The sequence below is a fragment of the Hyphomicrobium denitrificans ATCC 51888 genome (genome assembly GCF_000143145.1).
GTDB classification, from domain to species: Bacteria; Pseudomonadota; Alphaproteobacteria; order Rhizobiales; family Hyphomicrobiaceae; genus Hyphomicrobium_B; species Hyphomicrobium_B denitrificans.
Genome location: NC_014313.1, coordinates 2,898,938 through 3,124,610, shown reverse-complemented (window position 1 = coordinate 3,124,610; position 225,673 = coordinate 2,898,938). Strand labels below are relative to the sequence as shown.

General features: G+C 60.8%; 233 protein-coding genes, 2 tRNA genes and 1 pseudogene (2 of these 236 cut by a window edge). 143 read left to right on the top strand and 93 right to left on the bottom strand.

Annotation, left to right across the window (positions count from 1 at the left end):
• On the bottom strand, positions 1–593 hold the 5' end (the start) of the coding sequence (locus HDEN_RS15100) for a UDP-glucose dehydrogenase family protein (RefSeq protein ID WP_013217009.1). The gene continues 739 nt to the left of window position 1, outside the view; the window shows 593 of its 1,332 coding nt (coding positions 1–593); it begins with the start codon at positions 591–593; its stop codon lies beyond the left edge, outside the window.
• A 429-nt stretch (positions 594–1,022) separates the two neighbouring features.
• On the opposite strand from HDEN_RS15100, the gene HDEN_RS15095 reads away from it, so the two are divergent.
• From HDEN_RS15095 to HDEN_RS15070, 5 genes are all read left to right on the top strand, one after another.
• Positions 1,023–1,250: a hypothetical protein gene (locus HDEN_RS15095; RefSeq protein WP_041922092.1), complete on the top strand. Its 228-nt coding sequence runs from the start codon at positions 1,023–1,025 to the stop codon at positions 1,248–1,250.
• 409 nt (positions 1,251–1,659) lie between these two features.
• The gene (locus HDEN_RS15085) at positions 1,660–1,923 is read left to right on the top strand and encodes a hypothetical protein (RefSeq protein WP_013217006.1); all 264 of its coding nucleotides are present in this window, start codon (positions 1,660–1,662) and stop codon (positions 1,921–1,923) included.
• Positions 1,924–2,045: 122 nt separating this feature from the next.
• Entirely contained in the window at positions 2,046–3,212 is a 1,167-nt protein-coding gene (locus tag HDEN_RS15080) for a ceramide glucosyltransferase (RefSeq protein WP_013217005.1), read from the top strand.
• A 366-nt stretch (positions 3,213–3,578) separates the two neighbouring features.
• Positions 3,579–4,106: a Dps family protein gene (locus HDEN_RS15075; protein ID WP_013217004.1), complete on the top strand. Its 528-nt coding sequence runs from the start codon at positions 3,579–3,581 to the stop codon at positions 4,104–4,106.
• A gap of 20 nt (positions 4,107–4,126) precedes the next feature.
• Positions 4,127–5,647, top strand: a complete 1,521-nt coding sequence (locus HDEN_RS15070; RefSeq protein WP_013217003.1) for an FAD-dependent oxidoreductase — start codon at positions 4,127–4,129, stop codon at positions 5,645–5,647.
• A 2-nt stretch (positions 5,648–5,649) separates the two neighbouring features.
• On the opposite strand, the gene HDEN_RS15065 is transcribed toward HDEN_RS15070, so the two are convergent.
• From HDEN_RS15065 to wrbA, 4 genes are all read right to left on the bottom strand, one after another.
• Positions 5,650–6,288 carry a flavin reductase family protein gene (locus tag HDEN_RS15065; RefSeq protein WP_013217002.1) on the bottom strand — a complete coding sequence of 213 codons (639 nt, stop codon included), beginning with the start codon at positions 6,286–6,288 and terminating at the stop codon, positions 5,650–5,652.
• Positions 6,289–6,292: 4 nt separating this feature from the next.
• Complete coding sequence (locus HDEN_RS15060) at positions 6,293–6,934, bottom strand: alpha/beta hydrolase (RefSeq protein ID WP_013217001.1); 642 nt, start codon at positions 6,932–6,934, stop codon at positions 6,293–6,295.
• Positions 6,931–7,866 carry a ring-cleaving dioxygenase gene (locus HDEN_RS15055; protein WP_013217000.1) on the bottom strand — a complete coding sequence of 312 codons (936 nt, stop codon included), beginning with the start codon at positions 7,864–7,866 and terminating at the stop codon, positions 6,931–6,933. Before HDEN_RS15055 ends, HDEN_RS15060 begins: the two co-directional genes overlap by 4 nt.
• Positions 7,867–7,992: 126 nt before the next feature.
• Positions 7,993–8,592, bottom strand: a complete 600-nt coding sequence (gene wrbA / locus HDEN_RS15050; RefSeq protein ID WP_013216999.1) for an NAD(P)H:quinone oxidoreductase — start codon at positions 8,590–8,592, stop codon at positions 7,993–7,995.
• Between the two features lie 114 nt (positions 8,593–8,706).
• Here wrbA and HDEN_RS15045 point away from each other — a divergent pair, with 114 nt between their 5' ends.
• Entirely contained in the window at positions 8,707–9,624 is a 918-nt protein-coding gene (locus HDEN_RS15045) for a LysR family transcriptional regulator (protein ID WP_013216998.1), read from the top strand.
• Between the two features lies 1 nt (position 9,625).
• Here the strand turns inward: HDEN_RS15045 and cobF are convergent, their stop codons facing one another.
• Positions 9,626–10,390 carry a precorrin-6A synthase (deacetylating) gene (gene cobF, locus HDEN_RS15040; RefSeq protein WP_013216997.1) on the bottom strand — a complete coding sequence of 255 codons (765 nt, stop codon included), beginning with the start codon at positions 10,388–10,390 and terminating at the stop codon, positions 9,626–9,628.
• Between the two features lie 145 nt (positions 10,391–10,535).
• On the opposite strand from cobF, the gene HDEN_RS15035 reads away from it, so the two are divergent.
• Positions 10,536–11,960: a DUF6513 domain-containing protein gene (locus HDEN_RS15035; protein WP_013216996.1), complete on the top strand. Its 1,425-nt coding sequence runs from the start codon at positions 10,536–10,538 to the stop codon at positions 11,958–11,960.
• A gap of 15 nt (positions 11,961–11,975) precedes the next feature.
• Here the strand turns inward: HDEN_RS15035 and HDEN_RS15030 are convergent, their stop codons facing one another.
• Positions 11,976–12,377, bottom strand: coding sequence for a MarR family winged helix-turn-helix transcriptional regulator (locus HDEN_RS15030; RefSeq protein WP_046848407.1), 402 nt, complete (start codon positions 12,375–12,377; stop codon positions 11,976–11,978).
• Between the two features lie 513 nt (positions 12,378–12,890).
• On the opposite strand from HDEN_RS15030, the gene HDEN_RS15025 reads away from it, so the two are divergent.
• From HDEN_RS15025 to HDEN_RS18405, 7 genes are all read left to right on the top strand, one after another.
• Complete coding sequence (locus HDEN_RS15025; protein ID WP_013216994.1) at positions 12,891–13,208, top strand: hypothetical protein; 318 nt, start codon at positions 12,891–12,893, stop codon at positions 13,206–13,208.
• A 221-nt stretch (positions 13,209–13,429) separates the two neighbouring features.
• Positions 13,430–13,831 carry a hypothetical protein gene (locus HDEN_RS15020; protein WP_013216993.1) on the top strand — a complete coding sequence of 134 codons (402 nt, stop codon included), beginning with the start codon at positions 13,430–13,432 and terminating at the stop codon, positions 13,829–13,831.
• Positions 13,832–13,863: 32 nt separating this feature from the next.
• On the top strand, positions 13,864–14,709 hold the full coding sequence (locus HDEN_RS15015) for a lytic murein transglycosylase (RefSeq protein WP_013216992.1): 846 nt from the start codon (positions 13,864–13,866) through the stop codon (positions 14,707–14,709).
• A gap of 542 nt (positions 14,710–15,251) precedes the next feature.
• Positions 15,252–15,797, top strand: coding sequence for a hypothetical protein (locus HDEN_RS15010; protein WP_013216991.1), 546 nt, complete (start codon positions 15,252–15,254; stop codon positions 15,795–15,797).
• A gap of 225 nt (positions 15,798–16,022) precedes the next feature.
• The gene (locus HDEN_RS15005; protein ID WP_013216990.1) at positions 16,023–16,706 is read left to right on the top strand and encodes a ParA family protein; all 684 of its coding nucleotides are present in this window, start codon (positions 16,023–16,025) and stop codon (positions 16,704–16,706) included.
• 42 nt (positions 16,707–16,748) lie between these two features.
• On the top strand, positions 16,749–16,898 hold the full coding sequence (locus tag HDEN_RS18410; protein WP_013216989.1) for a hypothetical protein: 150 nt from the start codon (positions 16,749–16,751) through the stop codon (positions 16,896–16,898).
• A gap of 128 nt (positions 16,899–17,026) precedes the next feature.
• On the top strand, positions 17,027–17,200 hold the full coding sequence (locus HDEN_RS18405; protein ID WP_169305497.1) for a hypothetical protein: 174 nt from the start codon (positions 17,027–17,029) through the stop codon (positions 17,198–17,200).
• Positions 17,201–17,279: 79 nt separating this feature from the next.
• On the opposite strand, the gene HDEN_RS14995 is transcribed toward HDEN_RS18405, so the two are convergent.
• The gene (locus HDEN_RS14995) at positions 17,280–17,537 is read right to left on the bottom strand and encodes a hypothetical protein (protein WP_013216987.1); all 258 of its coding nucleotides are present in this window, start codon (positions 17,535–17,537) and stop codon (positions 17,280–17,282) included.
• Positions 17,538–18,105: 568 nt separating this feature from the next.
• Between HDEN_RS14995 and HDEN_RS14985 the strand changes: the two genes are divergently transcribed.
• Positions 18,106–18,182 (top strand) — tRNA-Met (locus tag HDEN_RS14985).
• 175 nt (positions 18,183–18,357) lie between these two features.
• On the top strand, positions 18,358–18,714 hold the full coding sequence (locus HDEN_RS18510; RefSeq protein ID WP_041921692.1) for a hypothetical protein: 357 nt from the start codon (positions 18,358–18,360) through the stop codon (positions 18,712–18,714).
• 18 nt (positions 18,715–18,732) lie between these two features.
• On the opposite strand, the pseudogene HDEN_RS18650 reads toward HDEN_RS18510, so the two are convergent.
• The 5 genes and pseudogenes from HDEN_RS18650 to HDEN_RS14955 all read right to left on the bottom strand — a co-directional run.
• Positions 18,733–19,773 (bottom strand): annotated as a pseudogene (locus tag HDEN_RS18650) (recombinase family protein); the annotation flags it as partial.
• A gap of 164 nt (positions 19,774–19,937) precedes the next feature.
• Complete coding sequence (locus HDEN_RS14970; protein WP_013216985.1) at positions 19,938–20,636, bottom strand: outer membrane protein; 699 nt, start codon at positions 20,634–20,636, stop codon at positions 19,938–19,940.
• On the bottom strand, positions 20,633–20,872 hold the full coding sequence (locus HDEN_RS14965) for a hypothetical protein (protein ID WP_013216984.1): 240 nt from the start codon (positions 20,870–20,872) through the stop codon (positions 20,633–20,635). The genes HDEN_RS14970 and HDEN_RS14965 overlap by 4 nt, the downstream gene beginning before the upstream one ends.
• Complete coding sequence (locus HDEN_RS14960) at positions 20,869–21,246, bottom strand: hypothetical protein (RefSeq protein ID WP_013216983.1); 378 nt, start codon at positions 21,244–21,246, stop codon at positions 20,869–20,871. The genes HDEN_RS14965 and HDEN_RS14960 overlap by 4 nt, the downstream gene beginning before the upstream one ends.
• A complete protein-coding gene (locus HDEN_RS14955) occupies positions 21,243–21,536 on the bottom strand; it encodes a hypothetical protein (protein ID WP_013216982.1) in 294 nt (97 codons plus the stop codon). Before HDEN_RS14955 ends, HDEN_RS14960 begins: the two co-directional genes overlap by 4 nt.
• A gap of 127 nt (positions 21,537–21,663) precedes the next feature.
• On the opposite strand from HDEN_RS14955, the gene HDEN_RS17825 reads away from it, so the two are divergent.
• Positions 21,664–22,290 (top strand): 3'-5' exonuclease, encoded by a 627-nt coding sequence (locus tag HDEN_RS17825; protein WP_049775334.1) that lies wholly within the window; start codon positions 21,664–21,666, stop codon positions 22,288–22,290.
• Here the strand turns inward: HDEN_RS17825 and HDEN_RS14945 are convergent.
• Positions 22,283–22,897 carry a helix-turn-helix domain-containing protein gene (locus tag HDEN_RS14945; protein WP_013216980.1) on the bottom strand — a complete coding sequence of 205 codons (615 nt, stop codon included), beginning with the start codon at positions 22,895–22,897 and terminating at the stop codon, positions 22,283–22,285. The genes HDEN_RS17825 and HDEN_RS14945 overlap by 8 nt on opposite strands.
• A 101-nt stretch (positions 22,898–22,998) precedes the next feature.
• On the opposite strand from HDEN_RS14945, the gene HDEN_RS18220 reads away from it, so the two are divergent.
• From HDEN_RS18220 to HDEN_RS14900, 11 genes are all read left to right on the top strand, one after another.
• On the top strand, positions 22,999–23,265 hold the full coding sequence (locus HDEN_RS18220) for a hypothetical protein (RefSeq protein WP_150103277.1): 267 nt from the start codon (positions 22,999–23,001) through the stop codon (positions 23,263–23,265).
• A 90-nt stretch (positions 23,266–23,355) separates the two neighbouring features.
• Positions 23,356–24,150, top strand: a complete 795-nt coding sequence (locus HDEN_RS14940; protein WP_013216978.1) for a hypothetical protein — start codon at positions 23,356–23,358, stop codon at positions 24,148–24,150.
• A gap of 192 nt (positions 24,151–24,342) precedes the next feature.
• Entirely contained in the window at positions 24,343–25,137 is a 795-nt protein-coding gene (locus HDEN_RS14935) for a DnaA N-terminal domain-containing protein (protein WP_013216977.1), read from the top strand.
• Complete coding sequence (locus HDEN_RS14930; RefSeq protein WP_013216976.1) at positions 25,134–25,532, top strand: hypothetical protein; 399 nt, start codon at positions 25,134–25,136, stop codon at positions 25,530–25,532. The genes HDEN_RS14935 and HDEN_RS14930 overlap by 4 nt, the downstream gene beginning before the upstream one ends.
• Complete coding sequence (locus HDEN_RS14925; RefSeq protein ID WP_013216975.1) at positions 25,529–25,816, top strand: hypothetical protein; 288 nt, start codon at positions 25,529–25,531, stop codon at positions 25,814–25,816. The genes HDEN_RS14930 and HDEN_RS14925 overlap by 4 nt, the downstream gene beginning before the upstream one ends.
• Positions 25,813–26,070, top strand: a complete 258-nt coding sequence (locus tag HDEN_RS14920; protein WP_013216974.1) for a hypothetical protein — start codon at positions 25,813–25,815, stop codon at positions 26,068–26,070. Before HDEN_RS14925 ends, HDEN_RS14920 begins: the two co-directional genes overlap by 4 nt.
• On the top strand, positions 26,067–26,231 hold the full coding sequence (locus HDEN_RS18400; protein WP_013216973.1) for a hypothetical protein: 165 nt from the start codon (positions 26,067–26,069) through the stop codon (positions 26,229–26,231). The genes HDEN_RS14920 and HDEN_RS18400 overlap by 4 nt, the downstream gene beginning before the upstream one ends.
• Complete coding sequence (locus tag HDEN_RS14915) at positions 26,228–26,506, top strand: hypothetical protein (RefSeq protein WP_013216972.1); 279 nt, start codon at positions 26,228–26,230, stop codon at positions 26,504–26,506. Before HDEN_RS18400 ends, HDEN_RS14915 begins: the two co-directional genes overlap by 4 nt.
• 3 nt (positions 26,507–26,509) lie before the next feature.
• Entirely contained in the window at positions 26,510–26,731 is a 222-nt protein-coding gene (locus HDEN_RS14910; RefSeq protein WP_013216971.1) for a hypothetical protein, read from the top strand.
• Positions 26,728–26,934 (top strand): hypothetical protein, encoded by a 207-nt coding sequence (locus HDEN_RS14905; protein ID WP_013216970.1) that lies wholly within the window; start codon positions 26,728–26,730, stop codon positions 26,932–26,934. The genes HDEN_RS14910 and HDEN_RS14905 overlap by 4 nt, the downstream gene beginning before the upstream one ends.
• Positions 26,931–28,577, top strand: coding sequence for a DNA cytosine methyltransferase (locus tag HDEN_RS14900; RefSeq protein ID WP_013216969.1), 1,647 nt, complete (start codon positions 26,931–26,933; stop codon positions 28,575–28,577). The genes HDEN_RS14905 and HDEN_RS14900 overlap by 4 nt, the downstream gene beginning before the upstream one ends.
• A 2-nt stretch (positions 28,578–28,579) precedes the next feature.
• On the opposite strand, the gene HDEN_RS14895 is transcribed toward HDEN_RS14900, so the two are convergent.
• Positions 28,580–28,816 (bottom strand): hypothetical protein, encoded by a 237-nt coding sequence (locus HDEN_RS14895; protein WP_041921688.1) that lies wholly within the window; start codon positions 28,814–28,816, stop codon positions 28,580–28,582.
• 122 nt (positions 28,817–28,938) lie between these two features.
• Between HDEN_RS14895 and HDEN_RS14890 the strand changes: the two genes are divergently transcribed.
• From HDEN_RS14890 to HDEN_RS14795, 20 genes are all read left to right on the top strand, one after another.
• Complete coding sequence (locus tag HDEN_RS14890) at positions 28,939–29,553, top strand: MT-A70 family methyltransferase (protein WP_013216967.1); 615 nt, start codon at positions 28,939–28,941, stop codon at positions 29,551–29,553.
• Positions 29,550–29,906, top strand: coding sequence for a hypothetical protein (locus tag HDEN_RS14885; RefSeq protein WP_013216966.1), 357 nt, complete (start codon positions 29,550–29,552; stop codon positions 29,904–29,906). The genes HDEN_RS14890 and HDEN_RS14885 overlap by 4 nt, the downstream gene beginning before the upstream one ends.
• Positions 29,903–30,703 (top strand): DUF2786 domain-containing protein, encoded by an 801-nt coding sequence (locus tag HDEN_RS14880; protein WP_013216965.1) that lies wholly within the window; start codon positions 29,903–29,905, stop codon positions 30,701–30,703. Before HDEN_RS14885 ends, HDEN_RS14880 begins: the two co-directional genes overlap by 4 nt.
• Entirely contained in the window at positions 30,700–32,451 is a 1,752-nt protein-coding gene (locus tag HDEN_RS14875; protein WP_013216964.1) for an SNF2-related protein, read from the top strand. Before HDEN_RS14880 ends, HDEN_RS14875 begins: the two co-directional genes overlap by 4 nt.
• Positions 32,452–32,466: 15 nt before the next feature.
• Positions 32,467–32,922, top strand: coding sequence for a hypothetical protein (locus tag HDEN_RS14870; RefSeq protein WP_013216963.1), 456 nt, complete (start codon positions 32,467–32,469; stop codon positions 32,920–32,922).
• Positions 32,922–33,314, top strand: a complete 393-nt coding sequence (locus HDEN_RS14865; RefSeq protein ID WP_013216962.1) for a GapR family DNA-binding domain-containing protein — start codon at positions 32,922–32,924, stop codon at positions 33,312–33,314. Before HDEN_RS14870 ends, HDEN_RS14865 begins: the two co-directional genes overlap by 1 nt.
• 49 nt (positions 33,315–33,363) lie before the next feature.
• The gene (locus HDEN_RS14860) at positions 33,364–33,630 is read left to right on the top strand and encodes a hypothetical protein (protein WP_013216961.1); all 267 of its coding nucleotides are present in this window, start codon (positions 33,364–33,366) and stop codon (positions 33,628–33,630) included.
• Between the two features lie 53 nt (positions 33,631–33,683).
• Positions 33,684–33,890, top strand: coding sequence for a hypothetical protein (locus tag HDEN_RS14855; protein WP_150103276.1), 207 nt, complete (start codon positions 33,684–33,686; stop codon positions 33,888–33,890).
• Positions 33,887–34,570 (top strand): hypothetical protein, encoded by a 684-nt coding sequence (locus HDEN_RS14850; protein WP_013216959.1) that lies wholly within the window; start codon positions 33,887–33,889, stop codon positions 34,568–34,570. The genes HDEN_RS14855 and HDEN_RS14850 overlap by 4 nt, the downstream gene beginning before the upstream one ends.
• Positions 34,571–34,589: 19 nt before the next feature.
• Complete coding sequence (locus tag HDEN_RS14845) at positions 34,590–34,970, top strand: hypothetical protein (protein WP_013216958.1); 381 nt, start codon at positions 34,590–34,592, stop codon at positions 34,968–34,970.
• Complete coding sequence (locus tag HDEN_RS14840; protein WP_013216957.1) at positions 34,970–35,215, top strand: hypothetical protein; 246 nt, start codon at positions 34,970–34,972, stop codon at positions 35,213–35,215. Before HDEN_RS14845 ends, HDEN_RS14840 begins: the two co-directional genes overlap by 1 nt.
• Positions 35,212–35,724, top strand: a complete 513-nt coding sequence (locus tag HDEN_RS14835) for a hypothetical protein (RefSeq protein WP_013216956.1) — start codon at positions 35,212–35,214, stop codon at positions 35,722–35,724. Before HDEN_RS14840 ends, HDEN_RS14835 begins: the two co-directional genes overlap by 4 nt.
• A 5-nt stretch (positions 35,725–35,729) precedes the next feature.
• The gene (locus HDEN_RS17820) at positions 35,730–36,608 is read left to right on the top strand and encodes a hypothetical protein (protein WP_013216955.1); all 879 of its coding nucleotides are present in this window, start codon (positions 35,730–35,732) and stop codon (positions 36,606–36,608) included.
• Positions 36,609–37,217: 609 nt separating this feature from the next.
• Positions 37,218–37,493, top strand: coding sequence for a hypothetical protein (locus HDEN_RS14825; RefSeq protein ID WP_013216952.1), 276 nt, complete (start codon positions 37,218–37,220; stop codon positions 37,491–37,493).
• A 157-nt stretch (positions 37,494–37,650) separates the two neighbouring features.
• Positions 37,651–38,034 (top strand): hypothetical protein, encoded by a 384-nt coding sequence (locus HDEN_RS14820; RefSeq protein ID WP_013216951.1) that lies wholly within the window; start codon positions 37,651–37,653, stop codon positions 38,032–38,034.
• Positions 38,031–38,486, top strand: coding sequence for a hypothetical protein (locus tag HDEN_RS14815; protein WP_013216950.1), 456 nt, complete (start codon positions 38,031–38,033; stop codon positions 38,484–38,486). The genes HDEN_RS14820 and HDEN_RS14815 overlap by 4 nt, the downstream gene beginning before the upstream one ends.
• Positions 38,483–38,959: a helicase HerA domain-containing protein gene (locus HDEN_RS14810; RefSeq protein WP_013216949.1), complete on the top strand. Its 477-nt coding sequence runs from the start codon at positions 38,483–38,485 to the stop codon at positions 38,957–38,959. The genes HDEN_RS14815 and HDEN_RS14810 overlap by 4 nt, the downstream gene beginning before the upstream one ends.
• 11 nt (positions 38,960–38,970) lie before the next feature.
• A complete protein-coding gene (locus HDEN_RS14805; RefSeq protein WP_013216948.1) occupies positions 38,971–39,585 on the top strand; it encodes an ATP synthase subunit B family protein in 615 nt (204 codons plus the stop codon).
• Between the two features lie 100 nt (positions 39,586–39,685).
• Positions 39,686–40,195: a hypothetical protein gene (locus HDEN_RS14800; RefSeq protein WP_013216947.1), complete on the top strand. Its 510-nt coding sequence runs from the start codon at positions 39,686–39,688 to the stop codon at positions 40,193–40,195.
• Between the two features lie 119 nt (positions 40,196–40,314).
• The gene (locus HDEN_RS14795) at positions 40,315–40,551 is read left to right on the top strand and encodes a hypothetical protein (protein ID WP_013216946.1); all 237 of its coding nucleotides are present in this window, start codon (positions 40,315–40,317) and stop codon (positions 40,549–40,551) included.
• 100 nt (positions 40,552–40,651) lie between these two features.
• On the opposite strand, the gene HDEN_RS14790 is transcribed toward HDEN_RS14795, so the two are convergent.
• Positions 40,652–41,863, bottom strand: a complete 1,212-nt coding sequence (locus HDEN_RS14790; RefSeq protein ID WP_013216945.1) for a hypothetical protein — start codon at positions 41,861–41,863, stop codon at positions 40,652–40,654.
• Between the two features lie 305 nt (positions 41,864–42,168).
• Positions 42,169–42,399, bottom strand: coding sequence for a hypothetical protein (locus HDEN_RS18210; RefSeq protein ID WP_013216944.1), 231 nt, complete (start codon positions 42,397–42,399; stop codon positions 42,169–42,171).
• A 533-nt stretch (positions 42,400–42,932) separates the two neighbouring features.
• Between HDEN_RS18210 and HDEN_RS14775 the strand changes: the two genes are divergently transcribed.
• The 36 genes from HDEN_RS14775 (at position 42,933) to HDEN_RS14600 (ending at position 69,483) form a co-directional block, all read left to right on the top strand.
• The gene (locus tag HDEN_RS14775; protein WP_013216943.1) at positions 42,933–43,262 is read left to right on the top strand and encodes a TM2 domain-containing protein; all 330 of its coding nucleotides are present in this window, start codon (positions 42,933–42,935) and stop codon (positions 43,260–43,262) included.
• The gene (locus HDEN_RS14770; protein ID WP_013216942.1) at positions 43,262–43,708 is read left to right on the top strand and encodes a hypothetical protein; all 447 of its coding nucleotides are present in this window, start codon (positions 43,262–43,264) and stop codon (positions 43,706–43,708) included. Before HDEN_RS14775 ends, HDEN_RS14770 begins: the two co-directional genes overlap by 1 nt.
• 298 nt (positions 43,709–44,006) lie before the next feature.
• Complete coding sequence (locus HDEN_RS14765) at positions 44,007–44,399, top strand: HNH endonuclease (RefSeq protein ID WP_013216941.1); 393 nt, start codon at positions 44,007–44,009, stop codon at positions 44,397–44,399.
• A gap of 3 nt (positions 44,400–44,402) precedes the next feature.
• A complete protein-coding gene (locus HDEN_RS18205; RefSeq protein WP_013216940.1) occupies positions 44,403–44,792 on the top strand; it encodes a hypothetical protein in 390 nt (129 codons plus the stop codon).
• 230 nt (positions 44,793–45,022) lie between these two features.
• Positions 45,023–45,526 carry a P27 family phage terminase small subunit gene (locus tag HDEN_RS14755; RefSeq protein WP_041921680.1) on the top strand — a complete coding sequence of 168 codons (504 nt, stop codon included), beginning with the start codon at positions 45,023–45,025 and terminating at the stop codon, positions 45,524–45,526.
• A 10-nt stretch (positions 45,527–45,536) separates the two neighbouring features.
• The gene (locus HDEN_RS14750) at positions 45,537–47,249 is read left to right on the top strand and encodes a terminase large subunit (protein WP_013216938.1); all 1,713 of its coding nucleotides are present in this window, start codon (positions 45,537–45,539) and stop codon (positions 47,247–47,249) included.
• A gap of 22 nt (positions 47,250–47,271) precedes the next feature.
• Positions 47,272–48,618, top strand: a complete 1,347-nt coding sequence (locus tag HDEN_RS14745; RefSeq protein WP_013216937.1) for a phage portal protein — start codon at positions 47,272–47,274, stop codon at positions 48,616–48,618.
• The gene (locus tag HDEN_RS14740) at positions 48,615–48,887 is read left to right on the top strand and encodes a hypothetical protein (protein WP_013216936.1); all 273 of its coding nucleotides are present in this window, start codon (positions 48,615–48,617) and stop codon (positions 48,885–48,887) included. Before HDEN_RS14745 ends, HDEN_RS14740 begins: the two co-directional genes overlap by 4 nt.
• Entirely contained in the window at positions 48,869–49,147 is a 279-nt protein-coding gene (locus HDEN_RS14735; RefSeq protein ID WP_013216935.1) for a hypothetical protein, read from the top strand. Before HDEN_RS14740 ends, HDEN_RS14735 begins: the two co-directional genes overlap by 19 nt.
• 22 nt (positions 49,148–49,169) lie before the next feature.
• The gene (locus HDEN_RS14730; protein WP_013216934.1) at positions 49,170–50,003 is read left to right on the top strand and encodes a hypothetical protein; all 834 of its coding nucleotides are present in this window, start codon (positions 49,170–49,172) and stop codon (positions 50,001–50,003) included.
• A gap of 35 nt (positions 50,004–50,038) precedes the next feature.
• On the top strand, positions 50,039–50,653 hold the full coding sequence (locus HDEN_RS14725) for an HK97 family phage prohead protease (protein ID WP_013216933.1): 615 nt from the start codon (positions 50,039–50,041) through the stop codon (positions 50,651–50,653).
• 46 nt (positions 50,654–50,699) lie between these two features.
• Positions 50,700–52,202 (top strand): phage major capsid protein, encoded by a 1,503-nt coding sequence (locus tag HDEN_RS17815; protein ID WP_013216932.1) that lies wholly within the window; start codon positions 50,700–50,702, stop codon positions 52,200–52,202.
• Between the two features lie 103 nt (positions 52,203–52,305).
• Positions 52,306–52,758 carry a hypothetical protein gene (locus HDEN_RS14715; RefSeq protein ID WP_013216931.1) on the top strand — a complete coding sequence of 151 codons (453 nt, stop codon included), beginning with the start codon at positions 52,306–52,308 and terminating at the stop codon, positions 52,756–52,758.
• Positions 52,759–52,875: 117 nt separating this feature from the next.
• Positions 52,876–53,352, top strand: coding sequence for a hypothetical protein (locus HDEN_RS14710; RefSeq protein WP_013216930.1), 477 nt, complete (start codon positions 52,876–52,878; stop codon positions 53,350–53,352).
• Between the two features lie 41 nt (positions 53,353–53,393).
• Positions 53,394–53,807: a hypothetical protein gene (locus HDEN_RS14705; protein WP_013216929.1), complete on the top strand. Its 414-nt coding sequence runs from the start codon at positions 53,394–53,396 to the stop codon at positions 53,805–53,807.
• A gap of 31 nt (positions 53,808–53,838) precedes the next feature.
• Positions 53,839–54,216, top strand: coding sequence for a hypothetical protein (locus HDEN_RS14700; protein WP_013216928.1), 378 nt, complete (start codon positions 53,839–53,841; stop codon positions 54,214–54,216).
• Between the two features lie 3 nt (positions 54,217–54,219).
• The gene (locus HDEN_RS14695; RefSeq protein WP_013216927.1) at positions 54,220–54,795 is read left to right on the top strand and encodes a head-tail connector protein; all 576 of its coding nucleotides are present in this window, start codon (positions 54,220–54,222) and stop codon (positions 54,793–54,795) included.
• Positions 54,795–55,130: a head-tail adaptor protein gene (locus HDEN_RS14690; protein ID WP_013216926.1), complete on the top strand. Its 336-nt coding sequence runs from the start codon at positions 54,795–54,797 to the stop codon at positions 55,128–55,130. Before HDEN_RS14695 ends, HDEN_RS14690 begins: the two co-directional genes overlap by 1 nt.
• Positions 55,127–55,642, top strand: a complete 516-nt coding sequence (locus tag HDEN_RS14685; protein WP_013216925.1) for an HK97-gp10 family putative phage morphogenesis protein — start codon at positions 55,127–55,129, stop codon at positions 55,640–55,642. Before HDEN_RS14690 ends, HDEN_RS14685 begins: the two co-directional genes overlap by 4 nt.
• Before the next feature lie 86 nt (positions 55,643–55,728).
• A complete protein-coding gene (locus HDEN_RS17810; protein WP_013216924.1) occupies positions 55,729–56,124 on the top strand; it encodes a DUF3168 domain-containing protein in 396 nt (131 codons plus the stop codon).
• A gap of 12 nt (positions 56,125–56,136) precedes the next feature.
• Complete coding sequence (locus HDEN_RS14675) at positions 56,137–56,607, top strand: hypothetical protein (protein ID WP_013216923.1); 471 nt, start codon at positions 56,137–56,139, stop codon at positions 56,605–56,607.
• An 18-nt stretch (positions 56,608–56,625) separates the two neighbouring features.
• Positions 56,626–57,006, top strand: coding sequence for a hypothetical protein (locus tag HDEN_RS14670; RefSeq protein WP_013216922.1), 381 nt, complete (start codon positions 56,626–56,628; stop codon positions 57,004–57,006).
• Positions 57,003–57,236, top strand: coding sequence for a hypothetical protein (locus HDEN_RS14665; protein ID WP_013216921.1), 234 nt, complete (start codon positions 57,003–57,005; stop codon positions 57,234–57,236). The genes HDEN_RS14670 and HDEN_RS14665 overlap by 4 nt, the downstream gene beginning before the upstream one ends.
• Positions 57,229–59,340, top strand: coding sequence for a phage tail tape measure C-terminal domain-containing protein (locus HDEN_RS14660; protein WP_013216920.1), 2,112 nt, complete (start codon positions 57,229–57,231; stop codon positions 59,338–59,340). Before HDEN_RS14665 ends, HDEN_RS14660 begins: the two co-directional genes overlap by 8 nt.
• A gap of 5 nt (positions 59,341–59,345) precedes the next feature.
• Complete coding sequence (locus HDEN_RS14655) at positions 59,346–59,696, top strand: hypothetical protein (RefSeq protein WP_013216919.1); 351 nt, start codon at positions 59,346–59,348, stop codon at positions 59,694–59,696.
• Positions 59,696–60,175, top strand: coding sequence for a hypothetical protein (locus HDEN_RS14650; RefSeq protein WP_013216918.1), 480 nt, complete (start codon positions 59,696–59,698; stop codon positions 60,173–60,175). Before HDEN_RS14655 ends, HDEN_RS14650 begins: the two co-directional genes overlap by 1 nt.
• 2 nt (positions 60,176–60,177) lie before the next feature.
• The gene (locus tag HDEN_RS14645; RefSeq protein ID WP_041921677.1) at positions 60,178–60,585 is read left to right on the top strand and encodes a hypothetical protein; all 408 of its coding nucleotides are present in this window, start codon (positions 60,178–60,180) and stop codon (positions 60,583–60,585) included.
• Positions 60,582–63,203: a phage tail protein gene (locus tag HDEN_RS14640; RefSeq protein WP_013216916.1), complete on the top strand. Its 2,622-nt coding sequence runs from the start codon at positions 60,582–60,584 to the stop codon at positions 63,201–63,203. Before HDEN_RS14645 ends, HDEN_RS14640 begins: the two co-directional genes overlap by 4 nt.
• A gap of 3 nt (positions 63,204–63,206) precedes the next feature.
• Positions 63,207–64,181 carry a glycine-rich domain-containing protein gene (locus HDEN_RS14635; protein ID WP_013216915.1) on the top strand — a complete coding sequence of 325 codons (975 nt, stop codon included), beginning with the start codon at positions 63,207–63,209 and terminating at the stop codon, positions 64,179–64,181.
• Complete coding sequence (locus HDEN_RS14630; RefSeq protein ID WP_013216914.1) at positions 64,181–64,390, top strand: hypothetical protein; 210 nt, start codon at positions 64,181–64,183, stop codon at positions 64,388–64,390. The genes HDEN_RS14635 and HDEN_RS14630 overlap by 1 nt, the downstream gene beginning before the upstream one ends.
• A 2-nt stretch (positions 64,391–64,392) precedes the next feature.
• Entirely contained in the window at positions 64,393–66,675 is a 2,283-nt protein-coding gene (locus HDEN_RS14625; RefSeq protein WP_013216913.1) for a pectate lyase family protein, read from the top strand.
• A 169-nt stretch (positions 66,676–66,844) separates the two neighbouring features.
• Positions 66,845–67,726, top strand: coding sequence for a glycoside hydrolase family 108 protein (locus HDEN_RS14620; protein WP_013216912.1), 882 nt, complete (start codon positions 66,845–66,847; stop codon positions 67,724–67,726).
• Complete coding sequence (locus HDEN_RS14615; RefSeq protein ID WP_013216911.1) at positions 67,726–68,121, top strand: hypothetical protein; 396 nt, start codon at positions 67,726–67,728, stop codon at positions 68,119–68,121. Before HDEN_RS14620 ends, HDEN_RS14615 begins: the two co-directional genes overlap by 1 nt.
• Positions 68,118–68,417 (top strand): hypothetical protein, encoded by a 300-nt coding sequence (locus tag HDEN_RS14610; protein ID WP_013216910.1) that lies wholly within the window; start codon positions 68,118–68,120, stop codon positions 68,415–68,417. The genes HDEN_RS14615 and HDEN_RS14610 overlap by 4 nt, the downstream gene beginning before the upstream one ends.
• A 6-nt stretch (positions 68,418–68,423) precedes the next feature.
• Complete coding sequence (locus HDEN_RS14605; protein WP_013216909.1) at positions 68,424–69,029, top strand: hypothetical protein; 606 nt, start codon at positions 68,424–68,426, stop codon at positions 69,027–69,029.
• Between the two features lie 55 nt (positions 69,030–69,084).
• Positions 69,085–69,483 carry a hypothetical protein gene (locus HDEN_RS14600; RefSeq protein WP_013216908.1) on the top strand — a complete coding sequence of 133 codons (399 nt, stop codon included), beginning with the start codon at positions 69,085–69,087 and terminating at the stop codon, positions 69,481–69,483.
• Positions 69,484–69,891: 408 nt separating this feature from the next.
• Here the strand turns inward: HDEN_RS14600 and HDEN_RS14595 are convergent, their stop codons facing one another.
• The 24 genes from HDEN_RS14595 to HDEN_RS18585 all read right to left on the bottom strand — a co-directional run bounded on the left by HDEN_RS14595 (position 69,892) and on the right by HDEN_RS18585 (position 100,106).
• A complete protein-coding gene (locus HDEN_RS14595; RefSeq protein WP_013216907.1) occupies positions 69,892–72,552 on the bottom strand; it encodes a nitrate reductase in 2,661 nt (886 codons plus the stop codon).
• 11 nt (positions 72,553–72,563) lie between these two features.
• Positions 72,564–72,893 carry a nitrite reductase small subunit NirD gene (gene nirD, locus HDEN_RS14590; protein WP_013216906.1) on the bottom strand — a complete coding sequence of 110 codons (330 nt, stop codon included), beginning with the start codon at positions 72,891–72,893 and terminating at the stop codon, positions 72,564–72,566.
• Between the two features lie 4 nt (positions 72,894–72,897).
• A complete protein-coding gene (gene nirB, locus HDEN_RS14585; RefSeq protein WP_013216905.1) occupies positions 72,898–75,351 on the bottom strand; it encodes a nitrite reductase large subunit NirB in 2,454 nt (817 codons plus the stop codon).
• Positions 75,352–75,457: 106 nt separating this feature from the next.
• Complete coding sequence (locus tag HDEN_RS14580; protein ID WP_013216903.1) at positions 75,458–76,783, bottom strand: MFS transporter; 1,326 nt, start codon at positions 76,781–76,783, stop codon at positions 75,458–75,460.
• A 279-nt stretch (positions 76,784–77,062) separates the two neighbouring features.
• Positions 77,063–78,289 (bottom strand): CmpA/NrtA family ABC transporter substrate-binding protein, encoded by a 1,227-nt coding sequence (locus tag HDEN_RS14575; protein WP_013216902.1) that lies wholly within the window; start codon positions 78,287–78,289, stop codon positions 77,063–77,065.
• Positions 78,290–78,291: 2 nt separating this feature from the next.
• The gene (locus HDEN_RS14570; protein ID WP_013216901.1) at positions 78,292–78,903 is read right to left on the bottom strand and encodes an ANTAR domain-containing response regulator; all 612 of its coding nucleotides are present in this window, start codon (positions 78,901–78,903) and stop codon (positions 78,292–78,294) included.
• A 156-nt stretch (positions 78,904–79,059) separates the two neighbouring features.
• The gene (locus HDEN_RS14565) at positions 79,060–79,992 is read right to left on the bottom strand and encodes a SphA family protein (protein ID WP_013216900.1); all 933 of its coding nucleotides are present in this window, start codon (positions 79,990–79,992) and stop codon (positions 79,060–79,062) included.
• A gap of 190 nt (positions 79,993–80,182) precedes the next feature.
• Positions 80,183–81,124 (bottom strand): HlyD family secretion protein, encoded by a 942-nt coding sequence (locus tag HDEN_RS14560; protein WP_013216899.1) that lies wholly within the window; start codon positions 81,122–81,124, stop codon positions 80,183–80,185.
• Complete coding sequence (locus tag HDEN_RS14555; RefSeq protein WP_013216898.1) at positions 81,121–81,357, bottom strand: DUF3302 domain-containing protein; 237 nt, start codon at positions 81,355–81,357, stop codon at positions 81,121–81,123. Before HDEN_RS14555 ends, HDEN_RS14560 begins: the two co-directional genes overlap by 4 nt.
• A gap of 29 nt (positions 81,358–81,386) precedes the next feature.
• Entirely contained in the window at positions 81,387–82,496 is a 1,110-nt protein-coding gene (locus HDEN_RS14550) for a DUF1254 domain-containing protein (protein WP_013216897.1), read from the bottom strand.
• Between the two features lie 24 nt (positions 82,497–82,520).
• Positions 82,521–83,963, bottom strand: a complete 1,443-nt coding sequence (locus HDEN_RS14545; RefSeq protein WP_013216896.1) for a DUF1254 domain-containing protein — start codon at positions 83,961–83,963, stop codon at positions 82,521–82,523.
• The gene (locus tag HDEN_RS14540; RefSeq protein ID WP_013216895.1) at positions 83,960–84,973 is read right to left on the bottom strand and encodes an HAD family hydrolase; all 1,014 of its coding nucleotides are present in this window, start codon (positions 84,971–84,973) and stop codon (positions 83,960–83,962) included. Before HDEN_RS14540 ends, HDEN_RS14545 begins: the two co-directional genes overlap by 4 nt.
• Positions 84,974–84,994: 21 nt before the next feature.
• A complete protein-coding gene (locus HDEN_RS14535; protein WP_013216894.1) occupies positions 84,995–86,797 on the bottom strand; it encodes an arylsulfatase in 1,803 nt (600 codons plus the stop codon).
• Between the two features lie 92 nt (positions 86,798–86,889).
• Positions 86,890–87,969 (bottom strand): DUF3300 domain-containing protein, encoded by a 1,080-nt coding sequence (locus HDEN_RS14530; RefSeq protein WP_013216893.1) that lies wholly within the window; start codon positions 87,967–87,969, stop codon positions 86,890–86,892.
• An 18-nt stretch (positions 87,970–87,987) separates the two neighbouring features.
• On the bottom strand, positions 87,988–88,911 hold the full coding sequence (locus HDEN_RS14525) for a formylglycine-generating enzyme family protein (protein WP_049775393.1): 924 nt from the start codon (positions 88,909–88,911) through the stop codon (positions 87,988–87,990).
• A 797-nt stretch (positions 88,912–89,708) separates the two neighbouring features.
• A complete protein-coding gene (locus tag HDEN_RS14520) occupies positions 89,709–90,422 on the bottom strand; it encodes a pyridoxamine 5'-phosphate oxidase family protein (protein WP_013216891.1) in 714 nt (237 codons plus the stop codon).
• Positions 90,423–90,569: 147 nt separating this feature from the next.
• Positions 90,570–92,045, bottom strand: coding sequence for a MocR-like pyridoxine biosynthesis transcription factor PdxR (gene pdxR / locus HDEN_RS14515; protein WP_013216890.1), 1,476 nt, complete (start codon positions 92,043–92,045; stop codon positions 90,570–90,572).
• Between the two features lie 35 nt (positions 92,046–92,080).
• Positions 92,081–92,773: a response regulator gene (locus HDEN_RS14510; RefSeq protein WP_013216889.1), complete on the bottom strand. Its 693-nt coding sequence runs from the start codon at positions 92,771–92,773 to the stop codon at positions 92,081–92,083.
• On the bottom strand, positions 92,770–95,490 hold the full coding sequence (locus HDEN_RS14505) for a sensor histidine kinase (protein WP_013216888.1): 2,721 nt from the start codon (positions 95,488–95,490) through the stop codon (positions 92,770–92,772). The genes HDEN_RS14510 and HDEN_RS14505 overlap by 4 nt, the downstream gene beginning before the upstream one ends.
• Before the next feature lie 3 nt (positions 95,491–95,493).
• Positions 95,494–96,072, bottom strand: a complete 579-nt coding sequence (gene kdpC, locus HDEN_RS14500; RefSeq protein WP_013216887.1) for a potassium-transporting ATPase subunit KdpC — start codon at positions 96,070–96,072, stop codon at positions 95,494–95,496.
• 27 nt (positions 96,073–96,099) lie between these two features.
• Complete coding sequence (gene kdpB, locus HDEN_RS14495; protein ID WP_041921676.1) at positions 96,100–98,154, bottom strand: potassium-transporting ATPase subunit KdpB; 2,055 nt, start codon at positions 98,152–98,154, stop codon at positions 96,100–96,102.
• A gap of 6 nt (positions 98,155–98,160) precedes the next feature.
• Entirely contained in the window at positions 98,161–99,870 is a 1,710-nt protein-coding gene (kdpA, locus tag HDEN_RS14490) for a potassium-transporting ATPase subunit KdpA (RefSeq protein WP_013216885.1), read from the bottom strand.
• Between the two features lie 19 nt (positions 99,871–99,889).
• On the bottom strand, positions 99,890–99,976 hold the full coding sequence (kdpF, locus tag HDEN_RS18035; protein ID WP_070104070.1) for a K(+)-transporting ATPase subunit F: 87 nt from the start codon (positions 99,974–99,976) through the stop codon (positions 99,890–99,892).
• Positions 99,977–99,983: 7 nt separating this feature from the next.
• Positions 99,984–100,106: a hypothetical protein gene (locus HDEN_RS18585; protein ID WP_280642165.1), complete on the bottom strand. Its 123-nt coding sequence runs from the start codon at positions 100,104–100,106 to the stop codon at positions 99,984–99,986.
• Between the two features lie 333 nt (positions 100,107–100,439).
• Between HDEN_RS18585 and HDEN_RS14485 the strand changes: the two genes are divergently transcribed.
• Positions 100,440–101,384: a magnesium transporter CorA family protein gene (locus tag HDEN_RS14485; protein ID WP_013216883.1), complete on the top strand. Its 945-nt coding sequence runs from the start codon at positions 100,440–100,442 to the stop codon at positions 101,382–101,384.
• 68 nt (positions 101,385–101,452) lie between these two features.
• Here the strand turns inward: HDEN_RS14485 and HDEN_RS14480 are convergent, their stop codons facing one another.
• On the bottom strand, positions 101,453–102,412 hold the full coding sequence (locus HDEN_RS14480) for a PAS domain-containing protein (RefSeq protein ID WP_169305495.1): 960 nt from the start codon (positions 102,410–102,412) through the stop codon (positions 101,453–101,455).
• A 344-nt stretch (positions 102,413–102,756) separates the two neighbouring features.
• Positions 102,757–103,980, bottom strand: a complete 1,224-nt coding sequence (locus HDEN_RS14475; protein WP_013216881.1) for an FAD-dependent oxidoreductase — start codon at positions 103,978–103,980, stop codon at positions 102,757–102,759.
• A 250-nt stretch (positions 103,981–104,230) separates the two neighbouring features.
• On the opposite strand from HDEN_RS14475, the gene pabB reads away from it, so the two are divergent.
• On the top strand, positions 104,231–106,132 hold the full coding sequence (gene pabB, locus HDEN_RS14470) for an aminodeoxychorismate synthase component I (protein WP_013216880.1): 1,902 nt from the start codon (positions 104,231–104,233) through the stop codon (positions 106,130–106,132).
• On the opposite strand, the gene HDEN_RS14465 is transcribed toward pabB, so the two are convergent.
• From HDEN_RS14465 to HDEN_RS14455, 3 genes are all read right to left on the bottom strand, one after another.
• The gene (locus tag HDEN_RS14465; RefSeq protein WP_245256658.1) at positions 106,103–106,300 is read right to left on the bottom strand and encodes a hypothetical protein; all 198 of its coding nucleotides are present in this window, start codon (positions 106,298–106,300) and stop codon (positions 106,103–106,105) included. The two genes, pabB and HDEN_RS14465, sit on opposite strands and share 30 nt — an antisense overlap.
• Before the next feature lie 149 nt (positions 106,301–106,449).
• A complete protein-coding gene (locus HDEN_RS14460; RefSeq protein ID WP_245256657.1) occupies positions 106,450–106,626 on the bottom strand; it encodes a hypothetical protein in 177 nt (58 codons plus the stop codon).
• A gap of 171 nt (positions 106,627–106,797) precedes the next feature.
• Positions 106,798–108,606 carry a hypothetical protein gene (locus HDEN_RS14455; RefSeq protein WP_013216877.1) on the bottom strand — a complete coding sequence of 603 codons (1,809 nt, stop codon included), beginning with the start codon at positions 108,604–108,606 and terminating at the stop codon, positions 106,798–106,800.
• A 559-nt stretch (positions 108,607–109,165) separates the two neighbouring features.
• Here HDEN_RS14455 and HDEN_RS14450 point away from each other — a divergent pair.
• Positions 109,166–110,053: an alpha/beta hydrolase gene (locus HDEN_RS14450; protein ID WP_013216876.1), complete on the top strand. Its 888-nt coding sequence runs from the start codon at positions 109,166–109,168 to the stop codon at positions 110,051–110,053.
• On the opposite strand, the gene HDEN_RS14445 is transcribed toward HDEN_RS14450, so the two are convergent.
• Entirely contained in the window at positions 110,022–110,591 is a 570-nt protein-coding gene (locus HDEN_RS14445; RefSeq protein WP_245256655.1) for a DUF2147 domain-containing protein, read from the bottom strand. The genes HDEN_RS14450 and HDEN_RS14445 overlap by 32 nt on opposite strands.
• A gap of 356 nt (positions 110,592–110,947) precedes the next feature.
• Here HDEN_RS14445 and HDEN_RS14440 point away from each other — a divergent pair, with 356 nt between their 5' ends.
• The 3 genes from HDEN_RS14440 to HDEN_RS14430 are packed head-to-tail and all read left to right on the top strand — an operon-like array spanning position 110,948 to position 113,926.
• Positions 110,948–112,078, top strand: a complete 1,131-nt coding sequence (locus HDEN_RS14440; RefSeq protein WP_013216874.1) for an ABC transporter permease — start codon at positions 110,948–110,950, stop codon at positions 112,076–112,078.
• Positions 112,075–112,827: an ABC transporter ATP-binding protein gene (locus HDEN_RS14435; protein ID WP_013216873.1), complete on the top strand. Its 753-nt coding sequence runs from the start codon at positions 112,075–112,077 to the stop codon at positions 112,825–112,827. Before HDEN_RS14440 ends, HDEN_RS14435 begins: the two co-directional genes overlap by 4 nt.
• Complete coding sequence (locus HDEN_RS14430; protein ID WP_013216872.1) at positions 112,820–113,926, top strand: HlyD family secretion protein; 1,107 nt, start codon at positions 112,820–112,822, stop codon at positions 113,924–113,926. Before HDEN_RS14435 ends, HDEN_RS14430 begins: the two co-directional genes overlap by 8 nt.
• Before the next feature lie 101 nt (positions 113,927–114,027).
• Here the strand turns inward: HDEN_RS14430 and HDEN_RS17805 are convergent, their stop codons facing one another.
• The 6 genes from HDEN_RS17805 to bcsS form a co-directional block, all read right to left on the bottom strand.
• The gene (locus HDEN_RS17805; RefSeq protein ID WP_013216871.1) at positions 114,028–115,167 is read right to left on the bottom strand and encodes a tellurite resistance TerB family protein; all 1,140 of its coding nucleotides are present in this window, start codon (positions 115,165–115,167) and stop codon (positions 114,028–114,030) included.
• 92 nt (positions 115,168–115,259) lie between these two features.
• Positions 115,260–118,394, bottom strand: coding sequence for an efflux RND transporter permease subunit (locus HDEN_RS14420; RefSeq protein WP_013216870.1), 3,135 nt, complete (start codon positions 118,392–118,394; stop codon positions 115,260–115,262).
• Entirely contained in the window at positions 118,394–119,608 is a 1,215-nt protein-coding gene (locus HDEN_RS14415) for an efflux RND transporter periplasmic adaptor subunit (protein ID WP_013216869.1), read from the bottom strand. The genes HDEN_RS14420 and HDEN_RS14415 overlap by 1 nt, the downstream gene beginning before the upstream one ends.
• Positions 119,605–120,246 carry a TetR/AcrR family transcriptional regulator gene (locus HDEN_RS14410; protein ID WP_013216868.1) on the bottom strand — a complete coding sequence of 214 codons (642 nt, stop codon included), beginning with the start codon at positions 120,244–120,246 and terminating at the stop codon, positions 119,605–119,607. Before HDEN_RS14410 ends, HDEN_RS14415 begins: the two co-directional genes overlap by 4 nt.
• 419 nt (positions 120,247–120,665) lie before the next feature.
• Complete coding sequence (locus HDEN_RS14405) at positions 120,666–120,971, bottom strand: hypothetical protein (RefSeq protein ID WP_013216867.1); 306 nt, start codon at positions 120,969–120,971, stop codon at positions 120,666–120,668.
• A 26-nt stretch (positions 120,972–120,997) separates the two neighbouring features.
• A complete protein-coding gene (gene bcsS, locus HDEN_RS14400; RefSeq protein WP_245256654.1) occupies positions 120,998–121,861 on the bottom strand; it encodes a cellulose biosynthesis protein BcsS in 864 nt (287 codons plus the stop codon).
• Between the two features lie 394 nt (positions 121,862–122,255).
• On the opposite strand from bcsS, the gene HDEN_RS14395 reads away from it, so the two are divergent.
• Entirely contained in the window at positions 122,256–122,684 is a 429-nt protein-coding gene (locus HDEN_RS14395) for a hypothetical protein (protein ID WP_013216865.1), read from the top strand.
• Between the two features lie 70 nt (positions 122,685–122,754).
• Here the strand turns inward: HDEN_RS14395 and HDEN_RS14390 are convergent, their stop codons facing one another.
• Positions 122,755–123,366 carry an invasion associated locus B family protein gene (locus HDEN_RS14390; RefSeq protein WP_013216864.1) on the bottom strand — a complete coding sequence of 204 codons (612 nt, stop codon included), beginning with the start codon at positions 123,364–123,366 and terminating at the stop codon, positions 122,755–122,757.
• 385 nt (positions 123,367–123,751) lie between these two features.
• Between HDEN_RS14390 and coxB the strand changes: the two genes are divergently transcribed.
• From coxB to HDEN_RS14330, 12 genes are all read left to right on the top strand, one after another.
• Positions 123,752–124,729 carry a cytochrome c oxidase subunit II gene (gene coxB, locus HDEN_RS14385; protein WP_013216863.1) on the top strand — a complete coding sequence of 326 codons (978 nt, stop codon included), beginning with the start codon at positions 123,752–123,754 and terminating at the stop codon, positions 124,727–124,729.
• Positions 124,730–124,822: 93 nt separating this feature from the next.
• Positions 124,823–126,448, top strand: coding sequence for a cytochrome c oxidase subunit I (ctaD, locus tag HDEN_RS14380; RefSeq protein WP_013216862.1), 1,626 nt, complete (start codon positions 124,823–124,825; stop codon positions 126,446–126,448).
• Between the two features lie 100 nt (positions 126,449–126,548).
• A complete protein-coding gene (locus HDEN_RS14375; RefSeq protein WP_013216861.1) occupies positions 126,549–127,472 on the top strand; it encodes a heme o synthase in 924 nt (307 codons plus the stop codon).
• Positions 127,473–127,483: 11 nt separating this feature from the next.
• Entirely contained in the window at positions 127,484–127,645 is a 162-nt protein-coding gene (locus tag HDEN_RS14370) for a hypothetical protein (protein WP_013216860.1), read from the top strand.
• Positions 127,645–128,259, top strand: a complete 615-nt coding sequence (locus HDEN_RS14365) for a cytochrome c oxidase assembly protein (RefSeq protein WP_013216859.1) — start codon at positions 127,645–127,647, stop codon at positions 128,257–128,259. Before HDEN_RS14370 ends, HDEN_RS14365 begins: the two co-directional genes overlap by 1 nt.
• A 135-nt stretch (positions 128,260–128,394) precedes the next feature.
• Positions 128,395–129,330, top strand: a complete 936-nt coding sequence (locus tag HDEN_RS14360; RefSeq protein WP_013216858.1) for a cytochrome c oxidase subunit 3 — start codon at positions 128,395–128,397, stop codon at positions 129,328–129,330.
• Between the two features lie 226 nt (positions 129,331–129,556).
• Positions 129,557–129,862 carry a DUF983 domain-containing protein gene (locus tag HDEN_RS14355; RefSeq protein ID WP_041921674.1) on the top strand — a complete coding sequence of 102 codons (306 nt, stop codon included), beginning with the start codon at positions 129,557–129,559 and terminating at the stop codon, positions 129,860–129,862.
• A gap of 2 nt (positions 129,863–129,864) precedes the next feature.
• Positions 129,865–130,650, top strand: a complete 786-nt coding sequence (locus HDEN_RS14350) for an SURF1 family protein (RefSeq protein WP_013216856.1) — start codon at positions 129,865–129,867, stop codon at positions 130,648–130,650.
• Between the two features lie 103 nt (positions 130,651–130,753).
• Positions 130,754–132,154 (top strand): threonine synthase, encoded by a 1,401-nt coding sequence (gene thrC / locus HDEN_RS14345; protein WP_013216855.1) that lies wholly within the window; start codon positions 130,754–130,756, stop codon positions 132,152–132,154.
• Complete coding sequence (locus HDEN_RS14340) at positions 132,151–133,452, top strand: M16 family metallopeptidase (RefSeq protein WP_013216854.1); 1,302 nt, start codon at positions 132,151–132,153, stop codon at positions 133,450–133,452. Before thrC ends, HDEN_RS14340 begins: the two co-directional genes overlap by 4 nt.
• Before the next feature lie 7 nt (positions 133,453–133,459).
• Positions 133,460–134,071: a GNAT family N-acetyltransferase gene (locus tag HDEN_RS14335; RefSeq protein ID WP_013216853.1), complete on the top strand. Its 612-nt coding sequence runs from the start codon at positions 133,460–133,462 to the stop codon at positions 134,069–134,071.
• Positions 134,071–137,793 carry a sensor domain-containing phosphodiesterase gene (locus HDEN_RS14330; protein ID WP_013216852.1) on the top strand — a complete coding sequence of 1,241 codons (3,723 nt, stop codon included), beginning with the start codon at positions 134,071–134,073 and terminating at the stop codon, positions 137,791–137,793. The genes HDEN_RS14335 and HDEN_RS14330 overlap by 1 nt, the downstream gene beginning before the upstream one ends.
• Positions 137,794–137,829: 36 nt before the next feature.
• Here HDEN_RS14330 and HDEN_RS14325 read toward each other — a convergent pair whose 3' ends face one another.
• Entirely contained in the window at positions 137,830–138,447 is a 618-nt protein-coding gene (locus HDEN_RS14325; protein ID WP_013216851.1) for a YqgE/AlgH family protein, read from the bottom strand.
• Between the two features lie 162 nt (positions 138,448–138,609).
• Here HDEN_RS14325 and HDEN_RS14320 point away from each other — a divergent pair, with 162 nt between their 5' ends.
• A complete protein-coding gene (locus HDEN_RS14320) occupies positions 138,610–139,446 on the top strand; it encodes a protein-disulfide reductase DsbD domain-containing protein (protein ID WP_013216850.1) in 837 nt (278 codons plus the stop codon).
• A gap of 50 nt (positions 139,447–139,496) precedes the next feature.
• Positions 139,497–139,991 carry a peroxiredoxin gene (locus HDEN_RS14315; RefSeq protein WP_013216849.1) on the top strand — a complete coding sequence of 165 codons (495 nt, stop codon included), beginning with the start codon at positions 139,497–139,499 and terminating at the stop codon, positions 139,989–139,991.
• Here the strand turns inward: HDEN_RS14315 and rnhA are convergent.
• The 3 genes from rnhA to ispH are packed head-to-tail and all read right to left on the bottom strand — an operon-like array spanning position 139,988 to position 142,439.
• Positions 139,988–140,467 (bottom strand): ribonuclease HI, encoded by a 480-nt coding sequence (rnhA, locus tag HDEN_RS14310; RefSeq protein ID WP_013216848.1) that lies wholly within the window; start codon positions 140,465–140,467, stop codon positions 139,988–139,990. The two genes, HDEN_RS14315 and rnhA, sit on opposite strands and share 4 nt — an antisense overlap.
• Positions 140,464–141,435: a homoserine kinase gene (locus HDEN_RS14305; protein ID WP_013216847.1), complete on the bottom strand. Its 972-nt coding sequence runs from the start codon at positions 141,433–141,435 to the stop codon at positions 140,464–140,466. Before HDEN_RS14305 ends, rnhA begins: the two co-directional genes overlap by 4 nt.
• Positions 141,436–141,461: 26 nt before the next feature.
• The gene (gene ispH / locus HDEN_RS14300; protein ID WP_013216846.1) at positions 141,462–142,439 is read right to left on the bottom strand and encodes a 4-hydroxy-3-methylbut-2-enyl diphosphate reductase; all 978 of its coding nucleotides are present in this window, start codon (positions 142,437–142,439) and stop codon (positions 141,462–141,464) included.
• Positions 142,440–142,664: 225 nt separating this feature from the next.
• Here ispH and HDEN_RS14295 point away from each other — a divergent pair, with 225 nt between their 5' ends.
• Complete coding sequence (locus tag HDEN_RS14295; RefSeq protein ID WP_245256652.1) at positions 142,665–143,291, top strand: hypothetical protein; 627 nt, start codon at positions 142,665–142,667, stop codon at positions 143,289–143,291.
• 89 nt (positions 143,292–143,380) lie between these two features.
• Here HDEN_RS14295 and HDEN_RS14290 read toward each other — a convergent pair whose 3' ends face one another.
• The 9 genes from HDEN_RS14290 to HDEN_RS14240 form a co-directional block, all read right to left on the bottom strand.
• On the bottom strand, positions 143,381–143,872 hold the full coding sequence (locus tag HDEN_RS14290) for a F0F1 ATP synthase subunit B family protein (protein ID WP_013216844.1): 492 nt from the start codon (positions 143,870–143,872) through the stop codon (positions 143,381–143,383).
• 9 nt (positions 143,873–143,881) lie between these two features.
• Complete coding sequence (locus HDEN_RS14285) at positions 143,882–144,445, bottom strand: F0F1 ATP synthase subunit B family protein (RefSeq protein ID WP_013216843.1); 564 nt, start codon at positions 144,443–144,445, stop codon at positions 143,882–143,884.
• A 35-nt stretch (positions 144,446–144,480) separates the two neighbouring features.
• Entirely contained in the window at positions 144,481–144,705 is a 225-nt protein-coding gene (locus tag HDEN_RS14280; RefSeq protein ID WP_013216842.1) for a F0F1 ATP synthase subunit C, read from the bottom strand.
• A 64-nt stretch (positions 144,706–144,769) separates the two neighbouring features.
• On the bottom strand, positions 144,770–145,486 hold the full coding sequence (locus tag HDEN_RS14275) for a F0F1 ATP synthase subunit A (RefSeq protein WP_210160355.1): 717 nt from the start codon (positions 145,484–145,486) through the stop codon (positions 144,770–144,772).
• A 60-nt stretch (positions 145,487–145,546) separates the two neighbouring features.
• Positions 145,547–145,948, bottom strand: coding sequence for an AtpZ/AtpI family protein (locus HDEN_RS14270; RefSeq protein ID WP_013216840.1), 402 nt, complete (start codon positions 145,946–145,948; stop codon positions 145,547–145,549).
• 566 nt (positions 145,949–146,514) lie between these two features.
• On the bottom strand, positions 146,515–149,976 hold the full coding sequence (gene smc / locus HDEN_RS14255) for a chromosome segregation protein SMC (protein ID WP_013216838.1): 3,462 nt from the start codon (positions 149,974–149,976) through the stop codon (positions 146,515–146,517).
• A 60-nt stretch (positions 149,977–150,036) separates the two neighbouring features.
• Complete coding sequence (locus HDEN_RS14250) at positions 150,037–150,831, bottom strand: DsbA family protein (protein ID WP_013216837.1); 795 nt, start codon at positions 150,829–150,831, stop codon at positions 150,037–150,039.
• Between the two features lie 15 nt (positions 150,832–150,846).
• Complete coding sequence (locus HDEN_RS14245; RefSeq protein WP_013216836.1) at positions 150,847–151,548, bottom strand: DsbA family protein; 702 nt, start codon at positions 151,546–151,548, stop codon at positions 150,847–150,849.
• 129 nt (positions 151,549–151,677) lie between these two features.
• Positions 151,678–152,229, bottom strand: a complete 552-nt coding sequence (locus HDEN_RS14240) for a DUF721 domain-containing protein (RefSeq protein WP_013216835.1) — start codon at positions 152,227–152,229, stop codon at positions 151,678–151,680.
• 98 nt (positions 152,230–152,327) lie between these two features.
• On the opposite strand from HDEN_RS14240, the gene mutY reads away from it, so the two are divergent.
• On the top strand, positions 152,328–153,440 hold the full coding sequence (gene mutY, locus HDEN_RS14235) for an A/G-specific adenine glycosylase (RefSeq protein ID WP_013216834.1): 1,113 nt from the start codon (positions 152,328–152,330) through the stop codon (positions 153,438–153,440).
• Between the two features lie 6 nt (positions 153,441–153,446).
• On the opposite strand, the gene HDEN_RS14230 is transcribed toward mutY, so the two are convergent.
• From HDEN_RS14230 to HDEN_RS14220, 3 genes are all read right to left on the bottom strand, one after another.
• Positions 153,447–154,574 carry a site-specific DNA-methyltransferase gene (locus HDEN_RS14230; protein ID WP_013216833.1) on the bottom strand — a complete coding sequence of 376 codons (1,128 nt, stop codon included), beginning with the start codon at positions 154,572–154,574 and terminating at the stop codon, positions 153,447–153,449.
• 119 nt (positions 154,575–154,693) lie between these two features.
• Entirely contained in the window at positions 154,694–155,389 is a 696-nt protein-coding gene (locus HDEN_RS14225) for a ribonuclease HII (protein WP_013216832.1), read from the bottom strand.
• Between the two features lie 30 nt (positions 155,390–155,419).
• Positions 155,420–156,535: a PA0069 family radical SAM protein gene (locus HDEN_RS14220; protein WP_013216831.1), complete on the bottom strand. Its 1,116-nt coding sequence runs from the start codon at positions 156,533–156,535 to the stop codon at positions 155,420–155,422.
• Positions 156,536–156,678: 143 nt separating this feature from the next.
• Between HDEN_RS14220 and HDEN_RS14215 the strand changes: the two genes are divergently transcribed.
• On the top strand, positions 156,679–157,383 hold the full coding sequence (locus HDEN_RS14215; protein ID WP_013216830.1) for a glycosyltransferase: 705 nt from the start codon (positions 156,679–156,681) through the stop codon (positions 157,381–157,383).
• Here HDEN_RS14215 and moaB read toward each other — a convergent pair.
• From moaB to HDEN_RS14200, 3 genes are all read right to left on the bottom strand, one after another.
• Entirely contained in the window at positions 157,380–157,922 is a 543-nt protein-coding gene (moaB, locus tag HDEN_RS14210) for a molybdenum cofactor biosynthesis protein B (protein WP_013216829.1), read from the bottom strand. The two genes, HDEN_RS14215 and moaB, sit on opposite strands and share 4 nt — an antisense overlap.
• Positions 157,923–158,011: 89 nt before the next feature.
• Positions 158,012–158,551: an AraC family transcriptional regulator gene (locus HDEN_RS14205; RefSeq protein WP_245256651.1), complete on the bottom strand. Its 540-nt coding sequence runs from the start codon at positions 158,549–158,551 to the stop codon at positions 158,012–158,014.
• Between the two features lie 183 nt (positions 158,552–158,734).
• Entirely contained in the window at positions 158,735–159,562 is an 828-nt protein-coding gene (locus tag HDEN_RS14200; protein ID WP_013216827.1) for a uracil-DNA glycosylase, read from the bottom strand.
• 162 nt (positions 159,563–159,724) lie between these two features.
• Here HDEN_RS14200 and HDEN_RS14195 point away from each other — a divergent pair, with 162 nt between their 5' ends.
• From HDEN_RS14195 to HDEN_RS14185, 3 genes are all read left to right on the top strand, one after another.
• Positions 159,725–161,413 (top strand): electron transfer flavoprotein-ubiquinone oxidoreductase, encoded by a 1,689-nt coding sequence (locus HDEN_RS14195; RefSeq protein WP_013216826.1) that lies wholly within the window; start codon positions 159,725–159,727, stop codon positions 161,411–161,413.
• 208 nt (positions 161,414–161,621) lie between these two features.
• Positions 161,622–163,439 (top strand): tetratricopeptide repeat protein, encoded by a 1,818-nt coding sequence (locus HDEN_RS14190; protein ID WP_013216825.1) that lies wholly within the window; start codon positions 161,622–161,624, stop codon positions 163,437–163,439.
• Between the two features lie 83 nt (positions 163,440–163,522).
• Entirely contained in the window at positions 163,523–164,389 is an 867-nt protein-coding gene (locus tag HDEN_RS14185) for a 4-(cytidine 5'-diphospho)-2-C-methyl-D-erythritol kinase (RefSeq protein ID WP_013216824.1), read from the top strand.
• A gap of 15 nt (positions 164,390–164,404) precedes the next feature.
• Here HDEN_RS14185 and HDEN_RS14180 read toward each other — a convergent pair whose 3' ends face one another.
• Complete coding sequence (locus HDEN_RS14180; RefSeq protein ID WP_081446263.1) at positions 164,405–165,421, bottom strand: polyprenyl synthetase family protein; 1,017 nt, start codon at positions 165,419–165,421, stop codon at positions 164,405–164,407.
• Between the two features lie 100 nt (positions 165,422–165,521).
• Between HDEN_RS14180 and HDEN_RS14175 the strand changes: the two genes are divergently transcribed.
• The 7 genes from HDEN_RS14175 to glyS all read left to right on the top strand — a co-directional run bounded on the left by HDEN_RS14175 (position 165,522) and on the right by glyS (position 171,423).
• Positions 165,522–165,755, top strand: coding sequence for a putative signal transducing protein (locus HDEN_RS14175; protein WP_013216822.1), 234 nt, complete (start codon positions 165,522–165,524; stop codon positions 165,753–165,755).
• Positions 165,742–166,542 (top strand): tRNA1(Val) (adenine(37)-N6)-methyltransferase, encoded by an 801-nt coding sequence (locus HDEN_RS14170; protein WP_013216821.1) that lies wholly within the window; start codon positions 165,742–165,744, stop codon positions 166,540–166,542. The genes HDEN_RS14175 and HDEN_RS14170 overlap by 14 nt, the downstream gene beginning before the upstream one ends.
• 80 nt (positions 166,543–166,622) lie before the next feature.
• Positions 166,623–167,456 (top strand): S49 family peptidase, encoded by an 834-nt coding sequence (locus HDEN_RS14165; protein WP_013216820.1) that lies wholly within the window; start codon positions 166,623–166,625, stop codon positions 167,454–167,456.
• A gap of 20 nt (positions 167,457–167,476) precedes the next feature.
• Complete coding sequence (locus HDEN_RS14160; protein WP_013216819.1) at positions 167,477–167,686, top strand: hypothetical protein; 210 nt, start codon at positions 167,477–167,479, stop codon at positions 167,684–167,686.
• Positions 167,687–167,836: 150 nt separating this feature from the next.
• On the top strand, positions 167,837–168,781 hold the full coding sequence (locus HDEN_RS14155; protein ID WP_013216818.1) for a glycine--tRNA ligase subunit alpha: 945 nt from the start codon (positions 167,837–167,839) through the stop codon (positions 168,779–168,781).
• Entirely contained in the window at positions 168,778–169,266 is a 489-nt protein-coding gene (locus HDEN_RS14150; RefSeq protein ID WP_013216817.1) for a hypothetical protein, read from the top strand. The genes HDEN_RS14155 and HDEN_RS14150 overlap by 4 nt, the downstream gene beginning before the upstream one ends.
• A gap of 75 nt (positions 169,267–169,341) precedes the next feature.
• Entirely contained in the window at positions 169,342–171,423 is a 2,082-nt protein-coding gene (gene glyS, locus HDEN_RS14145) for a glycine--tRNA ligase subunit beta (protein ID WP_013216816.1), read from the top strand.
• Positions 171,424–171,433: 10 nt separating this feature from the next.
• Here glyS and chrA read toward each other — a convergent pair whose 3' ends face one another.
• The 5 genes from chrA to HDEN_RS14120 form a co-directional block, all read right to left on the bottom strand.
• Positions 171,434–172,636 (bottom strand): chromate efflux transporter, encoded by a 1,203-nt coding sequence (gene chrA, locus HDEN_RS14140; RefSeq protein ID WP_013216815.1) that lies wholly within the window; start codon positions 172,634–172,636, stop codon positions 171,434–171,436.
• Between the two features lie 100 nt (positions 172,637–172,736).
• Positions 172,737–173,036, bottom strand: coding sequence for a hypothetical protein (locus tag HDEN_RS14135; RefSeq protein ID WP_013216814.1), 300 nt, complete (start codon positions 173,034–173,036; stop codon positions 172,737–172,739).
• Between the two features lie 174 nt (positions 173,037–173,210).
• Complete coding sequence (locus HDEN_RS14130) at positions 173,211–175,115, bottom strand: ABC-F family ATP-binding cassette domain-containing protein (protein WP_013216813.1); 1,905 nt, start codon at positions 175,113–175,115, stop codon at positions 173,211–173,213.
• A gap of 40 nt (positions 175,116–175,155) precedes the next feature.
• Positions 175,156–175,506 (bottom strand): DUF3147 family protein, encoded by a 351-nt coding sequence (locus HDEN_RS14125; protein WP_013216812.1) that lies wholly within the window; start codon positions 175,504–175,506, stop codon positions 175,156–175,158.
• A gap of 6 nt (positions 175,507–175,512) precedes the next feature.
• Positions 175,513–176,943, bottom strand: a complete 1,431-nt coding sequence (locus tag HDEN_RS14120; protein ID WP_013216811.1) for a DUF4339 domain-containing protein — start codon at positions 176,941–176,943, stop codon at positions 175,513–175,515.
• Between the two features lie 240 nt (positions 176,944–177,183).
• Between HDEN_RS14120 and ndk the strand changes: the two genes are divergently transcribed.
• Together ndk and HDEN_RS14110 are read left to right on the top strand one after the other, a co-directional pair.
• Positions 177,184–177,606 carry a nucleoside-diphosphate kinase gene (gene ndk, locus HDEN_RS14115; RefSeq protein WP_013216810.1) on the top strand — a complete coding sequence of 141 codons (423 nt, stop codon included), beginning with the start codon at positions 177,184–177,186 and terminating at the stop codon, positions 177,604–177,606.
• Positions 177,607–177,675: 69 nt separating this feature from the next.
• On the top strand, positions 177,676–178,191 hold the full coding sequence (locus HDEN_RS14110) for a DinB family protein (protein ID WP_013216809.1): 516 nt from the start codon (positions 177,676–177,678) through the stop codon (positions 178,189–178,191).
• A 175-nt stretch (positions 178,192–178,366) separates the two neighbouring features.
• On the opposite strand, the gene HDEN_RS14105 is transcribed toward HDEN_RS14110, so the two are convergent.
• The 5 genes from HDEN_RS14105 to HDEN_RS14085 form a co-directional block, all read right to left on the bottom strand.
• Complete coding sequence (locus HDEN_RS14105) at positions 178,367–178,567, bottom strand: hypothetical protein (protein WP_013216808.1); 201 nt, start codon at positions 178,565–178,567, stop codon at positions 178,367–178,369.
• Between the two features lie 339 nt (positions 178,568–178,906).
• Positions 178,907–180,268 carry a cytochrome P450 gene (locus HDEN_RS14100; RefSeq protein WP_013216807.1) on the bottom strand — a complete coding sequence of 454 codons (1,362 nt, stop codon included), beginning with the start codon at positions 180,266–180,268 and terminating at the stop codon, positions 178,907–178,909.
• Between the two features lie 198 nt (positions 180,269–180,466).
• Positions 180,467–181,123 carry a phosphoribosylglycinamide formyltransferase gene (gene purN, locus HDEN_RS14095; protein WP_013216806.1) on the bottom strand — a complete coding sequence of 219 codons (657 nt, stop codon included), beginning with the start codon at positions 181,121–181,123 and terminating at the stop codon, positions 180,467–180,469.
• Between the two features lie 54 nt (positions 181,124–181,177).
• Complete coding sequence (locus HDEN_RS14090) at positions 181,178–182,257, bottom strand: glycosyltransferase family 4 protein (RefSeq protein WP_013216805.1); 1,080 nt, start codon at positions 182,255–182,257, stop codon at positions 181,178–181,180.
• 226 nt (positions 182,258–182,483) lie between these two features.
• On the bottom strand, positions 182,484–182,744 hold the full coding sequence (locus HDEN_RS14085) for a hypothetical protein (protein ID WP_013216804.1): 261 nt from the start codon (positions 182,742–182,744) through the stop codon (positions 182,484–182,486).
• A 227-nt stretch (positions 182,745–182,971) separates the two neighbouring features.
• Between HDEN_RS14085 and HDEN_RS14080 the strand changes: the two genes are divergently transcribed.
• Positions 182,972–184,789, top strand: a complete 1,818-nt coding sequence (locus HDEN_RS14080; RefSeq protein WP_013216803.1) for a methanol/ethanol family PQQ-dependent dehydrogenase — start codon at positions 182,972–182,974, stop codon at positions 184,787–184,789.
• 37 nt (positions 184,790–184,826) lie between these two features.
• On the opposite strand, the gene purM is transcribed toward HDEN_RS14080, so the two are convergent.
• Entirely contained in the window at positions 184,827–185,957 is a 1,131-nt protein-coding gene (gene purM, locus HDEN_RS14075; RefSeq protein WP_013216802.1) for a phosphoribosylformylglycinamidine cyclo-ligase, read from the bottom strand.
• A gap of 288 nt (positions 185,958–186,245) precedes the next feature.
• Here purM and HDEN_RS14070 point away from each other — a divergent pair, with 288 nt between their 5' ends.
• From HDEN_RS14070 to HDEN_RS14040, 7 genes are all read left to right on the top strand, one after another.
• Entirely contained in the window at positions 186,246–187,292 is a 1,047-nt protein-coding gene (locus HDEN_RS14070) for a DUF2066 domain-containing protein (protein ID WP_150103269.1), read from the top strand.
• A gap of 173 nt (positions 187,293–187,465) precedes the next feature.
• Positions 187,466–188,020, top strand: a complete 555-nt coding sequence (locus HDEN_RS14065) for a CDP-alcohol phosphatidyltransferase family protein (RefSeq protein ID WP_013216800.1) — start codon at positions 187,466–187,468, stop codon at positions 188,018–188,020.
• A 53-nt stretch (positions 188,021–188,073) separates the two neighbouring features.
• A complete protein-coding gene (locus HDEN_RS14060) occupies positions 188,074–189,147 on the top strand; it encodes an AI-2E family transporter (RefSeq protein ID WP_013216799.1) in 1,074 nt (357 codons plus the stop codon).
• A 15-nt stretch (positions 189,148–189,162) separates the two neighbouring features.
• The gene (locus HDEN_RS14055; protein ID WP_013216798.1) at positions 189,163–189,837 is read left to right on the top strand and encodes a P-loop NTPase family protein; all 675 of its coding nucleotides are present in this window, start codon (positions 189,163–189,165) and stop codon (positions 189,835–189,837) included.
• A gap of 90 nt (positions 189,838–189,927) precedes the next feature.
• The gene (locus HDEN_RS14050; protein ID WP_013216797.1) at positions 189,928–192,099 is read left to right on the top strand and encodes an RNA degradosome polyphosphate kinase; all 2,172 of its coding nucleotides are present in this window, start codon (positions 189,928–189,930) and stop codon (positions 192,097–192,099) included.
• Positions 192,100–192,114: 15 nt separating this feature from the next.
• Entirely contained in the window at positions 192,115–193,650 is a 1,536-nt protein-coding gene (locus tag HDEN_RS14045; protein ID WP_013216796.1) for a Ppx/GppA family phosphatase, read from the top strand.
• Between the two features lie 78 nt (positions 193,651–193,728).
• Complete coding sequence (locus HDEN_RS14040; RefSeq protein WP_041922062.1) at positions 193,729–194,679, top strand: DnaJ C-terminal domain-containing protein; 951 nt, start codon at positions 193,729–193,731, stop codon at positions 194,677–194,679.
• A gap of 276 nt (positions 194,680–194,955) precedes the next feature.
• Here the strand turns inward: HDEN_RS14040 and rnd are convergent, their stop codons facing one another.
• Positions 194,956–196,110 (bottom strand): ribonuclease D, encoded by a 1,155-nt coding sequence (gene rnd / locus HDEN_RS14035; RefSeq protein WP_013216794.1) that lies wholly within the window; start codon positions 196,108–196,110, stop codon positions 194,956–194,958.
• 260 nt (positions 196,111–196,370) lie between these two features.
• On the opposite strand from rnd, the gene aspS reads away from it, so the two are divergent.
• The 6 genes from aspS to HDEN_RS14005 all read left to right on the top strand — a co-directional run bounded on the left by aspS (position 196,371) and on the right by HDEN_RS14005 (position 203,556).
• A complete protein-coding gene (gene aspS / locus HDEN_RS14030; RefSeq protein ID WP_041922061.1) occupies positions 196,371–198,167 on the top strand; it encodes an aspartate--tRNA ligase in 1,797 nt (598 codons plus the stop codon).
• A gap of 80 nt (positions 198,168–198,247) precedes the next feature.
• The gene (locus HDEN_RS18200; protein WP_013216792.1) at positions 198,248–198,832 is read left to right on the top strand and encodes a hypothetical protein; all 585 of its coding nucleotides are present in this window, start codon (positions 198,248–198,250) and stop codon (positions 198,830–198,832) included.
• Between the two features lie 91 nt (positions 198,833–198,923).
• Complete coding sequence (panE, locus tag HDEN_RS14020; protein WP_013216791.1) at positions 198,924–199,868, top strand: 2-dehydropantoate 2-reductase; 945 nt, start codon at positions 198,924–198,926, stop codon at positions 199,866–199,868.
• Between the two features lie 104 nt (positions 199,869–199,972).
• Positions 199,973–200,494, top strand: a complete 522-nt coding sequence (locus tag HDEN_RS14015; RefSeq protein WP_013216790.1) for a thioredoxin family protein — start codon at positions 199,973–199,975, stop codon at positions 200,492–200,494.
• Between the two features lie 68 nt (positions 200,495–200,562).
• A tRNA-Leu gene (locus HDEN_RS14010) sits at positions 200,563–200,649 on the top strand.
• Between the two features lie 675 nt (positions 200,650–201,324).
• Positions 201,325–203,556: a TonB-dependent receptor gene (locus HDEN_RS14005; RefSeq protein ID WP_245256803.1), complete on the top strand. Its 2,232-nt coding sequence runs from the start codon at positions 201,325–201,327 to the stop codon at positions 203,554–203,556.
• Between the two features lie 140 nt (positions 203,557–203,696).
• On the opposite strand, the gene HDEN_RS17800 is transcribed toward HDEN_RS14005, so the two are convergent.
• Both HDEN_RS17800 and HDEN_RS13995 read right to left on the bottom strand, forming a co-directional pair.
• Positions 203,697–207,356, bottom strand: a complete 3,660-nt coding sequence (locus HDEN_RS17800) for an autotransporter domain-containing protein (protein WP_049775328.1) — start codon at positions 207,354–207,356, stop codon at positions 203,697–203,699.
• A gap of 158 nt (positions 207,357–207,514) precedes the next feature.
• On the bottom strand, positions 207,515–208,303 hold the full coding sequence (locus HDEN_RS13995) for a response regulator transcription factor (protein ID WP_013216787.1): 789 nt from the start codon (positions 208,301–208,303) through the stop codon (positions 207,515–207,517).
• A 723-nt stretch (positions 208,304–209,026) separates the two neighbouring features.
• Here HDEN_RS13995 and HDEN_RS13985 point away from each other — a divergent pair.
• Positions 209,027–209,557, top strand: coding sequence for a dihydrofolate reductase family protein (locus HDEN_RS13985; protein ID WP_013216785.1), 531 nt, complete (start codon positions 209,027–209,029; stop codon positions 209,555–209,557).
• 116 nt (positions 209,558–209,673) lie between these two features.
• On the opposite strand, the gene HDEN_RS13980 is transcribed toward HDEN_RS13985, so the two are convergent.
• A complete protein-coding gene (locus HDEN_RS13980; RefSeq protein WP_013216784.1) occupies positions 209,674–210,228 on the bottom strand; it encodes an RrF2 family transcriptional regulator in 555 nt (184 codons plus the stop codon).
• Positions 210,229–210,580: 352 nt separating this feature from the next.
• Here HDEN_RS13980 and HDEN_RS13975 point away from each other — a divergent pair, with 352 nt between their 5' ends.
• A complete protein-coding gene (locus tag HDEN_RS13975) occupies positions 210,581–211,327 on the top strand; it encodes an SDR family NAD(P)-dependent oxidoreductase (protein WP_013216783.1) in 747 nt (248 codons plus the stop codon).
• 167 nt (positions 211,328–211,494) lie between these two features.
• Here the strand turns inward: HDEN_RS13975 and HDEN_RS13970 are convergent, their stop codons facing one another.
• The 4 genes from HDEN_RS13970 to HDEN_RS13950 form a co-directional block, all read right to left on the bottom strand.
• A complete protein-coding gene (locus HDEN_RS13970; protein ID WP_013216782.1) occupies positions 211,495–212,847 on the bottom strand; it encodes a ferredoxin reductase family protein in 1,353 nt (450 codons plus the stop codon).
• An 818-nt stretch (positions 212,848–213,665) separates the two neighbouring features.
• A complete protein-coding gene (locus HDEN_RS13960; RefSeq protein ID WP_081446262.1) occupies positions 213,666–214,025 on the bottom strand; it encodes a DUF3240 family protein in 360 nt (119 codons plus the stop codon).
• Positions 213,956–217,120, bottom strand: a complete 3,165-nt coding sequence (locus HDEN_RS13955; RefSeq protein ID WP_013216778.1) for an efflux RND transporter permease subunit — start codon at positions 217,118–217,120, stop codon at positions 213,956–213,958. Before HDEN_RS13955 ends, HDEN_RS13960 begins: the two co-directional genes overlap by 70 nt.
• A gap of 3 nt (positions 217,121–217,123) precedes the next feature.
• Positions 217,124–218,065 (bottom strand): efflux RND transporter periplasmic adaptor subunit, encoded by a 942-nt coding sequence (locus HDEN_RS13950; RefSeq protein ID WP_245256801.1) that lies wholly within the window; start codon positions 218,063–218,065, stop codon positions 217,124–217,126.
• Positions 218,066–218,333: 268 nt separating this feature from the next.
• Here HDEN_RS13950 and HDEN_RS13945 point away from each other — a divergent pair, with 268 nt between their 5' ends.
• From HDEN_RS13945 to urtC, 7 genes are all read left to right on the top strand, one after another.
• Positions 218,334–218,987, top strand: a complete 654-nt coding sequence (locus tag HDEN_RS13945) for a response regulator transcription factor (RefSeq protein ID WP_041922057.1) — start codon at positions 218,334–218,336, stop codon at positions 218,985–218,987.
• A gap of 8 nt (positions 218,988–218,995) precedes the next feature.
• Positions 218,996–220,363 (top strand): ATP-binding protein, encoded by a 1,368-nt coding sequence (locus HDEN_RS13940; RefSeq protein ID WP_013216775.1) that lies wholly within the window; start codon positions 218,996–218,998, stop codon positions 220,361–220,363.
• A 132-nt stretch (positions 220,364–220,495) separates the two neighbouring features.
• The gene (locus HDEN_RS13935; RefSeq protein ID WP_013216774.1) at positions 220,496–221,650 is read left to right on the top strand and encodes a transporter substrate-binding domain-containing protein; all 1,155 of its coding nucleotides are present in this window, start codon (positions 220,496–220,498) and stop codon (positions 221,648–221,650) included.
• 9 nt (positions 221,651–221,659) lie between these two features.
• Entirely contained in the window at positions 221,660–222,259 is a 600-nt protein-coding gene (locus HDEN_RS13930) for an ANTAR domain-containing response regulator (RefSeq protein ID WP_041921671.1), read from the top strand.
• 193 nt (positions 222,260–222,452) lie between these two features.
• Complete coding sequence (locus HDEN_RS13925) at positions 222,453–223,697, top strand: transporter substrate-binding domain-containing protein (protein WP_013216772.1); 1,245 nt, start codon at positions 222,453–222,455, stop codon at positions 223,695–223,697.
• 51 nt (positions 223,698–223,748) lie between these two features.
• Positions 223,749–224,639, top strand: a complete 891-nt coding sequence (gene urtB, locus HDEN_RS13920) for an urea ABC transporter permease subunit UrtB (protein WP_013216771.1) — start codon at positions 223,749–223,751, stop codon at positions 224,637–224,639.
• Between the two features lie 14 nt (positions 224,640–224,653).
• Positions 224,654–225,673, top strand: partial view of an urea ABC transporter permease subunit UrtC gene (gene urtC / locus HDEN_RS13915; protein WP_013216770.1) — the 5' portion only. The gene runs 72 nt beyond the window's last position; the window shows 1,020 of its 1,092 coding nt (coding positions 1–1,020); the start codon lies at positions 224,654–224,656; the stop codon falls past the right edge of the window.

Genomic DNA, 225,673 nt, shown 5'->3' with positions numbered 1-225,673 from the left:
ACGAACATGACGGGAGAGCCGCGCAGCGCAAGCGGCTTATAAAGGCGTTCCATGACGTCGCGTGCGCGCGGGTCGTCGGTTCCGACGAGCACGCGGTCGGGATGCGTGAAGTCCTGGATCGCCGAACCTTCGCGCAGGAATTCCGGATTCGAGCACACCGCGACATCCGCATCCGGACGTTTCGCCTTGAGCCGCCGTTCGATTTCGCGGCTTGTGCCGACCGGAACCGTCGACTTGGTCGTTATGACGGTGAAGCCGTCGAGATATTGCGCCGTCTCCTCGACCGCCGAGAAGACGTAGGAAAGATCCGCATAGCCGTCGCCGCGCCGCATCGGCGTTCCGACCGCGAGAAAAACAACGTCGGCATTTGCGACGGATGTTTTGAGATCGTCCGTGAACACCAAGCGTCCGGCTTTGACGTTGCGCTCCATGAGCGCTTCCAGGCCCGGCTCGTAGATCGGCGATTGCCCGGCTTTGAGTGCGGCCAATCGGCTGGGGTCATTATCGACGCAGTTTACGGTCCACCCGAAATCGGAAAAGCAGGCCGCCGAAACGAGCCCGACGTAACCCGCTCCGATCATGCAAATCTTCATAAAGGCTCCCAAGGGTGCGATAAATCTGTGCTGAAACAATGGCTTGGCGACTGGCGGATGCCTTGCTGCGCTGCCGTTTGCTTCGAGTGCGCGATTTGTTTCAGAACCGCCCCGAAAAGCAATCCACTTCTTCTTCTTTTACTTTACGAGGCCACTCGGCTTTCCTGCATCTGCCGGCGCGCCATTGCGTCGGCCGCGGTGATTTCGGAAGCGACTTGCGCCGCGTCATCAAACGCTAAGCCTCACGCACGCCGTGGGCTCCGCAGATGGAGACCGCCATGACTGACCTGATCAAGAATCCCCTGGCCAAGATACCGAGCGCATTTGCGCAGATGTCCTGTTGTTGTGGCTGCTGATCACCTTCCCGCACTGACCCAACAACTTGATGACCAGAGGATGCTGGCGCAACCGCCGGCAACAGATGAACTTATGTCCAAATCGTATGTCATTGAAGTCGGCGACGACCAGGCCGGCGTGATCATTCGCGAAGATGGCGAGCGCGAATATCAGTTTCATGCGGCTCTTCGCAGCTATCACGCGCTCGAAGGCCGCCGTTTCGCAAACGCGCTTCTCGCGGAGCGTGCAGCCATCGCACACGCAGTCAGCCGTCGCCGGCGGCGTCACGCGTCAGCTGCTTTGGAGGGCGCGTCGCTATGAGTGAACGCTACAGTTATTTCCAGAGGCTGCGTGGCCAGCCGAAGCGCATTAAAACGCGCGTTTCCCGCGAGGTGTACATTCTTTCGCGCCAGCAAAAGACTGAAACCCGGAACAAGCAGGCGGTATGGGACGCACTGCCAGCGATCGCGGCCGTCGGACCGGCGCCGGATTTCTGACACCTCCATTAAGCCACGCTTTGCACTCCTGGACTGGCCGCTCGCTGGCGCGAGCAGAAACTTCAACCGGCGCACAACGCGCCGGTTTTTTCGTTCCAGCTTTTTCGTTTGAGCCGGTCCTGCGATCTGATGCGCAACGGCTCACGATCCGCCGCGGCCTTGGGGCCTTCGCTTGACATCCCGCGCGCGGATCGACGATGCAGCTATCTCAGCGTTCGGAGCGAGGGTCTCTCATGGGCGATCATTTCTGGCCTGCACTTTATCCCGGCATCATCGTCGGGCTCCTGTACGGCCTTTCCTTGCGTGGCTTTGCGAACATCGTGCTCGGCACAATCGGCGGACTTATCGGCTCAGCGATTGCATACTGGGGCCTCGTCAACGCGGATCTCAACGAAGGTCTCCCGTCGGTCGCAGGCATGGTGGCGCTGGCGCTGCTCGGCGCTTATGGAGCAACGTCACTCTACACGCGTCTCACGAAAAGACCGCCGGCCGGCTGAGACGAACCTCTTTCGCCACGCCGCTTGCGAACTCGCACGCCTGTCATGCGCCCGTCGCCGATCCGTCGTCGAAATTTCATCAAATCCTGAAATTCAGCGATAGGTTTTGCGACGGAGGCACGATGGCCGGATTGGCGACGGCGGCATTGATCTTTTGCGCCCTGGCGACGGCAATACATCTCATTACCATCGCTCTCGCACTCGTCCGCGTGCTCGCGCGCAAAAAGCGCCGCGAACCGGAATCGACGCCGGTCAGCATTGTGCGGCCCGTCTGCGGTATCGATCATTACGATGAGCTGACCCTGCGCTCGACATTCGAGCTTCAGAGCGATTCTTACGAAATCATCTTCTGCGCCGCGCGCGAAGGCGATGCAGCCGTGCCGCTGGTTCGCAAGCTGATCGCGCAACATCCGCACATTCCGGCGCGGCTTCTGATTGGCGACGATCGCCCGACGAGCAATCCAAAGCTGAACAACATCGTCAAAGGCTGGGAAGCCGCGCGCCATCCTTGGATCGTCCTTGCCGACAACAACGTTTTGATGCCGCCTGACTACCTCGACGACATGTTCGCAGCCTTCGGCCCCGGGGTTGGATTGGTCTGCTCGCCGCCGGTCGGCAGTCATCCGATCGGTTTTCAAGCCGAACTCGAATGCGCGTTCCTCAATACCTATCAAGCGAGATGGCAATCGGCGGCCGACGCCGTCGGCTTCGGATTCGCGCAAGGGAAATCGATGCTCTGGCGGCGCGATATTCTGGACGCAGTCGGCGGCATCGAAGCGCTGGGCCGCGAAATCGCCGAAGACGCCGCCGCAACGAAGATCGTCCGCGCGCGCGGCTTGAGCGTGCGCCTCGTCGACCGGCCTTTCGAGCAGCCGTTGGGCCCGCGCAAACTCCGACAGGTGTGGGACCGGCAGGTGCGCTGGGCACGCCTGAGGCGCGCGACGTTCCAGTTATTCTATGCGCCGGAGGTCTTCGCGGGAAGCTTCTTTCCGATATTGGCAGGCGTCGCCGCCGCGGCGAATTTCGATGTCGATCCGCTCGTCGCTCTGATGGCTCTCGTTGGCGTCTGGTACGGAGCCGAAGCAGTGTTGGCATCTGTCGCAGGTTGGCATCTCCGCCTGATGTCGCCGCTCGCATGGATGGCGCGAGACCTTTTGTTGCCGGTGCTTTGGCTCGAAGGCTGGTCGGGCGATACGTTCGTCTGGCGCGGAAACGACATGAGCGTCGCGAAGGGTCAAGAGATCTCGCAATCACCCAGCCACGCGTTGGCCGCCACCAGCGACCGTTGACACCGCGTATAGCCCGCGCGCGACGCGAGCGGCTCAACGCGATTGCATCGCGTTTCAATAAAAACCCGAGCATTAACGCATTCGGGCGCGGGCGCGCACAGGACCCAAGGAACCTTCGAGTTCAATCGGCCATCCAAGGCTTGACGGGCGTCAATTGCTCTGACGCCTGGATGTAGCCGGCCGTGGAAGGCTGCGGCATGATGCTGGTTTGAGCGGCAGCGCGAACAAAAAAAATTGATCAGATAATCGTCACGAACGGAGCGAATAATTGTGTTGTGCGTTGTCCATCTCGCCGAACCGTAACGATACGTCTGCTAGACAGACTCTCCCCCTCGTTAGCCAACCCGCATCATAAGGAAGACCGTCATGAAGCCCGAATCCGCCAAAGCCCGGCGCAAGGCGCCTCTCGATACGCCTTCGATCTTCTCCGATAACGCGATCAAGGACATTGCCGGCGCGTTGACCATTCTTCTCGCCGATGTGTTCGCCATCTACGTGAAAACGAAAAACTTTCACTGGCACATGTCCGGTCCGCACTTCCGCGACTATCATCTGATGCTCGACGAGCAGGGCACGCAGATTTTCAACATGACCGACGACATCGCCGAGCGCGCCCGCAAGATCGGCGGCACCACGCTGCGTTCGACCGGACAGATCGCCAAGCTGCAGCGCGTCCTCGACAATGACGCCGACTACGTCACGCCTGAGGACATGTTGTCCGAGTTGCGCGACGACAACTTGCAGCTCGTCCGTTCGATGCAGGAAGTTCACGACCTCTGCGACGAGCACAACGACGTCGCAACCGCGAGCTTGCTCGAGAATTGGATCGACGAGACGGAGCGTCGCGTGTGGTTCCTGTTCGAGGCAACACGGCAGGTGCCGAACGGCGCATAACACGACGACGGAGAACAGGCATGTCATCGAACGAGCAGCAACTTTCCGGCCCGGATTTCGCGCGCGGTGTTCCGGCATCGGATATTGCGGACGGCAAGATGCTGCTCGGTCAATTCAATGGCGAAGCTGTTCTGCTCGCGAAAGCCGGCGCCGAGATTTTCGCTGTTGGCGCCACGTGCACGCATTACAACGGGCCGCTCGCCGAAGGATTGATGGTGGGCGACACGGTTCGCTGCCCCTGGCATCACGCGTGCTTCAGCCTGCGGACGGGAGAAGCGTTGCGCGCGCCCGCGCTCAATCCCGTATCCTGCTTTCGGATCGAGCAAAGCGGGGAAACAGTTTTCGTCCGCGAAAAGATCGAGAAATCACCAAAGCAGCAGGTCAAGCCCGACAGCCATGTTCGCTCGGTTGTGATTGTCGGCGGCGGAGCGGCAGGCAATGCGGCAGCAGAAATGCTTCGCCGGCAAGAGTTCAAAGGCACCGTTACGATCCTGAGCGCCGACGACGCGCTGCCCTACGACAGACCCAATCTTTCCAAGGACTACCTTGCGGGAAATGCGTCAGAGGATTGGATTCCACTCCGCACGCCGGACTTCTATAACGAACAGAAGATCGACGTGCGGCTCAAAACGCGCGTCGTGGCGATCGATACCGTTGAGCGCGAGGTAACGCTCGCGGACGGAAGCCATGTTGCTTTCGACGCGCTGTTGTTGGCGACAGGCGCAGTGCCCGTTCGCCTCGATATCCCCGGCGCAGGTCTGCCGCACGTGCATTATCTCCGAACGCTCGATGATAGCCGCGCGCTGATCGCTAACACCAAGAATTCCAAACGCGCCGTCGTCATCGGCGCGAGCTTCATCGGGCTTGAAACCGCCGCATCGCTCCGCGCGCGCGACATCGAAGTTCACGTCGTCGGCCCCCAGTCACGCCCGCTCGAACGCGTTCTCGGCGCCGAACTTGGCGACATGATCCGTGCGATCCATGAAGAGCGCGGCGTCGTCTTCCATTTCGGAACGACGGCGGTGGCAATCGACGAAGACATGGTGACGTTGAAGTCAGGTGATCGAATTCCCGCCGATCTGGTCGTCGCGGGTATCGGCGTTCAGCCGGATACCGCGCTCGCCAAGGCCGCGGGCCTGACAATCGATAACGGCGTCGTCGTCGATCAGTATCTGCAAACGAGCGTGCCCGGCATTTACGCAGCCGGCGATATCGCGCGCTGGCCTGACCCGCATAGCGGCGCGCCGATCCGCGTTGAGCACTGGGTGGTGGCCGAACGTCAGGGGCAGGCGGCGGCAATCAACATGCTTGGTGGTCGTCAGCCCTTCGATGCCGCGCCATTCTTCTGGAGTCAGCATTTCGACGTCACGGTGTCTTACGTCGGCCATGCGGAAAAATGGGACAAGATCGAGATCGACGGCGACCCGTCGTCCCGCGATTGCAAGGTCACGTATCTGAAAAGCGGCCGCACGCTCGCCGTCGCGACCGTCTCGCGTGATATCGAGAGCCTGCGTGCCGAGGTCGAATTCGAGAGCAGCTGAACTCAGCCGCCGCGTCCCGATCGAACGCTGTAGGACGTTGGCCGTTCGATCTGAAAGATATCGCTGGTCGTCGAGTACCAATCGCGCCCATGCAGCCGCCCGACCAGATCAAGCGCTGGCGTGTCGATGTAGTGCTTCTCCGCATCGAGCACGAATTCGTCCGCCACGTGCGCGTGGACGATCTCGCCCAGAACGATGAGCTGGCTCGGCGCAACCTCGATCGGGGTGTGCAAACGGCATTCGAACGCGACGGGGCTCGCTGCAATTCGCTCGGGCTTCACCTTCACCGATGGCAACGTTGCAAGATCGGCCATCGACAACTCGTCGACATCCGGCGGAGCATCGACGGATGTCAGGTTCATGGCCTCGGCGACAGCGCGGGGCACGAGGTTGACGACGAATTCGCGCGTGTCGAGAATGTTGCACGCGCTGTCTTTCATCGAACCATCGGCATTAGCTTGTATTCCGATTGCGATGATCGGCGGCGTCTTACTCATGGCGTTGAAAAAGCTGAACGGCGCCGCGTTGCGAACGCCGTTCTTGGAGATTGACGAAACCCAGGCGATGGGCCGCGGCACGATCGTGCTCGTCAGGATTTTGTAACGGTCGTCGGCCGCGAGCCGTTCAAAGTTGAACTCCATTCCGTCACCCCTCGGCCGTGCCTATGCTGCGCAAAATTCTTTCGACGTGGTCGATCTCATCCTGCACGATGGTGTGACCCATACCGGGATAGATGATCTCGGTCGCGTCGCCCCCGCGCGCGCGAAGCACGTTGGCCGATTCATGAACCCGGGCCAGCGGAATATGAGAATCGACATCGCTGCACCCGAGGAACACAGGCGTGCCTGCGAGCTGACCGGGATAATCCCAGGTCGTGCCCTCCGGCCCGATCAATGCACCGCTGAGCGCCGCGACTCCGCCGTAGCGCCGCGCATTGCGGACCGCGAACTCCAGAGCCAGGCATGCCCCTTGGGAAAATCCCAGAAGCGCGACGCGCTCTGCCGGCAGGCCCTGCGTCCCGAGATCATCGACGACGTCGGAAAGCAGGCTCAGCGCGTGACCGAGATGCGGCTCATTCCGCGCGAAGGGCGCCATGAACGAGTATGGATACCAGCTTCCCGACGGCGCTTGCGGCGCGACGTAAGCGATGTCCGGCGTCGCGAACGCGTTGGCGAGGCCGAGCATGCTCTCGGCGCTCGCACCGCGTCCGTGCACCAGAACAACGGCCGCACGGGCGGCACCGATGGGTGCGCCCGCGCGGATGACATTGGATTTCAATGTCGTCATGCTGCCTGCTCCAAAGGCTGCAAGCTCGCTTCGATTTCTTGCCGCTGGCTTTCCAGGAAGGCAGGCAATTTCAACGCCTGTCCCAGGGTTGCCACCGTTTCGTCGATCGCGAAGCCCGGTTCATCGGTTGCAATCTCGAAGATCACGCCGCCCGGCTCACGAAAGTAGATCGAACGGAAGTAATTGCGATCGATCTGCTCCGTGACGTGCAGGCGATGGCCCTTCACGAGCTTGCGCCGCATTTCGGCCTGCGCTTCGTCCGTCGCCGCGCGGAACGCGACGTGGTGGACGGAGCCTCGGCCCATGTTGCCCGCGAGAAATCCTTTCGCCTCGCGGATCTCGATGACGCCACCGGCCGTCGTTCCGTCGGCGACGAAACGCGTGACCGGACCTTCGACGCCGCCTTCGCTGAAGCCGAGAACATCGGTCAGGATGGCCGCCGTCGGCTTTGCGTCTTCGAGCAGAAGCCTGATGCCGTGAAACCCGCGAATGGCGTGTTCGGCGGCGATCCCGCCTCCCAGCCATGCCGCTTCGGTTTCGGCACCTGCGACGCCGACAAGCGCCAGGCTCATGCCGTCCGGATCGGTGAAGCTCAGAACGGACTGCCCGAAGCGCTTTTCGATAGCTTCGTGCGGCACGCCCTTCTCAACGAGCCGATGTGCCCAGTAACCGATCGCTGCTTCGGGAACGCGAAACATCGTCTGCTGCGCAAGCCCGACGCCCGCTCTCCCTTTCGGCGCATGCGCCCAAGGAAAGAACGTGAGGATCGTGCCCGGATGTCCTTCCTCATCGCCGAAATAGAGATGATAAGTTCCCGGATCGTCGTAATTGACCGTCTTCTTCACCAGCCGGAGGCCAAGCACCCGCGTGTAAAAATCCAGGTTGCGAGATGCGTCGCCTGCGATGGCGGTGATGTGATGAATGCCAGACATGACGAATCCTTTCTCCCGTACGAAACGGGATTTCATGGTCGAACTTCAAATGCTCCTTAGGCTCTAATCTTCAACACGTGGCGGCGTGTGCGGACCGTCGCCTATTCGGCGACGATCCGGCGTTTGTCAGCCCGCGAGACGCGCCGCGATCTGTGCGACGTGACGGCCCTGGAAGTGCGCCCCGGCCAGTTCGTTTGCCGAAGGCTGTCGCGAGCCGTCGCCGTCCGCGATCGTCGATGCGCCGTACGGCGAACCGCCGGTGACCTCTTTCACGCCCATCTGCCCCTGGAACGAATAGGGCAGCCCGACAACCACCATGCCGTGATGAAGCAGCACGGTATGCGTCGAAAGGATCGTGCTCTCCTGGCCGCCGTGCTGGGTCGCTGTGGACGTAAACACGCTGCCGACCTTTCCGATCAGCTTGCCGCCAGCCCACAGGCCGCCGGTCTGATCGAGAAAGTTCTTCATCTGCGCCGGCATGTTTCCAAAGCGCGTCGGAACACCGATGATGATCGCATCGTAGTTCGGCAGCTCGTCGACGGTCGCGATCGGCGCGGCCTGGTCGAGCTTGAAATGCGATTTGCGTGCGACCTCTTCAGGCACCAGCTCTGGCACCCGTTTGATCACGACCTCGGCGCCGGCTTCTCGTGCGCCCGCCGCAACGCTCCCAGCCATCGTCTCGATGTGGCCGTAGCTGGAATAGTAGAGAACAAGAACCTTGGTCATTGCGAATGCCTTCTCCGTCCATGCAACTCGTTCGATGAAAGGGAATATCGTTCGTTGACGAGAAACGAGCAATCCTGGATATAATTGCCAGTCTGGTTCCAATTTGGATACAAAATGGACAAGCTGGAAGCGATGAACGCCTTTGCAAAAGTTGTCGCGAGCGGCAGCTACGCGGAGGCGGCAAGACGGCTGAATTTGACGCGCTCGGCCGTCAGCAAGGCCGTCATGGAGTTGGAGCAGGCGCTCGGCGCCAGGCTTCTGGACCGCACGACGCGGCGCGTGACGCCGACCGAGGCGGGCCTCGCCTACTACGAGCGCTGTCTCGCCATTCTCGCGCAGGTGGACGAGACGGAAGCCCAGATTTCCCGTCTCCATGACGAGCCGAAGGGCGTCCTGAAGGTCAACGCGCCGATGTCGTTCGGCACGCTCTACCTCGGAGACGCCGTCGCCGACTTCATGATCCGCTACAGCGATTTGAAAGTCGAGTTGACCCTTACCGACCGTTTCATCGATCCGCTGGAAGAAGGCGTCGACGTGACGGTGCGGATTGGTGCGATGGTGGATTCAAGTTTGATTGCGCGGCGCATTTCTCCGGCCCGCATCGTGCTTGTTGCGTCGCCAGACTATCTGAAGGCGCACGGCACGCCGCAAAGCCCATCCGACCTCGCGGAGCATCGCTGCCTGAGTTACGGCCATATGACGTCGATGCAGCGCTGGCATCTGACCGACAAAGGCAAACCGGTTTCCGTGGCGATCGGCGCCTGCCTGTCGTCGAACAACGGTGACGTGCTACGCGAAGCGGCGCTGAAAGGCATCGGCATCGCGCTGCTGCCGACGTTCATCGCCGGAAAGGACATTGCCGCGAAACGCCTGCAGATCGTTTTGCCCGAGAACCAGCCGGACGATCTGACGATCCACGCGCTCTATGCGCCAAACCGCTATCTCGCCGCAAAAACGCGCGTCTTTATTGATTTTCTCGTCGATCGCTTCGGGAACACGCCGTCGTGGGATGTCTGCTTCGCGAAACGCTAGTTCACTGCCGCGGTGTCCGGCGTAGCAGGTATGTATCCATGATCCAGCCTTTACGCGCCCGTTCCTCCGCGCGCATGCGCTCGATCTCGGCGACCTGATCGGCAAGCTTTCCGGAAGCCAGAACTTCGTCCGGTGTGCCGAGGTAGGCGCCCCAATAGATTTCGACGTCCTCGTCGGCCAGCGCGCGAAGGCCCGACCCATTGTCGAGCATCACGACGGCCGTATCGACGCCTTGAGGGAGCCCTTCGAGAAGCTTTCGGCCCGTGGTGATGTGCACCGGTTCGCCAATCGCATTGAGTGCGATCTTGTGCTGAGCTGCGAGCGCCTGCACGCTCGTGATGCCCGGGATCACTTCATAGTCGAAGGCGATCTTTCCCTCGGCGACAATCTGCTGAATGACGCGGATCGTGCTGTCGTAGAGCGACGGGTCACCCCAGACGAGAATGCCTCCGACCTCGCCGTCTTTGAGTTCCGTCGCGATGAGACGGCTGAAAATCGCGGCCTTCTCGTCATGCCATGACCGGACACCTGACTTATAATCAGGAGTTCCGGCATCGCGCACCGGGCTCGCGGCCTCGACGATGCGGTACGCATGGTCGGTGATGAAACGCTCGCAGATCGTCGTCCGGAGCTTGACGAGATCGTCCTTCGCTTCGCCCTTGTCGAGAACGAAAAATACGTCGACCTTATTCAGCGCCTTGACGGCCTGCATCGTTACGTAGTCCGGATTTCCAGCCCCGATCCCGATGAGCAGCAATGTCTTCATGTTCGGGGAAGTCTCCAGCCTCTCGCGCCCGGCGCAGGCGCATTCTTTTTTACTTTGCCGCGTTACGCTGCTGTAGAGATTGCAACGGCGGCCATTCAGTGCCAATGCACCGTTTAACCGATCTTGAAAGGGAATTCCCCGGCCAATGGCCAAGCGCGTCGTTTTGGTAACCGGATCGTTGGCGGAGCCGCGCGTTAAGCGCATCGTCGACGATCTGAACGATAAGGACATCGAGCCGATCGTCGCCAATGTCGGCGTCAAGGTCGCGGCACTGATGACGGCGGACATCGTCGAGCGCCGCCTGAAGCTGCCGGAAGATATCGATCGGGTCATCATGCCGGGACGCTTCCGCGGCGACCTCGAGCGCTTATCGGACTTCTTCGGAACGCGCTTCGAACGTGGGCCTGAAGAGATCGCGGACCTGCCGTTCTATCTCGGGCACGCCCAGCGAGAGATCAATCTCACGGAATACGACGTCACGATTTTCGCCGAGATCGTCGATGCGACGCTGATGACCTGCGATCAGATCGTCGAGCGCGCGCGCAAGCTGCGCGCCGACGGCGCCAACGTCATCGACCTCGGTTGCTTGCCCGACAGTCCGTTTCCGCATCTGGAGGATGCGATCGCAGCCTTGCACGCGGACGGAGCTAAGGTCAGCGTCGATTCTTTCCGCGCCGACGAGCTCTCCCGCGCGACGCGCGCGGGCGCGGATTATCTTCTGAGCCTGTCCGAAAAGACGATCTCGATTGCGGACGAGGGTCCGGCCGTTCCGATTCTTGTGTCAGCGGGCGCCGCCGACATGGAGTCCCTCGACCGCGCGATCGACATCATGATCGCCAAGGGCAAGCCCTTCTACGCCGACCCGATCCTCGATCCCATTCATTACGGATTCACGGCTTCGGTCGCGCGCTATTACGATCTGCGCAAGCGCCGCCCTGATGTTCCGATCCTCATGGGCATTGGCAACGTCACCGAGTTGACCGACGCCGACACGACCGGCATCAACGCCGTGCTCATGGGCATGTGCTCGGAACTGCACGTGACGGCCGTGCTCGCCGTTCAAGTCAGCCCGCATTGCCGTACGGCGATCAAGGAATTCGATCGCGCCCGCCGTGAATTCTTCGCCGCACGCAAGGCCGACGCCCTGCCGCAAGGTTTCGGCATGGGATTGATGGCGCTTCGCGATCGCAAGGGTTTTGCTTCTACGCCCGCCGAAATCGAAGCGCTCGCGGCGGTGCTGCGCGATAAGAATTATCGCATCGAAGTGGCCGAGGACGGAGTGCACATCTACAACCGCAACGGTCACTACGTGTCAGACGATCCGTTCAAACTCTATCCGAACCTTCAGCTTGGCGACGACGTGGGGCACGCCTTCTATCTCGGCGTTGAAACGGCGCGCGCTGAAATCGCCTACCGGCTTGGGAAGCGCTACGCCCAGGATGAGCCGCTGCCCTTCGGCATTGTCGCCGAGGTTCCGGGCGCCGCCGAAGATGCGCATGCGATGAAGTTCAAGGAAGCGGGTTCGACGTTCGCGAAGCCGAAAGTGGAGAAGGACGCCGGCGCGGAGTAGCGGCCTGAAGCGGCGTTAGCGCCGCTGGAACGTCCGCAACAGCTTGCGCAGCGTCGGACGAATGCTTTTCAGTTCTTCGACATGGATGGTCGACAGCTTGTCGATTGTCGCGTTCCCGGACTTCGTCAGCGAGACCTGAATTTTCCGCCCATCGGTCGGATCGGGATTGCGCTCCACCAGGCCGAGATCCGAGAGCCTGTCGACAAGCTCGACGACGGTATGGTGGCGGAGCAGCAGCCGGTCTGCGATCTCCCCGACGCTGAGAGAGTCCCGTCCGGGCGCGCCCTTGACCGAGAGCATCAGCTGATGCTGCTGCGGCGTGACGCCCGCGCCATTCGCGGCCGCCTCGCTGAACGCAAGAAACTTTCGCAGCTCCCAGCGGAATTCCGCGAGCGCCTCATAATTCGCTTTCGTCACAGTCGACTTTCTGCGCCGCGCCGCCGTCTTGGACGCCGGCGACGATTTCGGATTTTTGGTGACCAAAGGTGGCTCCTGTTTTGGCGGGCGGAGCGATGATGACCTCGAGAATCCACCTGGCGCTCCGGCAACTTCCTATTAGCGAATGGCCGCCGCCTTTCAAGCGTTCCGCGGCGCCAATTCGCCGCTGCCCGAAAGCGGGGTATTGAGAAATATATATCGGAAAGCGATATAAAAGTTATTCGCGGAATGTAACATTATTCTCCCCCGCGCCGACCCTTAGTACAGGGAAAAGGCAGCCGCCGTAAACGTGACTTTGGCCTAGGGTAACGGGAGCCGGACAGGGCGTCGTCTTTCCGGGCAGGCTCAACCGACGCCGGTAGCTGACGGTATTTTAGGCCGTCTTTTTCCAGCCGGGAGCACTACTTACCGTCGCTCGCCAGTGTTTCTGCATTCAGCAACCATTCAGGCCGGGCGGCGTTTCTGACAGCAGTTTGACTTGGAGTCATCGCCATGAAAACTCTGATCTCTGCCGTTGCGGCTTCCGTAATCGCCAGCTTTGCGCCGGGCGTCGCGTCGGCCGCTGATTTCGGCGGCTACGACGAGCAGGAAGCGGTCATCGAAGAGCGCGCCCCCGTCGTCGAGCGGGAACGCATTGTGGAGCGCCGCTACTACGAGCCTGCTGACGAATACTATTATGAAGACGACGCACCGGTGGTGACGTATTACAGCCGCCCCTATCGTCGGCCATACCCCTACTACGCCGGTTATCCGTATCGCTTCGGAGCGTATTACGGCCACGGCCACTGGGGCCACCGCGGCCGCTGGTAATCTTCCGGTAAGGAATGCGATCGAGCCCGGCCGCAAGCTTCGCGACTGCCGGGCTCGTTTCGGTCTGGTAACGACCAATCCGCTATCATCCCCGCTTTCCGGGGGCCGATTTTCAAAACTCTCTTAATGCTGACGCGCGATGCAGGCGGCATTTTTGCGATAAATTTACCTCGTGCATCAACTCTGTGACCTGCACCGTCGGGCGTAGAGGAGAGAAGTGCATGTTGAGCGCGAGACACGGCATCGCCGCCCTGGCTGCGGTGCTGGCGAGCGTCGCCCTTTCCGCGACCGCGGAAGCGACCTATCGCGGATGCGGGTTCGATCGCTACGGATATCACCCGCCGGACTTCAGAGGTTGCGCGCCAGTTGTTGAAGTCGTCGTCGTGCGTCCGCCCGTCGTCCGCCGTGCCCCTGCGGTCCGAGTGAAACGCGTGCGAAGAGTGAAGCCGGTTCAACGTGTACGGCCGGTGCCGCGGGTGCGCAGCGTTGTCGCGGTTCTACCGCCTCCGCCCCCTCCGCCGACATTCGATAACTATTACGCGTCCAGGCCCATCCAGCCCGGCTGCTATTTCGACAACGGCTACGATATGCGCGTGCACCGGATCTGCTACAGTGGCTGGTAATCGCCCATTGTGTCAGTAAAAGCAGAGTCCTCATGCGTTTGAATTCAAGCTTCTCGAGAATCGCGTCGTTGCGTGTTGCGCTCGTATTGGCTTCGCTGTGTGCGTCGGCAACAGCTGGCGTCGCCGCCCAGTGCGGTAACGGACCGCAAGGCTTTGATGCCTGGCTGCAAGGCTTCAAATCCCGGGCGGCAGCACAAGGCATAAAGCCCGAGACAGTTTCGCGCGCGCTGTCAGGCGTTACGTATGACCCGACCGTCATTCGCCTCGATCGGTCGCAGCATTCCTTCAAGCTCAGCTTTCAGCAATTCTATGCACGCCGGGTCAACGGCGCCCTCATCAATCGCGGCAAGTCTTTGATGCGCACGCATCGCGCCACGTTGGACCGTATCGAAAAGCGGTTCGGCGTTCCGGGAGCGGTCATCGTCGCGATCTGGGGATTGGAAACGCATTACGGCGCCGACGCCTCGGCACGCTATTCGATCCTGCGGTCGCTCGCGACGCTGGCCTACGATTGCCGCCGTTCCGAATTCTTCACCGGTCAACTCCTGGATGCCATCCGGATCGTCGGTCGCGGTGACCTGTCGCCGAGCCAAATGCGTGGCGGCTGGGCCGGCGAAATCGGCCAGACGCAGTTTCTGCCGACACCGTATGTTCGTTATGCCGTCGACTTCGACGGCAACGGTCATCGCGATCTCGTGCGCAGTGTGCCGGACATCCTGGCCTCGACCGCGAATTTCCTCGCAAGCCACGGCTGGCAGCGCGGAGGCTCATGGCAGCCCGGGTCGGCAAACTATGGCGTCATCGGCCAATGGAATAAGGCTGAAGTCTATCAGCGGACCATCGCCGCAATGGCGACGCAGCTTGCGGGCGGCGGTTGAGCAAAGCGTCCGGAACGCTCGCGAAACTGGAGCGCTCCGCTAAGCCGTTAGTCTCGCTGTTCTTTTGATCGGACCGATAACAACGAAAGATGCGTCCATCCCGCGCACGCAAAATTTTTTGTCTCTCGCGCGCGCCGAGCCATACGTTGCCCATGATTTCCGTTTGATTGTGGCGCGGCGCGAAAGTCGGCGCGGTGTGCAGTGCTAGGAATAGGAGACGGGAGTGGCGTGGGTAAATGGGTCGTCCGATACAGCGCTTCAGCCGCTGGTCAGGCAGTTGCGCGACGCGCTGAAAAGCGCTGAAACTGAACTTCAGCGCCGGTGCTTCATCTCTTCCGAAATTTCTGAAGCCCTTGCCTCAGCCGACGCTTACCTGGGTGAGCGCGGCGCTGCGCAAGGCTCGACCGTGTCTTCTCCCGAGCGCGCACGCCGGTTGATCCGACGCGTTTGAGCACGCGCGAAATCATCACGATACGGATAATTCGGCCACGCTGCCGCCTTGCTTCTTAGGTGAAATCTCCTGGGGAGAAGGGCAGTGTTCCATGCGTATTTTTGCTCTGGAAGTTCTCTTCGCTGTCGGCGTTTTCAGCATGCCGGCGGTCGGTTCTGAACAGGTTCGGCAGGACAACGCGCCCCTGCCGCAATTCATGCCGGAGAAGGCTCGCGCCGGCATCGCCAACACCAAGCTCGCGGCGGACGAGACTCGCAAAGCTGCCGAAGCGCTCAGCGCCAAATTTTCCGACGATCAGGCGTCTTCACCAGCGAGTGTCGCAGCCGATCGCGAGAACTCGGCTCCCGCTCCGTCCATCGCAGACGATCCCCGAGCGGACGCGCAAATATCGGCGCGCGTCGCGGTGCTACGAGCGCGGCCGCCCTCGGCTTCCAGCAAGCCGAAAAGCACGCGTGCAAAGGCGGCGAAATCGAACGCATCGAAATCCCGGGTTGCGAAGTCCGTTGCACGCTCCGCGCGAGGCTTATCCGTCGATGCGCGGCCGCGGGATCTGACGCCAGACCCGGTCCCAGGCGCGAAACTCGGCTGGCAAACGGGCGTCATCGGAATGCTGACAAACCCCGCATTCTGGCACTGAGCGCCCTGTCGAATCGCCCGTGACGCCGTGCAAATTTGAGACAGTCTTAGTCTGAACCGGAGGAGAAGGGTCGGGCAGGCCGTCGTGCGATCTCGGTAAACTATGGCCGGGACTTTTCTCGTTCGGCTCGTACAAGGCCGTCGCGAGCGCCCGCCCGCGTGCTAAGCTCAAGCCATAACGAGGGGTCCGCCTAGTCCTAAGCCGGCGGTAGGGGAGAGGAAGGCAATGCCGGTCGTCGTATCGTTTGTGGGTCAGAAAGGCGGTGTGGGAAAAAGTACCCTCGCCCGGGCGTTCGCCGCCATCGCGGCACGCGGCAAACTGAAAGTGAAGCTTGCCGATCTCGATGTAAATCAGCAGACGTCGGTGCGCTGGGCCAGGACGCGCTCCGCGCGCGGGAACGGATATCCCGTCGAAGCGGAAGCCTACACGACATTTGAAGATGTCCTGGCGAACATCAAGGGCTTCGATCTCATCATCGTCGACACGCCCGGACACGCAAGTCCGGTAACGCTCGAGATCGCGCGGTCGTCGCAGGTCGTCATCCTGCCAACGGGAGCGAGCACGGATGATTTGTATCCGACCGTCCTGCTTCTTTACGAACTGGAACAGATGGGAATTCCGAAAGAGCGTCTCGTGGTTGCGCTCTGCCGCCTCCTCGAGCAGCGTGAGGAGCATGCGGCTCGAAAATATATCGAGACCGCAGGTTACGAAGCGTTGGTCGGATCGATACCGGAGCGATCCGGCTATCGTAGCGCGCACAATCTAGGTCAATCGATTACGGAGACGAGCGACCAGACATTGAATCGCCGCGCGCGCACGCTGATGGAAAGCCTGCTCGAAAAAGTGATGAGCCAGCTGCAGGGATCGAACACGTTTCAAAAACGGGAAGGCAACGGCAGCGTCGCCTGACGTTCGGCGACTTGTATTGCAAGGCTTGATGGAAGGGATGCCATGCCTCAGGAAGATCGCGCCTCGACGTCCGGAAACCAACGCTTCGCGAAGTGGGCAATCTTTTTAATCTTGGCGGCCGGCCTTGCTTGGCTCGGCGCCTACCTTCTCGGCGAACAGATTTACGACGCCGCCGTCCGGGTAACCCACTGACCTTCGAACTCGCGACGGAAATTTCAGACAGTTAACAGGCACGAGGCTTGCACATCTCGATCCGGCCAGGATCGCGACGTATGACGATCCGGCTCGGATTAACGGACGCCAATAGCCGGAAGCACGTCATGTCTGAAGACAATGTCATCTGGGTCGATTTTCGCCTGTCGAAGGATATTCGCTCGAAGCAGGAATTGTCGTTCGCCGAGCGGATGAAGAATTACTCGGAGCGAACCCGTGGTCATCTGCAAGCGTCAAGAACGGCGCTTGAAACGATCCGGCAGTCGCTCGGCGCAAAATGATCGGGCTCGCAGTCCGTCTACTCATCAACAGTCGTACGCTGTTGAATGTGGCCTCAGTAGCCGCTGGGCGAAGAGAGCCTTAGTTCCTCGCCGACTCTAACAGCGCATCCGCGAGAATTTGCGAAGCTCCGACCATCTCGTGCAGCCCCGTGGAGCCGCCCTTCAAAATTCCGAGCGTGATGCTCTCATTGTCTGTTGCGATGGAAGCGTAGCAAACGGCTTTGAGTTCGCCGAGTTCGGCTTTTGCAAGGAGCTCTTTGAGGCCGTTCACGAGGTCGGCCCGTTCCTGCTCGTCTTTCTTTGAGCGCTGGGAATTCAGCAGTACCAAATTGGTCATCTCGCGAACCTCTCGAAGCGATAGCTGCGGGCGCTTGAAGACTCTAACTTTCGAAATGTTGGCATGCCCGTAGGCGGCGTTCGAGGGGGGCAGCGCGAATTGCTGTGGGTTGTCGCTTCAAGTGTTACCGTCCGGACTCGCGCCGCAAGTTCGCAACGTCGGATGACGAAAAAAGTCTCATTAAATGGAACGCGGCGGCTGTGAAAATGTTCAGGCGACGCGAAGCCCGGAATTCCGGCGCCGACGCTGTGAGAGATGGCCTGCATCAGTTTCGCGGCGCGTGAGACAACGCGCTTATCAACCGACGCGGCCAGACCAGATCGCGGCACTTTGCGTTACGATTCCGGTGTTGCATGACGCTTTGGAAGGCGAGCCCGCGCCGCGTACGGCCGAGCAACGGCAGCGCGGCCCACCGGCGATGCACTGCGCCGATCGGTCCATTGCAGAAAAACCGTCACAAGGGGTTCCCACCCGGATTTTTTGTGCTATAGCCCCCGTCTGGGCCGCTCCGAAACGAGCGGCCTTACTTATCCGGATGGCGTCGCTCGATCAGCACGCCGATTGGTGACGCGGGGTGGAGCAGCCCGGTAGCTCGTCAGGCTCATAACCTGAAGGTCGTTGGTTCAAATCCAGCCCCCGCAACCATCGATATCGGACTTTGGTTCGCGCTCGGTTCCATGAGCAGCGCCGCTAGGTTGCCGACAAGCTCAAGTTTCATAGGGTCCCGGCCGGGTGTCGGGATTGCGACGACCTCGTTCACGAGTTCACGGACCAGGGCTACGGCCTTGAGACCCGCAGCATCGCCCTTGGCCAGTGCTTCATGGATTTGGGCAACGGTGTCGGCGTAGAACTTCGCCGCATTGGGGTGCAGGGCAATGACATCGGCCGCCTTGCTCGGCAGGCGCTGCTCGAGGGCGTCCTTCTCTGCCACGAACTCATTCAGCCTCGCGGCCAGCGTCCTTGGGTCGCCGCCAGCCTCAACCATCGCGATCACGCCCGCAATCTTACGCTCGACTGCAGCCAAGTCGCGCTGGACGTCTCGTTTCGTCCGCTCGGTTTCCTTCGCCAGCTTGGTCCGGTGTTCCCGGTATGCGTCGACGGCCGCAGCCACGACTTCCGGCGCCAGCAAGTACTTGCGCAGGACATCGAGGATACGGCTCTCGATTTCGTGCGTTGAGATCGTCCTGCGGTTGTCGCACGTGCCTCGGTTTCGTGACGCCGAGCACCCGAGATAGTCGCGGTGAATGACGATCATGGAGGCGCCGCAACTGCCGCATCGGACAAGGCCGGACAGCAGGTGCTTTGGGCGCCGGTGATGCGTTGGCTTGGCTCCGCCCTTCTCGTCCCGTCGGGCCGCAGCCTCTGCAAAGAGTGCATCCGACACGATACGAAGATCCAGCGCATCGTTTACAATCCATTGGTCCGGAGAATTCGGTCGGGCCTGACGCTTGCCCGTTGCCGGGTCCTTCACGAAGCGCTGCCGGTTGTAGACGATCTTGCCGATGTAGAGCTGGTTATTGATCAGGCCGTTCGCCCGCTTGCGACTGCCGATGATTGTCGAGACGTTCCAAGGACCGCCACGCGGCGACGGCGCGCGCTCACGGTTCAGGTCCGAGACGATATCGATCGGCTTCCGACCCCGAACGTACTCCTCAAAAATTCGCTGCACGATTGCGGCTTCGGCCTCGTTGATTGTTCGCTGCCCGCGCTCGTCGAGCGAAGGGACGAGGTCGTAGCCATACGACTTTCCGCCAGGGATGCGGCCGGCTTTCACGCGCCCGACCTGGCCGCGTCGCGTCTTCAGCGCCAGGTCATCGAGAAACATACTGGCAATCATGCCTTTGAGACCGACGTGCATCTTGCCCACGGTGCCATCGGCAAGCGTGATGATTTTAACGCCGGCGTATTCGAGGCGCTTGTGAATGCCGGCAATGTCCTCGAGGTCGCGGGAAAGCCGGTCGAGCGATTCCGTTAGAACGGCATCGAACCGGCCGGCGCCAGCGGCGCGCATAAGCTCTGCGAGCCCGGGTCGGTTGTGCGTTGTCGATCCGGATATCGCCGCGTCCTGAAATTCTGCGCAGACGGTCCAGCCTTGGCGCTGGGCGTGATCCCGGGCGGCGGCTATCTGGTCCGCGATCGAGCGCGGATCTTGGAGGTCGGAACTATATCGACTGTAGATTGCGACGCGCACGCGACACCCCCCCTGATTTCTGCCGCATGATCGGACTCTGCGCATTGCCGCGCAAGAGCGCGAGCAAGGTCAAGGATGATTTCGGCGGCAGGGCGACCGTATTTGTAGGTCAGCAGCATGGGATCTGCGTCGATCATCGGGAATTCCGAGAGAAAATGGCGGTCAGGCACGCACACACCTGAACCGCCCAGTCGCAGCGGGGACGGCTATCAGAAATGGTAGTTGAGGCCTGCTTTCACGGTGTCGGCGTCGATGCGCGTGCTGTTGCCGTAGACGTGGCCGACCGGCGGATCGCTGATGCTGGTCTGATCGCCCGCCTGCGAACCGAAATCGAAGTGCAGGTATTCGACCTTGATCGACAGATTGTCGGTCAAGCGCTGCTCGATGCCCCCGCCCGCGACCCAGCCGGTGAACGTGCCGGTGCCGTGGAAGACGTAGCCATCGGCTGTCGTCGATTGCGTTGCGTCGCCGTTGTAGAAGGCGAAGCCGCCCTTGCCGTAAACGAGCGTGGACGGCGTTGCGAGGAATCCCGCGCGCGCCGTGACAGCACCGTAGATGCCGCTGTCGAGAACGATCGATTGATGGTTCCCGGATTGCGACGATGGCGTGTCGAGTGCGCTGTCGAGCCCGAGGTATCCGATGTCGCCCTCGACGCCGAGCACGATGTTGCTGAGCTGCACGTTGTAGCCCGCGGTGAGACCGGCAATCACGCCCACCGGGTTCTGGTCGAACGGCCCGATGAATTTCGGATCGTTTCCCCAGTCCCTGGGGTCGTCGGTTGTCGACGCGTTGCCCCAAGCGCCGCCGACATGGGCGCCGATATAGGGGCCGGTCCAGGATGGCTCGCCGGCGAGCACGGGCGTCGCGGCGGCAAGCGCAAACGTCATGGCAAGCAAAGACCTGCTCATTGAAAGTCCTTTCGGGAAAATGTTGGCTGGAAACGCGGGGCTACTGCGCCGCCGGTGCGTAGGGCGGCGTCGTTGACGTCGAAATCCAACGCGCGGAGGAGCGGCAAGGCCCGACTCCTCCGCGCTGACCGGCACGGATTACTCCGCCGCCGTAAGATGATGACCACGATGGCGCCGAGCACGTGCGCGAGCAGCAGCACGGCGGCAAAGATCGTGATGGCTGATGTTTCCATCATGGCTCGCGGGTCTCCGGAACCTGCGGCATGACGTTGAGCAGGTTCTGCAGGCGCCCTTCGAGGTCGCGGTGCAGATTGCGTTGTGGCGCAATGGCCTTCGATCCGCGCAGGCCACGGAGAAAGCGGCCGATATCCAGCAGCAGCTCGCGCGCGACCGAATACTGACGCAGATGGCCGGCTTCATTCTGCCGAAGAACCCAAGCGGCTTTCTCCGCTGCCGCGTCCCATTCCTGAAGCCACAGCTCGGCGGCTGACGTGCTCGGTGGGTGCGGGCAGTCTCGCCGTGCGACGCCGCCGTTGTAATCGTCGTCGCCACGGCGCGGATCACGCATGAAGTCTTCGAAGGCGTCGGCGCTGGTGTCGCGGGAAGTCACTGCTTGCCTCCGTCGACGACGAGCAACGGCGTGCTCGCAGGCCGCGACAGCCGCCGCGTCATATCGAGGTCGGCGACCTCGCCGAGCAGGATGCGGCGCGCGTCGTCGGCCTGGCCGGCACGGCGCAGCGTTTCGGTGGCGTGATGGATGACGAAGCCGCAGAGCCCCGCGAGCGCCGCCGGCGATGCGGTGCCGACGTAGGTCCGCAGGCTATTCAGCGTGAGCGTGAGGATGTTGCTCGTGGGCTTCAGCTCTTGGCCGAAGTCCGGGATGTGATTGTTCTGCTGCATCGTGGCCCCGCCCTATGCGATAGGAGGCGTCATAGGATAAATCCTACGATTCGTCAAGGCGCAGGATATCCCCTACTTGCTGAGCGCGGGAATCACCGTCCATTCTCAGGCTTGGGGGACGTCCTACATGGGGTCGTTGCAGCGCATTCTTTTTGTCGATACCGAAACCACCGGCCTTAGGCGGCCGTCAGCGGCGTCGGAAGATCATGATCGCGTCATCAGCATCGGATTTTTCGACACCGATGCCAGTGCCCTGCAGGCAGGGTTCTGTCGCGGCAAATTCGGGTACTTTATTTTCAATCCACAACAGGCCAGCGCCGCTGGCGCGCGGCGCGTACACGGGTATTCAGACCGGATCCTGGCTCAGCAGGATACGTTCGCATCGTGCGCCGACATGCTTTTCCCGGCCTTCGGTTCGGCTGACTTGATCGTATCCCACAATACCGATTTCGACCGGCCGTTCGTCGAGTCCGAGTTCGCCGGTGCTGGGCGGTCGCTTCGCGGCAAATCCTGGCACTGCACGATGCAAGCTGAACGAGCGCGCGGCGGCGGTTCGGCGAGTCTCGACGCATCAATTGATAGATTGGGTATCCAACGCCAATCGGGGCGCCACGGCGCCCTCGAAGATGCGTGGCTCGCAATGATGCTCTATCTCGCTCAAAACGGTATTCGATTGCCCGACCAGCAATATCGACCGCACTGCGATCCTATGAATTATCGCGAACTCGTACGGAAAAAAGTCGCCGTCAGTTGATCTCTCGGATCACTGAGACGAAGCTTCCACGGATCACCGGCACATAAGGCAGCGTCTCGTCGTCCATTGAAATGATCTCGTTGAACTCGCTGCTGTTGGTGATCAATTTATTCGGCGGGATGAAGACCAGCGTTGCCGTGCCGAGAGACTTGGTGAGTTCCTTGCGGCTGCACAGTTGCACGGCCACGATCGTCAACGGCGGAATTTTCGCTGGGTCGCTGGCGTTCAGGTCAAAGATCATCACGTCGCCCTTCCGGATACGCTCCGGATGCTGGTCGAGCGAGGTCGATTCCTGCTTCAATGACAAATAGTGCTTCGGCATTGTCGACAGGAAGTGGCCCGGCTTCGGGACATACAGCGTCGCATCTTCTCGGAACTCGGTCGGCTGTGCCCGTGCCGCCATTTGATGTGCTGCATCGAGCAGGTCCGGGCTCATATCTAGGATCTCTGCGGCCAAAATTCGCTCCTCATAAGGGATCGATTGCTGCTTCCCGCTGATGAACTGTTGAACATAGGCATCGTTGCGTCCCAGGCGACGGGAAAGCTCCGCCATCGACATGTCTTTCTGCTTCAGCCCATCGGCTAAGTTCTTGCGAATCCGGTCCATAACTGCGGACCATGCCGATAGCGGTCTTAGATTGCGATACTAAGATATCCTATGATTCTATGTATTGACACGCAGGAAGAATCCTATGATGTGTTGTCCCCATGAACCGAACCGCTGACGAACAATTTCTCCACAGGGTGGAAACCTTTCTCACCCGAACCGGCATCGCGGCGTCACGATTTGGCGAGATGGCGGCGAATGATCGAGCGTTCATCGCGGACTTGCGTGGCACCGAGCGGGAGTTCCGCCGCAGCACCCTCGAGAAGGTCGAAAAATTCATGGATGGCTTCGAAGCCGGTGTTGCCCATGCCGGGCGCCGCCCTTCGCAAGCCGCATCAGACATCCGGCGATCAGCCGCCGGTTCGTAGTGTTTGTTGCGTAGCTTTCATCGTCCGTCTGCCAGTTGCCGCCGTCTGCTATCTCCCGGGCGGCGGCGCTGGGAGGCAAAAGGAAACCTGATGTACGACGCGCTGACATCGACGCCCGTGATCCTCGCCGCAGCCGCGGCGTGGTTCCTGGGCGTTGTTGGAACGTGGGCCTCGCCCCGTATCGCACGTCGCATTCGATTACTCAGAGAGGGCCATCTGGCACGGCTCGCAAGGCCTCCAGCACTCATTGATGACGGACCGGTGTCCAAAGCCGCCGTAGGGGTTCAGCCCGTGGCCCGCACATCCTTGCCGCCTCCTCAACAGGAGGCGCCGCCAGTGGCCGTGTCGGTCGCGACGCGCGCACCTCAGTTCGACACCAGCGGCGCGAAGGTGCTGCACCCTGCCGTGGCCGCCGAAAGATTTGCGGCATGGATGCGCGCCAACGGCGGCACGGACTACTTGTGGGTCGGCGAGCTGGACCTGAACTATCTCTACTTCTGCAAGGAAGAGAACCTCTTCCCTGTCGAACTCAAGGGGCTGCGCGAATTCCTCTACCTGCTGCCCGGGGTCTATCACGATCGCCCGCGCATCGGCGGCGCGCAATGGGAACGCTTTCGTCGTCGCATGGGCTATTGGTACGCGGACCGCGGGCTAGATCCGCCACAGCGGCCGGTCGTCGTCCGAATTTTGCCCGCAGAACTGGTTCCGGCCGCACGAGTCCGGGATTGGCCGGGCGAGGGTCGCCCCGAGTCCGGGAGCGTCGCGCCTCGCGGGCGGACGGCTGCGGTCAGTGGCAAAAAGCGGAGTCTTTCCAACGCGGACGGTCGAGTCCACGACCGTCCTGATCAGGGTTTCGGCCCGGCGTCACTGCCGAAAGCCGCGTGAGTGTGAGGGTGCGTATGTTTTGCGTAGCGGCGGCAGCGCCGTGGGGGCCGCTGCCGCCGTCTTCACCGCGCGCGTATCGCCGGTGAGCGTGTTTCTCGGGGGTTGAGTTCCAGCAGCGTTTGAAACTGACGGCGGAAAAGCATGCGCTTTTCCGCACGAGATCACTTGTGTCGAAAACGGGGGTTCCTGCACGTGTCTGTCGAGGCCATCGCCTATGTGAAATCGCTCGATCTTGGCGAGTTCGAAAAGGCGCGCCTGCTGATCTATGTCATCGGCGAAAACACGCTGAACGACGACTACACCTGTCGGATCGGCATTGAGCAGCTGGCGTACGAAACGCGCGTCAACGAGAAAACCGTTCGCCGCCAGCTCGAGAATTTGGCCAGCCGTGAGACCGCCGACGGGACACGGTGCCCGCCAATCATTTTGCGCAAGAAGCGGTATCCGGAAGCTGGCGGCCGTCTTCCGGACGCGTTGCGTCTCGTCGGTTTCAAGCGCTGGTATTTCGCAAATTACGGCGTCTCGAAACGTGCGCACAAGGCGAAATCCAACGGCGCTCCGAGCGCGAAATCTCGCGCACCCCTTCCGGACAAAATGTCCGGTAGCCCTTCCGGACTCCCTGCATGTCCGGTGTCAGCGGACAATAAGGTGTCCGTTACATATAACCGTACTTTAACCGTAGGTAGTGAAGAGGCGCGCGCGGGCGCGCCAAGTGAAGATTTTAAATTTGATTTGGAAGGGAAGGGCGTTCGCGATCGGCTGCTCGCCAAGCTTGGCGCAGAGGTTTTCCGATCCTGGTTCGCCGATGTGATCTTCCGGCAGTTCGACGCCGCGACGGCCGTTGCCGAAACCAATCTCAAATTCAAACGCGACTGGCTGCGCTCGCACTACGAGCGCGTGATCCTCGACGCCTGCCGCGCTGAGTACGGCGCCGACATCGCCCGCGTCGAGTTCGTCTGGCTCAGCAGGAAAGGCATCGCGGCATGAGCAGCCCCGCCGCCACATCGCAGAACCGGGCGTTGCCCACCGAAGCGGACGATCCGCTCAACACCGTCCTCGACCTGGTCGAAAACGCCGTGCGCTCGGCGCTGGACCTCGACCTCGAAGCACCGCTCCGCGTGCGCATGGCGCGGTTGCTGCCTGAGCCCGTCGCCGCGCCTTCCGGCCGGCTCGCGGAACGCGAGTCGGAAGGCGCAACGAAAACTCCGGAAGGCGCGGCGCTCACACCCGACGACGAGCTGAAGCTGCAGATCCTCGTCGGCGATCTGAAGCGCATCGCGAAGCTGAAAATGACCGAGCACGCGCACGACGCGGCCAAACGCGTACGCGGCTGGGCCGAGCAGCAACTCGACGCCGCCAAACAAGGGAGGGCCAAGGCGTGACCGACGTCAGCGACAAGGACTGGAATGCACTGCGCCTCGCAACGGCAGCGGCCTTTCTGAAACCCATCGACGAGTGGCGCGACAACGTGAGCGGTAAGGACCCGAAGCTGGCGATGGCAGCGCTGGCGATGTTCGTCGGCCACATGATGGCTGGTCTCGCTCTCGAGCTGGGCGTCGCCGCTGTGATCGATGCCGAGCAGGTCGGGGGCGTCATCGGTGATACGATGGCCGAGCAGATCGCCTTGATGCGTTGCCCCGAAGACGAAGGGGTGACGCTGCAATGATAACCGCAACCGATGCCATTCAGGATGCGACGGACGATGTGCTCGCCCAGGCGAGACCGGCATGGCTGTCCAAAATTAGAGAGATCGACGCCGATCCACACACGGCGCTCGCTCTCCTTGCCCTGAACTTTGGCGGCATGCTCGCGGACCTCGCTCTGGATCTCGGGATCGCAAACCAGGTCGTTCCGACGGCGATCGGCGATCTTGTGACGCGAGGCTGGGAAAAACAATATCCGGCGGAGGACTGGAAATGATCCAGACTCGCGTCGTGATCCTTTGCGCGCTGGCGGCATTGACCGCGCTTCGCGCCGTCATCGACACCGATCGTGATCTTGCCGTGACGCGGCTTGCCTTCGCGGTGTTCTGCCTCGTCGTCGCCATGCTCACCGATCGCATCGGGAGGGCTTCGCGATGACATTCCGTTCGATCTATTGGGACGGCGACCAAGCCCGTCTCAAGAGTTTTTCGGCGACATCAAAATCCGGGTCGTGCTCGGTCATCAAAATCGAAATCGAGGTGCGTGATCCCTTCCGTCTCGGATCGATGCTGCAGGACCTCGAGGAAATCCGCCGCGCGCAGGTGGCAGCGGCGCGCCCTTCATCGGAAGCGAAACCGAAGCGGGGTGCATCGCGCCGTCGGGAAATCCCGGTCGGTCCAGCGCCGCTGCTCCTGACGTACCGGGAGGACTGACGGATGACCGACCGCAATTCCTGCGCCGCGTGCGCGCATCTCGCAGCCTTCAGTCCGGCAACGTGCGGACGGTTTCATGATCCGCTGACGCATCGTCCGCGTCTCGCGCAGCCGCTGCGCCAGCCGGACGGTCCGTGCGGTCCGAACGGTTCGGCGTTCGAACCTGCGCCGGCGCCGACCGCCGTCGTTCTCGATCTGCCCATTCCGCATCGGGTGAGCGCATGAGCAGCGAACGGTTCGCGCCGCCCCGCACCGAGCCGCCGATCGGCGAACAGATCCGCGCCTTGCGGGCGCGCGGCTGGTCGGACCGTTCGATCGCCCGGCACCTGAACGTGCCGCTCGATGCCATCCGCGCCGCGCTCAACATCCCGACGTACGGCCCGGACGGCAACTACCGCATCCCAGTCGTGGAGATCGTGAAGGCATGAAACCGGGTCTGATCATCGATAACTTCGCGGGCGGCGGCGGGGCGTCGCTCGGTGTTGAAATGGCGTGCTGGAAGGGGCCGGATATCGCGATCAATCACGACGCGATCGCGCTGGGCCTGCACGCCACCAATCATCCGCATACCGAGCACCACGTCGAGGACGTCTGGGCCGTCGATCCGCGCGCGGTGACGAAGGGCCGGCCGGTGTCGCTGGCGTGGTTTTCACCGGACTGCAAGCATTTCTCGAAGGCCAAAGGCGGCAAGCCCGTCGAGAAGAAAATTCGCGGACTGGCTTGGGTCGTGATCCGCTGGGCCGTCGCGGTGAAGCCTCAGCTCATCATCCTTGAGAATGTTGAAGAGTTCCAGGACTGGGGACCTCTGGGTCCGGACAATCTGCCATGTCCGGAAAGAAAAGGCCGGACTTTCCGGCTTTTCGTCGAACGCTTGCGCCAGGCCGGGTACGAGGTCGACTGGCGCGAACTCAAGGCCTGCGACTACGGCGCGCCGACAATCCGCAAGCGCCTGTTTCTGATCGCGCGCCGGGATGGACTGCCGATCGTCTGGCCGGAGCCGACGCACGCGAAGCCGGGTTCGCTCGAGGTCGGGGCCGGACTGAGAAAGCCGTGGCGGACGGCCGCCGAATGCATCGACTGGTCGTTGCCCTGCCCCTCGATCTTCGGACGTGGGCGTCCGCTCGCCGAGAAGACGATGGCGCGTATCGCACGCGGCGTGCAGCGGTATGTCATCGATGCGGAGCGGCCGTTCATCATCAACCTGACGCATGGCGGCCGCGTCGAGGACATCGACGAACCGTTCAAGACGCTGACCGGCGCGCATCGCGGCGAGAAGGCGCTCGTCGCGCCGTTCCTTACGAAATTCCGCGCGAACAGCACCGGACAGTCGCTCGATGATCCGATGTGCTCAGTCACGGCAAACAGCTTCATCAAGCGGCCGGGCGGGGCGCCACCAATCGGCTTGGTGGCGCCGTTCTTCGTGCCGCGCCACGGCGAGCATGCGACGCAGGAGCCGCGCTGCCGCGACGTCGAGCAGCCGATGCCGACGGTCACCGCCACGGCAAACGGCGCCGGGCTCGTCGCCGCGTTCATGGCGCAGCACAACGGCGGCATGGTCGGTCATTCGCTCGAAGAGCCAGTCTCGACGCTCACCGCAAAATGCAGCCATCAGCAGCTCGTCTCGACGTTTCTTACGAAGATGTACGGCAGCTGCAAAGACGGCCAGGACATGCGCCAGCCGTTCGGGACCGTCACGGCGCAGGGCCAGCACCTTGCCGAGGTGCGCGCCTTCCTGATGAAATATTACGGCACTGGCGGGCAGCATCAGGGCTGCGATGAGCCGATGCACACCGCAACGGCAAAGGCCCGTCTCGGCCTCGTGACCGTCGCCGGCGTCGACTACCAGATCGTCGACATCGGCATGCGGATGCTGTCGCCGCGCGAGTTGTTCCGCGCTCAGGGCTTCCCCGACAGCTACGTCATAGATCGGCTGCCGGACGGCACGCCGATTTCGAAGACGGACCAGATCCGGCTTTGCGGCAACTCCGTCTGCCCGCCGCTCGCGCGCGCAATCATTGCTGCGAACTTCGGGAACCAGGTCGTGCGTGAAGGCGGGAGGGTCGCAGCATGATGTTACTCGCCTTCAATCCAACCAGCGTCGGCCAACGCATGCGCAACCGCTCTGCGGATATGCCATGGGTCGCGAGAATTTTCGATCGCAGAGCCGGCCGTGCGCCAAGCGAGGCTATCTTGGGTGGCGGGCAGCGTCTTCACGTGGGCCTCGAAGAAAGTCCGCGCGTCGCCGACCGTTCGCAACTCGGAAGGAAAGCCGTCAAGAGATTTCAGTTTGATCGCTGTTTCGAATTCCATTGGTTAGACGCCTCGCATTTCGGTAGCGCGCTAGCTGAGCGCAAATACATCTTATCGGGTTTACCGCAGTTCGTCGAACGCTCGGCCCTTCCCTTCCTCAGTACGATTGCGGAGGTGGCTCAGTGACCCTCCACGTCGAACCCCTGCTGTTCTCCGAAGCCGAGATGCGCGGGTACTGGCCTTGGCCGCATCTGACGGCCGGAGCCTACGACTTCATCATGGCCGATCCGCCGTGGCGGTTCGAACTCTACTCCGAGAAGGGCGAGGAGAAGTCGGCGCAGGCGCATTATCGCACGATGACGATCGGCGACATCCGCGCGTTGCCGGTCGCCGGTCTCGCGGCGGACGATTGTCTGCTCTGGATGTGGGCGACGGCCCCGATGCTCGACGAGCAGATCGGGGTTCTGAAAGCCTGGGGCTTTGAATTCAAAACGTCCGGCGTCTGGGTCAAGACGACCGTCAACGACAAGATCGCATTCGGGACCGGCTACGTGCTTCGCAACGCGCACGAGCCTTTCCTGATCGGCACGCGCGGCAATCCGGAGACGGCGCGCAACGTGCGTTCCGTCGTCATGGGGCGCGTTCGTGAACATTCGCAAAAGCCGGAAGAAGCCTATCGCGCTGCTGAGCAGATGATGCCCGGCGCGCGTCGCGTCGAATTGTTTTCCCGCACGAACCGAAAGGGCTGGGACGTGTGGGGGGATGAAACAGGAAAGCTCGGCGAGGTGTCGGCATGACGCCTCTGATGCACAGCCTCGTCGTTTGCCTGCGCGCCGGACGTTTTCCGCTCGAGGACGAGAAAACGACGCAATCGGCAATCGAGCAACGACTGCGGTCTCACGGCTTCGGCTGCTGCCGTGAGCAGCGGATCGTCGGCGGCATCATCGATTTCCTAGTCGATGACAGCATCGGCATCGAGGTCAAGATCAAGGGCCAGCCCTCGGCAATCGTCCGGCAGATCAAAGGCTATACGGCCGAGCCTTCGATTTCCGGAATCATCCTCATCACGTCGAAGCCGGTCCCTCTCTGCCCGACAATGATCCGCGAGAAACCGATCGTCGTCGTCGACATGGCGAGGGCCTGGTTATGACGGCCGCAAAGCGAGAAATTATCGACAAGATCAGGGCGCTTCGACGGATGACCGTCGATAAAGGTGCGACTGAAGCAGAAGCCGAAACCGCGCTTCGGATGATCTCGAAGCTGATGGCCAAACATCAGATATCGGAGACCGAAGCGGCTACGCCAGAAGCCGGTGCTTTTGAGCGCAAGGATAAGCCTATGCGCGGTGTTGCGCCGACGTTGTCGCGAACGCATCCGACGCGGTTCGCGGCTTGTGGAATCGCGGCCTATACGGACACCGAAATTGCGTTCGGCTGGCAACGCCTGATCGTGGTCGGCGCCGCGCACAATATAGAAATCGCGGAATATCTCTGGGAAATGCTGGTGTCGTTGATCGACACGGCTTGGAAGGCCAGACGCGCTGCAATGCGCGCTCGCTACGAGACGTTGGCTTCAGAGGCTCGCGAAGGCCGTCGGGCAACCATAGTTGCTCGATCCGTCTACGAGAAGCGCATCTCCAAATCGGCGAAAAGCTTCAAGATTGGAATGGCAATACGCCTGGGCGAACGCCTCGCAGACATGGCCAGCGCGAGGCATCGTGACGTTAGTGCTGCCACAGGTAAGGACGTTGCTCGTTCAACGTCGACCGCGCTCGCAATTGCGTTGCGTCAACTTTGCCCGGACGCGAAGGACCCGCGAAAAGCGAAACCCATTCTGGTGATTGGGGACGAGCTTGCGCGCGGAGGAGAGGCCGGATCGAAAGCTAACATTCATCTCGGTATTGCCGCGTCGACTGCAGGCACACGCATGATTGGGGGAAAGGCATGACCGCCCCCCTGCTCGCGCACAACCGTACCTACGGCGCCATCGAGTGGAACGGCAAAGGCTGGGCCATCACGTCGATCGAGCCGCACGTCGCGATCCGTCTGAAACAGGTCTTCGCGCGCATCAACAAGACGGCGAAACCGCCGTTCGTGCTGACCGGCGGTCCGCAACTCGACGCCGACCTGAAATGGTTCATGGATCGCTATCCGCTGCGGATCTCCGCAGACGATGCCGAACGCATGGGCGGGCGAAAGATGCTGTTCGAAACGCAGCAGACTGAGCTTGGCGCCATCCTCGCTCCGAACTGGATGCCGCCGGCGTCGGTCGGCTTCCGCGGCAACATGCGGCCATACAGCTATCAGGTGCAGGCGGCCGAACTCGTGCGCCGCACCGGCCGCCTGCTGCTGATGGACGAGATGGGCCTGGGCAAGACGGTGTCGGCGATCGCCGCGATTGTCGCGCCGGACTATCTGCCCGCGCTCGTCGTTCCGCAAACGCACCTGCCTGGGCAGTGGGCTGAGAAGATCGGCGAGTTCACCGAGCTTCGCACGCACATCGTCAAGCGGACGACGCCGTATCAGCTGCCGCCCGTCGACGTCGTCATCTGCCCATATTCGAAGCTGGCGGGTTGGATCGACTACGCCGAGACCGCCGGCTTCAAGTCCGTCGTGTTCGACGAAATTCAAGAGCTACGCTCCGGATCGACGACGGCGAAAGGTGCGGCCGCGCAGGCCTTCGCGCGCCTGGCTCAACTCGTGCTCGGTCTCTCGGGCACGCCGATCTACAATTACGGCGAGGAAATCTGGCGCATCTGCGATTTTCTCGAGGAAGGCTGCCTCGGCGATTGGTGGGACTTCATTCGCGAGTGGTGCAAGCCCGGTCCGGGCGGCAAGTGGCTCGTCAAAGATACCGAGGCGCTGGGAACATTCCTCCGCGAGTCGCACCTGGCGCTTCGCCGGACGCGCACCGACGTCGGACACGAGCGCAAGTTCGCCAACACGATCATTCACACGATTTCGTATGACGAGAAGCCGCTCGAGGACCGCGCGGCGCAGATGGCGCAGCTTGCCCGGCAGGTGATCTCCGGTTCGTTCACTGAGCGCGGGCAAGCGGCGCGCGAATTCGACATGATGATGCGGCACGACACCGGCGTCGCGAAGGCGAAGCACGTCGCCGCGTTCGTCCGCTTCCTGCTCGAAGCGAAGCAGCCGGTGCTGCTCTGTGGCTGGCATCGCGACGTCTACGACATTTGGATGGACGAGCTTAGCGAGTTCAATCCGGTGCTCTACACCGGCTCGGAAAGCCCGCGCCAGAAGGCCAAAGCCGTCCAAATGTTCATGGATGGCGCATCGAACCTGCTGATCATGTCGCTACGTTCGGGCGCTGGGCTTGATGGACTGCAACAGCGCTGCCGCACGATCGTCTTCGGCGAACTCGATTGGTCGGGCAAGGTGCACGAGCAGTGCGTTGCGCGCCTCGATCGGCCGGGACAAGAGCATCAGGTCGACGCGATCTACCTCGTTGCCGACGGCGGCAGTGATCCCGCCGTCATGGGCGTCATCGGCCTGAAGAATTCGCAGGCCGCCGGCATCGTCGATCCGCTTTCGGAACCGAAAGAGCAGAACTCTGACGGCACGCGCATCCGTCAGCTTGCGGAGCTTTACCTGCAAGGCAAGAGCCATCTCGCGGCACCGCCAGCGAAACCCGAACCCGTATGCGTACCCGAAGACCAGCAAGCCAGCATGTTTTGAAACAGGGGAACGATCATGACACCAGAACAGCGCACACAGTTCATTGCCAACGTCCCGGACGCGGAGGCGCGGCGCGAAGCGGAGCGGCTTTTCCAAGCTGCAGAAGACGCATGGGACAAACTTCGCGAGGCTTGCGGTAGCGCACATATCGATGTCGATGGTGATGTGATCGAAAATCATGGCGATCCGGCGATCGTTGCCCTCAACGACGCCTACGACAAAGCTCATGCGAAATGGGAGGATTGTGAAGAGTATGGCCCGGTCGTGACTGACGAACTCGACGCGCCGACCCGCTGCGTTCTGACTGGATTTCTTATCCATGAAGATGACGGCGTGCTCGTCGATAGATCGACGGGAGAGCAGATACTCAAGACGGCCCTCGGTCTACCGCTATATGCCGTGACCGGTGAATTCATCTCTCCGTCAGATGAAGCCGATGCGATGGCCGCCAGCGCCGAGGCCGTCGCCTGATGTCCGACGAAACCCTCACCCTCGGCGCGAACGCCAACGCGGATCTCAAAGGCCGCGCCGAGGAACTTGCGGGCGTGCTCGACGACATCGCCGAGCTGCAGGACCGCGCCAAGGAGATCAAATCCGACGCGAAGGCCGAAGGCTACGACATGAAGGTCTTCAACCAGGTCGTCAAAGAGAAGCGCCGCGGTGCTTCATTCCAATGCAGCCAGCTCGAGATGGAGCTGGTGCTCGACACCTATCGCTCGGCGCTCGGCCTGCCCGTCACGCTCGAAGACGCGCAGAAGCGCGCCGCCGAGGACGCGGGCGAACTCCCTGAACCGAAGAAAGAGAAGAAAGCGAAGCGGGGCGGCGACGTCGTCCCGTTCAAGGGCAACAAGGATCTGAACTGATGGATCAGCTTCCAGAATTCGCCTTTTTGTTTGTCGGGGAGGCGAAGTGATGGGACGCCTCTCTGATCTCGCGCGGGACGATCGCGGCGTTGCGCCCGGTGCGACGCTCGTATTGCTCGTCGACGATTACGGCCGCGAGCATTGGCTGATCGACGTCGGTGCCGATGAACTCGAAGGCAAGCTGCAGCTGGCTGATGGGCCGATGACGTACTGGATTCCGCACGCCGTCGCTGACACGTGGACGTGTATCGGAGGAATCGACCCCGGCCGGGGCGATGATGGCGACGTCCTCTTTGAAGGAGAACGGCTGCCATGATGTCGCCGATCCTTCTCACCACGGAAGCCGTAGCGAGTAGGGCTCCTGCCGACGTGTTCGAGGGCTTTCTCGACAGTCGGCCGTGGATGCCGATCACCGTCGAGCCGCCGCACAACGTCGAAATCGAACTCCAGTTTGGATACGCCAAGGCCGATGGATTTGCGCATCGCCGATTTCTGAGCGGGCGACTGACGTTCTGGGTTTGGTTCGGATTGACCTGCCGTTGCGTCGAGCCTCGCGGATGGAGGCCGAAGGCGTGAGCGAGCCATCGACCATCACGCGCCAGCGGCCGGCCGTCGGGGAATTCATCATCGAGTCCCTGCCAGTGAACACGCGCGCGCATCTCTATGCCCGCACGTGGGATGGGCACGGCTACTGGCGCTGGGAAACCGGCCGCCGGCGGAACTACAAGACGTTCTTCCGCTTCAACCGCTTCGGCGTGCCGGTGAAGGTGCCGGAGATCGACTGGCCGGAAGCGTGGACGCCGCTGAAGCCTATCGCGCGCACGCCGTCACCGCAGCCGCTGCGGACCGCCGACGCGCCGCCGCCCGACGTCGCCGCGACACTCGAAGCCTTCAACGATCGCCTGATCATGGCGCTGCAGGTGCACCTCGCGCTGCCGGACGAATTGCGCGCCATGACCCGCATCCGCGTCTACGGGCTCGTGACCTGCGCCGGAGCTGGGGATTACGCGCCCGGCATCGACACCCGGTTTCGCCCATCGCGGGCGCAGCAGGAAGACAGCGAGCGCGTGCTCGTCTGGTTCGCCCGTCTAGCGCCCGAGCAGCAGGACCTCTGCTGGCTCCGCGCCAAAGGTTTTTCGCTCCGCGCCATCTCTGAAATGCCGCCGTACAAAAAGGGGAAGCACTATGCCGCCAAAGTCCGCACTCTCTACAACCGGGCCGTCATCGACTGCTATCGGCTCTCACTCCAGCGGTGAGACCACGCTCAGCAGAGAGATGAAGGCGGCGCTTTCAGCGCTGGGCCTGCATGCGATCGCGGCCATCGCCGAGAGCGACACCTTCATGAAAGTGATTTCGACGAACGATCCGGAGCGCGAACTCCGCAAGCACCGCAGCGCCAACCCGCGCGTCGAGGGCATCGCGCTGACGCTCTACGCCAACAACGAGATCTTCACCGAACGTCTTATCGCCAGCGCGCTCGCTACGCTGGAGCGCACCGGAACGCGCCGCGACGGGCGTTGGGTCGGGTGCACGGCGGAAAAGCTCGAGGCTGCGCTGACGGAAGCGGCGGATATCCTTCACGTGCGGCTGCTGACGCCGGCCGCGCGCCTCGCGATGGCGCAGCACAAACTCGACAACGAAGCCGGGAGACGGTGATGAAAAGGCAAGAGGCCGAATCCACGTTCGTTCGGTTTTTCGAACAGGCGTCGTTCGCGATGGGCTTCGTCATCGAAGCCTGGGCGCTCTTCCACGCGCTTAGCGCAGCAACCTACTCCGAAGGCGCATTCTACTTCGGGATGGCCACTTACGTTGCCGTCTTCGCGGTGGCGTGGCGCCAGATCGCGAACGGGCACACGATATTTCCTCGGCGTGACGCCGCTCCCTCGGAGAACGCGCCATGATCGCAGCCAACGACACGACGGCGCCGCGCTGGAAGCGCATCGCTGTTCCGAAGCTTTCGCCCGCGCGCCGGTTCGCGTTTGAGGAAATCGGCCCGACGGCGCTCTGGGTGGCGGCCAATCTCTCCGGTCCGCAACAGCGCTACTGGGGCGACAATCAAGGCGGCTGGCCGATCCTCATGGGACTGACGCAGTCCTGGGAGGACCGCAAAAGCCCGGTCCTGTCTGCGAACGAGCCCTACCAGGACCGCGCGCTGATCCTGCGCTTCTGGGCTGACGATTGGAACAGTGCCGACCGGCTCTGGCAGGACACCTACGGCAGCCTGCGCGACTGCTTCGACGACGGCAAGGGCGAGTGGATGAGCTTCACGACGGAGGAAGCAGCGCCCGGCCTGGTCGAGACCGCGATCCGCGCGCACGCCAAACGCTGCAACGTCGAAATCTGGACGGACGCGGAACTGCTGCGCCGGATGGACTGGCTGATCGCAATGGCGACGAAGGTGGAGGGGTGAGGGCGATGACGGACGTAATGAAGATTTCTCGCGATGCGCTCGAGCAAGCACGCCTTTACATTGAAGGCGATGAGGAAACCCACGGCCGCCAGTTTGGCGATGGCAACGCAGTGAGATCTGCGCTCGCAAAAATCGACGCCGCTCTCTCCACCCTCCCTGTAAACGATCGGCATCATTCCGCGTGGATCGTTGGCAATGGCAGAGGCACCGAATGGCGTTACTGGACCGACTTCGGACCGGCATGGACACCTGATCGCGAAAAGGCAACGCGATACGCCCGCCGCGAGGATGCTGAAGCCGTCCACGCTGCTGATGAGGATGCGTGGACCGTCGAGCCTTACGTCAGTTCGGCGGGATTTCCGCGCAACTCGGAAAGTGACCGGCAGACATCAGATGATGTCGGGATATTGAGGGAGGCTCTTGAGCCGTTCGCCCATTTTGGGTTCTCGGCGGAAGACGGTACAGACATTCTCGATGCGGCAATTCGAGAACGCGTTACCGATCACTTTGCCGAAAGCGAGTTCTTGCGAGCCCGTGCCGCTCTTAAAGGCGCGCCTCAGCCTGCAAACTGGCCAATTGGCTACCTGTATTTAAATCCCGATACCGGAACGGAATTCTCGGAAAACCATCCCGTTGAAAGCGGCGAATGCGACGACGCGGAGAATATTCTCGAGGCGACGGCCGAAGCGTTGCGCGATGCGCTGCTTGAGGCGTGGCGCGAGCGAGAAGAAGCTGAGACTGACAGTGCGAAGTCCAACGCGAATGTTTTCGGTATCTCCAACGCGCTCCGCGAGATCGAGCATTTGACCAAAAATGCCTTGGCCCGTCTCTCTCAGCCTGCAAGCGAAGCGGGGAAGCTCAGCACTGACGAGGTGACGTCGTGAGCGATCGGCGCAATAAAATCCGAGACATCAGCGCACGAGAGGCAGAACGCATCCTTGGGCATCGCGTTGATCGGCGGCGCAAATACGCTTTCGATCCGAAGCCAGCCTACGGAATGCCCTGCGTCCTCCAGATTGTACGGTGGACTGACTCATGCTCTGGCTGCTTCGAAGGCGGCGAATACGGTGGCCTCGCGCACAATTATGACTGGGACGACAGCGCACAATGCCGTGTCGGCATCGGGTGTGACGAGTGCGGTTATTCCGGGAAAGTGCGCCGCGAAGAATGGGTGCCCTATTTGCCCGAAGCAGGTCGCGCTGCTCTCAGCACTGATGAGGTGCTGTGATGGCCGTTATCGCATCAATTCGTGACAAACGCGGAGCGGTTTCAATCCTTGATTGGGTGCGCGCTTGCGGCGGTGCCGACACAGTGGATATCGCAGCCCGCTTCGCGATGTCCACCGACGCCGCGCGAAAGCACATGAAGCAGCTACAGCGCGACGGATTGGTCAGGTCACGGCCAGATACATACAGCTTTAGCGGGCGGCAAGGTGGGCCAGTATTGATGTGGGAAGCTCTCAGCGCCCCCTCTACAGATGCAAAGGATCAGCCATGAGGCTTGAAACCGGAGTGGTCCAGTGCGGCGATGACTGGCCCGGGATATTCATTCGCGGAGATGACGCCTTCGCGCTCGTGCAAGCATTGCGGCACGTGCAATGTGCGTTGCCAGAAAGCGCTGATTTCTACATGAAGCTCTCTGCGTTTCAGGTCGATGGCTTGGTGAAGTTACTCCTGCGATCCAACACGCACGCCGAAGGGCACGCCGTCGATCAGATTGTGCATTTGTCCGACAGCGCCCCCTCTACAGATGCAAAGGTGCGGGGATGACGTGCGAACGCTGCCAAGGGAACGGCGAGATTGTCACCGATTGGGATCGGTATTTGAACCCTCGGACCGGCGACAAAGGTGATGAAGCCGTAGCCGAGTGTCCCGATTGCGGAGGCAGTGGCACGGTTGAAGCCCCCTCTACAGAAAAGGTGCGGGGATGAGCAAAGCGCCCATAAACTCCGATGCCGCCGCTGCTGCCGCAAGTGCCACGGGATTGCGACCGGATCAGATTGAGCGCGCCGTCGCCGAATACCGCTCGGCCGCCGAAGCATTGCACGTTGAGCCGAATTGGCAGGCAATCATGCACATGAGCGGAAATGGAATAGCGATCGCGCAATACGTGGACCCTGCTGGCGAAACCAAGGTCACGTTACAAATCGACAGCCACAAGCATCGTGGGAATTGGGTGCAGGAACGGGCGTTCGTGCTGGACGGCACCGCATACGAAACATTCGGCGAGGCTCGTGCTGCGGAGCTATTGCGGAACGCGACGTTCAAACCGGCGGTCGTGCGCCCCTCTACTAATGGAGCGGTGAAGTGAGCGAGACACCTAGCAAAGCGGTCCTGCGACTGCAATCGAGCATCAAGCAGCTACAGATACTCAAAGGCAGCGCGACGGCTGGTGAACTAGCACAATCGTTCGCACTGGACATCGAAACCCATGAATTGGCGCTCGCCGAGATCACGTCCCTTCGCGCTCAACTCGATGAGGCGAGAAAGTTAGGTGGCAAGCTCATTCTCGATGCGTCGCGGCAACTCAACGAAAAGGACGATGAAATCAAACGTGCCGCCGATGAGGCGAGGCGTAAGGCGATAGAGGATGTCATCACCGCCATTCTCGAAATGCCAGTTATCGTTGGCGAACCGCACGACGAAACGCAAAAGATTATGCTGTCGTCGCCGCCGGAACTCATCGCCGAGGCGGCCGGGAATGTCACAAAAAACCGCGCCGTCAAATTAATCCACGCCCTTCTTTCGGAGAGCAAACCGTGACCGATGGAATGACGATGATGAAAGGCGATTTGTTCGGGGCCGGGGTGCCAGCAAGTGAGAGGGAGACGATCGTGGCGGAATGCATACCGAGCGCGGCGCTGTCGCAGCACGCCGCCATCATCGGCAAGACCGGCAGCGGCAAGACGTCGACATCGAAACTCGCCGTCGAGCAGGTTGTCGCCGGCGGCTTCCGGGTCTGCATCCTCGATACGATCAAGTCGGACTGGTGGGGGATCACGTCCAGCGCCGACGGCAGCCAGCCCGGCCTTCCATTCAAGATCCTCGGCGGGCCGCGCGGGCACGTGCCGCTGCATTCGTCCGCCGGTTCGGCCATCGGCCAAATCGTCGGCTCCGGCAAACTGCCGCTGTCGATCCTCGACATGGCTGAGCGTTCCCCAAATTCTCGACGTTCGACAACGCCGCGACGCCGACGGACGATGAGGAGATCATCGACGTCCAGACGGCGGCCGTAGATCAGGAGGAATTGCGCGCGATCATCGGCGAGGCGCTGGAGGACGCTGAGGAGAACGATCCGAAGCGGCTCAAGGCGAAGGTCGCCGAGCTTGAAAAGGAACTCGCAAACGCCGGGAAGGCGGCGGCGCCAGACCCGCGCGCGCTGCGCGAGGCGGAAGAGCGCGGCCGAGCTGCAGCCGGTGAAGAATTCCGGCGCGTTGGGCAGTCGGAAGGCTACGGACGCGCCATCCATGATGCCGTCTCGGCGTTGAAGTCACTCAGGCCGAACGATGTAGGGCCGGTCGACGCGGCGCCTGAGCCGGCCTCGCGCATTGCGACGGTGCAAGAAGAGCGCGCGCCTGCGTCGGGCCCGGCTTCATCGACCAGCTGTTCGCTTGGCAAGGCGGAGCGGCTCGTCCTGACGGCGCTGGCTCAATATCCCGACGGACGAACGAAAGTGCAGGTGGCGCTTCTGACTGGCTACGCTGTCGGCGGCGGGGGCTTCAAGAACGCGCTCGGCGCGCTGCGGTCTAACGGGTTCATCGAGGGATATGACATCCTCGTCATCACGGCGGGCGGGCTCGATGCGCTGGGACCGTTCGAGCCGTTGCCGCGCGGGAAGGCCCGCGATCGTGTCATCGAATAGAGATTGCACATGCGCCCAGATGTAGCCTCTGGCCCTCTTGCCGAAAAGGTATCGTTCTCGTTATGTTCCGCCCTTAACCCAGGGAACGAGGGGCCGGACCTTGAAGATTTTTCTCGACGACGACGATGCGCCGAACCCGGCCGATCGCGAGACCGCAGTCCGCATCGTCACTGAGATCATGCGCAACGATGTGATGTCGCGCGGCACGTTTCTGATCGAGGGATACAGTTCCGCGCGCCGCATTGCGCAGGCCCTGACTGCCGCGCGTGTTGACGAGGTCCGGCGGGGTTTCTCGAAGCCGTTCCGGATGCGTGCGATCAAGCGCGCTCGCGGCGCGGATGCCGTTATGGAGAAATGGCCGTCTCTCCGTCCGTTGCACCGCTGGCTGGAAGTCGATGGTGTGCGATTTCAGTATTATCGCGCGACATGGAACAGGGCGCCGCTGATATCTGACGACGGCCGGATCGAACTCGAGGAGCGGCCCGACTTCTGGACGGCGTGCATCGACGGGCGGCCCGTGGTGACGTGCGGCGCGACCCGGCGCTTCGACACCGAAATTGCAGCAGCGCGCGCGGCGCTCGAACGCTTGGCAAAGGACATCATGCTGTGACTTGGCCCCTACCGAGATTTGCGATATCTCGGTTTTGAGCTATTGCGCTTTCGAGAGGATCATCAAACGTTCCTTCTCGCGTCTATTCTAAACTAGGGAAAGGTGTGGGAGTGGGTCCGATGAAAGCCCGGCAAGAAATTGCCCGGGGCGGCTTTAGCCCCGAAGATGTCGCTTATTTAACAAGCGTTCTGGAGGATGTTTGGAAGGACGTGCAGAGCAACGGGCTTTCAAAATACCAGGATGAATCTGCACAGCGAGAGCGAATTGCAATCATCATCGTTGCGCTTGCATCGCGTGGCGAAGATCGAACGGACTTTAAAGCGGCCGTTCTTCGCCAATTTATGAACGGCGGTTAGCGCACGATTTGTGTGCCGAGCCGACGACGGCAACAAAAAGCCCCCGGCGCTGGGGTGCACCGAGGGCTGAGGTCGTAACAAATCGTAACGCCCGTGCGGCCTAGCCGACCACCTTGCGGCGGCCGACCGTCGTCCGTTCGACTTCGGCGGCAAGCTCTTTCAGCCAGTCCGACAGCGTCGACCGTCCGATAGGTCCGAACTGTTTGACCAGCTCGGCCCGAAGGTCTTCTTGGCTCGCGAATTGTTCGCCGGCATCGATGCGCCCGCGAATGTCCGCCAGCACTTCCACTTTCCGGCTCTTCATCCGCTTTCCCGGCTTCGGACCGTTCGGCGGATTGTTCGGCGAACCGTTCGGCCCCGGGAATGCCAGGATTTCGGCCCCCGGACCGTTCGGCTGCTGGCCGGTCAGCGCCGACTTGAGATCGTCAAACGATTGCTTCGGAAGGTCCGGGAAGTCGGATTGTCCGGAGACGTCGACCGCCGGAGCTGCCGGAGCTTCGACCGGAGCCGGAGCGGCAACCGTCTCGACCTTCGCGAAGATCGCAGGCCCGAACGTCGCGATCATCACGACGCCGATGCCCATGATCCAGGCCCAGCCCCAGGATACGGTCGCTTCCGATGCGGATGCTTCCGACGTCAGGTGCTGACGATCGAGATCAGCCTTGAGCCCGGGCAGCTTCGCTTCGAGTTCAGCTTTTCGGCTTGCCTTCGCCAAATCCGCGTCGAGTTCCGGTTTCTGGTCACGGAACGTCTTGCACTCCGCCTTTGAAGCTTTCGCCGTCGCGTCGGTGCAGCCGTCGGTCCGTCGCCAGATGTTGTCGTCGACCTTCGCTCTTGCCGCGGTGATCGCCGCCTGGGCCTCGGCAACGGTTCCGGCGTTGCGGACCTTCTTCCACTCCGCGTCGGCAGCGTCATAGAGCTGCTTGGCATCGTGGTAGCCGTTCCGGTCCTTCGTCTCGTCGCCGACCTTGGCGCGCTGGGCGCTCAGGATATGAGACGCCATCGCTGTGATCGAGATCGAGAGCAGAAGGCAGGCCGCAATCCCGGCAACGATGCGCTGGCGCGTGTCGCCGGGTGTCAGGGCAACCCAAGCCGCCCTGGTCTGTGAGAGCGAGACGGCGATCGCCGCCAGCACCAGCACGATGCCGGCGAGGCTGAGCGAAACGCCGTAGACGCTGACCGTCAGTTTCTCGAGGTGAGAGCCGAGGTCATAGGCGCGAAGCGCGTTCGATGTCGCTTCGGCCGAAACCGCCAGCCCGACCATGATCCATGCGGCTCGCGGAATGCGCCAGGTTGTGATAGGTGTCGTCATGTGAAGTTTTCCTTCGCGGATACTCACGCGCGGCCTGCCGCCTGATGTGCAACCATCAGGGTCATCGGTGGGCCGTTTGCATGAGTGGGTTTCTAGTGTCGCCGTCTCACGCGCTTTCGATGCGCGCCCGTGCACACGCTCTTTCGGGGCGGCGGTGCAGGCCCGATTTTGAGTTCGGGTGTGGGTCCAAGGTTCGGTGCGTTGATGGGTTTAGTGGGCAGATGATTGTGGAAATTTTCCGCAATCCCGCCGGGTCGTGCGGCCGGGACCATGCGTCCCGCAAGCCGTTGTTCTTGAAGTGCGGATCAGTACCGGACGGACTCTCCGAGATGGCCGGAAAGCTGCAGCTCGTCGCGGCGCACGAGCAGACGGTTGTAAGTTTCGTAGTCCTCGGAACTCATGTCCCCCATTCCAATGCGTCCGAAGTCGTTGAGGTCATTTATCTTGTCGGTCACCTCAGCGTACTCGCGAGTGCAAGGCGTGAACCCCGCACCGTTCGGCCATTCGATTGCGGTGTCGTGCTTGAGTGTCGTCATGTGTTTCTCCATAGCTTCGCCATCGCCTTGCGGCGCTGGGTTCGGGCTGCCGGTCGTCCCTGAGTATCCCCGTTCCACTTCGCGGTGCCCGTTCTGGCATCTCTTGCGTGGCGTCTCGGTTCGGGTAGGGGCCTGCATGGCCGTCTGGTAGTATAGTAACCGAAGCGGTTACAAAATTCAATGCGGCGGGGCGGCACGAGGAAGGAACGTCAAGCCGCGTCCCTGGTTTTCTCGTCACATTTTCGTGATTTTATGCAATCGGAGCGGTTACGGTATTAGTTTGCATATGAGCAAGAGCAAGTCACGAGGCCCTGGGCGGCCGCCAAAGACCGGGGATAGAGCCATGATGGTTTCGCTGACGGTCCGTTTCCCCGAACCGATGAATGCCGAGATCGAGGCAATCCAAGCATCGAGACCGATGGAGCAACCCGACAAAGGTCAAGTGGTTCGAGAGTTGATAGCCGAGGCATTGGAAGCTCGGGCAAAGGCGGCTAGAAGGAAATGAAACGGGGAATATATCGGGGAGAGATAAAATGGTTCAGCCGACAGTGACGAGCGACGCGCATTCGCTCATGCTCTTCGAGGCAAACAAGAAGTCGAATGGCGTCGCCTACGCGCTTTGGTTGTTTCTCGGGCTCGTTGGGGGCCATCGGTTCTATGCGAACCGCAGCGGGTCAGCATTTGGAATGCTGTGTCTTTTCTTGGGAGGTTTGGCGACGGCCGCCACGCCGATAGCTGGCTTCTTCATCTTGGCAGACGGGATTTGGGTTCTTGTTGATGCGTTTCTAATTCCTGGCTGGATTAGGGCCTACAATATGGATCTGGTGTCGAAGTTGACCGGCACACATACGGCTGCAGCATAATGGCATCGCAAGAGCGCATCAAAGCGATAGCTGAAATTGTTTCGCTTATCGAGAGCGCGGCGCAGGACACCCCTCCGGTTGAAAGAGCCGTGATGGCGCGCATACTGAAGGAGATTTGGCTTCACCTGCAAAAGACGGGTGAGTTTGACGATGTCTTGCGCATAACGTCGGTCGGAGACGATCCGGAGCCAAATGCATACCTCGTTACTGACCTTCAAGCGCCAGCATTGATGGTGGCTAAACTGGGATGGAAAATGGTCTCAAGGCTACGCCCAATTTATCGGACTGAGCGAGGTTCTATTGTGAAAATTGTCTCGGATGTGAATGATGTCATGGAAAATCCAGCGAAAGTAGCTGTGTGTGGTTCGCTAGGAGATTTTCTGACTATGCAAAAGCGTGCGCTGCGTCGGCGAAAGCTTGAAGAGGTTTCTATCGAAGCTCTCTGATTTGCCGCCAATTCCGCTTTTCTACCGTTCCTTGAATTGTGTTGCAAAAAAGCGATAGCAGAATCGCGTGGGACAAGGTAGGGAATCGATATGGTTGCGAAGGATGCGCGCCGGAAGCTGAACGCTCCCGGCGCTTTTGTTTTGGGGCTTATCTCCACCAGAGAATTGTGAAGCGGAAGTAGATAGACAATCGTTTCTGCTTCTTCATCGCCCCTCCTTTCATTCTGACGCGTGCACTTGCACCCATTTTACGCTCGTCTGTGCGCTGATAACCGGAGATCTGTCGAATTTGCCGAGCATGCCGCCGCGGTATCAGCCGCATAAGGCGCTCGCCGCACTCCGGCCCGCGAAGCCTGCACAGCAGCATGATGATCGGCGCGGGACCGCATATTCGCGAGGCTATGACCGGCAGTGGGACCGGGACCGGCGCGCGCATCTGAGGCGGTCCCCGTTGTGTGTGTGCTGTGAGGCCAACGGCTTCATCCGGCCCGCATCGCTGGTCGACCACATCGTCCCACATCGCGGCGACAAGGTTCTGTTTCGCGATCCAGCAAACTGGCAGTCGCTCTGCGGCGAGTGCCACAACAAGATCAAGAAGGTCATCGAGGCGCTTTGGGATGCCGGCAGGGTCGGCGTCGCGGCGCTACGTCTCGACCGCAAGATGCCTGAGTATTTTGATTGTGGAGGCTGATCGGTGGCGCAAGGCTTAGAGTTTTCAGAAAAAAGAGCGTTTATCGTCGACCGGTGCAATGAAGTCGGCGATCGCGACCCGAACGGCCGCAAGATCGGCTTGGCCTTCCACGATATTCAATACGGCAAAAGAGTCGCGGTGCTCACAGCCGAGAATGCATCCGCGCTGATAGCAGATTTGCAGATTGCGCTCGTTGCGTTTGATGCACCGTCTGATGACCGGCGCCAAGTGACGACGATGCTCGTAAATGTCGCGATGCAGCTTACGCAGGATAAGTCGAAGGTCGTTGCGGCCGTCATGAAGGGTTCGTTCGGGACTTCCAATCCCGCATTGGTGTCAGAAGTCTTCGAGGACCTAACTAGGTTGAAAAACCGACCCCCCAGGGGGGAGTGAAAATCTTACCGATGTCAGGGGCAAAGACCGCGCGGTTCGAGAAAAAAAATTGGGCGCAAGTTTTTGGAGCATATTATTTTTTTTGATGCACATATCGGGGGTAATTGCCGCGAATTGTGACGCGGAATTCGCAGCAATAAATGGGTAAGCGAGGTCCGAGAGGTAAATCGCCAGAACTTGAGTCCGCTCAAGGGTTTCCTGGTCGGCGTAAAGGCAAAACGAAAGCCGTATTGGCCCGCCAATCCGAGCCGGAAATTGCGGACGAAACGGACATACAAGACGATGTGCCGGATTCACGCTTTGTCCAGCCTCCTCCGTATCTTATTTCGAAGGCGGAGCGGATCGTCTGGTCGGAGATCATGGGCGGGCCAAATGCGCGGGCCTGGTTCAAGTTTTCGGATCACGCTGTCATCGCGCGGTACTGTCAACTCAGCGCCGTCTATCGGCGGCTGACGAAGTCGCTGCCGAAGCCGACGTACAAAACGAAGGGAACCGCCGGCGGCGACATAATCAAGCGCAACCCGGCGTTTGATCAAATGCTGGCGCTGTCGCGGGAAATGCGCGCGATCGAGCAGTTGATCGCGGGCAATCCAGATTCGCGGTTGAATTTGGAAAAGAAGGGCCTGAAGCCGGGCGAGAAAACGCCGAACGGAGACAAGCCCGATGAGCCATCAAAGCCCGGCAAGCCGACCGGACCGCTCGGCGTCTTGAAGGCATCGCACAAGATGAATTGACGGACCCGCGTTGCGCGCTCAGGAGAGCTGCGCCGATGCGCTGCCGCCTGGCGTTGAAATCGGGAAGCAGCCCGATCCGCTAAGGCCGCTCGCCCCCGGCGAACCGCGATACTATTCGCATTGGCGGCAAAAGCCGGAGGGTGCCTGGTTCAATCCTATCGCCGCGCACAACGCGGTGCAGTTCTTTCCGCGGTATTGCAGGCTCACCAAAAAGGAGTGGGCCGGGCGTCCGTTCCACCTCGAGCCGTGGCAGCGCGACTGGATTGTCCGGCAAGCCTTCGGATGGATGCGGGCCGACGGCACGCGGCTCTATCGGCGCATCATCATCTGGGTGCCGCGCAAGAACGGCAAGACGGAACTGATCGCCGGGGTTTCGCACCTCTGCCTATTGGGCGACGGTGTGATCGGCGCCGAGTGTTACGCGATCGCGTCGTCCGGCGATCAGTCCTCGATCGTGTTCAATGCGGCCAAGGACATGGTCGACTACTCGGACGAGCTGGCCGAGCACTATGAGGTTTTTGAGGAGTCGCTGTACCTCCGCGACACGCGGGCGCTCTTCAAGGCGCTCACCGGAAAGGCGCGCGGCAAGCACGGTCTCGGTCCGGTCTACCTGATCGGCGACGAGGCGCACGAGTGGGCTGACGACAAACTTTACACCTATGTCCGCAACGGCATGGCGTCGGCGTCGGAACCGATGGAATGGATCATCTCGACGGCCGGCATCGAAGAGGGTTTCGGCATCGAGATCTGGAACGAGAGCGTCGGGATCTGCGAAGGCTCCTTCGACGATCCGGAAACGCTCGTCGTCATCTACTGCGCGCCGCAAGACGCGAAGATCGAAATTGACATTGAGGATCCGCTCGTATGGGCGGAGGCGAATCCGAACCTCAACGTCTCGGTCAAATACGATTACATGGTTCGCGGTGCGCGCGAGGCCGTGCAGTCGACCGCGAAGGAGAACGATTTCAAGCGCTACCACCTCAATATCTGGGTGGGTCAAAACGAACGATGGCTTCCTATGCCATCGTGGAACGCCTGTAACATCGGCGGGCCTGAGCACTGGCAGCATATCGCGGAGCAGATGTACGGGCGCCGCTGTTTTGGCGGGCTCGATCTCGCTTCGACCAAGGACTTCTGCGCACTCGTCTGGATTTTTCCGCCAGAGAACAACGAGACGTTCTGGACGATCCTGCCGCGCTTCTGGTGGCCGAAGGTCTCGATGAAGATCGCGGCCAAGAAAAGCCGCGTGCCATTCGAGAGCTGGGAGAAGATCGGCGCCCTCGTTACGACGCCGGGAAACGCGGCTGATCATGCGGCGATCGAAGAACAGGTTTTGGCGGACTGCGAATTGTTCAAAGTCGAAGGTCTCGGCATCGACCTCTTCAACGCGCATTCGGTCGCGACGAACCTGAGCGAAAAGGGGGTTCCGGTCGAATTGGTCCGCTTCGCGATGCTCTCGATGTCAGGTCCGTCGAAGACGCTCGAACGGCTCGTGCTCGAGGAGCAGCTCGACCACGGCGGCCATCCGGTTCTGCGCTGGATGGCGTCCAACACCGCCATCCGCCGCGATGGCAACGAGAACTACATGCCGTGCAAAAAGTCTTCGGCAAACAAGATCGACGGTATCGCGGCGAACGTGATGGCGTTGGCGATGGCCGGCAAGGAAGCCGCGCCAGAAAGCTATCTCGCGAGCGGCGAATTGCTCGTGCTGCCATTGAACTGATGGATTGGAACGAACGCACCCGATGAACCAAAGCCTTGAATGGTCCGAGAGCGACGCCAACGCGTTGGCGTCGACCGTCGGCTATGTGCCGTCGCACTACGGCGACCGTGCGCTCGGCTTCGTCGAGCACCGCGGTTTCGAGCCGATGTCGATGGAGGAGGCCTTCGGCGAAGCGCTCGCGGGCGGCCCGACGAAGGCGGGGCTTGTCGTTGGACCAGAAATGGCACTCAGGATCGGCGTTGCGTACGCTTGCCGTCGTGTCATATCCGAGGATATCGCGAAACTACCGATTAGCGTCGTCAAAGAAGAGTACGATCCAAAGGCCGGACGTATTCGAACGACCAATCAATTCGACCATCCCGTTCGCCGCCTTCTCACCGATGCGCCGAACGACTGGATGACGCCGTTCGAATTCATCGAATACATGGTCGGCCTCGCGACGTTTCACAAAGGCGCATACACGATCGTCCAGCGGGACGAAGAGGGTCGGGCGACGGAACTTCTGCCGCTTCTTCCAGGATGCTGCGCACCGGACGTTGATACGATGTGGCAGCTCACGTGGATGGTTCAGGGTTACGGTGAGACGATGCGTTGGCAACCGCATCAGATCTTTCGTCTCAACGGCCCGATGGCCGATCCCTGGCAGGGGCATGCGACTGTTAATTTGGCAAAGGAAGCAATCGGCCTGGCCGCAGCGATGGAATCATCGCAGGCCCGGTTCTACGCCAACGATATGCGCCCGTCCGGCATATTGACGACCGAGTCAGGGATCACAAAGGAGCAACGCGATGCGATCCGCGAAGCATGGCGTGCGGCCTACGGCTCCGGAGGTCAGGGCGGTGTTGCGGTTCTCGACAACAAATTCAAGTTCGAGTCCATCACTGCTGAGGGCGTAAAATCCGAGCTACTCGAAAACCGGAAGCTGCAGGTTTCTGATGTCTGCCGCTTCTTTCGCGTCTTTCCGGTCACGATCGGCCATAATGACGGAAGTCAGAACTTCGCCTCGGTAGAAGCTTTTTTCACGGCCAAGGCGAAATACACCGACCAGCCGTGGGTGGTGCGCTTAGAGCAGGCAGCAACCATTGGGCTGTTGACGGGGGAAGAGCGTAAACAGGGACTGAAGATCAAAATCGACATGGACTCTGACGCGCGCGGAACGCCCACCGATCGTTACAAGAGCTATAGCGATGCGACCAAGGTCTTCATGACTCCGAACGAGGCGCGCATTCGAGAGGGCATGGAGCCCATCGAAGGCGATCCGGACATGGATCGCGTCCAGCTCCAGCGCAACAACACCGGGACCACTCCGGCGCAGCTTGCGGCTCCGAAAAGCACGGCGCCCGTCGAAAGCCCGGTGCCGCCGCAATGAGTGAACGCGCCGGCGTTCAGTCGCGCATGTGTGCGGCCATCGATGATCTACTGGCGAGGCACGCGACGCCCTTCACGCACGAAGGCTGCGTCGAGATGCGTGATCTTCTGACCGGCTTTGCGGACGATTTCATCGCGGCGTCGGAAGCGGACGGCGAAGATATCGACGGTGTGCATTTCGACGATCTGCTGAGTTCGATTTCGTATTTCCAGGACCGCGTCAGCGAAACCCTAGCCGACAGAGAGCCGATATGTACGCCCTCAACTTGAGACCTTCGCGTAGGCAACAACGCTCGTCCGGCGTCAGCGTCGAAACTTACCGCACCGGGCTCGACGACATGGCGGCGGAGGCCAGAGAACTCATCGATAATATCTCCGAATTGAAGCAGCGGGCGCAGCAGGTACGGCAATATCTCGAAGAAGACATCGGCGCGATGAATGCTGCCGATCCGTCGAACCCGGCGATCTCCGAGATGGAGGAGCTTCGCAACTACGCAGACAACATCCTCGCTTTTTTCAGTTCATTCTAACAATCATCGCTGGAGGCCAACCATGTACGCTCTGAAACTGCCGAGTGTGAAATCCCCCGTTCGCCAAGCCGAGCCCGTGCGCGGGCGCGCACGGCATATCCGCGACGATCTTGAACTTCCGGATGCCATCGATCCGGCGATTGGTTTCGAGGACGAACCGGCGCCCGCCACAGAGGAGCCCGTCGTTCAGGCCGTCACGCCGGTTGATCCGCAGGTCAAAAAGTATCGCGCCACGATCACGCGCACGGTGACGCAATCGGCCATCGTCGAATACGAGGCGCTGGAAACGCAGGGTCAATACTCGGTCGCCGAGGACCTCGCCGCGCAGGTTCCGGCCGAATCCTGGACGACCGATGCGGAAAACAGCTGGTGCTATATCGACAAGCTCGAGGACCTCGGTCCGGCATCCGCCGCAACATCCGAAATCGACACGGCGGACGACGATACCCTCGAAACCGATCCGGCTGCGGACGAAGACGACGAGCAGGACGCACTGCTCACCGCTGGCCGCAATCGGCGCGGACGGCGGGCGCGTGCCGTGCGGGCGATGCCCGACGAGCTCATCGCGCAGGCGCAAGATATCCTCGACCAGGCGAGCGCAGCCGCTTCGACGTTGGGAACGGAGAGCAGCGATCCGCAGGCGATCGTGGACACCCTGTCCCAGCTGCTGCAGCAGGTCCAGGACCTGCAGGCGAACGCCGATGGTGACGCGTCCGGCGCAGATGCCGACATCGAAGCACAGGTTTCGGCGGTGCAGTTCCTGAACGATGTCGCGCAGCAAATCTCCCAGATGATCGAAGAGGCGCAGGCGGACGTGTTCGCCGCCGAGGATGAGGCGGCGGCCGCAGCCGCCTGAGCAGTTCGCACATTCGCTGCCGATAGGGATCTTCCATGACAATCCAGACGCGCCGTGCCGGTGTCCGGCTTCAGACGGACACCCTCACCGAAGAGGGTGTCTTCACCGGGTATGCGTCAGTGTGGAACGTCGTCGACAGCTACGGAACGGTTTGGCTTCCCGGCTGTTTCTCCGCTTCGCTCGAAGCGCATCGCGCCGCCGGCACGCGGCCGAAAGGCCTTTGGCAGCACATGGCCGAATGGCCGATCCTGACCTGGCAGGAGTTCGAGGAAGACGATTACGGCCTGCGCTGCAAAGGCCAATTGCTTCTCGACCTTGAGAAAGGCCGAGAATGCTACACGCTGATGAAGGCCGGCGAGATCGATGGCTTGTCGACCGGCTTCGAGACGATCCAGATCGACGATGTGACACCGGAGCAGGCAGCATCCGAATTCGGACTCGATATCGATCCGGCCCTTGTTCGGGATGATGGGACGGTCGGTCTGTTTTCCCGCGTCGACCTTTGGGAGGTATCTCCCGTCACGTTCAATTCGGTTCCCGGTGCCCTTGTCGACACAGTACGCAAGGTGACACCCGTTCCCGATTTCTCAGGCCTCGCCGCGGCGCTCGATCGCCGCGAGCGCGCCCTGAAGAAACTCCGTTTCGCGTAAAAGCAACCCCGGCATAGCCGGCCAACTCCAAACCGAAGAGGTAATCATGGACACCAACGTAGAGTTGGCGCCGGCTTCCGCGCGCCTTGACGAGCCGCAGCTCGAAACCCGCGCCGGTCAGCCCGGCCGGCCGACGCCTGCCGCGCCCGCCGTCGTCACGCGCCGTGCTGTGGATCCGTCGCAGATCGCACACCAGGTCGAGCGGCAGGGTCGGCAGATCAACCGCGTCGCCCGGACGCTCACGCGCAACGAGGCCAATCGGCGTCTGCATGAGCTGAAGCAGCGCGGAATCGAGATGCTGCGGGAGACGGCGGACCGCCGCGCCCGCGATGCTCGCAGAGGCAAGCGCGACGTCCTGAACGACATCAAGATCACGCGGATCAATCGCGGCATCGACGACGTCGAGCGCCGCGAGCTGCAGCAGCTGCGTCAGGAAAATGCGCGCCTGACGCGGATCACCGCGCGCCCCCGGCTCGACGTTCGCGGGGCGAATAGCGCATCGCGGCTGTCGCAGCTTCAGCGCCTGCATCAGGCGGCGACGCGCCACTATCTGCTCACCGGCGAAACCCAGTTCCGTGGGCATTCGCTGCGCGACCTGGAACGTCAGAGTGCGCCGAACGCCAGGCAGGCTTGGGGCGGCTCGAATCCGGACGGCGGTTTCCTCGTTCTGCCGGAACAGGACAAGGGCCCCATCGAGAAGCTGCTGGCAGAAGTCGTCCCGATGCGCCAGTACGCGCAGGTGATCTCGATCAACGGCTACACGTACCGGAAGCCGATCCGCACGTCGACGCCTGGTGCCAAATGGGGCGACCAACTCACCGCTCCCGCCGACAACAACGGCACGCCGAAGTTTGCCCTTCTCGACTGGCCGGCGCACGATCTCTACGCCGATCCGATCGTCAGCCAGGACATGCTGGAGGACAGCGAGTATCCGATCGAGCAGGAAATCTCCGACGCGTGCGTTGAGGACTTCTCACTGACGGAAGGCGAAAGCTTCATCGGCGGTGACGGAAATATGAAGCCTTTCGGTTTCCTCGGGTACGGCGCCGACAAGTATGTGCCGAATGCCAACTGGGTCTTCGGTAAGGTTGGCTACGCCAAGACGGGTGTGTCCGGCGGCTTCCCGGTTCCAACCGGTCAGACAGGGTCTGGAGATCCGGTCATGCAGCTTCCCTACACGATGAAGGCGGCCTACCGCCAGAATGCGAAGTGGATGCTGAACCGGATGTCGATTGGTGCGTGCCGGACACTGAAGGATGCCGAAGGCCGGTACATCTGGATCAATGCCAATCTCGTTGAGGGCCAGCCGGCGACACTCGACGGCCGTGAGGTCATCGAGGCCGAGCAGATGCCGGATATCGCGCCCGACAGCTTCGGCATCGCACTGGCGGACTGGGAAAAGGCCTACGTCATCGTCGATCGGAGCGGCATGTCGGTCGTTCGCGATCAGTTCACCCAGTACCCGAACGTGATGTTCCGCACCCGCAAGCGCGTCGGCGGCGGCATCAAGAACTTCGAAGCCATCAAGCTTCTGAAGTTCAGCACCTAACTCTCATCGAGACATCGGCGGCGCTGAAATGGGCGCCGCCGCATACCCACCAATCGGCCGCCGGTCGGCGCCCGCAGCAATCCGTTTTAGAGAGGTCATCGCTATGAGACGCGATATTACGAGCCTTCTACACCCTGTTCCCCTGTTCCTTCCGAAGGCGGCCGGAACCGACAACACCGCTATGGTGTCGAAAATCATCGACACGAAGGGTTACAACGCCTGCATGCTCGCGATCGTCACCGGCGCGCTCACCGATGCGGACGCGACGTTCACGGTGCTGGTGGAAGACGGCAACGTCGTCGACAGTGAAGCAAACCCGACGACGCTGACTGATCATGCGGCCGTTGACGACAAGTATCTCAACGGCACCGAGGCGCTCGCGGGCTTCAAGTACGACGACGACAACAAGTGCCGCAAGATCGGCTACGTCGGTCCGAAGCGCTTCGTGCGCGTGACGATCACGCCAGCAAGCAACGATTCCGGAAATATCTTCGTCGCAGGAGTCGCCGTTCTGGGCGAGCCCACGATCGCTCCGACGCCGAACCCGCCTCAATAGAATGAATAGGGCCGCCTTCAAAGGCGGCCCTCCAAGCGACGTCGGGCCAAGCCATTCGCACCGTGCCCTAACTCGCCTCACCATGCCAACCACGATTGTTCACCAAAGGGGGCATCCATGCAAGTCAAGGTCACGCGCGAATTCCGGGCCGTCCCGGCCGGCGCCGTCTATCCGAAAGAGTTCCTCGTCGACGAAATCGTCGATGGGCGCATTGCCGAGATCGCGCTCGAGCTGAAGAGCGGCGAGAAGATCGCTGGTTCTGTGTCCAAAGAGCGGACGCACAAGACGGGCGAGACCGCGCCAGCGGCAAACAGCACTACGAACGAAGACGAAGATGAAGACGAAGACGAAGACGACGAAACCGATGGCGAGGCGCAGACGGCAGGTGGCGACGCCGATCCTCCGGCTGGTGTGAAGAAGCCGGAAGCGCCGAAGACCATCATCGTCCGCGCTCGCCTGAAGGACAAATACGAAGGCCCCGACGACAAGGGCAAGGCGATCAAGATCGTCAAGGGCGGCGTCGTCTCGGCGCCGCTGGCGCAGAAGCTTGTCGACGAAGGACTGGCCGTCGTTCTCGAAACGAAACCCGCCTGACGGCGGTTCGCCGCCATCTTCAGCTCAAGAAAAGGTGCATCATGGCAGACCTCACTATTACGGCGACGAGTGTCGTTCCAGATCCTGGCGCCAAGATTTCTCAGAATATTGCGGCCGTAAATATTACGGCAGGACAGAGCGTCGCTCTGTCATCGACCGACAGCAAAAAAGTCGGTCTCTATGATGCGGATGGCTCAGGCGAAGCGCTCATCCTCAATGGCGTAGCGCTCAACTCGGCCAATGCTGGTCAAGCCATAAATGTGATGTGGGACGGGGTTCTCACTATTGGCGCGACGGTCGCCGTCGGGACGCTTTATTTCGGCTCCGACACGCCCGGCGGAATCCGTCCGGCCGCCGATCTCAACAGCGGCGATTCCGTTGGGCTTCTCGGTATCGCAATCTCGACCACCAAGATCGCGCTGAACATCTGGAATACCGGCGTCGTCAAAGCGTAGCGGTCGCTCCAGGTCTGCAAAAGGAAACCCAATGTTTCGACTCGATCTCAGGGCGCCGCGTGCTCCGGCTCGGCGCGACGACGCTACCGATTGGAACATCGCCATTGCTCGTGCGCAAACGGCTGTTTCAAGTGGGGCGCAGCTCGAGGCCGCATTCGACCAGCTCGAGCAAGATGTGAAATCGTTTGTCGAGCAGACGAAGGCGCAGTCCGCGCAGCTGCTGCAGGCTATTCAGACAGTGCGTTCGTCGGCGGCTGCGCAGGCGCAACTCTATGAGCAGGTCGAGTCCGATTACTACGAGGACGACGCGCCGCAACAACTCGCCGATCTCTACAACGAAGCAAATAGCGGCGACTACGACAGCGACCTCGACGACCTCGCCGAAGCGCTCGAAAACCTCACAGGCTGATCTGTGGATTACAGTTTCACGGTTTCCGGCGGCAGCGATCCCGTCACACTCGCCGAGGCAAAGGCGCAGATGCGCGTCCTGCATTCGAATGAGGATGCGCTGATTGAACGGATCATCTCGGCGGCATCGCGGCACGTCGAAAACCGCATCGGTCGAAATCTCGTCAAGCGCACGGTGACTTACAAGCGGGAAGGGTTTCCGCGCGGCGGCGTTCCTGTCGTCTTGCCGCGCCCGCCCGTGATCTCGATCACGTCGATCACGTTCGTCGATCCCAAGGGCGACACGATCACCTTGAGCCCGAATGACTACTTTCTGGCGGCCAGCCTCATCGAATATTGGGTTCTTCCGAAAACGGCATGGCCGCTGGCGGCGCGCGGAATTCCCAGTGTTACGATCGTCTATGAGAGCGGCTATGGCGCGATGGATTCGGACGTGCCGGAAGACCTGCGCCATGCCGTGCTGCTGCTGGTTCAGCATTTCTATGCGCATCGCTCGGCCGTGATGGAAGGTCCTGCCGTCGTGACTCCGATGGCCGTCGACGCGCTGATCGAGCCCCACAAGACGACGGGCTGGATCTGATGGACGCCGGCGACCGGACGGAGCTGATCACGTTTCAGCGTGAGACCGACGCTCGCCGCCCAGGCGGCGGCATGACGCCGACACTCGCGCCGCTCGGCCAGGCCTGGGCGAAGGCGGACTGGATCGGCGGCGGCGAGCAGGTGCGTGATGGCGGGGTCAAGCCCACATCGAAATACCGCTTCACCTGCCTGTCAGCGGCGATCGACGAGATGGGGATTACCACCAGCGACCGCATCGTCTGGAACGGCGACACCTACAACATTCGCGAGCGGCCGCGCCGGCTGCCGAACAAGCCGGAGACGGAAATCGTCGCCGAAACGGGAGTGACATTATGAGCGGCATTCTCGGCACCGAAGATCTGCATCGCAAGTTCGATACGTTCGGCATGCTGATGAAACAGCGTATCGACGACAAGCTCGAGGATGAAGCCAAGGCGGCGCAGAAAGAGGCGGCCAGCCTCGTCCCGGTGCACACCGGACGCGGCCGCGACGCGCTTCTGATGCCGGAAGCGATCAAAGTCGACCGCAGCCGTGACACTGGTGGCAAGCGCGTGACGTTCGGCTTCATCACCAAGGCGATGCGCGATGCCGCGTTCTATCTTTTCTGGGTCGAATTCGGAACGAAGGGCTATCAGGTCGGCGACCAGAGAAGCTCGGGCGTCGACAAGAAAGGGCGCAAGCGTTTCCGCAAGATGAAACGCCATGTTCCGGCGCGCGCTGCGCAGCCGTTCTTCCGCCCGGCCATCGCCAACATGATGGTGCGCCTCAAGCGCGAGCGCGATTTCAAGACGGTCGTCGACGCGGTGAAGGCCGCTGCGGGATTTGCGGACAAGCGGAACTCTTCCTGATGGCGCCCGGCGACTCGCGTTCCGCGAGCCGGCCGCCGGCCGCGTAAAGCCTCGGAGATTTCAAAATTTCATCCATCGCATTTTCGGTGCAGAAGGCGTTCGACGCGCTTCTGCTGCCGGTGCTTGCCGCGCTCGTGCCGCCCTCGAAGGCGACGGCCGGCGTTCCGCTCTACGATCACGTCCCCGACGCCGCGGTCTATCCCTACGTCCAGTTCGCGCGCGCCATCAAGACGCCCGTCGACAACCTCTCCGAGCTGATCGACGACATTCAGCTGTCGCTCGGCGTCTACTCGACGTTTCGCGGCCAGGAAGAAGTCCTTTTCATCCTCGGCGCCATCGAAGCCGCGATGCATCGCGCCGTGCTCGATCTCGACCTCGGCTATCCGCTTTTGTGCGTCCTGGAACGCTCCGACACGGCGCGCGACCAGGACGGCGTCACCTACACCGGCACCGCCAACTTCCGCATCACCGTCGTTCATTAGGAGCCTTACGCCATGACTGCCCAGCATCACGCAACGATGGGAACGAAGATCTATATCGGCACGACCGCCGCCACGGCGTCGACCGATACATACAAAGAAATCGAAGGCGCAAAGGCGCTGAGCAACGCCTTCGGCGTTAGCTTTGCCAGCCTTGACGTGACTGCGCTTTCGGACCTCTGGAAGCAGACGGAGAAAGGACTTGGCGATGCCGGCTCGCTGCAAGTCGGCGGCATGGTCAAGACTGATCAGGCAACCGGTGAGCTGGCTGCCGGGCAGGCGGCACTGGAAGCCGCCTCGCTCGATCGCAGCGACGACAACATCTACAACATCAAGATCGTGCGCCTGAATGGCTCCGGCTACTACATGAAGGTGCGCGTCATGACCTTCTTGCGCACGTTCGGCCAGAACACGAATACCGAGGATTTCACGTCAAGCCTGATGCAGCAATCGCTCGCGACACCGTTCCCGGCGCCCGGCGGTTGATCCGGCGAGCGATAGCAGATGACCGACTTTGTTCATCCGTTCGAGATCGAGATTGCCGGGAGGCAGTTGTTCTTTGAGCGTACGCTCGAACTCGCGCGCCGCGTCGAGAGCGTCACCGGCGCCCTCTATCCGTTCGCCGAAAGGCTCGATCGCGGCCATGTCACGACCTCAGAGCTTGCCAGGGTCTACAATGCCCTGCTGCGCACCGATCCCGATGCGCCAGGTCCTGGCGAGATCGATGACTGGATTTTTCGTTGCGGCACGTTCAGCCATCGCCGTCTCGCGGCGTTCCTGACGCAGCTCGTCGCCGGCAGCGATAACCTGGCGCGCGAGGCACAACGGCTGGCAGATAACGGGAAGGGCGGTGATCGCCGCGGCCCTTTCGTCCCGACGGCTTGATCGACTGGGAATACCTCATCGGTCTCGCCGACTTGATCGGCTGGTATCCAGCCGATCTATACCGCGTCTCATTCTTCGAACTGACGGCGGTACTGGCGGCGCGCATGCGCCGAGGCCGGGAAGCGGACGAAGCTCGCCGCAAGCCGCCGATCCCTGACGATCAGCTCGATCACTACTTCGCCACTCGCAACGCTTTCCTCGAAACGCAAGGGTTCAAGCACTGTGCCTGAAGCTTTTTCGTCCATCGCCGACATGCGGGTCGTGATCGATTCGGCGACGGACAAGCTCGAGGCAGGCCTGACGGTCGCGAAGAACCTCGTCTCGCGCTTCGCGGAAGACGGCGGCCGGGACTTGTCTTTGTTCGATAAAGCCGTGTCGGCAACAGCCGGCGGAATTGAGGGCATTGCATCCAAGGCAAATCTGGTTCTTTCGGGGCTGGCCGCCGTCAAATCCGTGATCGATATGATCGGTGCGTCGGCGGACGCATTCGCCGCTCAGACAGGAACAGAGGATCAGCTCGAGGACGTGAAGACGGCCGCCGTCGAACTGCAGGGCGCAGTTTTGACAGGCTTGAAAACCGCTTTCGACGACGTCAAGGAATCCGCATTCCAGACGGTCGGCAACATCCTCGGGTTCGGTTCGAGCGTTCAGGATACAAATTATACGGCATCCAACGTCGCGGAAGATGGACTCCGCAAACTTGGCGATGCGTTCAAATACATCCGCCAAAGCATCGAGGACTATCTTCCCGCCAGCAAGCGCTCGCTGTCGACGCTGGAAGAGGACATCGACACCGCGAAGGAAAAGCTGCAGGGACTGCAGGACCAGTTCGCGGCGTTGCAAACGATGGATATCGGCGTCGACCCGGCGTCTCTGGACCTGCTGAAGCAGGAGATCGCCGGACTGCAGACGCAGATATTCGTTCTCAATCAGATGGCCGGCGGCGAGCGCATTCTGGCCGCGGCGAAGGCCGACCGCGCGGTTGAGAGCAGCAAGGGCATCGAGGGCCTGCGCGCCGAGACGGAGGCGATGGAACTCAATGTCGAGACCATGCGCATGTCGACGGTCGAGAGCGCCATTTATCGTGCGGAGCTTAAGGCCCGGCAAAAGCTCGAGGAGGAAGGACTAGACGAGGACGCGATCGATCGTGCCATCGACAAGCTTTCGGATCGTTATAGCGATGCCGCCGACGCAGTTGAAAAGTTCAACGCTTCGAAAAAGCACGACGAGGATGCGAAACAGTATCTCGATCGCCTAAATCAGGAGACCGACGCTCTCCGCGACCGTGTCGCTGTCCTCGGTATGGCGACCGCAGCAGCGGCGGCTTATACGCAGCAGGCCAGAAACCAGAGAGCCATTGCGGCTCTTGGCGATCTTGACCCTCAGACGATGGAGAAGATCAACGCGCAGCTCGCAGAGCAGCGCAAACTCAATCAGCAACTGACAACTGCCGAGGATCAACGCAAGCGGCAACAACTGTCCGAGCGAGAGGGCAATAATTTCGAGCAGATTATTGCGGGACTCCAGCGCCAGACGGCGCAAATCATGGCACGGACGGCGGCGATGTACGACGGTACGGAGGCCGGCCGCGTGCAGGCTATCGTCGATCAGCAGCTGGTCAACCTGCAGGCTCGTCATATCGAGATTTCGCCGCAGCGCATCGCCGCCATCCGCGATCAGGCCCAGGCACAAGTCGAGGCCACGATCGCCCAGGAAGACGCACAACGGATGACGAAGCTGACCGGCGACGTCGGCAATGCCGTTACCAGTAACCTCGATAGCGCCTTCCGTAATTTCACGCGCACCGGCAAGTTCTCGTTCCACGACATGACCATGGCGATCATCCAGGACCTGGAGCAGATCGCCATCAAGGCGGCTGTGATCACGCCGCTGACGAATCTCATGACTGGCGGCACGAGCGGTGGCGGCGGGGCGCTGGGCTCGCTGCTCAGCCTGTTCGGGTCGAGCGGATCATCGTCGTCCGGATGGGCCACGACCATCATTCCTGCCTTCGCAGACGGTGGCGACTTCTCCGGCGGGCCGATGATCGTCGGTGAGCGCGGACCGGAACTTATCTGGCCGAAGTTCCCCGGCACCGTCATCCCAAACAACGCGCTGCCAAATGCTGTGCAGCAAGCGACGCCTTCGCCTAACGTCGAGGTCAACGTCATCAACAACAGCGGCGCTCAAGTCTCTCAGGAACGTCGCCAGTCTGGCGGTCTCGATGTCGTCGACATTGTCATCGGCGCCGTCAAGGACGGGATCGCTGGGGGCAAGCTCGATAGCGCGCTCGGCGGACGCTTCGGCGCCAATGTCACGCCGCGGGAGAGGTAACACCAATGGCCAATATCGACTGGCCGGCGGGATTGCCTGAGCCGCGCGTTGGAACGTTTGCCGAGTCGTGCGTCTCAGCTTACGCCGACGATAAGGCGGAGGTTGGCGCTGGACGACGGAGAAAACGGTTCACGCGGACCCTCGCAAAGTTCTCCTTCGACCTCGTGCTCAACGCGACCCAGAAAGCTCTGCTCGTCGGTTTTAGGGACGCCGTGACGGATGGCGCCGTGCTGACGTTCAACTGGGTCCATCCTTCCACCGGCAGCATCTACGAAGTGCGGTTCTCTGAACCGCCGGGGACCAAGCACGTTGCCGTCGGAACCTGGACGGCTTCTGTCTCTCTGGATGAAATCTGATGCCTTCCGTCACCACAGCACAGCGCGCCAAACTCAACCGTGACCCGATCAGCGATGCTCACATCATCCTGCTCGAATTTCAGGAAGACAGTCGCGCCACGGTTCATCGCGCCGCCATCAACAATGAGGACGTGGTCCATCAAGGGAATGTCTATATCGGCACAGACATCGCGATCCGGTTGCCAGCGTCTGGCGACCGCGATGCCGCCGTCCGCCTAGACATGAGCAACATTTCCCGCGTCGTGGGCGCGGCGGTGAATCGCGCCAGGAATCGGGTCGGATGCCGCATCAAGATGATCGACATCTCTGATCCGGACGTCGCGCTCATCGATACCAAAAATCTCTTCATTCTCGGAACGGTCAGCGGAAACAGCGTGCGCATCTCCGCCGACCTCGGACCACGCGCAACGTTGCATGAACCAGTTCCTTTCCGTCGAACATCGCGCGCGTTCTTCCCCGGCGTCTTTTTCACCGCCTGACGATGCTACCAATCACATTGATCGAACGCCTGCAGCTCGTGCCGCACGTGCCCAATGGGAACGACTGGCGCGGTGCCGATTGCTGGGGCATCGTGTGCCTTTGGTATCGCGAGCGGTTCGGCATCCGGCTCGATGATCGCGGCGATATCTCTTACGGCGTCGGTGGATTGCAACAGGGTTTCGACGCTCGCACCGACTGGACTCCGGTCAGCATCGCAGGCAGCGATGACGTTGTCGTCATGCGGGCCGCTAAAGGCCGCCAGGTGCTCGCTGCCGGCCACGTCGGCGTGCATTGGAACGGGCTTGTTATTCATTCGAGCGAAGACACGGGGTGCGTCGCCGTTCCTCTGGCCTCCCGGCAAATCCGACATCGCGTTACCGGTTTTTTCCGGCATCGGAGCCGCTCATGAGCGATAGGATTGAGATCGCTCACAGGCCCGCCGGCTTGCCCGTCCCTTGGCAGCCGCTTCCTGTGCCGTGCGGTGCGAGCCTCGCTGACATCGTCGAAGATTGCTATGGCACCGTGGACGGTATCGCCGCCTGGGTGCAAGAGCCCGATGGCTCATGGCGGCGTGTCCCAGCCGAACTCTGGTCCCAAGTGCGGCCCCGTCGCTCCGGATGTGTCCGGTTCACATATCGGCCGTCCGGCGGGAAGGGTGGCAATATTTTCGGCGTTATCGCAGCGATCGCTCTAGCAATCGTCGCGCCATACATCGGTGGCTATATCGCCGGCACGCTGCTCGGATTGACGGGAACGACACTCACCATTGCCTCCGGCGCCATCGGAGCCGGTGTCGCGATCGGCGGGTCGATTGCGCTGACGAAGCTGTTTCCGCCGGATTCGGCGAACTTCGGCCGGCAGTCCGTCAAGGAATCGAACGCGTATCAAAGCGTCTCTTCCGATGGGAACGTCCTCGCCAAAAGCGCGTATCTGCCACTCGTAGTCGGGCGCCGCCGAATTTCTCCGCCCGATATCATGAGACCGCGCTCTTACATTGAGGACGGAATCGAGACAATCGATCGGTGCCTCGCGTTCTACGGGCGTCACGCGCTGACCGACGTCTGGGTGGACGGCACGCCGGCCGACGGCGTTCAATCTCTCACAATCGAGATCAAGGACGGCTCGGAAGCCGCCGGCGTCTATACGTTTATTGATGAAATTTCGGCACCAATCGCGATCAGCGAAGAACTCTCGACCTTCAAGGCCAACGCCACGAAGCTGGAGGACGCGGAAACGCCATCGAATTCCGAGCCGCGATGGCACGCCTTTTCGACGCCTGCGCACGAAAAGCTCGAGGAGATCGCAATCCGCATTCGGGTCGACGGATTTGCGACATCAGCCAGCGCAACGCAAAAGCTTCGCATCCCGATCCGCATTCGCTTTCGCATCAAGGGCACCGAGGAATGGAACAATTTGCCGGAGATGCATGTCATCGGACGCTCGACGTCGACGATCGTCCGCGATGTCCGGCTGCGCTGGGACGAGGACTTCGGCGCACCTGATATCGATGGCGAACTCGAATGGCAGTTCTGGCAGGAGGTTCCTGCCTCCGGCAAAGACCTTTCGGACGGGAACAGCGGCAAGCAGTGGGAAGGACACCCTTGGTTCGACGGCGGCGTGCCTCTGACATCCGTCAATCACATCACCGCGCAGCGCTTTGGTATTCGCGCGTTCCTTGATGAATCCGTCTTCCCTAAAGGGGAGTTCGAGTTCCAGGTGATGCGGGGACTGGCGCTCAACAACGATGCTCTTGATACCGCATACAAAATCTCAGGCACCGTATATTCGCTGTTCGTTTCCTACGATGCCGCCAATGTCTGGACGATTCCTGTCGATCAGGGCGGGTTCCTGGCCCGAGTGACGCCGTTGCAAGCGACGTCGATCGCAACACGCCACCCGACTGAATGGCCGGAAACAGCAATCGTTGCACTCAAAAGCAAGGGCAATTCCGTCCGCAATGTCACAGTTCTCGCATCGCGCTACGTCCTCGATTGGGACGGCAGCGCATGGGCCGCGCCGACGCCCGATTGCGCCAACCCCGCGACGCACTATCGCCAGCTGCTACATGATTTCTTGACGTTTTATGGCGTCGATACGTCATTGATCGACGATGCGGCGTTCGTCGCCTGGCGGCAAGAATGCATCGACCAGGGCTACGAATGCTCTGCTGTTTTCGCTGGCGACACGGTCGGCAATACGCTCGACGCCATCGCAACGGCCGGTTTCGCGCGCCCGCGGCTGTCGGACGGTTTCGGAATAGATTATTTTCGCGACCGGACGAATGACGTTCCCGTGCAGACGTTCTCTCACCGCAACGGGGAGGAGATCAGCTTCAGCATTGTTCTGCCGGAGCGGCCGTCTGGCTACCGCGTCTCCTATCAGAACCAGGACAACCAGTGGCGCGATGACGAGGTCGAAGTTTCGCTCGACAACGCCTCCGATATCCAGAGCCTGGAATCAGTCCAGTACAAGGCAATTGCGAAAACATCACTCGTTCGCCGCCGCGCGTATTTCGATCTTTTGCAGACTGATCTCCGGCGCCGACAGTGGATCGTTCAAACGTCGGTCGAGGGTATCGTCTGCGAGCGCGGTGACCTGGTCTCCGTTGTGACAGATCTGTTCGATGACAAGTCTCATGGCGCCCGCATTCGCCAGGTTATCGATGCAACGCATCTTGCCATCGACCAAGTCATTCCAGGCGTCGATCCTGGCCCCGATATCGGCGACGACCCGACGGTCGAGCAGATCTTCACGACTGCGGGCGATCGCTCTGTCGCCTTTATCCACACGCCGAGCGGGATCGTGCAGCGCGAAATCGTCAACATTCTCGAATCTGTCATCGAGATCGACGAAGCGCTGCCGGAGGCCGACGTTGTCGGAGCGCACATCAACATTACGACCTTGTCGAATGCGCGGCATCGTTGCTTCGTTGTCGATATCGATCGGTCTCAGGACGAGCGCGCCAAGCTGACGCTTGTGGATGAGATGCCGGAAATAAATCAGATCATGCGCGCAAAATTTGGGTGAAGCATGGGTATCAATCGCAATATTGATCCGGAAAGCTACGATACCGGCACCGCCCTGGCCGACGATATCGCCGCCACGCTGAATTATAGCGTATCTCTATGGCTCGGGCATCTAACCGGCGTGTCCGGAACGAATGCCATCACGGCCGGCGTTGCGGAGAATACCGGATTTTCCGCGCTGACGGACGGTGCTCTAGCGGTTTTAGTGCCAGCAGCAAACAACACTGGCGCCGTTACGCTCGCGGTCGAGAGCGGCTCCCCGATCGCTGTGAAGACCAGCGATGGCGCTGCTCTTGAGAACGGCGATCTGAAAGCCGGCCGAGCGATCCCGATCCAATACCACGGCACCAGCTCTGCCTGGCGCGTCCTTATCGAGGTCCCGAGCCAGAAGGTCGTCGCAAACCAGTCCGACGTGCCGCCGTATTCGATTTACGACGAGATCACAGCATCCGGGACGTGGACTGCGCCGTTCGATTGCTTCGTCAGGATTTGGCTGTTCGGAGGCGGTGCGTCCGGCCGCGCGGGTGGCGCTACGAATTCGAGAGGCGGAGGAGGCGCTGCGGTCTGCATCAAGGATCGCTACTTCATGACCGCAGGCCAACAGCTGTCGCTGACGATCGGACTGGGTGGCGCAGGTGTCAGCCCTACTCGCGACGGCAACAACGGTGGAGACAGTACTTGCACTGGTCCTAATGGTCTGAATATGAGCGCGGGCGGTGGTAAGGGCGGAAATGCCACCAACGGAGTTGGCGGGGTCGCAACGGGGGGTGATCTCAACTACGCTGGGCAGACTCGCACGAGTAGTTCTCCCTCAGGCAGTAACGGCCTTGCGCTCAAATTTACGAGCAATATCTCCCGGATCGGGCCTTTCTCATCCGGCATGGTCAATGCCGTCTCATCGGCAGGTGCACCCTCTGGCGATAGCAACGCTGGCACCGCCGGCATGGCCGTCATCGAATACACGACGGCGATCTCCTGATGTCGGAAACTTACGATCCGAAAATTCTGATCGCTGGCTACACGCCGCCGATCGGATCGCCGTGGGCCAAGACTGGGTTCTCGACTGACACGCCGAGCTGTCCGATGCAGACGGCCATGGGTTTTGTCGCCACCAGATTCTCAACCGATTCCGAAACGGCACCGCGATCTCTCGGGCTCACTTTGGTGCAAGACGACTGGGGATCCTAACGATGGGTATGAATCAAGTTCGCCTCGCGCGCGTCCAGGCGCTGCCGGAAGTTCTAGAAAAGGACATGATCTATTTCGTGCAGACGGGCAGCGGGACGTGCCGCATCGTCGTGACGGACAACGGAGGATCGCCGACAGCGTATAATGCAGGACCCAATCCGCGCGGCGCCTATAGCGGCGCTGAGACTTACACTTTCGGCGACACAGTCAGCTATGGCGGAGCGACATGGAGCTTGATCGCGCCGTCATCGACGGGGCACGCGCCGCCGACACTCCCGGCAGTATCTAATTCCTATTGGACGCTCTTGGCCGAACCGGGGCGGTCTGTGTCTGCTCGCGGAGAATATTCTGGCGCCACGGAATATTCTGCGCGCGATGTCGTTACGCGTGACGGGTCGTCATGGATCTATATCAATTCCACGCCAGCCAGCGGACATGCGCCGCCGTTCCTTCCGTCGACGGAGAACGCATATTGGCGGCTTCTTGCGGAGCGCGGTGCCGATGGCACAAGTTTTATGCCCGATGCGCGCGGCCCGTTCTCGGGGCGTTCGGTATATGACGATGCACTTGGCGGATTTGCTTATTTCTCGACGGATGGCGACGGCGACGAGATCACGACTGCGGTTCTGTTCATCAAAATGTCCGATGCGTCCGGCGATTGGGGCCCTCCGACGCCATTCGGAACATCGGATTACAATCAGCTCACCAATAAACCAGTTCTTGGGACTGCGGCAGCCGAGAACGTAGAAGCATTTGCGACGGCGGCACAAGGTGCCAAGGCTGATACCGCTGTTCAGCCCGAGGACACAATCGCAGACGGGAAGGTCGCTCCTGCAAGCCTCGATTCCAGCAAAGCTGCTGAATTTCGTGCCGTCATCAAGGTCAGTGATACCTACGTCAACGTAAAGGATCATTTCGGCGTTAAGGGCGGTAACGATGCCGGGGACTGGGCGAAAATCCAGGCGGCACTTGATGCTGAGCCGAAAGGCGACATTCTCTATTTTCCGGCCGACAGCTATGTCGGCACGGTGCCGCTCGTCATGTCGAAGCACAAATCGCTGAAGCTCGACCCGAACGCCGTATTGACGTTGAGCAGCGCCGTTTCCTCCGATGATCTCTTGCGCATCGCGGTAACAAATCCCGCGTCCAGCGACGTGCGCAACATGATCATCGAGGGCGGCACTTGGATTGCGGACGCCCGCGCCAACTGCGCGATCAACGTCAACCCGGCCAACTCCACGCCGGGCCAGAACCCGCATTTCGAAACGCATATTCGCAATGGGATGATCACTGGCGGCCTCTGTGGCATTCGCATCGGCGGCGCAACACCGGCAGGCGACACCAATTTCAACACGATCGAAGGCTGCAATATCTCCATTCAAAGTTCGGGCGGCCTTGCCATCAACCTAGACGGCTGCGCCGACGGGCACCGCATTCTGAACAACCTGATGTTCGGACCCGGGACTGGCGTTCGCCTCAACCTCGTGCTCGGGGCGTATAAGACGCTGATCTCCGGCAACTGCATCGTGACGCGCGACGGTGCGCTGCTGGTCACGAACGGGTCGAACTGGAGCTTCGAGAACAACCAGGTCGAGCAGCACGGCGGCACGAATTTGCTAGGTCAGCACATTCAGGTCCAGGGTCTCGCTTACCCGGCGAAGCATTGGCGGATCGTCGCCAACAATTTCGGCGGCGGCAGTGACGTAAACTATTCAATTTGGCTGATGAATTCTATCGCAGGTTTGATCGATGAAAATCAAATGCAGCTCTGCGCTATCGCGGACGTTGGTCTGGTCGATGGCGGTGACGGGTATGCACCAAGATACAACACGATTGGAGCGCGTAACACGTTCCGCGGCGCGCGCTCGATCCGGAGCGATCAGACTGACGCCAGCCGCCGCATGATCCTTGACGTAAGCCCAGGTATCAACAAAGACAAAGGCATTTGGCGCAGCGCTTCCGGACTGACGTACTCGAACAGTTGGGCGCAGAGCAATCTGCGACGCATGGTCGACGAGCACGGCATCCTTCATTGGGAAGGCGCGCTGAGCGGCGGAACGACATCGGCAGATACCGTCATTCTTGCAGCTGGCCAGTTGCCGGCCTGTGAACGCCCCATCGATACGACCGTGCGCGCACCGGTCGGAACTGCCAGCGGTGTTGGCCAGATTGAGTTCGGGACCGATGGCGGGCTGATCGTCAGATCGTTGCCCGCGGCAAGTCCTGTGCTGAGCGGAGTCAGCTACCCAGTCAAATGGTGGGATACGTACGAGGCGACGCCGTAAATTCTCGTTTCATACTCAGCGACAAGAGCAACCCCTGACCAACGCACCGGCACAAGCCGAAGCGTTCAAAATGTGACGCTCACGATCCCTGAACTGCTCGCGATGCTTCCAGCATCGCTGTTGCCTCTCACGCCGTAGTCTTTCACCACATCCAAAATCGGGGGAACCCATGACCAACGCACCGGCAGATGCCGAGGCGCGATTTCGCGCGTGCCTGGCACAGACGCTCAAATGGGAGGGCGGCTACTCGAACGACAAATACGATCCTGGCGGCGCGACGATGCACGGCATCATCCAGCGCGAATACGATGCCTACCGGGCGCGCAAAGGCTTGTCGAAACGCGACGTCAGATTGATCGCCCAGGCCGAAGAGCAGGAAATTTACCGGCACAGCTACTGGGACGAGGTCCGCGCTGACGAGCTGCCGAAGGGTGTCGATCTCGCGGTGTTCGACTTCGGCGTCAACTCCGGGCCGCCGCGCGCCGTGAAGGCCATGCAGCGCGCGCTGGGTGTCGCCGCCGACGGCCGCATCGGGCAGATCACGCTTGCCGCGATCGACGCCGCCGATCCGGATGAACTCGTCGAGGGGATCATGGCGCAGCGCCGCTCGTTCCTGCGACAGATCAAAACATTCTGGCGCTTCGGCAAGGGTTGGATGCGCCGCTGTGACGGCATCGAGCAGCAAGGTCTCGCATGGGCCGGGACCGGCAGCGCCGTGGCTTTCGGGGGCTTCTTCGCTGTCGAGCCGGAGTTCGCCGGCGACGAGCAGGCCGCCTGCCAAGGCAAAGCTTACGACGAGCGGCCGGAGAGGACGTTCGACACGAGCGAGGGAAAGGCGGCGATCGTCACGACCGGCGCCGGCAGTGCGAGCACGCTTCTGGCCGTTACGCAGTCAGCCAGCACCGCCTACAGCAATGGGCATTTTGACCTCGTGCTGTTCCTGCTCACGCTGGCGAGCAATCAGGCGTTCATCGTCGGAGTGTGTGCGCTGACGGGTGGGCTCGTCGGCTGGTTCGGGCGCGGGCGTCTCATCAGGCAGGAGGCGGTGTGATGTGGACCGCACTCGCCCTCCTCTTCGCGCGGCTCAAGACCCGAGCCAAACAGATCGGTGGCGGCGCGATCGGCGTCGCCGCCCTGATCGTCCTCGCCATCGTGCTCGTCGTCGGCAGCATCGTGTGGCTGAAGGGCGTGATCGTCGACGGCGCGATCGCGGGCCGAGATCTCGCTTGGACGAAAACGCTCACTGCCGCGACCGACAAAGCGCGGAACGAGGAAGCCGCTGCGCGCGCGCAGCGCGAGCGCGCAGCGAACGCCGAGCGCGACAAGGCGCGGGCCGAAGCCGAGGCCGCCGTCGACCAGGTGCGCGAGTTGGAACAGGAACTCGCCGCGCTGAAAGACAACCCGGTTTGCTACACGCCGGAAATCACAAGGATCCTGCGCAAATGAAATGGCCTCTCGCCGTCGTTTTTCTCGTCCCCTTCCTGATGGGCAACGGTGGCGGTTGCTCGTCCGAGCCGCCGGAGCCGACGATCGTCGTCCGCAACGTCGAGGTGTCGCCGCCAAACGAATGTCTGACGCCTGACCCTGCTTGGAAGAGCCCGCCGGTCGACGGCGAGCGCAGCAAGGCGACGTCGCGGCGTGAGCAAGAGAATAAGCGCGCGTTCAACGCGATGCGCGCCGAGCGTTCCGTGTGCCGGGCCGGGCTCAAGGCGTCGCCGCCAACGCAAGATTTCAAGGGGTAAGGGAAGATGGATATCAAAACGGTGGAAAAGCAGATCGCGGACGCCGCCAATGACATCGGCGCCGAGATCGAAAACGATGCGAAATCATTGTTCGCAACGATCACGAGCGCGATATCTTCGTTTCTCGGGTTCGCGAATCCGAAATGGAAGCAATTCGTCGTCGAGTGGCGGGTCTGGACGTGGACGAAGCGCGCGGCGTTCCTCATGGTTGTCGGTGTCTTCAGCTACGGGACCTATTATTGGGGTTCAGGAGCGGCTCGGCTGCTCGGCGGCAATGTCAGCGCCGCCGTGGCCTATGCCAATGGTGACGTTGTCAGCAAGGCCGACGTTGCGAAGACCCAAAGCGAACTTGGCCGCGCCGCAACTGCGCAGAAAGACAGCCTCGACGCTCTGAAGCAGAGGGTCGACGCACTGAGCGAGAAGTTCGACGGGCTGTCCGATAGCATTCGACAGCTGCAGATCGAAACCGGCGCTCTGCTAGAGGCGGCGGCTGCGAAACCAGTGGCGAAGGTCACGACAGTCTCGGTCCCGCGCAAGCAGGCCGCTCCCGCTAAGCCAAAAGCGGCCAGCACGCCGAGTGTTTGGGACCAGATGAAGGCGGTTTTGCCCTAACCCGGAGGCCGTCCGATGAGAACTCTAGAATTCGATCGCGATAGGCTGATCAACGATGCGATTCAACGGCTCCGACCCGCCGAACGGTGCGCCAGTGGCCGATCCGCTCATGGCGATGCTGCTGCAGCAGTCCGTCAAGACGGACTGGATCATCCATTCTCTCGGCGGGATGGAGCAGCAGCTGAAGCAAGGGCATGCGCTGCACCAGGACCTCATTACGGAGCAGAAGCGCCACGGCCAGGCCATACAGCGGATCGACGAAGCGCACCGCAAAACGCAGCAGGACGTCCGCCAGCTAAAGCGTCGCCACCCCAAAGCCCCGAAAATCGAGGACGTGAAGGAGTTCCTCAAGCTAGTTCGGGAGGGGTGGCAGTACCTCCTGCTGGCGGCGGCGGTAGCGGGCAAATTCTACCAGTGGCTCTCGACACATCTGGCGCTGTTCGGGGGAAGCTGATGCGGTGGGGCGCCGTTTGCGTGGCGCTCGTCCTCATCCTTTCCTACCGCTTTTGATATCCGGCGATTGAGGGGTCAGCCCGCCCTCGCGTACGCCGTCTAGACCGCCGATGCGATCGGCGCGTCTCAGCCCCGCCGCTCCTGGCCAACGCCGGAGCGGCGGGGCTTTTTTGTGCGTTTGGTCTAGGCTACAAGGCGAAAAATCGCGAGATGGACGGCGCGACCCGAAGTCCGGCACTGCCCGTTGCGGGCCCCCGCAACCAACTTTACCACTGATTTTGCCGGTCAGTGGATTTGACCAGGTCGGTCCACGGCAACCATCGCTTTCACGACACGGTTCGCGCTCGGCTCCATGAGCAACGCCGGACGCGCCATAAGCGCCGCATCGGACAAGTCCGGACAACAGGACTCACTCCGCTGCTTGAAGGTTCTGCGCTTCGATGATCGTTCTGATTTCCGCACGGCAGGAGCCGCAGTTCGTGCCGGCTTGAAGGGCTTCGCCGATGGCGGCGACGGAGTGGCATCCGCGCCGAACGGCGGCGGCAATTTGGTTGGCACCGACACCAAAACAGGAACAGACGGTCGCGCCATTGTCGGTCGCGCCGGCACCCGGTCGCCCGGCAATGAACTTGAACCGCGAAGCGGTCCTCGGATGCGGCGCGGTAAGCTGTGCAACTGCCCAATCGCGCGAAACGGCCACTGGCTCCGATGCCAGAAACAATGCGCCCCGCAAACTTTCGCCCCGATAGCAAGCGAAGCGGTAGGAGGAACTCTGACGGTCGTGAAAAGCGATGGTTTCGGTGTCTTCGGATGCGCCCAACAGCTCATTCGCGAAAGACGACCAATCCTCCCGGCCGTCGGCGAAACCCAGCTCGAGCCGCCAACCCGCGCTGCATTTTGCGAGTGCCCAATAGGCGGCGTCAATGTTCTCGGGCTTACGGTCGAGAACGGCAAAGCCGTAAGTCGAGACTGCAAATCGCTCGATGCGAACTGAGATATTCTTCGATGCTGGTTGTCCGGAAATCGCATCGACCACAGCAGGCACGAGCGTGTCGACGCGGGCCTTCGATGCGTACTGGTCGGTCCAGTGCATCGGAACGAAGATCGATCCCGGACGCTGACGCGCCGATATCAGCGCCCGGACCAGAATTGCTCCATTTCCCGTCGAAATGCGGATGATGTCCGCGTCGCCGATATTGTAGCTTGCGGCATCGCTGGGATGAATTTCCGCGAAAGGCTCGCCGTAGTGTTGCGAGAGACGCTGGCTTTTCGCTGTGCGTGTCATCGTGTGCCAGTGATCGCGAACGCGCCCGGTGTTGAGCGTCATCGGATATGCTGCCGGCGTTGTTCGCCGCGGTTCCAGATCGAGCGACGTGAAACGGGCCTTGCCGTCGCGCGTGAAAAACGTTCCGTCCGTGAACAGACGGATGCTTGGCTCTTTGCCTACGTGTCGCGGCCATTGGAAGGGTTCAAGGCGATCGAACTCAGTTTCGGAAATATTCGCAAATTGGCCAATATCGAAGTCGCGCGTGCCGTTGTTCTCGAAGCCGGAAAGCGCGGCGTGTTCGGCGAAAATCTCGGACGTCGATTTGTAATCGAAGGCCGCGCCGAATCCCATGTGCTTCGCCACTTCACAAACGATCCACCAATCGGGACGCGCCTCGCCTGGGAGCGGCAAAAACGAGCGCTGTCGGGAGATGCGCCTTTCGGAATTGGTAACGGTTCCGCTCTTCTCTCCCCAAGCCGCCGCCGGAAGCCGCACACGTGCGTGACGCACCGTGTCCGTTTTGGCAATCACATCCGATACGACGACAAACGGGCAGTTTCGGATTGCGTCCTCGATTTTGCCTGCGTCCGGCATCGACACGACTGGATTGGTCGCCATGATCCAGAGAGCTTTGATCCGGCCGTCGGCAAGCGCGCGAAACATATCGACGGCCTTGAGGCCGGACTTCGCGGCGACGAGCGGGGCCTGCCAGAACCGGCGAACGCGATCGCGATCCTCGGCGTTCTCGATGTCCATGTGTGCCGCGAGCGTATTCGACATGCCGCCGACCTCGCGCCCGCCCATCGCGTTCGGTTGGCCCGTCACCGAGAACGGCGACGCGCCGGGTTTCCCGACGCGGCCCGTCGCCAAATGGCAATTGATGATGGCGTTGACCTTGTCGGTGCCGCGCGCAGACTGATTGACGCCCTGGCTGAAGACGGTGACCGTTCGGTCGGTCCGCGCGAAAAGCTCGAAGAAGCTCCGCAATAGTCTGTGATCAAGCCCTGTTTGTTCGATGATCGCCAAGATGTCCATCGCATCCGCGGCACGCAACGCGTCGGTAAAGCCCGACGTGTGGGCGGCGATGAAATCTTGGTCGATCGCGTCGGTTTCAAACAAGTGCGAGAGCAACGCGGAAAACAGCGCAACGTCACCATCAGGTTTGATCGGAAGGTGCAAGTCGACAATGTCAGAAGTCATCGTCCGTCTCGGATCGATGAGGACGATCTTCATTTCGGGTCGCTTGTCTTTAGCAGCGACGATGCGCTGATAGAGGACGGGATGGCACCAGGCGAGATTCGAACCGACAAGAACGATGAGGTCGGCAATCTCGAGATCTTCATAGCAGCCCGGAACGGTGTCCGATCCAAACGCGCGCTTGTGCCCGGCAACGGATGAAGCCATGCAGAGGCGCGAATTGGTATCGATGTTCGCGGAGCCGATGAAGCCCTTCATCAGCTTGTTGGCGACATAGTAATCTTCCGTCAGCAGCTGACCCGAGACGTAAAACGCCACTGAATCCGGACCATACTCCGCGATCGTCTCGGAGAATCGCGACCCGACCAGCCGCAGCGCCGCATCCCAGCTCACTCTTTGTCCGTCGACTTCCGGATAGAGAAGGCGATCGTCGAGATCGACCGTTTCGCCGAGCGCCGAACCCTTCGAGCAAAGTCTGCCGAAATTGGCCGGGTGCGTCGTGTCACCGCGAATTCCAACTTTGCCGTCCAAGGACACATCCGCGAGAATACCGCAGCCAACACCGCAATAAGGGCAGGTTGTCTTTGTGGGTTGCGGGGCGGTCATCGGCTCCGCCCTCAAGCTGCGCGATCGGCTTTGACGATGAGCGCGATGAAAATCTGCTGATCCTCGACCTTGACCGGGATCGTGCGCACGGAACCTTCGTCGGCCCCCAATGCCTTGCCCGTCTCGAGGGAAATGGCCCAATTGTGTAACGGGCAGGTCACCGCCGTCCCGTGCACGATGCCTTGGCTCAACGGGCCACCCCGATGTGGGCAATGATCTTTGATCGCGAAGATACGATCATCCATCGTTCGAAACACGCCGATCTTACCTTGCGGAGTTTCGATGCAGCGCGCGCCGCGCTGCGGAATATCGGTGATGCTGCCGATCGCAAACCAGCTCATTTTGTCACTCCGCCGCTAGTGCTATTCCGATTGTCGCCATCGGCTTGAACTCATGCTTGTGAAGGCCTGAGACACGCTCCGACCACGGATCGACCTGGGCGAACTGCTGCGAATAGACGAAGTGGTTGAAGTAAGACTTGCGTTTCTCGACGTCGTCGAGCACCTGACGGCGCACCTCGGCAATCGTGACGCGCTTCGCCCATTTGTAGATGCGCTCGAGATAGCGGGCCTGTTCGCGGTACATTTGAACAAGCGCGACGATGACTTCGAGCGCTTCGTCCTCTGTCTTGACGACGCCAAGGACCTCCGTGCCCTTGATATCGAGGCCCGCAGCTCCCGCGAAATGAATCTCGTAGCCGGAATCGACACAAATGACGCCGACGTCCTTGCACGTCGCCTCGGCACAGTTTCGCGGACAGCCAGAAACCGCCATCTTGACCTTTGCGGGCGTCCACGAGCCCCACATGAATTTCTCGATGCGGATGCCGAACCCGGTCGAATCCTGCGTTCCGAAGCGGCACCAGTCGGTGCCGACGCACGTCTTAACCGTGCGCAGGCCCTTGGCGTAGGCGTGGCCGGAGACGAAGCCAGCCTTACCGAGATCGGCCCACACAGCCGGTAGGTCTTCCTTCTTGATGCCGAGCATGTCGATACGCTGACCGCCGGTGACCTTCACGGTTGGAATGTCGAATTTATCGACGACATCGGCGATGGCACGCAGCTCTTTTGAACTCGTCACGCCGCCCCACATGCGCGGCACGACCGAATACGTTCCGTCCTTCTGAATATTGGCGTGCACCCGCTCGTTGATGAAGCGCGACTGATAATCGTCGGCATACTCACCCGGCCAATCGCAGACCAGATAGTAGTTCAATGCCGGACGGCATTTGGCGCATCCGCAGGACGTCGCCCATTCCAGCTCCTGCATGACGGCGTAGATATTTTTGAGGTTCTTGGCTTTGATCAGTCGGCGGACATCGTCGTGCCCGAACGCCGTGCATCCGCACATTGGTTGCACAGCTGCTGGATTGTAGGAGTCGCCGAGCGTCAAAGACATCAGTTGCTCGACGAGGCCGGTGCATGAGCCGCACGAGGCCGACGCCTTGGTGTGGGCACGTACACCATCGAGCGACGTCAACCCTTTTTCCTGAATAGCACCGACGATCTTGCCCTTGCATACGCCGTTGCAGCCACAGATTTCCGCGTCATCTGGCAAGGCTGCAACGGCCGCCATAGGGTCGAGGGGGGACCCTCCCTGATAGGCTTGCCCGAAAATCAGCGTATCGCGCATGTCGGTGATATCGACCTGCTTCTTTTTCAGGTCGTTGAACCAAGCGCCATCGGCCGTCTCGCCGTACAGAACCGTGCCGATGATGCGGTTGTCTTTCAGAACAAGCCGCTTGTAGACGCCGGCCGACGCATCACGCAGGACAATTTCGTGCCGGTCTTCACCGTCCGCGAAATCACCGAGCGAAAAGAGCTCGATCCCGGTGACTTTAAGTTTTGTCGGCGTGTCGTTATGGACGAACGCGGCCGTGCTTGTTTTGTCGGCGAGATGGGCGGCAGCGATGCGTGCCATTTCGTAGAGCGGCGCGACAAGTCCGTAGACATGGCCGCCAACTTCGACGCATTCACCGACAGCCAGGATATCCGGATCCGATGTGTGCATTCCCGCGTCGACGACGATTCCGCGATTGGTGGAGAGTCCCGCGTCCCTAGCAAGCGCTATATTCGGCTTGATGCCCGCTGCCATCACAACCAGCGTCGCAGGAATGACGCGACCGTCCGCAAGCTCGACGCCTTCCACTTTCTTGTCGCCCAGGATGGCTTTCGTATTCGCCTTACAGATGACCTTGATGCCTCGATCTTCTATAGCCTGCTGTAAAAGGTACCCGGCCGCTGGATCGAGCTGACGCTCCATCAGTGTCGGCATCAGATGCAGGACCGTGACGTCCGTGCCCTGAGCTTCGAGGCCCGCGGCAGCCTCAAGACCGAGGAGGCCACCACCGATGACGACGGCCTTCGAACGCGATTGCGCCGCGAGAAGCATGGCGTTGACATCGTCAAGATCGCGATAGCTCAAAACGCCCGGCAGATTGTTGCCCGGCACCGGAAGGATGAACGGGACCGAGCCCGTCGCGATGACGAGTTTGTCGTAGTGTTCGACGACGCCGTGGTCAGACGTCACAGTCTTGGCGGTACGATCAATCGCGACAATCTTGTGCCCCTTGTAAAGGGTGATGCCATTCTTGATGTACCAGCCGTCACCGTGGATGATGATCTGCTCGTAGCTTTTTTCGCCCGACAGAACGGGCGAGAGCATGATGCGATCGTAATTGACGCGCGGCTCGGCGTTGAAGATCGTGACGGTGTAGCGCCCCGGCGAACTCTCGAGCAGATGCTCGAGCATGCGGCCCGGCGCCATGCCGTTTCCGATGATGACGAGTTTTTCGGTCATGGCTGTGAAGTCCCCATGGTGTCGCCCTCAAAAGGCGGCTTCACTTCGGCTGCGGCTTTCGTTGCGTGGGCGAACGGTTCGAGAATTCGCTCAAGTCGAAGATGGCTCATGCCCGGCCTCCGGCGTGTGCGAGACGCGTGTCGGCGACGTCAGACTGGGAAGTGGAAGCGTTTGCGCTTCGGCCTATGCGCCGCACCGAAATGTGCATCCAGACGAAGAGGGAGACGACGATGACGAAGAGAAGCATGAAGCAGCTTGTCCAAAGCTCCGTCACCTGAGCGAGAAAGCCGAATGCGATAGGCAGGATGAAACCGCCGAGCCCGCCGATCATGCCCACAAGTCCGCCGACCGAGCCGACGTTGTCCGGGTAGTAGGTCGCGATGTGCTTGTAGACGGCGGCCTTTCCGATGCTCATGAAAAAACCGAGCACAAAAGTCATGCCGATGAAGACGAGCGGACTGATTTCGAAATGCGCCGAGACCGGACCGTGTGTTCCATGCATGACATAGTCGGTCGGCGGCAGTGACAGCACGAATGTTGCGATGGCAGCGACGCCAAAGCACCAATACATCACTGTCCGCGCGCCAATGCGGTCCGACAGAACACCGCCGTAGGCGCGAAAGATACTTGCCGGGATGGAATACGCGGCCGCAACCATGCCCGCGGTCTCGATGTCGAAGCCGTAGACGCCAATGAGGTAACGGGGCAGCCAGAGCGCGAGCGCGACGAAGGCGCCAAAGGCGAAAAAATAGTACATCGCAAAGCGCCACACGCGGATGTCTTTCAGCGGCGCGAGTTCCATCGCGTAGGCTTTTGGCGCTTCGCCGGTCCTGCGGCGTTCGACCGTTATCGGATCATCGGTCGTCGTAAGCCAGAATATGACCGCAATGACCGCGAGCGCGGCAGCCCAGATCAGCGCGACCGTGTGCCAGCCCCATGCCACGAGCGCAAAGGGAGCGAGAAATTTCGTGACCGCGGCGCCCACATTTCCGGCGCCGAAGATTCCGAGCACCGTCCCTTGTTGTCCCTGCTGGAAAAACCTCGAGACGTAAGCAATGCCGACAGCGAACGAGCCTCCCGCAAGGCCTATTCCGAGTGCCGCCAAAAGCATTTGAGGGTACGTTTGGGCGAAGATGAGAAGCGCCGTCGCAACGCTCGCCGCGAGCATGGTCACCGTGAAAACGAGGCGCCCACCATAGCGATCTGTCCAGATTCCGAGGAAAATGCGCGCCAGAGAACCCGTCAAAATCGGTGTTCCCGCGAGCAATCCGAACTCCGCTTCAGTCAGACCGAGTTGATCTTTGATGTGGAGTCCAATGATGGCGAAAATCGTCCAGACTGCAAAGCAGGCCGTGAACGCAAACGTGGAAACCCACAGGGCGCGGCCCTCGGGCGTCGATACCGTGAGAACGGAACTTTCTTGTGTGCGCATCAGATGCTCCCGGTCATTGCGCAAAACAAAAAAGCTGCCGGCCAAGCGCTCGCACCCCTCGACGAGGGTGTGAAGGCTTGATCGGCAGCTTTGCCTATGGAGCGCCCGCCATTGGACGCGGATGAAATCCTAAGCGCGCAACTCGCGCAGCTTAGGTGAGCTGGGTACAAGACCTTCAACTCGAGTCTTTTTCGACGATGCGGCACCTGCGAAGGCATCGCAAGTCCAAACATTCAGCAGTTTAACGCCGCTTCGGCGCAAAATTTGTGCAGTGCAAGCTCAGAGCTTCTGACTCGCTATATAGGAATCGAGCTTGTCGGGATCGAACAAACCGCCGTCGAAAAAGCCGTCCGGCCCAAGCACCAAGCTGGCGCCGGATGACCCGACTGGGGTAGCGGCGGTGAGCGCGCCCTCCACTTTGGCATTCGCGACCGGAAGCGCGATACCCAGCGGTTTCAATGCCGCTCGATAGAGGTCGGGCCGGTACGTCTCTCGCGCAATCCGCGCATGTTCCGCGCTGTGTTGGATTTGTCCCCAGCGGACCATCTGCGAATAGAACCAGAGTGCGTGGCTCTTCCACGGAAACGTCGCGGCCTTCGCGAACGGAACAAAGAAATCTGCGACCGCTTTCGTGTCTCCGCTTCCGTCCGGTAATTCTCCTTCGAGCGCCGGGAGCAGCCACTCGCGAGGCCGGCCGACATAGCTTTTTTCGGCCAGGATGCGCGCGAGATCACCGCGATTTCGCGCATTGCCGCACCATTCCGCAGCCTTGCAAAGCGCCCGCAGAAGCGCGGAAAGCACATCGAGATTATCTTCCGCCCAACGCGCGCTCACGCCCAGGACCTTTTCCGGACTGGACCGCCAAATCGCGGCTTTGACCGTTGCGATGTGTCCCTTGCCGGCAAGAGCGGCCGCAGTATTCCATGGCTCGCCCACGCAATAGCCATCGATTGTGCCACTCGCCAATGCGTCCAACATCAGCGGAGGCGGAACAATGACGATCTCGACATCGCGTGATGAATCAATTCCGCAGGCTGCCAGCCAATAGCGAAATTCGTAGTTGTGCCCTGAGTAAGGATGGACCACGGCGAAGCGCAGCATCGGCTTCGATGTGGAAGCGCCGCGGTCTGTGACGACAGCTTTCAACGCCCGGCCAGTCGCTGCCGGGTCGAAGTCGGCCCTTGCTCCCTTGTCCACCATGTCGGCCCACAAGGCATTCGAGACCGTAACCGCATTTCCACCAAGACCGAGCGCCATCGGGACAATCGTCGGCACGACGAGGGGCGTCAGCCCGAGATTGCAGGCGATTGGCATCGGCGCAAGAACATGAGCGACCTGAAAATGCCCCACGGCCAATCGATCACGAATGTTCGCCCACGAGGTTTCACGCGCCAGGGCGAGATCGATACCCTCAGCCGCCGCAAAGTTCAGCTCCTTCGCAACGACGAGAACCGCACTGTCTAGAAGCGGCAAGAAGCCCGCCGTTATTTGGTTTGCGCCGCCCACGATTATCGCTCCCCCTCACGCGGCGACAGAAGCCCGGCCGCCGTTATCAAACCTTCGGCAATCTCCCCAATCTTTCGGTTCTGGTTCATCGCGGTTTTGCGCAGAAGTGCGTAGGCTTCCGACTCCGAAAGGCCCCGTGTCGCCATGAGGATGCCCTTGGCACGGTCAACAAGCTTGCGGTTTTCGAGTTCGGATCGCGCTTCTTCGAGTTCGCGGACCATGCGCGAAAAGGCGTTGAAACGACAGATCGCCATGTCCAAGAGTGGCTTGACGCGTTCTTTCTTTAAGCCATCGACGACATAGGCGGAGACACCGGCATCGACCGCTGCCTCGATCGATGCACTATCCGAGTGGTCGACGAACATTGCGATCGGCCGCTTCACCGCGCGCGAAAGCTGAAACATGTTTTCGAGCATATCGCGATTGGGATTCTCGAGGTCGATGACGATGACATCAGGCTCGATCTCGGTGATGCGGCGCGCGATACCGACGACGTCATGGACGATCGTCAGGTTGACATAACCCGCATCTCGCAGCCCGGCCTCGATCACCGACGCGCGCAGCCGGTTTTCGTCGATGACGAGGACAGAAAGAGGATTCGGCGGCGGCTGCATGCTCGTGTCCACAAGGAAGACTGTGTCGCCTACACGATTTATGCGGTCGGTCAACTGCCCAAATGAATACCGAAGGAGAGCGAGCGATGCCAGCTTGCGCATCTAGCGGCAGAAATATCGACGGCCGCCCGTCGCTGTAAATTGTTGAAGGACAGCCTAGAACTTCACCGTTCCGGAGACCATTGTCGAATTGCCCTCCCAACGCTTGTCTGCGTTGAATTCCTGATAAAAGCGCGCGCTGAGGATGACCGGTGTCTTATCGACAAGCGTCGTGTACGTGAGCGCCGGACCTATAGCGTCAACGCTTCCTTCAAACGGCCCGAGCACGGCGCCAGTGCCGGAGTCACCAGTCAACTGGCGATAGTCATAGCCGGCGACGCCAATGACCAATCCAGTGCAGACTTCTCGCCCGATTGCCCACTCGAAGTGGAAATCCGTGCCGCTTTGATAGTCCGTTGCCGTGTTCTCGAAATTGAAGGTCACCCCAACTGTGCCGTTAAATTGGAGTTTTGAGGTCTTCTCCGTCCACGTGAAGCTCCAGCCCGTATCGATGCCTGGCCGGTTGAGGCCGATGTCCGGTTTGAACCCCACCTCGTAGCGGCCGCTTGGCGCAACGACCTGCACATAGGCAGTATGAGCAAATTCTCCGCTCTGCCATCCGAGTTGTGCTCTCGTGGTGATGTCGCCCAATCCCCAGCCCGCGGTTTCGCGCTCGACCGGCGGAAGAGGGGGAGCACTCACGTTGGCTCTCATGCTGATGTGGCCGGTGGGAATAGTGACCGCAAGACCGAAATTACCGCCAAGGATTTTTCGATCCGGCACGTAGAGGCCGTTGATAAAAGCCTGGAAGAAATCAACGCGAGCGCCTGCGTTGAGAGTCACGTTTCCCAACGTCACCGCGCGGCCGATCTTTCCTGAATAGAAGCCGCTTCCGACGGTTAAATAGGTGCCGGGCGGGGGCGTTACGCCCGCGCCAAACGCCGATCCGCCAAGCCCGTAAGAAGAGAAGCCCGCTTCATCTGCGCGTGCGGACGAGACGCCGGACAGAGCAAAAACCGCAATGACCGCGAAAGCAGATCGTGTGCGCATTCCGAGACCCCCATCCCGTCGAAAACGCAAACCGCTTATACAGTACGCTTATCTTCTAATAGTCGTTCAATCTGTTGCGGTACGGTCACGGCCGGCTGATTTTAAGCGTCGATTGAGCGTTCGGATTCATCAAGTCGCGCCCGGACTGGCACGGGAGCCTACACGGATTGCTCACTCGGAAATGCTGAATTCAATAGGGATTCACATAATTCATGATTGCGCTCATGCGCAGCATCACGCGGCGGATCACGTGTGTGGCCTTGGCGTGATCGGTGAAGATCGCGGCATCTCCGGTGCTGCCGGCGGGAAGGCTTGCGGCGAGTGACGGATCATCGAGCGCAATTCGAACGACGAACGGCGCTGACGCGACTTGCTTTGGTGTGACGGCGAGGCCGGAAACCTGAGTCTGGCCTGTCGATACAGCTTGCAGGACCGTTTCCACTTTGCCCGTGAAGACCTGACCTGGGAGAAATTTGAACGTCACCTCCGCGCTTTGTCCCGGCATAACGTATCGAGCGTAGATCTGCGGTATCTCAGCCGCGACAATGGTATCCGATGTATCAATGAAGGCCATCACAGGTGCTAGCGGCAGCGAAGCGACTCGTGCGCCCTTGCGGAGGGCGAGATTGGTTACGTAACCGTCCGCCGGAGCACGTACGATCGTCTTCTCAAGATTCCATTTTGCGCCCTCTATTTGCGCGTTGAGCTGATCGACCTCCGCCCGCCTTTGCTCGACGTCGAATTGTCTGCCCGCGGCCTTTTCGACGAGCTCGGTCATCTGTCCCAACCGTTGGGTTGAAAGTTTGAGCTGCGCTTCAAGAGCCTTCACTTGCGCTTCGAACGGAACGGGATCGATGCGGAATAGTATGTCTCCCTGCTTCAGCTGCGCATTCGGCTGCACTGGAACATCGACGACCTCGCCGGCGACGTCGGGCGTTATCGCAACGGAATGTCGTCCGACCACGAGTTGCCCCGAAGGCGCGCCCCAGCCCATGGGAATGAAAAGCCCGACGAGCAATGCGAGCATGACGAGGACTGGCGAGATCTTCCAAAAGAGATTGAAGGGAACGACCTTGAACCAGACGAGCAGAAAAAGCAGAAACAGATAGCCGTTGAATAGGAAGGCGATCATCGGCCCTCCTCCTTCTTCGGCGTATCGATATAGGCCCAGATCAACGCGACGGGCCAAAGCACAAAGCCGCAAATCAGCGTGACCCACCCCGCAACCGTGACAGCTTGCGTCCAGGGATGGTTCCGAGATTTTGCAATGTAGCCGGGCGCCATGGCCATCGCGACGAATGCCGCCACAGCCGTGAGAAGAAGGAAGATTAGAACGAACCAAGCAAAATAATCGATGAAAGACACGGCTTTCTCCGCGGTCTATTCGTTTTGCGCTAGTTCTTTCCCTCGCCGCTGCTTGCTCCGGTTGCCGAGCTTGCTGTCCCAGCGAGTTGCGCTTCGGGGAACTTCCACGAGCCGTCGAGTATCGACGTCTGAGGACGATAGAGCCGCACGGTGTAGTTCCAGCCGGGCATGATCGGCAGGCAATTGATGGTCTTGCCATCGCAGCCGCCAAACTGGATCTCGATCGATCCGTCGGCCGCCTTGCTCGCCGTGATATTGTTGAGCGAATAGGCGTTGTATTCGTTCTTTTGCAGATAGCCCTCGGCGTTATAGACCGTGACCGACCAGAAGCCGTCGACAGGGACATCTTTGACGTCGAGCTTATAGACCATCGTGCCGTCGTTCTTTGCGGGCACAAAGCTCAGATACGTTGCGTCTTTGTCGGGATTTCCACCCCATCCGGCGGCGGTGGCTATCAGGTGCCGTACTGGATCAACTTCGCTCTTGGTGCCGAAAGCATTCTTGAAGCCGCCAGTGAATTGCGACAGGACCAGAAGGGCGTCCCGGATCTTCTTTTGCGAGGCTTGATCCCAGTTCGGCACGTCGAATGTGCCGGCGGATTTCTGTTCGACCTTGATCGCATCCTGCAGGGCGTGAACTTCTTTCACGTCTTCGGCATCATTGGGATCGATCAGCGTTCGAATACCAACCGTCATATAGCGTGTTCCAACGTTCTCGCGCGTCAGCGTGTGCGCGCCCGGGCCGTAATAGACGGCGGGAACGTAATGATCCTCGTTGATGACTTGCAGCGTCATGAAGCGTTTGCCCGCGTCGGGCATCGCGATTGTCACCGGACCTGCGTCGAGGTCGAATACGCCGAAGGAATAAAGCGTATCGCGGTTCATTCGGATGACGGTCTGCTTATCGATCGGAGTCGGCTCGCGATTGTGTTTCAACTTCCCGAAGTCGCCGTCCTTGATGGCATTTGCCATGTAGACGTCGGACTCAGCGCGGGGGAAATTGTCGACCGTAACTGGAACTTCTTTCGACGAAGTCGATAATCCCTCTTCTGCCGACACCTGACGCACCGCGCCGGTGACGGCGAGCGCTGCGCAAACGGCCGTTGCAGCGATCGTCCAATTCTGCGAATTGCTTGCCATGACGTTGTCTCCTCGCGAGATTGCTCAGTTTCTTCTGTCGCCCGAACCCTCCGCTGCCGAGTCCACGCTTTCGAGGTCGGGCAGCCTCCACGTCTTCTGAAAGAATTCCGGCTTCGGCCCATAGACGCGGAACATCAGCTCGAACTTTCTGGCTGGGTCCGTCGGAATCCAGTTTGCCTGCTGGCCAGGAGGCGCCTTGGCGCCGATATAGATGTCAACCGAGCCGTCCTCGTTCTTCCTCAACTCAGCAGCATTCGACGCGCGGCTGGCGCGATCGACATTTTTAATGAGCGCGTGAGTTTCACGGTCGTACGCGGTCACGGACCAATACTGATCGACCGGCACATTCGGCGGAACATGCAGGCGGAACGTCTTCGCCCCATCGTAGCTCTCGCCGTTCTTGTCCTTGATATTGATGAGGTAGAACTGGCCGGCGCCCATGCGCTTGATGCCGATATAGGCGTAAGTATATGTGAGCCCACGCCGATCAACAGGATAGTCGTTGGGATCGCTCAAGCCCTCGCCAACTGCTTTGATAAATTCGGGATGGCCCGGGTAGGTCCAATGCGTGCCTTCGTAGAACGGCGGCATGCCGGCATCGTATTTCGCCGCGAGCAGCAGCTGTGCTTCGCGCACGCCTGTCGCGAGCGCCTTCTTTGTTGCGTCGTCCGGAGCGAATGCTTTCCCCTTCTCGATACCGATGGTGCGCAGCTGATCGATCAAGGCGCGGTCGCGATCGAGCCACGGCTCACTCTGCACGACGCGGTTCAAATGCTCGAAAAAGCTTTCGTCATAGCGGATCGTCGAATCGAACGTGACGTCCTTGACGTCAGTGAACACGGTCGGCGGCGGATTTGACGCCTGCGAAAGCGGATAGACTTTGGCTTGCTTGGCATAGGCCGCCGATCTCGCGACATCCGCGTCGCCGTGACTGGTGAGATTCGAGCGGAGCAGCACGTAGCTGCCGAAAGAATCCGGCTTTAGCGGAGCATAGCCGTCAGGAATTTCTCCCGCGTACCCAGGCTGCAAAATGAGGAACTTCATCCCCTTGCCTTTGTCGATCCCAAGCCGTCCGGCGTCCTCCAGGGGCAATTGCCAAACATTGACAAAGTTGGCGTTGAGCGAACCGTTTTCGTCCGCCGGCGGAATCTCCACTACGATCGGCCCGACGTCTCGAGTGTCGAAGAAGGACATGAAATAGAGCGTGTCAGGATTGGGCGTTAGCGTCTGGTTTTTCCAATCGAGCGGGCGCCCCCAATAGATGAACTGGTTCACTTTGCCCGACGTCTTGCTCAGCATCTCTTGCAGCATGAGGTCGTAGTTGACCGCAGGCATGCCCCAGATGACCGCCTCCACCGCACGGCTCTGAAGCAGGCGCGCTTTCACGTCTTCGGCAGTGAGCGTCTGTCCTTGGCTGGCAGAAAGCGGAAGAAGCAATACCAACGCAGCAAGCAGCAGCTTCTTCATCGCGCGTCCTCCTTGGGAAATACCGTCTTCCAGTCCTGCTTCATGTCGACGATCGTCCATCCTTTGGCGGTCGCTTCATCGAGCGCCTTGTCGAGACGGCCAACACGAGACGTCCGGTCGTAGGCCCACTCGCGTTCGGCATCGGTGTGATGCACGAGAAGACAAAGTCGCGCGCCGGGTGGACTGCAGGTCCATTCGAGCATCTGAAGGTCGCCGTCGGAATTGCCGAAAGCAGCGGTCGGCCGTCGGCCGATATGACGCTGGATGCCGACAGGCTTGCCGTCCTTATCGTCGTTGAGTACGAGGTCCGGCGTCTTCATGATTATGGGAGTTCCATCGCGCATCTCGAACTTGAGACCGCCCGTGCTGCCGATGACCTGCTCTGGGGGGATGCCGTAGACGCGCTCGGCCCAGGGCCGCATGAACTCGATACCGCCGCCGGAAACAATGAACGTCTTGAATCCGTTTTCACGCAGGTACGCCAGCAGCTCGATCATCGGCTGGTAGATCATCTCGGTGTAGAGCCGCCCGGTTTTCGGATGCCGGGCCGTCGCGATCCAGTCGCTGACAATCACCGCAAACTCGTCCGTGCTCATTCCCGCATGCGTAATAGCCATCAGCTCGGCGATACCGGACTCGCCTGACGCCGCAACTCCCGTTGCGTCACCCTTGAGCAGCGATGCGAAAGGCTCTTTGCTCGTCCATTCGGGATGTTGTGAAGCGAGCGTTTTCACGCGGTCAGCGACGAACAGCGCCTGAACGTACATCGGTTGCTCGGCCCACAGCGTCCCGTCGTTGTCGAAAGCGGCAACGCGTTGTGCCTCGGGCACGAAATCCGCGCTGCCGTCCTTCGTCACCCTGACGACGAAGTCGATGATGGCCTGTTTGGTTGCACCGTCGTTCCACGACGGAAGCGGCTCCGAAGCGGCCGCAACCGCCATGCACATGAATAAGGATGCCAGAATGCCCAGCATCCATGTCCCGTATTTTCGTAAGGCGATCACGGCCATTGGCCGTTCTCCGCTTGCCGCCTACTGCACGCCTTGCAAACGCTCGTCGATCATCTTGTTTAAGCCGCCGCGTATGCGATCGAGGTCTAAGTTTTTCTTGAAGGCTTCCCTCCGCTTTATGCCATCCATCTCATCCTCCATGATGTTTGCCGGATTGAAGCTAGGCGGGAACGAGCGGGGCGGGAAATCCTTGAATGTCGACGCAAATTGGAAGACATCGTCCATCACGCCATACATGGATCCGACGTGGTCGAGCTGCCAATCCCAGAAGGTATTGGATGTGATATCGGCGCGCTCGAATGGGTCCTGGAAGATGTTGAAGATCTTCTGCAAACGGAGTGTCGTGAATGGCTCCGCCCATACTTCCATCGTGCCAGGCGATCGTTGCTCGGAAAAAACGTACTTGTAGTCTCCCTGCCGGAAAGCCACGAGCAGTCCATCATCGTTCGAATAGAAGAAACTGTTGCGCGCGCTCTTGATGCCGTTGTTGTTGGCAGCACTGCCACTGACGGTTTGTAAAAACGCCGACTGGTCGTAGCCGTCGAGATGTACTTTGTAGGCGATGCCATTGGCGGTATAGCCGGCTTTGAGCTTGTTGACGATGTCAGGCTCGCCCGCGATTGAACAAAGCGTCGGAAGCCAATCGTTGTGACTCATAAGCTCGTTGCTGATTGTTCCGGGCTTGATGTGGCCAGGCCAGCGGACAAGACACGGGACACGAAATGCGCCGTCCCAGTTCGTATTCTTCTCGGAGCGGAACCACGTCATGGCACCGTCAGGCCATGTGTTCATGTGTGGACCGTTGTCGGTCGAATAGACGACGATGGTGTTGTCGGCGATGCCCAGGTCATCCAGCACTTTGAGCAATGAGCCAATCGTGTCGTCATGCTCGATCATTCCATCGATGTACTCGCTGTCTCCGTGCGTATAGCGGCCCCGATGGCCAGCCCGGACATGTGTTCGCAAGTGCATACGTGTCGAATTGAACCAGCAGAAGAACGGCTTTCCGGCCGCGTTCTGCCGCTTGATGAAGTCGATGGCGGCACTCGATGTCTCGTCGTCGACCGTCTCCATTCGCTTCTTCGTCAGAGGGCCGGTATCCTCGATAATCTGTTTGCCGATTTTGCCGAAGCGAGGATCGACGGTCGGATCGTCAGTATCCGTTGCTTTGCATTTCAAAACGCCTCGGGGGCCAAATTTGGCTCGATAAGCCGGGTCTTTCGGGTAATCCGGGAGCTCCGGCTCTTCTTCGGCGTTAAGATGATAGAGGTTGCCGAAGAATTCGTCGAAACCATTGACGGTGGGAAGAGATTCATTGCGGTCGCCAACATGGTTCTTGCCAAACTGGCCCGTCGTGTAGCCGAGATTCTTGAGGAGTCCGCCGATGGAGGGGTCCAGTTGGCTCATTCCCATCGGAGCGCCGGGGAAGCCAACTTTGCTCAGGCCGCTGCGCATGATGTGCTGGCCGGTCAGGAACGCCGAGCGACCCGCAGTGCACGACTGTTCGCCGTAATAGTGCTGGAGCTTGAGCCCCTCTTTCGCGATGCGATCAATATTCGGGGTCTCATACCCCATCAATCCGTTCGAATACGCGCTGACATTTGCAACACCTATGTCGTCACCCCAAAGGACAAGGATGTTCGGCTTACTATTGTCAGACGCGGGAGATGCGGCCGGCGCGTCGGATGGTTTCGCGTCTTGGGCGCTCGCAGATCCGGCAGCAGCTGCTGCAAGAGTAACCAGCGAAGCTCCGCTTAGAAGGATGCTTCGACGATTGAGAGCGGTCGCCGTATCCTTCCTATCCGATGGAATATTGGCAGTCATTTCGCTACCTCATTCTATTAGCTACTGCCCTCGGCGTTTCCCCGGCGTAAATCTCCGTATAATGACGCTTTAAAAAGCGTTTCCTGCTTCAATCACCTTCGTCTACCGCGACGGCCCGCGCCGCGATGCTGAACGGCGGGCTTTTTGAAATGAGTCGCTGGCCGCGTCGCCCGACCGCCCCCTCTCTTTTCAAATTTCTTGGCCGCGCTACCACCGCGTGCGTGCGCGGATCGAGCGGCGCCTGTCTTAGCTTTCGATATGTTTCTCGCGCTATTCGGCAGCTGAGCGCTGTGCTCGAATTTCTTCTTGGCATCCGGACGGTTGCCGTCGTGCAGCCGACGTTCGATGTCTGCGCGGTTGAAATTCTTGTCACCGCGCCGGAGATCTCCGCGATGTTTCGGATCGTGTTTCCAGACGTTGTTGCTGATGTTGCGGCGGTTGACGTCGATCCGGTTCCAACGGTTGGCATCAATGTCGATACGGCGATTATGCCAATCCCAATGGTTCCACCCCCAGATACCGCCAGCGATCGCGATGCCAGTGGCGCCCCAGAAAAACCCGTCCGTGAACACGGCGCCAGGATAGCCCCAGTAATACGGAGGATAATCGGGATACCACCATGTCCCGTAGACGACCGACGGCTCATATACCGGCACATAGACGGTATCGGGATTGGCGGACCGGATGACATACGCGCCATCCTGTTGTTTCACTGTCTGTTGTGAGTTGCTTTTCAGATGACCGCTTGAATCAGCCTTCGATCGCAGAAACTGGACCTGATCCATCACCTGATCTTGCTGAGCAAGAAAGGCATTCCCGAGATTTTGCGTCCAATCGAGCTGATCGCTCATCATCTTTAGAACGTCAGGAAATTGCACGAGGGCTTTGATGCTCGGGTCCCAGTCTTTTGACTTGAGCGCATCGACAAGTGCATCCCCCTGCAGGCTGGCGTTTCCAGGCACGCTTCGCCACCGCTGCGCCTCGACGACATCGAGTGGATATGTCGATGCCATAAGGACATTCGACAGAAGATCATCAGGATAGAGCGCGATCGGCGCCAGCATCTGGTCGAGCTGCTGCTTGGAAAACTTCTCGTCGTCCGCTCGTACCGGCGCAGCGCCAATCATGACGAAAACGAGCAACACCAATGAGAACCCAAAAAATGTTTTCATGAATCCCTCATTAGAATCTCAGTTTTCAGCACGTGTTCGGACGATGCAGCGAAATCCCACATGGCTTGTCGACGTATCGATAGGCTCGGCGTGGCGTGCCGCTGGCCTGTAGCGGCGGCAATAGTTTGGCGCACAGAGATGAGACCCGCCTTTGAGAACCTTGCGGGGTATGCGGATCTGAGGCTGATAAGGATCCAGGCTTTGATCCTGCCCGGGGCCGCGAGGATTCTTCGGAATGCAACACGCCTTCTGAGCATCCGCAGGATGCTTCGGCGCATACCAATCGCTCGTCCATTCCCAGACGTTGCCGATCATATCGTGGATTCCGTAGCCGTTGGGTGGAAAGGCCTTGATCGGAGAAGTGCGCTCATAGCCATCGAGCTTCAGGTTCTCGCGCGGGAAAATGCCTTGCCAGGTGTTGGCCATGTACTTGCCGCCTGGCGTCAACTCATCCCCCCAGGCGAATTCGGCCCCTTCGATGCCGCCACGCGCGGCGAACTCCCATTCCGCCTCGGTTGGCAATTCCTTTCCTGCCCAATGCGCATAGGCCTCCGCATCGCAATAGGCGACGTGCACGACAGGGTGTTCGTCAAGACCCTTGATTGAACTTCCAGGGCCGTAGGGAAGGCGCCAATTCGCGCCGAAGCGAAATTCCCACCACTGCCCCCAATTCCTGAGATCGATTTCTCCCGCCGGCGGCTTGAAGACGAGTGAGCCTGCCCGCAACATGTGCGGCAACGCGCCTGGATAATCGCTCGCGTTCGGCGTCAACTCGGCAAAAGTTACGTAGTTTGTTGCGTCCACGAAGCGCCGAAACTCGGCGTTCGTAATCGGCGCCTCATCAATCCAGAATGAATCGACGCTGACACGATGCGCGGGCGCTTCCTCGGGATAGTGATGATCGGATCCCATGCGGAACGTCCCGCCAGGAACGAAGACCATGCCGCTATGTAATCGGTCAGCGCTGCCATCGTGACGTTGTGAAATTCCGAGATCGTGCGATGGAAGGCTTCGACTCATCGCTTTGCGCTCCCCCGAAGATGCGATGCGCATCGCGACCCGGCGGAGTTGAAGAACAACGCGAAAAACATCAATTGCGATGAAGGCGAGAAATCAAACGGAGCGGCACGCTGGCAGCAGCTCGCTACTGGTCTGCTTTTGACGCGCAATAGCATTGCCGAACTCGCGCTCGCATGCGTAGCAACCCACCCGTCCGCGGGCGAAAGGGCGCTTGCGGATGTTTTAAGTCAATTGAATTCGTCGTTGCATCGCGAAACTCATGAGCGTCTAGTAAATAAAAACGAATGTTCAAAAACAGGAAAAGCTACCCGTCCGCAGCGAGGTCCAGGTTGTCGCGCGCCAAGCGTTGCCGAAGCATTCGCGAATCCATCTCTACTCTACGAAATACACTAGGGGTCACCGTGCATTGTTGAGGTTGCGCTGTTGTCTCGCCCGAAAGAACAAATCTCGATCGATAAAGTTATCCGCAACAATAAAATTACGAAGAAATGAATACCCGTCACCATCCACTTTGAATGGTCCGGTGCCGAATAGCTTGGCGTGACTGCAAACAAATTTACTCAATTCGCACTGGTGGGCCGTCGAAACGAAAAGCTTCGATATCGCCCGTATTACCGCAATATCTATGTATGGGCTGGAACGCCAACGTCTGAACAACTTTTCAATGGATGAGCGTTGCCGCTTTTCTCAGCACGTTGCGGTCCCCAGTGACGTAGAGGTCAGCTGTCGTCACCAACTTTCTCGGGAGTCCATGCCGATCTGTCACCTGCACGTGCAGAATAGCTGAAGGCCTTCACGAAATCCGGCATCTTGAGCCCCGGAGCCAATCTTGGGTCGGGAACTGGCGCTTTTTGCATGAGTTCAAGCGCAACCATGCCGGCCCAACGGTCTGTTGCAAGATCAGGCTCTTCGTCACCGGGCAGCGCATCATTCACCTTGGCAGCCACTTCGTCCAACTTGAGTTTGATGACCTTGGTCGCTTTCCACTCCTGCTCGTTCGGTCTTCGAGCGTAGTCCCAAAGACCTGGAGCCAACCGGTCGCAAAAAACAGAGAGGACGTGCCTTTTCTCCTCTTCGCTCGTGACCGATGCGTTGCCGAAAGCCATGACGGAGCGATAAAGAATATTGTGGTTCATCGCGGCGCGCGCGAAGACGATGCCGTCGATGTGGGTGACGCTGAAACAAACTGGAATGTTCTTTTCCTGCGCTTTGAGCATCCGACTTGCTGACGAGCCGTGCCAATAGACATGGTCATCGATGCGCCAATGGCTCGTTGGCGTAACGTATGGTACTCCGTCGAACACATACCCAACCTGGCAAATGATCCCGGCATCGATGATACTATTGACGCTTTCGCGATCGTATTTGGCGAGCCAATGGTAGCGCCGCATTCTCGTGCGGTCCGATAAAGGCATGTCGCTCGGGGTGTCCATTCTGAATTCCCATGATATTCGCACTTAACGCGGGAATTCTTATCCTCCATGTGGAATGCTGTATTCATCCACTTTGGATACATGCGGCAGACCACATGGGAAAAATCGCCACTGATCCGGCGCAACATGAGGTGAGGCGTCTGACGATCAGTGGGCCGCAATCCCCTTCAAGACGCGAGCGAATCGCTTAACGGCAATCTCACACTCCTCCGACGTTAGACCAGCAAAGCCGAGAACGAACCCTGGGGTCCTGCGCTTCCTTATAAAAAGACTCGAGAGGGATAAGAGAACAATACCACTCTGCTCCGCCTTTCTCATGACTTCGTCCTCGGCGCGGCCGTCATGAAGATACCAAGTCGCCTGAAATCCGCCGGCGGGAATTCGGAGCTTTCCATACGGCGCAAGATAGCGTTCGGCGGCTTCGACAAAGGAATCGCGCCTCGCTTTGAAGAGCTGGCGCATGCGCCGTATGTGTGCAGTAAATTCGCCTGTTGCCATGAACTCGGCCAAAGTCGCCTGATTCAAAATGGCTGAATGTCCGTCGACAAGTGTCCGCATTCCAACCAACGCAGGCACGAGATGCGTCGGCGCAACTAGATAGGCGAGGCGAACTCCAGGGAAAAGGGTCTTGGTAAAGGTGCCGACGTAGAGAACGTTGCCGGATGTGTCTAATCCTTGAATGCAGGATATCGGCGCACCGTCGTAACGGTATTCGCTGTCGTAATCGTCTTCGATAATGAATCTGCTGTTCGCCTTCGCCCAATCGACCAGAGCCATGCGGCGCTCGAGATTGAGGGTTGCTGTCGTAGGATACTGATGTGAAGGCGTTACGTAGACGCCGCGCGGAACAGGCTTTCGTCGGATGAGATTTTCGACCACCATCCCATTGTCGTCGACGTCAATGGGCAGTGGAACCGCGCCCGAAACGGTGACGGCAGAACGTATACCCAGATAGCACGGATCTTCGACAGCAACCGTATCTCCGGGGTCAAGCATCATCGTCGTGATAAGCAGTAGAGCTTCCTGAGAACTCGTGAGTACGATGACATTCTCCGCGCCACACTTGACACCACGATAGGCGCCCAGGTAGCGGGCAATCTCCTCGCGAAGTTGTTCAAGGCCCTGCGAATCGCAATAGCCGAGAGCATTCGTTCCCAATCGTCTCGAGACGCGGGAGAGAGTCTGTTTCCAAAGATCGATTGGAAACGACCTCACATCCGGAAAGGCCGCAGCGAAAGGCAGCTGCACCGGATCTTGCACTTTTCCAGAGCGCTGAATTTTTCTGCCCCTCTCGGAGAGGTTTAGGCCACCTGTTTTTCTGCCAGGATTGGTCTGAAATGTCGCCAGCTGTGCGCCCGTCTCTGAGACAAACGTCCCGCTTCCGTGTCGACGGATCAGATACCCCTCGGCTTCCAGATGTTGATAGGCAAGCTCCACAGTCTCGCGTGCGACGCTCAATTCGCTCGCCAAGAGACGTGTCGATGGCAAGCGCTCGAAAGCCTTGAGGCTCCCATTTCTCAGCTGTCGGCGAATGGCATTTTGAATACGGACGCCAATCGGCAAATCGTAACTCGCCTGCTCCTCAAGCAACGCTAAGAGCGTTCCGGTAAATTGACTTTGCATCGCCCTGCCTTTGATTCAATCGAATTTGCGCTTGGTCAACTTACGTCGATTTGCAGGCGGTAGCCGATCCCTGGTTCGGTCACGATGAATTCTGGTGCATCGGGCGATGCTTTGAGCTTTTGCCGTAGCTGACCGACGAAAACGCGCAGATATTGCAGGTCCTCGGTGTGTGCGGCGCCCCAGACGGCCGCGAGAAGCTGGCGGTGCGTCAGAAGGCGTCCGGCGTTGCGAACCAGGATCGCGAGCAGATCGAACTCCTTCGGCGTCAGCTTTACCGCCGCGCCGTTGAGCGTCACCGTATGCGCCAGAACATCGACCTCGAGGGCTCCCGATTTCAGATGGGTTTGTTCGGAAGCTTGTTGTGCGGCGTGGCGGAGCGCCGTCCGCAAGCGCGCCGTGAGTTCGCCGATGCCGAACGGCTTGTTGACGTAATCGTCGGCGCCGAGATCAAATGCGGCGATCTTTTCGCTCTCCCGGTCGCGCGCCGAAAGCACCAGAATCGGCGTCTTCGACCATCCTCGGAGTTCGCGGATCACGTCCTTGCCGTCCATGTCGGGGAGACCGAGATCGAGCAGAATGATGTCTGGCGATTGCGTGGCGGCAGCCTTCAATGCCTCCTTGCCGGTCGTCGCCACGACGACCTCGTAACCCGCAGCTGTCAGGCTCGGCTTCAGGAAGCGCAGGATTTGCGGTTCGTCGTCAACGACGAGAATGCGCGAGCCGGTCATGCGGTATCCTTGGGAGACGTTTCAGTAGATACGCTCTCTTCGCCGGCAGGAAGCAGGATCGAAATCTCGGTGCCCTTTCCGTCGGCGATAGGACTCTGTGCCGATATCGTTCCGCCCATCGCAGACACGATTCCAGCGCAGATCGACAATCCTAAGCCGGTGCCGGGCGCACGGCCGTCGCCGACATGTGCACGATAGAACTTGTCGAAGACCTTGTTCAATGCCTCGGGTGGAATGCCGATGCCGTCGTCGGTCACGCGGATGTGCAATCCGCCTCCGGTGGCTGGCGTGATGCTGACGCGGGTCACCGACTCCGGTGGACTGTATTTGTGTGCGTTGTCGATCAGATTGAACATGACCTGCTCGAGCATCGCCGCATCGCCGCGAATGAGCGGCAGGTTGGCGGCGATGACAGTCTCGATATGTCGTGCCGGAAAGATCTTTCTGGCTCGCGCGGCGGCGCCGCGAACGGCGTCGGCCACGTCCACCCAGTCGCGCCGGATGTCGAGAAGGCCGGTTTCGACTTTCGTCATGTCGAGCAGGTTGGATACGAAGGAGGACAGCCGGGTCGCTTCCTCTTCGATGGTTGCCAGAAGATCGGCGCGGTCTTGCTTGCGCATGCGGTCGCCGAGCTGTCGGAGGCTGGTCGCCGAGCCCAGAATGGATGCGAGCGGCGTCCGCAGATCGTGCGAGATCGAAGATAAGAGCACGCCGCGCAGCCGCTCGCTTTCGGCAGCGGTCGCAGCCTTGGCAGCCTGCTCGAACAGTCGCGTGCGCTCGATGGCGACCGCGGCCTGATCGGCGAACGACTGAAGCGCGCTCCCGGTCGCCGAGGGCAGCGCCTCGTCGGCGTCTCCCGGCACGACCCCGAGCACACCCACCGGTCCTGCCGATGCGATCAACGGGCGGAATTGAAACGCCGCCGAAGGCATCGTCTCCGTCAGGTAGCCGGCGGGCTCGCCATTGCGATGCGCCCACCGGGCCGCCGCCCAGTCGGCAGTTCCGAGCGTGTCGTCCGGCGGCCAGCCGCCTGCGATGGAAAGCTCGTTCGCGTGTTCCAGAAGGATGATCGACTTGCCTTTGACAAGCGCCGCCGACTGCGCGGCGAGCAGCCACAGCACGTCATCGATCTCCGTCGTCGCCGAAAGTTTTCCCGAAAATTCGTACAGCGCTTGCGTCGCTTCCGCCCGTTCGCGTGTGGCGTTGGCCTGCTCGCGAAGGCGTCCGGCCAGGCCGCCGGTCGCGGCAGCGACGACGAGGAAAATCAGCAAGCCAAAAAGTTCGTACGGCGATGCAATCGTCAGTGTGTAGCGCGGATCGATAAAGAAGAAGTTGAATGCAAGAAAGGACAGCACGGCCGCGGCCACGGCAGAGTACGTTCCGAAGCGGAGCGCGCAGACGAGAACCGCGAACAGGAAAATCATCGACAGGTTGGGAAGCTGCGTGATCTTCTCCAGCATCCGGCCCGCGATGACGCCGCCCGCAACGGCGACGACAGCCGCGATCCCGCCGGACCAGAACTCGCTGATATCGGGAAGATGCCACGGCGAGGAAAGCGGTGCCAACGGCGCATCCGGCGCGACGACGGTGACGGACGGCCCCGCCGCTTCGGCTACCAGCTCGGTCGAAAACGATTTTCCGCGCCAGCGATCGAGCAATTGTGGGCGCGAGCGGCCGACGATGATCTGAGTAATGTTGTTGCGCTTGGCATAGGCCAGGACTTCCGCGGTCAGGTCCTTGGCGCGTAGACGTACGGTCGTTGCGCCCAGGCGGTCCGCGAGACGCATCGCTTTTTCCATGCGTCGTACGGAGCCGCGATCCGTCTGTTCGCGTTCGCTTTGCACGACATGAACTGCAATCCAGTCAGACTTGAGCGCTGTCGCCATGCGCGCCGCGGCGCGTACGACGGGCTCGGCCAGCTCGTCGTCGCCGACGCAAACCATTAGCCGTTCCGCCGTCGGCCACGGCCCTTCGATCCCTTGCCTGCGAAGCTGCGACAGCATTTGTTCGTCGACGCGATCGGCCGTCCGGCGCAACGCCAGTTCGCGCAACGCCGTGAGATTGCCCATCTGGAAGAACTGATCCATCGCCCGGCGCGCATTGTCCGGCAGGTAGACTTTGCCTTCCTTGAGACGCTGGATCAGGTCTTCCGGCGGCAGGTCGACGACGACGATCTCGTCGGCGCGCTCGAGAACCTTGTCGGGGACCGTCTCGCGAACCGTAATTCCGGCGATGCGCTCGACGACGTCGGTCAGGCTTTCGAGATGCTGAATGTTGAGCGTCGTCCAGACGTCGATACCCGCTTGCAGAACGCCTTCGACGTCCTGATAGCGCTTGGGATGCACCAATCCCGGCGCGTTGGTGTGCGCGAATTCGTCGACGAGGAGCAGCGCCGGGCGACGCGCGATCGCGGCGTCGATATCGAACTCCATGAGTGTGCGATTGCGATAGGAGACGGTCCGGCGCGGTAGCACGTCCAGTCCATCGAGCAATGCCGCAGTCTCGGAGCGTCCGTGCGTCTCGACAACGCCGACGACGACGTCGAGTCCCTCGCGCTTCAGGGCGCGTGCCGCCGACAGCATGGCGTAGGTCTTGCCGACGCCCGGCGCCATGCCGAGAAACACCTTAAGCTTGCCGCGCCGTTCGTTGGTGGCAAGCTCCAGAAAAGCCTTGGCTGAGGGGCGGCGCGCATCTTCCGGCCGCAACGTGTTGGCCATGATCTATCCGGAACCCGCTCCAAAAGCGCGGTCAAGAGCCAAATTGAGCAGCAGAACGTTAACGAGCGGCTCCCCGACGAAACCTAAGGCCGGCATATCGGTGCCTTGCGCGACGAGGGCGCGAACGCGATCCGGTGCCACACCGCGCGCCGTCGCCACGCGAGCGACCTGCAGCTCAGCATAGGCCGGACTGATGTGCGGATCGAGGCCGCTGCCCGAGGCCGTCACAGCGTCGGCCGGAATAACGGTGGCGCCCGCCTCGCGCAGCTTCGCGGTGTCCTGCGCAACGCGATCCAGAAGCTGCTTGGAAAGCGGTCCGAGATTCGATCCCGACGATGCCGACGCGTCATAGCCGGACTGGCCCGCCGCCGACGGTCGCCCATGAAAGTAGCGGTCCGAAGCGAAGGCCTGGCCGATCAGTCGAGATCCCACCACCTTTCCGTCGCGAACGATCTGGCTTCCGGAAGATGCCGTGGGGAAAAGGACGGTCGCGGCGCCGGTCAGTGCCAGCGGATAGACGAGCCCGGTCAGCGCCGTGAAAACGACGAACAGGATGATTGCGGGGCGGATGTACGACAGCATGTGGAGCGCTCCTTGAGCGAGGCCCAGTTAAGCGAGGCCGAAAGCGGAGACGACCAAGTCGACGATCTTGATGCCGACAAACGGAACGACGATGCCGCCGAGTCCGTAGACAAGAAGGTTGCGCCTCAGCAGCGCCGCTGCGCCGATTGGCCGGTAGGTGACGCCTTTCAGCGCCAGAGGGATCAGCGCGATGATGATCAGGGCATTGAAGATGACGGCGGAAAGGATGGCGCTCTGCGGGGTCGCAAGCGCCATGACGTTGAGCCTGCCGAGCTCGGGATATGTCGCCACGAACAACGCCGGAATGATTGCGAAATATTTCGCGACATCGTTGGCGATGGAAAATGTCGTCAAGGAGCCGCGTGTCATCAGCAACTGTTTGCCGATTTCGGTGATCTCGATCAGCTTCGTCGGATCGCTGTCGAGGTCGACCATATTGCCCGCTTCGCGCGCCGCCTGCGTGCCCGTCTGCATTGCGACGCCGACATCGGCCTGGGCAAGCGCCGGCGCATCGTTGGTGCCGTCGCCGCACATGGCGATCAGCCGGCCCTTGCGCTGCTCGGAGCGGATATAGGCCAGCTTGTCCTGCGGCGTCGCTTCCGCGATGTAGTCGTCGACGCCAGCCTCGGAGGCGATAGCGGCGGCCGTGACGGGATTGTCTCCGGTTACCATCACGGTCTTGATGCCCATCTGGCGCAGCGCCGCAAAGCGCGTCTTGATCTCGGGCTTGACGACATCCTTGAGGTGAATGACGCCGACGAGATCGGCACCTTCGGCAACAGCGAGCGGCGTGCCGCCCGTCCGCGCGATCGAGTCGACGGCTTGCCGGAACACGGCTGGAGCCTGTTCGATCGTCTGGCCGACCTGCGCAAGCATCGCATCGACGGAGCCTTTGCGGAAGCGGCGGCCGTCAATATCGACGCCGGACACGCGTGTTTGTGCGGAGAAGGGAATGATCTTCGTTGGGGTTTTGTCGCTCATTTCCGAAAGTCCGTAATGACCGCGCGCCAGCGCCACGATCGAACGTCCTTCCGGCGTTTCATCGGCAAGCGACGCGAGATATGAGGATTCCGCGACGTCGCGCTCCGAGCGTCCGGGCACAGGTATGAAAGCGCTGGCGAGGCGGTTGCCGTATGTAATGGTGCCCGTCTTGTCGAGCAGCAGCGTGTCGACATCGCCAGCGGCCTCGACCGCGCGTCCGGAGGTTGCGACGACGTTGAAGCGAACGAGCCGGTCCATCCCGGCGATGCCGATTGCAGACAAAAGCCCGCCGATGGTCGTCGGAATGAGCGTCACGAGCAGTGCAACGAGCACCGTCACCGAAACGTCGGTCGCGGAATAGCGAGCGATGCCCCAGAGCGTCGCAACCGTAATGAGCAGGATCAATGTCATGCCGGAGAGCAGGATCGAAAGCGCGATTTCGTTCGGCGTCTTCTGCCGTTCGGCGCCTTCGACGAGCGCGATCATGCGGTCGAGGAACGACGACCCCGCAACCGCCGTGACCCGCACGATGATCCAGTCGGACAACACGACCGTGCCGCCGGTCACTGCCGAACGGTCACCGCCGGACTCCCTAATGACTGGCGCGGATTCGCCCGTGATGGCGGACTCGTTCACCGAGGCGATGCCCTCGATGACCTCGCCGTCGGCCGGAATAGTGTCGCCGGCCTCGACCAGCACAACGTCGCCCGCGACGAGATCTTGTGCCGGCTTCGCTTCCCACGGATCATCTTTGGTGTCGTCCGGATGAAGCAGCAGCTTAGCCATCGTGTCGCTGCGCGTGCGCCTCAGTGCGTCCGCTTGCGCCCGGCCACGGCCTTCTGCGACGGCTTCAGCAAAATTGGCGAAAAGAACGGTGAACCATAGCCAGGCTGCAATCTGCCCGGTGAAGAGAAGCCCGCCCCGGCCCATCGCGACATCGCGAATGAAGATCGCGGTGACGAAAGCCGCCACCACGCCTGTGACGAACATCACCGGATTGCGCACGAGCTTTCGCGGTCCGAGCTTGCGAAATGCGTCGGCGGCGGCACGGCGGAGAATAGAGCGGTCCAGCAATCCGTAAACTGCGCGCTTGCTCATCATCGCCTCCTAGAATGTTTTGCCAGCCAGCATCAGCAGGTGTTCGACGATGGGACCGAGTGCCAGAGCGGGGAAATACAGAAGGCCACCGAGGATCAGGATCACGCCAGTGAGCAGGCCGGAGAACAAGGCGCCGTCTGTCGGAAACGTCCCGGCCGATGCCGCTGTTTTCGTCTTGGCGGCGATCGAGCCCGCAATCGCCATCACCGGCACGACGTAGGCGAAACGTCCGAACATCATGGCGAGACCGAGGGTCGTGTTGAACCACGGCGTATTGGCGTTTAGCCCTGCGAAAGCGGAGCCATTGTTGCCGGTCGCCGACGAGTAAGCGTAAAGGATCTCGCTCAGCCCGTGCGGCCCGCCGTTCGCGAGGCTCGTCAGCGCAGCTGGCAGCACTGCCGCAATCGCCGTGAAGCTGAGAATGCAAAAGGGCAGTACGATCAACGCCAGCATCGCGAGCTTCATCTCGCGCGCCTCGATCTTCTTGCCGAGATACTCAGGCGTTCGCCCGACCATCAGGCCGGCGACGAACACGGCAAGCAGCGCCATGACGATCATGCCGTAGAGGCCGGAGCCGACACCGCCCGGCAGAATTTCGCCAAGCTCGATCATGAACAAAGGAACCATGCCGCCGAGTGGCATCAGCGAGTCGTGCATAGCGTTGACGGCGCCGCACGAAAGCCCGGTCGTGGCGGCGATATAGAGTGCGGTCAGCGCTTGTCCGAAGCGAAGCTCCTTGCCTTCGAGGTTGCCGGCCGAAGGATCGACGCCCGCCGCCGCGAGCAGCGGATTACCGGTCGTCTCGGACGCATAGATGACTGCGGTTCCGGCGATCAGCAGAACGCCCATGACCGCGAGCAGCGTCCAGCCTTGCCGCCGGTCGCCAACCATGCGGCCGAACGTGAACGTCATTGCCGTCGGGATGAGCAGCATGCTCCAGATCGACAGAATGTTCGACCAGGCGTTCGGATTCTCGAACGGGTGTGCGGCATTGGCGTTGAAGAAGCCGCCGCCATTGGTGCCGAGTTGTTTGATGGCCTCTTGGCTTGCGACGGGACCGAGCGCGATCGTTTGCTTTGCGCCCTCAAGCGTGGTCGCGGAAATGTTGATCGCAAGCGTCTGCGGCACTCCTGATGCGACGTAGACGAGCGCCACCACGATCGACAGCGGCAGCAGGACGTAGAGCGTCGCACGCGTGACATCGACCCAGAAATTGCCGATTTCCCGAACGCCGCTGCGCGTAAACGCGCGGACCACGGCGACGGCAAGCGCAATGCCGGTAGCAGAGGAAAGGAAATTCTGCACGGCGAGCCCCGTCATCTGGACGAGATGGCCCATCGTCGTTTCCCCGGCATACGATTGCCAGTTGGTGTTGGTGACGAAGCTCATCGACGTATTGAAGGCGAGCCCCGGTTCGACGGCGGCGAAACCTTGCGCATCGAGCGGTAGGAGATGCTGCAGCCGCATCAACGCGTAGAGGAAGACGAACCCGATGCCGTTGAACACGAGCATGGCAAGCGTATAGGAAAGCCACGTCTGTTCGGAGCCCGGCTTGACTCGCGCCAACGCGTAAAGGCTGCGCTCTCCCGGGTTCAAGATGGACGACAGCGCCGTGCGTTCCCCGGCGAAAACGCGCGCCATGTAGTGGCCGAGCGGCCAGGCGGCCAAGAGCACAGCGGCGAGCACCAGCACAATCTGAATCCAACCAGCCAATGTCATGGACTAGCCCTCCGGGCCGTTAGAACTTTTCGGGCCTGACGAGCGTGTAGACGAGATAGGCGCCGAGACCGACGGCGACGATCAGGCCGATGATGGGATCGCTCATGGCCGTCTCACAGCCTGCCGCACAGCTTGGCGTAACCGGCCATCAGGCCGAAGCAGCCAAGGCCGAGGAAGAGATAGGCGATATCGAGCATGCGCTTGGCTCCGCTACGAATGGCTGACGAGCGAAACATGCGGCGACGGGCATCAAGTCTCGATTGGAAAATCGCGACGCCGGTATAAGGAATGCATAAAGGCGAAGGAAGCGAACGGTAAGATCGGATTAGGCGATGCAAGATTGATCATGGCGAGGCAGTTAAGCGGATTTCGGTCGAAGCGCATTGCGAAGTGCCGGAACGGATTGAGCTTGTTGAAGCAGCGCTCGATGAGGTTGCGCTGTTGGTAGCAATTCTAGTCTCAAGCCCGCGCTGGGACGCCGTTTTCTTCGCAAGTTTGCGCTTCGCAATTGAACCGTATTTTCGATGCTCTAAAAGAGCAGCATCCTCAAAACGAGATGGACCTTCCGAATGTTGTCAAGCTACGGCGACGCGCAAAGCGGTTCGAAGATCTGGTACGATCTCGTCAATCCATCGCAGGCTGATTTCGCCGAAGCTCAATCGGCAACGGGGCTGAAGCTCCCCGACCGCGAGAAGCTCTCTGAAATCGAAACTTCCAGCCGAGTATCCGAGCGCGGCGGTGTGCTCTATCTCAGCATGCCGTTTGTGACGAATGCGAATTCGATCGACGAACCTCCCTCACCGATCGGCTTTGTTTTGTCCGAAAAGGTGCTCATCACCACCCGATTTTCGGAACTCAGGGCGTTTAATGCCTGCAAAGCCGGGTTCCTCGAGGGCAAGCAGATGACGTCAAGTGCCGAAGCCTTCGCGTCTCTCACGGGCGAGATGATCGACGTGATTTCGGATCTGCTGGAGCAAATAGGCAGTGAACTGGACACGCTTTCGCGCCAGATTTTTCCATCAATGAAAAGCCGTCGCGGTCGCCCGAAACTGAAATCGAACGCGGCGCTCAGAAGCATCCTGATCGAAGTCGGCAACACCGGCGAGCGGCTATCGAATATCCGCGCGAGCATTCTCGGATTGCAGCGCATCGTCCCGCTTCCGTTTGCGAAAGAGCGGCCGTGGGTCAGCGCTTCGGTCGTGAGCGATCTCAAAACGTCGCAAGCCGATCTGCTCTCACTCGCGGATTTCGAGACGCAGCTCTACGGCAAAGTGCAGTTTTTGCTCGACGCGGTTCTCGGTTTCATCACGACGAAGCAGAACGACATCTTCCAGGTGCTGACCGTCGTGTCCGTCGCGGGAATACCGCCGACTCTGATTGCAAGCATCTACGGAATGAATTTCAAGGATATGCCGGAGCTGAATTGGAGCTGGGGCTATCCGTACGCCTTGGCGCTCATCGTTTTGAGCACGATCATACCGTTGCTCTGGTTCAAGTGGCGAGGATGGTTTTAGGCCGCCAGCCCGTGCTCTTTTGATTGTGCCGCATAAATCTGACGGCGCTTCCGGGAGTGCCGAGAGAATTATATCAGAGCTGAAAGCGGCAAGTGCAGCTCCGTGACGAGACCTTGGCTGCGCCAGTTCCTGTTCACGGTTCCGCCCGCAGTCTGAACGATGTGGTCCACCATTTCGCTGCCGAAGCCTTGGCGCTGCGGCGCCTCCTCGATCTTCGGACCGTTGTCTTCAACCCACGTGAGATCAAGTCCGCTGTCTCCGCTGCTCCACTGTACGGAAACAATTCCGTCGTCGCCGCTGAAGGCCCCGTACTTGACCGAGTTGGTCGCAAGTTCATGCAGGAATAATGCGAGCATCGTCATGATGGCGCTGCCGACATAGATCTGGCAGCCGTTCGCCCGGAAGCGATCGCCATAAGGTTTCAGGACTGAGTGGACGAGCGAACCCAATTCTATCTGCTTCGTATCGAGGTGCTCGCCAGTTCGGTCGGCAAACGCAGCATCCGATGCGCGTCCCAACGCATGCAGCTTCTGGCGAAGAATTTTGGTTGCGTGAGCAGGGGACTGATCGCTTGCAGCTTCTTTCTCGGAAATGGAAATCAGCGCAGACACGACCGTGAACAGGTTCTTGATGCGATGCTGCATCTCACGTGAAAGAAGTTTCTCGCGGTGAATCGCAGCTTCCAGCTCCCGCTCGATCCGCATCTTTTCAGTGACGTCGCGCGATACGCAAAGGATCGACAGCACTTGGCCCGCATTGTTGACGATGGGGGTCAGAAGGTTGTCCCAATACCTGATGCCGTCCTCTGACACGCTTTGACCAGCGAAGCGCGCGTTGTGCCCCTCGGCAGCTTGATGCAGCGCGGCTAGACCGGGTTCATGTACTTGTTCAGGCAGCAACGGCAGCCAAGGCATTCCGAACTCGGATTCGGCGGGGATGTTGAGCGCGAGGCATCCAGCCCTGTTCATCGTCACCAGCTTGCCGTCAACCGACAGCACTTTGATGCAATCCGGTGTTGCATCCAGCATTGCTTTTTGCGTGGCCGAGAGGTGAGGTTCGATTTTGGAACTGACGTCCGGAAAAATGATCCCGGCATAAATTCTAGCGGCGACTTCCATGAACCGTCCTACGCTGGAAGGATGCAGGCTGACACTCAGCTTTGAATTTGCTGATGTGCCGAATTCCCATGCCGATGAGGAATCGGCGGCATTTCATGGTTCGGAGTATCTGCGTTCTTAAAAAGCGACTTTCCGCCTCTTTAAAGCACGCCGCCCACGTATCCGAAAGTGTTTCGCGCGGGTCAGCTAAAGGAACCAGCGATATACTTTATGCTAAATCGATCCGCATACTCCATGCGGTTCAAACTCCCTGGCTATGTGTCTCGAACATGCTCCGGGCGAAAGCCGAGACCGATCAGACGCCCGGCAAGATGGGCGAGGATCGGCCAGCGCGCGATTTTGCGCATGAAGGCCGGAGGCCCGTCCCGCTTTGCGTCCGTGGCCTCGCGCTTTCGCCGGTCGCGTCGCATCATCAGCTGCAGTTTTTGCGTGGCCTTCGTCGGAAATGACCGCCGCGCTTCGACGTCGGCGAGATGCTTGTCTGTCAGCGTGTCATCGCGGAGCGGTGCCGCGAGAATATTGGCGGCCGCCACAGCGTCCTGGATCGCGAGATTGACGCCGACGCCACCGATCGGCGACATCGCGTGCGCCGCATCACCGATGCACAGCAGCCCCGGCCGCCACCACCGCTTGAGACGATCGATGCGCACACTCAAAAGATGCACGTCGTCCCACGACCGAACTTCCTGAAGGCGCTCGGGCGGCAGCGGCGAGACAGCGGAGACCGTCGCCCGGAATGCGTCGAGCCCACCGGCCTTCAGATCCTCGAAGCTGCCCTTGCGGATGACATAACCGCACTGCCAGTAATCGCCGCGATCAACCATGACGAAGCCCTGGCGCGGGCCGCCGTGACCCATCGTATATGGTGGATCGTCGGAAGCGTGAGACAGCTTCATCCAAACGACTTCGCTCGGGCTTCCGAAGCGCTCAACCTCGAGCTGCGCTTTCTCGCGCACGACCGAGTTGCGTCCATCCGCGCCGATCACGAGCCGCGATCGGATTTCGATATCGCCGTTCGTTGTGGTCGCTTGAATGCCGGCAATTTTTCCGCCGTCTGAAATCAGCGCCGTAACGGTGGCAGGCATTACCAACCGGAAATTCGGCAACTTGCGTGCTACGCTCGCCAGGTAGTCGAGAAATTCCCATTGCGGCATGAATGCGATGAAACGGCATTTCGTCGGCAGGCGCGAGAAATCCGCGATGGTGATGTCCTTGCCGCCGATCTCCGCGTGCAGACGCGACGCCTCGGTATGCGGAAGCGCCAGTAGCCCATCTAGCAGCCCGAGTTCGTGCATGACTTCCAGCGTCGATGGATGAATAGTATCGCCGCGAAAGTCGCGAAGAAAATCGGCGTGCTTCTCGATGACGGTCACGTCGACGCCGGCGCGCGCGAGCATGAGGCCGAGCATCAGCCCGGCCGGACCGGCTCCGACGATAGCGCAACCGGTTTCGATGCGCGACGCTACGCTTTGTGTCATCAGCTTATGCCTGTTTCGACGCGATCTAGAAAATCCATGCCGTTTCAGTCTGGGTTGCGCTCCGCGGAGTCGGGAAGCATCTGGGACTTCAATCGCGGCGCGGCCACCACCATGCGACCTTTTGCAGGCGTCGCCAGTCATTCCATATCGGCAGAACCGCCGTCCCACATGCAGTTTTCCAGGACCGCCACGATCCGGCAAGGACGCCGTCAGAGTGGCAATCCCCGCGCGCCCGCGTTAGAACCAGCCGATGACATACCGCTCTTCCGCAAACAATTCCCCCTCAACATCCGGCGCTGGTGCGCAAGCGAATACCACGGCTCATAAGACGCCCGCGCTCGCCGAAGGATTCGTTCTGCTGGACAACAGCACATCGCTAGAGGCGGTGTCGCAGCTGTTCGAGCATCCGGCCGAGATCATTCGCGCCGATAGCCCGGAAGAGGTCGACGCCGCGCTGGCCGCGTTGACTTCGGGACTTGAACGCGGCCTGCACGCAGCCGGGTTTTTCTCCTACGAGCTTGGCTATCTCCTGGAGCCGCGGCTCGCGTCGCTCCTTCCCGAGCGGCGCAAAATGCCCCTTCTCTGGTTCGGGCTTTATACGTCGCCGCGCGAGTTGATGGGCTCCGAAGTTCAGGAATGGCTGAACCAGGAGGCGATCGGCAACCCGACGCTCGGCGAGCTTGCCCATAGCTGGGACAGCGCCTCGTATCTGAAACGCTTCGAGCAGGTTCAGAACAACATCAAGAGCGGTGATATCTACCAGCTCAATCTGACCTTCAAGGCGAAGTTCAATCTGCAAGGTTCGCCGCTCGCGCTCTACCGCGATCTGCGTCTGAAACAGCGCGTCGCTTACGCCGGCATCGTCGATACCGGTGACGTGACAATTCTCTCGGCGTCGCCCGAACTGTTCATCAAGCAGGACGGCCGGGTGATCGAGACGCGCCCCATGAAGGGAACGGCACCGCGCGCCGGAACGCTTGATGCCGACTCTGAGGTTCGCGCGGCGCTCTCAAAGGACGTGAAAAATCGCGCCGAAAACCTGATGATCGTCGATTTGATGCGCAACGATCTCGGGCGCATTTCCGATCCGGGCTCCGTCAGCGTCACCGATCTCTTCACCGTCGAAACGTTCAAGACGCTGCATCAGATGACGTCGGGCGTGCGCGCCGAGCTGAAACCGGGCACCGGCCTCGTCGATGTCCTGAAGGCGATCTTTCCGCCTGGCTCCATCACCGGCGCGCCGAAGATCCGCGCCATGGAACTGATCCGCGAACTCGAAACCGAACCGCGCGGCGTTTATTGCGGCGCCATCGGACGGTTCTCGCCGGACGGCACGGCGCTTCTGAACGTAGCGATCCGCACCACGGTCATCGATCGCAAGGGCGCGGGCGAGATGGGGATCGGCTCGGGGATCGTCGCGGATTCCGATGGCATCAAGGAATACGCCGAATGCCTGCTCAAGATGAAGTTCCTCACCGACCCCGTGCGCCGCTTTGAACTCATCGAAACGATGCTGCATGAGCCGGAGAAAGGGATTTGGCTGCGCGGCTATCATCTGGCGCGGCTGGCGGCGTCTGCGGCCTATTTCGGATTTGTGTTCGACGCGAGCAAGGTTCACGACGCGATCGAAGCCGCAATTTCGGGGAACGCCAACGAGCGCCTGCGCGTCCGCTTGCTGCTCGATGAAGACGGCGGCGTAACCGTCACCACGGCTCCGCAGCCTGCGGCGCCGGCCGATGCGGTGATGCGGTATGTCGTGTCCGACAGCCGGCTCAACAGCTCCGACCTGTTCCTCTACCACAAGACGACCCGGCGTGAGCTGTACGATCGCGAATGGAAGCACTACGCCGACACGCTCGGCGCCGATGAAGTCATCTATCTCAACGAGGCGGGCGAGCTTGCCGAGGGAAGCCGGACGTCGATCTTCATCGCGCGCGATGGCAAGCTGCTGACGCCGCGTCTGGCGGCAGGCGTGTTGCCCGGCACGTTGCGGGCAGCTCTCATTGATGAGGGACGCGCCGAGGAAGCTCGGCTGACGATCCAGGATCTGAATGGAGCGGCGGAAATCTATCTCGGGAATTCTGTCCGCGGACTGGTGCGGGCCGAGCCGCTGGTGCCGCGCTTAGCGGTGGACCACCGGCAGCACGCCTGACTCGACGCTGACCGGCATCGTCGAAACCGGGGTGAACGTCTTCATGCTCATGGGACGCGTGTCGCGAGATGCGATAGCGAGCGCGATCAGCGCCGCAAGCGTCAGCGCGACAGCCATCACGATGGCTTTGCTGGAATGGCGCGCGCGCCGCGCAAAAGTTTGAGGCATCTCGTTCGGCATCGCCCTTCGATAGCCAGCGGCCATACGCACCTCCATATCGCGGGTTGCCGCGCGACAGGAGCGCACATCACTGGGATGAAGTGATCGAAAGCGATGTCCGAAGCTCGGTTGCGTTGCAGCACGAGCGACCCATTTCGCTACATCCCGCGAACCATGCAGCCGAGCATGAGGATCGCGTAGGAAGCGAGAAGCGCCCATGATTCATTACCGGTCAGGCCGGGAATCTCGGCGCCAAAAAACTTCGACGTCAGAACGATGACCGTAAGGATAACGGAGACCATGAACGTAACGATCCCCGGCGCCTTCAATCCCATGTCACCAACTCCCTCTTCGTTTCTGAACCGCACGCGCATGATCTTCCCCCTTCGCTATGGGTCCATCAATGACCGTCGAATCGTTATAGCAGGAGCCCGCCTCCGCCGGGACGAGGCAAGGTGGATTGCATGTGGACAGCCTTTGGATAAGGCTGAATTGCAACGTCGGGTTTAAGTCTTGCTCTCGGACGCTTGCGCCGGACGCCTGCGCCGGAAAAGGCGGGCGAACCAGGCAAGCACAATGAGGCTCAGCAGTCCCGCGGCGACGATCGCTTGCGGATGCTTGGACCATAAGAGAGACGGCGCGACGCGGCCGTCGAACACCAGTCGCGCGTCGTCCACGACGGCCTTCGGCGACAGGCCGCTGCTGTCCGCCAGCATCATCCGCGCCGCCATTTCCTGATCCTGGCTCGCGATGATACCCTCGCGAATGCTCCGCGACGCCAGCAACTGCATTTTCGCGGGGCTTGCCGCGATCGTCTTCAGAACCGCTTCCCGCGGTCCGGGCCTCAGCCCGTCGAGATAACCCGCAAGAGATTCTATTTCGTCTTCGGAAAGAGACCGCAGCAGAAGGTTGAGGTCGGCGACATCGAGACTGAATAAAGCGTCGCGCGCCGCCGCCGGCACACCCGCGATCTTGGTGATCGCCGCCCGGTCGTTGAGGTCGAGAATGCGATCGAGTGATCCCGTCGTCAGATCTTTGGTCGACATCCGCCGATGCAACTCATAGTCGACGACGCGATCGAGCCGCTTGCCTGCCAATGCCGTCCAGGCGAGGCCTGTCGCCACCGAGTTGGTTTCCCGCGCGATCTGCAGGCCCTTGTCCGGCATCAGGTGAACGGCCTGGTTAAGGGAGCCGTCCTGAAGCCTGCGCAGGATCGAGTCCTGACCTTCCGAGGCGGCAAGGATCGACACCACTTCGTCGAGCCGGGGCAGCGACTGCGGATCGACGCGATCGAGAAACGCCCGGAAGTCTCCGTTCTGGTCGGCGATCTGAAGGACCAGCGCATGTGCCCGGCGGAACGTCTGCCAGACTTCGATGACCTGATCGGCGGTCGCCTCTGCGATTTCCTTAATGTGATCGTTCATCTGGGTCGCAAGAGTGTTCGCGAGCTCCTCGCGCACCTTCACCTTGGTCGCGGGCGACTTCATCTCCGTGGCGATGATCGGCAGCACGCCGTTTCGGAAATCCCAGAGGTCCTTGGCGATCAACACGAGCCCGACCCCCCCGGCGACCACCGAGACGACGCGCGACAGCACGCTGCCGACGATCCGCTGGCCGACGCGCTGGGCGAGGTTGGCGAGCTGCCTCCGGACGATCAGGATCGTCGCTCCCGCGAGGCCCCCGGTCGATTCATTCAGGACCGAACCTGCCGAAACTTTGCCCGACGCCTTGTTGGGGTCGACGTTGACGCTTCGGCTGGCGTCGCCCGCGAGAACGCTGGCGACCGCTCCGCCGTAGCGAGGCCCGACGAAGGCTTTTAGGCACTGAAGCAGCGTGTTCGTTGCGTCCGTGCTTGCGAATTCGATGCTTTTGCCGACTTCCTTCGCGACCCCGGAGGCAAGATCGGCAATCGCCGTCTTTACCGCATCCGAGCGATAGACGCGCTCTGCGACGGCCGTCGCGAGCTGCTGGGCTTTTTCATTGTCGGCCAGAGTCTTCAGCCGATCGGTCCAGCTCGTCTCGTTAGTGATCTCGGTAACCGCGATGTCGACCCGGTTGTCGATGATCTGGTCGAGGTTTCGCTCGCGCCATTGCGCGTCGACAAGGGCGCCGTAGTCGATCGTCTTGGTGCCGTTGGTGATCGCGTCGGTCGCGATTGCGACGACTGCGGTTCTCAATCCGGCGTCGTCGCGAGCCTGACAGGCCTCATATTCGGCGCGGCTGATCTCGGCCGCGATCGTGGGAAGCGAAAGCTGGCTCGATGCGACGGCAATGCACACGAGAAGCGCAATTGCGGAGCGCGGCGAGAAAATCACTGCAATCTAATCCCAGCGGCGTGCGTCGTCGGCATGCGCGTCCAATAGAAAAGTTGTGGCGAGTATAAATCAAAGAATGCGTGCGAACAGTGACTGGCCCGCCGATCAGTCAGAATCTCACGGAAAAATTGCACACCACGGGACGCGGGGAACGCTAGCGTACGACCGGTGTTGAGTATCGGAAGCGACTTGGGGAGCTGACTTTCACAGGGTCCGAACGATCGGGCACGGAGGGCTCATCGATGATGAGATATCAATTCGCCGCACGCCCCACCCATTTTATGCCGCATTGCAACATCATGAGTTAGGGCGCCAACTGGCAGTCACTGAGATGGTCGGGTCGGCGTCAGGTCTTTGTTTACCAACGTGTATTGATCTGGTGTCGAAAGGTGTGGCCATTTCAGATACTTCGTAATAAGTTCGCGAACCAAATCTTAACTGCGGGACGTCCAGGGTTACCCTTAAAATTTACGGTGGCGCGACACATAGTTGCGTTGGCATCTTGGGATGCTGCGTCGTAAAGAGCGTTCGGCTGGTCCTCAGCAAGTGCAAGTAGCTAATGACAAATAAACAGAAATTTCAGCCTACTCGCGGCAGTCTCTTCATTCCGGGCGGATCCTCGGGGGTATTGTTGATTCATTCTCTGGGCGGATCTCCGCTCGAGATGAAATCGGTGGCCCACGCGCTTTCCCGCAAAGGCATGACGGTTTACTGCCCTGTCGTTCCAGGTCTGACCTTCGGGACCGACGTTTCCGGTCTTTCGACGTGGCATGACTGGTATCAGACGGTTTCCAAGGCTTTCGACGATCTGCGCAGCACGTGCGACACCGTCATCATCGGCGGCGCTTCGGCCGGCTCAATTCTGGCGCTGAGACTTGCCGCCTACAGGCAGGATCAGGCTGCGGGCTTGATGCTCTATGCGCCGACGCTGGCCGTGAACGGCTGGGCGATCCCGAAGATGATCAAGCTGTTCCACCTCGTCACCGACAAGTGGACGGCGCGCCTCTTCAAGTTCCGCACTCCGGCCCCTTACGGCATCAAGGACGAGCGCATCCGCAACTTTGCACTCGACGCGATGCGCGGCGCCGACAACATGCCCGCCGATATCACGGTGCGCGGCGGCGGAACGGTCTATGAATTCTTCTCGCTCGTCCGCAATGTCCGGCCGATGCTGTCGCTGGTGAAATTGCACACGCTGATCTTCCACCCCCGGCACGATGATCAAAGCGACATCAAGAATACGATGACGCTGCAACGCAAGCTGGGCGGCGTGGTCGAAGTTTCAGTGCTCGAGGATAGCTATCACCTCGTCACGCTCGATCGTCAGCGCAACTATGTCGTTGATAGGACGGCGGAATTCGTTGATCGCATCCTGGCGGCCGAAGCAGTCAAGTCCGGCCGCAAGCAGGCATCCTCTAGTTCGAAGCAACTGGGTGCTGCGGAGTAGCAGCCTTTTTGGGCTTGGGTTTTGTATTAGAGGCCGTCTTACCGGGTTTGGCTGGTGAGGCGGCCTTTGCATTTGCGGCGTGAGGGCTGGCTTCGCCGGGAGCTTCGGCAGCATCCGCAGAGCACGACGGCAGATCTGCCGGCGCTCGCGTCCAGATGAAGGATTTGCCGAGGAAGCGCATACCTTTGTAGCCGGTCACCTTCAGCGTATCCGCATTAACGAGATCAAGGGCAACGCTGTAGGATTTTCCCTCTTTCGGGTCGTAAACCCAGCCGTTGTCGAAGCCCCCTTCCGCCAACTGCGACAGATCGCCGAGAACAGGCAACCCGCAAATCGGACGGGTCCGCATCGAGGGCTCGGGATTGTAGCGGTCGATCTTTGGTTCGCCGTTGGTGCCGAGCGGCTCCTTGAGCCAGTAGATTTTGCCGCAGAGCGTCGTCGGCGTGCAAATCTCGATTTTCACCGCACCCTTGCCGGTGTCATCGATCCAGACGCCCACCTCGCGCGGATCGGCAAAAGCCGGGACATAACAAAGCATAGCCCCCGCGGCAGCGGTAACCAAGCGAAGCAGACCAGCTGAAAACGGGGAAACAGTCTTAGAACGCATGACAATAAACCGCAGAGTAAAGACCACGTTTTCACTCCTATGCCTCGAAAACGGCGAAACATTGGAGTGAAACTGTTAACCGGCTGCTAAGCCTTTCCGGCGATTTCCGGTGCCGGACCCAATGCCGCGACAGGCTCCTGGCATCAGGACGCGCGCATTTCTCACGGGGTTCGCGATGGCAGCAGGCTCGCATTGGAGCTATACGAAGTCAGGCAGCTGGAGCCGCTGAAAGGCTCTGTACGGAATAAGCCGATACCCCAGTTTGCAACACGAGACCCGGCATTGAGATGATCTTTACTCTCGCGCTTCGCAACTTGCTGCACGATCGTGTGCGCCTCGCCGTTACGCTGATCGGCATCCTGTTCTCGATCGTGCTGGTCGCGGTTCAGCTTGGCCTGTACCTCGGTTCGAGCGAGATGATAACCGCCAACATCGCGCGTTCCAACGCCGATCTCTTTATAACCACCTATGGTGCGAAGAGTTTCGAGGACGGCGGCGTATTGCTCACGGATCGCGAACGCCATCAGGCGCTCGCGACGCCCGGCGTCGAAAGTGTCGTTCCGCTCGTCGTTTCATTCGCCGAATGGCGTAAGCCGTCCGGCGGATCGTCTCGTGTCGTGCTCGTCGGCTCCGACGCCGAGGACCGCGGCCTCATTCCCTGGTCGCTGGTCGAAGGCACGCTCGACGACATCAAGGCGCCCGACGCCATCGCGATCGATCGCAGCTATCTCGGGGAACTCGGCGTCTCAGGCATCGGCGACAGCGCGCAGGCCGCCAACGGCCGCGTTAAAATCAGGGCGCTGACCACAGGCATCCGCTCGTTCACGCAGTCGCCTTACGCCTACACGACGCTCAATCGTGCCCGTCAGCTTCTTGGCGTGCCCGAGGACCGATCGACGTTCCTTCTCGTGAAACTGGCGCCCGGCGCCGACATGGCGAAGGTGCAGGCTGATCTCGCCGGCCGTCTGGAGTCCGCAGATGTCCTGACGAAAGACGAGTTCGAAAGCCGCAGTCTGCTGCAATGGCTGTTCCGCACCGGCGCGGGCTTGGCGCTGATCGGCGGCGCGATCCTCGGCAGTCTCGTCGGTACGGTGATCGTCGCCCAGACGCTCTATTCGAGCACCAAGGATCACATTCACGAATTCGCGACCTTGCGTGCGCTGGGGTCGTCGAAGTCCTACATTCACAAAGTTATTCTGGCTCAGGCCGGTCTCAGCGCGGTGATCGGTTACGTTCTCGGCATGGCGATCGCGTTATTGGTTCTCTACGCCAGCCGTAATTCGTCGCTACCGCTCGTTATGACTCCAGGCTTGGCATTTTGGCTGTTCGCGTTGACGCTTTTCATGTGCTCGATTTCGGCGCTTTCGGCCATCGTCAAAGTCACGAAAATTGATCCGGCTACGGTGTTCTCGCGATGACGACGTCCTCCGTTTTACATGCTGAAAATGTCGTCAAGGAGCTCGGCTCCGGCGCAGGTCTGGTGGTCGCCGTCAAAGGCGTCACGCTCGATCTCGTCCCCGGCGAGTTGACGCTTCTGATGGGGCCATCGGGCTCCGGCAAGACGACGCTACTGTCCATTCTCGGCTGCATCATGAAGCCGACATCGGGCACGATCCGTATTGCCGACCAGTCGCTCGACGGCCTTTCGGCGGAAGAGCTGGCCAAGATCCGGCGCGATCACATCGGCTTCATCTTCCAGTCCTACAACCTCTTCCCGACGCTGAACGCGCTCGAGAACGTTCGCATCGCGCTCGACGTGCGCGGCGTGAAGGGCTTCGCGGCCACCAGCCGCTCCGAGGAAGTACTGCGCGAGGTTGGGCTCGGCCATCGGCTGACGAACTACCCCGGCAACCTGTCCGGCGGTGAGCAGCAGCGCGTCGCGGTTGCGCGCGCGATCGCAAGCTCGCCGTCGATCGTGCTGGCCGACGAACCGACCGCCGCACTCGACAGCGAAAACGGACATGCCGTCATGTCGCTGCTGTCGCGGATCGCGAAGGAACAGAGCCGCAGCGTGCTTGCCGTGACGCACGATCCCCGAACTTTGGGATATGCCGACCGCGTCGTCCGCATCGAGGACGGCCGGATCGTCGGCGAAGAACGTAGACCCGAGGGCATCAATGCTCCGGAAATCACCGATTTGACGAAGAGGCGAAAGCTGCATGCTTAAAAAGATCGATCCCGCGGTTTCGACCATCCTGATCGCGGCTGCCATCGCGGTCACGCTTGGATTGGGAATCCAGACGTTCAGCGACCGGACGGCGCTCAGCAACCTGGCAGGATCTGCGCGCGCCGATACGCCGGTTCCCGTTCCGCAGTGGGCTGCCTCCGCCACGGGTCGCGTCGAGCCGAAGGACGGTGAAGTTCGCATCGCGAGCGAGGTTGGCGGTAAGGTCGCCGAAGTCCTCGCCAAGACGAACGATCAGGTGAAAGCCGGCGATCTGCTGCTCCGCCTCGATGATGCCGATTACTACACGAAGATCGCAGCCGCAGCCTCCGAAGCTGGTGTGCGTGAGCGCGAGCGCAGCGAGGAACAGGTCTCCGGCTTGGCGCAAGATCGCCGCAACGCCGAGGACGACCTCTCAAAGGCGCAGCGCGCGGTGTTCGCGGCCCATGAAGCCTTCGACGCGGCCTATCGCTCGGCCAAGGCTGACAAAGGCACCGACGACGCCGTCGAAACGGCGCGCAAAGACCTCGTATCGAAAAAGGAAGCTTTAGCAGACGCCAAGAACAAGCTGAGCGAAGTCGAGGCCAAGTCCGGCATGCCGCTTCCGCAGAGACTTGAATCGTCGCTCGCTCTCGCACGTTCCGATCTCACATCGGCGGAACTGGCGCTCGAACGCACACGCATCCGCGCCCCGGCCGATGGTACGGTTTTGAACATGCTGGCCAAGGTCGGCGAAACCGCCGTGCCGTCGCCTGACAGCGCCCTCGTCGTATTCGGCGACATGTCGAGCCTCAGGCTGCGCGCCGAAGTCGAAGAGCGCGACGCGGCGAAGGTTCGCGTCGGCCAGCGCGTCGTCGTCAAGGCAGATGCTTTCCCGGATAAAACGTTCGAAGGAACGGTGACGTCGATTTCGCAGTCGCTTGCTGCTCCGCGCATCGCAACGCGTGGGCCCCGACGTCCGAACGACGTCGAAGTCGTCGAAGTGATGGTTGATCTCGACGGCCATCCGCCGCTGTTCACCGGCATGCGCGTCGACACGTTCTTCAAGCTCGACAACAATCAGGCGTCTGCGTCGACGAACAACACGTCGAAGACGAACTGAACAAAGGCGTCTGACAAAACGCAATCAAAAGGCGCTGACCAACCGGTCAGCGCCTTTTTCATGTCACGAGTGTTGTTGGCGATCCGAGTGACGAGGGCCTATCAGGCCGCTGCCCTCGCCGTCGCATCCACGTGAGCCGCGAGCTTTGGATCGATATTCAAAGCGGCCGCCAGCGATGCGAGGAATTGTTGTTCGGCCGGTGAATCGTCGGCGACCGCAATGCGCGCCGCCGTATAAAGCTGAATAGCCTCTTGCGGAGAATTCACCGACGCGGCGAGTTCCTGCACCGAGCGCGGCCGGTTCAACTCTTGCGCGATGAACGCTTCCGCGTCGCTGCCCGCGCCGGCCTGCTTCAGGCTCGCGACCAGAGTTTCATGTTCGCTGGCATCGATCCGACCATCGGACGCCGCTGCCGCGATCATCGCCTGGATGTAGTGAACGGCCGCGTCGTTCGTCACCGCCGAAGGCTCGAAGCCCGAGCCCGCCGGAGGCGCGACCGGCGTTGTTGCGCCGGTGATGAGCGGTTTGCCTGCCTGATAATTTTGCAGCGCCTTGTAGGCGAGGCCGCCGATCATCGCGAGCGCGCCGACCTTGACGGCGCTCGATGCGAGCGAACGTCCAGCCCGCGTGCCGAGGAGAAGTCCGCCGAGTCCGCCCGCCGCGGTGCCCGATGCAAACGGATTGGACTGCAGCACGCCTTTCAGCTGATTGAGAATTTCAGCGGCTCTGGGATCGGCCGCTGCACGTCCGAGAGCATCCGACGCACCGGTCGCTTGCCCGACGCGCGATGCGCCTTCGCTCACGCCCTGCGTCGCCTGAGTGAGAATCTTGCCGAGGATGTCCGTGATGCTTCCGCCGTCAGAGACCGCGCCGCCAGCCTGATTGAGCTTATCCTTGATCTGCGCGAGAACATCTCCGAGGTCGGGCGAAGAGGAACCGCCTCGTGAAGCAGGCGTCGATCCCGGCGCCTGCGGCAGCGAATCCGGCGTCGCGTTGGACGACGGCTGTCCGAACTGCCGTGCGAGATCGCCGAGGATGTCGCCGATGCTCGTTCCCGACGTGCCGGAAGCCGGCGTCTGTCCACCGGCCGGCGCAGCGCCTTGCTGCTGTGACAGGCTCCTGCCGATTTCGTTGATCAAATCGCCGAGGCCGCCACCGCTACCGCCGCCGGGCGCGCCGGAAGGCTGAGAGGATGCGGCACCGCGCACGATGTTTTCGAGAATGGACTTGGCGTCGAACATGGTGGGGGGTCCTTCCGTTGCGAACGCTACGGCCGGAAACGTAGTGAGCGCGCCTGTCACGCACAACTCCCCGCGCAAATAACCTTTCCGATTTATTCCGCGGCGAGCGGCAACTGCCCCTGTTTCGACTGGGCATTAGCCTTGCCCTGATCGGCCGCTGGTTCGTCTTCCTCATCCGAAGGACCGATAAAGCGGCCGAAAATGCGCTGCATCAGCCAGCCGAAGTCGTCCATTACGGTAAAGAACGACGGCACGAAGATCAGCGACAGCAACGTCGACACGAGCAAGCCGCCGATCACCGCGATCGCCATGGGCGCTCGAAATTCGCCGCCGTCTCCGAGCGCGAAGGCGCTGGGCAGCATGCCTGCCGCCATCGCCAGCGTCGTCATGATGATGGGACGCGCGCGCTTGCGGCCGGCGTCGACGATGGCAACGCCGCGTTCGATGCCATTCGCAATCTCTTCGATCGCGAAGTCGACGAGCATGATCGCGTTCTTGGTGACGATGCCCATCAGCATGAGAAGTCCGATGTAAACCGGCATGCTGATAGAATTATCGGTGACGAGCAGGCTCAGCGCCACGCCGCCGAACGACAGCGGCAACGACAGCAGAATTGTCACCGGTTGGAAGACGCTCCCGAACAGCACAATGAGCAAGCCGAGCACGATCAGGATGCCGGTCCCCATCGCGGTGATGAATCCGTTCGCGACTTCGTCTTGCACCTCAGCGTCGCCTGATGGCTGCAGAGTGACGGACGCAGGCAGATTCTGCTCCTCAATGACTTTCAGGAAGCGGTCGCGCGCAACGCTCAACGGCACGCCACGATCGAGATCGACGCCGACGACGGCGCGCCGCAGCCGGTCGAAGCGTTCGATCGCGGCTGGCCCGCGCCCGAATTCGACGGAGGCGACGGCCGTCAGAGGAATGGCCTTGCCCTGCGCGTTGGTGAGGCGAAGCTGCTCGATCCGCTTCAAATCGGTGCGCGTCGCTTCGTCGAGCTGAACGCGGATCGGCACCTGGCGGTCGCCGACCGTATACTTCGCGAGGTTGAAGTCAGCGTCGCCGATCGTGGCAACACGAATGGTTTCGGAAATCTGCTCCGGCGCAACGCCGAGGCGCGCGGCCTCATCGAGACGCGGAACGATCTGAATCTCGGGCCGGTCCGTCGATCCCGAAGCCGCGACGTTGCGGAATCCGGGAACGAGCCGCAACGCACCCTCGACTTGACCGATCGCGCGATTGAGATCGTCGCCGCTGCGCGACAGCATCGAGAAGGAAAGCTCGCGCTCGCCGCGCTCGTTGATGTACCAGGCGCGGCTATCCGGTTCGTCGGCAAGTTTCGCCGCGATGATCGATTTGAGCTGCTTTTCGGTGAGTTTTCGTTTCGTCTTCGGCACGAGCTGCACGAACAGCGACGCGCGGCGAACATCGAGCTGTCCCGTGGGACTGGTGCCGCCCAGAACGAAGACCTGTCTCACTTCGGGAATGGCCCGTAGCACGGTCACCATGCGATCGGTTTTTTTGCTCGTCTCGTCAAGCTGCGTGCCGGGCGGCAGCTCGACGGCGACGACCACGCGCGACGTGTCTTCATCCGGCAGGAAGCCGGTCGGAAGCAGCGTCGTCGCGTAGACGGAAGCGGAAAAGAGCGCCACGCCGCTGATCAGCGTCAGATAGGGATGCCGCAACGTCATCTGCAGGAAGCGCGTATAGGTGCGCATCAGCGGGCCATCGACATGCGGCTTCTCAGGGATCGGCCGCATCAGATAGGCAGCCATCATCGGTGTGATGAGGCGCGCGACCAGAAGCGAAAACAGCACCGCGACGGCAACGGTCATGCCGAACTGACGGAAATATTGCCCCGCTATCCCGCCCATGAACGACACAGGCGCGAAGATCGCGACGATCGTCAAAGTGATGGCGATGACGGCGAGGCCGATTTCGTCGGCTGCTTCGAGCGCGGCGCGATAGGGCTTCTTGCCCATGCGCATGTGGCGGACGATGTTCTCGATTTCGACGATGGCGTCGTCGACGAGAATGCCGGTCGCCAGCGTGATGCCGAGCAGGCTGACGAGATTGAGCGAAAATCCCATCGCGCTGATCGCCCAGAACGTCGGGATCGCTGCAAGCGGCAACGCGATTGCCGAGATGATCGTCGCGCGGATGTTGCGCAGAAACAGAAACACGACGAGCACCGCGAGTACGGCGCCTTCGATCAGCGCTTCCATCGCGGCGACATAGTTGCCGCGCGTGTAGGAGACCGCATCATCGATCTTTGTCAGCCGGACCTCGGGGTCGGCGGCCTGAAGCTCTTTCAGCGACTCGTTGACGGCGTCCGAAACGGAAAGCTCACTCGAGCCCTTGGTGCGAAAAACCGAGAACGAAACGACGGGCTCGCCGTTGAGACGTCCAAACGCGCGCTGCTCGCTCGCACCGTCAACGACCGTGCCGAGATCCTTGAGACGGACTTCGCGCCCGCCGGCGAGAATGATCTTTGCATCAGCGAGCGCCGTAATCTGCCGTGCGCCGGCCAGCGTGCGGATGGCTTGCTCTTGGCCCCCGACTTCGCCACGCCCCGACCCGAGATCGACGTTCGTCGCGAAAACCTGCTTGTTCACATCCGCGGCGCTGATGCCGTACGCCAGCAGCTTGTCCGGATCGAGATTGACGCGGATCTCGCGATCGACGCCGCCGTAGCGCTCGACGCGGCCGACGCCCTTGGTCGCCTGCAGCCGTCGCTTGACGACGTCGTCCACGTGCCACGACAACTGTTCGAGCGTCATGCCGGGAGACGTCGCAGCGAACGTCAGGATCGCTTGTCCTTCGACGTCGATGCGTTCGATCACCGGTTCATCGATGGTGCGCGGAAGGTCTCCGCGAACTTTCGCGAGTGCATCCTTGACGTCGTTCAGCGCCCGGTCCGTGTTCGTTTCGAGCCGGAATTCGATGATCGTCGTCGATGTTCCGTCGGTCAGCGTCGACGTGATGTGTTTGACGCCGGTGATGTTGGCGACTGAATCTTCGACGATCTTCGTGACTTGCGTTTCAAGCTCGGCCGGCGCCGCGCCAGATTGCGTGATGAGGATCGAGATCAGCGGAATGTCGATATTGGGAAAGCGCGTGACCGGTAGCTGCCTGAAGCTCAGCAAGCCGAGCAGCATGAGCACCGCAAACAGAACGATCGCCGGAACCGGACGGCGGATCGACCAAGCCGAAATGTTGATCCGCATCAGCGAACCTCGCTCAGCTTCGCTTCGGGCATCACGGGGCGCACCGTATCGCCGTCGCGCAGGAAGGTGCCGGCGCGCGTCACGACGAGGTCGCTGTTGTTGAGGCCGTCTTTGACTTCGACGAGGTCGCCGCTGATCAGACCCAGCCGAACGGCTTGCTTCTTGACTTTATTGTCGATGACGACCTGCACGAAGTTTGTGCCCTGGTCGAAGGTGACGGCGGAAGTCGGAATGCCGAGGCCTCGACTGCGCGCCGTTTCAATGAGGCCGCGCGCATAAGATCCGATCCGGAGCTGCGGATTGGACCCGAGGAAAATCTTCACGCGCCCAAGACGTGTCGTCTTGTCGACCTCCGGCGACACCAGCCGAACCTTGCCTTCAAAGTCGCCGATCTGCGGCACACTCACGACGGCCTTCTGTCCGACCTTGACGTTCTTCAGCTCCGTCTCGACGATCTCCGCATCGAGTTCGATTTCGCCTCTTTGAATGATGCGGAACATCGGTTCGCCGATGGATGTTGCGAGCGCACCCATGCGCGCGTTCCGTCGGCTGATGACGCCATCCTGCGGAGCGGTCACGTCTGTATTGCTTCGCCGCCATTGCAATTCGCGGCCCTGAGCTTCGACCTGCGCCTTGTCGGCCTTTGCCGCCGTCAGGCCATCGCGCGCGGCCACGAGTTGCGCGGCAGTCGTGCGCGCGGCGCTCTCACGCTGGTCGTAGGTGGCGCCCGACAGATAGCCGGACTTCTTCAAGGGTTCGGCGCGCTCGAGCTGAGCCGCCGCTTCCTTTGCCTGCGCCTCGGCTTGCGCGATCTGGCTTTCCGCCTGCGCGATCGCCGCGACGGAGCGTGCGAGATTTGCCTGGTTCTGAGCGATCTGCGCGTCGATCTGTTCCGACACGAGGCGGGCGAGAATGTCGCCCTTCTTCACGCGATCCCCTTCGTCGGCGAGCAGCTGCAATACGCGCAAGCCTTCGATCTCCGGCGAAACGAGAATTTCCTCGCGCGGAATGAGCGAGCCGGAAACCACAGCCGTCTCGACAAAGTCATTCGTCGTCACTTTGGAAACGGTGACGGCAGGGGCGGCTGTCGGTTTTGCAGCCTCCATGCGCTCGGCCTGTATAGCTTCCGTCTGCCTTTTCTCGATGAAGAGATACCCGCCACCGGCGAGCGCGCCGATCACCGCAAGCGTCGTTACGATTTTTCCGAAAGTCATCGGCGCACCTCGAAAGCGGCGGCCTTGTGAGCGACCGGAAGTTCATCAGTCGGATTGAGCAGCGCCCCGACCATTTCGATGATCACGGGCAGAACCGATCGCATGTCCGCTTTCGGTTCGATCGCGCGTCGCCAGAACATGCCGTCGCCGAGTACGCTGAAAACTTTCGCAAGCGTCGGAATATCGACATTCGGTGCGATGCGCCCCTCGTCCTTTAGGCGCTGAAACAACGCTTCGAAGCTCGCCGAGCAGTATTTGTCGACGCCCATGAAGATCTCGGCGATGCGCGGATTGCGTGTCGCCTCGACCCCCATTTCGACGACGAAGCGCTGCTTCTCGTGCGATTCCGCGACGAAGTAGTGTTCGCCGATCGCCGCCAGCGCTTCGAGAAAATCGGGTGCTTCCGCGAGCCGTGCAAAGCGCTCTGCAAACTCTGCGCGATCGCGCTCGCAAAGCCCTGCGATGAGCGCTTCCTTGCTGTCGAAATAGACGTAGAGAGCGCCCGGACTGATTCCGGCTTCACGGCAGATCGCCTGCATGGTCGTCGCGTGGAAGCCGCCGCGCGCGAAACAGGTGAACGCGGCGTCCAGAATGTTCTCGCGCCGGGCGCGATGGGTGTCGGGTTTGAGCCTGGGCATCTGCGCAAACAGAGGTCTCGGTTGAAGCATAGATAAAAGAATGCGCGTTCTGTTTGTCGCAAGATTGCGGTCGGGTCAAGGCGAATAAGTGTTCGTTTTATAGAATTCATCTATGTTTCGCGACCCTAACGGAGACAAACGCCAGGTCAGCGTAACCATATGATATGTATGGGTTAGTTCGAACGAAAGCGAGGCAGCGTGCCTCTGTACAAAGAGGAGCGACAGGTCCCGCAGCCTACCGCTCCTTCTCTGCGCGTTCGGGCGTGGGGCCCGCGAATTTGCGGGCTTCCGCACGTTCGAATGCTCAAGAAAACAGCTATCGCCCGGCAGTTGCTAATGCCACTCAAAATTGCGTTTCACGCCGATAGCCATGGCGATTCTGGTGGATGCGGTGCTGAGGGGATACGTGCCCGCAATGGTCACGGCAGGCAGGGCGTGCCGGTGAAGATACAGACGGTGCCCGCACCGCCCGTAAGGCAGCGCTCTTCCGTGTTCTGCGCGCGCGCCCAGTTCGCATAATTGGGGCCGAGACCCGGAAAAGCGCGGACCTTCTGCCGCCACAGCGCCCGGGCTTTGACCTTGGCCATCCAAACGAAGCGAGATTCCTCGCCCCGCGCCATGACCGAGGTTTGCGAGCACGCCCCGGCCTTGACGGGACTCGAGATAAGAAACTGAGCTGACGCGGTGGCGAGAAGCAGTGCTGCGATCGTGATCGGCTTCGTCATCGCTCTCCAAGTCCCGCTCTGCTTCGCTAGAATTGCAATAGCACGTTCAGGGTGCCGTAAATTGATCTATCCTTCGCTGTCCAGTTTTCGACAGGGCTTGCGAACCCTCCCGCGAGCGACAGTTCTCCACCCTGCCATTCGTACCGGCCGAAAAGGCCTGCCCGGCCATCCCAGTCGTATCGAACATACCGGCTTTCTTTGTCGTCCCAAAAACCGTCGTCGGTCTCCCTGTTTTTATCATACCGGAGTTCTGGGCCGACCGAGATCTGCGGAGTAACCCGCCAGCCGGCACGCCAGCGTAACGACGTTTCATCGCGCGCCGTCGTGTAGCTGGCATCGAGCGAAGTCCATGCTTTGGGACTGATATCCAGCCAAAGTTCCAGCGCGGCCTTGGCGCCGACGTACGTTCCGTCGCCATTGTCGTGATCGTCTGCGGTCTTCGGAACGTCGGTAATATGCTTCTGACGCGACATGGATGCTCCTGCGAACGCTTTCGCGGTCAGAGCGCCGAGGCGCAGATGGTAGCCGATCAGCAGTTCGGCGTAGGTTTGTCCGACTTTGTAATGCTTCTTGCCTCCACCCGGATCATCGCAAGCTCCGGCAACGATTTTTTCGCAAGCATCGTGGCGTGACGGATCGATATCATAGCCGTACTGCCCGTACCCCCCGCCGAAGCGCAGGCGCAACCCGTCGCTGTAAATGTCCCGGCTCCAAGGAGCGACCGTCATCCCGGAATAGACCAGCCATTGATCCCGCGCGGCGTCGACGCCCGTCCAGACTTCCCGCCATCCGTACGCGACTTGCGCGCCCTCAGGCGGAGGATCGATCGGCTGCGAGAGCGCTGAATTTGCGGGACAAAAGAGGAGGTATGTCGTGGCGCTCGCGCCCACGATCACGACTCGACGCCATCGTTCTCGACCCCCCGAACGCGGACGCATTTGCACAACTCAAAATGCGAAACAAAATTCTATTCAACAACGTGACTATATGCGTCGTAGGCGGATCAAATCGTCAACGTGAACAAAGTATGTCCGCGCGAATTCTTATGGATCGGGAGGATTTTGTGTTCTTCGACGGTGCGCCATTGCTTTGCCGTCAAGACACCCCAGATGCAGATCAAGGACGGCCGCTCGCGGACATGCGAAGCACGTAGCTGTGAAATGCTATCGTCGTAGAGGCGTGATACTCAAAGATTACGCGCCTCAAGCCTCGCGGAATGAAACGGATCGAGACACGCGCCGTCTATCAGTATTCTGTAAAGTTGTTTGTGTCTGGGAGGACGCAATGGCAGGTTTTGCGGAGCAGGCTCCAAGGAATACTTCACCGTACTTTTCGTTTTACCAAACTCTATTCGACACCATCGATACGACGTCCTTTTTTTGGCAGCCATATCTGAAAGCCATCGGCGGCAGCCAGCTTGAACTGGCGGGGCTTCAGGCTCGACAGGCGCAGGCGGTTCTTCGCTGGACCCATCAGATGTTTCGGGCATCTTCGCCTGCGGATGCAGCGAAACTCAGTGCCGAGCTTTGGCAGACCATGATCGGAAACTGCACCGACGCCGCTCCGCGCATGTTCGCGGTTGCCAGCACCGCGACCCAATCCGTTGCACCGATCGTGTTGCCAACTCCCGTCAAGCGCTCCCGCGATACGCTGATCCTTCTGGATCATGAGCAAGCGCCAACCGAAAGCTACGAGCAGCGCAGGGTCGCCTGACCCTTCTCGGCGCCTACCTAAAGCCGCCAATGAAGACGACGCGTTCAGCGCGTCGCCGTAGCGGAGCGTTTTATTTCAGCTCGCCCATCGCCTCGCCGAAACCCTTGAGCGAAATCGGAATGCCGATGCCGGCCTCTTCCGTCTGGAAGATGATGAAAATTGCCGTTTTGCCTGTCTTCAGGCGCTCGATGAGCGGGTCGTCGACGACGACCTGGGCATAGCAAGCAAAACTATGACAGCGCAGGAACGGCGCATGTCCAACGTCTTTGTCGTCGATCTTCAGCCCAATGCCTGGCGGCAACAGGACGCCCAACGGCGCAAAGACCCGAAGCACGCGCGTGCCGTTTGAAAACTTCTGGAAGTAGACGGTGAGCCCGATATTGTTCTTGTCCTCGGCGGTGACGCTTTGGACGAGCGCGCAGACAGGGTTCTTCGATCCGGCCGGAGGATCTTTGCAGACGACCTGCCAGTCGCCGTGCTGCGACTTGACCGATCCTTCCGGGGTCTCGACGGCGAACGCGGAATTTGACTGAAGAGGCGACGGCACGGCCTGCGCGATCGCGAGGACGATCCCAAGAACGGCGGCGGACAAGAGCCGGCGCAAGATCCGCGTTCCGGCTCGTCCGCGATGCGGATTCGAGACGCGGCCGAGATGGCGTCGCTTGAGAATTGACAAGAGCATTTCCCTGGTATGGCGGGGGTTGCCCACCGGACGGAGCCCGAATGTTCGAACGAGAGGCCGCTTCGTCGACCAGGATTTCGGCCGAATTCTGTTCCTCCCGGCGAACAAATCCTCAGATTTCGCTAAGATGATTCGGCCGCCGTACAGGCGGTTTTTTCGCGAACAAATGACGCATAGACTTGACTTGAGTCAATCGTAGCGCTTGTGCTCTGTATCAACCTGCCTTAGCAGATGAACGACGGTTCGGCGCTTGGACGAAGGCGTTCCCGGTCAGAAAAAAGCCGGGCAAAAATCAGCGGGGACGGTACGCCGCGGCGGCATATCGGAAAATGGGAGATTGTCGGTCCTAAGGCCATTGCCGGTCCGACATATTGGGAGCGAAGGAATGTCTAAGAGGATGTTCGGCATGATCGCCGTTCTGGCGATCGCCTGCATGACGCTAGCTTTTGGTGGTACGGACGCGGCCTTCGCCGGCCTAGGCCAGCCGACAAGCGGTGAGCTCGGCCTTCAGGCCTCCGCCAGCCCCATCATGGATCAGATTTCCTCTCTCTTCCATGTCGTGAACACCATCATCATCGTCATCACCCTGTTCGTTCTCGTTTTGATGCTCTGGGTGATGTTCCGCTTCAGCGAGAAGCGCAACCCGGTCCCTTCGCGCACGACCCACAATACGATGCTTGAGGTTGCCTGGACGATCGTCCCGATCCTCGTTCTTGTCGGGATCGCCATTCCCTCCTTCCACCTGCTCTTCAATCAGTACTCCTTCCCCAAGCCCGATGTGACGATCAAGGCGGTCGGCAACGCTTGGTTCTGGGAACATGAGTATGTGGACGACAAGGTCACGATCACGTCCAACATGGTCAATGACGAAGACGTCCTGCGCGCCAAGCTCGGTGACGAAGCTTATGACCAGAAGTACGGCGCGCTCGAAGGCACCGCTCTGACGGAAGCGCAATATAAGGATTCCGCTCCGATCTGGGCCGAGGATCACAAGCTTCGCCGTCTGGCCGTCGACCAGGAAATCGCGGTTCCGGTGAACAAGGTTGTGACCATGCTGGTCACGTCCGCCGACGTCATCCACTCCTGGACGATCCCGTCGTTCGGCGTGAAAATGCAGGCTGTTCCGGGCCGCACGTCTGCCGTTTGGTTCAAGGCGACGAAGCTCGGCACGTTCACCGGCCAGTGCTCGGTTCTTTGCGGCAAGCTGCACTCGGCAATGCCGATCGTCGTCCGCGTCGTTGATCAGCCGGTTTACGACTCCTGGATGGCCGCGCTGAAGGCGAAGGACAGGAAGAAGGCCCAGCAGATCTTGAACGACGATGCTGCGGCTCACGCCAATCAGTCCGTCGCGGCTGCTCAGTAAACGATGTCTTGCTAACGGTGGGCGTCTCGCCCACCGCTTAACGCGCTGAAACACACTCTCGAAGAAACTTCCGGGACAAGGGCTCTAGGAATTATGGGAAGCACAGCACACGCAGCTGGAGACAGTCACGATCACGCTCCAGGATTTTTCCGGCGTTGGTTCTGTTCGACGAACCACAAAGACATCGGCACGATGTATTTCCTGTTCGCGATCCTCGCGGGCATCATCGGCACCATCCTGTCGGTGATGATGCGCCTGGAACTTCAGGAGCCCGGCCTTCAGTACTTCGCCAATCCCGGCACCTATAACGTCCTGGTCACGGGCCACGGCCTGTTCATGGTGTTCCTCATGGTCATGCCGGCCATGATGGGCGGCTTCGGCAACTGGTTCGTGCCGCTGATGATCGGCGCGCCGGACATGGCCTTCCCGCGCATGAACAACATCTCGTTCTGGCTTCTGCCGGTTGCGATGATCCTGCTGCTGATCTCGCTCTTCGTTCCCGGAACGGCGGATGCTGACGGTGTTGGTACGGGCTGGATTCTCGTCGCGCCGCTGTCGTCCAAGATCGGCCATCCTGGCGCGTCTGTCGACTTCGCGATCCTGTTCCTGCACGTCGCCGGCGCGTCCTCGATTCTCGGCGCCATCAACTTCATCACCACGATCTTCAACATGCGCGCACCCGGCATGACGCTGCACAAGATGCCGCTCTTTGCCTGGTCGGTTCTCGTCACCGCCTTCCTGCTTCTTCTGTCGCTGCCGGTTCTCGCTGGCGCGATCACGATGCTGCTGACCGATCGTAACTTCGGCACCACGTTCTATGATCCCGCAGGCGGCGGCGACCCGCTGCTCTACGCGCACTTGTTCTGGTTCTTTGGTCACCCTGAAGTCTACATTCTCATCCTGCCGGGCTTCGGCATGATCAGCCACATCGTCTCGACGTTCTCGCGCAAGCCGATCTTCGGTTACCTCGGCATGGCGTACGCGATGGTCGCCATCGGTCTCGTCGGCTTCGTCGTGTGGGCGCACCACATGTACACCGCGGGTCTCAGCGTCGACACGCAGGCCTACTTCATGTTCGCGACCATGGTCATCGCCGTTCCGACGGGCGTGAAGATCTTCTCGTGGATCGCGACGATGTGGGGTGGTTCGATCCAGTTCAAGGTGCCGATGATCTGGGCGCTGGGCTTCATCTTCCTGTTCACCGTTGGCGGTGTGACGGGCGTGATGTGCGCCAACGCCGGCATCGACCGCTCGATCCACAACACCTACTACGTCGTGGCCCACTTCCATTACGTGCTGTCGCTCGGCGCGGTCTTCTCGATCTTTGCCGGCTGGTACTACTGGTTCCCGAAAATGTCGGGCTACATGTATAGCGAGTTCTGGGGCAAAGTGCACTTCTGGATGACCTTCATCGGCGCCAACGTGCTCTTCTTCCCGCAGCACTTCCTCGGTCTGTCGGGCATGCCGCGCCACTACGCTGACTATCCCGAAGCGTTCGCGTTCTGGAACCGTATCTCGTCGTACGGCTCCTACCTCACGACCGCTGGTCTGGTCGTGTTCCTGGTCTCGATGTTCTACGCGTACTTCATCCGTAAGGAGAAGGCTGCGAGCAACCCGTGGGGTATCGGCGCAACGACGCTCGAATGGACCCTGCCCTCGCCGCCGGCATTCCACTCGTATGAGACGCTGCCGCGGATTGCAGCAACGGATCATCACTGATCGGTTGCAGGCAAAGGCATCGAGCGGCGGGTAAGCAATCAGCAAACCCGCCGCTCTCGCAAACCCGAGATAAACGGTTGACGCAGGCGACGCACCGGCGATGAGCATTCAAAGCGAAATTGGTCAGGCCGATCTGGTTATGGAGCCGAGTGTCGGCGATTTCATCCAGCTGATGAAACCGCGCGTCATGGCGCTCGTGGTCTTCACGGCGTTGGCCGCGATGTTGGCCGCGCCGGGACACATCAATCCTGTCCTCGGGATGATCGGCATCATCTGCATCGCCGTCGGCGCAGGCGCCTCCGGTGCACTCAATATGTGGTACGACGCGGACATCGACGCCCGCATGGCGCGCACAGCAGCGCGTCCGCTGCCGCGCGGTCGCGTGACGGCCGATGAAGCGCTGAGCTTCGGTGGCGTGCTGTCGGTCGGTTCGGTCGTGACGCTCGGCGTGCTCGTCAACTGGACAGCCGGCGCTCTGCTCGCCCTGACGATCGCCTATTACATCTTCGTCTATACGATGTGGTTGAAGCGCCGCACGCCGCAGAACATCGTGATCGGCGGCGCCGCGGGCGCCTTCCCTCCGATGATCGGCTGGGCGGTTGTGACCGGTGGCATCGGACTTCCGAGCCTTCTGCTCTTCCTCATCATCTTCATGTGGACTCCGCCGCACTTCTGGGCTTTGGCGCTGTACCGCTGCCGCGACTACGAACGTGTCGGCGTGCCGATGCTCCCCGTCGTCGCTGGCCCCGATGCAACCCGTCGCCAGATTCTGATCTACTCGATCCTGCTCGTTCCGCTTGCCGTCGTTCCCTATTTTGTCGGACTGGGCGGCTTGGCGTACCTCGGGGTGTCGGTCGTGCTGGGCGTGGTGTTCCTCGCGCTGGCGTTTCGCGTCTACGTCACGCGCGAAGGCCGCGAAGCCGACACCGCGGCGCGCCGGCTGTTCCTGTTCTCGATCCTTTATCTCTATGCGCTGTTCGCGACGCTGTTCGTTGAAGCTCTGTTCCACCGCTTGATGGCTTGAGACCTGATCTGATGAGCGACAATCCCAACAATGGCAAACTCGATCCTGCGGCGGAAAAAATTCGCCGGCGCCGGTCGATTGCGATTGGCCTGACGTTGGGCTTCATGGTCCTCGCATTCTACATCGCAACCTTCATCCGCCTCGGCAGCAATGCCGCGAACGGCATGCTCTAATGCGAGAAAGCCCAGACGTGCAGCCCGGCAGCGAAATCTCCAGCAAAGGCTCGAAAAGCAACCGCACGGTTGTTCTCGGCTGCCTTGCCGCGCTCGCCGTCATGGGCGGAATAACGGCCTATTCGCCGACACTCTATCGCATGTTCTGCAGCCTGACGGGTTACGGCGGCACCACGCAGCGCGCCGAGGCACACAGCGACAAGATCCTCGATCGGACGATGACGGTGCGCTTCGACAGCAATATCGCCCCGCACCTCGCCTGGAAGTTCGAGCCTGAAGTCAACAAGATGGACGTCAAGCTCGGTGAGACCTCGATGGCCTATTTCCGGGTCACAAACCTTTCGGACAAGCCGGTGACCGGCAAGGCGGCGTTCAACGTCACGCCTGAGGTCATGGGCATCTACTTCAACAAGATCGCGTGCTTCTGCTTCACCGAGCAGACCTTGAAGCCGCACGAGACCGTCGAAATGCCGGTGACCTTCTACATCGATCCGAAAATGGTCGATGACAGCGACACCAAAATTTTGTCGGAAGTGACCTTGTCTTACATTTTCTATCCCGTCGAGCACGCGACGGCCGACATGACGGCCAAGCCTGCAAAATCGGGCGGTTAAAAAAAGCAGAAGCAACACGACTGAGAACGAACCGAAATAGCAAAAGAAGCGCGATCGAAAATTGATCTCTTGGGCGCGAGCCCAGCAAGTTCAAGATTTGATCCGGGAGCACGAACGGGGACGACGGAGACCGAAATGGCAGACACGCATGTGAAACATCACGACTATCATCTGGTGAATCCCAGTCCTTGGCCGCTCCTCGCGTCCGTTGCAGCGCTGATCACCGCCATCGGCGGCATCGCCTGGATGCGTACGCATGTCGACGGCGAAGGCGTGCTCGGAATCAAAGGCTGGTATCTGTTCGCGATCGGCTTCGCGGCGCTCGTCGCGACCGCATGGGCCTGGTGGGTCGACATCATCCGCGAAGCCAACGAAGGCTATCAGACGCCGGTCGTGCAGCTTCACCTGCGCTACGGCATGCTCATGTTCATCGCGTCGGAGGCCATGTTCTTCGTCGCCTGGTTCTGGGCCTACTTCGACAGCGCGCTTTTCCCGGCTGGCGTCCACGAACTGATGAACAATGCCGGCCAGCTCGTCGGACTGACCACGCGCGATCAGGTCTTCGGCGGAAAATGGCCGCCGGTACCGGCGGAGACGGCTGCGGCGATTCCGGGTTATTTCAAGCACACGTTCGATCCCTGGGGCCTGCCGCTGGTCAACACCCTCATTCTGTTGACGTCGGGCTGCACGGTGACGTGGGCGCATCACTCGCTGCTGAAGAACGACCGTCGCGGTCTGGTGATCGGTCTGCTTCTGACGGTGCTGCTGGGCATCACCTTCACGATCTGCCAGGCGATCGAATACAGCCACGCCGGCTTCAGCTTCGCCGGCCACAACTACGGTTCGACGTTCTTCATGGCGACCGGCTTCCACGGCGCGCACGTGATCATCGGCACGATATTCCTGTTCGTCTGCCTGGTCCGCGCGATCAGAGGCGCCTTCACGCCGAAGCAGCACTTCGGTTTTGAAGCCGCTGCCTGGTACTGGCACTTCGTCGACGTTGTCTGGCTGTTCCTGTTCGCCTGCATCTATGTCTGGGGCGCGGGTCCGACCGTAGCGGGAGGCCACTAACTCGGCCCCACAGAAAATAATATTGTAAGAGGCGGCCCTAGAGCCGCCTCTCGCATTTCGGGCCCCGCGTCTCGTATCTTGCGGCGGTTTGTCAAAATGAACTCGCAGGCTCTCTGAGCTTGCTGCGGAAGAAACATCGAGGTCCTTGGTGTCGAGCTCAAGCACATCTCCGTCCCCGTTCGTCTCAGGGCTGAAATGCGCATGCCCGCGCTGTGGCAAGGCGCCGTTGTTCGCCGGTCCGCTCAACCCGCTCGCCATGCGCGACAAGTGCGACGCGTGCGGACTCGACTATAAATTCGTCGACACCGGTGATGGCCCGGCGGTCTTCGGAATTTTCATACTGGGATTTCTCTGCGTCGGCGGAGCGCTGATCGCCGAGTTCAAATTCGGCGTTCCCTGGTGGATGCACATTATTCTGTGGGGTATCCTGACGCCGATCTTCGCTGTCTTCCTGCTGCGCTTCCTGAAGGCGACCCTGATCGCCCTGCAGTTTAGCAACAAGGCCGAGGAAGGTCGCATCGCCAAGGAGTGAAGATGTTTGCGCGCTGGCGTGCTGCTGGTCTCATTCTGCCGTCGCTTCTGACGCTCGCTCTGCTGCCCGTGCTGATCGGGCTCGGCAACTGGCAATGGCATCGTAAGGCGTGGAAGGAAGACCTGATCGCGAAGATCGACGCCCGTCGGACAGCGGAGCCGATCTCCTATCCCGCCGCCCTCGCCAAATATGTCAAAGATGGCGACGTCGAGTACCTGCACGTCCGCGTCACCGGAACGTTCGATCACAGCCAGGAACGCCATCTCTACGCGCCGGAAGCTGAAAGTCAGGGCTGGCACGTTTACACGCCGCTGAAGCCGGAGGGCGGTCTGCCGCCCGTCTTCGTCAATCGCGGCTGGGTCCCAGATACGCTCAAGGACCCTTCGAAGCGGGCCGAGGGTCAGCTTCAGGGTCCGGTGACGATCACGGGCCTCGTCCGCCTGCCCGAGCACAAGGGCTGGTTCACGCCCGACAACAATTACGCCACGAACCAATGGTTCTGGCGCGACGTTGATGCCATGCGATGGGGCGCTGAGGGCCGACCCTCGCCACTTCTGTTCTCGGTCGAAAACCAGCAGGCCTACGCGCCGTTCTCGATCGATACCGACCCCCTGCCGGAAAACCCCGGCGGCTGGCCGAAGGGCGGGACGACGATGGTCGTTATCCCCAATTCACATTTGCAATATGTGGTGACGTGGTACGGCCTCGCCTTGACGCTGCTCTGCATCTTCGCGGTCTATGCCCGCCAGCGGCTGAAAGAGCTGGAAAACGGTCCCCGACAATCTTAATGACCGGGAATCCGGGTGCCGGGCCGGCTCACGCCTTGTTCCGCACCATTGAGACCACTACCTTGGCACGGCTCCTCAACACGTCGACTGTGAGATCGCATCATTGAAATACATTTCTACTCGGGGCGGGGCGGAAGCGCTCGGGTTCGAAGATGTCCTGCTTGCCGGATTGGCGCGCGACGGCGGTCTGTACGTCCCCGAAGTCTGGCCGACGCTGACGCCTGACACGATCGCGTCGTTTCGCGACAAGCCGTTCGTCGAAATCGCTGTCGAGGTCATCCATCCTTTTACCGGCGACGAGATCTCGCGCGATGAACTGCGCCGCATGGCGTCGGAAGCCTACGCGACCTTCGATACGTCCGAGGTGACGCCGCTCGTCGAAATCAAACCCGGCCTGACCATCCTCGAATTGTTCCACGGCCCGACGCTCGCCTTCAAAGACGTTGCGATGCAACTCCTGGCGCGGCTGATGGATCACGTGCTCGAGAAGCGCGGCGCTCGCGCCACCATCGTCGGCGCGACGTCGGGCGATACCGGCGGCGCGGCCATCGAAGCCTTCCGCTCGTCGAAGCGCGTCGACGTCGTGATCCTGTTTCCCAAAGGCCGCGTGTCCGACGTTCAACGCCGCATGATGACGACGCCGACGGAACCGAACGTCCATGCCGTCGCGATCGAAGGCACGTTCGACGACTGTCAGGCGCTCGTCAAAGCGATGTTCAACGATCACGCGTTTCGGGATCGCGTCGAGCTGTCCGGCGTCAATTCGATCAACTGGGCCCGCATCGTCGCGCAGGTCACTTACTATTTCTGGGCGGCGTCGCGCATCGGAACCACCGAGCCGTTATCGTTTTCCGTACCGACCGGAAACTTCGGCGACATTTTTGCGAGCTACGTCGCAAAGCGCCTGGGTCTCCCGATCGACAAGCTCATCATCGCCTCGAACGAAAACGATATCCTGCCGCGCGCCGTCGCGACGGGCGTCTATGCGATGAAGGACGTCATCGCCACGTCGTCGCCCTCGATGGACATTCAGATCTCGTCGAATTTCGAGCGCTATCTGTTCGAGGCGTCGGATCGTGACGCCGATTTTGTCCGCAGCTCGATGACATCGCTGATCGCCACCGGGAGTTTCGAGCTTGGCCGCACAGGCTCGCGCTTGAAGCAGGATTTCGCCGCTGTCTCGGCATCGGAAGCCGACGTCGCGGATGCGATCCGCCGCACGAAAACCGCATATGGCTATGTTCTCGATCCGCACACGGCGTGCGCGTTCGTAGCCGCCGAGCGTGTCGCTCCGGCGGGGAACACCGTCATTCTCTCGACGGCGCACCCTGCGAAGTTTCCGGACGCAATCGAAGCCATTACCGGTGCGCGCCCGGCTTTGCCCGCGCATCAAGCGCATCTCATGACCGATGCAGAGAAATTCGATACGCTGCCGAACAGTCTCTCGTCGGTGCAGAAGTTCGTCTTGAAGCATTGCCGCGTGGCGGCCGGAACCCCTCAATGACCACCGAGCTGACGACACTTTCGAACGGCGTCCGCGTCGCGACCCACCGGATGCCCAATCTTGAAACGGTGTCGCTCGGCGTCTGGGTGGCGGTCGGCTCGCGTCACGAGCGTGACGACCAGCACGGCCTCTCGCATTTTCTCGAGCACATGGCGTTCAAGGGGACGAAGTCGCGGTCCGCCCGCATGATCGCCGAGACGATCGAAAGCGTCGGCGGAGATCTCAACGCGGCGACGGGCCTTGATACGACCGCGTACTATGCGCGCGTATTGAAGGGTGACGAAGGCGTCGCACTCGAACTGATCGCCGACATCCTGCTCAACTCGAAGTTCGCGCCCGAAGACCTCGACCGCGAGCGCGTCGTCATCCAGCAGGAAATCGCCTCCACCGACGACAGCCCCGACGATATTATCTTCGACCTGATGCAAAGCGTGGCATTCCCCGAGCAGGCGATCGGTCGCCCGATCCTCGGAACGAAGGCCAGCGTCGGCAGATTTCGCGCCGCTGACTTGAGCGGCTATCTCGACGAGCATTATCTCCCTGAAGCGATTGTGGTTTCTGCCGCAGGTGCTGTCCACCACGACGAGATCGTCCGCCACGTTGAAGCCCTATTCGGGGGGCTCACTCAACGCCGTCGTGGAACCGAATCGCTAGCGCGCTATCGGGGCGGATCGACAGCCTCGGCCAAGCCGTTCGAACAGAGCCACGTTCTGATCGGCCTGCCGTCGCCGTCGTGCCTGGAACCTGCATTCTACACCGCTCAGGTCTTTTCCGGTCTGCTCGGTGGCGGGATGTCCTCTCGTCTGTTTCAGGAAGTCCGCGAAGATCGAGGCCTCTGCTATTCGATCTATTCGACGGTTTGGGGAGTTAAAGACACCGGAATGCTGGCCGTTCACGCAGCAACGGGACCTGAGATGGTTGACGAACTCGCGGCCGTTGTGGCTGGCGAGTTTGCATCGCTTGCGGATGCTGGCCCGACCGATGCCGAGTTGCTGCGTGCCAAGGCGCAGTTGAAGGCAGGCCTGCTGATGGCGCTCGAAAGCTCTTCGGTCAACGCGGAACAGATGGCGCGGCAACTTCTGGCGCAGGATCGCTTCGTCGCGATGTCGGAGTTGATCGACGAAGTCGAGGCCGTCGACCGGGATCGTATCAGGGATTTCGCCGGCAGCCTGCGAAGCGAGTCCGCTTCGGTCGCGGTGATCGGCTCGGGCAGGAAGTCCGCGGCCCAGGCCACCCGCGTTGCCGCGTTGTTCAATCCGGCCACCACCAGCGCTATGATCAGCCAGGGATCGAGGTGACGACGCCGTGGCTTTTCTCCGCACAACCCGTCCGGAAGAAGATTTCGAGGTCATTCGCGGCCGCGCGGTTCTGCTGCGACAGCCGGCGGCCGGTGACTATGCGGAATGGGCGGAACTGAGGGCGCGGAGCCGCAGCCATCTGACGCCCTGGGAGCCGACCTGGGCACACGACGATCTCTCCCACGGCATGTATCGCCGCCGCCTGCGCGCCTACGCCAAGGACGTGCGCGAGGATTCCTCGTATCCGTATTTCATTTTCGATACGTCGTCCGGCGCGCTCGTCGGCGGCATGACGCTGTCGAACGTGCGGCGCGGCTCGGCGCAGACGGCGTCTCTCGGCTACTGGATGGGCGTGACGTATGCGGGGCGCGGCTACATGCGCGAAGCCGTATCGACGCTGTTGCCCGTCGCATTCGGAACGCTTCGCCTGCACCGCATCGAAGCCGCGTCGATGCTGAACAACGCCGCCTCCATTCGCGTCCTCGAAGTATGCGGCTTTGAACGCGAAGGCATCGCCCGCTCATATTTGAAGATCAACGGGCGCTGGGAAGATCACATCCTTTACGCGCGCGTCGCGGGCGCGCCTCTGTCCGAGGTTCCACAGGGCGGAGGGACCTGATGCGCAAGGGGGGACGGGGGAACGAAAATTCGGGATTGTCACGGCTCGCGGTGCTGGCCGTCGCAATTCTTTGGATGCTCGGCCTCGCCGGGCACGCCGCCGCTCTGACTCCGATCCCGATTCAAGACGATCAAGACCGGGTTGAAATCACCAATCTCGGCGAAGCCTACGAAGGGCGCGGCGATAGCCTGCAAGTCGAAACCTCGGCTGGGCAGGATGGCGTGTCGGGCCGCATGACGGTTCGCGCCTCGGTGCCGGGCACCAGCCCCAACTGGATGGTGTTCGCGCTCACCAACAAGACCGACAAGTCACTCGAACGCCTGCTCGCAGCCGACCGCTATTCCATCGTCGGATCGGGAACGGTCTGGCCCGATCTCGACGCCCGGCGCATCGAAAGCGTCACGCCGTCTGTCGGCTTCGTGCCAGAGCGCATCAAGAGCGACAAGGCGGACGTGTTCCGCATCACGCTCGAGCCCGGCCAGACGATCACCTACGTTGCCGAGCTTGCGGGCGAGCACTTCTCGCGGCTCTATCTTTGGAAGCCGATCGACTACGAAATCAAAAGCCGCGACCGTCAGCTCTTCAACGGCGCCATGCTCGGCCTGACCGGCCTGCTCGCGATCTTCCTGACCGCGATTTTCGCGGCAAATCACAAGCTGATCTTCCCCGCAGCTGCCCTCGTCTCCTGGACGGTGCTGAGCTACCTGTGCGTCGACTTCGGTTTCTTCCACAAGCTGTTCAACCTGCGGCCCGAGGACAACGCCGTCTATCGCGCCGCCGGCGAAGCCGCGATGGCGTCGAGCTTCGTAATCTTCCTGTCGACGTTCCTGCGCCTCGGACTCTGGCACGGAATGGTGCGCATGATGATCGGCGTGTGGATGGTGGCGCAGCTGACGCTCATCGCCGTCGCCGTTATCGATCCGCGCTTGGCCGCAACCTTCGCGCGCCTGTCGTTCCTGATGATCGGCGGCGTCGGCGGATTGTTCACGCTCTTCTTGGCGTTCAAAGGCCAGGACCGCGCACTATCGCTGGTACCGACATGGCTTCTGCTTCTTGTCTGGATCTTCGCGACCGGAATGACGCTCAGCGGACGCATGTCGGGCGACGTCGTCGTCTCGAGCCTGATCGCGGGCCTCGTGCTGGTCGTGATCCTGATGGGCTTCACCGTCACGCAGTACGCCTTCCGGTCCTCCGATGCGGCCTACGCAGGCGCGCCGACCGAACTTCAGGGCCGCTCTCTCGCGCTGGCCGCGTCCGGCTCGACGGTCTGGGAATGGAATATCCGCCGCGATGAGATCAAGGTCAGCCCCGAAGTCGAAATCGCGCTGTCGCTGATGCCCGGCGAACTCTCGACCAAGGTCGAGGATTTTCTGCGCCACGTCCACCCGACCGACAAAGAGCGCTTCCGCGTCATGATGATGTCGGCGCAGGAACGCTCAGGCGTCCGCATCAGAACCGACTTCCGCCTCCGTCATTCCGACAACAGCTGGCGCTGGTTTGAACTTGAGGCCGCGAGCGTCCCGAATTCCGACGGACGCACGCTTCGCTGTGTCGGCCTGCTGCGCGACGTGTCCGACATGAAGCGCGCCCACGAGCGGCTGCTCCACGACGCGGTCAATTGCAGCCTGACCGGCCTTCCCAATCGCGAACTGTTTCTCGATCGCCTGAAGGGTGTCGTCAGCCGCGCAAAGACCGATGGCGGCGTTCGCCCGGCCGTGATCTTCATCGACCTCGACAAGTTCAAGAGCATCAATTCTTCGTTCGGTCTCGTGCGCGGCGACAGCTTGCTTCTGACCGTCGCGCGCCGCCTGCAGCGCCACCTCGGACCGCACGACACCGTCGCGCGCGTCGGCGGCGATCAGTTCGCGATGCTGTTCGTCGGCGAACGGGAAGCGCGTAATCTTCCCGCGCTTGCGGAACGCGTCCGCCGCTCGCTGCGCGCGCCGATCCCGCTCGCCAATCAGGAAGTCATCCTCACGGGCTCCATCGGCGTCGCCGCATGGGACGAAAATCAATCTGCCGATGGCGATCTGCTGAAGGATGCCGAGCTTGCGATGTATCGCGCCAAGCGCGCCGGCGCCGATCGCATCGAAGTCTTCGACGCCTCCATGCGCCGCGACCGCGACTCGAACATCGGCGCCGAACTCGCCAAGGCAATCGAGAAGGGTCAGCTGAAGGTCGTCTATCAGCCGATTGTTTACCTGCCGACGAAAGAGCTTGCGGGCTTCGAAGCTTTCGCGCGCTGGGAGCATCCGAAACTCGGCCTCGTCAATCCGGCGTCGGTCATCGACGAGGCCAACGAGCCGGACGCGATGGTCAAGGTCAGCGCCTACCTGCTGCTGCGAGCCGCGAAAGACGCCTCGCGCTGGTTGGCCGAACTGCCGCGTCCTGAACGGCCGTTGTTCGTCACCGTCAACATTTCTAGCCCGCACATCTTCAAGCCGGAATCGATCCAGGAGATCCGCCACATCCTCGGCCGCAACATCGTCCCGCCGGGGACGTTGCGTCTGGAGATCGCCGAAAATCTCATGATGGGCAATCCGGAGCAGGCCATCGAAGTGCTGAAGGTGCTTCGCGGCTCAGGCGCGGAACTCTCGTTGGATGAATTCGGCACCGGCTATTCATCGCTCGCCTATTTGAACCGCTTCCCGTTCGACACGATCAAGGTCTGTCGCGGATTGGTGCGCGGCAGTGGCACCGCGAACGGCGCCGCGATCATGCGATCGATGGTGGCGCTGGCGCACGAGCTTTCGAAAACCGTCGTCGCCGAAGGCGTCGAACGTGCGGACGAAGCGACGTTCCTGCGCTCGATCGGTTGCGAATACGCGCAGGGGTATCACTTCGGCGAACCCATTCCGGAGCGCGCAGTCGCGCAGCTCTTGAAGATGGTGCGCCGCTCCGAACGCAAGATGCAGCCGCGCGGCTTCTTCCGCCCGAAATTCAAGAACGCGGCGAAAAAGGTCGTCGCACAAGCGGCGCGACCGGCGGCTGCGATTGCGAAATCCGTCGCCAACGGCGAGGCGAAGACGACCACCGCGCCGCCTCAGGGTGCGGCCAAGGCTGCGGCGCTTCCGGCAGGATCGGTTGTGCGTCACCGGCACAAACCCGACCCCAAGGCCGTGGCGAACGGCGCAAGTCCGAACCCCGTCGCAAACGCCGGCGCACCCGGCACGCCGGGCATGCCGTCGAAGAAACCGGCCGATGCGCTCCGTGTGGCAGTTGCCGCTTCCGGGCCGGCATTGCCGCCAGCCGCAGCGCCCTCGTTGCCGCCGGAACTCCTGCAAACCATGGAACGCAGATCGGTGCCGCCGCAAAACCCGCGCGCCCCGGCAAACGGGCACGCCGCGCCCGGCGCTCCGCCGTTCCGTCCGGCCGCCGAACCGGCTCCGGCGGCACCACCACGACAGGCGATCCTGGCGCCGTTGTCGGAAGCATTGGCGCGCGCAGCGGCGTCTGATCCGACGACTGGACGACCAGCGCCGCAACGTCCACCCGCGAACGGGATGCCACCCGCGAGCCCGGGTGAGCCGCAGCCTCGGCGCGCTGAAGCGCCGTTGCCACCTCCACCTCCAGTCAACGTAACGCCGTCGCAGCCGGACTTCTCGACGCTGCCGCCGTCGATCGCGGCAAGTCTCGCGCGGCTCGCAGGCAATGCGCCGGCCTCAGGCGAACCGGAGAACGGCGCGCCGAGAACCGAACAGAAGATCGCGTCGAAGGGATAGAAGACGGCGTCGAAGAAATGCGCCGAAGAGCCGTGCTCAGGCGTGTCCCGCGTCACTGACGAGATGCGAGAGATCGATCCCGATTTTCGCGAGCGCGCGCGAATATTTGTTGTCGAGATCATCGTCGAAAATCAGATCGGGATCAGCCGGGCAGTGTAGCCAGCCGTTGGCCTGGATCTCGTTTTCGAGCTGGCCGGGCGACCAACCCGCGTAACCGAGCGCAAGAAGGGCGCGCGCCGGACCATGCCCCTGCGCAATCGCTTTCAGAATATCGATCGTTGCCGTGAGGCAGACATCGTTCTCGATCGCCAGCGTCGAATCTTCCGAAAAATAATCCGAGCTGTGCAGCACAAATCCGCGTCCGGTCTCGACCGGTCCGCCGACCTGAATGGAAAGCGACAAGACCTCGCTCGTGATCTCGTCATCCGGGCTGCGCGGAGAGATGCCGAGCTTCTCGAGCAGATCGGGAGCGGTGATATGATTGGCGCGCTGGTTGATCACCAGACCCATCGCGCCTTCGGACGAATGCGCACACATGTAAATGACCGAGCGCTGGAACCGGCGGTCAGACATCGCCGGCATGGCAATGAGGAGTTGCCCCTCGAGCTTGATGTCGGAGCCTTCTGTGAGGCCCCTCTGGCGCACGGACTTCATGACAGCCAGACTAATCCGGAAGCATGGCGACGTGAAGATGGTTGAAACGCAATAAAATGACTACCTATGTTACGGCGCAGGCTTTTGAGCCGTATAGTGAAAAGGACAAGGGGCCGATGTTCAGGCCGCTTGCCGCAAGAGGTGACGCTTGTGAGCGGAAATATGCGACTGACGATCGGTTTGGCGTTCGCGTGTCTGTCGTTGAATGCGGCGACGGCGCTCAGCGAACCCGGCGCACCCGTGTCGTCGGATTGGGTTAAGGGGTTCGATAATCAGGCGCGCCTCGTCGCCGGACAGGCCGTTCGTGACGGCAAGACGGCGCTCTATGCCGGCGTTGAAGTTGCAATGCCGGAAGGCTGGAAAACCTATTGGCGCGCGCCCGGCGACGCCGGCGGCGTCCCGCCCGACTTCGATTGGAACGCATCCGAGAACCTGCAGTCGGCGGATGTGCTCTACCCCGCGCCTCACAGGCTCAGCGACAAGGCGGGCGACACCGTCGGCTACAAGGGCGGCGTCATCTTCCCCGTTCGCGTCGTCCCGAAGGATGCCACGAAGCCGGTCGTCCTTCGCGGCAAGGTCGAATATGGCCTATGCAAGGATATCTGCATTCCCGCGCAAGCCGATTTGAAAGTCGTCATTCCTCCGAACGTCGGCGCGTCGGCGGAACTGACCGACACATTGGCGCGCGTTCCTCAGACGAGCCCGCGCTCGGGCGTCGACCCGAAGCTCGACACATGGCACTTCGACCCATTGGCGCAGAAGCCAAAGCTGGTTTTAAATGTCGAGACGTCGGTTCCCGATAAGGCCGATGCCTTCGTCGTCGCCCCGGGCGGCATTTACGTCCCCCTGCCCAAGCGCGTGGCGAACGCGTCCGGCAAAGCCGTCTTCGAGGTCGATCTTTCGGTCGATGTCGACCTCAAGGAACTCAAGGGCAAGGCGCTCACGGTCACGATGGTCGACGGCAAGGGCCAGTCCGAAACGACGATCACGTTGAAATAACCGAACGTCCCGCGAACGCATCGCGATAATCAAAACAAGAGGAACGCACGATGATCAATGTTGGCGACAAGCTGCCTGACGCAAAGTTTACGGTGATGGGGTCCGATGGGCCGAAGCCGAAGACGGTCGCCGAAGTCTTTGCGGGAAAGAAAGTTGCGCTGTTCGCGGTGCCGGGCGCGTATACGCCGACCTGCTCGAATGATCACATGCCGGGCTTCGTCAATCGCGTCGATGAACTGAAAGCCAAGGGCATCGATGCGATCGCCTGCACCGCCGTCAACGATGTCTTCGTGCTGACCAACTGGGCGAAAGATACGGGCGCCGCAGGCAAGATCGAAATGCTGGCGGACGGCTCCGGCGATTTCGCCAAGGCCATCGGCCTCGATATCGATCTGGCCGGTTTCGGCCTCGGACTGCGCTCGAAGCGCTATGCCATGCTGGTCGACGACGGCGTCGTCAAAGTCTTGAACGTCGAGGACAGTCCGCCGGTCGCCGAAAAATCGAGCGCGGCGAACCTGTGCTCGATGATCGATCGCTCGCTCTAGATCTTCGTGGAGGCGTCAGGCCGAGGCGCCAGCTTGAATGGAGCCATGGCCTGACGCGCCAACTCGTCGGCGCGTTCGTTCTCCGGATGTCCGGCATGGCCTTTCAACCAGTGCCACTCGACGTCGTGCTTGTTGCGTAGCGCGTCGAGCGCTTGCCAGAGTTCTACGTTCTTGACGGGTTTCTTGTCCGCCGTCCGCCAGCCGTTCTTTTTCCAGCCGTGAACCCAGCCCGTGATGCCGTTCTTGACGTAGGCGCTGTCGGTATAGAGCGCGACCTCGCTTCGCTTCTTCAAGGCTTCGAGCGCTGAGATCGCTGCCAGCAGCTCCATGCGGTTGTTGGTCGTCAGAACCTCGCCGCCACTGATTTCCTTGCGATGCTTTCCTGAAATCAGCACGGCGCCCCAGCCGCCGGGGCCTGGATTCCCCGAGCACGCGCCGTCGCTATAAATCAGAATCTTGGGCGCCTCAGCGGTCATCGGGCAAGCTCGAAGCCATAATCCTCGATAGAACGGACGGTCTGGTGAAAGCGCAGCCTGCGCACATAATCGATCGGGTCCTTGCGGGCGACGAGCGCATCCTTCGGCGTATTCAACCAGTCGTAACTACGGGTCAGCAGGAACCGCATCGCAGCCCCCCGGGCGAGAGTTGGAAACGCCTTTCGCTCGGCGTCCGTCAACGGCCTGACGCTGTTGTAGCCTTCGAGCAGCGCCCGGCCCTTGCCGGCGTTGAACTCGCAATCCGGCTCGAAGCACCACGCATTGATCGACACGGCAATGTCGTAGGCGAGCGCGTCATCGCAGGCGAAATAGAAGTCGATCAGCCCTGAAAGCTTATCGTCGATGAAGAAGACGTTGTCGGGAAACAGGTCGGCGTGGATCACGCCTTGCGGCAGATCGGCAGGCCAGGATTTTTCAAGGAACGAGAGTTCGTCCGCAATGAGCGTTTTGAGCTCTGGCAGAATTTCCGCAGCGCGCGGCGAGAACCTCTCGAACAGCGGCCGCCATCCTGAAAGTCCGAGCGCGTTAGCGCGATGCAACGCGAAGCCTGCGCCCGCGATGTGCATGCGCGCAAGCGCTTTCCCAAGCTCCAGGCAGTGCTCGGCTTTCGGATGCGTCGGCCACATGCCTTCGAGGAACGTCACGAGCGCGGCGTGCCGGCCGGCAAGCTCGTTCAGAACGCGGCCCTCTGAGTCGCGCACCGGTAGCGGACACGTCACGCCCCGCGCGGAGAGATGCTCCATCAGCCCAAGAAAGAACGGCAGATCCTTCGGGTCGACACGCTTTTCGTAAAGCGTGAGGATGAACGCGCCCTTCGTCGTATGCACGAGATAGTTGGTGTTCTCGACGCCCTCGGCAATGCCCTTGCACGAAAGCAGGCTGCCCAGGTTATAGGAACGTATGAAGCGCGCGAGCTCGTCGTCGCTGATTTCGGTATAGACCGCCATATCTGTCCTTGACGCCGGATGGAGGTCTAGTGCTGCTCGGCCGGGGCGCGTGGCGCCCTGACTTCCCGTGGCACGTTGAAGACGACGCGCTCTTCGAGCGTCGTGACGATTTCGATATCGAGGTCGTAGCGTTCGCGAATGGCTTCGATGACCTCTTCGACGATCACCTCTGGCGCCGACGCGCCGGCCGTGATGCCGATCGTGTGCGCGTGCTCAAGATCGCCCCACGGAATATCCTTGGCGCGCTCGACCAGATACGAAAACTTGCAACCGGACTTTGCGGCGACTTCGACCAGCCGCAGCGAATTCGAGCTTTTCGGCCCGCCGATGACCAGGAGCCCGTCGATTTTCGGCGCGATCACCTTGACTGCGTTCTGCCGGTTGGTCGTCGCGTAGCAGATGTCTTCCTTCACCGGCCCGCCGATCTCGGGAAAGCGCTCCTTGAGCACCGCGACAATCTCCGCCGTGTCGTCGAGCGACAGCGTTGTCTGCGTGACATAGGCCAGTTTCGATGCATCGCGCGGCGTAAAGGTCCGCGCGTCTTCCACTGATTCGACGAGATGGATGGCTCCCGCAGGCAGCTGCCCCAGCGTCCCGACCACTTCCGGATGGCCGTTATGACCAACAAGGATGATTTCGCGACCCTGCTCGTGGTGCCGTGCCGCCTCCATGTGAACCTTCGATACCAGTGGACAAGTCGCGTCGACGACGAACATGTTCCGGTTTTTCGCCTTTTCCGGGATAGCCTTGGCCACTCCGTGTGCCGAAAAAATCACGGGTTGAGTCGTATCCGGGATCTCATCCAGCTCCTTCACAAAAACGGCGCCTTTAGCTCTCAGTGAATCAACAACATAGCGGTTGTGTACGATTTCGTGTCGGACGTAGACGGGGGCTCCGAATTTCGTCAAAGCCTGTTCCACGATCTGGATGGCGCGATCAACGCCGGCACAGAAGCCGCGGGGCGCAGCGAGCAGGATTTTGAGTGGTGGCTTCGGCACGATCACTTCAATTGGTTAAGGCCGGACATGAAAGAACGATGGTCTTTATACTCATCCGCCGCATCTGAAAATGCTGTTGGATGCAGGCTTGGCCGGATGGTACGGTCCTTTTTTGACAATACAAGGGGCCGCGCTTCGGAACCTCAGGGGGTATTGTTGCAGAACTCAAGTCCGCAGCATCTTTGGGACAGGGATGCGGGGTTAGCACGCAGCCGGATGACGCCCGTTTCCGTGGCGGCCCTGGTTGTGACCGGATTTTCGGCGCTCGCGCTCGGCGGCTGCGGAATGTCGTCGCTGACGTCGGGCCTCGGCGGCGGAATGTTCGGCGGCGGCTCGTCGGGTTCGCAGGTCTCGACCGTTTCCGAAGACCAGCTGCTCGATGCGGCCAAGTCATCGGACTCGAGCGCCACCGGCAGCACGAACATCGGCGAAATCGAAGCTGGCTGTCCGCGTCTCCGGATCGCGCCGCGCGACAACTACATCACCTTCTATGAGCAGGGCCACGTCGGCGACGCCATGTCGGTGACGCAGCGAGGCGAGATCACGAAGACGGCGCGCGAATGCCAGGTCGAGCCCGGCCGCGTCGTCGTCAAATACGGCTTTTCCGGCCGCGTGCTGCTTGGACCGAAGGGCCAGGCCGGTGCTTTGACCTTGCCCGTCGCGGTCATCGTCAACAATTCGAAGCGTGACCGGGTCGCGGCCGATACGATGAAGATCGACGTCAACATCGGTGCCGATAAGCCGATCAGCTATTTCTCAGCCGTGCACACGATCAGCTTCGCCATCCCCGAGGGATCGCGGCCGGGCGAATTCGAACTCGTCATTGGCTTCGACAGCCGTGCATCGGGCTCTGGCTGAGATCGGCGGCCCAGCCAAGCCATCGGACAAATAAAAAAGCCAGGCATAATGCCTGGCTTTTGTTTTTCTGTTGGATTGAGCGGCGCCGTTTAGTTCAGGTTGCCGCGAAGATCGCTGATCGACTGAGTAATCAGCGAATCGCCAACCGAACCGCTAGCGCGCGTCTTCAAAAGCTCATGCGCTGCGGAAATCGCCGTATCGACTGCGGTTGCGCGGACTTCGCTCAGAGCCTGCGTCTCCGCACGTGCGATCTTTTCTTCGGCAATCTTCGACCGCCGTTCGAGGCTTTCGGCAAGCGACTTGCGGGCATCGACGGCCAAAGCCTCGGCCTCGCGTTTCGCCTGATCGATGATCGAGCGCGCTTCGTTTTCCGCCTCGCGTGCCTTCCGCTGATAGTCGGCGAGAAGGGCCTGAGCGTCTTCGCGAAGCTTGCGAGCTTCGTCGAGTTCCTTGCGGATTGCGTCCGCACGGTCGTCGAGCATTTTGCCGATCAGCGCGGGCACGCGATAGTAGAGCACCAGCGCAATGAACGTCAGGAAGGCAAGCAGAACCCAGAAAAGTGGATTGTTCGGATCTAACATTGCTTATCCTTACTCGGCCGGTGCCGGCTGGAGCACTTTCTTCACGTCCTCGGGCGAGACGTCGTGCCCGATGAGCTTGGAAACCACCGCCCGCGCCGTCTCCGTCGCAACTTCGCCGATCGCCGACACGGCCTTCGACTTCGTCGTCGAAATACGCGCTTCGGCGTCCTGAAGCTTCACGGCGATCTGAGCATCGACCCGGTGCCGCTCAGCCTCGGTTTCCGCCGCGAGCTTCTCGCGGGTTTCCTTGGCAATGCCCGAGGCGTTGGAACGAGCATCCGCTAACGCCTTTTCGTAGTTGGCGAGAGCAGCGTCAGTTTCGTCCTTCAGGCGTGCAGCGGACTCGAGATCGCGCTTGATGCGGTCGCGGCGTTCTTCCAGAACGTCTCCGACGCGCGGCAGCGCGATCCTGCTCATGACGAACAGCAGGGCGACAAATGTCAGAACCAGCCAAAAGAGCTGACCCGTGAAGTGCTCGGGGTTGAGCTGCGGTAACCCGCCCCCTTCGTGCTTCGCGGCTCCCTCGGCCGCCTCGGCGGCGGCCGCAAAAAGCATGGTGGTGCCGGCAAACATCGTTAGCCTCCGGTTTGAGTGTGCCGTACCCAGTCTCAACCGTAGAGAATGATGAGTGCGATCAGCAGGCCGAACAGACCCGTTGCTTCGGCGAGAGCGAAGCCGATCAGAAGGTTCGTGAACTGTCCCGGAGCAGCCGACGGGTTACGCATAGCGCCCGACAGGTAGTTGCCGAAGATGTTGCCGATGCCGACACCAGCGCCGATCAAAGCGCTGCACGCGAGGCCCGCGCCGATCATCTTCGCTGCTTGAAGATCCATTTCAAAGTCTCCCTTTGCTGTAACTCTTGAGTTTGAAAGTCCGCACCGGATCAGGACGATCCGGTTAGTGATGCATGTTGATGGCGTCGTTCAGATAGATGCAGGTCAGAACGGTGAAGATCAGAGCCTGCAGGAACGCGACCAGAAGCTCGAGGCCCGTGAAAGCCACCATGAAGCCGGCCGGAGCGATCTTGCCCCACCACGGCAGCATGACCGCGAAGCCTGCGAACACTTCGAGCATGGTGTGGCCGGCCATCATGTTTGCGAACAGACGCACCGAGTGGCTGATGGGGCGGATGAAATACGAGATGAGCTCGATCGGCACGATCACGACCAGCAGCCAGAGCGGCACGCCGTGCGGGACGAAAAGCCGGAGATAGCCCGCGCCATGCTTCCAGAAACCGATGATCGTCGCCGTGATCCACACCATAGCGGCCAGCGCGAACGTGACGATGATGTGGCTGGTGACGGCGAAGGAGCCGGGCAACAGGCTCATGAAATTGAGGAAGAGAATGAAGATGAAAATCGAGAAAATCCAAGGGAAGTACTTCATTCCCTCTTCGCCGAGGCTCTCTTTGACGATGCCGGCGACGTATTCATATGTGATTTCTGCGAGCGACTGCACGCGAGACGGGATCAGCGAGCGCGAGCGCATCGCAAAGACCATGAATGCCGTGACCAAGAACAGCGCGATGATCATCATCAGCGACGAGTTCGTGAACGAGACATCGTGTCCGAACACATTGAGCGAGATGATCCGGTGGATCTCGAACTGCTCCATCGGACCGTGATGGGCAACTTCTCCAGCAACTTCGGCAGCCAAGTTCCTACCCCCTGCGTCTCATTCGTCGTCGTCTTTTACCGAAGGCGCTGCTCTTTGCAGCGGCTCATTTTTTGCCTGCGCCTGTTGGGCGGCGCGGACAACATTCAGAAGACCTGCAGCGAAGCCCATGATGACCAGAACGATCATCAACCAGGGCGCCGTGCCAAGATGCTGGTCGAGCGCCCAGCCGAGCGCGCCGCCGACAACAACACCGACGACCAACTCGGCGGCAAATTTGAAAGCAGCCCCGAAATCACCGGACTGGCTTCCGTTTTTGACCGACCGTTCGGCCTTCGCCCGCTGCGTTTTCAGCGCGTCGAGCTTGTGACCAAGTTCTTCGGACCGTTTGCGGATTGCTTCACGGTCTTCCGGGCTAATTTCGCCGTTGCCCGGAGACTGACCCTTGCCATCGCCTGACATGGTTCAAACCATCCAGAAATTGCGGAAAATCGGCCGCTACGGGAGATCGACGGCGCGGACCATAGATAGGGGGTATATGGGTGTCAAGAAAATGGGAATGCGCGATCGCCCCGGCAGGTACGGCGAAACGGCGCACTATCGGCTTATTCGCCTGAAAGTAGCAGGTCCGGCGTGCACTGAACACGCATAACATGCTTCGCGTGTTCATTAGATAAAATCTAAACGTCAGGCGGTTTGTGACTAGGGCCGCGGGGTCGTCTGGGAGCCGGTCGCAGGCTCGCTTGTGGACGGCTGTGGGCCGCTCGACGCATCCATCGGTTTCGAGGTCTTATTGAAGAAAACGATCACGAACCCAGCAAATATTGCGACGATCAATGCGGTCGAAATCAGCAGAACCCGAAAATTCATCTTCTTTCGGTTGCCCTGCCGCGCGTCAGTTGGTTCGATAACCTCGCCTTTCGTCGGCGAATATTTCGGCCTTTCCACGGGCGACCTCCATTCCTCTGAGTTTGGAGAACGCCGGCCGGGAATAGCGGTTCCGCCTTGCCGATGCGCAGCCGCCGGGATTAACCCGCTTCCCGGAAGCTCTGTGCGGTCTGAAGGTCGACGGAGACGAGCTGCGACACGCCCTTTTCAGCCATCGTGACGCCGAACAGCCGGTTCATGCGCGCCATCGTCATCGGGTGATGCGTGATTGCGAGGAACCGCGTGGCTGTCTCGCTCGCCATCTGCTCCATCAGGCGGCAGAAGCGATCGACGTTGGCATCGTCGAGCGGCGCATCGACCTCGTCCAGGACGCAGATCGGCGACGGGTTGGTGAGGAACACCGCGAAGATGAGCGATAGCGCCGTCAGCGTCTGCTCGCCGCCCGAAAGCAATGACAGCGTCGCAGGCTTCTTTCCTGGCGGCTTGGCGATGATCTCGAGGCCGCCCTCCAACGGGTCTTCCGGACTCTCGATCATCTCGAGCCGCGCTTCGCCGCCACCGAACAGATGCGTGAACAGCCGCTCGAAGTGCGCATTGACGGTCGCGAAGGCTTCGTCGAGCCGCGCCTTGCCTTCCTTGTTCAACTGCTGGATGGCGCCACGCAGCTTTTGAATTCCCTGCTCGAGATCGTTCTTCTCCGCGCCAAGACCTTCGAGCTGTTTCGAGACCTCCGCGAGGTCATCATCCGCTTGCAGATTGACGCCGCCGAGCCGTTCGCGATCGGCCTTCAGCCGCGTCAGCTGTTTTTCGACTTCGGCAAGCGGCGGAATGGTCGAAAATTCGGAAACCGCAGCAATTGCGAGGCAATCCTCGGGTGCAACTTCGAACGTCTCGCGAATGTGCCGGGCCGCCTCCTGCCGACGCAGACGCCCATTTTCGAGCCGTGTTTCAATTCGGGCATTGGCTTCGCGTGCGCTTGAGACTTCCGTCTGCGCCGCTCGCAAACCTTCTGTCGCCGCTCGCAACGAGGCTTCGACCGTAGCCAGCGCGTCGGCCGCGGATTTGCGATCTTCGTCAGCGCGCGAAAGCGCCGACAGCAGCGTCTCGCGCTGAGCCGCGATGCGCGCGGGCAGATCGGCGTTGGCTTCGATCTCACCCCGCGTTTCGGTGAGCCGTGCTTCCAGCGCCTGCACCTGCTGTTCGGCGCTCTCGTGCCGGCCTTTCCAGCGGGCGATGTCGGCGTTGGCGTGACGAATGCGTTCCGCTCGGATTTGACGATCCCGCTCGATGCTTCCGACACGCACGCGCGCTTCGGCGACCTCGCGCCGCGCCTGCTCGGCTTCGGTCTGCGCCGTCTTGAGCAGCGGTTCGAGATCTTCGCCAGCGCTCATCGTGACGATGTGCGCCTCGATCTCGACGTGCCGCGCCTGCGCGTTCGTCAGGTCTTCGTCCGCGCGCGCCCGTTGCGCGGTGACAGCCGCAAGCCGCGTCTCGCTTTCGCGCTGAAGCTTTTCGAGCGACGTTAATTTCTGCCGGATTTGTGCGAGCTCGTTTTGCTTGTCGCGCCATAACTGCCGCAAGCGCCGCTCGTCCGCTTCAGCTTTTTGCGCGGCATCAGCCGCCGCGCGCTCGGCTTCGATCGTATCCTTGGCCTCGTTCAGCACGGCCTGAGCCTTGCGATCGAGTTCGAGCAGGCGGTTCTTGTGCGCGAGCCGCTGCGCCGCAGGCGTCACGCCACCCGCAGCCGCGACGAAGCCATCCCAACGCCAGAGATCGCCTTCGAGCGAAACGAGACGCTGGCCAGGCTTCAAGTGCGGCTGCAGCAGCGGCCCGGCGGACCTGTGCACCACGCCGATCTGACGTAGGCGGCGCGTCAGCTCCTGCGGCGCCTGGACATGCATCACCATCGGCTCGGCTTCGGCAGGCAGGGCGTGCTCTTCGGCAGGAACGTCGAGGTGCCGCCAGTGGACGCTGGCTTCCGTCGCCAGAGGCGCTTCGAGATCGTCTCCGAGCGCCGCACCGAGCGCGGTCTCATATCCGGGCGAAACGCGGATCTGATCGACGGCGGGCGGATACGCGCCTTCGTCGGCAACGGCCAGAAGCTTGGCGATCGTCTCGCGCTCCGTCGAGAACGCGTTCGCCGCGAGACGGACCCGCTGGGCTTCATCGCGTCGCGACCTGGCCTCGGCCTGCGTCGTCTTCACGGCCTCTTCCGCGGCGACCGTCTGCGCCTCGATGTCGGTGATTTCCTGCGACAGCGCATGACCGCGTTCGGAAACCTCATCGAGCTGCTGACGATCCGGCGCGTTGGCTGTGATGTCGGCGATCTGCGTATCGAACGACGCGACCTGCCGCGTGATTTTCGTGACGAGATCCTTGCGCTCTTGCAGCGCTTCCTCGAGGCTTCTGAGACGCGCTCTCGCTTCCGCCGCACGATGCGTGATGTCGGCGAAATGCGCGTCCGTTTCGACGCGCCGCGCCTCCGCCTTTTCGAGATTGCTCCGCTCGCTTGCTTCCTCGTCCACCGCCTTGGCGTCCGCTTCGGAAATGGCCGTCAGATCGGCATCGAGATGAACGAGCGTTTCCTTCGCTTCGCGGATGAACCCGGATTCGCGCGTAAGATCGGCTTCGAGCTGCTTCAAGCGCGCATCCAGTTCGCGCGCCCGGTCGGCCGCGCGCTGCGCCTCGCGCTCCAGATTTTCCTGCTCGATTTTGAATCGCGCCAGCGCCGCAGCTTTCTCCGCTTCGGCTTCTCGAAGCGGCGGCAAGCCTTCCGCCAGACGAAGTTCCTCGTTGAAGGATTTCGCTTCCGCTTCCGTCGCGGCTCCAAGACGCGCCATGGCGTGCGCGAGCTGCGCCTCGTCCTGGTCGACACTCGCCTGCGCATCCTGCCACGTCAGATGCCTCGCCAGCGCTTCCTGCTGGCGGATTTCGCCCGAAATCTCCTTATAGCGGCGGGCCTGACGTGCTTGCCGTTTCAAGGAATCCGATTGCGATTGCAGCTGCCCGACGACATCGCTCAGGCGTTCGATATTCGCCTCGGCCGCCCTGAGTCTCAGTTCCGCTTCATGCCGGCGCGTGTGCAGACCGGCGATGCCTGCCGCATCTTCAAGAATGCGCCGCCGATGCTCCGGCTTGGCGTTGACGAGTTCGCCGATCTGTCCTTGCCGCACGAGTGCAGGCGAGCGCGCGCCCGTCGCCGCGTCCTCGAACAGAACCTTGACGTCACGAGCGCGAACTTCGCGGCCGTTGATCCGGTAAGCGGACCCCGCCTCGCGCTCGATGCGGCGCGTGATTTCAATCGTATCGTTGTCGTTGAATTCGGCCGGAGCCCGTCGCGCGCTGTTGTCGAGGAACATCGTGACTTCGGCGCTCTGGCGCTCGGGGCGTCCTCCGGAGCCCGAAAAAATCACGTCGTCCATCGCCGCCGCGCGCATGGATTTATGCGACGACTCGCCCATCACCCAGCGAAGCGCTTCGAGCAGGTTCGACTTTCCGCATCCGTTCGGACCGACGACGCCGGTCAAGCCGGGCTCGATGACGAGCTCGGTCGGATCGACGAACGACTTGAATCCGAGAATTCGGAGACGCGTGATTTTCATTTCGTCGTGGTGTCCTCAATGCCGTCTCAGAGGGGCCAAGGACCGGTCGCGAGATCAGCGCTAAGGACTTGCCGCCGCCGTTGGCGTCCCACCGTGCTGCTCGGCTTGCTGGACGTAGTCGGCAATCTCCGCGATCGTCAGCTCTTTTTTGATGAGCTTGGTGCCGATGAAAAAGTTCGGCGTTCCAACGATGCCGAGCTTGCGCCCACGATCCTTTACCCACTTGAGGTTTTCGATCATGCCTTGATTCTGCAAGCACGCGTCAAACTGCGGGCGAGTCATCCCCACCTGTCGTGCCACGGCATAAATCGCGTCGAGCCGCACTTCCTGGGACACCCAAGAAGACTGCTGCTCCATGAATTTCCCGAAGAGATCTAGGTACTTATCGGGCGGCGCACACCTGAGTGCGATCGTCGCGTTCCCGGACGTTTTCCCGATGGGGAACTCGCGCAGGATGTACCGGACCTTCCCCGTGTCGATGAAGCGCCGCTTGAAATCCGGATAGACGGTCAGGTGGAAGTTCCGGCAATGCGGGCAGGTGAGCGACGCGTATTCGACCATCGTTACCGGCGCATTGGCGTTGCCCCAGCTCATTTCCGGAAGCGGGCTCGGCGCCATCACGTCCGCGATCGTCGGGTTCGCAATGACCTCGCGCCCCGTGCGTGCGGGTTCGTCGGCCGCGCCGAATGGCTTCGGAACGCCTTCCGGCTGCTCGGATGCGATCGACGGATAAGCAGCGCCTGCGTTTCCGTCGCTCGTTATGCTCGCCGTTTGCGGAAGCGTCGCGCCGCATCCGCCAACCGCTGCCGCCACGGCAATGGCGGTGCAAAAGGCCAGAACGCGGATCAGCGGCATGAGGAAGTCCCGAGGTTACTTCGCCGCCAGCAGCGGCTCGATCACCTTATCGAAAGCTTCGAGCGTTGGCGTTTCCGGAAGCTTCTTGCCGTTGATAAAGAATGTAGGTGTGGCATTGACGCCAAACGTATCGCTGGCGCGCGTGCGCTGGGCCGTGATCTGATCCAGAAGCTTCTGGTCGGTCAGGCACTTGTCGAAGCTTTCCTGCGTAAACCCGGCCTGCTTGGCGATGTCGAAAAGCTTCGGCACCGGATTTCCCTGCGTGAACGCCCACTCGGCCTGCTTGGCGTAGAACGTCTGGATCAGCGGGAACGTCTTATCGCCGCCTGCGCAGCGGGCGAGCATCGAGACGGCGGCCGCGAGGTTGTCGAGCGGGAATTCGCGATAGACGAAGCGGACTTTGCCGGTGTCGATGTATTTCTTTTTGAAGTTCTCGAAAACGTCGGTCTCGAAGTGCGCGCAGTGCGGGCAGGTCATCGACGCATACTCGACGACGGTGACTTTGGCGTCCGCCGGCCCGAGCGTGAGGTCAGCCAGATCCGACGGCTTCATCAGCTCGTCGACCGAGACTTCCGACGGGCCCTGTTTGCGCTGAGCATACGAAGGTCCGGACGCGGCGATCGAGAAACCGCTGACGGCGACGGTTGCCGCCATGCCAAGCCATGCTGCACGGCGCGACACGGAACGCCCCGAAAGAAGGTCATTGAATGCGCTCAAGGTCGTGACTCCTCTTCGGATTATGTCGCGCAGGACCGCACGTCCGGCGCTGGCACGTTTATCGCGCTCGAATAAGCCGAAAGCGCGCTGAATAGCAACTGAACGCTTATTTAATGACGTTGCGGCGGCTCAGCGCGGTTGCGCGGCGGCCTTGACATTGTTCGCGAGAGACGCGAGCGCCCCGCTCAGGCCTTCTGTGATCGGCGACGTTGCGCCCTGATCCGGGACGGCTGGCGCATAGCGAACCGGCTCGGTCTTGGCCGGTGTTTCCGCCTTTGGCGTCTGAACGATGCGCAGCTGCGCGATTGCGCGGTAGCCGAAGTAGCGGTTGATCCGGTCGATGATTTCCTGCGTCCGGTACGAAACCTCGAGCGCAAACGCCGGGTTGGAGGCCAGGATGAGCGTCGCCCCGGTCGTCGGCGCGTCATCGTCGGACGCAACCCGCCCCTTGGCGCCGCGCGGCCACTTGATGGCGTCGGGACGTGTCAGCCGCGCAAGATCGGCTCCGACGATCGTTTCCCACGACGTCATGATTTCGGCAGTGTGAAATCCGTATTTTTCGAATGCCGCCGCTACAACTTTCGGCACATATGCCCCGACTGAGCGGGCGAAATAGCCCTTGGACGCGCGCTTGTCGGCCGGCAGCGGCCGCGCAACGGCTGTGGGTTGTTTGCCGTTCATGGCAATCCGACGCTCGAGTTGGCTTGTGGTGTCGTACAGGACAACTACCATTGTCGACGCGATTCGAGAGTCCGGCGCAACCAGAGATCGGGAGACGCATGGGCGCTCCTCAGAAAACTCAGAAGCAGTTGCCTCTCCGGCCGGCAGGTCCGGACACCGTGGCGGCGTTGCTCCGTTGGTATGAGGCCGAGCGCCGCGATCTCCCGTGGCGCTACGGTCCGCGCAAGAAAGCCGATCCCTATCGCGTCTGGCTGTCGGAGATCATGCTCCAGCAGACGACGGTGAAGGCCGTCATTCCGTATTTCCAGAAGTTCGTCGCGCGCTGGCCGAACGTCGCCGCGCTCGCCGCCGCTCAGCTTGAGGAAGTCCTGCAGCAGTGGGCAGGCCTCGGCTATTATTCCCGCGCGCGCAATCTCAAAGCCTGCGCCGACGCGGTCGTCCGCGACTTTGACGGCGTATTTCCGCGCACCGAAGTCGAACTGCGTGAGCTACCGGGCATCGGTCCCTACACGGCAGCGGCGATTGCGGCGATTGCCTTCGGCGAGAAGGCGACGCCGGTCGATGGTAATATTGAACGTGTCGTCTCGCGATTGTTTGCGGTCCAGCAGCCGCTTCCTGCGGCCAAGACGGAAATCCGCAATCTCGCCGCCACGCTGACGCCAGCCCGGCGGGCCGGAGACTTCGCGCAGGCGATGATGGATTTGGGCGCCGAAATCTGCACGCCGAAAAATCCCTCCTGCCTCGTGTGTCCCGTACAGCCCGATTGCGCCGCGAGCGCGCGCGGCATTGCGGAGACCCTGCCGATCAAAGCCCAGAAGCTGGCACGTCCGTCGCGCTTCGGCATCGCGTTTCTGGTTCAGCGCGAAGATGGCGCCGTGCTCCTCCGCCAGCGGCCTGAAGCGGGATTGCTCGGCGGCATGCTGGAAGTTCCATCGACCCATTGGGGTGATGCGTCACCCTCGAAGCGCGAAGCTCTGCGCTCAGCGCCCGTGACGACATCGTGGATGGCGGTGCCGGGACCGGTCGTGCACGTGTTCACGCATTTCCGGCTCGAACTCGTCGTCTATCGCGCGATCGTGCCGGTCGATGCGAGCTTCACGCTATGGGCCGAGCAGGATCGCTGCCGCTGGGTTCATCGTCGCGATCTGCACGCGCAGGCGCTCCCGAGCGTGATGAAAAAAGTCATCGCGCACGGGATGAACGCCGAGTGAGATCGCTTATTTGCCCATCGATGCCGAGCTTGAACCGCTGAGCCCGAGCTGCCGCTTGGCTTCGCCGCGCAGCACGTCGATCGGCCTCAGTTTCCCTTCCGCCTCGAAGTGCCAGTACGTCCAGCCGTTGCACGCGGCCTTGCCCTGCACCATCGCGCCGAGGCGATGGATCGACGCTTGCTGACCGGCGCACGCGAGCGTTCCGTCGGCGCGAACTTCAGCGCGCACTTCACGACGCGGTCCGAACAGTTTCTGTCCGGGTTCGAGAATGCCAAGCTCGAGAATTTGCCCGAACGGAATGCGCGGCTCGCTGCGCTTCGACGGGATCGCTTCGATTGCGTCGAGATCGAGCGGCCGGACTTTCGCGATGCGCTCATCGGCGGCGCGCGCATAGTCGGTATCGCGCTCGATGCCGATGAACTTGCGACCAAGGCGCTTCGCAACCGCGCCCGTCGTGCCCGTTCCGAAGAAGGGATCGAGAACGGTGTCGCCCGGCTTCGTCGACGCGATCATAATGCGATGCAGAAGCGCTTCCGGTTTCTGCGTCGGATGCGCCTTGCGTCCGCCGTCGTCTTTCAGCCGCTCCGGCCCCGAGCAGATCGGGAACAGCCAGTCGGAGCGCATCTGCAGGTCGTCGTTCGACGCCTTGAGGCTTTCATAATTGAACGTCACGCGCGATTTGCGATCGCGACCTGCCCAGATCATCGTCTCATGCGCGTTGGTGAAACGCTTGCCGCGGAAGTTCGGCATCGGGTTCACTTTGCGCCAGATGACGTCGTTCTGAATCCAGAAGCCGAGATCCTGAATCGCGACACCGAGGCGGAAGATGTTGTGATAGGAACCGATGACCCAGATCGCGCCGTCGGGCTTCAGCACGCGCCGGCATTCTTTCAGCCACGCGCGGCAGAATGAATCGTATTCGGCGAAGTCCTGGAACTTGTCCCAGGCATCGTCGACGCCGTCGACTTTTGTGTTGTTGGGCCGGAGGAGGTCGCCCGCGAGCTGCAGATTGTAAGGCGGGTCGGCAAAAACGAGATCGACACTTGCCGTGGCGATCTTCTTCAGTTCGTTGATGCAATCACCAACGAGAATCCGTCCGCTCTCAGAGCGGCCCTTGACGCGACGCGACACCATACACACTACCCGTAACGCTACGATCACTGAGGCGTCGCCGCGAGATATCCACAGGCGTGCCGACGATCTTTGTACATGATCGGCGGCGTCTGGGAATACGCATCAAGGTGCGAAGATATTTATATTTTCGATTCCACCTGCAACCCGAATCCGAGCTGCGCGCGCCGTCGCGAAGCCTTTTCGTCGACGAGGCCCAACGCCAATTGCACTGGCCGGAACGACCGCCGGTGCAGCGCCGAGACGCCAAGTTTTGCAATGGCTGCTTGGTGTTCCGGCGTTCCGTAACCTTTATGCCGCTCGAAGCCATAGCCCGGATACGCGCGCGCAAAATCCATCATCAAACGGTCGCGCGTGACCTTGGCGACGATCGATGCCGCCGCGATGGAGAGACATTTTGAATCACCCTTGACGATCGCGCGGACGGACATCGGGATGCGCGGAGTCTTGTCGCCATCGACGAGGACGAGCTTGGGCGTTTCACCGAGTTGGCTGACGGCCTCAGCCATCGCCCACAGCGTCGCGCCGAGAATATTCTCGCGATCGATGCGATCGACATCCGCGATGCCGACCCCGACGATCGCGACCTTCATGATGCGCCGGTAAAGGAACGCGCGCGAATCTTCGTCGAGCGTTTTGCTGTCGTCGATGTTCGCCGGGATCTTGTCGGGATCGAGGATGACCGCCGCCGCCACGACCGGCCCGGCCCACGGTCCGCGTCCGGCCTCGTCGACGCCCGCGATCGGACGCGATCCGAGCTGGTGCTCGGCGGCTTCGAGTTCGAACGTCGGCTTGATGCGCGAATCAGCAATCTTCATGCGCGAGAGTGATCATCGCGCAAGCACCCGTCAAAGCAGCTTCAGTTGTTTTCCCCTGTCTCCGGGCGCCTCGAACAGATCCGTTCGCATCGCGCCGCGTTCGCCGCCAAGCCCGAGCCGCTGCTTCGCGAGCCTGAAGCGCAATGCGATCTGCGTCGCATAGGGGCCCTTGCCGCGCTGGCGCATCCCGAACTCGGCCGTGTAATCGCGCCCGCCGTGCATGGATTGTAGAAGCGAGATCACCCGGCTCGCGCGCCCTGGAAATTCCTCCGCGAGCCATTCGCGAAACAGCGTCTTGATCTCCAGCGGCAGCCGCAGAAGCACGTAACCGGCGTCCCGTGCGCCTGCCTCGCGTGCAGCCTCCAGGATCGGCTCGATCTCGTGATCGGTCAGTCCGGGAATGATTGGCGCAACCATCACGGTGACTGGAATTCCAGCTTGCGACAGCTGCCGCACGGTTTCGAGACGCCGGGACGGGGTTGCAGCGCGCGGCTCCATTGCCCGTGCGACGTGCCGGTCGAGCGTGGTGATCGAGACGGCGACTTTCGCAAGGCCCTTCGCCGCCATCGGCTGCAAAATATCGATGTCGCGCGCGACGAGCGCCGACTTGGTGATGATGCCGACCGGGTGGTTCGTCCGCGCCATGACTTCGAGGATCGACCGCGTGATCCTTCGCTGCCGCTCGATCGGCTGATAGGGATCGGTATTCCCGCCAAGCGCGATCGTTGACGGCCGGTAGCCGGGCTTGGCGAACTCGCGCTCCAAAAGCGTGGCGGCTTCTGACTTCGCGTAGAGCTTCGTTTCAAAGTCGAGTCCCGCCGAGTGCCCGAGATAGCAATGGCTCGGCCGCGCATAGCAATAAATGCAGCCATGCTCGCAGCCGCGGTACGGATTGATCGAGGCTTCAAACGAAATGTCGGGGCTGTCGTTGCGCGAGATGATCGATTTCGCGGTGTCCTCGAACACCTCCGTCTTGAACGCATCGAGTTCGGCCAGGCTCTCCCAGCCGTCGTCGAACGCCTCGTGCACGTCTTTCTCGAAACGCCCGCTGGAGTTCGAGCGCGCACCCCGGCCGCGCCGGCGCTCCACATCGACGACGTGAAAGTGGCGGTCGTTCGGTTGTTCGGGTTCGCGAGAAGAAGCCACGGCAGCCTTTCATTTGCGATGCCCTCTTGTAGCAAAGAGGCGAGAACAAATAAAGAACAAAATTCTTCCGGAATCTTCGCGCTAGGCGGCATGCGGCGAGGACTGCGCTTGTCGCTGAGGCGACCGCGTGCCAGTAAACACGCATGATCACGGTTATCGTCGCCGCGCATAATTCGGAGCACACGCTCGGGGCCGCGCTAACCGCCCTCGTGCCGGCGGCGATCGACGGTATCGTCCGCCAGGTGATCGTCGTCGATGGCGGCTCAACGGATCAAACCGCGAAAATCGCAGACCTTGCAGGTGCCGATTTCATCTCGAACGCGCCAGGACGCGGTCGGCAGTTCGCGCAAGGCGCGGCTCGGGCACGCTTTCCGTGGCTATTGTTTTTGAGCGCCGACACGGTTCTCGCTGAAGGTTGGGAGCGTAGCGCCACCGCCTTCATGCGCAGCGTCGATCTCGGCGAGCGCTCGCCCGCCGCCGCCGCATTCGCTTTTCGCATCGACGACAACGGATTTAGGCCGCGCCTATTGGAACGTCTGTTCCAAATGCGGTGCAAACTCTCGCCGATGCCTTACGCCGATCAGGGCTTGCTCATTTCGCGTCAGTTGTTCGATGCCGTCGGCGGTTATCAAGACTTGCCGGTGCTCGAAGACGTCGATCTGGCGCGCCGCCTCGGCCGCCGCCGCTTGGCGATGCTCGACGCGCACGCCATAGCATCCTCCGAACTCTACCGGCGCGACGGCTATCTATCGCGCTCGCTGCGCAATCAGATCTGTCACGCGCTCTTTGGCTTGGGGCTTCCGATCAAAGTGATCGCGCGGCTCTATCGCGCCGACGCGGCGTCCTAACCTGCCTTCCGGTGCTCTTCGAGCCTCGGCATGATCTCGACGAAATTGCAGGGCTGATGCCGCGCGTCGAACTGAAACTTCAAGATGCCGTCCCACGCATCGCGGCACGCGCCGGGCGATCCCGGCAGGCAGAAGATATACGTTCCGTGTGCGACGCCCGCGCAAGCGCGGGACTGAACGGTCGACGTGCCGACTTTCTGATACGACAGCATGTGAAACAGGATCGAAAAGCCTTCGATGTCCTTTTCGAACAGCGGCTTCACGGCTTCCGGCGTCACGTCGCGGCCTGTGAAGCCGGTGCCGCCGGTCGTGATGACGCAATCGATCTGCGGGTCGTCGATCCACCCTTTGACCGCGGCAGCGATGGCGTTCGCGTCGTCTCTGACCAGCTTGCGATCGGCGACGACGTGGCCCGCTTCGCTGATGAGCTTCGCCAGCAGATCGCCTGATTTGTCTTCGCTTGCCGAGCGCGTGTCCGACATCGTCAGAACGGCGATCCTGACCGGAATGAAAGTACGATTTGGGTCGATGCCGGCCATTGCAAAAGTCCTCGCGTCACGGACGAACAGAGGCACGGACTTTGGCCGTATGGCTGATCTTCGTCCAGCGGCGAAAGCGCCGCGTCGACCTAAAAGTTCGCAGCCATGCGTGATGGGATGGTCTCTTCGACGGTGCTCACCGGCACGCAGATATCCGAGCGCAAATCCTGGTCGGCATAGTTGTTCGGATTGTCCATATAGATCGAGACGACCGGGCGATTTTGATCAAAGCAAAGTCCCGGCAACGGCCGGAACCGCGTGTAAACGTTTTCGACGGTCGATCGCATCTGGTCGTAGCTTCCCGTGAGGCGGCGGCAGGCGTAGGGGCCGGCGGGAAGCGTCGTGATCCCGAACTCGGGCAGTGACCTCTCTTCGATGCCGGATCGGATTTCAACGCAGGCGTCGTATCGGCAGTTCTTGGAACCGACGTCGAGCGGATTATCGTGCGCCATGCCGTAACCCCGCCCGATCGACTCGTAGAGTCCGCTGTCGTCGAGCTGTCGGAACAGACGCTCCCAGACTTTTGGTATGACATCGCTGTAGCGTCCTGTCGCGCTGACGTAGATCAAGCGCGTCGGACGCAGATAGAGCAGGATCGAGTGCGGATTGTACATTGCGGCGCCGGCCACTCGGAGGCCGCCCTACTGAAAGACGTGAATTGGTCCGTATGCACCATAACGCGCGTCCGGTTTTCCCCCGGCTTAAGTGAATGTCTAAAATTTTATCGAATTTTGAGATGCGGGCCGCTTCACTGCGAAGAACCGGAAGCACGGTGAAAGAAGCATCAAATTAAAAGAACATGCTTCGGACGTTCAAAGCTTGGATCGGATCTGCAACAGATCCAGCCATGCCAGGTTTTTTGCGGCGGGAGTCCGCAACAGGTAGGCGGGATGCAGCGTCGCGAGTGCCTGGATCTTGCGGTCGCCGACCGTCAACTCCCGCCACTTTCCCCGCAGCCGCATGATGCCTTCGGCAACTCCGAAAAGCTCCTTTGCGGCGGACCCGCCGACGGCCACGACGATTTTCGGAGCGACAAGCTCTATCTGGCGCTCGAGAAACGGGCGGCAGGCGAGGGCTTCCTGCGGCGTCGGCGTGCGATTGCCCGGCGGCCGCCAGTAGACGATGTTGGTGATGTGCACGTCGGATTCGCTGAGCCCGATGGCGGCGAGCATCTTGTCCAGCAGCCGCCCCGCGCGGCCGACGAACGGCTTGCCTTCCAGATCCTCGTCGCGACCCGGCGCTTCGCCGACGATCATGAGGTCGGCGGCCGGCGCACCGCGATAGAAGCAGAGCTTCGTAGCGGTCGCCTTGAGGCCGCAGCCGTCGAAACCCTTGAGCGCGGCTTCGAGCGCTTCGAGCGATTGCGCCTCGCGTGCGATTCGCCGGGCGCCGGTCTCGGCTTCGCTGGCGCCGAGCGGTGTCGCAGCCCTCGGGCGCGTTACGTCCGCTGTCGGATTCTGTGACACGGGACGTCGCGAGGGCGCGCTCTCCGGTGGCACCCGCGCTGGCGCATCGTCCGGCCGCGGCCAGGCGAACGCCGCGCCGGGGGGCGTCGGACCGCGTGCCAGCCAGTCGCAGCTCGTTTCATCCACAGCGGCATCGGCCCCCATGGCTTGAAACCAATCGAGCAGCGCAAGCATTTCCTCTCGGGAAGCCAGTTTGGTCATCGGGGTCAGGATAAAGGTATTGTTCGCCGGATGCACGCGGCGGCGCGCCGCTGGCGGCAGGATCTTCGCTCAACTTGACGCCTCCAGACGGGCGACCTAATCGAAATCGATGGTTTTTCAGAAAACGGATACAAAATGACGATGACCGCGGAGGAAACGGGTTTGCCCCCGCGCGAGGCAATGGAATTCGACGTCGTGATCGTTGGCGCCGGGCCAGCCGGTCTCGCGGCCGCCATTCGCCTCAAGCAGAAAGCGGCAGCCGCTGGCGCGGAAATTTCCGTCGTCGTCGTTGAAAAGGGGTCCGAGGTCGGAGCCCATATCCTGTCGGGCGCCGTCATCGACCCGATCGGCCTGAACCGCTTGATCCCGGATTGGAAAGAACGCGGAGCGCCCGTCGAAACGCCAGTCACCGAAGACGTGTTTCTCGTGCTCGGACCGGAGGGCGACGTTCGCCTCCCGGGCTGGCCGATGCCGCCGTTGATGAAGAACCACGGCAACTACATTGTGAGCTTGGGCTCACTCTGCAAATGGCTCGGTGAGCAGGCGGCGGAGCTGGGCGTCGAAATCTATCCGGGCTTTGCCGCCGCGGAAGTTCTCTATGATGACAATGGCGCTGTCGTCGGCATCGCGACCGGCGACATGGGCGTCGGCCGCGACGGTCAGCCGAACGACGCGTTCGTTCGCGGTATGGAACTGCGCGCCAAGTACACGCTGGTCGCGGAAGGCGCGCGCGGCTCCCTGTCGAAGGGACTGATCCGCCGCTTCGATCTCGCCAAAGGACACGAACCGCAAAAGTACGGTATCGGCCTGAAAGAGTTGTGGCAGGTTGCGCCGGAAAAGCATCGCCCCGGATATGTTCAGCACTCGTTCGGATGGCCGCTGAACAACAGAACCGGCGGCGGCTCGTTCCTCTATCACTACGGCGACAACCTGGTCTCGGTCGGCTTCGTCGTTCATCTGAATTACGACAACCCGTATCTCTCGCCTTACGAAGAATTCCAGCGCTTCAAGACGCATCCCGCCATTCGCGACGTCTTCGAAGGCGGCAAGCGCATCGGCTACGGCGCCCGCGCCATCACCGAAGGCGGGTGGCAGTCGATGCCCGATCTCGTTTTCCCGGGCGGCGCGCTTCTGGGATGTGCGGCCGGAATGGTGAACCTGCCGCGCATCAAGGGCAGTCATAACGCTATGCTGTCCGGCATCGCTGCGGCCGCCGCCGCGTTCGATGCGATTGCAGCCGGCCGCCAGCACGACACGCTGGCCGCCTATGAAGCCGATGTCCGTAGTGGCGACATCGCGCGCGATCTGAAGCGCGTGCGGAACATGAAACCCTATTGGTCGAAATTTGGCACCGTTCTCGGCGTCATGCTCGGCGGCATCGACCTATGGCTCAACACGCTGATTTCGGGCGTCGGCCTCGGCTATACGCTGAAGCATGGAAAGAATGACGCTGCCTCCACCGGCAAAGCGGCGGATTTCAAGCCGATCAACTATCCGAAACCTGACGGCAAGCTGACGTTCGATCGGCTAACGAATGTCTCGTTTTCGGGCACCAATCACGAGGAAGACCAGCCAGTTCATTTGAAGCTGCTCGACCCGAAGATTCCGATTGCCGTGAATTTGCCGCTCTACGCCGAGCCTGCGCAGCGCTATTGCCCGGCTGCGGTGTATGAAATCGTCCGCGACGATAAGGGCGATCCAAGATTTCAGATCAACGCCCAGAACTGCGTCCACTGTAAAACATGTGACATCAAAGACCCGAGCCAGAATATCAACTGGGTTTGCCCGGAAGGCGGCGGCGGTCCCAATTATGCCGGAATGTGAGGCGCTAGGTGCCTGGCCGAAGGGCGGAGCCGGCGTGTCCGGCTGATGTGATGGGCAAGGTCGAGGCGGAATAAGGCAAGCGCTGCCCGCAAGCCATCACCCGTTCATTTCCTATTTTTCACCTAAAGCGTGTCGCCAAGGGTGTATCAGGTTTGCTAGGCTCGCTTCTTCGGAATCAGTGCGGCTCCGTAACATAGAGGAACGTTCAATGCGGGGATCCCTCGGACGTGCGCTAAGCGTGGGGCTGGGCGCCGTCGCCTTGACGATCGCCGGATTCTTCAGCCAAGCGCCAGCCCGCTCTCAAGTTCAGGATCCCAGCCCGGACTCGCTCACGACATCGGCGCTTGGAAATTACCTCGCCGGCCGCTTCGCACGCACGGCTCAGGATACGAAGGACGCCGCGGAGTTTTATGGCCGCGCGCTTGAGCGTGATCCATCGAATGAGGTCCTTCTGGAACAAGCCTTCCAGATGGAAACGATGTCTGGCAACTGGCCGAATGCCGTACCGCTTGCCGAAAAACTCGCGAGCACGCGCGAGTCGCATCGCATGTCCCAATTCCTTCTCGGTGTAACGGCGTTCAAATCCGCAGCTTATCCGAAAGCCGAAAACCATTTCAAAGCCGCTGCCGAAAATCCGATCGGTGAGCTGACGAGTGCGATCGCGCTCGGCTGGACGCGCCTCGCTGCAGGCGACACCGATGGCGCGCTGAAGGCTGTCGATCTTCCCAAGCAGCCCGACTGGGCGCAGTTTTATTTGCGCTATCATCGCGCGCTGATGGCCGACATCGCCGGCCGCAAGGCAATCGCCAACGCGACCTACGAGAAGATGTTCCGCCAGGACAGCCGGACTCTCAGAACGGCTTTGGCCTACGCTCAGCACGCCGCGCATTACGGCGACTTCAAGCTCGCGAAGCAGATCATGCGCGAGCAGCTTTCCAAAACCCAGGGCGATCCCCATCCGCTCGCCAAGGAAATGCTGGAGCGCATCAACAAGCGCGAAAAGACCGAGCTGCTGATCGCAACACCATCGGAAGGCCTTGCCGAACTCTTTTACGGCTTGGGCGAAGCGTTGACCGGCGAAGGCGGCGTCAGCCTCGGCACGATTTATCTGCAGCTCGCCCTCGACGTGAAGCCGGACCACGCCTTCGCTTTGGCCGCTCTGGCCAATGCTCAGGAAGCGGCCAAGCGTTACGACGACGCGATCGCGACGTACGATAGAATTCCGAAGGGCACGCCCCTGCAGAGCGCCATCGACATCCGCAAGGCGTTCAATCTCAATTCGCTCGACCGCGTCGACGAGGCAAAAGCCATTCTCGAGCGCCTCGCTGCGAATGATCCGAAGGACGTTCGCCCGCTGGAAGCGCTCGGCAACATCCTGCGCGCGCGCAAGGAGTACGCCGAAGCGATCAAGTACTTCACGCGTGCGCTCGCCGCGCTGGGTAAGCACGATCCGCGCTACTGGGGCTACTATTACGCACGCGGAACATCCTATGAGCGCCTGAAGAACTGGCCGGCCGCAGAAGCTGATCTCAAGAAGGCGCTCGCACTCGCGCCCGATCAGCCGCTGGTTCTGAACTACCTCGGCTACTCGTGGATCGATCAGGGTAAGAACCTCAAGGAGGGCATGCGCCTGATCGAGAAGGCTGTGCAGCTGAAGCCCGACGACGGCTACATCGTCGATAGCCTTGGCTGGGCCCACTACAAGCAGAACAACTTCAAGGAGGCAGTCCGCTTCCTTGAACGCGCCGTCGAGATCAAGCCGGAAGACCCGACCCTGAACGATCATCTTGGCGATGCGTTCTGGAAAGTCGGGCGCGAGCGCGAAGCGCGCTTCCAGTGGAGCCAGGCGCTCTCGCTCAATCCGGAGCCTGAGGACGTCGACAAGATCAAGGCGAAGATCGAACGCGGCCTCGATACCAAGGCTCAGGCCAAGGCCGTCGAGAAGACCCGGCAAGTTCAGAGCATGGAGTCGTCGCGCCGGCGCAGCGAAAACAAAACCGCTCCGAGCGGCCGTGCCGTTGAGTAACGGTCGCTCCTACGGGTTAGAGAAATACGAACGGGCGCGGCAGCGCCCGTTTTCATATGTTCCGGATACTATCGAAACAGCCCATGCCGAAGTCTGAATTCGCTCCCGCCAAGATCAATCTCACGCTGGAAATTCTCGGGCGGCGTGCCGACGGTTATCATGAGCTTCGCAGTCTCGTCGCGTTCGCGCACGACGCCGGCGACGTGGTCACGCTCGCGCCGGGATCATCCGCGAGCGTCGAAACGTCGGGATCGTTCGCAGGCGACATCTCCGGCAGCAATCTTGTCGACAAAGCCATCTCGGCGTTCGCCGCGAAGGTGCCGGGCATGAAGCCGCCCCGGCTGATACTGGACAAAAATCTTCCGGTGGCGAGTGGCATCGGCGGGGGCTCGGCCGACGCGGCCGCGACGCTTCGGTTACTCTCCAAATCTTATCCAGGAATAGCCGATCGCGATCTTCACACGATCGCGCGTGCGCTGGGCGCGGACGTTCCCGTTTGCGTCAGAGCGCGGCCCGTCATCATGACCGGCGTCGGCGAAACGCTCGAAGAAATCGCGTTGCCGCAAGAAGTTTATGCCGTGCTCGTCAATCCGCTTATTGCCGTGCCCTCGAATAAGACAGCTCACGTCTTCGCAGCCCTGGGCGCGGCGCCACTCACCGCTCCGCCTGAAGCCGAACCGGCGCCCCGCCTGTCAAACGTGCGTGACGTCATCGCCTACGCCAAGGCGCGAGGTAACGACCTGCAAGCGCCTGCGCAAAAACTGTTTCCGGAGATCGAGACCGTGCTCGCCGAGCTTCATCGCACCGAAGGCGCTTTGTTCGCTCAGCTTTCCGGTGCAGGCCCGACGTGCTTCGCGCTGTTCGCAACGAAGCAGGAAGCCGTTGCCGGAGCGTCGGCGCTCCGGCAACGGCAGCCCAATTGGTGGATCAGGCCGACACGACTTGGCTAATACGATGCAACCGTTCTAGTGCGAGCGGCCGATGCAGAACGCGATGACCTGCTCGAGCGCGTCTTTCTCGCGGCTGTCCGGGAAAATCGCCAGCGCATCGCGTGCGATTGCACCGTAAGACCGTGCCCGTTCGAACGTCGCTTCTATCGCCTTGTGCTTGCGCATGAAGCCGACGGCCTGCTCGAGATCGCCATCATTGATGTCGCCGTCGGCGATCGTCCGGTTCCAGAACTGGCGTTCCTCGGGCGAGCCGCGACGGAACGAAAGGATGACCGGCAGCGTGATCTTGCCCTCGCGGAAATCGTCCCCGACCGATTTGCCGAGACGCGAGCTGTCGCCCGCATAATCGAGCGCGTCGTCGACGAGCTGGAACGCGAGGCCGAGGTTCTTGCCATACGAGCGAAGCGCCGATTGCTCTTCCGGCGGGCGCTGCGTCAGGGCCGCGCCCGACTCCGCCGCCGCCGAAAACAGCGCGGCCGTCTTGGCGTTGATGATCGCCAGATAGTCGTCTTCGGTCGTCGAGGTATTCTTGGCGGCCGCGAGCTGCATCACTTCGCCTTCCGCGATCGTCGCGGCGGCGTTCGACATGATGCGCAGCACCGGCAGCGACCCGACATCGACGAACATCTTGAAGGCTTGTCCAAGAAGGAAATCGCCGACCAGAACGCTCGCCTGGTTGCCCCAGATCATCCGCGCCGTCTTGCGGCCCCGCCGCGTCGCGCTTTCGTCGACCACGTCGTCATGCAGCAGCGTTGCCGTGTGCATGAACTCCACCGCGGAGGCGGTCCGGATGTGCCCGTTGCCGCCATATCCGCACAGCTTCGCCGACGCGAGCGCCAGCATCGGACGCAGCCGCTTGCCGCCGCTGTCGATCAGATGGTGCGCGAGTTCCGGGATCATCTCGACGTCGGAAACCGCCTTATCGAGGATAATGCGATTAATAGCCTCGAGGTCATCCGCAACCAGGGCGAGAAGCGGTTCCAGCTTCTGGCCCGTCTCGCGAAGGTCATCCAGTGGTATCACACGGCCCAAGTTGATCCCCATTCAAATGCTGGCATGCTATTATATAGTGGAAATGACGCTGCCGCGTTGCGGCCCCGCGTCCGACCCCTGTCTTTCGCCGAGTGTCGATATGCGCGAACTGGTTATGACGAATGACCTTGTCCTGATCAGCTACGTCGAGGCCCTGCTTGCCGATCAGGGTATCGAAGCGGTGGTATTTGATCGAAATATCAGTCTGATGGAAGGGTCAATCGGCGCCTTTCCGCGACGGGTGGTTGTAGCCGATGACCACTGGTCCCGCGCAAGTCGCGTTTTGAAGGATGCCGGTCTCGGTCAATGGATCGTCGAGAATGAAGGCCTTTGAGGCGCCCGGACGAACGGTCGCGCCGACGACGGACGATCTGTTCCTGGGCGGCGCGCTGACCGTCCTCCAGCCCCGGAATGGTTACCGGGCTGGAACGGATGCCGTTCTGCTGGCTTCGATTCTGACGCCTGAAACGCTCGGCTTGGGGGCGGTGCTCGACGTCGGTGCGGGCGTTGGCGTGATCGGCCTCTGCGTGGCGCGGCGATGCCCGTCCGCTCGTGCCGTGCTCCTCGAACGCGATCCCGTCCTCGCCGCATTGGCCCGCGACAACGTCCAGCGGAACGAACTGACCGGCCGCGTTTCCGTCGTCGAGACGGATCTCGCACGCGCCACGGCCGCGCTGGAGGCGGCCGAAATCAAATCCGAGTCTTTCCCCGTCGTGCTCGCCAATCCTCCCTATCATGACGATCGCCGCAGCACGCTCGCCGAAAGCCCGCTGAAGGCCGTCTCGCACCAGATGCCGGACGACCTGCTGGATGTCTGGGCGCGGTTCATGTGCCGGATGGCGGCCCCTGGCGGGCGCGTCGCGATGATCCACAAAGCGGATGCGCTGTCGCGCATTCTCGAGACGTTCGAAGGCCGCTTCGGGTCGATCGCCGTGCTGCCGATCCATGCCCGCGCCGGCGAACCCGCCATACGCGTCATCGTCGAAGGCATCAAAGGCAGCCGCGCCCCGATGTCGATACGGCCCGGCCTCGTGCTGCACACGCCCGAGCAGGCATTTGTCCCCGAGATCGAAGCGATATTTCGCCACGGGGCACCTCTTCCGCCACAATACCGGGGCTGATCGCTGGCTAGGCCTGAATGCGCTTGTAATAGAGCCGCAGCGCTCTATGTCAGAGCCGAACTCGTGCAGGAGCCTGTCTTATGTGGCCATTTTCGCGCCGACCCTTCGTGCCCGTTCTGCGCTTCCACGGGCCGATCGGCATGGCGACGCCATTGCGGCCGGGCCTGACGCTCGGAGCCTATTCGAACGCGATCGAGAAAGCATTTTTGGTCTCGAAGCTGCCGGCCGTGGCTGTGATCGTAAATTCGCCCGGCGGTTCGCCAGTTCAATCCAATCTTCTGTTCAAGCGCATCCGCCAGCTCGCCGTTGAGAAGAAGAAGCGCGTCTATGTGTTCTGCGAGGACGTCGCGGCCTCCGGCGGCTATTTCCTCGCCATTGCAGGCGATGAAATCTACGCCGATCCGTCGTCGATCATCGGCTCGATCGGCGTCGTCTCGCGCAGCTTCGGGTTTGTCGATCTCCTGGAGAAGATCGGTGTCGAACGCCGGGTTTACACGGCAGGCATCAACAAGAACCAGCTCGACCCGTTCCTCCCTGAAGACGCCGACGACGTTGCCCGTCTCAAGGCTATCCAGCGCGACGTGCACGATATCTTCATCGGCCTCGTCAAGGAGCGCCGCCTCGGAAAACTGAAAGCACCGGACACCGAACTGTTCTCCGGTGCTTTCTGGTCGGCAGCCCGCGCCGTGGAGTTCGGCCTCGTCGACGGAATTACCGACATTCGATCCAAAATGCAGGACATTTTTGGCGAGAAAATTCGCCTTAAAGTCATCGAGCCGGAAAAGCCGGGCCTCCTGGCACGGTTGCGGCGGACGCCCGGCGCCATCGGCATCCAAACGCCGGCTCTTGCTTTTGCCGATGATCTGGTGTCGGCTGTGGAAACTCGAACGCTCTGGTCGCGTTTCGGTCTCTGATCTAGCTTTGGAGGGCGTCGATGCCGCCAGTCATGTTGCTCGCCCTCGTTGGAGCGGCAGGATTTGCCGGCTACAGGATTGTTTCGAGCCTGCTCGAAAGCTCGAAATCGTCTGGCCGCAACCGGGCAAAAGAGATGCGTGGCGCGACCTCGTCGGCACGCGACCTCGGCAAGCTCGAATGGGACGAAGACGCGGGCGTTTACCGCCCGATCCCGAAACGCGAGCATTGAATTCTTTCAATCGGGCGGGGAAAACTGGCGCAACGCCGTCTCCGTCCATGCATTCGGCCAAAAGTCGAGCAAAAACGGGGTATCTACGCGTGACAAGGACCCTTTAGCGCGTATATTGCGCCGCGACTTAAGCCGGAAAGAACCCCAACGATGTCAACGACGACGGTCTCGACGAAGGCCGCACGACCTTCCGCGTTGCGCCCCAGGCAAGCCTTCCAAGATCTTATCCTGACGCTGCAGACCTTCTGGAGCAATCAGGGCTGCGCCATACTCCAGCCCTACGACATGGAAGTCGGCGCCGGTACCTTCCATCCGGCAACGACGCTGCGCGCGCTCGGCCCGAAACCCTGGGCCGCGGCCTACGTTCAGCCCTCGCGCCGCCCCAAGGACGGCCGCTACGGCGAGAACCCGAACCGCCTGCAGCACTACTATCAGTTCCAGGTCATCATGAAGCCATCGCCTGCGAACATTCAGGAGCTCTATCTCGCGAGCCTCGACGCGATCGGCATCGACACGGCGTTGAACGACATCCGCTTCGTCGAGGACGATTGGGAAAGCCCGACACTCGGCGCCTGGGGGCTCGGCTGGGAAGTGTGGTGCAACGGCATGGAAGTTTCGCAGTTCACATACTTCCAGCAGGTCGGCGGCTTCGACTGCAATCCCGTTGCGAGCGAGATCACCTACGGGCTCGAACGTCTCGCCATGTACGTCCAGGGCGTCGACCGCGTTTTCGACCTCAACTTCAACGGCCGCGACGACGACAGACGCCTGACCTATGGCGACGTCTTCCTGCAGGCCGAGCGCGAATATTCTCGCTACAACTTCGAGCACGCCGATACGGAAATTCTATTTCGCCACTTCAAGGACGCAGAGGCTGAGTGCAAGGCCCTGCTCGAGAAGGGTGCGACGGATGGGGAGCACTTGCTCGCGCTCCCCGCCTACGATCAGTGCATCAAAGCGAGCCACATCTTCAACCTGCTCGATGCCCGCGGCGTGATTTCGGTCACGGAGCGGCAAAGCTACATTCTGCGCGTTCGCGATCTGGCGAAAGCTTGTTGCGCCGCGTGGCTCAAAACTGAAGGAGGACACGCGTGATCGAAGTCAACAATACGGTGCTCGGTCTTGTCGCGGCGGCCGTTCCGCTGCTCATCATCGGCTTTTTCATTCTGCGGCGGCTGCCCTGGATCTTCGCGTTCTTTGTGGCTCTTCTGGCCGTGGGTCTCGGTTATCTCGAAACGACCGGCGCCATCCGCGATTTCGGGCACAACGTTCGCACCGTGCTGCCTGAGGGCATCCTGAAGCACAGGACGCACGAAGCGGAACCGGCGGCAGGCCCGGCTATGGCGCCAGCTGAAACGCCGGCTGACGGCCCGGCCATGGCTCCGGCATCGCCGCCGGCCGAAGCGCCCGCAGAGACACCGCCGGCTGCCGAGCCCGCGACACCGGCGCCTGAGGCGACCCCGGCTCCGGCCCAGGAACCCGCCGCTCCGGCTCCGGAAGCAACGCCCGCACCGGCAGCGCCCGAGACGACGCCTCCGGCAGAGCCTGCTCCGGCGCAGCCTCAGCCTTCGACGCCATAACGACAAGCTTTCGCCCCGTGATGCTGGGTCACGGGGCGAAGGCATTCACGGCCGCATCTCACGAGATTGATCTGAATGTCCGAATTGTTGCTCGAGCTTCTGTCGGAAGAAATCCCCGCGCGTATGCAGGCGCGCGCCTCGGATGATTTGAAGCGTCTGATCGTCGATGGCCTGAAAGCGCGCGGTCTCGATGTTGGCGAAGCGCGTAGCTTCGCGACGCCGCGCCGTCTGACGCTCGTGATCGAAGGCGTTCCGGCGAAGTCGCCCGCCATCTCCGAGGAAAAGAAAGGTCCGCGCGTCGGCGCGCCGGATCAAGCGGTGCAAGGATTTCTGAAGTCGGCAGGTCTCGCGTCGCTCGAGGACGCGACCGTCGTCAAGGACGAGAAGAAAGGCGACTTCTACGTCGCGAAGATCGAGAAGCCCGGCCGCGCAGCCGCCGAGATCATCGCTGAAACCATCGTCGAAGTTGCAGCCAAATTCCCCTGGCCGAAATCCATGCGCTGGGGATCGTCATCGTTCCAGTGGGTGCGCCCGTTGCAGTCGGTGCTGTGCCTGCTCGACGGCAAGGTCGTGCCGTTCGAACTCAACGGGATCGAAGCGGGCAACGAAACGCGCGGTCATCGTTTCCTCGGACCCGGTCCATTCAAGGTCAAGAATTTCGCGGACTATGAAGCAAAGCTCGCCGCGCATCATGTGATGCTCGATCCGGCGAAGCGCGCCGCCGCCATTTCCGAGCAGGCGCACGCGCTCGCCAAGGACGCCAAGCTCGAGTTGATCGAGGACGACGCGTTGCTCGCTGAGAACGCCGGTCTGACGGAATGGCCCGTGGTCCTGATGGGCACGTTCGATAAGGCCTTCCTCGAAGTACCCGCCGAAGTCCTGACGACCTCGATGAAGACGCATCAGAAGTGCTTCTCGCTGCGTGAGACGCGCTCCAAGAAACTCGCAAACAAGTTCCTGCTCGTTTCCAATCTCGTCGCGAAAGACGGTGGCGCGGAAATCGTCTCTGGCAACGAAAAGGTCATCCGCGCGCGGCTGTCCGACGCCAAGTTCTTCTGGGAGCAGGATCTGAAGCATCCGCTCGGCGAGATGGCGGGCAAGCTTTCGGGCATCACGTTCCACGAAAAGCTCGGCAGCCAGAAAGATCGCGTCGAACGCATCGAGGCGCTCGCGTTCGAGCTTGCAGGCGCTTGCGACGCTATTCCGGAAGACGCGCGCCGTGCGGCAGGATTGGCGAAGGCCGATCTCGTCTCCGGAATGGTCGGCGAGTTCCCGGAGCTGCAAGGCCTGATGGGCCGCTACTACGCCGAGCACGTCGGCACCAAGCCCGAGATCGCCCGCGCTCTCGAACTTCACTACAAGCCGAAAGGCCCGACCGATACGGTTCCGCGCGAGGATCAGGGCGACGCTGTCGCGGTCGCCGTCGCGCTTGCCGACAAGCTCGATACTCTCGTTGGCTTCTGGGCCATCGGCGAAAAGCCGACCGGCTCCGGCGATCCCTACCAGCTCCGCCGCGCCGCATTGGGCGTCATCCGCATCGTGTTGGAAAATGATCTGCGGGTGCCGCTCAACCATTACATCGAGATTGGCGAACGCCTGCACGGCGCAAAAAAGGCGGCAGGTGAGGTCCAGAGCGACCTCCTTTCCTTCTTCGCCGACCGTTTGAAAGTCTTCCTGCGCGATCAGGGCAAACGCCACGATCTGATTGACGCCGTGTTCGCGCTCGGAGGCCAGGACGACCTCGCGCTCATCGTTCGTCGCGTCGAAGCGCTCGATGCGTTCCTGAAAACCGACGACGGCGCGAACCTTCTCGCAGGCGTCAAGCGCGCGGCGAACATCCTCGCCATCGAGGAAAAGAAGGACAAGAAATCCTACGCCGGTCCTTACGATCTGAAGCTGATCACCGAGAAGGAAGAAACGGCGCTCGCCGCCGCCATCGAGGCGACGAAGCAGGACACCGTCGCCGCCATCAACGTCGAGAATTTCGCAGGCGCCATGCGCGCGCTGTCGGAACTTCGCGCGCCGGTCGACGCGTTCTTCGAGAAAATTCTCGTCAACGCCGACGATCCGAAAATTCGCGAGAACCGTCTGCGCCTGCTGTCGGAAATCCGCGCAGCCACGCAAACGGTTGCTGACTTCTCAAAAATCAGCGGCTGAGTTTGCTGCGCTAGGCAAGCGTCGCGAGCGCTTGCCCGGCAACCGCGCTCAGCACGACGACCAGCCACGGCGGCGCTTTCCAAAGATAGAGCAGCGCGAAATCCGCCGCCGCGAGCGCGAAATCGCTCTTGCTCAAAATTCCTGACGTCCACACCGGATCGTAAAAGGCCGCAAGCAAAAGGCCGACGACCGAGGCATTCACGCCGCGCAACATTGACTGCGCAATCGGGAGGCGTCTGAGTTCCTGCCAGAACGGCAATACCCCGATGACCAGCAGGAACGACGGCAGAAAGATCGCGATCAGACACAGCACGGCGGTGCCCGCCCCGCCGATCACGGCGCCGAGATACGCCGCGAACGTAAACAGCGGCCCCGGAACGGCTTGCGCCGCTCCATAGCCCGCGAGGAAGGCGTCGTTGCTTACCCATCCGGGAGCCACGACTTCGGATTGAAGCAATGGCAGAACGACGTGACCGCCACCGAACACCAGCGCTCCCGTACGGAAGAACTTATCGAACAGAGCAAGGTCTTGGCTGTGGCTCGCAGCGGCCAGCAACGGCAGTCCGACAAGCAAGCCAGCGAATAGCGCGAGACAGACCGTGCCTGCTGCACGGTTGATGGTCAGGGGCAAGTGCGCCTCGCCTGCGGACGAACCACCGCCGCGAAGTAACAGCGCTCCTGCAACGCCACCGAAAATGATCGCCGCAATCTGCCCGAGCGATGAAGGCACCGCGAACGCGATGAGCGTTGCGACAATGGCGAGTGCCCCGCGCTGGAGGTCCGGCGTCAGCGTTCGCGCCATGCCGAGAATGGCAAGTGCGACGACCGCCACGGCGGCCACCTTCAATCCGTGCAGCCAGCCGCTATCGAGCGGAACGCCGCTCGCGGAAATGCCGTATGCGAACAGAACGAGCGCCAACGCCGACGGCAGCGTGAAAGCGGTCCATGCCGCAAGAGCGCCCGCGAATCCAGCGCGCGACAACCCGATCGCGATACCGACTTGGCTCGAGGCGGGCCCAGGCAGAAACTGGCACAACGCAACGACATCGGCATAGGCCGATTCATCGAGCCATTTACGCCGCTCGACGAACTCCTGCCTGAAATAGCCGAGATGCGCGACCGGCCCACCGAACGACGTCAGGCCGAGTTTCAAAAATGCAAAGAAAACTTCGGCAACGCACCTAGCCGAATCCGATCGGTGAATGGCGGACATGCGCGCAGGGTTCCGACGACAGACGAATGCGGAAACCGATACAGCGGCGAAACCCGCACATCAATCTATCGGAAGCTAAATGACGAACTCAGCGTTCGCTTTACTTATTCGCGGGCTTGAACGGCTTGACGGCCGGAAGCATCGCGAGCTGCGTCGATGGCGCCGGTACGGTGCGAGTTTCAGCGAGGAAGCTCGGCTTCACTGCTGCGTCGAGCCATTTGACCGTGATGTTCGCCGCATACGTGAAGGTAATGATCGCGATCACGACCGCAATCGAAAGCATCGCTACGTACGCAAGATATTCCCTCACCGCGACGGTGGCGTCCGCTGCCTGTGCACGCGCCGGACGTGCCACGGCATTGCGGGGAGCGAGTTTGTGATAGACGAATTCCTGTTTCATCGTTGAGACCCGTTGCGCAGGTACGCGGGGGGCACTGGCCCTGCGCCTCATGAACGCCGCATTCTGAAAATCGGTTCCGGACCGCTTCTTTTCCAGATGTGGAAATCGCGACAAATCGCAACGCTCCGCGTGCGCGCCGCCACCAAGGTCGGATTCGACAGCGGATGAAACGGCTTATGCGTCGGCGCCGACGGCCGCGTCCTCGTAGGCTTCAGTCGCCAGCAGCCAGGCCTCTTCCGCCTCGCCGAGTTGTCTGCTGAGCTGGCCGCGTTGCTGCGCCGTGCTCTGGGCGCGGCCGGGGTCCTTGGTATAGAGCGCCGGATCGGCAAGCAGCGCATCGAGCGCCGCGATCTCTTTCGTCAGCTTGTCGACGAGCTTTTCGGCAGCGACCATCGCTTTCTTCAGCGGCGCAAGCTCGGCCCGCTTCTCGGCGGCCGCCCGGCGTTGATCCGTGCGCGATGCTTTCGCCTCGCCGTCGCCGCGATCGTCGCGACGCTCCACCGTCCGCGCGCCACGTTCTTCGAGCAGCAGCGCGCGATAGCTCTCCATATCGCCATCGTAGGATTTCACTGTGCCGTTACGCACCAGCCAGAGACGATCCGCCGTCGCTTCGATCAGATGCCGGTCGTGACTGATGAGGATGACGGTGCCGTTGTATTCCATCAGCGCATGCACGAGCGCTTCGCGGCTGTCGATGTCGAGATGGTTCGTCGGTTCGTCGAGGATCAGCACGTGCGGACCGTGAAAGGCCGTCAACGCCAATAGCAGTCGCGCCTTCTCGCCGCCGGAAAGCTTGCCGCATTGCGTGTCGGCTTTATCGGCGCTGAAACCGAACGTGCCGAGCTTCGTCCGCCGCTGGGCTTCCGTTGCCTCAGGCATCAGTTTCAGCATGTAATCGTAAGGCGTCGCCGTCGGCAGCAAGTCGTCGAGCTGATGCTGCGCGAAATATCCAACCTCGACCTTTTGCGCACCGAAGACGTTGCCGGAAAGCGGTGTCAGCCGCCCTGCGATCAGTTTCGCCAACGTCGACTTGCCGTTGCCGTTCTGTCCGAGCAAGGCGATGCGATCGTCGTTGTCGATGCGCAGATCGAGCCCAGTTAGAATAGGCGTCTCTGCATCATATCCGGCACTCGCCTTTTCGATCCGGAGCAGCGGGCTCGCGATCACCTTCTGCGGATCGGGAAAGCGAAACGGCACGACGCGATCGTCGACCTGCGCCGCGATCGGCTGCATCTTCGCGAGAGCTTTGACGCGGCTTTGCGCCTGCGCCGCCTTGCTGGCCTTCGCTTTGAAGCGATCGATGAACGCCTGCAGATGACGGCGCTGCTCGTCCTGCTTTTTCATCAGTTTCATTTCGAGGCGCTGCTTTTCCCGCCGCGTTTCCTCGAAGTCGTCGTAGCCGCCTGCGTACAGCGTGAGCTTGCCGCGATCGAGATGCAGGATCGAGCCGACGGCGCGGTTTAAGAGATCGCGATCGTGGCTGACGATCAGCACGGTATGCGGATAGGCCTTGAGATGGTTCTCGAGCCAGAGCGTGCCTTCGAGATCGAGATAGTTCGTCGGCTCGTCGAGCAGCAGAATGTCGGGCTTGAGAAACAGAATGGCGCCGAGCGCGACGCGCATGCGCCAGCCGCCCGAGAACTCGCGGCACGCCCGTCGCTGTGCCTCCTCGTCGAAACCAAGACCCGACAGAATGCGCGCCGCGCGCGACGGCGCCGAATGCGCGTCGATGTCGGTTAGGCGAATCTGGATTTCCGCGATCCGCTGCGGATCGGCCGCGTGCTCGGCTTCGGCGAGCAGGCTGGCGCGCTCGGTGTCGGAGGAAAGCACCCAGTCGAGCAGGCTGTCGTCGCCGCCCGGCGCTTCCTGCGCGACGTGGCCGAGGCGAGCGTTGCGCGGGATCGATATCGATCCGTCGTCCGGCGCGATCTCACCTTTGAGAAGACGCAGCAGTGTCGTCTTGCCGGCGCCGTTGCGCCCGACGAGGCCGACCTTGTGGCCGGAGGGGATCGCGACAGTCGCCTGCTCGAGGATCGGCCGTCCCTCGATCCGATAGGTCAGATCGTTGATATGCAGCATGGGACGAGCCGATAGCCTGTCCGCCCGCGCCTGTCACGCCTCACAGGGTGATGCCGAAGCGCGCAAGCACGGCCGTCATCAGCAGGTACGCCGCAAAAGTCGCAGCCGAGGCGATCAGAAGGCTCGGCCAGAATCCGAACCCGCGCGCCAGCAGGAGCGGCAAGACGACGAACAGAACAAGAGATGGCAGGACGTACCAGAAGACGCTGGTCGAGAGCTGGGCGACCTTCGACGTATCGCCAGTCTCACCGTAAAGCCAGATGATCGCCAGAAGCGACGTCAGCGGCAGCGACGCGACGAGCCCGCCGAGAACGCTGGAGCGTTTCGCCACTTCCGAAATTGCAACGACGAGCAAGGCGGTCAGCAGAACTTTGATGGCCGCGTATGCCACCGCGCGTCAGCCCGACACGACGGGCTTGAGCGTCTCATAAAGCAGGCGATCGCGGGTTGCTTTGTCCTGCACGGCGAGGTGCGCGACGAACCACTCCTGCACCATCTTGCAGACCTGCTCCGGCTCGCGCTTGGCGAGCAGCTTCGGATTGGAAAAGACCTGGAGGTCGTCTTCCTTCCAGCCGAGCTTGGCAAGTTCCTTGATCAGCACGTCATAGTCGCTCTTGACGGCAGAGTCGTGCTTCACCGGATTTTTGCGGCCCTCGGAAATTGCCTGGAAGACCGCGTCAGCCTGGGCATTGAGTGCCGTCGCCGTTTCCGGATGCTCCATCATCTGCACGACGGCAGGGCTTGTCTCGCCTTTCGAAATGAAGCCGAAGCAGGCGCTCACGCTTTGCGAGCGAAGCGACTTCAGATGCGCGAGAAATGCGACCGCGATGGCCTGCAGCTTTTCGGAGCTGGCGGCGAGAGCCTTGTCGGCGTTCTGACGGCGGAGGTTGACGAGGCCCTGCGCGAGCGACATCGCGACTTCGTTGTCGGACTTCTTGTCGGCGACCATCTTGTTCGCCGTGGAAATCTGCGACGTGTACCAATCCGGATATTCGGCCTTGATCAGCTCCCAAACGGGCACTTTCTGCAAGCGTCCGTCGAGCGACGATCCATCGATGGCGGCCGGAGGCGCAGGCTCGGGCGCCTCGGGTTCGACGGCGGCGACCTGCATGTCCGATCGACCCTGTGCCGAACCGCTCGTTCCGCCGAGCTTCGAGACGGACGCCGTCGTCGTCGTTTGCGGATCGCTGGGTGGCGGGCTCTGTTGCGGCTGCGCCGGGCTCTCGGCAGTCTGCTGCTGAGGTTCCGGCGGCGCGGCGGGAATGACATCGCTGGCGGCTGGTGGCGTCGGCTCGGCACTCGCTGCATCGTTTTGTGGATGCGCGTCGGCAAGCTTCACCTCGTCCGGCGCCGCGACGACAGGTGCCTGATCGCCGCTTGTCGTATCCGATCCGCCCGAGACGATCTCCATCAGCGGGCCATGATACGTCGCAAGCGCAAACGCGCCGCCACCGATCACCGTCAGCGCAATGCTTGCGATGGCGAGACGCTTGACGAGATTGCCGCGTTGCGGCCGCGCATCCGCGCCGTCGAAACCGGAATGAGGAGCATACTGCGCCGACGCATTTGATTGCGCCGTATACGTCGGAGCGGGCGCCGCGCGATGCGCTTGCGGGATAGCCTGGGGCTGTTCGCTGCCGCCGTGAAACGCCGCCGGGAAAACAGCAGGCGCGGCTTGCCATTCAGACATGCCGGGGCGCCAGATCAGATCCGTTTGGCGAAGGTAGCTATGCGCGATGAAGGTTCGCAGCTCAACATCGGTCAAGGGACCGTGCTGTTTGCCATCCCGTGCAATATACCACTGAATGTCGTCGGCTTGTCCGGTCATTCTCGCTTCTTCGCACACGCGGGTCTCTCAACCCGTTTCAAGAGACCGAGTGTTCCCCCCGGCCACACTGTTCACAGCCAGTTGCGCGCGTCAATCGGGCGATTATGCGGTGAACCGGTCAAATTTCGTGCGACGTGCAACCGACTGCTTCAACTCGACCGCCTCCGCGCGCTTGCCGGTGTGAACCCTCACGGTTATAAGCCCGCCAACTCTCAGGAAACCGCAAAGCGAGGCAGACTTATGGCCGTTGAACGTACGTTTTCAATTATTAAGCCGGACGCAACGCGCCGCAATCTGACCGGCAAGATCAACGCCGTGATCGAAGGCGCCGGCCTCCGCATCGTCGCTCAGAAGCGCGTGCGCTGGACCCGGGCGCAGGCCGAGAAATTCTACGAGGAACACAAGGCGCGTCCGTTCTACGGCGAGCTCGTGGATTTCATGACGTCCGGCCCGATCGTTCTGCAGGTGCTGGAAGGCGAGAATGCGATCGCCAAGTATCGCGAAGTCATGGGCGCGACCGACCCCAAGGAAGCCGCCGAAGGAACCGTTCGCAAGCTCTTCGCGGAATCGAAGGGTTCGAACTCGACGCACGGTTCGGACAGCCCTGCTGCCGCCGATCGCGAAATCGCGCTGAACTTCCGCCTCGACGAAATCGTCGGCTAAGCGCGCCGATACAATTCTCCGGGTGGCGCAATGAACAGTGCCGCCCGGCCTCCGACGCGAGGTGCAAGAATGATCTCCGCCGCCTACGTTCAAACGATGGCTCGCTACAACGCGTGGCAAAATCGGAACGTCTACGATGCGGCGGAAAAATTGACCGATGCCCAACGCCGCGAAAATCGCGGCGTATTCTTCGGTTCGATCCATGCCACGCTGAACCATCTCTTGTGGGCTGATCAGATATGGCTGTCACGCTTCGGCGCGGCTTCCCCGCCTGCCGCGCGGACAATTCCAGACGGGCTGATCGCAATCGATGGCTGGAACGAACTCGCAAGCGCGCGCCAACGCTTCGACGACCAAATCCAACGCTGGGCTGATGGCATCGACGACGCGGCGCTTGCGGGCGACGTCAGTTGGTTTTCGGCAGTCGCGGGCCGCGAATTATCCGCTTCAAAAGCGCTGCTCGTCGCCCATCTCTTCAATCATCAGACACATCATCGGGGTCAGGTGAATGCGCTGCTGACCGGTTTTGGCATCGATCCTGGCGTGACCGATCTGCCGTTTGGTCCGGTCGTCAAGGCGATCTGATCAGGCCGCTCGCTATGCCGAACGGCGACCTGAATATTTGCAGATTGTGCTTCTGAATTTGATCGCCGCAAGGGCCGCCGGAACTCTGTACATCGGTCGGCCCTCGGGGCGCTTCGCCCGGTTCTATACGGGTGTGGAGGTCACGCACCTCATCGATCCGGACGGTAACCGGCGCTTAGGCGGCCGCGACCCAACTGCCAGCGACGAACCCGAAGGCGACTGCATCGGGATTGCGGCGTGCAGTTTCGATGAGTTTTTCTGGCGCTTCGACGACAAGCGTATGCGAGTGCTTGCCTTTGAATGTCGTTTTGCGCGATCTCGCTCCCGTGAGCAGAAACACGGACTTACCGAGGACTGTGGTTTTCACGGACTCCATGGCCGGGGGTCTCCTGGAGTTGGAACCAAGTATTTACGATCTAACTGACGCTCAGAATTCCTTGCTAAATCCATAACGTGCCCAGACTATGACAGCATTAACCTCATGCGTACACCTGCAACTCTCGCAGCTGCGAGGCCGCGACAGCCGCGGTTTGAAATTCTCTGAGAATTTCCAGAAGGCAGTTGTGATGATGCAGTGCCGAACGAAGCTGTGGAAAACCAGCTCAACGCCTGCAAACGCGCAGGCTCGCGGCCATCACGTTTAGGTGACTGCGTTCCGTCGGGTTGGGAGGTCAGACAGAAATAATGGAGGCGACGCGCGCCTCCACCTTGGAGATCAGCCCAGCTCTCTGATCTTGAACGGCAGGCCGCCCTTCGGCGTCAGCGTCACGGTCGCGTTGAGGCGCGCCGGATCGGTGCCGACGTATTCCGGCCGGAACCGGCGAAGCAGCAGCGACAGAGCCAGCGTATTCTCGACCTGGCTCATCGCGCCGCCGATGCACGAACGCTTGCCGCCGCCGAACGGAATGTAGCTGTACTTGACTTGCTTCTTTGCGTTGCCCGCCATCCAGCGCTCGGGCTGGAACGACTCGGGCTCCGGCCAGAACTTCGGATTGTGATGCGCGGCGTAAGCGAAGAGCGTGACGCGATCGCCGGGATTGATCTTGACGCCGCCGATCTCATCTTCGCCGACCGCAACGCGGATCAGGCCCCAGATGGGCGGATAGATGCGCATCGTTTCCTGGATGACGGCGCGCGTATAGACGAGGCCCGAGTAGTCGGCGGCCGTCGGCTCGCGGTCGCCATAAACTTCCTCGCCCTCGCGGCGGATGCGCTCGGCAGCCTCGGGACGGCGCGACGTTTCATAAAGCGCCCAGGCCAGTGTCAGGGCCGTCGTCTCGGTGCCAGCCCAGAGATACTGCTTGAGTTCGTCGACCGCCTGCGCGGCGTCGAATTCCGGGACTGACGGATCGTCAACGGCGTCCTGGATCATCTTCAGCAGCGTGCGTTCGCGCTCCTCGCGCGGGTGCGCGCCGATCACGGCCGGCGGCACGCTCGCCCAGACTTCCATCGCCTTTGCTGCATTTTCTTCCGTCATCTCGAACACTTCGCCCGCCTGCTTGCGCAGGCGAATGTCGCGATGGTTCATCACGTCGGTGTACGTCTTCACGCACTTGAACACGACGTGCGGATTGAACGGCATGTTGCGATCGAACAGCGCCTTGCAGATCATGTCCGCAGCAAGCGTCCACGTCTGCTCGACCATTTCGACCGTCTCGCCGCTTTTCGCGAGATCGCCCCACAGCGCCATCTTCGTGTCGATGGCCTTGAGGAAGTACGGGATGTATTCGGCGAACATATCGGGATGGAACGCCGGCTGCTGCGGCATGCGAATCTTCTGCCAGAGCACGCCGTCATTCGTGATCATCGACTTGCCGAAGATCGGCTTCAACCCGTCGAAGTATTTGACGTAGTTGTCGACCTTCGTGACCAGCACATGCTTGAAGTATTCGGGCTCTGAAATGAGAACGACACGCTGGTTCGCCATGTTGACCGGCAGCACCGGCCCATAGCGATCCATCATATGCATGAGGATACGCATCGGGTTTTCCGGATCGCCCCGCAGCAACGGCGTGAGCTTGAACCAGATGCTCGACTCCTCGCCAAGCCCGATGGTGTGGCTGGGTGTCGTTTCCATTTTGATGCCTCCATTTCGGAGCAGCGAACCCGTGCCTCGGAGCGCAGCCGCTAGGCGCTTTTGAACAACCAGCTAAACTCGGGTCGGCACTTCAATTTCCCGGATATCCCTCATCGGGCAACTTAAAAATACCACGCTTCGGGGGGGAGCTGTCCATGCGACCGCCAGCGCAAGGTAACCAGAAGGTAGTTTTCCACTTCAAAGACTTGGTGAATAAATCGGCAAACCCGGGTTACTCTCATGAAGTGTAATGACTTTTTCGCCTTCGACCCGCGCGAGCCCCGAAGCCACCAGCTTTAACGATGCCGGGTATAGACGATGCTCTGCGGCAAGGACGCGCGCCGCGAGTGTTGCCGGATCATCACCGCTGAGCACCGGGACAGCGGCCTGGCCGATGATCGGACCCTCATCCATTTCGGTCCGCACGAAGTGGACCGTGCAGCCTGCGATCTTCACGCCCGCTGCTAAGGCGCGCTCGTGCGTATGCAACCCCTTGAAGCTCGGCAGCAGTGACGGATGGATGTTGATCATCCTGTCGCGCCAATGTTCGACGAAGTCCGACGTCATCAGCCGCATGAAGCCGGCAAGCGCTACGAGCTCGGTCCCCGCTGCCGCGAGCGCATCCTGAAGCGCCGCTTCGAAAACATCCCGCGTTTTATATTTCTTATGATCGATCGCGAGCGTCGGGAGCCCGCGCGCCTTTGCCCAGTCGAGGCCGGCGGCGTCCGGCCGATTGGATGCGATCAGGACGATTTCTGCGGGATAATCGTCAGCCTGCGCAGCCTCGACGAGCGACTGCATGTTCGAGCCGCGGCCCGAAATCAGAATGGCGGTGCGAACTTTTTTGAGCGTCATGGGATGCGGCTTAGCATACCCGGAACGGAAAGTGCGAGAGCGTGCCTCGAAGCCTTAAGCGATCGGCTTGGGGCTGCCTTTGATCTGAGGCGATTTACCCTTGGCTTTAACGGACCGCCCGACCGGCCTCGCGGCGCCGCGTGCCCGGTAGACGTTGTCGATGAAGATTTCGCCGACGCTCGACCAGTCGAAATTCTTCGCTTCGGCGCGAACCTTGAGCGGATCGAGTTCAAGCGCCTGCAACGCAGCCTCGCGGAGGTCTTCCGACAATATGCCGGTGAGGCCCGGCGTTACGATGTCGATCGGTCCCATCACCGGAAAAGCCGCGATCGGCAGGCCGGATGCCATGGCCTCCAGCATCACGAGGCCGAAGGTATCGGTCCTGCTCGGGAATACGAACACGTCGGCGGCCGCGTACTCAGCCGCGAGCGCTTCGCCCGTCTTCGCGCCCTTAAATTCAACGTCCGGATGCTGCTCTCTCAGGACGTTCAGCAGGGGACCGTCGCCGATGACCACCTTGCGTCCGGGCAGATCGAGATCGAGGAAGGCACCGATGTTTTTTTCCGGCGAAACCCGGCCGACATAGAGAAACGTCGGCATCGCGGTATTTCTCTCGGCGTTCGATCGTGGATGGAACAACGTCGTATCCACGCCGCGCGACCAGAGCATCAGCCGTTCGAATCCGCGCCGCTCCAGTTCGGTCTTGAGTGACGGCGTCGCGACGAACGTGCCGATGCTGCGACGATGAAAGCGCCGCTGCACGTGATAGCTGATCGACGCGGGCAAGCCGATGTAGGTTTCCAGATACTCGGGAAAGCGCGTGTGAAACGATGTCGTGAAGCGAACGCCGTGGCGCAGGCAGATGGCGCGCGTAGCCCAGCCGATCGGTCCTTCCGTCGCGATATGCACATGCTCGACGCCGCTTCTGAGAACGTACTCGGAGATCCGGCGCATGTTCGGCACCGCTAGCCGTATCTCGCGATATCCGGGACAAGGCAGCGTCGTGAAGTCGGATGGCGAGAGCACGACGACCTCGTGGCCCGACTCCTCCAATGCATTCCGCAGATTTTCATACGTCCGAACGACGCCGTTGATCTGCGGCCGCCAGGCATCGGTGGCGATCAGGATGCGCATCGCTCGGCTCCCCGGCGGGACGCAGGGCGCACGGAGAAGCGGGCGGGCTTGGACGAGCCGCGCTCACGGCCAGCCGCCGAGCACGAGAGCCTGTGGAATTGAGGGCGCTGCTGCAAAGGCTGTTCCGAATCTGCCCGAACACCTCTGCTTGTGACGCCCGCCTTTTTCGTTTGTATGACAGCCGTGGCGAAGGGCCCGGTCCGCAGCCTGTTTGACGGATATTCGGTTAACTTTGCAGCGGACCTGCAAAGGCGTCTTCCGAGCCGGGAAGCCGCCGCCAAGTCATATACGCACGGATATCAGTCAGCTGGCCGTCCGCGAGCCGCGCCATGGGCGGCGCGTCGTTGTCGTTGTGAACGATGCGAGCCGAGATCCATCGCTCCGTAAAATCAGAGGACGACCCGCTAAGTCCCAAGCGAGAGATGCGATATTTAATCTCGATGAGCTCTCCGACCGTCAAAGTCGCGGTGGAAGGATATGCGGTCATCTGAAACCTCGGGGGAAGTTGATTCGTCCGCGGAGGCTACGTTTCAAATCTTTCAATTCGGTGGCAGGCAAAGGGCGCTTTTGCGGGCAGGATGCTCGCGCGTGTGTTTTCACCCCAGCTTGCGGCAATGTGGAGCAACCGCCGACTTCTTGATCGACCAAGCCGGCGCTCGGTACCTTCGACGAGAACAATGGCTGCGGATGTGCCGCGCACGACCGGAGACTGGCATGATCGATTGCAGATGGGGCGCGATCGCGGTTGCGATCCTCGCATATTCTCCTTGCGCGTATGCAAATCAGAACGTCATCCAGCTTTCACGCAACTCGGAAAATTGGGCGATCCAGTCGGGAGATTATGCCGGCACGCGATATTCCGCGCTCGATCAGATCACGACCGCCAACGTCAGCGAACTGAAGGTCGCCTGGACCTTTTCGACCGGCGTGCTTCGCGGTCACGAGGGTGGCCCGCTCGTGATCGGCAACATCATGTACGTGCATACGCCGTTTCCGAACGCAGTCATGGCGCTCGATCTCAACGACGAGCAGAAGATCATCTGGAAGTACGAGCCGAAGCAGGACGCATCCGTCATCTCCGTGATGTGCTGCGATACGGTCAATCGCGGCGTCCAGTACACCGAGGGAAAAATCCTGCTGCATACGGCGGACACGTCTCTGATCGCGCTCGACGCCAAGACCGGCACCGAACTGTGGAAGGTGTTGGATGGCGATCCGAAACAAGGCGCGACGGGTACGGGCGCTCCGCTGATCGCGAAGGACAAAGTCATCGTCGGCGTATCTGGCGGCGAGTTCGGCGTGCGCGGCTATCTCACGGCTTACGATCTGTATTCGGGCAACAGGATTTGGCGCGCCTATTCGATGGGGCCCGATTCCGACATTCTGGTCGATCCGGAAAAGACCACGTCGCTTGGCAAACCGGTCGGCGAAAATTCCTCGCTCGACACATGGAACGGCAATCAGTGGGAAATCGGCGGCGGCCCGACGTGGGGCTACATGGCCTACGATCCCGAGTTCAATCTGATCTACTACGGCACCGGAAACCCATCGACGTGGAACCCCGCGCAGCGCGCTGGGGCGGATCGCAAGCCGATCGACCAGAAATGGGCGATGGCGATATTCGCCCGCGACCTCGACACCGGCGTCGCGAAGTGGGTGTATCAGATGACGCCGTTCGACCAATGGGATTACGACGGCATCAATGAGCCGATCCTGACGGATCTCGAAATCAACGGCCGCATGCGCAAGGCGGTCACGCATTTCGACCGCAACGGCTTCGCCTACACCTTGGATCGCGTGACGGGGGAGCTTCTCGTCGCTGACAAATTCGATGCTTCAGTGAATTGGGCGTCCGAAATCGACATGGACAAATCGAGCCCGACGTATGGACGCCCAAAGCTCGTCGAAAAATATGAGCCCTTCAAAACCGGCGTCGACGAGGTCACCAAAGGCATCTGCCCGTCGTCGCTCGGCGCGAAAAATCAGCAGCCTGCGTCCTATTCGAAGCTGACGGGCCTTTTCTACGTGCCGACCAACCATCTCTGCATGGACTACGAGCCGTTCAAGGTCCGCTACACTGCCGGACAGCCGTACGTCGGCGCGACGCTCGCGATGTATCCGGCCCCCGATACGCCCGATCTCGGCAACTTCATCGCGTGGGACGGCGCGAAAGGCAAAATCGTCTGGTCGAAGCCCGAGCGATTTTCGGTCTGGTCCGGAGCCCTGACGACAGCGGGCGGGGTTGCGTTCTACGGAACACTCGAAGGCTATTTCAAAGCCGTCGATCAGAAGGACGGCCGGGAGCTATTCAAGTTCAAGACGCCGTCCGGCATCGTCGGCAACGCAATGACGTACATGCACGGCGGCAAACAGTACGTCGCGGTATATTCCGGCGTCGGCGGCTGGGCGGGCATCGGCCTCGCGGCCGGTCTGACGAATCCGGAAGACGGCTCGGGAGCGGTCGGCGGATTTGCGAGCCTCTCCGCATACACAAGCGCAGGCGGCTCGCTCACCGTATTCGCGTTGCCTTGACGCTGATGAGCAAAGCTGGCGCGACGGCTCTCTCGCCTCAGCCGAACTGAAGCTTCCCGTCATATTTCACGGCCCAGGCCTCGCCCTTGCCCTTAGCCCCGGACTTTTCGCCCGTTGGCGGCACGACGTCTCCGACAACGACCGGGTCTTCACCGGCAGATTTGAGCGCCGCGATGACCTCATCGGCGCGCGCCTTGCCTACGATGACGATCATGCCGACGCCGCAGTTGAACGTCCGCAGCATCTCCGCGTCGTCGAGCTGTCCTTCTTTCGCGAGCCAGCCGAAAACCGCTGGCGCTTTGAAGGTCGACAGATCGATCCGCGCAGAAGCATCCTTCGGCATCACGCGCGGCAGATTTTCCGACAACCCGCCGCCGGTGATGTGCGACAGGGCCTTGATCGCGCCATTTGCGCCCGACCCGCCAGTCGCGCGGATCGCCTCGAGCAGCGGCTTGACGTAAATGCGCGTCGGCGTCAGCAGCGCTTCCGCATAGGTTTGACCGTGCGCGAAGGACGCCGTGGCGCTCCAGTCGATCCCTGCTCGTTCCGCGAGCTTGCGCACCAGACTGTAGCCGTTGGAATGCACGCCCGAGGACTTGAGCCCGATCAGAACGTCGCCGACGGCAATGTCCGCACGCGGAAGGATTTCGCCGCGCTCGACGGCTCCAACCGAGAATCCCGCGAGGTCATAGTCGCCCGCCTTATACATGCCGGGCATCTCGGCCGTTTCGCCGCCGATCAGTGCGCAGCCCGCTTGCTTGCAGCCTTCCGCGATGCCCGCGATGACATCGCGCGCCACGTGCGTATCGAGTTTGCCGACCGCGAAATAATCGAGAAAGAACAGCGGCTCCGCGCCCTGCACGACGAGGTCGTTGACGCACATCGCAACGAGATCGATGCCGATCGTCGAATGCTGCCCGCTGTCGATGGCGATCTTGAGCTTCGTTCCGACGCCGTCGTTGGCGGCAACGAGAATGGGATCGCGAAATCCCGCACGCTTCAAATCGAACAGGCCGCCGAAGCCTCCGAGGTCGACGTCCGCGCCCGCCCGGCTCGTGGCTTTGGCGAGCGGCTTGATCGCGGCGACGAGCGCATTCCCGGCATCGATGTCGACTCCGGCGTCGGCGTAAGTCATCGGCTTCTGGGATTTATCTGTGGGCGACGGCATCTATCCTCGGAAAAAATTAGAGCGAGGCGGAAGCCTCAGCATCTTTGTGGGCGAAGCGAGCGTGGCTTGTCGTTAAACTCACTTTTGCCCCATTGCCAACACGTCATGGCGGTCGTAGCAGCCCTGACGAATGAGGGCAACGAAGCCTCCGCCGACTGAGGCATTCGGGCCGGGGTATCCACGACGAAGGGGAATGCAGTGCGCGCCGGTCGCTCCTTGGCAGTTGCTTTAACCTTCTGGGCGATAGCTGCGGCTTTGACGGGGCATGCGACTGCCGCCGGCTCCAATATGGCCTACACGGTCGCTAACTACCCGGTCGAGGCGACCGCCGACAACGCCGTGGCGGCTAAACAGCAGGCGCTGGCCGATGGTCAGCAGGCCGCGTTCCGCTCGCTTCTGAAACGCATCGTGCCGGTCACGGCCTATAAGCAACTCACGCGCATCTCGAACGTCAAGGCCGCCGACCTCGTGTCGGGCGTGACCGTGCGTTCCGAGCGCAACTCCGCGACCGCCTACATCGCCAACCTGGATTTCTCGTTTCAGCCCGACGGCGTGCGATCGCTCCTGTCGCAACAGGGCATTCCGTTCGTCGACGAGCAGGCGGCCCCGGTGACCGTCGTCACGGCGTCGCTACAAGGCGAACCCGCGACGCCGGCGAACGACAATGGCGTCTGGCACCGCGCCTGGACGGGCCTCGATCTCGATCACACGATCACGCCCGTCAGCATCGCCGATCTGAAGCCCGACATACAATCCGACACGGTTGCGAAAGTGCTTGCTGGCGACGATGCGGGCCTGCGCGCCTTGAACGATGCCTACGGAACCAAACTGATCGTCCTGGCCGTCACCGAGCTCGACCTTGCCGCCAAGAAGCTGACTGTGACGCTGGCAGGCCGCGATACGGTGGGCACAATTCTGCTGAAGCGCACATACCGCATTTCAGACGGCGACGTTGATTATGCCTCGCAGCTCGCGGCCGTCGTCGCGCTCGGCGTACTGGAAGGCCGATGGAAGGCGACGAAATCCGGCGTCACGACGGCGGCTTCGCAGGCTGCGGCTGATACGCCTGTTTGGGAAGCCACGACCGGAGGCGGCGGTGAGGATGTGACATTCGTCGCCGAGTTTTCAAGCCCCGCGCAATGGGATCAGATCCGCACCCAGCTGCTCGATACCCCGGGCATCGACAGCCTCAACATTCTTTCGGTGTCGGACCACGATGCCAACATCACTTTGAAATTCACCGGCGGCATTCGTGGTCTTGCGAACACATTGGGTGCGCGCGGTCTCAGATTTGCAAATACTGAGACAGGCTGGGTTCTTAGACCGCGATATTGAGACTCAGGTGCGCGTATTGTTGGCATAAAAGCCCGCACCGGTGGTTTTTTTGCATCCATTTTCGCAGATGTGCTCGACGAGACGAACTCCAAGAGGCTAGGTAGGGTCGAGCAGTTCTGAACGAGCCGCGCAACCGAACGCGGGGCGGCCGCGAGCACAGGATCCAATTCGGCGTGAGTATTCCTAATCTTATTACGCTTGGTCGCGTCATACTCGTGCCCGTCGTGTTCTGGCTGCTGCTGACGGGAGAACTGCAGCCGGCGTTTCTTGCATTTGTGATCGCGGGCATTTCAGACGCCGTCGATGGATTTTTGGCGAAGCGTTTCGGCTGGGAAACCGAGCTCGGCGCTTACCTCGATCCGCTGGCCGACAAGCTTCTGATCGTCTGCATATTCATCGCACTTGGCGTCACTGCGCGACTGCCGTCCTGGCTCGTCATCCTCGTGGTGTCGCGCGACGTGCTGATCATCATCGCCGTCGTTCTGTCGTGGCTGCTCGATCGCCCGACGCCGATGAAGCCGCTGGCCATCAGCAAGATCAACACCCTCGTACAGATCGTGCTTGCGGGCACGGTGCTGGCCGACGAAGCCTTCCTTCTGAACCTCAACGGACCGGTGCAGCTCCTGATCCTGCTCACCGCCGCGACGACCATCGCCTCTCTCGCAGTCTACCTGCGTGTCTGGTTGCATCACATGACGTATTCGGAATCGACGGACCCCAAGGCATAGAACCTCTCGCTCATTCCCGAAGCTCACAAATGCCGACTGGAGGAAAAGAAGCCATGCAGATTGAGCGGCACGCTCTGTTCTGGATTGTGACCGCCGTCGTGTTCCTCTATCTCGCGCAACTTCTCGCGCCGGTTCTGCTGCCGTTCGTCATCGGCCTCGTGCTCGCGTATTTTTTCAATCCCGTCGTGGATGCGCTCCGTCGCTTAGGTATTCCGCGCTGGGCGTCGTCCATTCTTCTCCTTGCGCTGGTCCTGTTTTTGATCGTACTGGCGCTTGTCTTTCTCGTCCCGATCCTGGTGCAGCAGGCGGCGGGTCTCGTCGAAGCGGCACCTCGGCAGATCGAACGTATCAAGCTGATGATCGAGACGAGCGCCCGCGATTATCTCGGGACACGCTACCCCGAAGCCGAAGCAACCGTTCGCTCGGCGCTTGATTCGTTTGCCTCTTCGATGCCGTCGTTCATGGCCGGCGTTGCGCAAAGCATCTGGAACCAGGGCGCCGCAGCCTTCAACTTCGTCTCGTTCGTTCTGATCACGCCGATTGTCTTTTTCTACACGCTGAAGGACTGGCCGAAGATCATCTCCAGCGTCGACTCCTGGCTGCCGCGCGACAACGCCGGAGAGCTTCGCGCGCTCGCGGTGGAAATCAATCAGCGCGTTTCGGCCTTCATTCGCGGCCAAGGCGCAGTCTGTGTGCTGCTGGCGGCATTTTATGCCGTGGCATTGAGTTTGGCCGGTCTTGAATACGGCCTGCTCGTCGGATTGTTCACCGGACTTGCGGCCTTCATTCCCGTCGTCGGCTGGACGCTCGGCACGGCGACCGCGATCACGCTTGCGATATTGCAGTTCTGGCCCGAGACGATGCCGATCCTGATCGTCATCGGCATCATGCTCGCCGGCCAGGCGCTCGAGTCCGCGATCCTGTCTCCGAATATCATCGGCTCCGAGGTCGGCCTGCATCCCGTCTGGCTGATCTTCGCGTTGCTGACGTTCAGCTATCTGTTCGGATTTCTTGGTCTTCTCGTCGCCGTGCCGGTTTCCGCCGCAATCGGCGTGCTCGTACGCTTCGCGCTCAAGACGTATCTATCGTCTTCGGTCTACACGGGCCGCGACGGCGCTGAAGCATAAAGTGTCGATACCCTAATGGCGTCCATGCCAGAGCAACTCGTTTTTGAAATGCCGCATCGCGCCGCGATGGGGCTTGAGGATTTTCTCGTCTCGGACTCGAACGCGGCCGCCGTGGCGCTCATCGACCGCTGGCCGGATTGGCCCATCGGCGCGGCGATCCTTGTTGGACCGAGGGGCAGCGGGAAAACGCATCTCGCCAACGTCTGGCAACTTCGCTCCGAGGCGGCGCTGCACCCGGCGGCTTCGCTGACACGGGAAAACGTCCCGGCCGTCGCGTCGGCGGGAGCTGTCATAATTGAGAATATCGAGACGCTGACTGACGAAGCGGCCCTCTTTCACCTGCTCAATCTTGTGCGCGAGCAGCGACTGCAGGTCCTGCTGACGACCGACACCGCGCCGGGCGATCTCAAGATTGCGCTTCCCGATCTTCTTTCCCGGCTGAAGGCGTTGCCGCTGGCCTCGATCGAGGCGCCGGACGACGCCCTTTTGCGCGCGGTTCTCGTCAAACTATTTGCCGATCGCCAATTGAGCGTCGAACCCCATATTGTTGACTATGTCCTGGTGCGCATGGAACGCTCCATGTCGGCCGCGGAACGGTTCGTCGCCGAAGCGGATCGCCAGGCCCTCGTGCTGCAACGGCGTGTCACCCGCGCGATCGCGGCTGCGGCGCTCGATTCACTCGGATATTAGGCAGGCAGGCGCTTGTTTTGCGCCGCTTTCGCAATTTAGATGTAAACCAACGATCGGCCCTTTCGGCCGAACTCAGAGTGCATCCCAATCATGGCTACGGCAAAGAGCAGAGGCGTCGCGAAGTCAGGTGCCGAGGAGGTCCCGAAAGGACCGGATCGCTTTTACAATCGCGAGCTGTCCTGGCTGCAGTTCAACCGTCGCGTCGTCGAGGAAGCGGCCAACACGCAGCATCCGCTGCTGGAGCGCCTGCGCTTCCTGTCGATCGCCGCCGCGAACCTCGACGAATTCTACATGGTCCGCGCCGCTGGCGTTTACGGCCAGGTCCGTGCGGGCATCACCACGCTGTCACAAGACGGCATGACGCCGATGCAGCAGCTTGCCTCGATCAACAAGTTCGCGGCGAAGCTTGTCGCGGAAGAGCAGGCGCTCTGGCAGACGATCAAATCCGAGCTCTCCCAAGCTGGGCTCTCGGTCCTGCAGGCCGAGGAACTCTCCGGCTCCGAGCGCGATTGGCTCGAGCAACTGTTTCTGACGCGCATATTCCCGATTCTGACACCGATCGCCGCCGACCCCGCGCATCCGTTCCCGTTTATCCCGAACAAGGCGATGGTGATTGTCGTGGAATTGGTCCGCCCGGCGGACGGCAAGGCCATGAACGGGCTGATCCCGATTCCCGGGGCGCTTGAACGATTTATCCGCCTCGAAGCGAATCCCGCGAAGCCGAAGGACATTCGTTTCGTCCGTCTCGAAAGCGCCATCGGCCTTTTCATCGGCGAGCTTTTCTCGGGCTTCGATATCAAGAGCCAGGGCGCATTCCGCGTTCTGCGCGACAGCGACATCGAACTGCAGGAAGAGGCCGAGGATCTCGTTCGTTCCTACGAAAGCCAGTTGAAGCGGCGTCGGCGCGGCAACGTGATCCGCCTCGAGATCGAAGCGCGCATGCCGGAGCGACTGCAGAAATTCGTCATTGAAGAATTGGAGGTGCGCGAGGAAAGCGTGTTCGTGAAGGACGGCATCCTTGCGCTCGCCGACACCTCGCAGCTGATCATCGGCGATCGCCCCGATCTGATGTTCAAGCCGTTTCCGATCCGCTTTCCCGAACGCATCCGGGAATTCAGCGGCGATTGCTTCGCGGCCGTGCGCAAGAAAGACATCGTCGTTCATCACCCTTACGAGAGCTTCGACGTCGTCGTTCAGTATCTGCGTCAGGCCGTCGCCGATCCCAACGTCATGGCGATCAAGTGGACGCTTTATAGAACGTCACGCGACAGCCCCATCATTCAGGCGCTGAAGGAGGCGGTTGAAGCGGGTAAATCGGTCACCGCCGTGGTCGAGCTGAAGGCGCGTTTCGATGAGGCGGCGAACATCCGCTGGGCGCGCGATCTCGAAAGCGCCGGCGTTCATGTGGTTTATGGTTTCACCGAACTTAAGACGCATGCCAAGCTCGGACTGATCGTCCGCCGCGAAGGCAGCGAGCTGACGACGTACTGTCATATTGGTACGGGCAACTATCACCCGCAAACGGCGCGCGTTTACACCGACCTCTCGCTGTTTACGACTGATCCGGTGATCGCCCGCGACATCACGCGCATTCTGAATTTTGTGACAGGCTACGGCGAGCCGATCGAGCTCGAATGCATGGCGGCGAGTCCGCACGGCATCCGCAATCGGATTATGACACACATCGCGGAAGAGATTCGCCACGCCAAGGCTGGCAAGCCGAGCGGCATCTGGTGGAAAATGAACTCGCTCGTCGATGCGCAGATTATTTCCGCGCTATATGACGCAAGCAACGCTGGCGTGCCGATCGATCTGATCGTGCGCGGTGTTTGCTGCCTGAAACCGGGCATTCCGGGCCTTTCAAGCAACATCCGAGTGAAAAGCATCGTCGGTCGCTTTCTAGAGCATGCCCGCATTTACTGTTTTGCAAACGGACGGCCCTTGCCTTCACCCGATGCCGCCGTCTACATCAGCTCCGCCGATATGATGCCGCGCAATCTCGACCGTCGCGTCGAGGCAATGGCGCCGGTGAAGAATCCTACCGTCCACGAGCAGGTGCTCAACCAGATCATGGTCGCGAACTTGAGAGACAACCAGCAGAGCTGGCGGATCAATCCGGACGGAAGCGCAACGCGGATCGCGCCGGAGCCCGGTGAGGAAGCCTTCAACGCTCATAAATATTTCATGACCAATCCGTCGCTCTCAGGTCGTGGGCAGTCGCTCAAAGAGAGCTTCCCGCTCCGCTTCCTGAAGCCGGATTGAGGTTGAGGCGCCTGCTTGACGCGTTGGAAGGAAATCCTGGGTGCAAACGAACGCACCAATGAATTGGAGCCTATCGGCGTCATCGACGTCGGCTCCAACTCGGTGCGTCTCGTCGTTTATGAAGGCGCCGTTCGCGCGCTGACGCCGGTCTTCAACGAAAAGGTTTTGTGCGGCCTCGGGCGCTCGGTCGCGACGACCGGAAGTCTCGGCGAAGAAGCCGTCGAACGCGCACTCGCCGCGTTAGCGCGGTTCAAGGCCATCGCGCGCATCCTGAGCGTCAAGAACTTGATGGTCATTGCGACCGCCGCCGTTCGCGACGCGCAGAACGGACCGTCCTTCATCCAGCGCGGCGAGCGCATCCTCGACACGTCGATCGAAATTCTTTCGGGCGAGAAGGAAGCGCGGCTCGCGGCCCAGGGCATCATGATGGGCTTTGTCGACGATGACGGCATCGCCGGCGATCTTGGCGGCGGCAGCCTCGAACTCGTCGATCTCGCGAAAGACCGGCTGAAAGAAGAAGCGACGTTGCCGCTCGGCGGCTTGCGCCTCATCGACACCACCGGCAACAAGATCGAGCGTGCGGGCGACCCGATCGACAGCGCGCTCGCAAGCCTGTCGTGGCTTGGCAACGGCGAAGGCCGAACTTTTTACGCGGTCGGTGGAACCTGGCGCTCGCTCGCCAAGCTGCACATGGAGCAGATCCGCTATCCGCTGCATGTGATGCAGGGCTACAAGCTCTCGGCGCGCGAAGCGATCGATCTCTGCGAGCAATTCCGCAAGACGAAGAAGCCGCTCGATATCCCGGGCATCGCAAGCGTGGCGCGCGCCCGTCGCGAAGTTCTGCCCTTCGGCGCTCTCGTTCTCGAACGGCTCATCAAGCGAATGCAGCCGCGCCAGATCGTCTTTTCGGTATTCGGTATCCGCGAGGGACTGATCTACGGCCTGCTGCCACCGCATGAGCAAGCGCGCGACCCGTTGCTGAGCTTCTGCGAGGACTATGCGGCTTTGCGGTCGCGCTCCGTCGAGCACGCCTGGGAGTTGTGCCGCTGGACGGATCGCATTTTCGCCGATCCCGCACTCGAAGAGACGGCCGACGAGCGGCGCCTTCGCCATGCCGCCTGTCTGCTGTCGGATGTTGGCTGGCGCGCTCACCCCGACTATCGCGGCGAGCAAAGCCTCAACACCGTCGCCCACGCGGGCCTCGGCGGCGTCGATCATCAAGGCCGGATTTTCCTTGCCCTCTCGGTCTTTCACCGCCACGAAACGTCGGAAGCCAACGGCGAACAGCTTTCCGAACGGCTGCGAAGCCTCGTCAGCAAAAGGGTTCAGCGCCGGGCCCGAATCGTCGGCGCCGCGATCAGGGCCGCCCATATGCTGTCGATCGGCATGGCCGGGATCATCGACCAGACACCCCTGACCTACGAAAACGGTCTGCTCGTCCTGACCATTCCGCGAGCCTATGCCGCGCTTGACGGCGAGCGGCTGCGCCGCAGATTCGAAGCTTTGGCGGACCTCCTCGGCAAAAAGCCGAAAATTAGAATAAGCGGGTAAAAGGCGGTACGCCTCGCTTGTGACGCAAGAAATTCTGATAGAGTGCAGGCACAAGCTTGCAGGATGAAGACGGCCTCCATGGCGGATGACCTCTACGACATTTTGGGCGTCTCAAGACGCGCGACCGAGGAGGACATCCGCAAAGCGTTTCGCAAACTTGCGAAAGCGAATCATCCGGACGTCAATCCCGGCAACGCCGCGGCAGGCGAGCGCTTCAAGAAAATCACCGCGGCGAACGACATCCTGAGCGATCCGGAAAAACGCCGCCAGTACGATGCGGGTGAGATCGACGGCAAAGGCGATCCGCGCCGGCCGTTCTGGGGACATGCGGGCGCGGGAGCCGGAGCAGGTCCCGGCGGTCCGAGGCGTCCGCAGGCAGCGCGCGGCGGTCAGGCCGGAGCGTTCGAGGATTTCAGCTTTTCCGATATTTTTTCCGACGTCTTCGGCGCCGGAAGCGCAGGCGGTGGTGCGGGTGCCGGTCGCCGCGAGGGCTTCGGCTTCGCGGCGCGCGGGCAGGATCTCCGTTACTCTCTCGAAGTCGATTTCCTCGAAGCCGTGCTCGGTGCGAAGAAGCGCGTCACGCTTCCCGACGGCGGTGTTCTCGATCTTGCTGTTCCCGAAGGCGTCACCGACGGTCAAACGCTTCGCCTCAAAGGCAAGGGCACGCAGGGATCGCTCGGCGCTGAGGCAGGCGATGCGCTGATCGAAATCAAGGTGCGTCCGCATCCCGATTTCAAACGCGACGGCGACGACATTCTTTTCGAGCTTCCGATTACGATCGATGAAGCCGTCCTTGGCGGCCGCGTCGAAGTCCCGACGCCGTCCGGTCGCGTGCAGCTCGCGATCCCGAAAGGCACAAGCTCGGGCAAGACCTTCCGCCTGAAGGGCAAGGGCGTCCGCACGCGTGCTGGCTCCGGCGATCAGCTTGTCACTGTGAAGATCGTCCTGCCGCACGACATCGACGAAAGCCTCTCCTACTTCTTTTCCGAGTGGCGGCAGAAGCACGGCTACGATCCCGGCCGGAAGTAGGCCGCGCTCCCGTCATTCTCGGCCGAGTGCGCCGTAGGCGCATCGAAGGCCGGGAGTCCAGTATAGGCTCGCTGCAAACTCTATAATGAGCCTTCGGCAGTTTTGTGCTGGATCCCCACGCTCGCTCGCATCAGCTCGCCACGCGTGAGGATGACGACGGTCACTAGTGTTTATGCGCGATTGGCGGCCGGCTCGCGGAACGCGAGTCGCCAATCGCCATCAAAAACTCTCAGGATTGGCGGCCGGCTCTCCGGAGGAGAGTCGCCAATCGCAACATTAAAGACTCGCAGGAACCGCGCGCACTTCGCCGTTGACGAGCGTCAGCGCGAGTTCGCCGCGCTTGAGCTTCAATGCCGCTTCGCCGAACAACGAGCGACGCCAGCCTTGCAGCGCCAGAACATCGGCTTCGTTCGATACGGCGAGCTGCTCGAGGTCCTCGCTGCTTGCGATGATGCGCGGCGCAACGCCGTGCTCGGCGGCCGCCGCCTTCAGCAGCACCTTCAAAAGCTCGAGCGTCGCGCTCGCCTCGGCCGACAAGGATTCGTTGCGCTCGATTTTCGGCAGCGTCTTGGGATCGCGCGCGGCGCCCGCTTTGACCGCTTCCAGAATCTCCTTCGCGCGTTGCGACCGTGCGAAGCCGTCCGACAGCGTGCGCAGTTGCCCGAGCGCTTCGACGTTCACGGGAATCTGGTTGGCGATATCGTACAGCGCATCGTCGCGCAGCACGCGTCCGCGGGGAACATCGAGCTGTTGCGCGAGGCGCTCGCGCCAGGCCGCAAGCTCCACCAGAACGCCGAGCGATTTGCGGCCTTTGACGCGGAGTCTCAGACGTTGCCACGCGTTCTCCGGCGACGTGTCATACGTCGCGGGACTAGTCAGAACGCCCATCTCTTCCTGCAGCCACGGCGTGCGCCCGGTCTTATCCAGCGTCTGCCGCAAACGCTGATAAACGTCGCGCAGATACGTGACGTCGGCCAGCGCGTAGTCGAGCTGCTTCGGCGAGAGCGGCCGCCGGCTCCAGTCCGTGAAGCGTGAGCTTTTGTCGAGGTCTGCTCCGGTCGTTTTCTTCACGAGGTTGACGTAGCTGATGCTGTCGCCGAAGCCGCAGACCATCGCCGCAACCTGCGAGTCGAAGACCGGCGTCGGTACAACCCCGGATTTGAGGAAAACGATTTCGATGTCCTGCCGCGCGGCGTGGAAAACCTTGACCGTCGAGGTGTCGGCCATCAGGTGGTAAAACGGCGCGAGGTCGAGCCCCGGCGCCAGCGGATCGACGATTGCCTCGGCCTCGGGGCCTGCAAGCTGGATCAGGCATAGCAACGGCCAGAACGTCTGCTCGCGCAGAAATTCGGTATCAACGGCAACGTAGTCGCTTCTGGAGAGGGTTTCGCAAAGTGCGGCCAGCTCCGGCGTGGTGGTAATGGTCTGCATTGAGCGACGCCTATAGCGTATCGATTTTCCGTTGTCGCCATCAGCTTGGTCGCGGCCCGATCTGAAGGCGATTCGCGGCGTTCTTGGGTTGCGTAGCACCGGCACCGGGCGCCAGCGCACCGATTGATTAAAACTTGCGGGGACTTCAGGTACTTCGGCCGCTCCCTGGTAACCTTGACTTTCGCCCTCCCGCATGCGCTTTTCCGCGGCGATTTCCACCCATACCGAACAAAGGGTTTCCGGCAATGGCCGAGGCAAAACTGCATCGTTATCGCTCGCACACCTGCGGCGCGCTTCGCAAAGCCAATGTCGGCGAAACCGTTCGGTTGTCGGGCTGGGTGCACCGCGTGCGTGACCACGGCGGCGTGCTGTTCATCGATTTGCGCGATCACTACGGCGTCACGCAGGTCGTCGCCGATCCTGACAGCGCCGCCTTCAAGGCCGCCGAGGCCGTCCGTTCAGAGTGGGTCATCCGCGTCGACGGCAAGGTCCGCGACCGGCCCGACGGTACGGTGAACGGCGAGCTTCCGACCGGCGAGATCGAACTCTACGCGACCGAGATCGAAGTGCTGTCCGCCGCCAAGGAATTGCCCGTTCCCGTTTTCGGCGAGCCGGACTATCCGGAAGACTTGCGCCTGCAGTATCGCTTCCTCGACCTGCGCCGCGAAACGCTGCACGCGATCATCATGAAGCGGCTCGAAATCACGCGCGCCATCCGCAAGCGCATGCACGACGCCGGCTTCAACGAATTCCCGACCCCGATCCTGACGGCATCGAGCCCCGAAGGCGCGCGCGACTTCCTCGTGCCGAGCCGCATTCACGAGGGCAAATTCTACGCGCTGCCGCAAGCCCCGCAGCAGTACAAGCAACTGCTGATGGTATCGGGCTTCGACCGCTATTTTCAGATCGCGCCCTGCTTCCGCGATGAAGACCCGCGCGCCGATCGCCTTCCGGGAGAGTTCTACCAGCTCGACGTCGAGATGAGCTTCGTCGAACAGGAAGACGTGTTCTCGACGATGGAGCCGGTGCTCACCGGCCTCTTCGAGGAATTCGCCAACGGCAAGCCGGTAACGAACAACTGGCCGCGCATTCCCTACGACACGGCCATCGCGAAGTACGGCTCCGATAAGCCGGACCTGCGCAACCCAATCGAAATGCAGGACGTGACCGAGCATTTCCGCGGCTCAGGCTTCAAGGTCTTCGCGGGCATGATCGAGAAAGATCCGAAGGTCCGCGTCTGGGCAATCCCCGCTCCGACCGGCGGCTCGCGCGCGTTCTGCGATCGTATGAATTCTTGGGCGCAGGGCGAAGGCCAGCCGGGCCTCGGCTATATCTTCTGGCGCGACGGCGAGGACGGCGGCGCAGGTCCTATTGCGAAGAACATCGGGCCGGAACGCGCCGGTGCAATCAAGGCGCAGCTTTCCCTCAAGGACGGCGACGCGGTGTTCTTCACGGCCGGCAACCCGGCGAACTTCTACAAGTTCGCAGGCGCCGCGCGTGATCGCGCCGGTCAGGAACTGAAGCTCGTCAAGGAAGACCAGTACGCGCTCGCCTGGATCGTCGACTTCCCGTTCTACGAGTGGAACGAGGAAGAAAAGAAAATCGACTTCTCGCACAATCCCTTCTCGATGCCGCAAGGCGGCGGCGAAGCGCTGGACGCCGCAACGACGAATGAGGATCGCCTGAAGCTCAAAGCCTATCAGTATGACATCGTCTGCAACGGCTACGAGATCGCGTCGGGCGGCATCCGCAACCACAAGCCTGAGGTGATGATCAAGGCCTTCGGCATCGCTGGACTTGGGCCCGAGGTCGTCGAGCAGCGCTTCGGCGGATTGTTCCGCGCCTTCCAGTACGGCGCGCCTCCGCACGGCGGCATGGCGGCTGGCATCGAACGTATCGTCATGCTTCTGACCGGCGGCAAGACGGTGCGCGAGGTCGCGCTGTTCCCGATGAACCAGCAGGCCAACGACCTGCTGATGGGCGCGCCGAGCGACGTCACGCCGAAGCAGCTGCGCGAACTTTCCCTCCGCGTCGTCGCTCCGGAGAAGAAGGCTTAGCTAACTTCGCTTATGAGCCCATCCCATTGCACTGCCAGCGACCCTGTGAGAAAACATTTTGTTTTCTCATGGGGGAGCATATGCATATCGGTTCACGAGCCAAAACAGGTTTAGCGGCGGTCTCAGTTTTTTGTTTTGCTTCTGTTTCATCGGCCGACGCCGAATGGATTTATAAGAAAGAGGAAAAAGCGTTCGGGGAGACGGAAGCCATCGCGATGGCAATGGGTGAGTCTTCTATAGTTTTTATTTCATGCAGTTCCGAAGGGCTCAAACTGAGCTTAGCAACCCCAGAGGACTATTCTTCTGGTGGCTCAACCTTGAATCTATTGTCGCCCAAAATCATCGTCTCCGTAGACGGAGCGAAGCCCGTGCGCTTTGAAACGAGCTTGGAGGAAAACGGTCTGCACAAGGTCGTAGCTGTTACCGACGACGAAGATATTGCCAGAGAAGCTGCAACGCAGATTGCCGCCGCGCGAAAGCGAATCGATATCGGGGTTGAACTCGCGGGGAAAAAATTTCACACCAGCAAGCTGTCGGCGGTCGGAGTAAAAAAATCAAGGCCGTGCTGGATCTCTGTGCTCCCAAAGCTAAACCCGACGATGGTAGCGACGACGACAATAAAAAGGCCGATGAAAAGTCGACCGGAAAATGAGCTGAACCTCTGAAATGCGGCCACGGCTATCGATCGCGCCTCTCTCCCTGGTTGGTCAAGTTTAGTAGATCGGAATACGACATAAATCTCGAGCGGGGTATTTCATGTCGATGCGAATTCTGATCCTCGGAGCAGGCGCAACGGGCGGCTACTTCGGCGCCTTGCTCGCAAAAGCGGGCGTAGACGTCACGTTTCTGGTCAGGCCAACGCGGCGCGACCAGCTGCAACGTGACGGCCTCGCGATCAAAAGCCATCTCGGCGATGTCACGACGCCGGTAAAGGCCATCACGCGCGACGAGATTTCGGGAACGTACGACGCCATTGTTTTGAGCAGCAAGGCGTATGGCCTCGCGGACGCGATCGAAACGATTCGCCCCGCCGTCGGTGATAAGACGCTCATCCTTCCGCTGCTCAACGGCATGCGCCATCTCGACGATCTCGATCGCGCGTTCGGAGCAGAACACGTGCTCGGCGGTACCTGCCACATCAGCGTCGTTCTCGACGCCGACGGAACGATCCGCCATCTCAGTCCCTTCGCCTCGCTGACGCAGGGCCCGAGAACGGCCGCTCAACGCGAAGGCGCGGCACGTCTGCAGCAGGAACTCGAACGCGGCGGCTTCGACGCAAGATTTTCCAGCGATGTTATCGGCACGATGTGGGAGAAATGGTTCTTCCTCGCGACGCTCGCCGCCGCAACCTGCCTCATGCGCGCGTCTGTTGGCGAAATCGTGCGAACCGACGAAGGCGAGCGCCTGATCTCGAGCATGCTCGCCGAGTGTTCGGCCGTGGCGGCCGCGTGTGGTCATCCGCCGTCGACCGCCGCACAAGAGGGTGCGCGCGCGACGCTGACGGATCGACAATCAAACATTTCCGCATCGATGCTGCGCGATATCCAGCGCGGCGGAGAGATCGAGTCCGATCATATCGTCGGCGATCTCATTCGCCGAGGCCGCGAGCATGGCGTGCCGACACCTTTGCTCGACGTCGCCTATGTGCATCTTCAGGCCTATCAAAACAGGTTCAAGGCTGCGGCGGAAACCGCAGTCTGAGAGACGGCGACATGACCGGACATTAATTCTGCGGCACTCCTGCTGGCCTTGTGTTTGCCCAGCAAAAGCGGGACAATTCGGCAAGTGAAAACGGGACCTTCAGTATGCCGCGCGCCCTTGTACCGGTTGTTTGTCTTCTGATCGCGATCATCTCGACGGCAGCCCTCGCACGCACGCCCAATTATGCCGAAGACTGGAACGGTGCCGAGATCAATTGGCGCGACGCCCGTTCCGGAATTTATGAATCGTCACAGACAGGCCGTCCCGTCATCATGGTTTTCCATGCGACGTGGTGCTCGGTGTGCAAGCGCTTCAGGCAAATCTTCAAAGACCCTAGCATTGTCGCGGCGTCCCGTGATTTCGTGATGATCCTCGTCGATGGCGACGCCGAAAAGGAACTGAATGGCGCATTCTCGCCCGATGGCGTCTACGTGCCACGAACGCTTTTCATCGACTCCGAGGGCAACGTCTCCGACAAGCTGGTCGGCACTGACCCGCAGTATCCGCACTCTCTCGCCGTCGACCGGCCCGACGAACTCTTGGCGCTGATGAAGAAAGCCCACGGCGTTTTCAACATGACGCCGAAGACTGCGCCACCGGCCACGTCCGGTGCGGATCGAACCTGACGCAGGATCGAATTCCGTTCACTGTTCAGTTGCGCTCGCGTTATTCGGCCGTCATAAGGACCGTCGATGCGGACGTGGTGGAACCGGTAGACACACAGGACTTAAAATCCTGAGACGGTAACGTCGTGTGGGTTCGAGTCCCACCGTCCGCACCAATGATATCAATAAGTTAGATGCGCCGCAGAAGCGCGTAGGAGCCAGCGGGCACTCTTATCGGACCAAGTGCACCACGCTGAACGGTCAATGGGCCCTGCGACCCTCAAAGCCAAAGCCAAGTTCGTGCTGGCGACTGGCGAAGCCAAGATCTGCAAGTTTCTGGATCTGCGCGATCTTCATTGGCAACAATTCGATCCGCTTCGATGAAGAGATGCTGCGCCACTCTCTCTTCCAGTGAAATGCGAGAGCCTTGCGCGACGCTTTGATAGAGGTCTCCATCGATCTCACGTCGGAACCTCGCATTCAACGTATAGCTGGGACCACGTTGTTGGACTTCATTTCCGACCTCGCGGCCAGCGACGGATGAATGATGACGAGGGTTAGGTCGGCGACCTAGGTTTTGTATACTTTCAAAGAAGACAATATCAGCCTGTGTTGCGGCGGGGTCACAGACACGCGCCCATGCTGTTGTCTATTTTCTCTCGAAAATACTATTCAAATTTGGAAAATGTGCATTGATGTTCAGTTGGAAAGTTCCTAGCGCACTGGCAATTTTTGCGGCGATCGCTCCGATCCCAGCATTAGCTCAAGCACCTTCTGAGCAGCCTAATCCATCGGAATCCCGCGCAGATAGCGAAGCTCCGGCGGCGCCAGGCGACAACTCATTGCCCGCAGTGGTCGTCACGTCCGATGAAGAGGAAGAACGCAAGGCGAAGTCAAAAGCGGCTAAGAAAGCCAAGTCTGCAGCGTCGGCTAAGAAGGCGCCCGCCGCAGCGAAGAAAGCCGCGCCGCCAACGGACGAGCCCACCGACGCATCTGCAGCGTTTGCTGGAGGAAACGGGTCGGAGTCGGCCGCTAACGGGAACAGCAATCTCAATAGCGGCAGCGTCAACGGCTACCTCGCGACCACAACATCGTCGGCCACCAAGACGAACACACCGCTACGCAACGTTCCGCAGTCGATTTCAGTCATCACTGAACAGCAAATTCAGGATCAGAACGCCACGAGCATCGGCGACGTGACGAAATATGTTCCCGGCGTCATTATGGGCCAGGGCGAAGGGAACCGTGACCAGCCGACGATCCGTGGTCAGGGCACGACTGCCGATTTTTATATCGACGGCGTTCGCGATGACGCGCAAATTTTTCGCGATTTGTACAATACGGAACGCATCGAAATACTGAAGGGTCCGAACGCGCTGATCTTCGGTCGAGGCGGCGCCGGTGGTGCCATAAATCGTGTGACGAAGCAGGCCGACGGTTCCCACATCGGCGAGGCAACCGTCACAGGTGGCATGTATGATTTCAAGCGCACATCAATCGACGTCGGGGATGCGATAACACCCGATGCAGCTTTTCGTCTGACGGCGGTCTACGAGGACAGCGAAAGCTACCGTGATTTCGTCGACCTCGAGCGTTGGGGCGTAAATCCGACCTTCGCGTTCCGCATCGACAGTCAAACGCAAGTTCGTGTTGGCTACGAGCATTACTTCGATCACCGGACGGCCGACCGCGGGATTCCCTCATTTAACGGCCGGCCGGCACCGACGAGCCGTTCGACATTCTTCGGCAATCCTGATGTGAGCTATTCGGAAGCGACCGTCGACAGCGCGTTCGCGACGATCGAGCATAAGACGGACTATGGTTTGAAGATACGGAACCACACGTACTTCGCGAACTACGACAAGTTCTATCAAAACGTCTTCGCATCGGGTCCGGCGAACCTGGCTGCCGATACGGTGCAGTTGCAGGCGTACAACCAGGAAAACGATCGCCAAAACATCTTCAACCAGACCGACCTGACGTACAAATTCGATCTCGGATGGTCGCGGCATACACTTCTGGGAGGCATGGAGTTCGGACATCAGAAGTCGAGGAACTACCGTCAGAACGGCTTCTTCCAGTCGCCTCCTTCCGGCGGCGCGTGCAGCTCGATTGTCGTGTCTGGTGTAACCAGCACATGCACGACCTCGTTTTCGCATCCGACGATTTTCACACCCGACATCTTGTTCCAGGGCGTGTCTTCGCAGGCCAATAACGATGTGAAAGCAAACAGCCGGTCATTTTACATTCAGGACCAGATGGAGATCACCCGGTACCTGGAGATTATCGGTGGCGTCAGGCACGAGACGTTCGACTTGGATCTCTTCGATCGCAACACGAGCACGACCCTCAAGCAGAACGACGATCTCGTGTCGCCTCGCGCCGGCGTGGTGCTGAAACCGACCGATAGCTTGTCGATCTACGGCAGCTACGCAGTTTCGTATCTTCCCGCATCTGGTGATCAGTTTTCGGCTGTGAACAGCGCTACCGTCAACCTCGACCCCGAAAAATTCACCAATTACGAAGTCGGCGTAAAGTGGGACCTTACCCCGGATCTGGCGTTTACCGCTGCGGGTTATCAGTTGACGCGCACCAACGTGCGCTTCCAGCAACCCGATGGCACATTCATCCAAACTGGCGAAACCGAGGTCAAAGGCTTCGAGGCAGGCCTCGTCGGGTACCTAACGGATGCTTGGCAGATTTCCGCGGGCTATGGCCATCAAGTTGGCAAAGTCACCAAAGCCACGGCAACGACGGCACCTGCCGGCACGCCGTTACCGCTGCTCCCGAGCGATACATTTTCGCTCTGGAACCGATACCAATTCACCAAAGCATTCGGTGCTGGTTTCGGCATTGTTCATCGCACGGATATGTTCGCTCAGCTGTCGACGACCGAAGTCGTTCTGCCCAGCTTCACAACTGTTGACGCTGCCGTCTTTTGGAAAATCAACGATAACCTTCGGGCGCAGGTCAACGTCGAGAATATTTTCAATGAAGGGTATTACATCTCGGCGCACAATAATAACAACATTACCCCTGGTGCGCCCACCACAGCTTACGTGTCTCTGACGTCCAATTTCTAACGTCCGGCACATTTTTCGACAGCCCGAACGCTCCCGCGTTCGGGCTGCTCACGTAAGTCTTAAATGCTGATCGTGCGGCTCGAGAGCTACGCCGGAAGATAAGGTCCAAAGCCTTTCAGACCGGCGCCGATCTGATGCGATCAAAACTGCCAGTGCAGTCTTCCGGACAAGCCGTGATCCTCTACGTCGCTTGCGATTTCGCCATTGTAGGAGAAGCCAGCGGTTACTGAGGACGAGAGACTGATGTCGAGGCCAGCCTCGATCAACGCCGTATCACGGGCCAGAGGTACGCCTGCAATGGTCATGTCCGCTCCACTCCCTGCAAACGCAAGAGCGCGCGTAGGAACGACATCGCCAAAGGCGTGCTGCCAGGCGAAGGAGGCGCGCGAGACGATCACGGCGGCGCCGATCGTCGACTGCGTCGCAAGACGAACGCCGAGAGCTGAAAATCCGACATTCTGGTCGCCGCTGAATCCGTCGAGGGCCACCACGCCGCCCTGCTCCGAAAAGCGATCTGTCGCGACGTGGACGTAAGCCAGATTGGCGAACGGCTCGAAGCTCAGGTCGCCCGCACTCATCGGCAGCGCGATCTCACCGAAGATCTGTCCAGTGTCGCCGTCGTAATCGGCCTCCACGCGATCGAGGAAGCTCGAGATCAGCACAGAGCGCTCGGTGTCGATGTCGTTCCAGCTCCACGAGGCGCCGGTGCGGAGTGCGAAGAGGCCAACAGGGCCACCCGCGTAGGCCGCGAGATGCGTACTGCCGATTTCGGCTGAGGAGATGCGTTGCGACACGCTGACGTTTGATTGCGAATAGCCGAGTGCAATGCCTGTGCGCCAACCGCCACCCGCATTTGCGTCGACGCCCGAAAGGAAGCCGCCGATGGTGCGGCTGCCGGACGCCGCATTGCCGTCTCCGTCCGTATTGGCCCAGGAGCCGAACGCCTGCGTCCAGAACACGAGCGGCGAGGCGATGTGCGGGACATCGCGCTCCGGCGCGTGCTCGTCGCTTCCCATGCCAAGGCTCATCATTGACGCGTCCGAGCGGCGGACGACCGCTGTCGTTCCAGTGTTAGCGAGCGGGGCGGCCGAACCGGAACCGGCGCCGAACGAACCTGCATAATGCGCCTGCTGCAACCTGGAGAATATGGCGCCGCGCGCGAAGCGGCTGTCGAGCGCCAGCGTCCCGCCGAGCGTGGCATGAACCTCGCCGGATAGCGCATCGAACGCCCGTCGCGCCCCGTCGGCACTTTGCCCGGCCACGAGGCTCACGAGCGGATTATGCGCGGGAAGCTGGCCGAGCGCCGTTGCGCTCGCGCGTTGATTGGGCGTCGCAGCGACGTCGGCGAAGCGAACGTCATTGCGCATGAGCGTCAACATTACATCGTTGCCCGTTCCACCAGCATAGTTCACGGTCGGGTCGAGAAACGCGAGGCTGCTGGTGATGGTCGCAAAAGTACCCATCACGGCATCGGAGCCGTCGTTGTCGATGATCAGGTAGTTGGTTGCGACTGCGTAGTTTCCACCCTCCGCCAATACGCGCAACGTCGCTCCCGTGAGATCGACGGTACCGTTGACGATCACGCGGTCGCTTTCGCCCGCGCTGTTCGTTTCGATTGCGAGGATTCCACCCGCGGCCAGACTATAGGCCCCGTTCACTGTTTGGGTGCCGATGGAGTTGCCGGGCGCATGGATGCCACCCGCCCGCACCGTCACGCCGCCGAGTTGACCGCTGCCCATCAGCGTTCCACCGCTATTGACCGTCGTCTCCGAGCTTGCAATCGAGCCATTGACGACCAGCGTGCCCGCGTTGAGCGTCGTCGCACCCGCGTACGTGTTCAAGCCGGTGAGCGTGAACACGCCTGCACCCTGCTTGGTGATTGCGCCGTTTCCTTCGATTTTGCCTGCGAAGGAGGAGTTTGTTGCGTCTCCGGTCGTCAGCGTCTGGCCGGCCGCAATCTCCACGATTCCACCCGTGGTCCCGCCGTCCGACAACGCGCCGATGACTTCGGATGTCGTCACTAGCAATCGCGCCGTCGGGTCATTGGAAACGAACACCGCACCCGAATCCGACAGCGCAGCACCACCTTGGACCTCGAGCGTGCCGAAAATGATGATCGTCCCGCCGATGTAAGTATTGGTTCCGGCAAGCGTCAGCACTCCCGTGCCGGCTACTCCCAGTCCCCCCGCTCCAGACATGTTGCCGGCATAGGTGTCGTTCACGGCTTGCCCGAAGATGACGACTGAGTCGTTGACGATGTCGCCTTGCAGCGAAGCGGTGTCGCCCTGGAGTGTGCCGCTCGAAACCGTCGTGCCGCCAACGTAGGTGTTGGTGCCCGTCAATCTCAGCGTGCCGCCGCCGATCTTGGTGAAGCTTCCTGAACCTGAAATATCACCGGAATAAGCCCCAGCCCCTGCTTGATTGAAGATCAGCGCCGCGTCATTGACGATGTCGCCCTGCAACGATGTTGCGTCACCGATGAGCGTGCCGGCCGTGATCGTGGTGCCGCCGGTGTAGGTGTTGACACCGGTGAGTGTGGTGATGCCGCTGCTGTTGTGGTTGACGCTGCCCGTGCCACTGATAGCGTGCTCGAAAAGCAGCGTCGCGTCGCTCTGATTGAAATTGATCGTGCCGTTGTTGGTGACGGCGGTCAGACCCGCAAGTTCACCGGCCACTTCGACGCCGGCCGTGGCATTGCCGAAGTTGAGCGTACCCGTATCGTTGACCGTGAGTGTGGCGCCGCCGATGAAATAAACCGCGCCAGAGCCAAGGTTGAGGATGCCCGTTCCGCCGTTCCCGGCGGGAGCGTCAAACCACGTCAATCCATGGAGACCGCCAATGATTAGCGCGTCGCCAATTAACACCCTAGCGTCACCGCGGATGCTCATCGTGGCCGCACCGCCCGCGCCGCCGGTATCGGTGCCGCCGCCCGAACCGCCGACAAGCAAGGTGCCCGCTACACCAAGTTTTGCCTCATCGTCCATGAAGAGCGTGCCGTCCCCGCCGGCGCCTCCTGGGTTGGCGCCGCCGCCGCTGCTGCCGCCGCCAGCACCGCCGACAAGCATCGATCTCAGAACGTTCAGGTCGGCACCCGGCCCCGTTAAGGTCAGAGAGCCAGAGGTTCCGTCGCCGCCACCGTGGCCACTTGTGAGGCCGCCAGCGCCACCGCCGCCGCCGCCCACGCCGACGAAGTCGTAGCTGTGGGAGTTTGAAATCGTCATCGTGTTCGGGGTCGTGATGTCGCCCGCGCCGTCGCTCGCGAGCGCCGTGGATATGACCGAGCCGTTGGCGTCGACGACGATGCCATTGGCTCCGTCTGCTCCGTTTTGCCCCGAAGCGCTTTCATTTCCGGAGCCGCCACCACCGCCGCCGTTGCTGCCGCCGGAGCCGCCGGTGAAACCGCCGGAGACACCGCCTTCACCGCCGCCGCCGCCGATACCGCCGCCCCCACCACCGTCACTGAAGTGGATCGAGCCGCCGCCGCCGCCCATGCTACCGCTTGCGCCATTGGAGTTGTCAGGACCAGCGCCGCCGCTGGCTCCAGCACCTCCCGCACCGCCGTCGCCGCCCCTGAATCCGCCACTCATCATGCCGCCGCCGGTGAGGCCGCCGCCACCGCCACCGGCACTGCCGGCACCGCCCCCGCCAATGCCACCGCCGCCGCCGTCACCCGCGATCGAAACATCTGCGAGGCCGCCATCGCCGCCGGCACCGATGAGCAGGCTGTCCGCGGATGCCGTGCCGTCGAAGAGGACGAGCGCGAGCGCAGAAACGCCTGCGCGCGCTGCAGCTCGCAACACGCAGCAATGGCGTACTGGATCCCGATGCGAAGACGTGAAATGACGCATAAGCCCCCCACCGCACTTAAAGCGGCGCATGCCCCCTTCAGGCCCCGCGTATGACGCGGAACGCCTCAGTAAACGGGTAGGCGAATCGGGTGCTTCGCTAAATCCCCGGATCAGGGGGGTGGGCGGCCGAGCCATAGCGCCATGAGGGCGCTGCGGCTGCTGACGCCGTACTTGCGGAAGATGCGCTTCACGTGATCATGCGTCGTGTGCCGACTCTGGTCGTTGGAAGCCGCAATCTCCCGCTCGGACAATCCCTGCAGAAGACCTCCGAGTACGCGCCGTTCGACGGGGGTCAGCGGCGACGATGCCACGCCGAGTCCTTCGCCCAACATCTGCAAGCGATGGAACCAGCGCAGACCGCGCAGCGCATACCCCACCACATCGCGCTCGGACGTACCGAATGGCTCCTGCTCGAGAGAGCGGTAGAAGCCGAAATAGCTTTCCGCATCCTCGTTGATCGGAATGCCGGCCCAGATCGTGTCGCGGTACCCGGCACCGACGTAGAAGGTGCGGTAGTAGTCACCCTCGAACCAAGTCTCGGGCACGAGATCGATGAGTCGATTGAACCGGTACTGGCCGGCGAGGGCCACGTTGGCGATCGTCGTCTCGTCCACTGAACCAGCCTCGAGCTTGTCCACCTGTTCCTTCGCCTTATTGGCGAAGAGGAGATTTGGGTACAGTTCGCGGATGGCGCGGGGTCTCCAGCCTTTTACCTGATCGCCAGGACGCGGCTCACCCAGGCGCACGGCGCCCATCCAGGTGGCGTTCTGGGCGTTGATCAGATGGCACATGCGCTCGAGGAGATGATCGCGGGCTTCCGGCGCGCGCGCGGCATCAAAGTCCGCAAGCTCGTCCCACAAGGTGTGAATGGAAGTGAGTGTGCTTGCGTCGATGGTCATTGGCAGTGCTCGATAGCCCGGTCAGGAAACGCTGTCCGAGTATCTCTGCACTTAGGCTTCATGGCGCAAACAAAAATTTCTGAACGCTGACAGATGTCACTGCTCGGGCTTCACGCCCCGTCCGAGCGCAAGTCGCTTGAGGCGGTGGCTTGCGAGTGACAATGACCAGCCAGTACGCCAGGCCGGGTTCAGAAGCATAGCCAGGGGCCCAAGCAGGTCGCGGGCGTTCCGCCCTTGCAGGCCATCTGCGAGGAGTAACACTCAATCATCGCCGAGCCTGATTTGCAGCTGGTTTTCACTGGCCCTTTCCCTATAAGCCCTCGCCCGGCGATTGTATTCTTGAGCGCGTTTGTGGAGAACAGCACCGCCAAATCGTGGGTGACGTTATCGCCAATGGCTGCAACCCTGGTGCAATCGGCCGCCTGAGCCATCGCCGAAAGGGCGCACGCCATAACCGCGGCCGCGAAGCCTAACTTGAAAATCCGCATTGCAACCCCCCGTAAAAACAAACCTACTCGAACGCTAGTCGAGTGCTTGGCGGTTGCCAAGTAAAGGACGGTTGCCGGCACAGATATTTTCCGCAATGCGATTTATAACTCTCCACACGCCGCTGAGATCAGATGCGACGGTAGCTAACCAAGTCATGGAAAATATGATCTGAATCCGGTCGTCGGTTCAGCCGGTTGGTCATGCCGACGAACCTCGAATGGGAGATTTCGCGGCATGGCAAAGATCGTCTTCGGAATGAATGTGTCCCTGGACGGCTATGTTGACCACGAGAAATTTGCGCCCGGTCCCATGCTCTTTCGTCACTGGATCGAGCAAGTGCGCAGCGTGACCGGCAGTGTGTACGGCCGCCGCATGTACGAGATCATGCGCTATTGGGACGAGGACCATCCCGAATGGACTCCGGAGTTGCAAGACTTCGCGGCTGCGTGGCGGAGCCAACCGAAGTGGGTCGTGTCACGCTCATTGACGTCGGTCGGCCCCAACGCCACGCTTGTCGGGGACAACGTCGAGGCGGTGATCCGCGGGCTGAAGGCGGAGCGCGCGGGCGAGATTCATGTCAGCGGACCAAAGCTGGCTGGAAGCCTGAGCGAGCTTGCTCTGATCGACGAGTATCGACTCTACTTCCACCCCGTGGTGCTTGGCCGTGGCGCGCCATTCTTCGCGGGCCCCCGGCCGCGGCTCCGCCTTGAGGCCAGCGATCTGATCGGCGAGGACGCGATCAGGTTGACTTACGTTCCCGCCTGATCGCGCGACCTGCCCGACGGCTTCAGGTTCGCTTCGGGTCATTGGCGCTTACAGGGAACCGCTCCGAACGTCGGCTGCAACTCCAGCTGCGGACATGGACTCTGGAATACCTCGACCTATCGCTCCTTGTCGTCATGACCTGCACGGGATCGCATTGCGGCGATGCGCGCATCTTCTCGTGCCGTCTGGCGATCGGCAAACCAAGTGCGCACTTGATTTTGGAAGCCGGCGGGCATGCGTTTGCCATCTGACAGAGAGGCAAGAGTCGTCTTGGAAAGTTCGTCGCGTAGGACTTTCTCGGCGCGCAACATCACCGCGTGGATCTCGCAGACACCTTTGGTTGCCCACTTAGGTGGCTTGTTCTCAAACAGTGCGCACCGTCCCCGAACTTCCTGGCAATCGAAAAGCGGCTTGCTGCCTTCGACGGCGTCGACGACATTCAAAACACTGATTTTTGAAGTCGGCCGGGCAAGACGATAACCGCCGCGAATGCCGCCGCTTGCTTCAACGATGCCGGCCTTCTCTAGCTTTGCAAAGATCTTTGCCAAGAACGCAGGAGAGATTCCCTGCAGATCGGCAAGATCCCGGCTGCTCGGTCGTTGCTCGACCGGCTCAGTGAGCCAAAGAAGGCAGTGTAAAGCGTATTCGACGCCATTTCCGATATAGGCCATAAAGGGGATGCTATATATCCACGTTACACTCTTCAAGAGCCGAGATGACGGCGATCAGACTTTGATCGGGACCCGGCGCAGGTGCCTCTACGAAGCTTCAAGCACCGGCTGGAGTGCGCAAAAAATTGCTTCGTTATAACGCAGACTTATTTCGTCCGCCTTTTGTTGACTGAATAACGATGACATTATTAGTCTACGTTACATGGAACGAAAAAAGGCCCTATCGACGACGGTCGATGCCCCATTCTAGCTCTCTCCATTCGGGATCGCCCAACCTGGCGCCAAGGCGGTGTTCTGGTTGTCGCGCGAAGCATGAGTACAGTCATCGTCAAGCAAGCAGCATGAGCAGGACATGGAAAGAAAGCACAAAGTAGCAGTCGTTACAGGAGCGAGCACCGGAATAGGTCGCGCTATCGCGGAGAAGTTTCTTGGCGCCGGCTATCGGCTTGCAGTCATGGCCCGCTCGGAGCAGGGATTGCTGGAACTCAAAAAGCAGTCGCCGGAAAACGTTCTGGTTGTGCCTGGTGATGTTACGAAAGCGGCGGACCTCCATCGTTTGGTCGCGGAAACGATCAAGGCCTTCGGAGCTGTCGATGTCGTCGTCCCCAATGCTGGGGGCGCGAAAGTGGTGTCGTTCGAAAACAGCGACCAGGTCGCAATTGCCGATCAATTCAACTTGAATTTCGTCGCTGCAACGGAAACTGTGCGAAAATTCCTGCCGCATATCAATGGCGGCGGCAGCGTGCTTTTCATCACCACGTTCCTGACGACCGTCGGATTCCCCGGGCTGGCGATTTATAACTCCAGCAAGGCTGCGTTGAAGTCGTTTGCGCAGACGCTTGCGGTTGAACTCGCTCCACGAAAGATCCGTGTGAACTGCGTGGCGCCCGGTCCCATCAGCACGCCCCTATGGAGCAAGGTCGGTCTTCCCGACGACGTCCTCGCCGCCGTGGGCAAGAATATAAATGCCCGGCTGATGCCAGGAGCATTTGGAGAGGCGAATGATATCGCCGAGACGGCCTTATTCCTCGCGTCCGAGGGAGCCAAGAATATCTACGGTCAGGAGATCGTGGTCGACGGCGGCTACACCATCGGTTGAGTTCTATAAAGCTCGATCGGCGATGCACCGCGCACCGCCGATCTTGTCCCGCGGCGGAGGAATCGCTTCGAGCGACCGGATGTCGATCTACTCGTCTATCTCGATCGCGTCGTCGAGCAGATCGTATCCGATAAGCCCAGTCCTGTTACTCCCGGAGAGGCAAGCGCTCAGCGCATCTCAAAAAGTTCCTGGTGAAACCGCTCGTGAACAGGGAACTGCTTCTGGGAAAAATCCCGTCGCAGGGCGTCGCCGAACCTCACTGGACCGCAAAACCAGATACTCGCTTCCTGCCAGTCCGGGATTTCGGCGCGAATCCGCTCGCCATTGAGACGGCCATCACGCGCATCGACAAGAAAATGCAGTCGCACGCCAGCGGCCTCGGCATCTGCTCTGAGCTTGCGCTCCGCGATCTCGTCGTAATCGGCCGTCGGATGAAAGAGATCGATTCTCAGGAGAGAATGTTCTCCGGCATTCTTGCGGAGTTCCGCGAGGTATTTCATTCGGGCAATGAACGGGGTGATGCCGATGCCCGCGCCGATCCAGATTTGATGCTGGCGGTCGTCGTCGAACGTGAAGCAACCGTAAGGCCCTTCAATACTGATCTCTTGCCCCACGGAAAGCTTGTCTTTGAGGCGGCGGGTATGGTCGCCAAGTTCCTTCACAATGAAATTGATGCGGTGGTTAGTTGCGTTCCACGCGGACGCGATCGTGTAGGGGTGTGCGCCCTCGCTTGCGTCGGACGTGGCGAACGCGAATTGACCGGGTTGATGGCCAGGCCATCCCGAGGGAACATCGATCTCGGCTTCGAGAACTCTCACGCCGGGATAATAATCAAGAGACGCGATGCGCCCCGCGACGCGCCGGTGAATGCCCACGCGTCCCAGGAGAAGGATGACGGCGGCCCATACGCCACCCGCCATCAATACCCCAGTGATGATGCCGATCGGAGACGACCAGTAGGTGAACTTGATGAGCACGACGGAGTGAAAGACCAACACGAGATAAGCAACGGCGAGCAGCTTGTGGGTCTGATAGAAGAATCGATAAGGAATGCGCTGGATGAGAGCGATGAAGATGAGCAGAACTGCCGCGTAGAACGCCCATTCGCCAATCTGCTCGGCACTCTGACGGAGATTCGCGAAGGTTTGCTCGACCTGACTCGCTGCGGGCGGTCTCGGTCCGCGAGTCGGACGTTCAAGAACCCCGAAGCTCACTGCCCATTTTGGACCAACGGCCCATAGCCAGTGCAAGACGGCGATAACCAAAGCGCCGATGCCCAGCCACTTGTGCAGACGGTACATCTTGTCGAGGCCGCCGAACCACGGCTCGGGCCATCGTGGGCGAAGCGCGAGCATCATGGTCAGACTCATGCAGCCGATGGCGAGAATGCCCGAGTATTGAACCATCACCGAGCGGAAAGCGAAGAAACTATCCGGTACAAATGCCCTCGGCTCGGCGACTAGCCACAGCGCAGTCAGCGCCGCCAAGAACATCCAGAAAGAGTATTTGATCACACGCATGTTTCTAGCAACTCTGCTGCATTAGTCCGCGAGGTGGTTGACTTGTTGGCGCCGGCTATTTTTTGGGTTCGATGAAATCGCCATTGAACCGCGAGCGGAATGTCTCCGCTGTCCAGCATCGGAAAACGAGTAGACGATGTGATCGGCGCCATTGCGTTTTACTGCGCAGTGTAGGTCGCAAATGTGAACCCTTTGCAGATGTCCCTGACAGAGCTGACCCGGCGATCGCGATGCACATGACCTCTCTCTGTCTGTTCGGATATTGTCGGCTGTCGCTTGAATTATGACTTATCCAGCGTGCGGGTCGGGCGCTCAGATGCGTCTCGAGGTTTCTTTCTGTCTTGGCTCGGCGTATCCGACAGCGGCGGCCAATTCATCGGAAGACGATCGCGCCGGTGGCAGTAAACGCGGGTGTGGATGTTGTGGCAGTGCCGATAGTCGCGCGCGTCTGCAAGGTGCACTAACCCTCCAAAAGTCGTGCCGTTCGCCAAGGGGCTCAAGGGCGAAGCGTTGGCTTGTTCGAAGGCACCGCCGCCAGCGCTCAGACCCGCGATTGTGCTCAACAACATTAGTGCGGTGATGCTGTGCATCATTGATTCTCCTCAACTGTTAGCGGGTTGTGTCTTTGGTCTTGTCCTTGAAGGACCGAACCGTCGTCGGTTTTGATTTTGGCGGCGGACTGGCTGAGATAAGCCGCCGGTGCCACTCCGTACGCGCATCGGGAAAGTTGAGCGCCCACACCGCCAGAGCCCAGACGCACCCCACAAACAGAAGCGGCCCTGCGCAGGTCAGAACGGTTTCGGTGAGCAGATCGAGACTCATTGGTGTGCCGCTCGATCGGCGGGATGTGTGCTGGTCGGCTTCAACGCCTGCAGGCGTCCGAAGCTCTCGACAGGCTCGATCCAAAAGGTGAGATGAGGAAGCGGCGCTTTTTGCGCAATGATTTGCAAAAGACGCTCTGCCTCGCCCCGCTCGATAACCGTGGTTATGAGGCTTCTTTTGACATGGCCCCGCACGCGCTCGCTCACCGTAGCGCCTACGAATCCAAAGCCATGGCCTTTCGCATCCCACGTTGTGAAGCCTGGGATCGGCGGATCCAGCGAAAGCATCAGTTCGACGATGCGGTCGGTGCTGTCAGGAGGGCAGACGAGCGTGAGCCTGCAAAGGAGTTTGTCCATGCGAGTTGTCCGGTTGTGTTGGCTGCGCGCTCTCCGGCAATTCCGAAACGGCGGAATAGGATCGGCAGCAGAATGAGTGTCAGCGCGGTCGAGGTTGCGAGACCGCCAATGACTACGATGGCAAGCGGCTTCTGAATTTCGGACCCAGGGCCATTGGCGAACAGCAACGGGACGAGCCCGAACGCCGCGATGCTGGCGGTCATCAACACCGGCCGAAGCCGCCGAAGCGCTCCTTCAAACACGGCATCGGCAACGCTCGCGCCGGCGGCCAGCAGCTCATTGAAGTGGCTGACAAGCACAAGTCCGTTCAGCACTGCTATGCCAAGAAGTGCGATGAATCCGACGGAAGCGGGGACCGACAGATATTCGCCGGATATCCAGAGTGCGAGAACGCCACCGACAAGAGCGAACGGTATGTTGACAAGGATAAGAAGCGCCTGCCGGATCGAGCGCAGCACGGCGAAGAGGACGCCAAAGATCAGGCCGAGTGCAATCGGTACGACGATGACGAGACGGGCAGCGGCGCGGCGCTGATTTTCGAACTGTCCGCCCCAAACAAGGTAATAGCCCTGGGGCAGCGGCACCTGAGAGGCGACGACACGTTGAGCCTCTTGGACAAATCCGACGAGGTCGCGGCCGGTAACGTAAGCCTGCACGATGGCAAAACGCGACGCATTCTCGCGATCGATCTTGACCGGTCCCGCGACGCGCTCGAGCTTTGCAACATCGCCGACGCGAACGAGCCCTCCGTCACCCGACGAGAGCTGCGTCGCGGCAAAAATCTCCGGCGCCTCGCGAACGGTCTGTGCGCCGCGCAGGATGATATTGGTTCTGCGTCCGGGCTCTGCGACGATGCCTGCTGCGGAGCCCTCAAGAGTTGAGCGAAGCTCGTCCTGAAGCCTTGTCGGCGAAAGGCCTGTGCGGCCCGCCGAGAGGCGGTCGACATTGATTTGAAGATAGTCGACGGTGTCGTTGGCGACGGTCGAAACTTCCGCGGCGCCCGCGACATTGCTCAGGGTCGCCTGAATTTTCCCCGCAAGATCCGAAAGCATTTTGATGTCTGGGCCGAAAATCTTGACGGCGAGGTCGCCACGCGCCCCCGTCAGCATTTCATTGGTCCGCATCTCGATTGGCTGCGTAAACGCGAATTCATAGCCCGGGAGATCGGCCATTGCGGCGCGAAGCTGTTCCAGGAGCCAGGCCTTGTCCGGGACGCGCCACTCGTGCTTCGGCTTTAGAACCATGAACGTGTCGGTCTCGTTGAGGCCCATAGGATCGAGCCCCAATTCGTCCGAACCGACGCGCGCAACGATGCGCTCGATCTCCGGAACTTTTTCTTTCAGCACGCGCTGGATTTGAAGATCGCCTTCGATGCTCGCCTGCAAATTGATCGATGGGTGCTTGGTGATCTGCATAATCACTGCGCCCTCGTCCATCGTCGGCATGAACGATTTTCCGATTGCGCTATACGCGACGCCCATGAGGCCGATACCCATGACGGCGACCAGATAAACCGGCAGCGGGAAGGCAAGGCAGGACTTGAGCAGCGCGCGATAACCCCGATTGAGAAACCGCATCAGCAGCGGTTCCGAATGCGGACCGGCGTTGAGCATCAGCGAGGAAAGAACGGGGATCAGCGTGAGTGATAAAATCAGCGAGCTGCTCAGAGCGAAGATGATCGTAAGCGTGACCGGGCCGAAGAGCTTGCCCTCGAGGCCCTGCAGCGACAGCAGCGGCAGAAATACGAGACAGATGATCAGAATGCCGGCCGCGACAGGTACAGCGACCTCACTCGCGGCCCGATAGACAGTGTGAAGCTTTGGCACCGCCGCCGGCACTTGATTGTGCTGAAGCCGTTCGACCGTGTTCTCGACAACGACGACCGCGGCATCGACGATGAGGCCGATGGCAATCGCCAGTCCGCCGAGGCTCATCAAGTTCGCCGACATGCCGAAGAGATGCATCATGACGAACGTCATGAGAGCGGCGAACGGCAACGTAACAGCGACGACGAGCGCCGCGCGCAAGTTGCCCAGGAAGGCGACAAGCAGCAGCACCACGAGAACGGTAGCTTCGATCAGTGCTTTTTTGACTGTGCCGACCGCACTGGCGATGAGATCGGAGCGATCATAGAAGACGTCGATCCGCACGCCGGGCGGCAGACTTGCCTTGAGATCATCGAGCCGTTGTCGAACGGCTTTGACGATGGCGCTAGCGTCGGCGCCGCGCAACGACAGGACCAGGCCTTCAACGGCTTCGCCCTTTCCGTCTTCGGTGACGGCGCCGTATCGCGTCAGACTCCCGATCTGGATCTTCGCAACGTCGCCAAGACGCAACACGCGCGGACCATCCAGTTTAAGGACAATCTGTGCGAGGTCGTTGGGCGTCTCGATGGCGCCCTGAGCGCGTACGACGAGTGCCTTTTCGCCTTCGATCAATCTCCCGGCGCCGTCGTTGCGATTGTTCGCCTCGATGGCGGCGGCAAGATCCGGAATGCCGAGACCTGCGGACGCAAGCGCGGCTTGGTTGGGAATGATTTCGAATGTCCGAACCATGCCGCCGAGAGCATTGACGTCGGCAACGCCCGGAATGGTACGAAGCGCCGGACGTATCGTCCAATCAAGCAGACTTCGGCGCTGTTCGAGCGTCAGGTCTCCGCCCTCGATCGTGAACATGAAGATGTCTGAAAGCGGTGTCGAAACCGGCGCCAGGCCGCCCGTGACATCCTTGGGCAGATCGCCGCGCACGCCCGCCAGGCGTTCCGCAACCTGCTGGCGTGCCCAGTAGATGTCGGTCCCATCGGCGAAATCGAGTGTGATATCGGCAATCGCGTACTTTGCCGCCGACCGCAGGATCGTTTGCCCTGGGATGCCAAGCAACTCCATCTCGATCGGGGTGATGATCCTGGTTTCCACCTCCTCCGGCGTCATGCCCGGCGCTTTCAGAATCATCTTCACCTGAACAGGCGAGATGTTCGGAAACGCGTCGATTGGAATCGTCCGGCATGCGTAGAAACCGCCAGCCGCGACAAGGCCGGACATCGCAAGGACAAAGATCCGCTGCGTGAGTGCGAACTCGATCAGACGGCGCAACATTCGCTACTCTCCAGCCAACATCCGCTCGAGCTGGGGTAGACCGCTCGTTGCCACCTCCGCTTTGCTTGTCACCGAGCCTGAGATCGTTGCGTTGTTGGGAGAGCTGCCGCGCAGTTCCACCGCCACGAGCGTAAATCCCGATTCATTGCGCACGAATACCGCTGGCCGATTGCCGATTTTGACGATGGCCGAGGAGGGCACGTTCAGAGCGTCGGTAACGGTCCGACGCAGAATGCTAACGGTGACCATCTGCCCGGTGCGTAGGCGGGAGTCGGCAGGGACGCTTGCAAACATCACCGTGGAGCGCGTCAACCGATCGAGAGAGCCTCCGACCGAAACCACTTTGCCCGCGGGCCCGTCAGTGATCTGTACGACGTCGCCGGGTTTGACGTTGGCAATGACGTCGGCGGGCGCCTGTATCTCGATCCATAGCTCATCGCTGGTGTCGATGGTGACAGTCGCGGCCATTGCCTCGATTTTGTCGCCGGGCATGACGCGTGTTTCTGCCACCGTTCCATCGGACGGCGCCGGGATGGTGTATTGTCCATTCTCTCCGGCGATTATTCCGTTCAGCGTCGTCGCGCGCTTATGCTGCTCTAGAACAGCGCGGATTTTCGCCACCTGAGCCTCGGCTTCATCTGCCAGTGTGGGATTTTGATAGTTTTTATCGGCAAGCGTTCGCCTTCGCCGTGCGACGGCCTCGGCCGTCTGCAGTTCAGCCTCCGATTGAGCGATCTGGCTTTGGGCTTCGAGCAATTCGCGGCTGGAAACTGTGATCATGGGCATGCCCTTGAGCACGCGTTGACCGGGCAGCACGTGCACTTGGTTCACCGTGCCCGCGAAGGGTGCGGCGGCAACAAGTCGTGAGTTCAAGGGCGGAACGACGGTGCCGGGCAGGACCGCGACCGTCTCCGTGCTCGCAGATCGCACGGGTTCAAGCTTGATGTTGAGACGTCTGACCTGCTCAGGTGTAACGCTTACGTCCTTTGCCGCAACGGACTCCGGCGCAAGTACGGCGATGATAGCCAGAACGCGAAAAACTAAATTTCTTCCAGGCATCCAAACATCCCTTTTCGCGGCGGTGCCGCGCCAAGGGGAGATGCGATGCCGAGCTGAAAGGAACCTGAATTGAACCTGCAGTAAGGCTGACAGCCGTTTTCAGGTTCAATTCAGGAAGATGCTGCTAGAAAGCGTGGACACGCGGGAGACGCCCATTCGCATACTGCTGATAGAAGATGACGATGAAATCGCCGATCGACTTGTAGCCGGTCTTGCGCGAGCAGGATTTACTGTCGAACGCGCGGACAACGGGGCTGATGGTTATGCCATGGGATTGGACGACACGTACGCCGCGGCAATCCTCGACCTCGGACTTCCGCAGATGCAGGGGCTTGACGTTCTCAAGCGCTGGCGCGCGTCCGATCGCAAGCTCCCCGTTTTGATTCTCAGCGCGCGTGGAACATGGGCGGAGAAAGTCGACGGTCTTAACGCAGGCGCGGACGACTACATCACCAAGCCGTTCCACATCCCCGAAGTTGCGGCAAGGCTTAAAGCGCTGATCCGGCGCGCCTCGGGAATTGCGAGTCCGGTGCTCAGCCATGGTGGCATCTCGCTCGATACGACATCGAACCGTGTCTGCCAAAACGGCGAGAGCATCGAATTGACCGCGCGTGAACTCAAGATGCTGACCTACTTCATGCATCGCATTGGCCGCATCGTTTCGCAGGCCGAGCTGGTCGATCATCTCTACGCGCTCGAGGACAGCCGGGAGTCAAATACCATCGAAGTTTACATCAGCCGCTTGCGGCGGAAGCTCGGCGCTGACGTCATTACCACTGTTCGCGGACTCGGATACCGGATGGACTGAGCGGCGGCATGACGAGCTTGAAACAACGACTGATCCTGGCCGCCACGCTGTGGATTACAATCGGAATGATCTCGGCGGGTTTCGTTCTGTCGGGAGTATTCAAGCGCCACGTGTCCGACCAGATCTACATCGAAATCTACGAGCATCTGGATGAACTCGTTCACTTGGCGGAATTCAAGCCCGGCGCGCCGCCTCGTCTCTCACGTCAACTCAGCGACCCGCGCTACGACATCCCGATGTCGGGATATTATTGGGAAATCCAGGCAGCGGGTAAAGTTCTCGCGAAGTCGGCCTCTCTGGAAAATTCCTGGCTGTCGATGCCACCGGATTTTCCGGCAGGTACCGGCACGCACGCTGGCAAAAGCGCGGGACCGACAGGTACTGTTCTCTTCGCCGCGCGTACGGACGGGACGATTGACGGCACGCCGGTGCAATTTGTTGTCGGGACCGATCAACGTCACGTCGACGTCGCCGTGTCTCGGTTCCGCAGCATTCTGTCGTGGGCTCTGATCGGATTCGGATTATCCATGATCGCAGGCGCTGTACTCCTGATCTTGTACGCGCTGAAGCCGTTGAACACATTGCGAAGCTCATTGGCCGATGTACGAACGGGCGCTTCCAGGAAGCTGGACGGTGCATACCCGCTGGAAGTCCTCCCCTTGGTCAACGACCTTAATGCCCTACTCGTTTCGACGTCAGAGCTGATACAGCGGGCGCGGACGCAGGCTGGAAATTTGGCACACGGATTAAAGACTCCTCTCGCCGTCTTGACGGACGAGGCATATCGCATCGAGGAAAACGGCCTGCCGCAATCGTCAGCAACGATCCTGACGCAATGTCGCAAAATGCAGACCCAGATTGATTACCAGATATCGCGTGCCCGTGCCGTTGCCCTCCGGTCGATCCCTGGCACAGTGGCAGAGGTTCGCAAAGGCGCGGAGGAGGTCGCCAGCGCTCTTCGCCGACTGTACGGAGAAACCGGTGTGGCGATAACCGTCGACGTCTCCGATGGTCTTCTAGTCGCCTGCGATCCCCAAGACCTCAATGAAATGCTGGCGAACATTGTCGACAACGCCTGCAAGCACGCAAAATCTCGTGTTCGCATCTCGTGCCATGGGCCGACCTCCGACAAGACTTTCGATCTGTACGTGGAAGATGATGGGAAGGGGTTGCCGCCGGAAGCGTTCGAGGTCGTGTTCGACATCGGCGAACGATGGGATTCCCGCGAGGCGGGATCCGGTCTCGGGCTCGCCATCGTACAAGATCTTGCGCAGCTCTATGGTGGCGACATCAAACTTCAAAAATCGAGCATGGGTGGACTTTGGGTTGTGCTCAAGCTACCGGCGGCGGATACAAGTGATGTCGCTGGGGTCTAGCCTCGGTCACTGACAATGTGAATTTTGAATCCAACGCACTGTTTGAATTCGCGTAACGACTGTGTGAAGCTGTGCCCAAGCGACACCTGCACGGGATCGCAAATAACAAACGAATTTACTGGGAAGGCGGCTGTGGCGGAAGGCGAATGGAAAATTGGCGTCCTGTTCTCTAAAACAGGAGTGACAGCGGGCGCTGAAACGTCGGAGTTGAACGCGGCGATCCTGGCAATTGAAGAAATCAATGCCGCCGGCGGTGTCCTGGGCCGAAATCTTAACGCTATCCATTATGATCCGGGCTGTTCGCCGCCCAAGTATCAAGAGTATGCGATCCGGCTGCTGAAGGAGGACAGGGTCCGTATCGTCTTCGGCTGCTACATGTCATCGGAAAGGAAAGTCGTTCTTCCTCAGATCGAAGCTTTCCGGGGACTGCTATTTTATCCCACATTTTACGAGGGTTTTGAGTACTCGAGCCGTTGTTTTTACGGCGGCGCCGCCGCCAATCAAAACGCCGTCGCACTAGCCAAATATCTTATCGAGAAGTTCGGCAGCCGGTTCCTTCTGGTGGGCTCGAATTACGTGTTCCCTCGCGAATACAACCGGGTGATTTCGGAGCTGGTGGAACTGTCCAAAGGGGAAGTCGTGGACGAGATTTACGTGCCGGTGGAGTCGACGGCCGAAGATTTCGAGAAAATTATAAAGAGCATAAAAGTTCATGCGCCGGACGTCATCGTCTCGACCGTGGTCGGTACGGGATCGCAGCAATTGTTTGAGAGTTTTCATGCAGCGGGTCTGAACCCGCGCGACACGCCGATCGCGAGCCTGACGATGACCGAAGCAGAAGTTTCCAACGTCCTGCCCGAGATCGTGGCCGGCCATCTAACGTCTGCTTCATTCTTTGAGAACCTGGATCTTCCCGAAGCGCGACGGTTTGTTGCCGCTTTTAAAGAGCGATTTGGCGCTTCCGCACCGATTACATCGAGCGCCGAAGCCGTTTATTGCCAGGTTCATCTTTTCGCAAAGGCGCTTGCACTAGCTGGAGACGACGATCCTGAACTCATAGCCAAGCATCTTCGCGGGATGGAATTTGATGCCCCGCAGGGGCGAATAAGGATCGATCCAGACAACCACCATACCGAACTTTGGTCACGCATTGCCCGCATAAATGAAGCCGGGCAGTTCGACATAGTATGGCAATCAGAAAACAGGATACGACCGGACGTTTATTTTGTAACGTCCTCTTGCGAGAGCCGCCATACGCCTGAAGCCCAGTCCAATTACGGAATGTAGCGGGTGCCGGTGTCCAGAGAGCTGCTTCAAAGTCTAAAGGGTTTGCGCATTCAGGTTCTGCATCCGCCGGATGCGGAAGGCAAAGTGCTCATTGAACATCTTAATCGCATCGGCTGCACATGTGAGGCCACATGGCCACTGCCTGAGGAGATTAATCCCGCTGCATCGGTGGTCATCATCGCGATTGAGCCATCCCACCGAGAGCAAATTTTAAAGTTGTTTCGGCCTGTAGAACCGTTGGATCCGGCGCTTTTGGCGGTGATATCCTTCGAAGATCCGTCTACTGTTCAAATCGTTTTGGAGTGCGGTGCACTCGGTGTGATCGAACGGCCGATCAGGCCTTTTGGCTTACTAACTAACCTCATGATCACGCGTTCGATTTGGCTCGAGAGGCAGAACGCAAGCAAACGCATCAGAAAGCTGGAGCGGCGCGTTCGAAGCAGCAAACAGATCCTCCGTGCGAAAGAAATTCTGATGCAGACTCGCGAGATGACTGAAGATGCCGCTTACGAATGCATCAGGCAACAAGCGATGGCGAAACGCATTTCAATGGATGAGCTTGCCGACGCAATTATTGCAGCGCACACTCTATTGACGAATAATCCGTAGGGTGCCTATATCGTCGTGAACTAACGCTCAGCACACGAGCGATTCCATTTCTGATACACGACAGTGCCGTCATGTATCGCAAGGCTATGAAGCCCACGTTCTCTCTTCACCGAGGGGACGTGGGTTTTTTTTGTTTTTTGGCCAGCGCAAGCCGCGAAAAAAGCGGCAGCGCCAAGGGAGGGGAATAACGAAAATGAAAAATCCCGATAGACGTCAATTTATGAAAGTTCTCGGAGTTGCGGCGGGTGGATTGGCTGCGCCGACAATACTTGGTTCTCGCGCACTTCGAGCTGAAGAAACGATCCCTGTCGGCATTCTTTACTCACTGACGGGAACGACCGCGATCGTCGAAAAATCGATGAACCAATGCGCGCTGATGGCGATTGCCGAAATCAACGCCAAAGGCGGTGTGCTTGGCAAGCAGCTTCGCCCCGTCATTGAAGATCCAGCATCGGAGCCAAGAACCTACAGCGAAAAAGCGCGTAAGCTGACGATTGAAGATAAGGTGCCGGTGATATTCGGTTGCTACACGACCGCAAGCCGCAAAGCTGTTCTTCCGGTCGTCGAGCGTCGCAGCGGACTGCTCGTTTGGCCGACTTGGTACGAAGGAGAGGAATGCTCGAAGAGCGTTCTCTACGCCGGCTCGGCCGTGCCTAATCAGCAGCTCGAGAATTCAATTCCGTGGTTGAAAAATAAGCTCGGCAAAAACAAGCTTTTCATTGTTGGCTCCGACTATGCATTTCCGCGCGGCATGGCGAAGACGTCGAAAACGCTTTGCGCCAAGATCGGAATGGAAGTCGTCGGCGACGAGTACTTGCCGCTTGGTCACACCGAGTGGGCATCGATGGTTTCCAAAATCGGATCGAGCGGCGCCGATGTGATTTTCTCCAACGTGGTCGGAGACTCGATCGTCGCGTTTTATCGCGAGCTGCGGAACCAAGGTTACGACTTCGAAAAACTTCCGCTCTGCGCCTCGACCACGACCGAGGTCGAGGTCCGGGCGATGGGCCCGGAATATGCAAAGGGCAGCTATGTTTCGCTGCCGTACTTCCAGACAGTGGATACGCCGCAAAACAAAGCCTTCGTGAAGGCGTTCAAGGAATTTGCCGGACCAGACTCCGTAACGCACGCGGCAATGGAAGCGGTCTACACGGGCGTCCATATGTGGGCCATGGCAGCAGCCAAGGCAGGCGACGTTTCTTCCAAGGCTGTCGTGGGCGCCGTGGGCGGACTGTCATTCGACGCGCCCCAAGGCAAAGTCACGATTGATTCTGAAAATCTTCATTCATTCCTCACTCCGCGTATCGGCAAAGCACGCGCAGATGGCATGTTCGACATCGTCGATCAATATTCCGAGCCGCTCGTCCCATTGCCGTATTCGAGCGTCGGTGAAACCGCAGACAAGCGCGTTTGCAAGGTAAGTGGTGCCGCTCTTTGAGCGCACCACCAATCTTCGTTCGCGTGGTAATTCCTTTGTCTGAGAACTCGCATGGAAACCTTTGTAATTGGGCTTAGCATAGCGTCCATTCTGTTCATCGTTGCGCTCGGCTTGGCCATTGTCTACGGCACGATGAAAGTCATCAATCTCGCTCACGGCGAGATGGTGATGATCGGTGCTTACGTCACGGTTCTTGCGTCAAAGCATTTGGGATTGGGCATCTATAGCTGCCTGCCGCTTGCTTTTCTCGTAGCGGCCCTTTTCGGTCTCGCCATCGAACGTCTCGTAGTGCGCCCACTCTATGGGCGCCTACTTGACACTCTGCTTGCGACCTGGGGCATCGCGCTCATTCTGCAGCAGCTGATCCGAATCCATTTTGGGTTTGGACTCTTCGGAATTCATATCGACGGTCTCGGTTCGGATCTGCAAAACGTGCCGGTTCCACCCGAACTTCAGCAAACGCTGCATATTCTGGGAACGAACATCCCGGTGTATCGAGCCTTTGTTTTTGGGGTCGCTGCCGTCCTCGGACTCGTGAGCTGGTGGCTGATCTACAAGACGCGATTTGGCAGCCAATTGAGAGCCGTTTCGGCGGCGCGTGACATCACCGCGGCATGCGGCGTGAACGATAAGCGCATCAACGCACTGGCGTTCGCATACGGGTCGGGCCTTGCAGGCGTAGCGGGAGTCCTTGTCTCCGGCTTCAAGACAGTCTCGCCGGACATGGGAGCGCCTTACGTCATCGACGCGTTCATGGTCGTCGTTGCTGGCGGAGTAGGGCATTTGCTCGGCACGGTTTTGTCGGCAGGCATCCTTGGCGAAGTTCAGAGCTTCGTTGCGACGTGGTCGAACGATGTCTACGGCCGCACCGTCCTATTCGCATTCGTCATTCTCATTCTGCTGTTCAAGCCGCAGGGGCTTTTTGTGAGCCGCAATCGCTGACGTTTGGAAACACTATGAAAGAGCGCACTATTACACTCGCGGCCTATTTTCTGTTCTTTGCCGTTGTTTTCGCATTGCCATTTGCGTTGAACAGCTTCTGGACAAATAGGATCGCCGTCTACCTCGTTTATGCCATATGCGCGGTCGGCATCAGCCTCTCGTGGGGCTACGCGGGAATCTTGAGTCTCGGGCAAGGCCTGTTCTTCGGAATTGGCGCCTACATGATCTCAATGTCTCTGACATTGGCGCTGCCGGACAACAATCCCGTACCGCAATTCATGTTGCTCAACATGGAGCCGAACGCGCCGCGGGATCTCTGCTGCGCGACGCCAGGCTCGTTCCTCTGGCAACCGTTCCAGTATCTTTCGATAGGTGTGCTTGCGGGAATCTTGGTGCCTTGTGTCATCGCCGCCGTGCTTGGATACGTCATGTTCAAGCGCCGCACGTCGGGCGTCTATGTAAGCATCATCACGCTGGCGTTGGCCCTGATCGGCCAGATGCTCATCATCAACAACCAGCCGCTTACCGGCGGCTTCAATGGGCTAGCCGATCTTGCACCGTTGAGCGTCGGCGGGATCGAATTCGATCCCTATGGAAAGAGCGTCTATTATCTCGTGGCGGCGGCGCTGCTCGTCGTCGTGCTCCTGTCGCGGCTCATCGTGTCTACGCGGATGGGGCACGTTCTAAAAGCGGTCCGCGAAGACGACGCTCGCGTTCGATATCTTGGCTACAACGTCGAGAATTATAAGCTCTTCATCTACTGCCTTTCGGCCGCTATCGCCGGAATTGCGGGATTGCTGTTCGCAGTCACGTCCGAGTTCGCGTCGCCGTCGCTCATGTCGACGTCGTTCAGCATCTCGATGGTGATCTGGGCGGCCTTGGGCGGAAGAAGTTCGCTTCTCGGCGCATGCATCGGCGCGCTCATCGTCAATTTCATCGGATCAGTTGCGAGCGAAAACGTCATGCTCCAGCCGGTGTGGCCGATCGTGCTCGGACTGATGTTCGTGCTTGTCGTGCTCGTCATGCCGGAAGGA

Bases quoted from the DNA above. Each gene is read 5' to 3' on its own strand.
- HDEN_RS15095 (WP_041922092.1), top strand. From the start codon at position 1,023: ATGTCCAAATCGTATGTCATTGAAGTCGGCGACGACCAGGCCGGCGTG.
- HDEN_RS15085 (WP_013217006.1), top strand. From the start codon at position 1,660: ATGGGCGATCATTTCTGGCCTGCACTTTATCCCGGCATCATCGTCGGG.
- HDEN_RS15080 (WP_013217005.1), top strand. From the start codon at position 2,046: ATGGCCGGATTGGCGACGGCGGCATTGATCTTTTGCGCCCTGGCGACG.
- HDEN_RS15075 (WP_013217004.1), top strand. From the start codon at position 3,579: ATGAAGCCCGAATCCGCCAAAGCCCGGCGCAAGGCGCCTCTCGATACG.
- HDEN_RS15070 (WP_013217003.1), top strand. From the start codon at position 4,127: ATGTCATCGAACGAGCAGCAACTTTCCGGCCCGGATTTCGCGCGCGGT.
- HDEN_RS15065 (WP_013217002.1), bottom strand. From the start codon at position 6,288: ATGGAGTTCAACTTTGAACGGCTCGCGGCCGACGACCGTTACAAAATC.
- HDEN_RS15060 (WP_013217001.1), bottom strand. From the start codon at position 6,934: ATGACGACATTGAAATCCAATGTCATCCGCGCGGGCGCACCCATCGGT.
- HDEN_RS15055 (WP_013217000.1), bottom strand. From the start codon at position 7,866: ATGTCTGGCATTCATCACATCACCGCCATCGCAGGCGACGCATCTCGC.
- wrbA (WP_013216999.1), bottom strand. From the start codon at position 8,592: ATGACCAAGGTTCTTGTTCTCTACTATTCCAGCTACGGCCACATCGAG.
- HDEN_RS15045 (WP_013216998.1), top strand. From the start codon at position 8,707: ATGGACAAGCTGGAAGCGATGAACGCCTTTGCAAAAGTTGTCGCGAGC.
- cobF (WP_013216997.1), bottom strand. From the start codon at position 10,390: ATGAAGACATTGCTGCTCATCGGGATCGGGGCTGGAAATCCGGACTAC.
- HDEN_RS15035 (WP_013216996.1), top strand. From the start codon at position 10,536: ATGGCCAAGCGCGTCGTTTTGGTAACCGGATCGTTGGCGGAGCCGCGC.
- HDEN_RS15025 (WP_013216994.1), top strand. From the start codon at position 12,891: ATGAAAACTCTGATCTCTGCCGTTGCGGCTTCCGTAATCGCCAGCTTT.
- HDEN_RS15020 (WP_013216993.1), top strand. From the start codon at position 13,430: ATGTTGAGCGCGAGACACGGCATCGCCGCCCTGGCTGCGGTGCTGGCG.
- HDEN_RS15015 (WP_013216992.1), top strand. From the start codon at position 13,864: ATGCGTTTGAATTCAAGCTTCTCGAGAATCGCGTCGTTGCGTGTTGCG.
- HDEN_RS15010 (WP_013216991.1), top strand. From the start codon at position 15,252: ATGCGTATTTTTGCTCTGGAAGTTCTCTTCGCTGTCGGCGTTTTCAGC.
- HDEN_RS15005 (WP_013216990.1), top strand. From the start codon at position 16,023: ATGCCGGTCGTCGTATCGTTTGTGGGTCAGAAAGGCGGTGTGGGAAAA.
- HDEN_RS18410 (WP_013216989.1), top strand. From the start codon at position 16,749: ATGCCTCAGGAAGATCGCGCCTCGACGTCCGGAAACCAACGCTTCGCG.
- HDEN_RS18405 (WP_169305497.1), top strand. From the start codon at position 17,027: ATGTCTGAAGACAATGTCATCTGGGTCGATTTTCGCCTGTCGAAGGAT.
- HDEN_RS14995 (WP_013216987.1), bottom strand. From the start codon at position 17,537: ATGACCAATTTGGTACTGCTGAATTCCCAGCGCTCAAAGAAAGACGAG.
- HDEN_RS18510 (WP_041921692.1), top strand. From the start codon at position 18,358: ATGGATTTGGGCAACGGTGTCGGCGTAGAACTTCGCCGCATTGGGGTG.
- HDEN_RS14970 (WP_013216985.1), bottom strand. From the start codon at position 20,636: ATGAGCAGGTCTTTGCTTGCCATGACGTTTGCGCTTGCCGCCGCGACG.
- HDEN_RS14965 (WP_013216984.1), bottom strand. From the start codon at position 20,872: ATGATGGAAACATCAGCCATCACGATCTTTGCCGCCGTGCTGCTGCTC.
- HDEN_RS14955 (WP_013216982.1), bottom strand. From the start codon at position 21,536: ATGCAGCAGAACAATCACATCCCGGACTTCGGCCAAGAGCTGAAGCCC.
- HDEN_RS17825 (WP_049775334.1), top strand. From the start codon at position 21,664: ATGGGGTCGTTGCAGCGCATTCTTTTTGTCGATACCGAAACCACCGGC.
- HDEN_RS14945 (WP_013216980.1), bottom strand. From the start codon at position 22,897: ATGGACCGGATTCGCAAGAACTTAGCCGATGGGCTGAAGCAGAAAGAC.
- HDEN_RS18220 (WP_150103277.1), top strand. From the start codon at position 22,999: ATGAACCGAACCGCTGACGAACAATTTCTCCACAGGGTGGAAACCTTT.
- HDEN_RS14940 (WP_013216978.1), top strand. From the start codon at position 23,356: ATGTACGACGCGCTGACATCGACGCCCGTGATCCTCGCCGCAGCCGCG.
- HDEN_RS14930 (WP_013216976.1), top strand. From the start codon at position 25,134: ATGAGCAGCCCCGCCGCCACATCGCAGAACCGGGCGTTGCCCACCGAA.
- HDEN_RS14920 (WP_013216974.1), top strand. From the start codon at position 25,813: ATGATAACCGCAACCGATGCCATTCAGGATGCGACGGACGATGTGCTC.
- HDEN_RS18400 (WP_013216973.1), top strand. From the start codon at position 26,067: ATGATCCAGACTCGCGTCGTGATCCTTTGCGCGCTGGCGGCATTGACC.
- HDEN_RS14915 (WP_013216972.1), top strand. From the start codon at position 26,228: ATGACATTCCGTTCGATCTATTGGGACGGCGACCAAGCCCGTCTCAAG.
- HDEN_RS14910 (WP_013216971.1), top strand. From the start codon at position 26,510: ATGACCGACCGCAATTCCTGCGCCGCGTGCGCGCATCTCGCAGCCTTC.
- HDEN_RS14905 (WP_013216970.1), top strand. From the start codon at position 26,728: ATGAGCAGCGAACGGTTCGCGCCGCCCCGCACCGAGCCGCCGATCGGC.
- HDEN_RS14900 (WP_013216969.1), top strand. From the start codon at position 26,931: ATGAAACCGGGTCTGATCATCGATAACTTCGCGGGCGGCGGCGGGGCG.
- HDEN_RS14895 (WP_041921688.1), bottom strand. From the start codon at position 28,816: ATGGAATTCGAAACAGCGATCAAACTGAAATCTCTTGACGGCTTTCCT.
- HDEN_RS14885 (WP_013216966.1), top strand. From the start codon at position 29,550: ATGACGCCTCTGATGCACAGCCTCGTCGTTTGCCTGCGCGCCGGACGT.
- HDEN_RS14880 (WP_013216965.1), top strand. From the start codon at position 29,903: ATGACGGCCGCAAAGCGAGAAATTATCGACAAGATCAGGGCGCTTCGA.
- HDEN_RS14875 (WP_013216964.1), top strand. From the start codon at position 30,700: ATGACCGCCCCCCTGCTCGCGCACAACCGTACCTACGGCGCCATCGAG.
- HDEN_RS14870 (WP_013216963.1), top strand. From the start codon at position 32,467: ATGACACCAGAACAGCGCACACAGTTCATTGCCAACGTCCCGGACGCG.
- HDEN_RS14865 (WP_013216962.1), top strand. From the start codon at position 32,922: ATGTCCGACGAAACCCTCACCCTCGGCGCGAACGCCAACGCGGATCTC.
- HDEN_RS14860 (WP_013216961.1), top strand. From the start codon at position 33,364: ATGGGACGCCTCTCTGATCTCGCGCGGGACGATCGCGGCGTTGCGCCC.
- HDEN_RS14845 (WP_013216958.1), top strand. From the start codon at position 34,590: ATGAAGGCGGCGCTTTCAGCGCTGGGCCTGCATGCGATCGCGGCCATC.
- HDEN_RS14840 (WP_013216957.1), top strand. From the start codon at position 34,970: ATGAAAAGGCAAGAGGCCGAATCCACGTTCGTTCGGTTTTTCGAACAG.
- HDEN_RS14835 (WP_013216956.1), top strand. From the start codon at position 35,212: ATGATCGCAGCCAACGACACGACGGCGCCGCGCTGGAAGCGCATCGCT.
- HDEN_RS17820 (WP_013216955.1), top strand. From the start codon at position 35,730: ATGACGGACGTAATGAAGATTTCTCGCGATGCGCTCGAGCAAGCACGC.
- HDEN_RS14825 (WP_013216952.1), top strand. From the start codon at position 37,218: ATGAGGCTTGAAACCGGAGTGGTCCAGTGCGGCGATGACTGGCCCGGG.
- HDEN_RS14820 (WP_013216951.1), top strand. From the start codon at position 37,651: ATGAGCAAAGCGCCCATAAACTCCGATGCCGCCGCTGCTGCCGCAAGT.
- HDEN_RS14795 (WP_013216946.1), top strand. From the start codon at position 40,315: ATGAAAGCCCGGCAAGAAATTGCCCGGGGCGGCTTTAGCCCCGAAGAT.
- HDEN_RS14790 (WP_013216945.1), bottom strand. From the start codon at position 41,863: ATGACGACACCTATCACAACCTGGCGCATTCCGCGAGCCGCATGGATC.
- HDEN_RS18210 (WP_013216944.1), bottom strand. From the start codon at position 42,399: ATGACGACACTCAAGCACGACACCGCAATCGAATGGCCGAACGGTGCG.
- HDEN_RS14775 (WP_013216943.1), top strand. From the start codon at position 42,933: ATGGTTCAGCCGACAGTGACGAGCGACGCGCATTCGCTCATGCTCTTC.
- HDEN_RS14770 (WP_013216942.1), top strand. From the start codon at position 43,262: ATGGCATCGCAAGAGCGCATCAAAGCGATAGCTGAAATTGTTTCGCTT.
- HDEN_RS14765 (WP_013216941.1), top strand. From the start codon at position 44,007: ATGCCGCCGCGGTATCAGCCGCATAAGGCGCTCGCCGCACTCCGGCCC.
- HDEN_RS14745 (WP_013216937.1), top strand. From the start codon at position 47,272: ATGAACCAAAGCCTTGAATGGTCCGAGAGCGACGCCAACGCGTTGGCG.
- HDEN_RS14740 (WP_013216936.1), top strand. From the start codon at position 48,615: ATGAGTGAACGCGCCGGCGTTCAGTCGCGCATGTGTGCGGCCATCGAT.
- HDEN_RS14735 (WP_013216935.1), top strand. From the start codon at position 48,869: ATGTACGCCCTCAACTTGAGACCTTCGCGTAGGCAACAACGCTCGTCC.
- HDEN_RS14730 (WP_013216934.1), top strand. From the start codon at position 49,170: ATGTACGCTCTGAAACTGCCGAGTGTGAAATCCCCCGTTCGCCAAGCC.
- HDEN_RS14725 (WP_013216933.1), top strand. From the start codon at position 50,039: ATGACAATCCAGACGCGCCGTGCCGGTGTCCGGCTTCAGACGGACACC.
- HDEN_RS17815 (WP_013216932.1), top strand. From the start codon at position 50,700: ATGGACACCAACGTAGAGTTGGCGCCGGCTTCCGCGCGCCTTGACGAG.
- HDEN_RS14715 (WP_013216931.1), top strand. From the start codon at position 52,306: ATGAGACGCGATATTACGAGCCTTCTACACCCTGTTCCCCTGTTCCTT.
- HDEN_RS14710 (WP_013216930.1), top strand. From the start codon at position 52,876: ATGCAAGTCAAGGTCACGCGCGAATTCCGGGCCGTCCCGGCCGGCGCC.
- HDEN_RS14705 (WP_013216929.1), top strand. From the start codon at position 53,394: ATGGCAGACCTCACTATTACGGCGACGAGTGTCGTTCCAGATCCTGGC.
- HDEN_RS14700 (WP_013216928.1), top strand. From the start codon at position 53,839: ATGTTTCGACTCGATCTCAGGGCGCCGCGTGCTCCGGCTCGGCGCGAC.
- HDEN_RS14690 (WP_013216926.1), top strand. From the start codon at position 54,795: ATGGACGCCGGCGACCGGACGGAGCTGATCACGTTTCAGCGTGAGACC.
- HDEN_RS14685 (WP_013216925.1), top strand. From the start codon at position 55,127: ATGAGCGGCATTCTCGGCACCGAAGATCTGCATCGCAAGTTCGATACG.
- HDEN_RS14675 (WP_013216923.1), top strand. From the start codon at position 56,137: ATGACTGCCCAGCATCACGCAACGATGGGAACGAAGATCTATATCGGC.
- HDEN_RS14670 (WP_013216922.1), top strand. From the start codon at position 56,626: ATGACCGACTTTGTTCATCCGTTCGAGATCGAGATTGCCGGGAGGCAG.
- HDEN_RS14655 (WP_013216919.1), top strand. From the start codon at position 59,346: ATGGCCAATATCGACTGGCCGGCGGGATTGCCTGAGCCGCGCGTTGGA.
- HDEN_RS14650 (WP_013216918.1), top strand. From the start codon at position 59,696: ATGCCTTCCGTCACCACAGCACAGCGCGCCAAACTCAACCGTGACCCG.
- HDEN_RS14645 (WP_041921677.1), top strand. From the start codon at position 60,178: ATGCTACCAATCACATTGATCGAACGCCTGCAGCTCGTGCCGCACGTG.
- HDEN_RS14640 (WP_013216916.1), top strand. From the start codon at position 60,582: ATGAGCGATAGGATTGAGATCGCTCACAGGCCCGCCGGCTTGCCCGTC.
- HDEN_RS14635 (WP_013216915.1), top strand. From the start codon at position 63,207: ATGGGTATCAATCGCAATATTGATCCGGAAAGCTACGATACCGGCACC.
- HDEN_RS14630 (WP_013216914.1), top strand. From the start codon at position 64,181: ATGTCGGAAACTTACGATCCGAAAATTCTGATCGCTGGCTACACGCCG.
- HDEN_RS14625 (WP_013216913.1), top strand. From the start codon at position 64,393: ATGGGTATGAATCAAGTTCGCCTCGCGCGCGTCCAGGCGCTGCCGGAA.
- HDEN_RS14620 (WP_013216912.1), top strand. From the start codon at position 66,845: ATGACCAACGCACCGGCAGATGCCGAGGCGCGATTTCGCGCGTGCCTG.
- HDEN_RS14615 (WP_013216911.1), top strand. From the start codon at position 67,726: ATGTGGACCGCACTCGCCCTCCTCTTCGCGCGGCTCAAGACCCGAGCC.
- HDEN_RS14610 (WP_013216910.1), top strand. From the start codon at position 68,118: ATGAAATGGCCTCTCGCCGTCGTTTTTCTCGTCCCCTTCCTGATGGGC.
- HDEN_RS14605 (WP_013216909.1), top strand. From the start codon at position 68,424: ATGGATATCAAAACGGTGGAAAAGCAGATCGCGGACGCCGCCAATGAC.
- HDEN_RS14600 (WP_013216908.1), top strand. From the start codon at position 69,085: ATGCGATTCAACGGCTCCGACCCGCCGAACGGTGCGCCAGTGGCCGAT.
- HDEN_RS14595 (WP_013216907.1), bottom strand. From the start codon at position 72,552: ATGACCGCCCCGCAACCCACAAAGACAACCTGCCCTTATTGCGGTGTT.
- nirD (WP_013216906.1), bottom strand. From the start codon at position 72,893: ATGAGCTGGTTTGCGATCGGCAGCATCACCGATATTCCGCAGCGCGGC.
- nirB (WP_013216905.1), bottom strand. From the start codon at position 75,351: ATGACCGAAAAACTCGTCATCATCGGAAACGGCATGGCGCCGGGCCGC.
- HDEN_RS14580 (WP_013216903.1), bottom strand. From the start codon at position 76,783: ATGCGCACACAAGAAAGTTCCGTTCTCACGGTATCGACGCCCGAGGGC.
- HDEN_RS14570 (WP_013216901.1), bottom strand. From the start codon at position 78,903: ATGCAGCCGCCGCCGAATCCTCTTTCTGTCCTCGTCATCGACGAAAAC.
- HDEN_RS14565 (WP_013216900.1), bottom strand. From the start codon at position 79,992: ATGCGCACACGATCTGCTTTCGCGGTCATTGCGGTTTTTGCTCTGTCC.
- HDEN_RS14560 (WP_013216899.1), bottom strand. From the start codon at position 81,124: ATGATCGCCTTCCTATTCAACGGCTATCTGTTTCTGCTTTTTCTGCTC.
- HDEN_RS14550 (WP_013216897.1), bottom strand. From the start codon at position 82,496: ATGGCAAGCAATTCGCAGAATTGGACGATCGCTGCAACGGCCGTTTGC.
- HDEN_RS14545 (WP_013216896.1), bottom strand. From the start codon at position 83,963: ATGAAGAAGCTGCTGCTTGCTGCGTTGGTATTGCTTCTTCCGCTTTCT.
- HDEN_RS14540 (WP_013216895.1), bottom strand. From the start codon at position 84,973: ATGGCCGTGATCGCCTTACGAAAATACGGGACATGGATGCTGGGCATT.
- HDEN_RS14535 (WP_013216894.1), bottom strand. From the start codon at position 86,797: ATGACTGCCAATATTCCATCGGATAGGAAGGATACGGCGACCGCTCTC.
- HDEN_RS14530 (WP_013216893.1), bottom strand. From the start codon at position 87,969: ATGAAAACATTTTTTGGGTTCTCATTGGTGTTGCTCGTTTTCGTCATG.
- HDEN_RS14525 (WP_049775393.1), bottom strand. From the start codon at position 88,911: ATGGTCTTCGTTCCTGGCGGGACGTTCCGCATGGGATCCGATCATCAC.
- HDEN_RS14520 (WP_013216891.1), bottom strand. From the start codon at position 90,422: ATGGACACCCCGAGCGACATGCCTTTATCGGACCGCACGAGAATGCGG.
- pdxR (WP_013216890.1), bottom strand. From the start codon at position 92,045: ATGCAAAGTCAATTTACCGGAACGCTCTTAGCGTTGCTTGAGGAGCAG.
- HDEN_RS14510 (WP_013216889.1), bottom strand. From the start codon at position 92,773: ATGACCGGCTCGCGCATTCTCGTCGTTGACGACGAACCGCAAATCCTG.
- HDEN_RS14505 (WP_013216888.1), bottom strand. From the start codon at position 95,490: ATGGCCAACACGTTGCGGCCGGAAGATGCGCGCCGCCCCTCAGCCAAG.
- kdpC (WP_013216887.1), bottom strand. From the start codon at position 96,072: ATGCTGTCGTACATCCGCCCCGCAATCATCCTGTTCGTCGTTTTCACG.
- kdpB (WP_041921676.1), bottom strand. From the start codon at position 98,154: ATGATGAGCAAGCGCGCAGTTTACGGATTGCTGGACCGCTCTATTCTC.
- kdpA (WP_013216885.1), bottom strand. From the start codon at position 99,870: ATGACATTGGCTGGTTGGATTCAGATTGTGCTGGTGCTCGCCGCTGTG.
- kdpF (WP_070104070.1), bottom strand. From the start codon at position 99,976: ATGAGCGATCCCATCATCGGCCTGATCGTCGCCGTCGGTCTCGGCGCC.
- HDEN_RS18585 (WP_280642165.1), bottom strand. From the start codon at position 100,106: ATGTTTCGCTCGTCAGCCATTCGTAGCGGAGCCAAGCGCATGCTCGAT.
- HDEN_RS14485 (WP_013216883.1), top strand. From the start codon at position 100,440: ATGTTGTCAAGCTACGGCGACGCGCAAAGCGGTTCGAAGATCTGGTAC.
- HDEN_RS14480 (WP_169305495.1), bottom strand. From the start codon at position 102,412: ATGCTGGATGCAACACCGGATTGCATCAAAGTGCTGTCGGTTGACGGC.
- HDEN_RS14475 (WP_013216881.1), bottom strand. From the start codon at position 103,980: ATGACACAAAGCGTAGCGTCGCGCATCGAAACCGGTTGCGCTATCGTC.
- pabB (WP_013216880.1), top strand. From the start codon at position 104,231: ATGACATACCGCTCTTCCGCAAACAATTCCCCCTCAACATCCGGCGCT.
- HDEN_RS14465 (WP_245256658.1), bottom strand. From the start codon at position 106,300: ATGCCTCAAACTTTTGCGCGGCGCGCGCGCCATTCCAGCAAAGCCATC.
- HDEN_RS14460 (WP_245256657.1), bottom strand. From the start codon at position 106,626: ATGGGATTGAAGGCGCCGGGGATCGTTACGTTCATGGTCTCCGTTATC.
- HDEN_RS14450 (WP_013216876.1), top strand. From the start codon at position 109,166: ATGACAAATAAACAGAAATTTCAGCCTACTCGCGGCAGTCTCTTCATT.
- HDEN_RS14445 (WP_245256655.1), bottom strand. From the start codon at position 110,591: ATGCTTTGTTATGTCCCGGCTTTTGCCGATCCGCGCGAGGTGGGCGTC.
- HDEN_RS14440 (WP_013216874.1), top strand. From the start codon at position 110,948: ATGATCTTTACTCTCGCGCTTCGCAACTTGCTGCACGATCGTGTGCGC.
- HDEN_RS14435 (WP_013216873.1), top strand. From the start codon at position 112,075: ATGACGACGTCCTCCGTTTTACATGCTGAAAATGTCGTCAAGGAGCTC.
- HDEN_RS14430 (WP_013216872.1), top strand. From the start codon at position 112,820: ATGCTTAAAAAGATCGATCCCGCGGTTTCGACCATCCTGATCGCGGCT.
- HDEN_RS17805 (WP_013216871.1), bottom strand. From the start codon at position 115,167: ATGTTCGACGCCAAGTCCATTCTCGAAAACATCGTGCGCGGTGCCGCA.
- HDEN_RS14420 (WP_013216870.1), bottom strand. From the start codon at position 118,394: ATGCGGATCAACATTTCGGCTTGGTCGATCCGCCGTCCGGTTCCGGCG.
- HDEN_RS14415 (WP_013216869.1), bottom strand. From the start codon at position 119,608: ATGACTTTCGGAAAAATCGTAACGACGCTTGCGGTGATCGGCGCGCTC.
- HDEN_RS14410 (WP_013216868.1), bottom strand. From the start codon at position 120,246: ATGCCCAGGCTCAAACCCGACACCCATCGCGCCCGGCGCGAGAACATT.
- HDEN_RS14405 (WP_013216867.1), bottom strand. From the start codon at position 120,971: ATGACGAAGCCGATCACGATCGCAGCACTGCTTCTCGCCACCGCGTCA.
- HDEN_RS14395 (WP_013216865.1), top strand. From the start codon at position 122,256: ATGGCAGGTTTTGCGGAGCAGGCTCCAAGGAATACTTCACCGTACTTT.
- HDEN_RS14390 (WP_013216864.1), bottom strand. From the start codon at position 123,366: ATGCTCTTGTCAATTCTCAAGCGACGCCATCTCGGCCGCGTCTCGAAT.
- coxB (WP_013216863.1), top strand. From the start codon at position 123,752: ATGTCTAAGAGGATGTTCGGCATGATCGCCGTTCTGGCGATCGCCTGC.
- ctaD (WP_013216862.1), top strand. From the start codon at position 124,823: ATGGGAAGCACAGCACACGCAGCTGGAGACAGTCACGATCACGCTCCA.
- HDEN_RS14375 (WP_013216861.1), top strand. From the start codon at position 126,549: ATGAGCATTCAAAGCGAAATTGGTCAGGCCGATCTGGTTATGGAGCCG.
- HDEN_RS14370 (WP_013216860.1), top strand. From the start codon at position 127,484: ATGAGCGACAATCCCAACAATGGCAAACTCGATCCTGCGGCGGAAAAA.
- HDEN_RS14365 (WP_013216859.1), top strand. From the start codon at position 127,645: ATGCGAGAAAGCCCAGACGTGCAGCCCGGCAGCGAAATCTCCAGCAAA.
- HDEN_RS14360 (WP_013216858.1), top strand. From the start codon at position 128,395: ATGGCAGACACGCATGTGAAACATCACGACTATCATCTGGTGAATCCC.
- HDEN_RS14350 (WP_013216856.1), top strand. From the start codon at position 129,865: ATGTTTGCGCGCTGGCGTGCTGCTGGTCTCATTCTGCCGTCGCTTCTG.
- HDEN_RS14340 (WP_013216854.1), top strand. From the start codon at position 132,151: ATGACCACCGAGCTGACGACACTTTCGAACGGCGTCCGCGTCGCGACC.
- HDEN_RS14330 (WP_013216852.1), top strand. From the start codon at position 134,071: ATGCGCAAGGGGGGACGGGGGAACGAAAATTCGGGATTGTCACGGCTC.
- HDEN_RS14325 (WP_013216851.1), bottom strand. From the start codon at position 138,447: ATGAAGTCCGTGCGCCAGAGGGGCCTCACAGAAGGCTCCGACATCAAG.
- HDEN_RS14320 (WP_013216850.1), top strand. From the start codon at position 138,610: ATGCGACTGACGATCGGTTTGGCGTTCGCGTGTCTGTCGTTGAATGCG.
- HDEN_RS14315 (WP_013216849.1), top strand. From the start codon at position 139,497: ATGATCAATGTTGGCGACAAGCTGCCTGACGCAAAGTTTACGGTGATG.
- rnhA (WP_013216848.1), bottom strand. From the start codon at position 140,467: ATGACCGCTGAGGCGCCCAAGATTCTGATTTATAGCGACGGCGCGTGC.
- HDEN_RS14305 (WP_013216847.1), bottom strand. From the start codon at position 141,435: ATGGCGGTCTATACCGAAATCAGCGACGACGAGCTCGCGCGCTTCATA.
- HDEN_RS14290 (WP_013216844.1), bottom strand. From the start codon at position 143,872: ATGTTAGATCCGAACAATCCACTTTTCTGGGTTCTGCTTGCCTTCCTG.
- HDEN_RS14285 (WP_013216843.1), bottom strand. From the start codon at position 144,445: ATGTTTGCCGGCACCACCATGCTTTTTGCGGCCGCCGCCGAGGCGGCC.
- HDEN_RS14280 (WP_013216842.1), bottom strand. From the start codon at position 144,705: ATGGATCTTCAAGCAGCGAAGATGATCGGCGCGGGCCTCGCGTGCAGC.
- HDEN_RS14275 (WP_210160355.1), bottom strand. From the start codon at position 145,486: ATGGAGCAGTTCGAGATCCACCGGATCATCTCGCTCAATGTGTTCGGA.
- HDEN_RS14270 (WP_013216840.1), bottom strand. From the start codon at position 145,948: ATGTCAGGCGATGGCAAGGGTCAGTCTCCGGGCAACGGCGAAATTAGC.
- smc (WP_013216838.1), bottom strand. From the start codon at position 149,976: ATGAAAATCACGCGTCTCCGAATTCTCGGATTCAAGTCGTTCGTCGAT.
- HDEN_RS14250 (WP_013216837.1), bottom strand. From the start codon at position 150,831: ATGCCGCTGATCCGCGTTCTGGCCTTTTGCACCGCCATTGCCGTGGCG.
- HDEN_RS14240 (WP_013216835.1), bottom strand. From the start codon at position 152,229: ATGAACGGCAAACAACCCACAGCCGTTGCGCGGCCGCTGCCGGCCGAC.
- mutY (WP_013216834.1), top strand. From the start codon at position 152,328: ATGGGCGCTCCTCAGAAAACTCAGAAGCAGTTGCCTCTCCGGCCGGCA.
- HDEN_RS14230 (WP_013216833.1), bottom strand. From the start codon at position 154,574: ATGGTGTCGCGTCGCGTCAAGGGCCGCTCTGAGAGCGGACGGATTCTC.
- HDEN_RS14225 (WP_013216832.1), bottom strand. From the start codon at position 155,389: ATGAAGATTGCTGATTCGCGCATCAAGCCGACGTTCGAACTCGAAGCC.
- HDEN_RS14215 (WP_013216830.1), top strand. From the start codon at position 156,679: ATGATCACGGTTATCGTCGCCGCGCATAATTCGGAGCACACGCTCGGG.
- moaB (WP_013216829.1), bottom strand. From the start codon at position 157,922: ATGGCCGGCATCGACCCAAATCGTACTTTCATTCCGGTCAGGATCGCC.
- HDEN_RS14200 (WP_013216827.1), bottom strand. From the start codon at position 159,562: ATGCTTGCGCTGCTCGATTGGTTTCAAGCCATGGGGGCCGATGCCGCT.
- HDEN_RS14195 (WP_013216826.1), top strand. From the start codon at position 159,725: ATGACGATGACCGCGGAGGAAACGGGTTTGCCCCCGCGCGAGGCAATG.
- HDEN_RS14190 (WP_013216825.1), top strand. From the start codon at position 161,622: ATGCGGGGATCCCTCGGACGTGCGCTAAGCGTGGGGCTGGGCGCCGTC.
- HDEN_RS14185 (WP_013216824.1), top strand. From the start codon at position 163,523: ATGCCGAAGTCTGAATTCGCTCCCGCCAAGATCAATCTCACGCTGGAA.
- HDEN_RS14175 (WP_013216822.1), top strand. From the start codon at position 165,522: ATGCGCGAACTGGTTATGACGAATGACCTTGTCCTGATCAGCTACGTC.
- HDEN_RS14170 (WP_013216821.1), top strand. From the start codon at position 165,742: ATGAAGGCCTTTGAGGCGCCCGGACGAACGGTCGCGCCGACGACGGAC.
- HDEN_RS14165 (WP_013216820.1), top strand. From the start codon at position 166,623: ATGTGGCCATTTTCGCGCCGACCCTTCGTGCCCGTTCTGCGCTTCCAC.
- HDEN_RS14160 (WP_013216819.1), top strand. From the start codon at position 167,477: ATGCCGCCAGTCATGTTGCTCGCCCTCGTTGGAGCGGCAGGATTTGCC.
- HDEN_RS14155 (WP_013216818.1), top strand. From the start codon at position 167,837: ATGTCAACGACGACGGTCTCGACGAAGGCCGCACGACCTTCCGCGTTG.
- glyS (WP_013216816.1), top strand. From the start codon at position 169,342: ATGTCCGAATTGTTGCTCGAGCTTCTGTCGGAAGAAATCCCCGCGCGT.
- chrA (WP_013216815.1), bottom strand. From the start codon at position 172,636: ATGTCCGCCATTCACCGATCGGATTCGGCTAGGTGCGTTGCCGAAGTT.
- HDEN_RS14135 (WP_013216814.1), bottom strand. From the start codon at position 173,036: ATGAAACAGGAATTCGTCTATCACAAACTCGCTCCCCGCAATGCCGTG.
- HDEN_RS14130 (WP_013216813.1), bottom strand. From the start codon at position 175,115: ATGCTGCATATCAACGATCTGACCTATCGGATCGAGGGACGGCCGATC.
- HDEN_RS14120 (WP_013216811.1), bottom strand. From the start codon at position 176,943: ATGACCGGACAAGCCGACGACATTCAGTGGTATATTGCACGGGATGGC.
- ndk (WP_013216810.1), top strand. From the start codon at position 177,184: ATGGCCGTTGAACGTACGTTTTCAATTATTAAGCCGGACGCAACGCGC.
- HDEN_RS14110 (WP_013216809.1), top strand. From the start codon at position 177,676: ATGATCTCCGCCGCCTACGTTCAAACGATGGCTCGCTACAACGCGTGG.
- HDEN_RS14105 (WP_013216808.1), bottom strand. From the start codon at position 178,567: ATGGAGTCCGTGAAAACCACAGTCCTCGGTAAGTCCGTGTTTCTGCTC.
- HDEN_RS14100 (WP_013216807.1), bottom strand. From the start codon at position 180,268: ATGGAAACGACACCCAGCCACACCATCGGGCTTGGCGAGGAGTCGAGC.
- purN (WP_013216806.1), bottom strand. From the start codon at position 181,123: ATGACGCTCAAAAAAGTTCGCACCGCCATTCTGATTTCGGGCCGCGGC.
- HDEN_RS14090 (WP_013216805.1), bottom strand. From the start codon at position 182,257: ATGCGCATCCTGATCGCCACCGATGCCTGGCGGCCGCAGATCAACGGC.
- HDEN_RS14085 (WP_013216804.1), bottom strand. From the start codon at position 182,744: ATGACCGCATATCCTTCCACCGCGACTTTGACGGTCGGAGAGCTCATC.
- HDEN_RS14080 (WP_013216803.1), top strand. From the start codon at position 182,972: ATGATCGATTGCAGATGGGGCGCGATCGCGGTTGCGATCCTCGCATAT.
- purM (WP_013216802.1), bottom strand. From the start codon at position 185,957: ATGCCGTCGCCCACAGATAAATCCCAGAAGCCGATGACTTACGCCGAC.
- HDEN_RS14070 (WP_150103269.1), top strand. From the start codon at position 186,246: ATGGCCTACACGGTCGCTAACTACCCGGTCGAGGCGACCGCCGACAAC.
- HDEN_RS14060 (WP_013216799.1), top strand. From the start codon at position 188,074: ATGCAGATTGAGCGGCACGCTCTGTTCTGGATTGTGACCGCCGTCGTG.
- HDEN_RS14055 (WP_013216798.1), top strand. From the start codon at position 189,163: ATGGCGTCCATGCCAGAGCAACTCGTTTTTGAAATGCCGCATCGCGCC.
- HDEN_RS14050 (WP_013216797.1), top strand. From the start codon at position 189,928: ATGGCTACGGCAAAGAGCAGAGGCGTCGCGAAGTCAGGTGCCGAGGAG.
- HDEN_RS14040 (WP_041922062.1), top strand. From the start codon at position 193,729: ATGGCGGATGACCTCTACGACATTTTGGGCGTCTCAAGACGCGCGACC.
- rnd (WP_013216794.1), bottom strand. From the start codon at position 196,110: ATGCAGACCATTACCACCACGCCGGAGCTGGCCGCACTTTGCGAAACC.
- HDEN_RS18200 (WP_013216792.1), top strand. From the start codon at position 198,248: ATGCATATCGGTTCACGAGCCAAAACAGGTTTAGCGGCGGTCTCAGTT.
- panE (WP_013216791.1), top strand. From the start codon at position 198,924: ATGTCGATGCGAATTCTGATCCTCGGAGCAGGCGCAACGGGCGGCTAC.
- HDEN_RS14015 (WP_013216790.1), top strand. From the start codon at position 199,973: ATGCCGCGCGCCCTTGTACCGGTTGTTTGTCTTCTGATCGCGATCATC.
- HDEN_RS13995 (WP_013216787.1), bottom strand. From the start codon at position 208,303: ATGACCATCGACGCAAGCACACTCACTTCCATTCACACCTTGTGGGAC.
- HDEN_RS13985 (WP_013216785.1), top strand. From the start codon at position 209,027: ATGGCAAAGATCGTCTTCGGAATGAATGTGTCCCTGGACGGCTATGTT.
- HDEN_RS13980 (WP_013216784.1), bottom strand. From the start codon at position 210,228: ATGGCCTATATCGGAAATGGCGTCGAATACGCTTTACACTGCCTTCTT.
- HDEN_RS13975 (WP_013216783.1), top strand. From the start codon at position 210,581: ATGGAAAGAAAGCACAAAGTAGCAGTCGTTACAGGAGCGAGCACCGGA.
- HDEN_RS13970 (WP_013216782.1), bottom strand. From the start codon at position 212,847: ATGCGTGTGATCAAATACTCTTTCTGGATGTTCTTGGCGGCGCTGACT.
- HDEN_RS13960 (WP_081446262.1), bottom strand. From the start codon at position 214,025: ATGGACAAACTCCTTTGCAGGCTCACGCTCGTCTGCCCTCCTGACAGC.
- HDEN_RS13955 (WP_013216778.1), bottom strand. From the start codon at position 217,120: ATGTTGCGCCGTCTGATCGAGTTCGCACTCACGCAGCGGATCTTTGTC.
- HDEN_RS13940 (WP_013216775.1), top strand. From the start codon at position 218,996: ATGACGAGCTTGAAACAACGACTGATCCTGGCCGCCACGCTGTGGATT.
- HDEN_RS13925 (WP_013216772.1), top strand. From the start codon at position 222,453: ATGAAAAATCCCGATAGACGTCAATTTATGAAAGTTCTCGGAGTTGCG.
- urtB (WP_013216771.1), top strand. From the start codon at position 223,749: ATGGAAACCTTTGTAATTGGGCTTAGCATAGCGTCCATTCTGTTCATC.